This window comes from Pseudomonas sp. S2_C11 (assembly GCF_054668395.1).
Genome location: NZ_CP162765.1, coordinates 508396 through 737977 on the forward strand (window position 1 = coordinate 508396; position 229582 = coordinate 737977).

A 229582-nucleotide genomic window follows, 5' to 3' on the forward strand; every position below is an offset into this window, starting at 1 on the left:
CGATGCAGGCCTGGCTTCTTCAGGTAATCGCGGCCGGTCACGCTACCGACGGCAATCACGCCGCCGATGTGTTCGATCGCCGGGGCCAGCGCTACCGGAACAATGAACAGAATCGCCTGCCAATTGAACTCGGGCGCGGTGAAGTGCGGCAGAGCGAACCATGGCGCTGCAGCAATTTTCGCCGTATCGACCACGCCGAAATAGAACGACATGGCAAAACCCACCAGCACGCCGGAAATGATCGGCACCAGACGGAAGATGCCTTTGCCGAACACCGCCACGATCAACGTGGTCAGCAGCGCCGGCATGGAAATCATCATCGCCGTCTGATAGTGAATCAGCTCGGTGCCGTCGCCGGCCTTGCCCATCGCCATGTTCGCGGCAATCGGCGCCATGGCCAGGCCGATGGAAATGATTACCGGACCAATCACCACCGGTGGCAGCAGACGGTCAATGAAGCCGGTGCCTTTGATCTTCACGGCGAGGCCGAGGAAGGTGTAGACGAAACCGGCTGCCATCACCCCGCCCATGGTCGCGGCGAGGCCGAACTGGCCCTTGGCGAGAATGATCGGCGTGATGAAGGCGAAGCTCGACGCGAGGAACACCGGCACCTGTCGCCCGGTGACGATCTGGAACAGGATCGTCCCCAGACCCGCGGTGAACAGTGCCACGTTCGGGTCCAGGCCGGTGATCAGCGGCATCAGCACCAAGGCGCCGAAGGCCACGAACAGCATCTGCGCGCCGGACAGCACCGTGCGCCAGAGCGGATCGTTGAACTCTTGCTGCATGGTCACGCGTCCTTCTGCTTGGTGCCGAAGATCTTGTCACCGGCGTCGCCAAGCCCAGGAATGATGTAGCCGTGCTCGTTCAAGCGTTCATCGATGGACGCGGTGTAGATGGTCACGTCCGGGTGCGCCTGTTCGACCGCAGCAATGCCTTCCGGCGCGGCCACCAGGACCATGGCGCGGATGTCGCGGCAACCGGCCTTTTTCAGCAGGTCGATGGTGGCAACCATGGAGCTGCCGGTGGCGAGCATCGGGTCGATGATCATCGCCAGGCGCTCGTCGATTTCCGGTACCAGTTTTTCCAAATAGGTGTGCGCTTGCAGGGTCTCTTCGTTGCGGGCAACGCCCACAGCGGAGACCTTGGCGCCCGGGATCAGGCTGAGCACGCCTTCGAGCATGCCGATACCGGCACGCAGGATCGGCACGACGGTGATCTTCTTGCCGGCGATCTTCTCCACCGACACGGTGCCGCACCAGCCGGCAATGTCGTAGGATTCGAGCGGCAGATCTTTTGTAGCTTCATAGGTCAACAGGGCGCCGACTTCCTGAGCGAGCTCGCGGAAATTCTTGGTGCTGATGTCAGCGCGGCGCATCAGGCCGAGTTTATGACGGATCAGCGGATGGCGGATCTCGAGGATGGGCATGGGAAAGGCTCCGGCGGCGGGCAAAAAAACCGGCCTAGATTAATCTATCCGAGGGTGATGTCCTATAGGACATTCTGTACGTTAGTCCATAAGAGCTTGATTCGACCTCGCGGGATGCGTACCTTTGCCCGCTTTTCCAATTCCGCCAACCCCTTGGAGAGCGCCATGTCCGCTGATCTCGAGCATATCCGTCAAATCATGCGAGAGGCTGACTGCCTGTACACCGAATCTGAAGTCGAGGCGGCCATCGCCCGCGTCGGTGCACAAATCAACGAACAACTGGCTGACAGCAATCCGGTGGTGTTCTGCGTGATGAACGGCGGCCTGATCTTCTCCGGCAAACTGCTGACGCATCTGCAATTCCCGCTGGAAGCGTCCTACCTGCACGCGACCCGTTATCGCAACGAAACCAGCGGCGGCGACCTGTTCTGGAAAGCCAAGCCGGAAGTCTCGTTCATCGACCGCGACGTGCTGATCATCGACGACATCCTCGATGAAGGTCATACTCTGGGCGCGATCATCGACTTCTGCAAACACGCCGGCGCACGCAAAGTGCACACCGCCGTGCTGATCGACAAGGACCACGACCGCAAGGCACGCCCTGACCTGAAAGCCGATTTCGTCGGCCTGCCGTGCATCGACCGCTACATCTTCGGTTATGGCATGGACTACAAAGGCTACTGGCGCAACGCCAACGGGATTTACGCCGTTAAAGGCATGTAAGAACCTGCATTGCCCCCTGTGGGAGCGAGCCTGCTCGCGAATGCGATGTGTCAGTGACATTGATGTTGACTGACACGACGCTTTCGCGGGCAGGCTCGCTCCCACAGTTGTTTTTGTGTGTGCTGATCCTTGCGCGACAGCCATGCTAGAGTGCTCGGCCCCGCCTTCCGGAGCCTGTCATGAGCCTCTTGATCCGCAGTCTCGCCGCCCTGTTGCTGTCTCTCAGCCTGCCGCTGTCCGCCGCGCCGATGCACAGCCAGTTCCTGCCGCCGGACGATCTGACCCTGCGCGACGCTGAACCCGAGCAGCAGCAACTGCTGCAGGTCAGCGAATATTCGGTGGTGGTCGGTGCGCAGCGCCAGTCCAATCAGCAGCCGATTCCGGTCACCTCGTCCTTGTTGATCCGCCTCAAGGGCAAGTCTCTGAACAAAGGTGCGAACATCAACCAGGTGCTGGTGAGTTTCGACGGCGAAAGCAAAAGCCTGAAGAAACCGGCATATGACGATAAAAGCAAAACCCTGACGCTGTTCTATCCGCTCGCTCAATACCGCGTGGTGATGGATCTGCTGCGCAACGACACGGTGTATGTGCAGTTCCTCAGTTATGCCAATGGCCATATCTGGGCCGATCTTCATACCGGGGCGATTCGTCCGCGTTGAGCCGGGCGGCCGGGCAAGGGTAAACTGCCCGCCCCGTGTCATGTCTGCGAGCTGGAGTCGGCAATGCGTAAAGATAAGAAACAAGTGATTGGTGACGAGATCGGCGATGAGCAGATCAAGCTGTTCCTCGATTTTGAGCCGGTCGACGCCACTTCGCCGTCGCTGCACAAACTGATCAAGGCCTATCGCGGTTTGCGCATCGATGATTTCGAGCGCTTTCTGGGCTTCTTCGTTGCGGCGGGTTATGACGTTGATGGCAAGGATGAGCAGGGCAAGACCTTTGTTGACCTGATCGCCGATCAGCGCAACGCCCCGGACTACATCGAGCTGATCGAAAAGTCCCGCTCTTAAGATCAAAAGATCGCAGCCTTCGGCTGCTCCTACACGGGATTGATTTACACCCTGTAGGAGCTGCCGAAGGCTGCGATCTTTTGCTTTTCAAGGCCATAAAAAACGCCCCGATCGGGGCGTTTTTTCATGCCGCAAGATCAAGCGAAGCTTGGCGTCTCGCTGCTTTCTTCAACCAGTTCCAGGGCGATGTTGTTCTGCGTGTTGATCTTGCGATACAGCGCAGCATCGGTTTCCAGAACCTTTTCACGGGCCGGGAAGATTTCCGCGAGTTTGCTTGCCCACTCGCCTGACGCCTTGGCCGGGAAGCACTTCTCGATCAGTTCGAGCATGATCGAAACGGTCACCGACGCGCCTGGCGAAGCGCCGAGCAGGGCGGCGAGGGAGCCGTCCTTCGCCGCGACCAGTTCGGTACCGAACTGCAGGATGCCGCCCTTTTTCGGGTCCTTCTTGATGATCTGCACCCGTTGCCCGGCCACTTCCAGGCGCCAGTCTTCGGCTTTCGCCTGCGGGTAGAAACGCCGCAGCGATTCCAGGCGCTGTTCCATCGATTGCATCACTTCGCTGACCAGGTACTTGGTCAGGTCCATGTTGTTTTTCGCCACCGCCAGCATCGGCCCGATGTTGCCGGCGCGCACCGACATCGGCAGGTCCATGAAGGAGCCATGCTTGAGGAACTTGGTGGTGAAACCGGCGTATGGCCCGAACAGCAGGGATTTCTTGCCGTCGACGACGCGAGTGTCGAGGTGCGGCACCGACATCGGTGGCGAACCCACGGCCGCCTGGCTGTAAACCTTGGCCTGGTGGTGCTTGACCACTTCCGGGTTATCGCAACGCAGCCACTGGCCACTGATCGGGAAGCCGCCGAAGCCTTTGCTTTCTTCGATGCCCGAAGCCTGCAGCAACGGCAGGGCCGCGCCACCGGCACCGAGGAAGACAAACTTTGCGTCGACTTCGCGGGTGTTGCCGTTGTTGACGTCCTTGATGCTGACGGTCCAGCCGGCGCCGTTACGCTTGAGGCCGGTCACGCGCTTGCAGTATTTGACCTGAGTGTCCGGGGCGCTGCTCAGGTGCTTGAGCAACTGATTGGTCAGGGCGCCGAAGTTGACGTCGGTGCCGTTCATCACACGGGTGGCGGCGAGGACTTCGTCCGGCGAGCGGCCCGGCATCATCAGCGGCATCCACTCGGCCATCTTGCCCTTGTCTTCGGTGTATTCCATGTCGGCAAACGCGTGGTGCTTGCTCAGGACATTGAAGCGCTCCTTGAGGAACGACACACCGCTCTCGCCCTGAACGAAACTCAGGTGCGGAACCGGGCTGATGAAGGATTTGCACGAGCCGAACGTGCCTTTTTTGGTCAGGTACGACCAGAACTGCTTCGACACCTCGAACTGGGTGTTGATGTGCACGGCTTTCTTGATGTCGACGCTGCCATCGGCGGCCTGCGGCGTGTAGTTCAGCTCGCACAGGCCGGCGTGACCGGTACCGGCGTTGTTCCACGGATTGGAACTCTCGGCGGCGCCGGAATCCATCAGCTCGACGACTTCCAGCTTGATCGCGGGGTCGAGCTCTTTGAGCAGTACGGCCAGGGTGGCACTCATGATGCCGGCCCCTACCAGAACTACGTCGACTGCTTCGTTATGCGCCATTTAACGCGTCTCCCAAATCTGCAGCACCAAATTGTCGGCATGGCTGCCAGGCGTTCCAGGGCAGGTCAGTGGGCCCGGGCTATCCGTGGTCAGGTGGGCCATGTCCGAATCTTCGCAATTTTTCGCAACTTCGACGGATGCGTGCGGCCTGGTTTCAAGCGTTCCATGAACGCATTTTCGCGCAGGGCTGGCAATTCGACTTATGGTCGAGTCATCCGTTTTCGTGCAACCAAATCCGTAGCGGACAGGCTTCAGGCTCCGATGTTCGAGGTATACCCGGTCCTGTGTCGTTGGGCTGTTTCAGACGCTAATGGTGCATGTTCAGACGCAAAACTATTCATTTGCTCGCCACACTCTTGTGAAGTTGTGAAAACCCGTTTTTTTCACGCTCTTTTGAAGACGTGAACCTCAAAAAGGGCTGCCTTGGCCTGGCACCTGCCCGCTAGGGCAAAACAACGCGGTGGCCGAGCGAATGACAGCTCTGCAGATTCGCGAAAAGCGGGTTTTTGCCGGAAGAACAGGCAAGCGCGCCAACTTCACTCGATCTGTGTGGGCGGCTCTCTGTGGGCGATTTTGATGTCGATGCATGCGCATTGACGCTGTTGCGGGGCCCGATCAGGAGACGTCCTTATAATCGGGGGGAGATTGTAGCGAAGAAATGCGCGCAGTTGCTCGTGTTTAATGACTTTTATTAGGCATCCGGTCAGATGCTCAACTGCACCTGACCCCGTGCGCGCATTTGTCGCGGTACGACCCGGGCGCTGGCGGGCAGCGGCTGGTTCAGCCAGGTCAGGCGGATTTCTTCGATTTCCACCCAGCCGTCGCCCATCGGTTGCAGGCTGCACTGCTTGAAGGCCTGGCAATGACCGTTGCGGTCGAGCAGGGCAAAGCTGCGATGCAGCGGGCGTGGGGCGAACAGCGAGATCAGATAACGCATGGCAGAGTTCCTTGAAGGAGGACTGCTGTGAAGCTTGCCGGTGGGCCGTGACGTCGCGGTGTATGGACGGTGAAGAATGTGTGACAGGAACCGCTTTCAGCGGGGTTTGTCAGACATTTCAGTATTCACTGTGCGACGCTGGTTACGCGCAGTGGCCCACCGCTATACTGCCGGCCTGTTTGTGCCTGATTCTGGAGAGAAGAGCATGTTGCAACGCCTGTTGTTCGGTTTGATCACTGTCGCCGGTTTGACCCTCGCCGGCTGCGCCCACAGCCCGCAACAACTGAATCCGGAGCCGAAGCTGACCACGCAACTGCCAGCGGTCGGTCGCGGCCAGCCTGTCATCGTGCGTGTGGTCGACGGTCGTCCGTCGCCAACCCTCGGCACCCGTGGCGGTCTGTACCCGGAAACCAGCGCCATCACCGTGCAGCGCGAGCAGATCCTGCCGAAGCTGCAGGCCCAGGCCGAAGCCGCCGTACGTTTGCTCGGCTTCACCCCGACCACCAGCGCACCTAACGCGCCGCAGCTGACCGTGACCCTGGCCGAGCTGAAATACCAGTCGCCGAAAGAAGGCATGTACGTGACCGAAGCCACCATCGGCGCGACCTTCCGCTCCGACGTGCAGAACGCCAACCGCCGTTACAGCGGCCGTTACGGTGCGTCGCTGGACCAGCGCTTCGGCATGGCGCCGAATCAGGAGACCAATACCAAACTGGTCAGCGATGTATTGAGTGACGCACTGACGCGTCTGTTCAAGGACCCGACCGTGGGTCAGGTGCTCGCTGAGTAAGCTTGCGGCGAATATGAAAAAGCCCGGGGCCAGTGATGGTTCCGGGCTTTTTTGTGGATCTGAGATTTGTGTCGTATGGGAAATCGATTCCCCTCACCCCAGCCCTCTCCCGAGGGAGAGGGAGCCGATCGCGTGTGCTTCAAAACCTGAATTCGGCGCGGTATCTCAAGTCGGCGTATCTACCGCAAACACCTCGGTCAGTCCCCTCCCCCTCTGGGAGAGGGCTAGGGTGAGGGTCTTTTGACGTTCAGGCAGCCTGAGAATAGAAATCAAGCACGCTCACGCCAGTCAACAAATCTGTCTCGGGCAGGTCCGCATGCTGATGCCCGCCCAGCGCGCAATACACCAGCCAGTGCCGATCCTGCACGTTGAAGGCAAGGCTGCCGATCAGGCTTTGCTGGTCGTCGTAAGGAGTGATGAGGTACAGGCGATCCTGGTTTTCCGCGTGCAGCATGTCGCATTCCATTCGGGTTTCGAGGCGCGCAGGGTGAAGCATCCACGTGACGATGCCATGACACAGGACAGCCATCGGTCGATTGTCAGGTTATTTGTCGCAAAGGCTGGGGCAGGGCGTCAGGGTTTGGGTAGAATCCGCGCCGCGGTCGTCGGTCTGGCGTCTGCCACACCGGTTAAGTTCGAGGTCTGTGATGTCGCTGCACTTGATGACGCTGTTTACCGCCCATCCCGCCAAGTTGATCAACCTGCTGGCCTTGCTGCTGGCCTTTCCCGGCAGCTGGCTGCTGCACGCGACCCGCCGCCGCGAGCAACGCGCCCAGGCCAGTCTGGCGGCACAGCGCCAGGCGCAGCCCAATGCCGAGCCGATGCTCGATTGGGCGACGTTGCGCATGAACCGGTTTTTCTATCGCTTCGGATTTGCTTGCCTGGGGCTTGCTTTGATCGTCTCCTGGATCAGCACGCGCTTCTGAAAGCAAAAGCAAACCCTGTGGCGAGGGGATTTATCCCCGCTGGACTGCGTAGCAGGCCCCGTTTTTCTCAGGTAAAAACTTGGGAGCGCTGCGCACTCCAACGGGGATAAATCCCCTCGCCACAGCCGTTGCCTACAGCGGCAGTCCAGCCTTGACCCGGTATTGATTACGCACCGGCGTCGCATATTGCAGCACCAGATATGGACGATGCTCAGCGGGGCACGCATCCAGTCGGCTTTGCCATTCATCCTGCGCCTTGGCCAGTTCGTCAGCCGGGAACACCTCGGCCGCCGTCGGCACATTCAGTTGCGGATCGGCATCCGCCCACTGCGCGTACGCCAGGTAATGCACCGGGAACAGCCGGTAGCCGCCGAGAATCTGCTTGTCCATCTCGATCGCCAATTGCTTGGTGTCCTCGAACACCTCAGTGATCGGCGCGGCAAAGTTCACGTGCACCCGGCCCTTGTAACCGGTGATGCCCTTCGCGATGCTCACGTCATCCTCGCCCGGCGCCTTGGCGTAGGTGCCGGTGGTGGCGCGGATGTAGAGTTCGCGGGCCTTGGCCTGGTCGCAGGGGTCGTACTCATAGCTGATCGACACCGGCGTCACGTTGAGCGAGCGGATCACTTCGCCGAACGGCTCGTCCTTGCGGCTCATGTGGAACATCTTGAGGATCGCCGACTCGGTGCGGTCGTCGCCGTCCTTCGCCCGACCTTCAGCCTGAGCAATCCAGATCGACGCGCAGTCGTTGCGGATCGAGTGGTTGATGTACGCCGACAGCAACTGATAAGCAGCCATCTTCTCGCGGCGGCCGGTGATCGAGCGGTGGACGATAAAGCTCTTGTTCAAGCGCATCAGGTCGCTGACAAACGGCTTTTGCAGCAGGTTGTCGCCAATCGCGATGCGCGGCGTCGGCAGGCCGGCGTGGTACACCGCGTAGTTGACGAAGGCCGGGTCCATGACGATATCCCGGTGGTTGGCGATGAACAGGTAGGCGCTGCCGGACTTGAACTGCTCGACACCGGTATAGGTCACGCCGTCGGTGGCGCGCTCGATGGTGTGGTCGACGTAGAACTCGACTTTGTCCTGTAAGGTAGCCACGGAATTCACGTCGGCAAACTCACGACGCAGCCGATGGGCTATAAGAGGTTTGAGCATCCAGCCGAAGGCACCGGCAAAACGCGGGAAGCGGAAGTGGGTGAGGATATCTAGAAACGCCTTGTCGCCGAGCAGCCTTGCCAGTACCGCAGGTACTTCGCTGTCGTCGTAAGGTCGGATGGCATCGAATTCGCCCATCATGCTCTCTTGTTGGAAACGGCTAGGGTAAGTAAAGGGTTTGATCGAAAACCCGCAGGGCACGGTCTGAAAAGTAGCCAGACAAAAATAGCCCTGCAAATAGACCGGCGATTATACGCACAAGTCACTTGGGAGACCGCGATGCTGGAAGATGCACGGTATGAATGTCCGTATTGCGGTGAGGAAGTCGAGACCACGCTGGATTTGTCCGGCGGCGATCAAACGTATATCGAGGATTGCCAGGTGTGCTGTCGTCCGATCACCTTTGTCCTGCAAGTCCATGAGGACGAGTGGCATCTGGAAGTCTTCAGCGAAAACGAGTGAGGGCCGCGTATGCAGCGCATCTACGAACCGGCGAACCTGATGGAAGGGGAGATGCTCAAGGGCATGCTCGCCAACGAAGGAATCGAGGCGCACCTGATCGGCTGTGATCTGGTGGGCGGTACGGGTGAACTGCCGATCTTCGGCCTGCTCGGGCTGTCGGTGGATAACGATCAGGCCGAATACGCCCGCGAGCTGATCAACTTGTACAATGCCGCGCTGCCGCTACACGGCGACGAACCGGAGAGCTTCCCCGGGACGCTGGTCTGTTAGGCTGGCGCTGGTTTTATTCAGAGTTATGTTGCCCCATGTGTGGACGTTATGCCCTGTTTCGCTGGAACCGCGACTTTGCGGCCCTGCCAGGTTTTCCCGCCGATCAACAGGCGCAGTGGAACATTTCCCCCAATGATTCGGTGTTGATGCTGCGTGCCGACGAAGACGGCCAGCGCACGTTGGCCCGTGCGCGCTGGGGCCTGACACCGCCGTGGCTGACCGATCTGTCGAAGACCCCGGCCCATGCTCGCGCCGAAACCGTGGCCGAGCAGCCGATGTTTCGTGAGGCGCTGCGTCTGCGGCGTTGCCTGCTGCCGGCCAACGGCTTTTACGAATGGCGCGGCACCCAGCGCAAGCGACCGTACTGGTTGACGCCGGGGGAGGGCTCGTCGTTGTTTTTCGCCGCGATCTGGGAAGCGTATCCGGTGCAAGAACAGGTCTGGCTGAGCACGGCAGTGATCACTCAATCGGCGGCGAGTCAGCGGCGACCGTTGATTCTCGATGAAGCGGGGCAGGCTGCCTGGCTTGATCCCGAAACGCCGCTTCATGTGTTGCAGGGTTTGCTCGCCAGTGAACCGGCGGCGCTGCGTGAGCGGGTGTTGGCGAATCTGGTGAATGATCCGAAGTTGAATGGGCCGGAGTGTTTGACCCCGGCTTGATTTGCGTGGATCAAAAGCCCCTCACCCCAGCCCTCTCCCGGAGGGAGAGGGAGCCGAATGGGGGATGCTTCAGAGGTACACCGACCTGAACGATCTGTTGTGAATCCATAATCGACCGTTTTTTTCAGGTCGATGTATAGCGCAAGACATCGCGGTCGGTCCCCTCTCCCCTCCGGGAGAGGGCTAGGGTGAGGGGCTCTTGATCTTTCAGACCTTGAATTGATTGATCAACCGCCGCTGCTGCTCCGCCAGTTTGGTCAACCCGGCGCTCGCCGAACTCGATTCATCCGCACCGCCGGCCACTTCATTCGCCACCTGACCGATGTTGATCACATTGCGGTTGATGTCGTCGGCCACTGCGCTTTGCTCTTCTGCCGCACTGGCGATCTGCGTGTTCATGTCGTTGATCACCGACACGGCCTGGGTGATCGTCTCCAGCGCTTCGGCCGCTTTCGCCGCGTGCTGCACGCTTTCGTCGGTGCGGTTCTGGCTGTCTTCCATGACGCGCACCACATCGCGGGTGCCCTGTTGCAACTGCTGGATCATGCTCTGGATTTCTTCGGTGGCCTTCTGGGTTTTCTGCGCCAGATTGCGCACCTCGTCGGCGACCACGGCAAAACCGCGACCCTGCTCACCGGCTCGCGCGGCTTCGATCGCCGCGTTCAGTGCCAGCAGATTGGTCTGTTCAGCGATGCCGCGAATGGCAGTGAGAATGGCGTTGATGTTTTCGCTGTCCTTGGCCAGCGTCTGCACCACCTCGACAGCCTTGCCGATTTCCACCGCCAGTACGCCAATCGAATTCGAGGTGTCGCGCACGATCTGCATGCCCTGGCTGGCGGCCTGATCGGCGTGGCTTGCCGCTTGTGCGGCCTGGGTGGCGTTGCGCGCCACATCCTGGGCGGTGGCGGTCATTTCCTGCACCGCTGTCGCCACTTGATCGATTTCGGCCATTTGTTTCTGCACGCCGATGTTGGTGCGGATGGCGATGTCGGCGGTGTGTTCCGAGGAATCGCTGACGCTCTGCACCGAGGTCACCACCTGGGTGATCATCGCCTGCAACTTGCCGAGGAAGGTGTTGAAGCCTTTGGCAATCGAGCCCAGTTCATCGCTGCGGTCGCTGCTCAAGCGCCGGGTCAGATCGCCTTCGCCCTGAGCGATGTCATCAAGCATGGCGACCATTTGCTTGAGTGGCCGCGCGATGCCGTGACCCACCAGCCAGATCACCAGCAGGCCGATGCCGGCGATGATCAGGCCGACCATGGCCATGCCGAAGGTGTCGGACTTGCGCTGGGCATCAAGGTCGGCCTGCAGGGTTTGCAGATCGGCCATGACGGCGTTGAGCGGCAATTGCAGCATCAGCGTCCAGCGTGCGTCGGTCTGGCCGATGCCGAACGGCAGGTACAGTTCGATGCGGCCCTTGGCCTGATTCATCGAGTAGGTGACCTCGTCGCGCTTGAGACTGGCCAGATTGCTGGTTTGTTCGGCGTCGAGAATGTCGCTGACTTTTTCACCGAATTTGCTCGAGTCCTTGGTGTAGGCAACGATCCGCCCGTTGCCGCCGACCAGGGCCATTTCACCGGCACCGCTGTAGAGTTTCTGGTTGGCGGCAAGGAGCATGTCCTGAATGAAGTTCACCGAGAGGTCGGCGCCGACGATGCCCTGGAACGCCCCGTTGACCATGATCGGTTCAATGAACGAGGCAAGCATGACGATCTTGTCGCCGACCTTGTACGGTGCCGGGTCGATCACGCAGGCTTTCTTCGTCTCTTTCGAGCACAGGTAGTACTCGCTGGCGCGCACCCCGGTGGACAAGGTTTTCTGATCGTCGACATCGGCCAGTTTGTCCACGCCCAGACTGCCGTCGGTATTGCGGAACCACCACGGCAAAAAGCGCCCGGTGGCCGGATCGATACCGACCACGGCGCTGCCGATGTAGGCCGCGTCATTGTGGTCCAGTGCGTTTTTTTCCCAGCCGATGTAGGTGCCGAGAACCTTCGGGTTCTTTTCTACGTTTTCCTTGATCAGGCTGATCAGTTGCTCGCGGCTGACGCTCAGGCGCGGCTGACCGTCGGCGCCGGTTGTACCGAGCAGGGCGTTGACGCGCACCAGGCCGCCGGCAATCAGCAGCGGCGCTTCGAGTTCGCGCTGGATCTGGCTGACCTGGGTCTGCGCCAGCGAGGTCAGGCGCTGTTCGATGACTTGCTCGAACTGCGCCTGGGTGCGCTGTTGCACCATTTCTTGAGTGCGGGCGCCGGAAAACAGCGCGTACAGCACCAGCGCCGCGACCACGCTGAGAACGATGGCGCCGGCCAGAGCGGCGACGGAAAACTGGATCGACTTGAACTTCATGGGAGCTCCGCACGCAAGAGGACATTCTGCGAGGGATTTATCGGCGGGGTGTGCGGTGCCATGAGAGACGTTGGTCGGAATCGCCGCGCGATGTCGCTGATGGATCGGTGCGCGGCGGATTCAATGCGCGTTGAGGAATTTCCAGCCAGTCTTGCGGCCATAGCTGAATGTACGCGCAATGCGTCCGTTGTATCTGGCGCCAATACAATTAGCCGCCTAGGATACGCCTCAGGTTTTCAGGGAGCTTTTGAATGAACAAGACATTAGTGGTAAGTGCTTTGAGCGCAGCGCTGTTGCTGGCCGGTTGTCAGTCGGTCAACACCACCAGCGGCGGTGCCGTGGGTGTGGAGCGCAAGCAGTACATGTTCAGCATGCTGTCCTCGCAAGAGGTCGACCAGATGTACGCGCAGTCGTATCAGAAGACCGTCGGCGAGGCGTCGAGCAAAGGTGTGCTGGACAAGACCAGCCCGGAAGCCAAACGCGTGCAGACCATCGCCAACCGCTTGATCGCCCAGGCGCCAACCTTCCGCCCGGACGCGGCGCAGTGGCAATGGGAAGTCAATCTGATCAAGAGCGATGAGCTCAACGCCAACTGCGGTCCCGGCGGCAAGATCATTTTCTACACCGGGCTGATCGACAGCCTGAAACTCACCGACGATGAAATCGCTGCGGTCATGGGCCATGAAATCGCCCACGCCCTGCGCGAGCACGGCCGTGAGGCGATGTCCAAAGCCTATGGCATGGAAATGGCCAAGCAGGGCGCCGGCGCTTTGTTCGGTCTGGGTCAGGACAGCCTGGCGCTGGCCGACACCGTAGCCAACTACGGCATGACCTTGCCCAACAGTCGCGCCAACGAAAACGAAGCCGACCTGATCGGCCTGGAACTGGCCGCCCGCGCCGGTTACAACCCGAACGCGGCGATCACCCTGTGGGACAAGATGAGCAAGGCTTCCGAAGAAGCGCCACCGGAATTCATGAGCACTCACCCGGCATCCAGCAGCCGCATTGCTGCGTTGCAGGCAGCGATTCCGAAAGTAATGCCGTTGTACGAAAAAGCCCCGAAGTCCTGAGCCAATGATCGTTCCCACGCTCTGCGTGGGAATGCAGCCCGGGACGCTCTGCGTCCCATTGGAACGCGGAGCGTCCCTTGAGGCATTCCCACGCAGAGCGTGGGAACGATCCTTCAAATCCCCTCACCACAGGTTTTGGGTAGTTCAGTAGACGGGGTTAAACCCAGCCGCTGCTCTGCATCGCTTTATAAACCGCAACAATCGCCAGAATCATGAACGCCGAAGCCGCGAGGCGGCGGATCAGGGTCAGCGGCAGTTTCTCTGCGGCAAAATTACCCGCCAGTACCACCGGCACGTTGGCAATCAGCATGCCCACGGTGGTGCCGATGATCACCAGCCACAGTTCCGGATATTGCGCGGCGAGCATCACCGTGGCGATCTGGGTCTTATCGCCGATTTCCGCCAGGAAGAATGCGATCAGTGTGGTCAGGAACGGCCCGAACTTGCGCGCCGTGCTGGCCTCGTCGTCATCCATCTTGTCCGGGACCAGCGTCCACAGCGCCGTGGCGGCGAAGCTGGCGGCGAGGATCCAGTGCAGAACGGCGTCGGAGAAGAAACTGCCGAACCAGGCACCTACCGCACCGGCTGCTGCGTGGTTGGCCAGGGTCGCGGCGACAATCCCGGCGATGATCGGCCAGGGTTTGCGGAAGCGAGCGGCGAGAATCAGCGCGAGCAGTTGCGTCTTGTCGCCGATTTCGGCCAAGGCAACGATTGCGGTGGGAACGAGTAACGAGTCCAGCATCAGGGATTTCCTAAGGGGCGGGTCGACACGGCTATGACACGTACAGCCTTCCCGCCCCGGGTAAGGTGTGCGTGTCATAGGTCTTGTCAAACCCTGCGATCCGTCTGGTGCGGACGCTTGGGTCGCATACGCCATGATCTGAGGATCAAGTATGTTGACGTATGCCGGACGAGCTTGGCGCTCGTGGGAGACTACTCCCCTAGGACGGAGCGGATTCTGCCTAGGCAAATCCGATTGGGCAAGAACAAATTTTCAACCGCGCTTGGCCCGGTAAATCCGGAAACCATTGCCTTCAGCCTTGATCGCACACACGCCCAGGTGCTCCTCGATCAACGGCTGATACTTGAGAAAGCTGTTCGCCACAAGGCGCAGTTCGCCGCCGTTTTTCAGATGTTTTGCCGCTTTTCGCAGCAGGTTCTCCGTAGCGAAATAATCGGTGTGCACGCCGACATGGAACGGCGGATTGCTCAGAATCGCGCTCAAACCCATCGGCGCGGCATCGATGCCGTCGCCGGTCAGCACTTCCGCCTCCAGGCCGTTGGCGGCCAGGGTCAGACGGCTGCTGGCGGCGGCGAACGCGTCGACATCCAGCAACGTCACCTGATTGTGCGGATAGCGACGTTTCACCGCAGCCCCGAGCACGCCGGCGCCGCAACCGAAATCGAGCAGATGGCCGCTCGGCAGTTTGTCCAGATGCTCCAGCAGCAGGGCGCTGCCGCGATCCAGTCGACCGTGGCTGAACACGCCCGGCAAACTGATGACTTTCAACGGCCCTTCGGCCAGGGGCAGTTCGTAGGTCTGCGCAAGACTTTCCAGGGATTTCGCTTCAGGCGCATTGGCCACGGTGACTTGCCAGAGTTGGCAGTGCCGGGCGCTGTCGAGTTTGCGTGGCTTGCCGAACGGATTGAGCTGTTTGGATGCGCCTTCGATGCCGCTGCGTTTTTCCCCGACCAGAAACACCTCACGCCCGGCCAGACGCGACGCCACGGCGTTGAGGATGTAATCGGTCAGGTCCTTGGATTTGGGCAGAAACACCACAGCGCTGTCGAACTCACGCTCGGGCACGTTCACGCCGAACTGGCTGCGGCCCTCGAAACGCGCGTCCAGTGCGGCTTGATCGCCAGCGTGCCAGCACCAGCCGAATGCATTGGGCAGGCGTCCGAGCAAATCATCGGCGGGCAGGCCGGCCAACAGCAGCGAACCCTGGAATAACTCGGCCTGACGAAGCAGTACTTCACTGCGCGGATCCATAACTGCTCCTTGAAAAAAGTGCCGCAGTTTATCAACTGACGACCCGCAGCGCCTCACCGCTGAAGAACGCCTGGGCGTTTTCGCTCAGTTGCCCGACGATACGCTGGCGTGCCTCGCGGCTGCCCCAGGCGTTGTGCGGGGTGACGATCAGGCGCGGGATATCGGCGGCGAGCAGCGGATTGCCCTGGGTCGGTGGCTCGACACTCAACACATCGGTCGCCGCACCGCCGAGGTGACCGCTGCGCAAAGCGTCGGCCAGCGCTTGCTCGTCGATCAAGCCGCCACGGGCGGTATTGACCACAAATGCGCCAGGCTTCATCGAGGCCAGTTCGCGGGCACCGATGAAATGCCGGGTGTGCTCGTTGAGCGGGCAGTGCAGGGTGAGCGCGTCGATCTGCGGCAGCAGTTCTTCCAGCGGCAAGCGATCCGGCCGAGCCGGGCGCCCGGGAATCTGTCCGAGCAACACACGCATGCCGAACGCTTCGGCCAATCGCGCCACGGCGCCACCGAGCTCGCCATGGCCGAGCAGGCCGAGGGTTTTGCCTTGCAGTTCGACGATCGGGTAGTCGAGCAGGCAGAACTGTTTCGCCTGCTGCCAGCGGCCTGCGCTCACAGCTTTCTGATAGTCGGCCAGGCGCGTGGCGAGGTTGAGCAACAGCATGATCGTGTGTTGCGCCACCGACGGCGTGCCGTAAGCCTGGCAATTGCACACGGTGATGCCGTGGGCGCGGGCGGCAGTGAGGTCGACATTGTTGGTGCCGGTGGCGCTGATCAGGATCAGTTTCAGTTGCGGGTTGGCGGCCATGGCAGCAGCGTCGATCACAACTTTGTTGGTGATCGCCACTCCGGCGCCTTGCAGGCGTTCGCTGACCTGTTCCGGCAACGTCTGGGCGAACAGCTGCAAGTCGCTGAAGCATTCGCGCAACGGACCGAGGTCCAGATCGCCGAGATCCAGCGAAGGGTGATCAAGGAATACCGCGCGGCGCGTGTTCGTCATCAACTGTACCTTTTGTGCTGTGAGCGGAGGGCGTACTCTGCCGAGCCTACCAGATGAAACAATTGGTTACTCGACACCGAGATGCCTTGAACTCTTGTGGGAGCGAGCCTGCTCGCGAAAGCTCTGGCCCAGTCAATATCTCTGTTGGCTTACCCAGCGCTTTCGCGAGCAGGCTCGCTCCCACAGGGAAAGCATTCGACAATGAGTCCAGTGTGAACATTCGAATCCTGAGGAGCCCCCATGTACTGGACCGAGTTCTTGACCGTTGCCCTGATCCACTTGCTTGCCGTGGCCAGCCCCGGCCCGGATTTTGCCGTGGTCGTGCGCGAGAGCGTGACCCATGGTCGCCGCGCCGGTACCTGGACCGCGCTGGGCGTGGGCTCGGCGATTTTCCTGCATGTCGGCTATTCGTTGCTCGGCATCGGTCTGATCGTGTCGCAGTCGATCGTGCTGTTCAACGCGCTGAAGTGGGCGGCGGCGGCTTACCTGCTGTACATCGGCTTCAAGGCCTTGCGCGCACAACCGGCGAAAACCGTCACCGATGACTTGCACCGGGAAACCGGCGTACGCACCGCGCGGGGCGCGTTTACCTCGGGCTTCGTCACCAACGGCCTGAACCCGAAAGCCACGCTGTTTTTTCTCTCGCTGTTCACCGTGGTGATCAATCCGCACACGCCGCTGGCCGTGCAGGCCGGTTACGGCGTTTACCTGGCGGTGGCGACGGCGATCTGGTTCTGTCTGGTGGCGATGCTGTTCAGCCAACACCGCGTGCGCGCCGGCTTCGCCCGCATGGGCCACTGGTTCGACCGCACCATGGGCGCGGTGCTGATCGCTCTCGGCGTGAAAATCGCTTTTACCGAGATGCACTGACCGGGCCGCATTGTTCTCTTGCAGGAGCTGACGAGTGCAACGAGGCTGCGATCTTTTGATCTTGTCTTTTCATAAGCAAATCAAAAGATCGCAGCCTTCGGCAGCTCCTACAGGGGCCATATCCAATTTCCCGATACCTGGGGTGCTGGCGCAAAGCTAGCATTTGTACGGCTCTGCAAATCATTCCTTTGGCTGATTTGACTGTCAGGCAGGCGCACTAGAGTACGAATCTCTCCGCCAACACCGTGCAGTCAGAAAAGGGATTCTTATGTTGCAGACTCGGGTCATTCCGCCGGCCGATGGGGCCTACCAGTATCCATTGCTGATCAAACGGCTGCTGATGTCCGGCGCCCGTTACGAGAAAACCCGCGAAATCATCTACCGCGACCAGTTGCGCTACAGCTATCCGACCCTGATCGAGCGGGTTGCGCGGCTGGCCAACGTGCTGACGGCTGCCGGGGTCAAGGCCGGTGACACCGTGGCGGTGATGGACTGGGACAGCCACCGTTATCTGGAATGCATGTTCGCCATTCCGATGATCGGCGCGGTGATCCACACCATCAACGTGCGTCTGTCGCCCGAGCAGATCCTCTACACCATGAACCATGCCGAGGACCGCTTCGTGCTGGTCAACAGCGAGTTCGTCGGGCTGTATCAGGCCATCGCGCCGCAGCTGACCACGGTGGGGAAAACCCTGCTGCTGACCGATCTGCCGGAGAAAACCGCAGAGCTGCGGAACCTCGTCGGCGAATACGAGCAACTGCTGGCCGCTGCGAGTGCGCAATACAATTTCCAGGACTTCGACGAAAACTCGGTCGCCACCACGTTCTACACCACCGGCACCACGGGCAATCCCAAAGGCGTGTATTTCACCCATCGGCAACTGGTGCTGCACACCATCGGCGTGGCGACGATCATGGGTTCGATCGACAGCGTACGGCTGCTCGGCACCAACGATGTGTACATGCCGATCACGCCGATGTTCCACGTTCACGCCTGGGGTTTGCCGTACGTGGCGACCATGCTCGGGCTCAAGCAGGTCTACCCGGGGCGTTACGATCCGGAGTATCTGGTGGAGTTGTGGCGCAAGGAGAAGGTCACCTTTTCCCATTGCGTGCCGACCATCCTGCAGATGCTGCTCAACGCCAAGGCCGCGCAGGGTGCCGACTTTGGCGGCTGGAAAATCGTCATCGGCGGCAGCGCGCTCAATCGCAGCCTCTATGAAAACGCCAAGGCCCGTGGCATTCAGCTGACAGCCGCATACGGCATGTCGGAAACCGGGCCGCTGGTGTCTTGCGCGCACCTCAACGACGAACTGATGGCCGGCAGCGAAGACGAGCGCACCACTTACCGGATCAAGGCTGGCGTGCCGGGGCCGTTGGTCGAAGCGGCGATTGTCGACGGCGACGGCAATTTCCTTCCCGCCGACGGTGAAACCCAGGGCGAACTGGTGCTGCGCGCGCCGTGGCTGACCGAAGGCTATTTCAATGAACCGCAGAAGGGCGCCGAGCTCTGGGCCGGTGGCTGGTTGCACACCGGCGACGTCGCCACGCTCGACAGCATGGGCGTGATTGATATTCGTGATCGCATCAAGGACGTGATCAAGACCGGCGGCGAGTGGATCTCCTCCCTTGACCTCGAAGACCTCATCAGCCGGCATGCGGCGGTACGCGAAGTAGCAGTGGTGGGCATCGCCGATCCGCAGTGGGGCGAGCGCCCGTTTGCCTTGCTGGTGGTCCGCGAAGGGCAGGTGATCGGTGCACGGGAACTGAAGGAACACCTCAAGCCGTTCGTCGAGCTGGGACACTTGAGCAAGTGGGCGATCCCCAGTCAGATCGCCCTTGTTACCGAAATTCCCAAGACCAGCGTCGGCAAGCTCGACAAGAAGCGCATTCGCCTCGACATTACCGAGTGGCAGGCCAACAACAGCACCTTCCTTTCGACACTTTGAGTGTCTGCTGGCGCGCCGAAACCGGCGCGCCAGACCCACCAAGCAAGCGCTTGGCTTGTGAAATCGAAAAAATCAGCCATCCTTGCCCTGCCGACGTGTGTCGGACTGGCGAAAGGACTGTTCCAGAGTGGTTGGCGGCTGCAAATCACACTTTAGAGGGATCAAGCACTACCACCCGCTGGATATAGTCCCCTCAAGGACTTTTTAGAAACGGAGCACACGCACTGATCGGGGCGAGCAACTCTGGAGTGATTTCGGGCAACCCTGGCGCCCGGTCCTCCACAGCGTTTTTAAAAGTACTCACTGCCATAACAATAATGCACATGGAGTAGCGTCGATGACCTCAGTAAACCAGTTCTGGCGCCGGGCGAAACTGCCTCTGGCGGTCAGTCTTGCCTCCTCGCTCGCCGGGCCTGCATTCGGCGTCAGTTTCAACGTCGGTGAAATCGAAGGCCAGTTCGACTCGTCCCTGTCGATCGGTGCCAGTTGGTCTACTCAGAGCCCGAACAAGAACCTTATCGGCGTCAACAACGGCGGCCGTGGCCTGTCGCAGACTTCCGATGACGGGCACGCCAACTTCAAGAGCGGCGAAACCTTTTCGAAGATCTTCAAGGGCATCCATGACCTTGAATTGAAATACGGCGACACCGGCGTGTTCGTCCGTGGCAAATACTGGTACGACTTCGAACTGAAGGACGAGAGCCGTCAGTTCAAGGACATCAGCGACAGCAACCGCAAAGAGGGCGCCAAGTCCTCCGGCGGGCAGATCCTCGACGCCTTCGTCTACCACAACTACGCGATTGCCGATCAGCCGGGCTCCGTGCGTCTGGGCAAGCAGGTAGTGAGCTGGGGTGAAAGTACCTTCATCGGCGGTGGCATCAACTCGATCAACCCGATCGACGTCTCCGCGTTCCGTCGTCCGGGCGCCGAGATCAAGGAAGGCCTGATTCCGGTCAACATGTTCTATGTGTCGCAGAGCCTCACCGATAACCTCTCGGCCGAAGCGTTCTACCAACTGGAATGGGACCAGACCGTCGTCGACAACTGCGGCACCTTCTTCTCCCAGCCGGACATCGTTGCTGACGGTTGCGACAGCAATCTGCGCGTACTGAACAAGCGTTCGCAGATTCCGGCGATCGCTTTGGGGCCGTTGGCCGCCAACGGTGTGAACGTCGACCAAGAAGGCGTGCTGGTGCGCCGTGGGCCGGACCGTGACGCGCGCGACAGCGGTCAGTGGGGCGCGTCCCTCAAATACATGTTCGAGCCACTCGACACCGAGTTCGGTGCCTACTTCATGAACTACCACAGCCGTGCGCCGATCTTCAGTGCAACCGGCGCACCCCAGTCGGTCTACAACACTGCCGCCGCGCTGCCGGGGCCGTTCGCCGCACTCGCACCCCTGCTGGTCGCGGGCAACTCGAACTACTTCATCGAATACCCGGAAGACATTCGCCTCTACGGTCTGAGCTTCTCCACCACTCTGCCTACCGGTACGGCGTGGAGCGGTGAGATCAGCTATCGTCCGAACGCGCCGGTGCAACTGAACTCCACCGACATCCTGTTTGCCGGCGTGCGTCCACTGGGCGGCGCGCTGACCAACGCTTCGTTGCTCACTGGCGTGCCGGGTCAGGACCTGCATGGCTATGAGCGCAAGGAAATCACCCAGATCCAGACGACCTTCACGCACTTCTTCGATCAGGTCATGGGCGCCAGCCGTCTGACCCTCGTTGGTGAAGTCGGCGCGACCTACGTCGGTGGCCTGGAAAGCCGTTCCGACAAGCGTTATGGCCGCGATCCGGTCTACGGTCCGGGTGAGTTGCCGGCTACTGGCACAGTCGATACCTGCGCCAACATCCTCAACAACAGCACGATCAACGGCGCCGGTCCCGGTTCGCCGCAGAACAACCGCAGCCGCAATTGCGAAAACGACGGCTTCACCACGTCGATGTCGTGGGGCTACCGTGGTCGGGCGATCTGGGAATACAACGACGTGTTTGCCGGTGTGAACCTGAAGCCGAACGTGGCCTGGTCCCACGACGTGAGCGGTTATTCGCCAGGCCCTGGCGGCAACTTCGAGGAAGGTCGCAAAGCGGTCAGCCTGGGCGTCGACGCCGAATACCAGAACACCTACACCGCGAGCCTGGCTTACACCAATTTCTTCGACGGCAAGTACACCACCGTGGATGACCGCGACTTCGTGGCGCTCAGCTTCGGCGTGAACTTCTAAGCACTGCATTTCAGGACGAACGAATTTATGAAAATAACAAAGAGTCTGTTCCACGCCGGTGTTCTGGGCCTGTCGCTGCTGGCGACCAGTGTCATGGCGGCGGTGCCTGCTGCCGAAGCGGATAAACTGGGCAAGAGCCTGACGCCGATGGGCGCGGAAATGGCCGGTAATGCCGACGGTTCGATCCCGGCCTGGAAACCGCTGCCGAAAAATGCCGGCAGCGTCGACAGCAAGGGCTTCCTGTCCAACCCTTACGCCAGTGAGCAGCCGCTGTTCACCATCACCGCCAAGGATGTCGACAAGTACAAGGACAAGCTTGCGCCGGGCCAGTACGCGATGTTCAAGCGCTACCCGGAAACCTTCAAGATGCCGGTCTATCCGTCCCATCGCGGCGCCACCGTGCCGGATGACGTGTTCGCCGCGATCAAGAAGAACGCCACCAGCACCAACCTGGTGTCCGGCGGCAACGGTCTGGAAAACTTCGATACCGCCGTACCATTCCCGATCCCGAAAACCGGTGTGGAAGTGATCTGGAACCACATCACCCGCTATCGCGGCGGCAGCGTGACCCGTCTGGTGACCCAGGCCACGCCGCAACCGAACGGCTCGTACAGCCTGGTGTACTTCCAGGATCAGTTCGTGTTCCGCGACAAGATGAAGGACTACGATCCGGCGAACCCGGGCAACATCCTGTTCTACTTCAAGCAGAAAGTGACCGCGCCGGCGCGTCTGGCCGGTGGCGTACTGCTGGTGCACGAGACGCTCGACCAGGTCAAAGAGCCGCGTTCGGCGTGGGTCTACAACGCCGGGCAGCGTCGTGTGCGCCGTGCACCGCAAGTGTCGTATGACGGCCCGGGTACTGCCGCCGACGGCCTGCGTACCTCGGACAACCTCGACATGTACAACGGCGCGCCGGATCGTTACGACTGGAAGCTCGAAGGCAAGAAAGAGATGTACATCGCCTCCGACAGCTACAAGCTCGACGATCCGAAACTGAAGTACTCGGACATCATCAAGGCCGGTCACATCAACCAGGACCTGGCTCGCTACGAGCTGCGCCGCGTCTGGCACGTGGTCGCGACCCTGAAGGAAGGCCAGCGCCACATCTACGCCAAGCGTGACTTCTACATCGACGAGGACACCTGGCAGGCAGCGGTCATCGACCACTATGACGGTCGCGGCCAACTGTGGCGTGTAGCCGAGGCGCATGCCGAGAACTACTACGACAAGCAAGTGCCGTGGTACGCCCTCGAAACCCTCTACGACCTGCAGTCCGGCCGCTATCTGGCACTGGGCATGAAGAACGAAGAGAAGCAGGCGTATGACTTCGGCTTCACCGCCACCACCAGCGACTTCACCCCGGCCGCTCTGCGTCAGGATGGTGTTCGCTAAACCTGCGTAAACCCGAGGCCGCATCCTCGTGAAAACGCCCCGACCGGTTCGGGGCGTTTTTTTGCGTGCGGTTTCACGCCGCAGCTCCTACACGGATTCATCGTGGTCGCGATTGGTCGGTGATGCCGGATTTTGGCGGCGCTGTGTAGGCTTTTTGTAGCCATTTGTAGCAGCGACCTTCATTACCTCTTCGTTTAAGGCTAGGCTGCGGACATCTGCAACGCCGCCAATCGCCTTCGAACAAGAGCCGGCCATGACTGATCTGTCCCCACTTCCGGGTCCCGCAAGCATCACCGTCGCAGCACTGGACGGGCGTTTTTTTCGCCCGCCGCTGCCTGATGGCTATGTCTTGCGGCCGCGCCTTTGCCAGCGTCTGCAGGCCGGGCTCGGAGGTCGGTTGCTGCTGGTCAGCGCCCCGGCCGGGTTCGGCAAAAGCTCGCTGGCAGTGGAGTTCTGTCAGAGCCTGCCGGCGCATTGGCAAAGTCTCTGGCTGGGCTTGAGTCCGCGTGACAGCGATCCCGGACGCTTTCTTGAGCGCTTGCTCGAAGGTCTGCAGGACTACTTTCCGGCCTTGGGCGCTGGCGCTCTTGGTCTGCTGAAAATGCGTCAGCGTCATCAGCCATTCGCTTTTGAAGAATGGCTCGACGGTCTGCTCGATGAGCTGGCGCTGCACCTCGATCCTGCTGCACCGCTGCTGCTGGTGCTCGACGACTACCACCTCGCTCAGGGGCCGGTGCTGGATCGTTGCCTGCAATTCTTCCTCAATCATCTACCCGATGGCTTGCTGGTGATGGTCACCAGCCGTCAGCGCCCGGACTGGCATCTGGCGCGTCTGCGCCTGTCGCGGCAGTTGCTCGAGCTGCACGAACAGGACTTGCGCCTGACCCACGACGAAGCCCTGACCTTGCTCGACCGCCACAGCAGCTCACTGCGCGGCGAAGCACTGGAAAGCCTGATCCAGCGCAGCGAAGGCTGGGTCGCCGGCCTGCGCTTCTGGCTGCTGGCGGTGGCCGAGGCGGGCAACGATGCCGCGCTGCCGCAAGCATTGAACGGCGGGGAAGGGCTGATTCGCGACTATCTGCTCGAAGAAGTCATCGATTGCCTGCCCGCCGAAGTGCAATCCTTCCTCTACGAAACCGCTCCGCAGGAACGCTTTTGCAGCGAGCTGTGCGACGCCGTCCGCGAAGCCCACGACAGCGCCGAGATCCTGCGCTTTCTCCTCGCTCACCAAGTGTTTCTGGTGCCGCTGGACGAGCACGGTCACTGGTATCGCTATCACCATTTGTTTTCTGACTTGTTGCGCAGCCGGCCGATCGCCCAGGCGATGGTGCCCAACGCTACCCTGCATTTGCGCGCCTGCCGCTGGTTCAATGCGCAAGGCCTGCTCGACGAAGCGGTGGAGCAGGCGTTGCGTGCCGGGCATCTCGACGTCGCGGCGAATCTGGTACAGAACCTGTCCGAAGAACAGCTGCTCGCCGAGCAGAACGTCGGCATGCTGCTGCGCTGGAAAATGGACTTGCCCGACAGCCTGCTGATCAGCACGCCACGGCTGATCGTGCTCTACAGCTGGGCGCTGGGGCTGGCCTGTCAGCTCGACGCCGCTGAAGAGCTGGCCAGCCATTTGAGCCGTTTCCTGCCGGCGCCTTCGGCCACCGCGCAAAAATCCATGCTGGCGCAATGGCTGGCGCTGAGCGGGATCATCGCTCGCGGGCGCGGCCATCGCGATTTGACCCTGCGTTATTGCAGTGAAGCGCTGGAGAGCCTGCCGGCCAAGCGTTATGGCCAGCGGCTGATGTGCCTGTCGACCTTGTCCAATCTGGCGATCGCCGACGGTGATCTGTGGCGCGCCCGTGGCCTGAACCGTGAATCCCTCGAGCTGGCGCAACGGGTCGGCAATCCATTATTCGAAGCGTTGGCTCACTACGACAGAGCTCGAGTCTTGCAATCGAGGGGCGAGATTCTGCGTGCGCTCGATGAAGTGCATCAGGGCCTGGAACGCTTGCGCGGTCTGTCGCCGCAACGCCTGTACGCTGTACGCGCGCGGCTGACGTTGTACGAAGGTTTCCTGCTGGCGATGCGTTTGCAGCCGCAAGCCGCACGCGTGCGTCTGCTGGCCGGCATTGGCGAGGCGCGCGCCTGTCGCGACATCAGCGTGCTGATCGGCCACTGCGTGATTGCCCGCCTCGACGGCGCCAGCGGCGAGTTCGCCAAGGCCTTCGCCGAACTCGCCGAAGCCGAACGCCTGATGCACATCTGGGACGTGCCGCCGATCTACTATCTGGCGATGATCACCCTGGTCAAATGCGAGCTGTGGCTGGCCCAGGGCCGGATTGATCTCGCCGAGGCGTGGCTTGCACGATTGGGCCAGACCTACACCGGCGAAAACGCTGCGGCGCCACCGGAGTTTCATCCACAGCTGCCGCTGCATGTGGAACTTCAACAGGCGCTGCTCGATGTGATTCAGGGGCAGCCTATGCTCGCCGAAGGGCGGCTGAACGTGTTGCATGAAAACGGCCAGCGGACCGGACGCCAGTTGCTCAGTGTGATGGCGTTGACGCAGAAGGTGGCGCTGTTGCTGTCGAGTGGACGCGAGCCCGATGCGCGCAAGGTGTTGAGTCAGACGCTGGAAGCTGCGGCCGGCGGCGTTTACCAGCCTTTTGATGCGCTGCTGAAAAACCATGCCGACTGGTTGCGCGGACAATTGCAGGCGCTCACTTGCAACGCGGTCGGCCAGCAATTGCTCACGCATTTTCCAACAGCCGCGCCACGCCCGGCCGTGGAAAGCTCCGCTACCGAACAACTCAGCAGCCGCGAACTGGCGGTGCTGCGCCTGATCGCCCAAGGCTGTTCCAATCAGGAAATCAGCGAGCAGTTGTTCATTTCCCTGCACACGGTGAAAACCCACGCCAGCCATATCAACAGCAAGCTGGGGGTCGAGCGGCGTACGCAGGCAGTGGCGCGGGCGAAGGCGTTGGGGTTATTGCTCTAGCGACGGTAAAATTCGCCATCGGCCGTTGCCAACGGCGTTGACCCTGTCCAGGATTTTTCCATGATCACGCCCAGCCCTGCGCTTATCCGCGAAACCTTCCCCGTCGGCCCGCTCCAGTGCAACTGCACGATCATCGGCGACCCACTCACCAAAAAAGCCATCGTCGTCGATCCCGGCGGCAACCCGGACCTGATCATGGCGCGCCTCGATGCCCATGGCCTGAAAGTCGTCAGCATCATCCACACCCACGCGCATCTCGATCACTTTCTCGCTTCCGGGCAGATGAAGGAGAAAACCGGCGCGACCCTGCATCTGCACAAGGAAGACCAGTTCCTTTGGGACAATCTGGAGATGCAATGCCAAATGTTCGGCGTGCCTTACACCCCGGTTCCATCGCCGGATCGCTGGTTGAGCGATGACGAAGAACTAGCCTGCGGTTGCGGTGTGGCACTGCACACGCCGGGACATACACCCGGGTCCATGAGCTTTTGGTTTTCCGAGGCTAAGCTGTTGATAGCCGGCGACACGCTGTTTCGTCGCGGGGTAGGGCGTACGGATTTGTGGGGTGGCGATCAGGCGACCATCGTGCGTTCGATCAAGCAGCGGCTGTATACGCTGGACGAGGACGCAACGGTTGTCACCGGGCACGGCCCGGACACGCGTCTGGGTGATGAGATGCGCGAGAACCCGTTTGTGCGTGCCTGAATTTTTTGTCACGGGCAGCGGGCGGAATTTTTAGGCATTGTCATGATCCAACGCCCGCGCAGGTCCATTGATTGATCAGTGGCCGCTGCACCACAGAATGCAGAAAACCAGGAGCTCTCCATGTTCACCACGCGTCGTTTGATTATTGTCGCTACTGCCGTGGCCGTGCTGTCCGGCTGCGCCTCGCCTAATCCGTATGACAATCAGGGTCAGGCCGACGGTGGCTCGCAAGGCATGAGCAAAACCGCCAAATACGGTGGCCTCGGTGCACTGGCCGGCGCACTCGCCGGTGCCGCCATCGGTCACGACAACCGTGGCAAGGGCGCCTTGATCGGCGCTGCTGTCGTCGGTGCCTCCGCTGCCGGCTACGGCTACTACGCCGACCAGCAGGAAAAGAAACTGCGCGCGAGCATGGCCAACACTGGCGTTGAAGTGCAGCGGCAGGGCGATCAGATCAAGCTGATCATGCCGGGCAACATCACCTTCGCCACCGATTCGGCGAACATTGCCCCGAGTTTCTACCAGCCGTTGAACAACCTGGCCAACTCGCTGAAGGAGTTCAACCAGAACCAGATCGAAATCGTCGGTTACACCGACAGCACCGGCAGCCGCCAGCACAACATGGACCTGTCACAGCGTCGTGCGCAGAGCGTGGCGACCTACCTGACCTCGCAAGGTGTCAGCGGTGCCAACCTGTCGGCCCGTGGCGCCGGCCCGGATAACCCGATTGCCAGCAACGGCGACGTGAATGGCCGCGCGCAGAACCGCCGGGTCGAAGTCAACCTGAAGGCGATTCCGGGCCAGCAGTATGGTGGTCAGCAGCAACAGCCGGGTACGGTGCAGCAGTATCCATAAGCGATTGCCTGAATGAAGAAATGCCCGATCCTGTGATCGGGCATTTTTTTGTCTGGGCAGTGCCGGCCTCTTCGCGGGCAAGCCCGCTCCCACCGGTATTGGCGGTGGCCACAAAGTCTGTGTTCCACACCTGACCCCTGTGGGAGCGGGCTTGCCCGCGAAGAGGCCAGCGTTGTGACCGCAAAATCAGCCGATACAAAAAAGCCCCCGGACAACAGCAATGTCCGGGGGCTTTTTGTTCGCAGCGAAGACTGCTTACTTCTTCAAACCATAATGTTCATCGAGCATGCCAGGGGAATTTGGCGATTTCGGTGCGTAGTCACGCGGTGGCTCCTGATCGCGCGGTGGCGTCAGGCGTTCGCGAGGTGCTTGCGCTGCGTCGGCGTGCAGGGCGGCGATCAGGCGCTGGCGGGTCTGCTCGTCCAGGGCCAGACGATTGGCGCCCTCGGCGAGGTGGTCCTGCACTTCCTGATAGCTCTGGGTCAGTTTCTTGACCAGCATCGCGGTGCTGTTGAAGTGGGTGACCACTTCGTTCTGATAACTGTCGAAACGCTCCTGGATATCATCCAGTTGACGCTGCGTGCGGCTCGGTGCGGCGTTCGGCGCAACGCGCGCGATCAGGAATCCAATGGCGACACCCACAACCAGGGCAAGAGTCGGTAACAACCAAACTAAGAGCGAGTGTTCCACGAGTCCTTCCTCTATAAACGGCTTTGCTTTACGTTAACGGCTCGAACCTGCGCTGTATACCGCGATTCACTCGCAATAGATTGGCACAGACAATTTGCTAGACGAGTCGACCCGATTCGAGGTCACGGAGTTCCTCCCTTGCTGATGCGTGAAACCCCTGTAGTGATTGACGGCCCTGTCGGCCAAATTGAGGCTTTGTATCTGGATAACGAGCAGCCGCGCGGCATCGCGCTGATCTGCCATCCGAACCCGGTACAGGGCGGCACCATGCTCAACAAGGTCGTCTCGACCCTGCAGCGCACCGCGCGCGATGCAGGCCTGATCACCTTGCGTTTCAACTATCGCGGCGTCGGCGCCAGCCAGGGCACGCACGACATGGGCACCGGTGAAGTCGACGACGCCCAGGCCGCCGCCACATGGCTGCGGGAAAAACACCCGGATCTGCCGCTGACCCTGTTCGGTTTCTCCTTCGGCGGATTTGTTGCAGCAAGTCTCGGCGGCCGTCTCGAAGCCCAGGGCGTGCAGCTTGAGCACCTGTTCATGGTTGCCCCGGCGGTGATGCGTCTGGGCGAGGAGGATCAACTGCCGCAGCACGGCGGGTTGACCGTGATCCAGCCGGAAACCGATGAAGTCATCGATCCGCAACTGGTCTACCAGTGGTCGGAACAACTCCAGCGCCCCCATGAGCTGCTGAAAGTGGCAGAATGCGGACACTTTTTTCACGGCAAGCTGACCGATCTCAAGGATCTGCTGCTGCCGCGTCTCTCGAATTGATTGCAGTCTGACAAGCGATTACCCATGACCAACCGTACCCGCATTCTCACCGGCATCACCACCACTGGCACGCCGCACCTGGGCAACTACGCTGGGGCCATTCGCCCGGCAATCCTCGCCAGCCGCGACAGCCAGGCAGATTCGTTCTATTTTCTGGCCGATTACCACGCCCTGATCAAATGCGATGACCCGCTGCGCATCCAGCGCTCGCGTCTGGAAATCGCCGCGACCTGGCTGGCCGGTGGCCTCGATGTCGACCGCGTGACGTTCTACCGCCAGTCCGACATCCCGGAAATCCCCGAGCTGACCTGGCTGCTGACTTGCGTCGCCGCCAAGGGCCTGCTCAACCGTGCGCACGCTTACAAGGCGTCGGTGGACAAGAACCTCGAAACCGGTGAAGACCCGGATGCCGGCATCACCATGGGCCTCTACAGCTACCCGGTGCTGATGGCAGCGGACATCCTGATGTTCAACGCGCACAAGGTGCCGGTCGGTCGCGATCAGATTCAGCACGTGGAAATGGCCCGCGATATCGGTCAGCGTTTCAACCATCTGTTCGGCCAGGGCAAAGAGTTCTTCACCATGCCCGAAGCGCTGATCGAAGAAAGCGTGGCGACCTTGCCAGGCCTCGACGGTCGCAAGATGTCGAAGAGCTACGACAACACCATTCCGCTGTTCAGCAGCGCGAAAGAAATGAAGGACGCGATCTCGCGGATCGTCACCGACTCCAAGGCCCCGGGCGAAGCGAAAGATCCCGATAACTCGCACCTGTTCACTCTGTTCCAGGCCTTCGCCACCCCGGCGCAGGCTGACGAATTCCGCAGCGAACTGCTCGGTGGTCTGGGTTGGGGCGAGGCGAAGAATCGCCTGTTCCAGTTGCTCGACAATGAGCTGGGCGAGGCGCGCGAGAAGTATCACCAGTTGATCGAGCGTCCGGCGGACCTGGAAGACATCCTGCAGATTGGTGCGAAGAAGGCTCGCGCCGTGGCCACTCCGTTCCTCAACGAATTGCGTGAAGCCGTTGGCCTGCGTTCTTTCGTCAATCAGGTTCAGGTGGCCGCGACTACCAAGAAGAAAGCCGCGAAAGCCGCACGTTTCGTCAGCTTCCGCGAGGACGACGGCAGCTTCCGTTTCCGTCTGCTGGCGGCCGATGGCGAGCAATTGCTGCTGTCGCGTAACTTCGCCGACGGCAAAACCGCCGGCCAGGCGACCAAACAGTTGCAGTCCGGCGAGCCCCTGGATGTGCGTACTGAAGAACTGAGCTTCAGCGTCTGGCTGGCCGGTGAGTGCGTGGGCGACAGCCCGGCGTTTGCCGACATCGGTGCGCGGGACGCCGCCATCGAGGCGTTGCGCGTCGCGCTGACTCCAGCTCAAGACTGATCGGCGGCACGACCCGACCAAGGGCCGATTGCCATTCCCACAGGCCGTCGCTACAGTGACGGCCCGTTTTTGTTGCCTTGCTAACGAATTATGACGCCCCTAGAACGATATCAAGCTGATCTGAAACGCCCGGACTTCTTCCATGACGCCGCGCAGGAAACTGCTGTGCGTCACTTGCAGCGTCTGTACGACGACTTGATCGCCGCTGACCAGAACAAGCCGGGCTTGCTCGGCAAGCTGTTTGGCAAAAAGGATCAGGCACCGGTCAAGGGCCTGTATTTCTGGGGCGGCGTCGGTCGTGGCAAGACTTACCTGGTCGACACCTTCTTCGAAGCATTGCCGTTCAAGGAAAAGACCCGCACGCACTTCCACCGCTTCATGAAGCGTGTGCACGAAGAAATGAAGACCCTGGGCGGCGAGAAAAACCCGCTGACCATCATCGCCAAGCGCTTCGCGGCCGAGTCGCGGGTGATCTGCTTCGATGAATTCTTCGTCTCCGACATCACCGACGCGATGATCCTCGGCACGCTGATGGAGGAGTTGTTCAAGAACGGCGTGACCCTGGTCGCGACGTCGAACATCGTTCCGGACGGCCTGTACAAGGATGGCCTGCAGCGCGCGCGCTTCCTCCCGGCCATCGCGTTGATCAAGCAGAACACCGAGATCGTCAACGTCGACAGCGGTGTTGACTATCGTCTGCGTCACCTCGAGCAAGCCGAGCTGTTCCACTATCCGCTCGACGAAGCCGCCCACGAAAGCCTGCGCAAGAGCTTCAAGGCGCTGACGCCGGAGTGCACGGCAGCGGTGGAAAACGATGTGCTGATCATCGAGAACCGCGAAATCCGCGCTTCACGCACCTGCGACGACGTGGCCTGGTTCGACTTCCGCGAACTGTGCGACGGCCCGCGCAGCCAGAACGACTACATCGAACTGGGCAAGATCTTCCACGCCGTGCTGCTCAGCGGCGTCGAACAGATGAGCGTCACCACCGACGACATCGCCCGTCGCTTCATCAACATGGTCGACGAATTCTACGACCGCAACGTCAAACTGATCATTTCTGCCGAAGTCGAGTTGAAGGATCTGTACACCGGCGGACGCCTGACCTTCGAGTTTCAGCGCACGCTGAGCCGACTGCTGGAGATGCAATCCCACGAGTTTCTGTCGCGGGCGCACAAGCCTTAAGCGGAGTCTCGGCGACAAAAAAAAGGGCCTGCGATTGCAGGCCTTTTTTATGCGCTGAAGTTTTTCCCTGTGGGAGCGAGCCTGCTCGCGAAAGCGCAGTGTCAGCAACGTCAATGTTGCAGGTAAGTACGTATTCGCGAGCAGGCTCGCTCCCACATTGGATCGCGCAGTTGAGTTACGCAGCCTGCTGAAACTGCTGCCGATACTGGTTAGGCGACAGTTCAGTGTGCTGGCGGAACAGTCGCGCGAAGAAGCTCGCATCGTCGTAACCGACCTCATAACTGATGGTCTTGATGCTCTTGCGCGTGCCCGAAAGCAGGCCCTTGGCCGTCTCGATGCGCAGGCGCTGCAAGTAGTGCAGCGGTTTGTCGCCGGTGGCGGTCTGGAAGCGGCGCATGAAGTTGCGGATGCTCATGCCGTGCTCGCGGGCGACGTCTTCGAAGCGGAACTTGTCGGCGAAATGCTCTTCGAGCCACTGCTGGATCTGCAGGATGATCACGTCCTGATGCAGCTTCTGCCCACCGAAACCGATACGTCCCGGCGAATAGCTGCGCTGCACTTCGTAGAGGATGTCGCGGGCCACGGCTTGCGCCACGTTCGCGCCGCAGAAGCGTTCGATCAGATAGATATAGAGATCGCAGGCCGAGGTAGTACCGCCGGCGCAGTAGAGATTGTCGGCGTCGGTCAGGTGCTTGTCCTGATTCAGATAGACCTTGGGGAAACGTTCGGCGAAGGCATTGAAGAAGCGCCAGTAGGTGGTCGCTTCCTTGCCGTTGAGCAGCCCGGCTTCGGCGAGCCAGAACACCCCGGTAGCTTCGCCGCACAACACCGCACCGCGCGCATGCTGTTCGCGCAGCCATGGCAGGATCTGCGGGTAACGGCCGCACAGGGTATCGAAGTCGTCCCAGAACGCCGGGAGGATGATCACATCGGCGTTTTCCAGGCCACCGTCGACCGGCATGACCACGTCGCTGAAGCTTTTCACCGGTTTGCCATCCGGGCTGACCAGGCGCGTTTCAAACGCCGGTGTCAGGCCGTGGCCCAGTTGTTTGCCGTAACGCAGGCTGGCCACATGGAAAAAATCCTTGGCCTGCATGAGGGTGTAAGCGAAAACCCGGTCGATGGCCAGGATGCTGACGCGCCGCAAGGGCGGGGAGACGTGCTTAGACATAATTCAACTTTTGTTTTGTTTTTATAAGGGAAAGTGGTCACCAGACGGCTGGATCGTCTTATTTTTTGTCGGATGTGTCCAGTGTCCCGTAGCGGAAGCGGGGCTTAGTCTCTGAGAGCCGAATCCCTCCAACAACAAAGAAAGGTGCCGCATGATCCCTAGAACCCTGTTCAGCCCCGAACACGAATTGTTCCGCGACAGTGTGCGAACTTTCCTCGAAAAAGAGGCCGTGCCGTATCACGCGCAGTGGGAGAAGCAGGGGTACATCGATCGCGCACTGTGGAACAAGGCGGGGGAGGCGGGGATGCTTTGTTCGCATCTGCCGGAGGAGTACGGCGGGCTGGGCGCGGATTTCCTCTACAGCACCGTGGTTATTGAGGAAGTCGGGCGCCTGGGACTCACCGGCATCGGCTTTTCCCTGCACTCGGATATCGTCGCGCCGTACATCCTGCATTACGGCAGCGAAGCGCTGAAGCACAAGTACCTGCCGAAACTGGTCTCGGGCGAAATGGTTACGGCGATTGCCATGACCGAGCCTGGCGCCGGTTCCGACCTGCAAGGGGTGAAAACCACGGCGGTGTTCGACGGTGACGAATATGTGATCAACGGCTCGAAAACCTTTATCACCAACGGCTTTCTGGCTGATCTGGTCATCGTGGTGGCCAAGACCGACCCGAAGGCCGGGGCCAAGGGCACCAGCCTGTTTCTGGTGGAGGCGAATACGCCGGGCTTCGAGAAAGGCAAGCGCCTGGAGAAGGTCGGCATGAAAGCGCAGGACACCTCCGAATTGTTCTTCCAGGACGTGCGCGTGCCGAAGGAAAACCTTCTCGGGCAGGCGGGGGCCGGGTTTGCCTATCTGATGCAGGAGTTACCGCAAGAGCGCCTGACCGTGGCGATTGGCGGCCTGGCCTCGGCTGAAGCGGCGTTGCAATGGACGCTGGATTACACCCGTGATCGCAAGGCGTTCGGCAAGTCGATTGCCGATTTCCAGAACACCCGCTTCAAACTGGCCGAAATGGCTACAGAGATCCAGATCGGCCGGGTTTTTGTCGACCGCTGCCTGGAGCTGCATCTGCAAGGCAAACTCGATGTGCCGACGGCGGCGATGGCCAAATATTGGGGCACCGACCTGCAATGCAAAGTGCTCGACGAATGCGTGCAACTGCATGGCGGCTACGGCTTCATGTGGGAATACCCGGTGGCCCGGGCGTGGGCGGATGCGCGGGTGCAGCGGATCTATGCAGGCACCAATGAAATCATGAAGGAGATTATTGCGCGGTCGCTTTGATGATCGTTCCCACGCTCTGCGTGGGAATGCCGCCGGGGACGCTCCGCGTTCCGCTGTTGAGGTAATCCGACTGGCCCCTTCGCGAGCAGGCTCGCTCCCACAGGGGATCACGGTACCTGTGGGAGCGAGCCTGCTCGCGAAGCTTTTGGCGGTCAGTTACGGCGCGGGATTCGGATGATCCTTGTGAATCGCCTCGATCCCGGCCAGCACTTCATCGGACAGTTTCAGATCAAAACTGGCAATGTTGCTGTCCAGTTGCTCAAGCGTCGTCGCGCCAATGATGTTGCTGGTGACGAAGGGTTGCTGGGTCACGAAGGCCAGTGCCATTTGCGCCGGGTCCAGACCGTGTTCACGGGCCAATGCAACGTAACGGCTGCACGCCGCTTCGGATTGCGGGTTGAAATAGCGGCTGAAGCGGCTGTAGAGGCTCAGGCGTCCTTTCGCTGGACGGGCGCCACCCTCGTACTTGCCGGAGAGGAAACCGAACGCCAGCGGCGAATAGGCGAGCAGGCCGCACTGTTCGCGGATGGCGATCTCGGCCAAGCCGACTTCGAAGCTGCGGTTGAGCAGGTTGTACGGGTTCTGGATCGACACTGCACGCGGCCAGCCACGGGCTTCGGCCAGAGCCAGAAAGCGCATGGTGCCCCACGGCGTCTCGTTGGACAGACCGATGTGGCGAATCTTGCCGGCCTTCACCTGTTCGTCGAGGGCTTCGAGGGTGTCTTCCAGCGGCGTCAGGTTGGCTTCGATCTTGTGCTTGTAGCCCAGCTGTCCGAAAAAGTTGGTGCTGCGTTCCGGCCAGTGCAGTTGATACAGATCGATGTAATCGGTCTGCAGGCGCTTGAGACTGCCGTCCAGCGCCTCGGTGATGTGCTGGCGGTTGTGGCGCAGGTTCTTGTCGCGGATGTAATCGATGGTGTTGCCGGGGCCGGCGATCTTGCTGGCGAGGATCCAGTTGGCACGGTCACCGCGACTCTTGAAGTAATTGCCGATGTAGCGCTCGGTGGTGGCGTAGGTTTCGGCTTTGGGCGGCACCGGATACATTTCGGCAGTGTCGAGGAAATTGATCCCGGCTTCCTTGGCCCTTTCGATCTGGGCGAAGGCTTCAGCTTCAGTGTTTTGCTCGCCCCAGGTCATGGTGCCGAGGCAGATTGCACTCACGTTCAGGTCGGTACGGCCTAGCTGGCGATAGTCCATCGGGTGCTCCTTGGGCAAAACAATCATAAAAGCAGGTTGAAAAATTTTTCGCAATCTGCATAATTGCCGACCTCTTTCTGCAGTGGAAGTGATGCGCCGCCGCCGAAGAATCTTGCCGTTGAACGGACGCGCCGACCCGAGCCCCCGAAAGCGTCTGTATCCGGCTGCCTTTGACTTGTCAAAGTACGCACTATTCAGTAAGATCCGCCGTCTTATTTACAGGCGGCCCCTGAGGCTATAAAGAATGAAAACTTTTACTGCTAAACCGGAAACAGTAAAGCGCGACTGGTTTGTCGTCGACGCTGCTGGTCAGACCCTGGGTCGTCTGGCCACCGAAATCGCGAGCCGTCTGCGTGGCAAGCACAAGCCTGAGTACACTCCTCACGTTGACACCGGCGACTACATCGTCGTCATCAACGCCGAGCAGATCCGTGTTACCGGCGCTAAAACCACTGACAAAATGTACTACTCCCACTCCGGTTTTCCGGGCGGCATCAAGTCGATCAACTTTGAAAAGCTGATCGCCAAAGCCCCTGAGCGCGTGATCGAGACCGCGGTTAAAGGCATGCTGCCTAAAAACCCACTGGGTCGCGACATGTACCGTAAGCTGAAAGTCTATGCGGGCGCTGCACACCCTCATACTGCTCAGCAGCCCCAAGAACTGAAGATTTAACGGAATAGTTCATTATGTCGGCGACTCAAAATTACGGCACTGGCCGTCGCAAGACCGCAACCGCACGCGTTTTCCTGCGTCCGGGTACTGGTAACATCTCCATCAACAACCGTTCGCTGGATAACTTCTTCGGCCGCGAAACTGCCCGCATGGTAGTTCGTCAGCCGCTGGAGCTGACCGAGACTGTCGAGAAGTTCGACATCTACGTCACCGTGATCGGCGGTGGTGTAAGTGGTCAGGCTGGCGCAATCCGCCACGGCATCACCCGCGCTCTGATGGACTACGACGAAACCCTGCGTAGCGCTCTGCGCAAAGCTGGCTTCGTTACCCGCGACGCCCGTGAAGTTGAACGTAAGAAAGTTGGTCTGCGTAAAGCGCGTAAGCGTCCGCAGTACTCGAAGCGTTAATTCCGCTTCCACGTTCAAAAAAGAACGCCCGCCTCCTCACGGAAGCGGGCGTTTTTTTATGCGTGCGATTTATCAAAGAATTGCGTTGTGACAACTTGCCACAGCCGTAGACCCCCTATACTCCAAGGCTTGAGGGGTTGATCCCCGGGGAATTAACCTTGTCAGAATTGGGGGTTTTCATTACCATTCGGGCAAAATTTTTATAAGTAACATTTGATTTATTTAGTAGACGCCTGATTTAACAGGCCAAAAAAGCTGATGGGAGAGGACTGAATGAGCAATGACGGCGTGAATGCAGGCCGGCGTCGCTTCCTGGTGGCAGCCACATCCGTGGTGGGTGCTGCAGGAGCGGTGGGGGCTGCGGTCCCGTTCGTGGGGTCATGGTTTCCCAGTGCCAAGGCGAAAGCTGCCGGTGCACCGGTGAAAGTGAATGTCAGCAAAATCGAGCCAGGCCAGCAGATGATTGCTGAATGGCGCGGCCAGCCGGTGTTCATTGTCCGCCGTACCGAGGAAATCCTGGGGAATCTCAAGAAGATCGAGGGTCAGCTCTCCGATCCGACCTCCAAAAACTCCACGCAACCCACTTATGTCGACCCGGAAGTACGTTCGATCAAGCCGGAAATTCTCCTGCTGATCGGGATCTGTACGCACCTGGGTTGCTCACCGACCTTCCGTCCCGAAGTGGCACCTGCGGATCTGGGCAAGGACTGGGTAGGCGGCTATTTCTGCCCGTGCCACGGTTCCCACTACGATCTGGCTGGCCGCGTCTACAAGTCGCAACCTGCGCCTTTGAACCTGCCAGTTCCCCCGCATTCCTATGAGACCGATGACCTGATTGTCATTGGCGTCGATACGGAGAAAGCGTGATGAGCAAGTTCATGGATTGGGTTGATGCGCGCTTTCCCGCGACCAAAATGTGGGAAGACCATCTCAGCAAATATTACGCACCAAAAAACTTCAACTTCTTCTATTTCTTCGGCTCGCTGGCGCTGCTGGTGCTGGTCAACCAGATCGTTACCGGCGTCTGGCTGACGATGAGCTATACGCCGTCGGCAGAAGAGGCATTTGCTTCCGTCGAATACATCATGCGCGACGTCGAGTACGGTTCGATCCTGCGTCTGCTGCACTCGACCGGCGCTTCGGCGTTTTTCATCGTCGTCTATCTGCACATGTTCCGCGGCCTGCTCTACGGTTCGTACCAGAAACCGCGCGAGCTGGTCTGGGTGTTCGGCATGCTGATCTACCTGGCGCTGATGGCCGAAGCGTTCATGGGTTACCTGCTGCCGTGGGGCCAGATGTCGTACTGGGGCGCCCAGGTGATCATCTCGCTGTTCGGCGCGATTCCGCTGATCGGCGATGACCTGACCCAGTGGATTCGTGGTGACTACCTGATCTCCGGAATCACCCTGAACCGCTTCTTCGCCTTGCACGTTGTCGCGCTGCCGATCGTGATCCTCGGTCTGGTGGTGTTGCACATCCTGGCGCTGCACGAAGTGGGCTCGAACAACCCTGACGGCGTCGATATCAAGAAGCACAAAGACGAAAACGGTATCCCGCTGGACGGCATCGCCTTCCACCCGTACTACACGGTGAAGGACATTGTCGGTGTCGTGGTGTTCCTGTTCATCTTCTGCTTCATTGTGTTCTTCTTCCCGGAAATGGGCGGCTACTTCCTCGAAAAACCAAACTTCGAGCCGGCTAACCCGTTCAAGACGCCTGAGCATATTGCCCCGGTCTGGTACTTCACTCCGTTTTACGCAATCCTGCGTGCGGTGCCGGACAAGCTCATGGGCGTTATCGCCATGGGCGCGGCGATTGCGGTGCTGTTCGTGCTGCCATGGCTGGATCGCAGTCCGGTGAGATCGATGCGCTACAAGGGCTGGATGAGCAAAATCTGGCTGGTGGTGTTCTGCATTTCTTTCGTGATTCTCGGCATCCTCGGCGTTCTTGCGCCGACGCCGGGGCGCACGTTGCTGTCGCAGGTCTGCACCTTCCTGTATTTCGCCTACTTCATTCTGATGCCGTTCTACACCCGGCTCGAGAAGACCAAACCGGTTCCGGAAAGGGTGACTGGCTGATGAAAAAGTTATTTCTTGCTCTGATTTTTACTGCGCTGCCTTCCCTGGCTTTTGCTGCCGGGGGCCATGGTCCGGAACTGGAAAGTGTCGATATCGACGTCTCCGACAAAGCCGCCCTGCAGGATGGTGCACGGACCTTTGCCAACTATTGCATGGGGTGCCACAGCGCCAAGTTCCAGCGTTACGAGCGCGTTGCCGATGACCTCGGCATTCCGCACGAGTTGATGCTGGAGAAGCTGGTATTCACCGGTGCCAAGATTGGCGACCACATGAACATCGGCATGCAGCCGGCCGACGCCAAGACCTGGTTCGGCGCAGCGCCGCCGGACCTGACTCTGGTAGCGCGGGTACGCGGCACCGACTGGCTCTACGGTTACTTGAAGTCGTTCTACGAAGACCCGGCGCGTCCATGGGGCGTGAACAACAAGGTCTTCCCGAACGTCGGCATGCCTAACGTGCTGGTCGGCCTGCAAGGTCGGCAGGTCGTCGGCTGCAAGCAGGTGCAGATCGTCGAGGACGGCAAGAAGCAATACGATCCGCTGACCGGCACGCCGCTGACTCATGAAGCGTGTGATCAGTTGACCATCGTGCCGAAGTCCGGTGCTCTGAACGAAGAGCAGTTCGATGAGAAGGTCAAGAATCTGGTAACCTTCCTGGCTTACTCGGCTAACCCGGTTAAGCTGCAACATCAGCGCATCGGTACTTATGTCTTGCTGTACCTGGCGTTCTTCTTTGTGTTCGCCTACCTGCTCAAGCGTGAATACTGGAAAGACGTGCACTGATACGCTTCAAGCATTGCTGTTAATCGCGCGCGCCCAAGGGCGCCTCCGCTAAAGCAGGGTCTGCTCAGTCAGACCCTGCGGGAGGTGCTCTCTGGGCGCGCGCGTTTTTCCGGTTCCGACAAATTCAACAAGCGAGGAGGATCGCCATGGGCGTGACCAATCGGTTGGCCTGTTACTCCGACCCCGCCGACCACTATTCCCACCGAGTGCGCATCGTGCTTGCAGAGAAGGGTGTCAGCGCCGAAATCATTTACGTGGAAGCGGGTCGCCAGCCGCCTAAACTGATTGAGGTGAACCCTTACGGCAGTCTGCCGACGCTGGTCGATCGTGACCTGGCGTTGTGGGAGTCGACCGTGGTGATGGAGTATCTGGATGAGCGTTACCCGCACCCGCCGCTGATGCCGGTTTATCCGGTAGCGCGGGCCAACAGTCGTCTGCTGATCCACAGGATTCAGCGTGACTGGTGCGGGCTGGTGGATCTGATTCTGGATCCCAAGAGCAAAGAGGCTGCACGGGTCGTGGCGCGCAAGGAATTGCGCGAAAGCCTGACCGGCGTTTCGCCGCTGTTTGCCGACAAACCGTTCTTCCTCAGTGAGGAACAAAGTCTGGTGGATTGCTGCCTATTACCCATACTCTGGCGTTTGCCGATTCTGGGTATTGAACTGCCGCGGCCGGCCAAGCCGCTGCTTGATTATATGGAGCGTCAGTTTGCGCGTGAGGCTTTCCAGGCGAGTCTGTCTGGTGTCGAACGCGATATGCGCTAAGGCTTAAGGAGCCGCTATGAACTCCAGTCGACCTTATCTGGTCCGCGCGCTCTACGAGTGGATTGTGGATAACGATTGCACCCCGCACATGCTGGTCAACTCCGAGTACCCGGCGGTGCAGGTGCCACAGGGTTTTGCCAGTGACGGCCAGATCGTCCTGAACATCTCGCCCAGTGCCGTGCGTCATCTGCACATGGACAACGACGTGGTGACGTTCGAAGGCCGCTTCGGCGGTGTTCCGCACAGTCTCTACGTGCCGATCAGCGCGATCCTGGGCATCTACGCCCGGGAGAACGGCCAGGGCATGGTGTTTGACCTCGAGTTGCCGATGGACGACGAGGAAGACATCGATCCGGATGACGACTCGCCGCCACCGGGCAGCGAGCCGCCACGCCCGAGTGGCCGGCCAAGCTTGAAGGTTGTGAAATAAAAAAAGGCGATCCGGATGGATCGCCTTTTTTGTGCCTGCATTGGTCGTGTAGGAGCTGCCGGAGGCTGCGATCTTTTGATTTTTAAAAGCAAGATCAAAAGATCGCAGCCTCGTTGCACTCGTCAGCCCCTACACAACTCCTGCGTAATCAGGTCAGTCGATGTATTCGAACAGCTTCACGATCTTCTGCACACCGGACACACCCTGAACCAGATTGGTTGCCTGAGTGGCTTCCTGTTTGGTCAGCAGGCCCAGCAGATAGACGATGCCGTTCTCGGTCACGACTTTGATGCGCGAGCCAGGAATGCTGGCGTCGGTGAGCATCTGGGTCTTGATCTTGGTGGTCAGCCACGCGTCGTTCTGGCGCGCGAGCAGGGAGGACGGTTGCAGCACTTGCAGCTCGTTGTGCACCTTCTTCACGCGCTGGACGTTGGCGGCGGCCTGTTCGGCTTTGGCCTTGAGGTCTTCGCGTGGCGTCTGGCCGGCGAGCAATACCACGCCGTTGAAGCTGGTAATGACGATGTGCGAGTCGTTGTCCAGTGCCGGATCGGCCTTGGCGATGTTCACGCCTGCTTTGGTTTCGATCAGCGAGTCGTCGATCTTGCTGCCGAAGGTGCGCGTGCCACGGTCGTCTTCGATCGGCGCTTCACGGCTGGCATTTACCACCGAGGTGCAGCCGCTGATGCCGAGGCACAGGGTCAAGGCCAGAAGGCCAAGGCGATTAGGGGTCATTCTTCACTCCCGAACAGTTGGCTGTCGATCAGATCGCAAAGGCAATGGATCGCCAGCAAGTGGACTTCCTGAATACGTGCAGTGACGTTGGCCGGTACGCGAATCTCGACGTCCTCGGGCAACAGCAGCGACGCCATGCCGCCGCCATCGCGTCCGGTCAAAGCTACGACAATCATTTCGCGATCATGTGCGGCCTGGATTGCTTGAATAATGTTCGCCGAGTTGCCGCTGGTCGAAATCGCCAGCAATACATCGCCCGGCTGGCCGAGCGCGCGGATCTGCTTGGAGAACACTTCGTTGTAGCTGTAATCGTTGGCGATCGAGGTGATCGTCGAAGTGTCGGTGGTCAGCGCAATCGCCGGCAGGCTCGGACGCTCGCGCTCGAAGCGGTTGAGCAGCTCCGAAGAAAAATGCTGGGCATCGCCGGCCGAACCACCGTTGCCGCACGAGAGCATTTTGCCTTCGTTGAGCAGGGCGTTGACCATGATCTGGCTGGCTTGCTCGATGTGCGGTGCAAGTACGTCCATCGCCTGTTGCTTGGTGTCGATACTGGCCTGAAATAGCTGGCGAATTCGGGATTGCATGTCCATCTGTGTGACCTTAAGTGGCGCGGCTGTTCGGCACGTGAATGTGCAGCCGGCAAAGCAAAGAGCAAAATGTGTCGGACGAAAACGGGGCAGGATGCAGGCGATCAACTGTCGAAAGCATTCTGCAACCAGTTCAGCTGATTCGGGTGGCTGTCGATTGCCACCACATCGAAGCGGCAGGGGGAATTGGCCCAACGCGACTCGCGCTGAAGAAAATACTGTGCTGCAAAGATCAGTTTCTGCTGCTTGCGCTCGTCGATACTGGCGAGCGCGCCACCCCATTGAGTGTTTTTTCTGTAGCGAACTTCAACGAATACTACTGTATCGCCATCAAGCATGACCAGATCAAGCTCGCCGCGTTTGCATAACCAGTTCTGCGCCAGCAGGCGCAGCCCTTGTTGTTGCAGATGTTCGAGCGCCTGGCGCTCGGCATCCTTGCCGCTTTGCGAGCGTGACCTGTCGGGCATCAGCGCGGGGTGTCCGGCAGGCGCTGCACCTGACCGCTGACGAACTGTGCCCACGGCAACTGGCGCACAACGCGCTGGGTCTGGGTCATGCCGAGGCTGCCCGACTGACCTTCGATGCGGCTGTCCGGCAGGGCCTTGAGTTGACCCAGGCGCGGTGCCAGGCGATAGGCATCGGCGCCCATGGCGTACAGGCGACCGAGGCTGCCATTGGCTTGCGGCCATTGCGCAGCTACTTGCTGGCGCAGCGGATCGCTGGTTTCCAGCAGCCATGGGGTTTCGCAGAAGCGAATGCCGTTCATGTCGTTGTACTGATTGACGTCGCCGCTGGCGCTGTAGACGTGGGAGGTCGCGTAGACCGGGACGTCACCGGCGTACTGGAAATTCAGGGTCGGCTTGATCTGCTGGGCCTGTTGCGGCGTGGCGGCCAAGAAGATGAATTCAATGTCCTGACGACGCGAAGGCTGCGCGGCGACATTGGTGCCGGCAACATTCTGCAGGCTCTTGGCGCGGGCTTCGCTCTGGCGCAGCTGGAACATGTCGGCAATCTGCTGGGCCAGTTGCACCGGCTGATCGACACGCTCGGTGGCAACGATGCTGCCGCCATTGGCTTGCCAGTCCTGGCTGAAGGCACGCAGGACGCGATCGCCCCATTCGCCCTTCGGTACCATGATAGCGGCGCGATGCAGGCCGTCGGCACGAGCGCGACGGGAAACTTCGCGAGCTTCGTCTTCAGCCGCCAGGCCGAACTGGAACAACTGCGCCGGGCCTTGCTCGCCTTCGCTGTAGTTCAGCGCCAGGGTGGTGATTGGCAGTTGCGGGCGAGTGCTCAGTTGCTTGACCAGTGGTTTTTCCAGCGGGCCGACTACCAGTTGCACGCCGTCAGCCTGAGCCTTGCGATAGAACTCGTCCATCGAAGTCAGCTTCGAGCTGTCGTAGAACTCGATGGCAGGTGGGTTCTGGCCGGCCTGTTGCGCCTGATAATGCGCGGCCATGAAGCCTTCACGCAGCGCTTTGCCGACCGACGCCAACTGGCCGTCCTGTGGCAGCAGCAGGGCGATTTTGCTCAGTGGCTGGCTGGCCAGTTCCTTGAGCTTGGTCAGCGGCAGCGGCAGGTTGATCGCCGCCGGGTGCTTTGGATTCTGCGCGCGCCAGTTGTCGATCGCGGCTTGTTGCTGTTCCAGCGTGCCTGCGGTTTTCACCGCTTGCGCCAGTGCCATCCAGCCGCCGAGATCGTCGGTGTTGTTCGGTTGCAATTGATCGGTTGGCAGCGAAGCGATCAGGGTCCAGATCGCTTCGTGGTTCTTGCTCGCCGCTTCGCCTTCCAGCATCGGTGCAATGAACACACGCTCACGGGCAGCGGCCAGCGTCTGGCCATCGGCTTCAAGGGCGCGGGCGTGAACAGTGCCAGTGCGCACTTGCTGCTCTTCCGGCATTTCCCCGAGCTTCTGGAAGCTCGGATGGCTCAGGGCGGTCAGCGCAGCTTTCGGCTGATTGCGCGTCATGGCCAGTTCGGCGGACAGCGTATTGGCGAAAATCTGCTGGCCTGGCTTGAGTTGCTCCACCGGCACTTGTTGCAGGATTTGCGCGGACTGGCCGGCATTGCCTTGGCGGTAGGCCTGGTCCGCCGCGCTCAGGCGCAGCAGGGCGGCTTGTTCCGGGGTTTTAGCCTGCGCAGCCTGTTCGAGCAGTTGCTCGATGCTGGCGTCCGGAGTCCGTGGAAGTTCGCCAAGGCTGGAGGAAGGGGAGCTGGCACACGCGGCCAACAAGGCAGCGAGGCAGAGGGCAGTGAACAGCCGCAGGCAAGCGATCATGTAAGTGTTCCTGATACTCGATCAAATTAGCGTGGAATTGTACCCAAGCACTGGCCGGGGCGCGATGTTACTGGCGTGAATCGGTCAATTTAGCTGGAGTAAATGTTGCGGCAGCGCACAACCGGGCGAAAAACCACACTCGGCCGGAGCGCATCGCAAGCCTCATGACGCGCTACAATGGCCGCTTTTACCGATCACGAGGTGTGCGCTTTGACTGCTCCAGGTCCTTTGAATTCCGCTGCTGGCTCGCTTTATGTGGTGGCGACGCCCATCGGCAACCTGGACGACATCAGCGCCCGGGCCTTGAAAATCCTCCGTGAAGTGGCCCTGATTGCAGCGGAAGATACCCGGCATTCGGCGCGCCTGATGCAGCACTTCGGCATAGGCACGCCCTTGGCCGCATGTCACGAACACAACGAACGGGATGAGGGTAGCCGCTTTATTACCCGGTTGTTGGCGGGCGACAACGTCGCGCTGATCTCCGATGCCGGTACGCCGCTGATTTCCGATCCGGGTTATCACCTGGTGCGTCAGGCCCGTGCGGCCGGGATCAACGTGGTGCCGGTGCCGGGTGCCTGTGCGTTGATCGCAGCGCTGTCGGCGGCGGGCTTGCCGTCCGACCGTTTTATCTTCGAAGGATTTCTGCCGGCCAAGTCGGTCGGACGCAAGGCGCGTCTGGAAGCGGTTAAAGAAGAGCCGCGCACATTGATTTTCTATGAAGCGCCGCATCGCATTCTCGAATGCCTGCAGGATATGGAAGCAGTGTTTGGCGGCGAGCGTCAGGCTCTGCTGGCGCGGGAAATCACCAAAACCTTCGAAACCCTTAAAGGCCTGCCGCTCAGCGAGCTGCGTGCGTTCGTCGAGTCCGACAGCAATCAGCAGCGCGGTGAGTGCGTAGTGCTGGTGGCCGGCTGGACCGCGCCGGAGTCGGAGGACGCGGTCAGCAGCGAAGCCATGCGCATCCTCGATCTGCTTCTGGAGGAAATGCCACTCAAGCGCGCCGCCGCACTGGCAGCGCAAATCACTGGCGAGCGCAAAAACGTGTTGTATCAGGTGGCGCTGGATAAACAGAAAGGCGTGTAAGCCGTCGCCCATGGCGGTATGGAGGGTTTTAGCGCTTGTTCTTCCGGCGCTCTGCCGTTAACCTTCGCGGCGGAGAGTCGATCGGACAGTCGCTGCCCTCTATGAGAATTAGGGGGGGAGGAAAGTCCGGGCTCCATAGGGCGAAGTGCCAGGTAATGCCTGGGAGGCGTGAGCCTACGGAAAGTGCCACAGAAAATAACCGCCTAAGCGCGCAAGCGCCGGTAAGGGTGAAAAGGTGCGGTAAGAGCGCACCGCACGTCTGGCAACAGTTCGTGGCTAGGTAAACCCCACTTGGAGCAAGACCAAATAGGGTCCCAAGGCGTGGCCCGCGCTGGGACCGGGTAGGTTGCTAAAGATGTCCAGTGATGGCCATCGTAGACGAATGACTGTTCAAGACAGAACCCGGCTTACAGATCGACTCTCCACCTTTTTCTTTCCCTGCTTGAAACAAAGAAGACGCGGCTGTGTAATATCAGCCGGCCTGGTCTGAAATTCCGGCAGCGGCAAACGCGGTAATAGCCTTTTCCCACCCTGCTTCAATCAACAGCCGAAGCGCCTTTGTAATACCGAAAAAATCTTACTCTTAACAAACTACTTTAACTTTCGAGCGCAGCTTTCAGTGCTGCATCAAGTTATTGACCAAAACTTCACGTCAGATTCTCGTTGAGCCTCCTTTTACGTCGCTAAATCTCCGTTCTGTAAGGCTTTTCCTTTAATCCGCGCCTTGACGGTGTGGTGGGCGCATTCCTATAGTGTGCGCAAGTGGCGGAAAGTGGCATGAAGTGGGTTTTTTGAGCTCAAAACGATAAAAATTGGAGAAACGCTGACGTGTTTCGCGGAGCTAACGCTATCAGTCTCGATGCAAAGGGCCGTCTCGCCATGCCGAGCCGGTACCGTGACGAGCTCGATTCGCGCAGTTCCGGCCAATTGATCGTGACCATTGATGCCGTTGATCCGTGCCTGTGTGTCTATCCGCTCGATGAGTGGGAAATTATTGAAACCAAGTTGCGCGCACTCCCTTCGCTTCGCGAAGAGAACCGTCGCCTGCAACGTTTATTGATTGGTAATGCCGTCGACCTCGAACTCGATGGCAGTGGTCGTTTCCTGGTTCCGCCGCGTTTGCGCGAATACGCCAAGCTCGATAAGCGCGCGATGCTGGTCGGCCAACTGAACAAGTTCCAATTGTGGGACGAGGATGCATGGAATGCGGTATCTGCCGCTGACCTTGCTGCTATTCAACAACCGGGCGCGATGCCTGATGAACTGCGTGATTTGATCCTGTGACTATTGATAGCGGCTTTAACCACATCACCGTACTGCTTGACGAAGCCGTCGAGGCTCTCGCCGTACGTCCTGATGGCTGCTATCTGGACGGCACGTTCGGGCGCGGCGGGCACAGTCGGCTGATCCTCAGCCAGCTCGGGCCGGACGGTCGACTCATCGGATTCGACAAGGATCCTCAAGCGATTGCCACCGGGCAAACGCTAGCGGCCGAAGACGGCCGCTTTGTCGTTGTGCAGCGCAGCTTTGCCGAGCTCGGTTCGGTGGTTGCCGAGCAAGGCCTGACCGGCAAGGTCAGCGGCATTCTGCTCGACCTCGGCGTGTCGTCGCCGCAGCTCGATGATGCCGAGCGCGGCTTCAGTTTCCTCAATGACGGTCCACTTGACATGCGCATGGACCCGTCCCGTGGCATCAGCGCTGCCGAATTCGTCAACACCGCGCCGGTGGAAGAAATCGCCCGGGTGTTCAAGGAATACGGCGAAGAACGTTTCTCCGGGCGTATGGCCCGTGCCGTCGCCGAGCGCCGTGACATCAAGCCGTTCGAGCGCACCGCCGATCTGGCCGAAGTGCTGAAAGTCGCCAACCCGGCGTGGGAAAAGGGCAAGAACCCAGCTACCCGCGCGTTCCAGGGTTTGCGCATTCACGTCAATAACGAACTCGGCGATCTGGAAGCCGGCCTCGACGCCGCGCTGGAAGCGCTGGAAGTTGGCGGCCGTCTGGTGGTCATCAGCTTCCACTCGCTGGAAGACCGCATCGTCAAACTGTTCATGCGCAAGCTGGTGAAAGGCGAGGCCGACAACCTGCCGCGCAACCTGCCGGTTCGCCACGTCGCCTTCGAACCGAAAATCAAAATCCACGGCAAAGCGCAGACGGCCTCCGACGCCGAACTCAAAGCCAACCCACGTTCCCGTAGCGCCGTCATGCGTGTCGCGGAGAAGTTGCGGTGAGCAAGCTTTTCGCCAAACCACTGCCCGGCGGCAGCTTTCTGATGCTGCTGCTGTTTATCGGCGTGCTGTTTTCGGCCATTGCCGTGTCGTACAGCGCGCACTGGAACCGGCAGTTGCTCAACACCCTTTATAACGAACTGAGCGTGCGCGACAAGGCGCAGGCCGAGTGGGGCCGCTTGATTCTCGAGCAGAGCACCTGGACTGCGCACAGCCGCATCGAAGTGCTGGCCACCGAACAACTGAAGATGCACATACCTGGCGCGGCTGACGTGAAGATGGTGGCGCCATGATGAAACTCGAAGGCGCGCTGTTCCCATGGCGCTTCCGCCTGATGGTGGCGCTGCTCGGTCTGATGGTCGCGGCGATCTGCTGGCGCATCATCGACCTGCAAGTGGTCGACCGTGACTTCCTCAAAGGGCAGGGCGATGCGCGCAGCCTGCGGCATATTCCGATTCCGGCGCACCGTGGCCTGATCACCGACCGTAACGGCGAGCCTCTGGCTGTCAGTACCCCAGTGACCACGCTGTGGGCCAACGCCAAGGAAATGCAGTCGGCCAAAGAGAAGTGGCCGGCACTCGCCGCCGCGCTGGGCCAGAACCCGAAAGCCCTGAGCGAACGCCTCGAAGCCCAGGCCAACAAAGAATTCATTTATCTGGTGCGCGGGCTGACCCCCGAGCAGGGTCAGGCTGTGCTCGATCTGAAAGTGCCGGGCGTCTACGGCATCGAAGAATTCCGCCGCTTCTACCCGGCCGGTGAAGTCACCGCGCACATGGTCGGCTTTACCGACATCGACGATCACGGTCGCGAAGGCGTCGAGCTGGCCTATGACGAATGGCTGGCCGGGGTGCCGGGCAAACGACAAGTCATCAAGGATCGCCGTGGCCGGTTGATCAAGGATGTTCAAGTCACCAAGAACGCCAAGGCCGGCAAGCCCTTGGCGTTGTCGATTGACCTGCGTCTGCAATACCTGGCCAACCGCGAGCTGCGCAACGCGATCATCGAAAACGGCGCCAAGGCCGGCAGTCTGGTGATCATGGACGTGAAGACCGGCGAGATCCTGGCCATGGTCAACCAGCCGACCTACAACCCGAACAACCGTCGCAACCTGCAACCGGCGATGATGCGCAACCGCGCCATGATCGACGTGTTCGAGCCGGGTTCGACCATGAAAGCCATTTCCATGAGCGCGGCAATCGAAACCGGCCGCTGGAAACCGAGCGACACCGTCGAGGTGTATCCGGGCTCGTTGCAGATCGGCAAATACACCATCAAAGACGTGTCGAAGACCGAAGGGCCAGTGCTCGATCTGACCGGCATCCTGATCAATTCCAGTAACGTCGGCATGAGTAAGGTCGCCTTCGATATCGGCGGCGAAACCATTTTCCGTCTCGCGCAGAAAGTCGGCCTCGGTCAGGACACCGGCCTGGGCTTCCCCGGCGAACGTGTCGGCAATCTGCCGAACTACCGCGAATGGCGCAAGGCTGAAACTGCAACCTTGTCTTACGGCTACGGTATTTCCGTGACCGCGATCCAGTTGGTGCACGCGTTCTCGGCGCTGGCCAACAATGGTCGCCTCGCGCCACTGACCCTGATCAAAACCGACAAGATGCCGCAGACCACCCAAGTGCTGCCGGAAGCCGTGGCGAAAACCATGCAGGGCATGTTGCAGCAGGTAATCGAAGCGCCGCGCGGCGTGTTCCGTGCGCAGGTGCCGGCTTATCACGTCGGCGGCAAGTCGGGTACCGCGCGCAAGACTTCGGTCGGCACCAAGGGCTACGCGGAAAACTCCTACCGCTCACTGTTCGCCGGCTTCGGCCCGATGAGCGATCCGCGTTACGCCATTGTTGTGGTGATTGATGAGCCAACCAAGGCCGGTTACTTCGGTGGTCTGGTGTCCGCGCCGGTATTCAGCCGTGTGATGTCCGGCACCCTGCGCCTGATGAACGTGACCCCGGACAACTTGCCGACCACGCAACAGGCCAACGCCACCCCGGTCGTTCCGCTGAAAGCCAATGGAGGGCGCGGCTGATGTCATTAAGTCTGAACAAGATATTCCCCCACGCCGGCCACGATCTGTTGATCCGTGAACTGGCGCTGGACAGCCGCAACGTGCGCGCCGGCGACTTGTTTCTTGCCGTGCCCGGCGGCCGTTTCGATGGCCGTGCGCATATCGCCGATGCCTTGCAACGCGGCGCAGCTGCCGTGGCGTATGAGGTCGAAGGCGCCACCTTATTGCCGATCACTGACGTGCCGCTGATCCCGGTCAAGGGTCTGGCGGCGCAACTTTCGGACATTGCCGGGCGTTTTTACGGTGAGCCGAGTCATCACCTGAACCTGATCGGCGTCACTGGCACCAACGGCAAGACCAGCGTGACCCAACTGGTCGCGCAGGCGCTGGATCTGCTCGGCCAGCATTGCGGCATCGTCGGTACGCTGGGTTCCGGTTTCTACGGCGCGCTGGAAAGCGGCCTGCACACCACGCCGAACCCGATTGCCGTGCAAGCGACCCTGGGTGACCTGAAAAAGGCCGGTGCCAAAGCCGTGGCCATGGAAGTCTCGTCCCACGGTCTGGATCAGGGCCGGGTCACCGCGCTGGCGTTCGACGTGGCGGTGATGACCAACCTGTCCCGCGATCACCTGGATTATCACGGCACCATGCAGGCGTACGCCGAGGCCAAGGCCCGGCTGTTCGCCTGGAATGACCTGAAGTGCCGCGTGGTCAACCTCGACGACGATTTCGGCCGGCAACTGGCGGCGGAAAAACGCGAGTCGCGTTTGATCACCTACAGCCTGCTCGACAGCAGTGCCTACCTGTTCTGCCGCGAAGCGCAGTTCGACGACCATGGTGTACGCGCCACGCTGGTCACGCCGCAGGGCGAGCATCACCTGCGCAGTACGCTGCTTGGTCGTTTCAACCTGAGTAACGTGCTGGCCGCAGTCGGCGCCTTGCTCGGTCTGGATTACGCCCTCGACGAAATTCTCAAAGTGCTGCCGAAGCTCGAAGGCCCGGCCGGTCGCATGCAGCGTCTGGGTGGTGGCACGCAGCCGTTGGTGGTGGTCGATTACGCCCACACCCCGGATGCACTGGAAAAAGTTCTCACAGCACTGCGCCCGCACGTAAAAGGCCAATTGCTGTGCCTGTTCGGCTGCGGCGGTGATCGCGATCGCGGCAAACGTCCGTTGATGGCCGAAGTGGTCGAGCGTCTGGCTGACCAGGTGTTGGTCACCGACGACAACCCGCGCACCGAAGATCCTGCGGTGATTTTCGACGACATCCGTGCCGGTTTCACCGCTGTGGATAAAGTCACTTTCGTCGCCGGTCGCGGCCAGGCCATTGCGCAACTTATCGCCGGCGCGACCGCTGATGACGTCATTGTGCTGGCCGGCAAAGGTCACGAGGACTATCAGGAAATCAACGGCGTGCGCCATGCCTTTTCCGATCTGGTCGAGGCTGATCATGCCCTGACCGCGTGGGAGGTGGCCCATGCTTAAGGCCCTGACACTCAGTGAACTGACCAACGTCCTCGAAGCCCGTTTGATCGGCGCTGATGCGAGTTTCGACGGCGTCAGCATCGACAGCCGCGCGATCCAGCCCGGCCAGTTGTTCATCGCCCTGACCGGCCCGCGTTTCGACGGTCATGACTATCTGAACGACGTCGCCGGCAAAGGCGCGGTCGCGGCACTGGTCGAGCGTGAGGTCGCCGACAGCGCGTTGCCGCAATTGCTGGTCAAGGACACCCGTCAGGCCCTCGGCCAACTCGGCGCGTTGAACCGTGCTGCGTTCACCCAGCCAGTGGCGGCGGTGACCGGTTCCAGTGGCAAGACCACGGTCAAGGAAATGCTCGCGAGCATCCTGCGCACGCGCGGTCCGGTACTGGCGACCCGTGGCAACCTGAACAACGACCTCGGCGTCCCGCTGACCCTGATCGAACTGGCGCCGGAACACACCTCCGCCGTGATCGAACTGGGCGCTTCGCGTCTCGGTGAAATCGCCTACACCGTCGGCCTGACCAAGCCGCACGTAGCGATTCTGAACAACGCCGGCACCGCTCACGTCGGTGAGTTCGGCGGTCCGGAAAAAATCGTCGAAGCCAAAGGCGAAATCATCGAGGGTCTGGCCGCCGATGGCATCGCCGTGCTCAACCTCGATGACAAGGCTTTTGGTATCTGGAAGACCCGCGCGGCCGGCCGTCAGGTGCTGACCTTCGCCCTGAGCAACAGCGAGGCGAATTTCCACGCCAGCGATCTGGCCACCGATGCCCGTGGTTGCCCGGCGTTCAATCTGCACACGCCTGAAGGTAGCGAGCGCGTGCAACTGAACCTGCTCGGTACTCATAACGTCGCCAATGCCCTGGCTGCCGCCGCTGCTGCTCACGCCTTGGGCGTGTCGCTGTTCGGCATCGCCACCGGCCTCGGTGCGGTGCAACCGGTCAAGGGGCGCACCGTCGCGCAACTGGCAAAAAACGGCATGCGCGTGATCGATGACACCTACAACGCAAACCCCACCTCGATGTGCGCGGCCGTTGATATACTCGCCGGCTTTTCCGGCCGCACCGTCCTGGTGCTCGGCGATATCGGCGAGTTGGGCGACTGGGCGGAGCAGGGGCACCGCGACGTGGGCGAGTACGCCCGAGGCAAGGTTTCTGCGCTTTACGCGGTCGGGCCGAACATGGTCCACGCGGTAAACGCTTTCGGTGAGCAGGCGCAGCACTTCGGCACCCAGGCCGAGCTGATCCAGGCCCTCGCCGCCGAGCAGGACACAAACACCACCATTTTGATCAAGGGTTCGCGCAGCGCAGCGATGGAAAACATCGTTGCGGCTCTGTGCGGGTCCAGTCTGGAGAAACATTAATGCTGCTGCTGCTAGCGGAGTATCTGCAACAGTTCTACAAAGGCTTCGCGGTCTTCCAGTACCTGACCCTGCGCGGGATTCTCGGTGTGCTGACCGCGCTGGTCTTGTCGCTGTGCTATGGCCCGTGGATGATCCGTACTCTGCAGAACCGTCAGATCGGCCAATCGGTACGTAACGACGGCCCGCAATCGCACCTGTCCAAATCCGGTACGCCGACCATGGGTGGCGCGCTGATTCTGTCTTCGATCGGCGTCAGCACCTTGCTCTGGGCTGACCTGAGCAACCGCTACGTCTGGGTGGTGCTGCTGGTGACCCTGCTGTTCGGCGCCATCGGCTGGGTCGACGATTACCGCAAAGTCATCGAGAAGAACTCCCGTGGCCTGCCGAGCCGCTGGAAGTATTTCTGGCAGTCGGTGTTCGGTCTCGGCGCTGCGATCTTCCTTTATATGACTGCCGCGACGCCGGTGGAAACCACGCTGATTCTGCCGATGCTCAAGGACTACAGCATTCCGCTGGGCGCCGGTTTCATCGTGCTGACCTACTTCGTGATTGTCGGCTCGAGCAACGCGGTCAACCTGACTGACGGCCTCGACGGCCTGGCGATCATGCCAACCGTAATGGTCGGCGGTGGCCTGGGGATTTTCTGCTACCTGTCGGGTAACGTGAAATTCGCCGAATACCTGCTGATTCCTTACGTGCCGGGCGCAGGCGAATTGATCGTGTTCTGCGGTGCGCTGATCGGTGCCGGTCTCGGTTTTCTCTGGTTCAACACCTATCCGGCGCAAGTGTTCATGGGCGACGTCGGTGCCCTGGCACTCGGCGCGGCACTGGGCACCATCGCGGTGATCGTTCGTCAGGAAATCGTCCTGTTCATCATGGGCGGCGTGTTCGTGATGGAAACCCTGTCAGTGGTCATTCAGGTTGCCTCCTTTAAGCTGACCGGTCGCCGCGTGTTCCGCATGGCGCCGATTCACCACCACTTTGAACTCAAGGGCTGGCCCGAGCCGCGCGTGATCGTCCGTTTCTGGATCATCACCGTGATTCTTGTCCTGGTCGGCCTTGCCACCCTGAAGCTGAGGTAGAACGAGTGTCTCTGATCGCTTCTGACCACTTCCGCATCGTTGTCGGCCTCGGCAAGAGCGGCATGTCCCTGGTTCGCTTCCTGGCGAACCGGGGCACGTCGTTTGCTGTGGCCGACACGCGGGAAAATCCACCGGAACTGGCCACGCTCAAGCGTGACTATCCGCACGTGGAAGTGCGTTGTGGCGAGCTGGACGTCGAATCCCTCTGCCGTGCCGACGAGCTTTACGTGAGCCCCGGCCTGGCGCTGGCGACCCCGGCCCTGCAAGCCGCCGCTGCCCGTGGCGTGAAAATGTCCGGCGACATCGAACTGTTCGCGCGTAACGCGCGGGCGCCGATCGTCGCGATCACCGGCTCCAACGCGAAAAGCACCGTGACCACGCTGGTCGGCGAGATGGCGGCTGCGGCGGGCAAACGCGTCGCCGTTGGCGGCAACCTAGGCACGCCGGCGCTGGATCTGCTCAGCGACGATGTCGAGTTGTACGTCATGGAGTTGTCGAGTTTCCAGCTGGAAACCACCGACCAGCTCAACGCCGAAGTCGCCACCGTACTGAACATCAGCGAAGACCACATGGATCGCTACAGCGGTCTGCCAGCCTATCACCTGGCCAAGCACCGGATCTTCCGGGGCGCGAAGCAGTTTGTGGTCAACCGTCAGGACGCCCTGAGCCGTCCATTGATCGGCGAAGGCCAGCCATGCTGGACCTTTGGCCTGAGCAAACCGGATTTCAAGGCGTTCGGCATTCGCGAAGAAGACGGCGAGAAGTACCTAGCCTTCGAATTCCAGAACCTGATGCCGGTGCGTGAACTGAAGATTCGCGGTGCGCATAACCAGTCCAACGCTCTCGCCGCATTGGCACTGGGGCACGCTGTGGGTCTGCCGTTCGACGCCATGCTCGCGGCGCTGCGCACGTTTGCCGGGCTCGAACACCGCTGCCAGTGGGTGCGCGATCTCGACGGCGTGGCTTATTACAACGACTCCAAAGCCACCAACGTTGGCGCCGCTCTGGCCGCGATCGAAGGCCTCGGTGCGGACATCGACGGCAAGGTCATTCTGATCGCCGGCGGTGACGGCAAAGGCGCCGAATTCAACGATCTGCGCGATCCGGTGGCGGCCAACTGCCGCGCTGTGGTCCTGATGGGCCGCGACTCCGACAAGATCGGCGCAGCCATTGGCGATGCCGTGCCGCTGATCCGCGCGACCTCGCTGGTCGACGCCGTCGCGCAATGCCGCGCCGCTGCCCAACCGGGCGATGTGGTGCTGCTGTCGCCGGCCTGCGCCAGTTTCGACATGTTCAAGAATTACGAAGACCGTGGTCACCAGTTCGTCCGCGCTGTGGAGGAACTGGCATGAACCTGAGAAACATCATCAAGCCGTACCCGTCGCCGCTGATCACCGGGCGTGGCATCGACCTCGACTTCCCGATGCTCGCCGGTTGCCTGGCGCTGCTGGGCCTGGGTCTGATCATGATCGCCTCGGCGTCCACCGAAGTGGCGGCGGCGCAGTCGGGCAGTCCGCTGTATTACATGATTCGCCACCTTATCTATGTGGTGCTGGGCCTGGGTGCGTGCATTGTCACCATGATGATCCCGATCGCCACTTGGCAGCGCCTCGGCTGGATGATGCTGATCGGTGCGTTCGGCCTGTTGGTGATGGTGATCATCCCCGGCATCGGCCGCGAAGTGAACGGTTCGATGCGCTGGATCGGTTTCAGCTTCTTCAACGTGCAGCCGTCGGAAATCGCCAAGGTGTTCGTGGTGATCTACCTCGCCGGTTATCTGGTGCGCCGGCAGAAAGAAGTGCGCGAGAGCTGGATGGGCTTCTTCAAGCCATTCATCGTGCTGCTGCCGATGGCGGGTCTGTTGCTGATGGAACCGGACTTCGGTGCCACCGTAGTCATGATGGGCGCGGCGGCGGCGATGCTGTTTCTTGGCGGGGTCGGGCTGTTCCGCTTCTCGCTGATGGTGGTGCTGGCGGTTGGCGCGGTGGTTCTGCTGATTCAGATGCAGCCGTATCGAATGGCGCGTCTGACCAACTTCGCCGATCCGTGGGCCGACCAGTTCGGTGCCGGCTATCAGTTGTCGCAGGCCTTGATCGCTTTCGGTCGCGGCGAGTGGCTGGGCGTCGGCCTGGGCAACAGCGTGCAGAAGCAGTTCTACCTGCCGGAAGCGCATACCGACTTCGTGTTCTCGGTACTCGCCGAAGAGCTCGGTGCGGTCGGTTCGTTGTGCACCGTCGCGCTGTTCGTGTTCGTGTGTATTCGCGGCATGTACATCGGCCTGTGGGCGGAGAAGGCCAAGCAGTTCTTTGCCGCTTACGTGGCTTACGGCTTGTCGTTCCTGTGGATTGGTCAGTTCCTGATCAACATCGGTGTGAACGTCGGCCTGCTGCCAACCAAAGGTCTGACCTTGCCGTTCCTCAGTTACGGCGGCAGCTCGCTGGTGATCTGCTGCGCCTGTCTGGGCCTGTTGCTGCGCATCGAGTGGGAGAGTCGAACCCACCTGGGCAGCGAAGAGATGGAATTCCAGGAGAGCGACTTCGCCGAGGAGCCGACTCATGGGCGCTAACGTATTGATCATGGCCGGCGGTACCGGCGGCCACGTGTTCCCGGCGCTGGCCTGTGCCCGCGAGTTTCAGGCGCGCGGCTACACCGTGCACTGGCTCGGCACGCCACGCGGGATCGAAAACGAACTGGTTCCGGCTGCAGGGCTTGAACTGCACCGGATCAACGCAAGCGGACTGCGTGGCAAGGGCAAGCTGTCGCTGCTCAAGGCGCCGCTGATGCTGCTGAAATCGGTGTGGCAGGCGCGGGCGATCATGCGCCGTCTGAAGCCGGTGTGCGTGGTTGGCTTCGGCGGTTACGTGACCGGCCCCGGCGGTCTTGCCGCAAAACTGGCCGGCGTGCCGGTGATCGTTCACGAGCAGAACGCTGTCGCCGGCACCGCCAATCGGTTGCTGGTGCCGTTCGCCGCCCGAGTGTGTGAAGCGTTCCCCGACACCTTTACTCTGTCGGACAGCCGCCGTACCACCGGTAATCCGGTGCGCAGCGAGCTGTTCCTCGACACATCGCGACCGGCACTGGCCGGGCGCAAAGCGCGTTTGCTGATCCTTGGCGGCAGCCTGGGCGCAGAACCGTTGAACAAATTGCTGCCTGAAGCCCTGGCCCAAGTCGCTGCCGACCTGCGCCCGGAAGTGTTTCATCAGGCCGGCAAAAATCACGATGAAGTGACTGCCGAGCGTTACCGCGCCGTGGGTGTGGAAGCGCAGGTGCAGCCGTTCATCAAAGACATGGCCCAGGCCTATGGCTGGGCTGACCTGGTGGTGTGCCGCGCTGGCGCGTTGACCATCAGTGAGCTGGCGGCCGCCGGTCTGCCCTCGATGCTGGTGCCCTTGCCCCACGCGATCGACGATCACCAGACCCGCAACGCCGATTATTTGGCCCGCGAAGGCGCTGCCTTCCTGATGCCGCAAAGAACGACTGGTGCCGCGGATCTTGCCGCGCGCCTGACAGAGGTCTTGATGCAACCGCAACGACTCGAAGCAATGGCCCAAGCGGCCCGCCGACTGGCCAAACCCGATGCCACCCGTAGCGTGGTCGATACCTGTCTGGAGGTGGCCCATGGTTGAGAATCAGAAAGCCATGCCACAACCGGAAATGCGCCGCATCCGTCGCATCCACTTCGTCGGCATCGGCGGCGTGGGCATGTGCGGTATCGCTGAAGTGTTGTTGAACCTGGGCTATCAAGTCTCCGGTTCCGACCTGAAAGCCTCGCCGGTCACCGAGCGCCTGGAATCGTTTGGCGCGCAGATCTTCATCGGTCACCGTGCCGAGAACGCGGCTACCGCTGACGTGCTGGTGGTGTCGAGCGCAGTAAACACGTCCAACCCGGAAGTGGCGACTGCCCTTGAGCGCCGCATTCCCGTAGTGCCGCGTGCAGAAATGCTCGCCGAGCTGATGCGCTATCGCCACGGCATCGCCGTCGCCGGTACCCATGGCAAAACCACCACCACCAGCCTGATCGCTTCGGTGTTCGCGGCCGGTGGTCTGGACCCGACATTCGTGATTGGTGGTCGTCTGAACGCAGCGGGCACCAATGCCCAGCTTGGCACCAGCCGTTACCTGATCGCCGAAGCCGACGAAAGCGATGCGAGCTTCCTGCATCTGCAGCCGCTGGTGGCCGTGGTCACCAACATCGACGCCGACCACATGGCGACCTACGACGGTGACTTCAACAAACTGAAGAAAACCTTCGTCGAATTCCTGCACAACCTGCCGTTCTACGGTTTGGCGGTGATGTGCCTGGACGATCCGGTGGTGCGCGAAATCCTGCCGCTGGTCAAGCGTCCGACCGTGACCTACGGCTTCAGCGAAGACGCCGATGTGCGCGCGATCAATGTCCGTCAGCAGGGCATGCAGACCTTCTTCACCGTCCTGCGCCCGGATCGCGAGCCGCTGGACGTGTCGGTGAACATGCCCGGCAACCACAACGTGCTCAACTCGCTGGCGACCATCTGCATCGCCACCGACGAAGGCGTCAGCGATGAAGCCATCGTTCAGGGCCTGTCGGGCTTCCAGGGTGTTGGTCGGCGCTTCCAGGTCTACGGTGAACTGCCGGTAGATGGCGGCAACGTAATGCTGGTCGACGACTACGGTCACCACCCGACCGAAGTCGCTGCGGTGATCAAAGCTGTGCGCGGTGGCTGGCCGGAGCGTCGTCTGGTGATGGTCTACCAGCCGCACCGCTACAGCCGCACCCGTGACCTGTACGACGACTTCGTCAATGTACTGGCCGACGCCAACGTGCTGCTGCTGATGGAAGTCTATCCGGCCGGCGAAGAGCCGATCCCTGGCGCCGACAGCCGCAAGCTGTGCAACAGCATCCGTCAGCGCGGTCAGCTCGACCCGATCTACATCGAGCGTGGCGTCGACCTGGCGCCGCTGGTCAAGCCGCTGCTGCGCGCCGGCGACATTCTGCTGTGCCAGGGCGCTGGTGATATCGGCGGTCTCGCGCCGAAGCTGTTGAAAAGTGAATTGTTCGCCGGCGCCGTGGCGGCGCCGGTCGAGGGGAAGTTGAAATGACTGCTGCCTACGCCAAGCTGTTCTCCACCATCGCGCCGAAAGACTTCGGCCGCGTCGCCGTGCTCTTCGGCGGCCTGAGTGCCGAGCGTGAGGTTTCGCTGAAATCCGGCAACGCCGTGCTCGAGGCGCTGCAAAGCGCTGGCGTCGATGCGTTCGGCATCGATGTCGGTGAAGACTTCCTGCAGCGTCTGCTCAGCGAAAAGATCGACCGTGCGTTCATCATTCTCCACGGTCGCGGCGGTGAAGACGGCAGCATGCAGGGCCTGCTCGAGTGCGCGGGCATCCCGTACACCGGCAGCGGCATCCTCGCCTCGGCACTGGCGATGGACAAGCTGCGTACCAAGCAGGTCTGGCACAGCCTCGGGATTCCGACGCCGCGTCACGCCGTGCTGTGCAGCGAAGTCGATTGTATTTCCGCAGCGACGGAACTGGGCCTGCCTTTGATCGTCAAACCGGCGCATGAAGGTTCAAGTATCGGGATGGCCAAAGTGAATTCTGCGTCCGAGTTGATCGACGCATGGAAAGCGGCCAGTACCTACGATTCGCAAGTGTTGGTCGAGCAATGGATTCAAGGTCCGGAGTTCACCATCGCCACCCTGCGTGACCAGGTGTTGCCTCCAATCGCCCTGGGTACACCGCACACATTTTACGACTACGACGCCAAGTACATCGCCAACGATACCCAGTACCGCATTCCGTGCGGGCTCGACGCGGCCAAGGAACAGGAACTCATGGAACTCACGGCCAAGGCCTGTGAGGCGCTGGGTATCGCCGGTTGGGGCCGGGCGGACGTGATGCAGGACGCCGACGGGCAGTTCTGGTTCCTCGAAGTCAATACCGCACCGGGCATGACCGATCACAGCCTGGTGCCGATGGCGGCGCGGGCTGCCGGTCTGGATTTCCAGCAACTGGTTCTGGCCATTCTGGCCGCCAGCGTTGAAGACGCAGGCGCAACAGAGGCGCGAGGTTAAGACCATGCAAGGCGCTCATCTCAGACATCAGCCACCCGCACCCGGCCGCAAGCCGGTGCCGCGGGGTGCCAGCCGAATGGTGGCGAAAGAGCCGATGTCCGCGCGCCTGCCGAAAGCCAATTTCAGCTTTCTGAAAAGTCTGTTCTGGCCGGTGCTGCTGGTGGCGCTGGGCTTTGGTACCTACGAAGGCGCGCAGCGTTTGCTGCCGTACGCCGACCGGCCGATCAGCAAGATCGCGGTGCAGGGCGACTTGAGCTACATCAGCCAGCAGGCGGTGCAGCAGCGGATCGCGCCGTTCGTGGCGTCGAGCTTCTTCACCATCGACCTCGCCGGTATGCGTACCGAGCTCGAGCAGATGCCGTGGATCGCCCACGCCGAAGTGCGTCGGGTGTGGCCGGATCAGGTAGTGATCCGCCTCGAAGAGCAATTGCCGGTGGCGCGTTGGGGCGACGAGTCGTTGCTCAACAACCAGGGCCAGGCATTCACGCCCAAGGAACTGGCGAATTACGAACACCTGCCGCAGCTGTTCGGCCCACAACGGGCTCAGCAGCAGGTGATGCAGCAGTATCAGGTGCTGAGCCAGATGCTGCGCCCGCTGGGTTTTTCGATTGCACGCCTGGAATTGCGTGAACGCGGCAGCTGGTTCCTGACCACCGGTGCCGGCAGTTCCGGCCCCGGCATCGAGTTGCTGCTGGGACGCGGCAACCTGGTGGAAAAGATGCGCCGCTTTATCGCCATCTATGACAAGACGCTGAAAGAGCAGATTACGAACATTGCGCGCATCGATCTGCGCTACGCCAACGGCCTCGCTGTTGGCTGGCGGGAACCCGTAGCGCCGACGACAGCCCAACCCGCTGTCGCAAAGAATTAAGAAGAGGCAGGACCCATGGCAAACGTGCAAAGCGGCAAAATGATCGTCGGTCTGGATATCGGCACCTCCAAAGTGGTGGCGCTGGTAGGCGAGGTCGCGGACGACGGCCAGCTGGAAATCGTCGGGATCGGCACGCATCCGTCCCGCGGCCTGAAGAAGGGCGTGGTGGTCAACATCGAATCCACCGTGCAGTCGATCCAGCGCGCGATCGAAGAAGCCCAACTGATGGCCGGCTGCCGCATTCACTCGGCGTTCGTCGGCGTTGCGGGCAATCACATCCGCAGCCTGAACTCCCACGGCATCGTCGCGATCCGTGATCGCGAAGTCAGCTCGGCCGACCTTGAGCGTGTGCTCGACGCCGCTCAGGCCGTGGCGATCCCGGCTGACCAGCGCGTGCTGCACACCCTGCCGCAGGATTACGTGATCGATAACCAGGAAGGCGTGCGCGAGCCTCTGGGCATGTCCGGCGTGCGTCTGGAAGCCAAGGTTCACGTGGTCACCTGCGCCGTCAACGCTGCACAGAACATTGAAAAATGCGTGCGTCGCTGCGGTCTGGAAATCGACGACATCATCCTCGAGCAACTGGCCTCGGCCTACTCGGTGCTGACCGACGACGAGAAAGAACTGGGCGTGTGCCTGGTCGACATCGGCGGCGGCACCACCGACATCGCGATCTTCACCGAAGGCGCGATCCGTCACACCGCCGTGATCCCGATTGCCGGTGATCAAGTGACCAACGACATCGCCATGGCGTTGCGCACCCCGACCCAGTACGCCGAAGAGATCAAGATCCGTTACGCCTGCGCCCTGGCCAAACTGGCCGGTGCCGGTGAAACCATCAAGGTGCCGAGCGTTGGCGACCGTCCACCGCGTGAGCTGTCGCGTCAGGCCTTGGCCGAAGTGGTCGAGCCGCGTTACGACGAACTGTTCACCCTGATCCAGGCCGAGCTGCGTCGCAGCGGCTACGAAGACCTGATCCCGGCGGGCATCGTGCTCACCGGCGGTACGTCGAAAATGGAAGGCGCCACTGAACTGGCCGAAGAAATCTTCCACATGCCGGTGCGCCTCGGTGTACCGCATGGCGTGAAAGGTCTGGATGACGTGGTGCGCAACCCGATTTATTCCACTGGCGTCGGCTTGTTGATGTACGGCCTGCAAAAGCAGTCCGATGGAGTTTCGTTCTCCGGCATCGGCAGCCGCGACAGCTACAGCAGCGAAGAGCCTCAGGCGCCGCTGCTGGACCGACTGAAAAAGTGGGTTCAGGGCAATTTTTAAAAGCTTTACCGCAACACCGCTACAAACAGCAGTAGGCGAAAAAACTAGAGAATGTAAGGAGAGGGAAAATGTTCGAACTCGTAGACAACATCCCCGCAAGCCCGGTAATCAAAGTTATCGGTGTCGGCGGTGGCGGCGGCAACGCTGTCAATCACATGGTCAAGAGCAACATCGAAGGCGTTGAGTTCATCTGCGCCAACACCGATGCTCAAGCGCTGAAAAACATCGGCGCGCGGACCATCCTGCAACTGGGCACCGGCGTGACCAAAGGCCTGGGTGCCGGCGCCAATCCTGAGGTCGGCCGTCAAGCCGCTCTGGAAGACCGTGAGCGCATCGCTGAAGTCCTGGCCGGCACCAACATGGTGTTCATCACCACCGGCATGGGCGGCGGTACCGGTACCGGTGCAGCGCCGATCATCGCCGAAGTGGCCAAGGAAATGGGCATCCTGACCGTTGCGGTCGTGACCCGTCCGTTCCCGTTCGAAGGCCGCAAGCGTATGCAGATCGCCGACGAAGGCATTCGCATGCTTTCCGAAAGCGTCGACTCGCTGATCACCATTCCGAACGAAAAACTGCTGACCATTCTCGGCAAAGACGCAAGCCTGTTGTCGGCTTTCGCCAAGGCTGACGATGTTCTGGCCGGTGCCGTTCGCGGTATCTCCGACATCATCAAGCGTCCGGGCATGATCAACGTCGACTTCGCCGACGTACGCACCGTGATGAGCGAAATGGGCATGGCGATGATGGGCACTGGCTGCGCCAGCGGTCCGAACCGTGCACGTGAAGCTACCGAAGCGGCAATCCGCAACCCGCTGCTGGAAGACGTCAACCTGCAAGGCGCGCGCGGCATTCTGGTGAACATCACCGCCGGTCCTGACCTGTCCCTGGGTGAGTACTCTGACGTTGGTTCGATCATCGAAGCCTTCGCTTCCGAGCACGCGATGGTCAAGGTCGGTACCGTTATCGATCCGGACATGCGCGACGAGCTGCACGTGACTGTGGTTGCCACCGGTCTGGGCGCGAAAATCGAGAAGCCTGTGAAGGTCATCGACAACACCGTTCACACCTCCATGGCCTCGGCGCAGGTGCAACAACCGGCTCCGGCCCGTCAGGAGCAGCCAGCGGTTAACTACCGTGATCTGGACCGTCCGACCGTCATGCGCAACCAGGCTCAGGCCGGTGCTGCGGCTGCCGCGAAGATGAATCCGCAGGATGACCTGGACTACCTGGACATTCCGGCATTCCTGCGTCGTCAGGCCGATTGATGGAATGTATCAGGGCTATGAAGGTGATTGGTGTTCAGCAAAGGCATGGTCTGCTATCATCGCCAGCCTTTGTTGATACCAGTTCGCAATTTGCGCTGAAGCGGCCCAAGCCATGATTAAACAACGCACACTGAAAAATATTATCCGTGCCACAGGTGTAGGCCTGCATTCCGGCGAGAAGGTCTATCTGACCCTCAAGCCTGCGCCTGTCGACACTGGCATTGTGTTTTGTCGCGCTGACCTCGACCCTGTGGTGCAGATTCCTGCCCGCGCGGAAAACGTCGGTGAAACCACTATGTCGACGACGCTGATCAATGGCGACGTCAAAGTGGACACGGTAGAGCACTTGCTCTCGGCCATGGCTGGCCTGGGCATCGATAACGCCTACGTCGAGCTCTCCGCGTCCGAAGTCCCGATCATGGATGGCAGCGCTGGACCCTTCGTATTCCTGATTCAATCGGCAGGCCTGGAAGAACAGGACGCCGCCAAGAAATTCATCCGCATCCTGCGTGAAGTGACAGTGGAAGACGGCGACAAGCGCGCCACTTTCGTCCCTTTCGAAGGCTTCAAGGTGAGCTTCGAGATCGATTTCGATCACCCGGTATTCCGGGACCGCACCCAGAGTGCAAGCGTGGATTTTTCCAGCACTTCGTTCGTAAAAGAAGTCAGCCGCGCCCGTACCTTTGGTTTCATGAGTGACATCGAGTACCTGCGCAAGCACAACCTCGCACTCGGCGGCAGCGTGGAAAACGCGATCGTGGTCGACGCTGATGGCGTGTTGAACGAAGACGGTCTTCGTTATGAAGACGAATTCGTCAAACACAAGATCCTCGACGCGATTGGCGACCTGTACCTGCTGGGCAACAGCCTGATTGGTGAGTTCAAAGGCTTCAAGTCCGGTCATGCACTGAACAACCAGCTGCTGCGCAAATTGATTGAGCAGACAGACGCTTGGGAAGTGGTGACGTTCGAAGACGCCAGCACCGCACCGATCTCTTACATGCGCCCGGTTGCGGCGGTGTAAGTAAAAAACCTCTCTAGTTTTTTGAAGGCCATCCTCGGATGGCCTTTTTTTATGCCCTTTGAAAGATCAAAAGATCGCAGCCTTCGGCAGCTCCTACAGGGGAACGCATTCCAGATGTAGGAGCTGCCGAAGGCCGCGATCTTTTGACTTTAAACTGACACTACAACGCGATTGCGCCCGCCTTCCTTGGCCTGATACAGCGCCTTGTCCGCTGCAAACAGCAACTGCTCCAGGGTCATCTCGCTCGCCGTCGTCCATGTGGCGATGCCGATACTCACGGTCATCGCCCGCTCAGCGCCTTCAACCCAGGGCAAGTTTTCCACAGCCTGGCGAATCTGCTCGGCGATCTGCTGCGCCCCGGCGCTGTCGGTTTCGGCGAGAATCACCGAAAACTCTTCACCGCCATACCTCGCGACCAGATCCGCCGGGCGCCGCACGTTCGCGGTGATTACCTTGGCCAGTTCGCGCAACACCTGATCCCCAGCCTGATGGCCATGGCGGTCATTGAAGGCCTTGAAGTGGTCAGCATCGATCATCATCACCGACAGCGGCTGGCCGGAGCGCTGCGCGCGGAACCATTCGTGGCGCAGGGTCTGGTCGAGCATGCGTCGGTTGGCAACGCCGGTCAGATCATCGGTGGCAGCCAGTTGCGCCAGTTCGCGTTCGGCGCGATGGCGCAAACGCAGTTCCCGAGCGAGCAGCCAGGTCAGCCACAACAGCCCCAGGCACAACACGCCGGTGGCGCCGCTGATCAGGATCGCCGTGCGCCGCCAAGTGCCGAACACCTCCTCGCTGGACAGCGCGACCATCACCGTCAACGGCAGATTGCCCACCCGCGAGTAGGTATAGAGCCGGCGTTGTTTATCCATGCTCGAGGTACTGGTGAAACTGCCGCTGCCATCGCGATCGTTGAGAATCCGCACGACGTTGGGCCGGTTGCCGAAACTCTTGCCGACCGAATCGCTTTGCAAATAGGGCTTCTGCGCGAGCAGCACGCCATCGCTGTTGATGATGTTCAGTGTGCTGTCGGTGCCGATGTCGAGGCTTTTGAACAGGTCGTCGAAGTAGTCGAGTTTCAGCGACGCCACCGCTACGCCGAGGAATTCACCGGTCTGCGAGGAGATGCGCCGGCTGAAGCTGATCCGCCACTGATCGGCCTCTTCGCAATCGCAACGGGTCTTGAACGGGCGGCTGATGAACATGCCCATGTCACGGTTGAACGCATGGGCGAGGAAATAATCGCGGTCGGCGAAATTGCCCGGTTTCGGTTCGATGCGCGAGGAGTCGGCGATAACCTCGCCATGCTTGTCGAGCAGGAGGATGTCGCCCTTGAAACGCGCGGTGGCAGAGCGATCGAACAGTGCCAGATGACGGATCTGCGGCGAGACGTTCTGCAGGTCGTCACGCTGAGCGGCGGCGATCAGGCCTTGCAGCGTCAGGTCGTACAGCTCGACGGTGCGCAGCACATCGGCGTCGATCAATTGCGCAATGGTCGTGGCGCGGCGCGTGGCGACTTCCTGCGCACTGGCGTACTCGCGGATCAACAGGAAGGTGACGATGCACACCATCGCAATCACGGTCAGCAGGCTGCCGAGGATCAGCAGGCGCTCGGGGCGACCGGTAAGGCCTGTGATGGAAGGCGTGCGGCTGGCGATCATGATGGGCTGTCGGTAGGAGTGGTTTCGTAAGCTTAGTAGGGCTGACGCCGGACAAACTTGTGGGAGCGAGCCTGCTCGCGAAAGCGGTGTGCCATTCAACATCAATGTTGATGGATCAACCGCGTTCGCGAGCAGGCTCGCTCCCACAGGGTAGATCACAGGATCTGAAAAACGCAGCGCCGATCTTAGAAGACGTTGACCGGGTAGTCGATGATCACGCGGTATTCATCTGTATCCGAATCAATCGCGCCGTAGCCGTTGCCGCCACGGTTGGTGGCCCATTGCAGGCGCACCGCGAGATCCTTGGCCTGGCCGCTTTGCACGACGTACTGCAAATCGATGTCGCGTTCCCAATGCTTGGCGTTATGGCCGTCGGCGCTGTACCAGCTGGAATAGCCTGCGCTGTTCGGGTCGGCTTTGGTCAGATCCACCGTGCCGCGTGAATAGGACAGCGCCGAGGTCAATCCGGGCATGCCGAGGCCAGTGAAGTCGTAAGCGTACTTGAGCTTCCAGGAGCGTTCGTTCGGGCCGTTGAAGTCCGAATACTGCTGCGAGTTGTCGAGGTAAACGCTGTCGCCCTGGCTGATGTAGTCGAACGGCGTGTTGCCGTTGACCCGCTGATAGGCGGCAGTGACGCTGTGGCTGCCGATGCCGACGGTGAGATGCGCGCTCCAGGTGTTGTTGTCGATATCGCCGAGCAGCGCATCACCGGTGTCTTGCGTGTGGTAGAAGTGCACGCCCGGGTTGAGGCTTATCACATCGTTCAAGTGCCAGGTGTAGTCGAGGTCGTAGTAGTACTGGTTCCAGATGTCCTTGAGCTCGGACGCGTAAAGGCTGCTCGTCAGGCCTTCAACGCCGCTCCAGGCCACTCCGGCCCAGTTCAAGTGTTGGCTGTCATCGCCATCGGCGAGCGTGCCGTAGGACGTGCCGATTCGGGTATGACCGCTCTGGTTATACGGCTTGGTGAAACTGGCCTGGCCACCTTCGATCAGCCAGCCGCCGAAGCTGCGGTTACTCAGGCTGATGCCACGAAAGGTCTGCGGCAGCATCCGCGTGTCGCCGCCGGCAATCACCGGGTTGGTGAGGAACAGGTCACCGGCCTTCAGTTCGGTATCGAATGCTCGCAGCTTCAGGGTCCCGCCGGCGGTTGAAAACGAGCCCGGCGCTTTGCCGTTGCCGTCGCTGATCGGCAGGATGCTCGAACCGTCGGTACCGCCTCCGCCATCGAGTTTCAAGCCGAGCATGGCATGAGCATCGACGCCGAAGCCGACCGTGCCTTCGGTATAACCCGATTCGAAAACCCCGAGAAAACCTTGCCCCCATTCAATGTTGTCGTCCGCTTTCTGCAAGCGGTTGCGATTCATGTAGTAGTTGCGGGCATTGAGGCTGAGGCTTGAGCCTTCGACGAAACTTTGTTCAGCGAGCTCGTCGGCGTGGGCGGCGGAAGCAATCGTTGCGGCAATTGCAATGAACAGCGGGGTGAGGCAGGCAGGGTAAAACACGTGCGGTGGAGCTCCTTGGGTCAGCGGGCCGCTCTGGTTCATGAGCGGCTTGATGTTTCTTGTTTTTTCAGACGCGCCAGACGGCTTTCAGACCACAACGAAAAAAGGCCGCTGAATGGCAGCGGCCTGGAGTGACGACGGTTGAACGGGAAGAGCCAAACAACCGCGTCGAGGGAACCCTTTCGCGGTGAGACTCAGCTGTCTTTCTCGAGCGCTTGAGCCTGGGAAGTAGCGGCTTGCGGGGATTGCGTCGCGTCTTGAGCCTTGGCCATCACTTCGGCCTGATGCTGATCGAATGCCTGTGCGCGCGCGACGTTGTGCGCCACGAACGCTTGCGATTCTTCAGCCATCGCCATCGGCGACAGGATCAATGAGGACAAAACGAATGCGCTGGCAATACCCATACTGTTGGACATCTTGAAAACCTTCTCGCTTGGCGAGTGCTGTTTGGTGCGGGCAAAGATAAGGTTGCCGAGGGTTGGGAAACAGCGCGATTTTCATAAATGACTGTTACAGCAAAAGCAAAGATCGGCACGGGTAACAACCCGGTCTGTGCGTGATGGTGGCCTGTGGCGAGGGGATTTATCCCCGTTGGGCTGCGAAGCGGCCCCAAGAATTCCAGCCTCAAAGATTCTTAGAGCTTGTGCACAGGATTTGCGACTGCTGCGCAGCCGAGCGGGGATAAATCCCCTCGCCACAGGGCTTGGCTGAGCATTCAGACCGGAAGGTGAATGCCAAAGGTGTTCATGCCCCGATCACTGCGCACAAACACATCCCCGCCATGCATCAGCGCAATCGCCTTGACGATGGCCAGCCCCAGCCCGTGGTTATTGCCGCTGTTGCTGCGCGAAGCATCGACCCGATAAAACCGTTCGAACAACCTCGGCAGATGCTCGCTGGCAATCGGAGTCCCGGGATTGGCCACGCCAATGCTCACCTGGTGTTCTTCAACCTCGATGCGCACCTCGATCACCTGGCCCGGTTCGGTATGCTGCACAGCGTTGCTCAGCAAATTGATCAACGCCCGACGCAGATGCGCGACCTCGATTTGCACTTGCGCATCGCCGCTGACCTGCACTTCAACCTGCGCGTCTTCAAGGATGAAATCCAGATAGTCCAGTGTCGTCGCCACCTCATCAGCCATTGACGTCGAGGTCAGTTTGGTCGCCTTGTTGCCTTGATCGGCGCTGGCCAGAAACAGCATGTCGTTGATGATCGAGCGCAGTCGCTCAAGCTCTTCGAGATTGGATTGCAGCACTTCGAAATAGTGTTCGGCGGAGCGCCCGCGAGTCAGTGCGACCTGGGTCTGGCCGATCAGGTTGGTCAGCGGCGAACGCAGTTCATGGGCGACGTCGGCGTTGAACGATTCCAGCCGTGAATAGGCCAGTTCGACCCGTTCCAGGGTCGAGTTGAACGACTCGACAAACTGTTCCAGTTCCGGCGGCAGCGGCGACAGGCGCAAGCGTCCGGCGCGCAGTGGTGGGGCCAGACGCTGGGCTTCCTGCGACAGTTTGATCAGCGGCTTCAGACCGATTCTTGCGACCCAATAGCCCAATGCCGAGGCCAGCAGCACCCCGACAATCGCCAGACTGATCAGGGCGATGAGCAAGTGATGCTGGGTCTGATGCAGCGTCTCGGTGTCGATGCCGATCATGAAACGCAACGGCGGGCGCTGATCCTTGGCCGGGAACTGACTGACCAGCACTTTCAGTGGGTAGGGTTGATCGGGCAGTTGCAGATCATGCATGCCCAACGGGCCGTTGATGGCCGCGCGAATCTGCGGCGTAAGGTTGCCGTACTCGTAGCGCGGATCACCGCTGCTGATCCAGAAACTGATGCGCTTGTCTTCCTCGCCGAGCAGTTTGAGCTTGTTGTTGATCTTCACCCAATGCTCCGGCGTGCCGTAACGCCCGACGGTGGATTCGAGCACGCTGTACCGCGCATCCAGCTCAGCTTCCGGCAACAGACCCAGCCCCTTGTCCACCTGTTGATACAGCGCGCCACCGATCAACAGAAACACGACCAGTGCCACCAGGGTGAACATGCCGCTGAGGCGCAAGGCAATCGAGTTACTGGACACCACGGCTCTCCAGCACATAACCCATGCCGCGAATGGTGTGCAGCAGTTTCTCGTCGAACGGCCCGTCGAGCTTGGCGCGCAGGCGTTTGATCGCCACTTCGACGACGTTGGCGTCACTGTCGAAATTGATGTCCCAGACCATTTCCGCGATGGTGGTCTTCGAGAGAATTTCGCCCTGGCGCCGGGCCAGCACGCTGAGCAGGGAGAACTCTTTCGCCGTCAGGTCCAGGCGCGTGCCGGCGCGGGTGGCCTTGCGGCTGATCAGGTCGATCCACAGGTCGGCGATGGTCACTTGTACCGGTTCGTGGCCGCCACTGCGGCGAGTCAGCGCTTGCAGGCGGGCGACCAGTTCGAGAAAGGAAAACGGTTTGCCGAGGTAATCGTCGGCGCCGTCGCGCAGGCCCTTGATGCGATCTTCGACGCGCTCGCGGGCGGTGAGCATGATCACCGGGGTCTGCTTGCGCGCACGTAATGCGCGCAGTACGCCGAAGCCATCGAGCCCCGGCAGCATGACGTCGAGGACGATCACGGCGTAATCGCATTCCAGCGCCAGATGCAGGCCTTCGACGCCGTCGCGGGCAAGGTCCACGGTGTAGCCCTGTTCGGTCAGGCCACGGTGCAGATAGTCCGCGGTTTTTTCTTCGTCTTCGATAATCAGGACGCGCATGACCGCCTCAGTCTGTGGTCGCCAGTGCCGTTGCGGGCGTTGGGGCTGGTGGGTGTGAGTGCCGATGAAACAGCCGCTCGAGCCATAAGTATATGACCGGCGTGGTGAACAGCGTCAGCATCTGGCTGACCAGCAAACCACCGACCACGGCAATGCCCAACGGCTGGCGCAATTCGGCGCCGGTGCCGTAGCCGAGCATCAGCGGCAATGCGCCGAGCAGGGCGGCGAGGGTGGTCATGATGATTGGCCGGAACCGGGTGATGCACGCTTCGAAAATCGCCTCCTGCGGCGCCAGGCCGCGCTGGCGCTGCGCTTCAAGCGCGAAGTCGATCATCAGGATGCCGTTCTTCTTGACGATACCGATCAGCAGCACCAGCCCGATCAACGCCATGATCGAAAAGTCCTGGCCGCAGATCCACAGCATGATCACCGCGCCGAGGCCTGCCGCCGGCAGGGTCGAAATGATCGTCAGTGGATGCACGAAGCTTTCATAAAGCACGCCGAGAATGATGTACACCGCCACCAGCGCCGCCAGAATCAGCCACGGCTGGCTGGCCAGCGAACTCTGGAACGCCTGCGCCGCGCCCTGGAAATTGCCGCTGATCGCGGTGGGCATGCCGATCTCGGCCTTGGCCTGATTGAGCTGAATCACCGCATCGCCCAATGCCACGCCGGGGGCGAGGTTGAATGACATATTGGCGGCGGGGAACATACCGTCATGGGCAATCGACAGCGGGCCGATGGTCGGCGCGTCGAATCGGGCCAGCGCCGACAGCGGCACCATTTCCCCACTGAGCGGCGAGCGCAGATAGAAATAGTTGAGGCTTTCGGCCTTGCCGCGCTGCTTGGTGTCCAGTTCCAGAATCACGTTGTACTGATTGACCTGGGTCTGGAATTCATTGATCTGCCGTTGGCCGAACGCATCGTACAGCGCCTCGTCGACATCGCTGGCGGTCAGGCCGAAACGCGCGGCGGCGCTGCGATCGATGCTGATGTGGGTGATGCTGCCGCCCAGTTGCAGATCGTTGGAAATGTCGCGGAATGCCGGATTGCTGCGCAGTTTCTCGGTCAGGCGCTGGGTCCAGGTGGCGAGGGTCGCGCCGTCATTGCTCTTCAGTACGTATTGATACTGGGCACGGCTCGGGCCGGAGCTGAGGTTGATGTCCTGCCCGGCGCGCAAATAAAGGACGATGCCGGGGACTTTCATCAGTTGCGGGCGGATGCGATCAATGAACTGGCTGGCGCTGACATCGCGATCGCCACGTTTTTTCAGGGCGATCCAGAAGCGCCCGTTGGCGATTGTCTGGTTGCTGCCGGAAACCCCGACGGAGTGCGAGAACGCCTGCACCGCCGGATCGGCTGCAACGATTTCGGCCATCGCCAAGTGTTTTTTCACCATGTCGCCGTAGGAAATATCCGCAGCGGCTTCGGTGGTGCCGAGGACAAATCCGGTGTCCTGCACCGGAAAGAAACCCTTGGGAATAAAGATGTAACCGGCAACAGCCAGCGCCAAAGATAAGCCGAACACACCAATCATCAATTTCTGGTGGTCGAGGGCGCGGCGCAGGCCTTTTTCGTACCAGCCGAGCAAGCGCTCGCTGAAACCCGGTTTGGCGCTGGCGTGATGCACCGGTTTGCGCATGTACAGCGCAGCAAGGGTTGGCGCCAGCGTCAGCGAGACCACCACGGAAATCATGATGGTCGATGTCGCGGTCAGGGCGAATTCCTTGAAAAGGCGCCCGACCACACCGCCCATGAACAACAGCGGAATGAATGCCGCCACCAGCGAGAAACTGATCGAAACGACGGTGAAGCCAATCTCGCCGGCTCCCTTGATCGCCGCCTCGCGCATATCGTCACCGGCCTCGAGATGCCGATGAATGTTTTCCACCACCACGATCGCATCGTCCACAACGAAGCCGACCGCGACGACGATCGCCACCAGCGTCAGGTTGTTCAGGCTGAAACCGAGGACGTACATCAGGGCGAAACTGGCGATCAGCGAGACACCGAGTACCGCCGAGACAATCAGCGTCGCCGATAACTGGCGCAGGAACAGCGCCATGACCGCGACCACCAGCAGGATCGCGATCAGCAAAGTGATTTCCACTTCATGCAGCGAGGCGCGGATGGTCTGCGTGCGGTCGATCAGGGTTTTCACCTGCACCGAGGCCGGCAGCATCGCTTCGAGGCCGGGCAGGGCGGCCTGAATGCGATCAACGGTCTCGACAATGTTGGCGCCGGGCTGGCGGAAAATCACCAGATTCACACCAGGGCGATCACCGGCCCAGGCCTGCACGTAGGCATCTTCCGCACCGTTGACGACGTTGGCGACATCGCGCAGGTGAACCGGGGCGCCATCCTTGTAGGAAACGATGAGCTCGCTGTAGTCCTCGGGGTGGAACAACTGGTCGTTGGTCGACAACGTGGAAATGCTCGACTCGCCGTACAGCGCACCTTTGGCCAGGTTGAGGCTGGTCTGCTGAATCGCCAGCCGAATGTCGGCCAGGGTCAGGCCAATCGCCGCGAGTTTGTCCGCCGAGGCTTGCACTCGGATCGCCGGGCGTTGCTGACCGGTGATGTTGATCTGGCCGACGCCGTCGATCTGGCTGATCTGACGCGAGAGCAGAGTTTCCACCAGGTCGCTGAGTTCGGTGCCGGGCATTTGCGTCGAGCTGACGCTGAGGATCAGCACCGGGCTATCGGCCGGGTTGACCTTTTTCCATGTGGGCAGCGTCGGCATGTCTTTGGGCAACTTGCCGGCGGCGGTATTGATCGCCGCCTGCACTTCCTGGGCGGCGGTGTCGATGCTTTTGTCGAGAGTGAACTGCAAGGTCAGCAGGGTTGAGCCCAGCGCGCTGCTCGAGGTCATCTGGGTCATGCCGGGGATGGCGCTGAATTGCACCTCCAGCGGCGTCGCCACCGAGGAAGCCATGGTGTCGGGGCTGGCGCCGGGCAACTGTGCAGAGACCTGGATCGTAGGAAATTCCGCTTCCGGCAGTGGCGCAATCGGCAAACGCGGAAAGGCAATTACGCCGACCAGTACCAGAGCGAACGTCAGCAAAATCGTCGCTACCGGGTGATCGATGCACCAGGTCGAGATGCCCTTGTGCGAGTTCATGGCTTGGGCTCCGCCTGCACCACTTGCGGCGGCTCGCTCATGATTTGCACGATCGCCCCGGGCTTGAGCCGCGACTGGCCGTCGGTCACCAGTACGTCACCGGCGTTGACGCCTTTGATGATGTCCTGACCGCTGCCCTGATAAACCATTTGCACCGGCACTGCCTCGACCTTGTCGTCCTTCACGCGGTAAACGAAGTGTTGTTCGAGGCCTCGCTGTACGACGGTGGGCGGAACCACCAGCGCGTCTTTATCCACAGCGGTCTGAATTTTCACCGTCACCAGCAAACCCGGCCAGAGCTTCTGGCTGGCATTGGCGAATTCGGCCTTGGCGCGGATGGTGCCGGTGTTAGCGTTGATCTGATTGTCGATCAGGGTCAGCTGACCTTCGCCGAGCAGATTGCCGGTTTCGCCATCAGTATCGGCTCCGATGTACGCCTTGACCGGGGTGCGTTGCGGGTCGCTGATCAGGCTCTGCAGGGTCGGCAGCATCTGCTGCGGCAGGGAGAACTCGACGGCGATCGGGTCGATCTGCGTGACGGTGAACAGGCCTTGGATGTCGGTCATGCGCAGGAAGTTGCCTTCATCGACCGTACGAATACCGACGCGCCCGGTGACCGGCGAGCGAATCTGCGTGTAGGACAGCTGCACCTGCGCCGCATCGATCGAGGCCTGATTGCCTTGTGCCGTGGCTTTGAGCTGGTTGACCAGCGCTTGCTGCTGGTCGAAGGTCTGCTTCGACACGCCGTCGTCGACGCTGAGCAGTTTGTAGCGCTTGAGATTGACCAGCGCTACCTGCAACTGCGCCTGGCTCTCGCCCAACTGCGCCCGGGCCTGGTCGAGGCTGGCGCGGATCGAGCGGTCGTCAATGGTCGCGAGCAGGTCGCCTGCTTTGACCCGTTGGCCTTCCTTGACCAGAATTTTCGTCAGAATGCCGTCGATCTGCGGACGCACCACCACGCTGTGCAGCGACAGCACCGAGCCGATGCCGCTGGTGTAACGCGGCACGTCTTTGGCGCTGACCGTTACGACGCGTACCGGGATGGCGGTCGGTGTAGCCAGTTTGGCCGGCGCCGGTTTCAGCGCGAACCACAGGCCGGCGGCTGCCAGCAGAATCAGGAGAGTGGCCAGCAGGATTTTGTTTTTCTGGATGGACATGCGCGGCGCCGAAGTCTGGAGTTTGGGCAGATTGACCAGTTATAAACCGCTCAGGCGGTCGGCAGGGTGACGGCTGGCTGTCAGGATTGTCAGTTTCGTTTGTATAGATGGGGAGTAGCAGTGTGCGGCGATGCTCTTGTGTTGGATTCGCCCCTCACCCCAGCCCTCTCCCCAAGGAGAGGGAGCCGATTTGTGGGCTTTTCGAACCTGAGTTCGACTCGGTATCCCATGTCGGCGAACCTCGAGTAAACACCTCGGTCTGTCCCCTCCCCAGGGCGAGGGTTAGGGTGAGGGGAAAACCGTTCAGCGCACGGTGCAAATCTTCAGATGCCGAGCCAGAGCGCACAGGTATACTGCGCGCCTTTGCGGCTCACTGATCGGGCCGACTTTATGTTCCCGGAGCTTTTATGACTTCCCCGACCCAACCGCCGGTTGACGACGCTGTGAGCGACGTCCCGGCTGAAGTGGCTGACGCCAGCGAAACCAAGGCCGAGATCCCGGCGTTCAAGTTCCCGTTCAAGCCGGGCGAGCTGGCTTCGGCGAAAGGCTCGAATCAGCCGTGGTACAAGAATGGCGCGAAGAATGGCCACACCAAAACCCCGGGCATGGCGCCGCCGGGGACGCGTCGGTCGATGGGCAAGCGCTGACATCGGAAAGCGATGGTGCTTGTGCTGGCCTCTTCGCGAGCAGGCTCGCTCCCACATTGGATTTGTGTAGAACCCAAACCTGTGGGAGCGAGCCTGCTCGCGAAAGCGACATACGCTACAGCACAAATATCAGATCAAGCCGCGCGCAATGAAATAAACGCATAAGTCTGCGCCGGTTCCGTCACCACCTGCCCACCCGCAGCCAGTACCTGTCCGGCCACGTCATCGCCGGACAAATGAAACAGCCATTCACTGGTTTGCGCTGCTAGCGGTTGTACGCTCACTTGGTCGATCACTGCCGCAAAGGCATCCATGTTCGGCAAGTACGCGGTGAACCCGTCGCCCTTGAGCGCCGTGGTGCGAATTCCCAGGGTTGCGCAGATCGCATCCTTGAGTTTGATCTCATCCCGATCCGCCTGACGCGAACGCTGAATCAACTCACCCAGTTCCCGATCAACCAACTCGCCCCCCACAATCAGCTCCGGTCCTTGTTCCCAGGACTCCGGTGGGCAATCCTTGGCAGCAGGATTGAGCGGGATGTGCGGATTGATTTCCGCCGGATAAATCCGGCACACCAGCGGACGCCGCTCGTAGATCCGGCAGCGCTTTTCGTCGTCAAGATTCCGGCAGGGGCCGACGTTGTAGGCGGCAAAGGTGATCGCCACGTGAGCATCAGTAGTGCCACTGCGGACCACCGCCGAACGGCGCTCGGCATGTTCGCGCTGTTGCGCTGGCAGCCCCAGGCCATTGCCGAGAAAAGCCTCGGCCAGCACGATCACCTGACCGCCATCCGCCGCCCACATGCGGGCTTCGGCGAGCGTCAGCGGGACATGGTGATCGGTGCAGCATTTGCCGCAACCTACGCAGGAAAACGTCGTATTCATTGAGCGATCTGTCTTCAATCAGGGTGTGAAACGGTGGCGGAAAACCACCGCACAGGGCCGGGTCGAAGCAAGTTGTGCGCCATTCACTGAGGTTTGGCGGTCGGGCGAATCGAATCCCACTCAGTGACGTACGCGGTTTTCGACTGTTTGTTGTATAGGCACAGCTCGCTGCCTTGCTGGCCTTTCATGTGTTTTTGCGGGTATTGGCCTTGCAGCAGAACGGCGGTGTAACCGACGCGGTCGTCGAATTGCGCGGGCGTGCCGACCGGTTTGACGTTTTTCAGGCCACTGGCCTTGGTGCAGCTGGCGAGTACGGTCTTGTCATAGGCAGCCCAGGCGTCGGGGCTGGAGGCATGGGCCTGGGAGGCGAGGGCGATGAGGCTGAGCAGCGCCAGGGTGATGGCTTGCATGGTTGGGGCATCCTTGGTTATGGCCAAGGTTGGAGTCTGTCGGATAGCGGAAGTTGCCAGTGCTGCCCTTCGCGAGCAGGCTCGCTCCCACAGTTTGAAATGCAATCCACCTGTGGGAGCGAGCCTGCTCGCGAAAGCGGTAGATCAGTCGGGCACAGGCTCGCGCCGAACCACAACCATCCCGACACTCTCATACAACCGCCGCGCCCGCAGGTTGTCCTCCAGAACCCGCAAATCGACAAACCCCTCGCGTCGCTGTTGAAAGTCGCTGAAGGCATGCAGCAACAACGCGCGTCCAAGCCCCCGGTCCTGCATTCGCGGGTGCACCACCAGATTCTTGATATACGCACTGGTCCAGCACTGCGCCACGCCCACCACGCCCTCGGCATCGCAGGCAATGAAACACAACGCAGGGTCGTATTCAGGGTCGCTGGCAAAGCGCCGCTGCCAATCGTCCAGTGACGGCACTCGACCGCCACCTTCCAGCTGTCCGAGCTGCATCAACTGATGCACTGCCGGCGCCAGTTCCTCGCGGTAGACGGACAGCTCAATCCCGTCCGGCCACTGAGCATCCGGCAGAGGTCCACTCAAGTCGCGGCGCAGCAGAAAGCAAAACGTCTCGGCCAAGACTCAGTGCCCGTTGGCCGCGACGTGCTTGGCGGCTTCGATCAGGCGTTGGGTCAGCTCCGGCGAGGAGAACTTGGTCAGCACCGCGTTGGCACCGGCCAGGCGAGCTTTTTCACTGTTCATCGCGCTGTCGAGCGAGGTATGCAGCAAGACGTACAAGTGAGCGAAATCCGGGGTTTCGCGCAGGGTACGGGTGAAGGCGTAGCCGTCCATTTCCGACATTTCGATGTCGGAGACGATCAGATTGATCTGCTGCGCGGTGCCTTGCAGGTCGAGCAGGCAGTCGATGGCTTCCTTGGCACTGCGCGCGGTGTGGCATTGCAGGCCGAGGTTGCGCAGGGTGTGCACCGATTGCTGCAGGGCCACCTGGCTGTCATCGACCACCAGAATGCGCGCGTTGCCGAGCACTTCAGCGTCTTCCATGGTCAGGTCGGTCGGCGCCATTTCGATCTGCGCCGGGGCGATGCTGTGGATGACTTTTTCGATATCCAGCACCTGCACCAGCGTGCCGTCCACCGAGGTCACGCCGGTGATGTAGGCGCGCGAGCCGCCGGAGCCGAAAGGTGGTGGCTTGATGTCGGTGGTCAGGCAATGGACGATCTTGCTCACCGCCTGCACATGCAGACCCTGCTTGGAACGGCTGACATCGGTGACGATCAGGCAGCCACCGTTGGGATCTTCCAGCGGCCGCTCGCCGATCGCGCGGCTGAGGTCGATCACCGACAGCGATGCACCGCGCAGCGAGGCGATGCCTTTGACGTGCGGGTGCGACTCCGGCAGCTTGGTCAGCGGCGGGCAGGGGATGATTTCACTGACTTTCAGCAGGTTGATCGCCATCAGCTTGCCGCTGCGCAAGGTAAACAGCAGAAGCGAAAGTGAATCTGCGCGGGCTTTGGTGGAGGACATAAGAACCTTCTGTGGGGCGAGAGTGGAAATCGCCAGAAACCTTTGATGCCGTGTTATCGGCGTTAAAGGGGTGGGCTTTAGGTTAGTTGTCGGCTAGTCGGCTTGAGTTGATCGCTGTTCTCTCTATCACTGCCCCTCACCCCCAGCCCTCTCCCAGTGGTAGAGGGGGCCGACGGAGGTGTCTGGCGTTTTACACCGACCTGAACGACCGAGTCGATTATGGATTCGGAAGAAATCTTTCACGTCAGTGGAATTCTTCAATATCCCCCGATCAGTCCCCTCTCCCAGAGGTAGAGGGGGCCGACGGAGGTGTCTGGCGTTTTACACCGACCTGAACGACCGAGTCGATTATGGATTCGGAAGAAATCTTTTACGTCAGTGGAGTTCTTCAATATCCCCCAACAGTCCCCTCACCCAGTGGTAGAGGGGGCCGACGGAGGTGTCTGGCGTTTTACGCCGACCTGAACGACCGAGTCGATTATGGATTCGGAAGAAATCTTTTACGTCAGTGGAGTTCTTCAATATCCCCCCATCAGTCCCCTCTCCCTCTGGGAGAGGGCTAGGGTGAGGGTGTGCTTTTAGCTCTTCATGCCTAGTCGTTTGGCCATGCGCCCCAGATTCGCCCGATCCACCCCCAACTCCCGCGCCGCACTTGCCCAGTTATCCTGATGACGCTCCAGCGCTGTACCGATCAACCGCCGCTGAAACTCATCGGTGGCACTGCGCAAATCACCACCGATCATCGGCATCACACTGGCCAAGTCTGCATTGGCAGGCGCAACCACGTTATCCACAACCTCACGGGGCAAATCCAGATCCGCCGCGCTCAGACTCAAAATCTTCGGCCGCACTTTGCAGTTACCCAGCGCCTTCAGCGCACTGCGCCCGATCAAATGCTCCAGCTCCCGGACATTCCCCGGCCAGGTGTAGGCGAGCAGCGCTTCCTGAGCATCACTGTTCAAACGCAGGCTATTGAGGCCCATGCGCGAGCGGTTCTGCTCGAGAAAGAAGCCACTGAGCAACAACACATCACGCCCACGATCACGCAGCGCCGGCACTCGCAGCGGATACACGCTCAAACGGTGGTAGAAGTCGGCACGGTAGCGACCGCTGCGCACTTCTTCGGCCAGATCGCGATTGGTTGCCGCAATCAGCCGCACATCGACCTGATGCTCCTTGTCCGAACCCAGGCGCTGCAACTGACCGCTCTGCAGCACGCGCAGCAACTTGGCCTGGACCGTCAGCGACAGCTCGCCGACTTCATCAAGAAACAGCGTGCCGCCATTGGCCAGTTCGAACTTGCCACGCCGATCGCTGGTGGCGCCGGTGAAGGCGCCGCGCACGTGGCCGAACAGTTCGCTTTCGACCAGCGTGTCGGGCAGGGCGGCGCAGTTGAGGCTGATGATCGGTTTGTCGGCGCGCGCGGAGGCGGCGTGGATCGCTTGGGCCACGAGCTCTTTGCCGACCCCGGTTTCGCCGGTGATAAGAACAGTCAGATCGCTGCCACCGACAAGATTGATTTCTTCCACCAGACGTTTGTGCGCCTTGCTCTGGCCGATCATTTCGCGGTGCTGCTGGCCGCTGGCCTGGCGGTAGACCTCGGCGCGCTGATGCTCGTCTTCGGCGCGGTTGGCCAGACGTTCGATGCGTTCGGCCGCATTGACCGTGGCCGAGGCTAGGCTGGCGAAGGCTTGCAGGGCGTCGAGTTCGATCGGCTCGAAACGCTCCGGGTCCAGCGCGTCGAGGGTGATCAGGCCCCAGAGTTTTTCATCGACGAATAAAGGACAGCCGAGGCAGTCGTGAACTTCAAGATGATCGTCGAGGCCATCGACCAAACCGTCATAAGGATCGGGCAGGTCGCTGTCGGCAGCGAAGCGCGTCGGCCCGGCGCCGGCCAGCAGGATTTCAAAACGCGGATGCTCGCTGACCTTGAAGCGGCGGCCGAGGGTATCGGTACTCAAACCATCCACCGCCAGCGGCACCAATGATTCGCCATCCAGACGCAACAACGCGGCGGCATCGCAAGGCAGCAAAGCGCGCATGGCTTCGAGCAGGCGCCGATAGCGCTCGCCCTCGGGCAGTTCGCGGGAGAGGTCAGCGACCAGAGGCAGCAGGGCGGTAAGCAGGGATTTAGCGGTCATGGTTACGTAGTCAAAGAGACAAGGTGTAGTCGCGATGACTATACGTTCATTTGTGTCGAAATGACTATGAAGGTTTCAAGTTATTGAATTAAAAGGATTAATTAGTTGGCATGAAAGCTGATATCCCTAAGGCAATCTTTCCAGAAAGCCCAGGAGTCACCTTATGCTTAGCGTCCAGGATCGTGCCATCGTCAAATCCACCGTGCCTCTGCTGGAAAGCGGCGGCGAGGCGTTGATCACGCATTTCTACCGCATGATGCTCTCCGAATACCCGCAGGTGCGCCCGCTGTTCAACCAGGCGCATCAGGCCAGTGGCGATCAGCCGCGTGCCTTGGCCAACGGCGTGCTGATGTACGCCCGGCACATCGATCAGCTTGACCAGTTGGGCGATCTGGTAGCCAAGATCATCAACAAACACGTCGCCCTGCAGATCCTGCCGGAGCATTACCCGATCGTCGGCACCTGCCTGCTGCGCGCCATTTCCGAAGTGCTCGGCGAAGAGATCGCCACGCCTGAGGTGATGAGTGCCTGGGGCGCTGCGTACGGGCAACTGGCCGACATCCTGATCGGCGCGGAAACCGCGATCTATGACCAGAAGGAACAAGCCGTCGGCGGCTGGCGCGGTGCGCGGGAATTCATCGTCGCGGCGAAGGTGCAAGAGAGCGCGGAAATCACCTCGTTCTACTTCGAACCGGCGGACAAAGGGCCGATTCTTGCGGCCGAACCGGGTCAGTACATCGGCATGAAGCTGATGCTCGACGGCGAAGAAATCCGTCGCAACTATTCGCTGTCGGCACTGGCCAACAATGGTCAGTACCGCATCAGCGTCAAGCGTGAACCGAACGGTCGCGCGTCAAACTACCTGCATGATCAACTGCACGTCGGCTCAAGCATTCAGCTGTTCCCGCCGTCGGGCGAATTCACCCTGGCGGCCAGCGACAAGCCGCTGGTGCTGATCAGCGGCGGCGTCGGCATCACCCCGACGCTGGCGATGCTGGAAGCAGCGCTGGCCACCGAACGTCCGGTGCACTTTATCCACTGCGCGCGCAATGGCAGCGTCCACGCATTCCGTGACTGGGTCGATGGGCTGGCGGCGCGTCATCCGCAGCTCAAACGCTTCTATTGCTACGCCGAAGAAGATGGCGTCAGCCCGGCGGCGGACAAGGTTGGGATGCTCAACCAGGAGCTGCTCGGCGAGTGGCTGCCGGCGCAGCGTGATGTCGATGCTTACTTCCTGGGGCCGAAAGGGTTCATGGGCGCGATCAAACGGCACCTGAAAGCGTTGGGCGTGCCGGAGAAGCAGAGCCGTTACGAGTTCTTCGGCCCGGCTGCTGCTCTGGAGTGATCCGAGACCGAGTTGTCTCGTTCGCGAGCAGGCTCGCTCCCACCGGATTTGCGTTCGACGCAGATCCATTGTGGGAGCGAGCCTGCTCGCGAATCTTCTGCGCGCCACGAAGCCATGTTGGTTAATCATTCCTTAACCGCTCTATCGTTTATTGCCCCGGTGTAGACTTGCGACAATTTCAGCCGCCGGCCGGCTGGACCATGGACTTACAAAGGAAAGGCAATGAGCGAGGAAACGATGCGGTTGGGGCGTGAGCGGCGCTATCTGGTGTTGCTGGGGATCATCTGCCTGGCGTTGATCGGCGGCGCACTTTACATGCAGGTCGTGCTCGGCGAAGCACCTTGCCCACTGTGCATTCTGCAGCGCTATGCACTGTTGCTGATTGCAGTGTTCGCCTTCATCGGTGCGGGCATGCGTAGCCGTCGCAGCATCACCGTGTTCGAGACACTGGTAGTGATCTGTGCGATTGCCGGGGCCGGTGTGGCCGGGCATCACGTCTATACGCAGTTCTATCCGGCGGTGAGTTGTGGCGTCGATGTGCTGCAACCGATTGTCGATGATCTGCCGTTGGCGAAAATTTTCCCGCTGGGCTTCCAGGTCGACGGTTTCTGCTCGACGCCGTATCCGCCGATCCTCGGCCTGTCGCTGGCACAGTGGGCGCTGGTGGCGTTCGTGCTGGTGGTGATTCTGGTGCCTCTGCTGACTTCGCGTAATCGAAAAGCGCTGCGCTGAGTCAACTTCTCGGCAGAGCTGCCGATAAACAAAACGCCCCGATTTTCGCTGATGAAAATCGGGGCGTTTTGCATTTCAGAGCGTTTGTGAAAACACCGTGACGAACGGCAATGAAGCGTGCGGCAAATGTGCGACATGTTGTCACATAGGGGCTGTCGCAGGGGCTCGGGATGCGGCGGATTGGCCGCCTGTTACATAAAAACATTGGCCAGTTTTAATGTTTTCGGGCTTGAGCACGGACGTACCAGAGCAGGCAGTTTTAACAGGCGCCGGCAGATGGACGAAGCCCTTGGAACATCGGGCTTTGCGCCGCTCCAGCGTTTGTAGATCGGGTGCAGAGCTGTCTGATTTGAGGCGGTTACGCTGGCAGATTTTGCCGCTTTTATTGAGAAACGCTTTCGATAACTTGCGCAACTTTTGCAAAAATGGCGATGGATTGTTGCTCTGAGTGATAAAAATTATTTCGGGATAAGACATGGTGTATAGGGCGCTACCTATCTACAATCGCCCGCACTGAATTCCCGACGCTGTTCAGCCTTTATCAAGGAACTGATCAGGAGGTCGGGTGTCGAGCGAGCCGCGAGGCTTTCGAGACACCCTGGTGTCGGTGCCTTTCCAATTTTCCGCACCAAATGGAATTGGTCTGTAACAAGGCCTTTGACCACGAATTCGAATAAGAACTGAACGCTGTCCCAAGGTTTTGTCGAGCGTGAGACGCGCGACGGGCGGCCCTTATTCAATCCAAAGAAAATGCCAACCCTTGGCAGGGTGAAGTGTTGGCGATCAAAACCCAACTGCATTGCGCAAGCTGCTTTAGAGGTCGTGAGATGAGTAAAAACAGGTACCCCAGATTACTAGGCCTAGTGCCGCTGCTCGGCACGTTGTTGCTGGGAGGCTGCAACATGACCTTGCTCAATCCAACGGGCCAGGTCGGCCTGGAACAGCGCAACCTGATCATCACCGCCACGCTGCTGATGCTGTTGGTCGTCGTGCCGGTCATCGTCATGACCTTCCTGTTTGCCTGGAAGTACCGCGCTTCGAACAAGAACGCCGTCTACACGCCGAAGTGGTCGCACTCGACCAAGATCGAAGTGGCCGTATGGACCATCCCAGTGCTGATCATCATCGCCCTGGGCTACATCACTTACATCTCGACTCACGAGCTGGACCCGTATCGTCCGATCGAGTCTGACGTCAAGCCTGTGACCATCGAAGTCGTCGCGCTGGACTGGAAGTGGCTGTTCATCTACCCGGAACAAGGCATTGCCACGGTCAACAAGATCGTGTTCCCGGCGCACACGCCAATCAACTTCAAGATCACCTCCGACGCCGTGATGAACTCGTTCTTCATCCCGGGCCTGGGCGGCCAGATCTACGCGATGGCGGGCATGCAGACCAAGCTGCACCTGATCGCTGACCGCAACGCTGAAATGGACGGTATCTCCGCCAACTACAGCGGTGCCGGTTTCACCGGTATGAAATTCAAGGCTATCTCCACCACTCAGGAAGATTTCGACGCCTGGGTAAGTGAAGTCAAGAAGTCGCCTAAACAGCTTGATCAGGCTGAATACGCGGCCCTGGCCAAACCGAGCCAGAACAACCCAGTCGAACTCTACTCGTCGGTCACGCCGAACCAGTTCCAGATCATCGTCGACAAGTACGAAGGTATGAAGCCGGGCAAGCCGCTGAAGCACGAGAAGAAAGAGAAAGAAGTGGCGGCCACGGATATTGACGCGGGTTCGCATTCAGCTGCCGGGGCAGAGGAGTAAACGATGTTTGGTAAATTAAGTTGGGAAGCAGTCCCATTCCACGAGCCGATCGTGATGGTGACCATCGCCATGATCGCCCTCGGTGGTCTGGCGCTGTTCGCTGCGATCACTTACTTCAAGAAGTGGACGTACCTGTGGACCGAGTGGCTGACTTCGGTCGACCACAAGAAAATCGGCGTGATGTACATCATCGTCGCCATGGTCATGCTGCTGCGCGGCTTTGCCGACGCGATCATGATGCGTACCCAGCTGGCCATGGCCACCGAGGGTTCGCCTGGCTACCTGCCACCTGAACACTATGACCAGATCTTCACCGCTCACGGTGTGATCATGATCATCTTCATGGCGATGCCATTCTTCACCGGCCTGATGAACCTTGCAGTGCCGCTGCAGATCGGCGCGCGTGACGTTGCGTTCCCGTTCCTGAACTCCCTGAGCTTCTGGCTGCTGGTGTCCGGCGTTGTGCTGATCAACCTGTCCCTGGGCGTCGGCGAGTTCGCCAAGACCGGTTGGGTTGCGTATCCGCCACTGTCGGGTCTGCAATACAGTCCTGGCGTGGGTATGGATTACTACATCTGGGCGCTACAGCTATCCGGATTGGGTACGACGTTAACCGGGGTCAACTTCCTCGCGACCGTACTGAAAATGCGTACCCCTGGCATGAAACTGATGGACATGCCGATCTTCACCTGGACCTGCACCTGGGCAAACGTTCTGATCGTGGCTTCGTTCCCGATCCTGACCGCTACCCTGGCACTGCTGACCCTTGACCGTTACATGGATTTCCACATTTTCACCAATGAACTTGGTGGCAATCCAATGATGTACGTCAACCTGTTCTGGGCCTGGGGCCACCCTGAGGTTTACATCCTGATCCTGCCGGCATTCGGCATCTTCTCGGAAGTGATCTCGGCGTTCACCGGCAAGAAACTGTTCGGCCACCACTCGATGATCTACGCCTCGGGCGCGATCTCGGTACTGGGCTTCATGGTCTGGCTGCACCACTTCTTCACCATGGGTTCGGGTGCGAGCGTCAACGCCTTCTTCGGTCTGGCAACGATGCTGATTTCCATCCCGACGGGTGTGAAGCTGTTCAACTGGCTGTTCACCATCTACCAGGGTCGTCTGCGCTTCACCAGCCAGGTAATGTGGACACTGGGCTTCATGGTGACCTTCGCCATCGGCGGCATGACCGGCGTACTGCTGGCCATCCCGGGTGCTGACTTCGTGCTGCACAACAGCCTGTTCGTGATCGCGCACTTCCACAACGTGATCATCGGCGGTGCGGTATTCGGTTACATCGCTGGCTTCGCGTTCTACTTCCCGAAAGCGTTCGGCTTCAAGCTGCACGAAGGCTGGGGTAAAGCAGCGTTCTGGTTCTGGATCTCGGGCTTCTTCGTCGCGTTCATGCCGCTCTATGCACTGGGCTTCATGGGCATGACCCGTCGTCTGAACGCCACCACCAACCCTGAGTGGGTACCGTACCTGTACGTTGCCATGTTCGGTGCGGTGATGATTGCTGTGGGTATCGCCTGCCAACTGATCCAGCTGTACGTCAGTGTGCGCGACCGCAACAAGCCAGAGAACGTTTGCGATCACGGTGACCCGTGGAATGCACACACCCTGGAATGGTCGACCTCGTCGCCACCACCGTTCTACAACTTCGCTGTGCTGCCTAAGGCTGACTGCATCGACCCGTTCACCGAAGCCAAGGAAAACGGTACTGCGTACCAGCGTCCGGCCAAGTACGAGCCGATCCACATGCCGAACAACACCGCCACTGGCGTGGTGATGGGCGCGCTGTTGACCGTCTTCGGTTTCGCGATGATCTGGCACATCTGGTGGCTGGCGATCGCGAGCCTGGTGGGCACCGTCGTGTACTTCGTGATCCACGCTGCACGTGACGACCAGGGCTATATGGTTCCGGTTGAAACGATCGAGCGTATCGAAGCCGAGCAGCACAAGCGTCTGGTCGCGGCAGGGAAAATCCCGGCCAATGCCACCCGTGTTGAAACCTCGTTGGAACAGGCTTAAACCATGTCGAACTTAGTGACCAATGTTGGACACGCCCATGGTGACCATGGGCACGATGACCATCACCACGACTCGGGCGAGATGACCGTATACGGTTTCTGGCTCTACCTGATGACCGACTGCATTCTGTTTGCGTCGATCTTCGCAGTGTACGCAGTACTGGTAAACAACGTTGCCGGTGGCCCGTCGGGCCACGAGATCTTCGAACTGCCATACGTGCTGGGCGAAACCGCTTTGCTGTTGTTCAGTTCGATCACCTACGGCTTCGCCATGCTGGCGTTGTACAAGGGCAAGAAGCAGGCGGTCCTGGGCTGGTTGTTCATGACCTTCCTGCTCGGCGCGGGCTTCATCGCCATGGAGATCAACGAGTTCCACCTGCTGATCTCCGAGGGCTTCGGTCCTAGCCGTTCGGGCTTCCTGTCGGCGTTCTTCACCCTGGTCGGTACCCACGGTCTGCACGTTTCGGCCGGTCTGATCTGGATGGGCATCATGATGTATCAGGTCAACAAGCATGGCCTGACGTCGACCAACAAGACCCGTCTGAGCTGCCTGAGCCTGTTCTGGCACTTCCTGGACGTGGTCTGGATTTGCGTCTTCACCGTTGTTTACCTGATGGGGACTCTGTAATGGCTAATGCACACTCCCATGACAGCCACGATGCTGGCCACGGCAGCGTCAAGTCGTACGCCATCGGCTTCATCCTGTCGGTAATCCTGACCGTCATTCCGTTCGGTCTGGTGATGTACCCGACCCTGCCGAAGTCGACGACGCTGGCAATCGTTCTACTGTTCGCAGTGATCCAGGTGATCGTTCACCTGTATTACTTCCTGCACCTGGACCGTTCCATTGCACAGCGTAACAACGTGATCGCGTTCGTCTTCACGGCGATTGTGATCGTGCTGCTGGTTGGCCTGTCGCTGTGGATCATGTTCAGCATCCACACGTACATGATGGCGAAGTGAGGTAGACCCGATGTCGCTCAAGCACTTTATCCAAATCACCAAACCGGGGATCATTTTCGGTAACGTGCTTTCTGTGGCAGGCGGGTTCTTCCTGGCCTCGAAAGGGCATGTCGATCTGGCGGTGTTTCTGGCCGCCATGATCGGTACTTCCCTGGTCGTGGCCTCCGGTTGCGTGTTCAACAACTGCATCGACCGCGACATCGACCTGAAGATGGAACGCACCAAGAACCGTGTGCTGGTCCAGGGCCTCATCTCCCTGAAACTGGCCCTGGTTTACGCGACCATTCTGGGTGTTCTCGGCGTTGCCTTGTTGTACAAGGTGGCCAACCCGTTGGCTGCCTTGTTCGCAGTAATCGGCTTCATCATCTACGTCGGCTTCTACAGCCTGTACCTCAAGCGCAAGTCGGTTCACGGCACGCTGGTGGGCAGTCTGTCGGGCGCCATGCCGCCAGTGATCGGTTACGTTGCCGTGACCAACAGCTTCGACATGGCCGCACTGACCCTGCTGGTGATGTTCAGCCTGTGGCAGATGCCGCATTCCTACGCCATCGCGATTTTCCGTTTCAATGATTACCTGGCCGCATCGATTCCGGTGCTGCCAGTGAAACGCGGCATCCAAGTGGCGAAGAAGCACATCCTGCTCTACATCCTGGCGTTCCTCGTGGCGACCTTGATGCTGACCTTCAGCGGCTACGCCGGCATGAGCTACCTCGCCGTCGCCGCCGCCATGGGCATGTACTGGCTGTACATGGCCTGGACCGGCTACAAGGCAGTTGATGACACCGTCTGGGCACGCAAGCTGTTCGTGTTCTCGATCTTCACCATCACTGCGTTGAGCGTCATGATGTCCCTGGACTTCAAGGTGCCGACAGAGCTGTTGCTGACGTACGCGCCGTAAGGTTTGCAAGCTTCAGGAAAAACCCCGCACGTTGAGAGATGTGCGGGGTTTTTTGTTTATTCGAGCAGCGATTTGTTGATAGGCTGTCTATAGTCAAGCTGCTTATAGTTTGGCTATGCGAACAATCTTTTTTGAAACAACGATATTTACCAAAAGCGTTGGCCGCTATCTGACGGACGACGAATATCGAACATTGCAGAACTACCTTCAGAGCAATCCGCTTGCGGGCGATGTAATGCCTCGAACGGGTGGCTTCCGTAAGCTGCGCTGGGCTGATTCTCGCCGTAGCAAGGGAAGACGGGGCGGCTTGCGGGTTCTCTACTATTGGCTTATGAATGATGGTCAGTTCTGGATGTTCGCCATTTACGACAAAGATGAGCTTGAGAAGCTGACTGCCGAGCAAGAGAGGGCACTCAGGACAGCCATTGATAAAGAGTTGAAAAAACGAGGTACCCCATGAAAAAACGCGACCTGTTTGCAGAGTTAATGCAGGGCGTTGATGAGATGGCGGCTCAACGCGAGGGCAAGATCACACTGCGCAATACAGTGCTTGAGGACAAGCCTGTACCTGAAGTGGGCGCACAGGAAATTGTTGCTCTTCGAGAAAAACTGCATATGTCTCAAGCTGTTTTTGCCAGTCGAATCAGGACAAGTCCAAACACCCTTCGAAATTGGGAGCAGGAAAAGTCGAAGCCCAATGCTCAAGCAGCCTTATTGATACGACTGGTTGAAAAATTTCCAGATATGGTTGAGCGCTTGAACACTGTTTGAGCGCCGCTGAAGACCAGCTTGTGGTCCGGGGCATCCGAAAGGTTTAGGGCCTATTGTTCCATCTACGCTGGTTGCACAACTTAGGCAAACGCCATAGATTTGGATCCAACCCCGACAGTAGTAGCTCCAAGCCATCCTTCGGTGCTCGACTGTCCTAACCCGTGCATTGATCAAAAGGCTGGGCGCAATGACCGAACGGATGACCTGCGATGAGCGCTTTATCGCCCTGGCCGAAGAACTCAACTATGACATCTATGGCGAGAACACCGCCGGTGGCAATTACGCGCCGCTGATCCGTCATCACGACGAGCTCTACATCAGCGGCATGGTGCCGCGGGTCAATGGCAAGATCCTCTATCCCGGTCGCGTGGGGCTGGAATTGAACCTCAAGGATGCGCAAGCCGCCGCAAGCATCAGCGCCATGCGTTGCCTGGCGCTGATCGTCGATGCGGTGGGTTCACTGGACAAGATTCGTGCGTTGTTGCGGGTCACGGTGTATGTGAAGTCGACTGCTGACTTTGTGGACCTGAGCGAAGTGGCCAACGGCGCTTCGGATGTGTTCAGCCATGTGCTGGGCGATGCCGGACGGCATACGCGCACGACCATCGGCGTGTATCAGTTGCCGAAGAATGCGGCGATTGAAGTGGACATGATTGCGGCGTTGCATCCGTCGGCTTGAGGGGGGTAGCGGTTTGCCCTCACCCTAACCCTCTCCCGGAGGGAGAGGGGACTGACTGAGGTGCTTTCAAGATATACGCCGACCTGAAATACCGAGCCGAACTCAGGTTTGGTAATCACACAAGTCGGCTCCCTCTCCCTCGGGAGAGGGGACTGACTGAGGGGCTTTCAAGATATACGCCGACCTGAAATACCGAGCCGAACTCAGGTTTGAAAATTACACAAGTCGGCTCCCTCTCCCTCGGGAGAGGGGACTGACTGAGGGGCTTTCAAGATATACGCCGACCTGAAATACCGAGCCGAACTCAGGTTTGAAAATTACACAAGTCGGCTCCCTCTCCCTCGGGAGAGGGCTGGGGTGAGGGGCGACGATTTTCGCCTCCTCACGAATCACAAGCCGGACAACAAAAAGCCCCGCCTGAATCTCAGTGCGGGGCTTTTTCGTACAGCGGCTGCGCTATTACTGCGCCGCGATACTGTAACCATCAAACGCCGTCTGCTGCTGCAGCGCGGTGATGATGTTCTTGCGGTTCACCGCCTGTTCGGTACCGGCGTTATCGACGAAGGTTTCGCTTTCCAGCTCGGCTTCATCGCCTTCACCCACGAAAGTGAAACCGAGGAATTCCAGTGCCTCACGATCTACGTTCAGACGCGAACGCGGGGTGCGCATTGGCAGGGTCACGCTGGCGCCGTCCTTGCTGATGGTGAAGATTTCCACTTCTTTCTTCTTCGCAGCTTTGCTCTTGCCGCCGCTCGGATTGCTGATCGCCTGATGGGTCTGATTCAGCACCTTCAGCGCCAGGCCATAGACGATTTCCTGAAATGCCGGATCGTCCTTGAAGCTGGACAGAATGCGTCCGATCGAGAACTTGCTGCTCAGGTCTTCCAGCGCGGCAATATCGGCTGCCTCGGCGTCTTTCAGGCGCTTGAGTTCGCCCATCAGCTCGTACGCCTTGTCGTCATCAAAACTGTCATGCGCCTGACGGATCGCCGCACGCAATTCACGGATCTGGTCGCTCTCGCGGGTCGACTGGAACGCGTCCAGGACCATCTCGCTGATGATTTTGGCTTGAGGCAGGTGTTGTGAAAGATTGATGGAGTTTTCGTATTCCGCTTTGGACGACTGGGTGACTACGGATTCAGCGGTGTTGAAATCGGACATTGAAATTTCACTACTTTTTAACTTGAGTTGAGGCGAGAAAGCACGAGGTCTTTTTCAGGCCGACTAATTTAGGGGAGCGGGGCGGCGTTGTCACGGAGCAACGGTCTGGTGGTCGGGATTTTTCTAAAGCGCGCTATTTGCGGCGCGGACGTTCCATGGCAATCGCGGACGTCTCGAAGCCCACGCTGGCAAAGAAAGCTTCAGCGCCCTCGCGTCCAGCGCGTAGCACCCAAGTAATATCGGGGTTATCGCCCATGACATGCTCCACCAGTGCGCGGCCGATTCCCATGCGCCGATGCTGGTCATCGACCACCACCATCGACAGATAGCCATTAGAAACCTCATCAGTGATCGCTCGAGCGAAACCGACGATTTGCTCGCCTAAGAGCGCAACAGCTGCACGCTGCGAATTGTGAATCAAGCGAGCAAAAGATTCGGCATCGCTAATGCGATGGCCCCAGCCATGCTGGCTGAGAAACAGCCTTGCTGATTCTGTTTCGCTGGGATGCAATTCACGCACGGTAAGGCTGTCGTTCATGGGATGTTCAAGTCCTTATCAATTTCCATCGTGAATGATTACGGCCTGCCGACGTCAGGTTTCCCCCACGTACGCATCGCAAACTCGACAAACCGTCTCAGCTTCGGCAGTCGATAGCGATCCTGCGCATACAGCAGATGCATCGGCCTGCTCGGCGGTTGGTAGTCCGTCATTACCCTGACCAGTTTGCCGTCGCGCAGATCCTGCTCCACCAGCGCGTCGGGCAGCATCATGATGCCCATGCCATTACGCGCCGCCTGATGCAAACCGGCGGAGCTGTTGATCAGCATCGGCCCGCTGACGTCGACTAGGACTTCACCTTCCGGGCCACTGAGACGCCAGCGTTTTTCCACCGATTGCCAGTCATCCCCAGCCGGATAGGCGAAGGACAGGCAATCGTGTTGCTGCAAATCCTGTGGCGTATGCGGCATGCCGCGCCGCGCGATGTATTGCGGGGAGGCGCAGACGGTCAGGGTGTAGTCGATCAAGGGCCGGGCGATCAGGTTGGACTGGTCGAAATTGCCTAAACGGAAGGCAACATCGAGGCCGTTTTCCAGCAGATCCGGGCGGCTGTTGGTCAGCACCACGTCGAGTTTCACTTGCGGATACAGCAAGGAATATTCGCTCAGGGCCGGGGTCAGTCGTTCGACGCCGAAGGTCAGCGGCGCGGTGATACGCAGCAAACCGCGCGGCTCGTCCGACGCTTGTTCGGCAAGGCGTTCGGAGTCGGCCACCAGGCCAAGCACTTCCAGGCAGCGTTGATAATAGACGCTGCCGAATTCGGTCAGGCGCTGGCGGCGCGTGGTGCGTTGCAGCAGTTGCACGCCGAGCCGTTGCTCCAGCGCGCGCAGATGATTGCCCACCATCGTCGTCGACATTTCGCACTTCGCCGCGGCGGCCGTCATGCTCCCGGTTTCGACCACTTTGACGTAGACGCTCATCGACTGAAACAAATCCATTATCAAGCTCGGCTTTTAAATGATTGAAGTTTTTCCGGGTTTATCCAGCTCAGGTGGCTAACCATACTGCAAAAACACCGACCTGCAATGGAGTTTCACGTCATGACCGCCGCCCTGATGAACACCTACCAACCACTGGCCCTGAGTTTCACCAAGGGCCTGGGCACGCGCCTGTGGGATCAGGCGGGGCGCGAATATCTGGACGCTGTTGCCGGTGTGGCAGTGACCAACGTCGGCCACTCGCATCCGCGCATCGTCGCGGCGATCAGCGAGCAAGCGGGGCTGCTGCTGCACACCTCAAACCTGTACAGCATCGACTGGCAGCAACAACTGGCCAAACGGCTGACGGTGTTGTCGGGCATGCAGCGCGCGTTCTTCAACAACTCCGGCGCCGAAGCGAACGAAACGGCGCTGAAACTGGCGCGTCTGTACGGCTGGCGCAAAGGCATCGAGGAGCCGCTGGTGGTGGTCATGGCCAACGCGTTTCATGGCCGCACCCTCGGCACGCTGTCCGCCAGCGATGGCCCGGCGGTGCGGCTTGGCTTCAACGAACTGCCGGGGGACTTCGTCAAAGTGCCGTTCGGCGATCTCGCCGCGCTGGAGCAAATACAGCGCAAACACGGCGCGCGCATCGTGGCGATTCTGGTCGAGCCGATTCAGGGCGAAAGCGGCGTACAAGTCGCACCGCCGGGTTATCTCAAGGCCCTGCGCGACCTGTGCAATCGCCACGCGTGGCTGCTGATGCTCGATGAAATCCAGACCGGCATCGGCCGCACCGGGCAGTGGTTCGCCTTTCAGCACGAAGGCATCGTGCCCGATGTCATGACCCTGGCCAAAGGCTTGGGCAATGGCGTGCCGATCGGCGCCTGCCTGGCCCGGGGCCGCGCGGCCGACCTGTTCACCCCGGGCAGCCATGGCAGCACTTTCGGTGGCAATCCGCTGGCCTGCCGGGTCGGCTGCACGGTGCTGGACATCATCGAAGAACAAGGCCTGCTGGCGAATGCGCGGGTGCAGGGCGCACGGTTACTGGAACGCCTGCGCGCCGACCTTGCAGACAACCCGAACGTGCTGGCAATCCGGGGGCAGGGCCTCATGATCGGTATCGAACTGAAACAACCGGTGCGCGACCTGACGCTGATCGCTGCGCGGGATCACGGCTTGTTGATCAACGTGACTCGTGGCAAGACCATCAGGTTGCTACCGCCGCTGACGATTGATGAGCGCGAGGTGGGGATGATTGTCAGAGGGGTTGGGCGGGCTCTGGCCGCACATTGATTGGTCTGCGCAAAACCCTGTGGGAGCGAGCCTGCTCGCGAAAGCGGTCGACTATTCACAGTAGGTGTCGACTGAAATTGCGCCTTCGCGAGCAGGCTCGCTCCCACAGATCAGCGCATGGCTTTAGTCCGGCGCATTTGCAAACTCCGGCGCCAGCATCCTCGTCTTCTCCGCCCCATTCGAGTTGTGCTGAACAATCTCGCTCGGCTGCCCCTGTTCATTGAAAAACACCTGTCCGATCCCCGCCGAATTCCACAACCGTTCCCCGGCCTCGGCATGTTCCGGCGTATACGGGACGATGCGCATCAGGCGGCGTTTGGTGAACCAGTTCAACGGTGAGCGTGGTGAGTAGAGCCAGCGGTTGAAGCGGTCGAACCATTCCAGCAGGGTCGGTGGGAATTCGTTCTTGATGCCGCTGCTGGTGATCTGCCAGATCCGTGGGCCGGCCTTGCGGTGGCGGATCAGGACTTCGTAGACGAAGGAATAATGCACATCGCCGGACAGCACCACGTAGTTTCCGGGTGTGCGCGAGTGTCGGAAAATGTTCAGGATCACCTGCGCCGCGCCGCGATGGGCCATCCAGTTTTCCGCGTCGACCAGCAGCGGATAACCGCACCAGCTGAACACTTTCTGCACGGTTTCAATCAGCTTCACGCCAAAGATCGGCGCCGGCGACACGATGATTGCCGAAGGGTGATCGAGCAGTTCCTGTTGCAGTTCGCTCAAGGCTTCCCAGTCGAGCAGGCCCGACGGTTGCTTGAGCGCCATCTCGCTGCGCCAGCGCCGGGTGCGCGTATCTATCACCACCAGTGCCGGACTGCTCGGCAACACAAAATGCCACTGCTGAAAACGCAGCAACTGATCAATCAGATCGTCCTGCACCGGCATGTCCAGATAGCCGTCGTCACCGCTGGCGCTCAGTTGCGCGGTCTGCTCCAGCACGTCCTTGAAGGCATCAGGATTGTTGCCCCAGCCCTGACACAACAGATAAGCAATCAGCGCGTTGCCGATGATGCGTTTGGAGAACGGATGGCCGTAGGCGGTTTCCTCCCATTGCGCGGAGAGATTCCAGTCATCGGTGATGTCGTGATCATCGAAAATCATCAGGCTCGGCAGATGCGCCAGTGCCCGCGCGACATTGCCCAGGCCCGCCTTGAAGGCATCGATGCGCGTCTGCTCGAGGTTGTAGCGCTTGCGGCGTTCCGGCGTCAGCGTCGGCGCGCTCGGATTGATCAGCGACCACGGCGTCGGCGACCACACCAGCATGTACATGGCCATGACTTCGGCGAACGTCACGAGGTGATTGTCGGCACTGCTGCTGGTGAAAATCGGCTTACGCGCGCCACCGAAAAATCGCTCGCGCAAGGTCTCGTTGCTCTCTAGCGCCGGTAACAAATCCGCACGGTGGTAGTAGCTGGCCGGGTGTTGGTAGAGCTTGGCGCTGTCGCTGACCACGGCACCGTCAAGGTGCTCATCGAACAGACCCAGACGCTCGATCAAGGCATGAATCGCCCGCAGCATCGGCCCGGCAACATCGTCGGCATAGACCTGATCACCACTCATCATCAGCAGCGCCGGACGGTGTTGCGCATCGGCTTCGTCGGCCAGCAATTGATCGACGCAGAGCAAACCGTCGGTTGCCGGATGATGCGGCTTGCGGCAGGAGCCGTGGAGCAATTGGTCGATCCGCGAACGCACTACGAGGTTCGCGCAGCTGGCACCAGGGTAAAGCAGATGAGGCGCCCACTCAGCCATACCGATGGCGTCGTCGATCAGCAGGTCGTAAGCGATAAACGTGTCGCAGGGCAGGGCGCTTTCAAGTTGAACGTCTATCAGATGCACGAACGCATGACGGCCTACGGCAATGACCGTGCATTTCTCTGAGTCGAGCGGAATATCTCCTACACCTTGCAGGCGCAAGGTCAGCGTCAGTTCACGCGAGCCCACCAGCCACAGCACCACGCGCGTCGGCTCCAGCCGCCGCAGCAGCGGGCCGGCTAGTACAGGAGGCAGCGAGGTGAGGTCATCAGGTGTTGAAAACATCGAGGGCAAGGTTCAAGGCGCACAGGCCGGCGATGATAGCGCAGCCGGCGCCTTGATCCCTTAAATGAGTCTTAAGAGTCGGCTTTTTGCAGTTTCAGCGCCAGCAAACGCCATTCCCCAGCCGTCGCATCAACCCGTGGCAATTCCTGCACGGAGCAATCGAAACGGTAGGTGACATCGTCGCCATTCATGTTGCGCGCAGTTACGCTGTTGCTGAAGCTGTAGACCTGATCCTTGTAGCGATGACTGACCAGCGCTTTGCTGTCAGCAAAACGCGCCGAAGCGGGATAACGCAGGGTGCTGGTGACAAACGGGCTGCACATGACATACGCGATCATCGACTTGTCGGCCTGTGCGTCGCCGCGCAACTTCTTGTTCAGCGCGGCCAGGGCCATGCGACCCTCGTAGTCGCTTTGATTCAGCACCGTCTGTACCGCCATTGATTTCGGTGCCCGGCTGACGTTATTCGGCAACAGTGCGGAGTCCGGGGGGGAAGGCTTGTCATCCGCTTCGATGGCAGCAAAAACCGGCGCATCTTTCAGTTCGGTGGCGGGCGTGACTGCCTCGGCTTCAGGCAGTACAGAGGTCGACTCGACGACTGGCGTGTTTTGCGCCTGCGCCTCGTGATCGAACGACGAAGGAAACAGCGAAAAGGTGATCGACAACATCACCAGCCCGACAATGAACCCACCCGCCGCGCCAACGATGTTGCCGTAGAAAATGTTCCAGCTGCCGCGGTTCTTCACCACCCAGCGCCACATGAAACCCCAGACAGCGACGAACGCCAGAAAACGCAAAAACTCCATTTGATCCTTTCCTTACCTTTCAACAATCCAAGCGCGGCGCGAGACGATCAGCGAGCACCGACGATGCGCGGCAAGATAGCAAAATAGACGCGCCGTCCGGCTACGGTTGCGGAAAATAATTCGCCGCCAGAAAAATCAACGTGACCATGCCGGCGGCAACGCCACAGGCGCCCGCGAGCAGTTGACGTGCAACCGGATGCGCCGGCTGTCGACGCTTGGCGATCCACAACCACACACCCGCCAGAACGCCCGCGCTGGTCATGAACACCACCAGGCTGTTATGCAGTCCCGGCGCTGCCATGGTGGTGCCGAACAGCCCGTCATAAAGCAGTGTGAAGACAATGCCCGCTACCACAGCGCTGCCCGCTCCGGCGAGGTTTGCCAACCATAGATTCCAGTGCCCGCGCTGGCGCACCACCCAGAACCACATTGCCGCCATGACCACTAAACACAACACAGCATCCATCGGATTTCTTTCCTTGCCACGAGACAGAGGCGACAACTTGGTCGCCTGTTGAGAGTGGACGGAACGATAGCAAAATAGTAGCGTCGCGCCATGCCTTCTCTGTAATGGACTACCCATGTTTTCCACAACCCGTTTGCTGCAACTGCTCGGCGCTCTCACCCTTGCCGTCTCCATTACCCCAGCCTTCTGCTTCGCGAAAGAACACCCGCAAGCCAGCTGGGATTACTACCTCGCCAATTGCCAGCGCATGCAGGAGACAATCGCCGACGTCCAGAGCGGTCGCGTCTCCGCTGCCTATGCACTAACGTCCGGCCTGCAAGACAGCCTCGCCTCCATGAACGAGCGCCGCCTTAACCTGCTACCGCAACACCTCGACTCCAGCGAGTATGCCCACTGCGAAAACGTCGCGGCCCACGCCGAGGCAACCCTGGCCCAAGGCAAAGCCGAGTTCGCCGCGCAAATGCAACGCGGTGTGGAGGAGGGCAGAATTGCACACCAGAACTCCCCCGCCTACCAACGCGCCCGTTCCCTCGGCTACAGCGACGTCGGCGATATCTCCTTCCTGAAACTGCACGAAGACACCGACGGCGAAGCCCGCCTGAAAACCATGCTCATCACCGTCGACGAAATCTGCGGCCAATACTTCCGCGCCACGCAATACGTGAAGCCGTATGTGATCTATACCGTGCGACCATCGGATGGCGGCTGTGGCGAAGTGAAGCGTGTTGCGATAGTTGGCGGCGGGCAGCCAGAGAAGGGCGACTACATTGATCCCAATGGCGAATTTCAATACATGGGCTGGAAAAAACTGGTGGGCGCTGACGGCTTCCCAACAGATATTCGAGTGCTTAAAGCACGTCGCTGATCAGGAGAGATACCGGCATGGCTGTAGCGCGGCACTCAAAGAATGTCGCGCAGATACCCCTTCAGTGCGAGCAGCGGCTGACCCAGCTGCTCCACCGACCGCGCCTGAGCCAACTCCGCCGACAACTTGCGCAACTCCCGCCCCAAGGGCTTCTCGACCCCACCCAAGGCATCCAGCGCCAGGTTCAGGCATGCGTTCATCTTGAACTGAATGGTCTCGACATCGCCGCGTTTCACCAGTAACTCGAAAACGTCTTTCTGATAATCGCCCATGACCATGTCATCGCGCAGGATCGGGCTCAGGCCCTCTTCTTCGTAGGCGAGTTTGAGGGAGAAAAGGGCGACGGTTTCCAGTGAGGTTTCCATGGGATGTCTGTCAGTGAAGTGGAGGGCTTGAAACCAATGCGCGAAGTACCGGCGGAGTTTGTCGTGCGGGCGTGATTATACGGGCGGTGATCGCATGCAAGGCAACCAGCAATCGGACATCTGAAACCTACAAGCTCGCGCAGCATTGACATCCACTTTGATACGACGCTTTGATTACAAAAACTGAACATCAGCGGAGTGACCATCATGGAATACGACATGAAACTGATCGACGACGCCGTCCTTGCTCTCCTGGCTGCCTATAGCTCCGACGCCGGCAATGCGTGGAAGGGCTATGACTTCGAGATCATGAACCGCTTGCACGAACAGGGTTTGATCAGTAATCCGGTTAACAGGAACAAGTCGATATGGTTGACGGAGGAAGGGATGGAGCGGGGGCGGGAGATTGCTGGGCGGATGTTTGCAGTCAAGGAGTAGGGAGGAGCCGCGTCCCATTCTGAAACCTGAGTTGACGGCAAGGTAGAAAACGCCAGCGAAGTACCAACCGCGTTAACCGAAGCAACAGGTAGCGCGGTCTGGTGATCGAGCACTTTTTTGAATGATCGGATGCGGCCGTCCAGGCTGAATTTCGTGATAGGTTTACCTCTCGAAAAGGATTTTTTTGACAGGAGTCATTCATGGCTAACCCAGCCGCTCGTAAAAGCGATCCCTCCAGCTGTCTGTTCCAGGGCACGGAACGAACCCCATCGCGATAGGTTCGCCTGACGTTTTCTTCGATGGTTTGCCCGCAGCTCGCCAAGGTGATGCATGTACCTGCGGCAGTGCGCTCTCTTCGGGGCTTTCCTCGACAGTTTTCATAAATGGCAAAAATGCTGCCACGATCAATACTGGCGGCACGCACGGCAGCATCGTGATAGGTGGGTCAAGCACAATCATCATTGGCGATACGCACACCCCTTGCGACTTTACTCCACCGGAACCTCTGATCGGACAAGCCAGATGGATTGGCTTCAGAATTCCTGCCGAGGAAAGTTATGAGGGACTTTCCTGTATCGCCCACTTTGATAATGGTTCATCACTGCCGGGCGTCTTCAACAAGGACAATGCGGTCAAATTCGCCAATCCATCGGGCAAGACGTGCTTGATGCTCAAATTCGAGGAAGAACAGCCTGCAGAAGGCTCGTCTCTTACTGAAAGCCTTTTGAGCAAAATATTGGGATAAGGACCGTCCTATGACCGAACCGTACATTGTGACAGGCAGCTACGTAGTCCAGCGCGAGCACGCCCTTCAGGACTCGCCACTCGACAGGGCGCTAGAGCTGATGGAGGGCAGTGCGCTGAGATTTTCACTGGATGCCATCTCTGATGAAAAGATCAGGGCGAGCTATACCAAGAATATCAAGCGTATGTCTCAACAAGTTAGAGACGACGTGAAAGCGGGAAGAATTACGGCGCAAGAAGGTGTGAAGTTTAGTCATGAGATGCGTAACAAAATCATGATGGAGCATCGTAAATTCACGTCAGCGCAAGGATTGGCGATCGCTCAGAGGAAAAAGAAAGACGGGAAAGGACTGAAAACACTATTGGATATCTACTCTGAAAACTTGTTTCAGAAGGGGTATGACAGTCTTTCGGATGTAGAGAAGAACAAAGTTCACTACGCCATCCTGGAATCCTCCGGTCGTGATAATGCGAGGTTCACGGCCGGCACCAAAAAAATGCTGGTCTTGGGCAAGCTTGGTGTTCTCGTGACGGCGGCTTTGGCAACCTATCAAATTCTGAATGCTGACAACAAACCCAAAGAAGCTGCTCGCCAAGGCATCATTGTTGGTTCCGGGGCGGTCGGCGGTGTTCTCGCGGGGATGGGCGTTAGCGCACTCTGCGGCCCAGGCGCTCCTATTTGTGCGATAGCAGTTGTCTTGGCAGGAACAATCGCCGGCGGTGTTGCAGGCGAAGCAGTGGCAAGTTCATTGGACGAAGAGTTAGAGGAGCTCACACATTGGGACATCTTCTGACCGAGCCACAACTGACAAAAGTTAGAGCCGCTCTTTCCGAGCCATTCAATGATTTTCCCGTGGAATATGATTATTTGGCGAATAAGGTGAGAGGTGTCGACCCTGAAATTCTTTACTCAATTCTTTATTCAGAGGTCGCGCCGGTGTGCTTTACCAATCTCGTTGCACCTGTGCCTCCGATATGGACGGGTTTCGACCCCGACATACTGAGAGAGTCGATTGAGGAAAGGCTGGAAGCTAGAGAGCGTAACTGGTTTCGTCGCCAGTTCGACAAAGTGCTGGTTCGTTGGTTGAAGTACAACTACGCGTACATCTGGGAGGAAATCGAAAGTAGGCTTTGAGCTCGAACTAGCCGGGATCAGGCGATTATGACAGGGCGTTTGGCAAAACCTGCGGCACGTAACCGATCCGGCCAGTTCCCCAGCGTCAGGACATGGAGTCAGAGCAATTACTGCAGGTTTGATTGAGGTTTTTTGATGGGCTTGTTGCCCTAGACGGTTGGGCATTAGGCTAGCCGGTGGCGCGTTGGCCCCGGCGCCGCAAGAGTGAAAAGCTGGTTGCCCTGATTGTTTTGGAAAAAAGACAAAAACAACCCTCCACTTTCCTCCAGACGAAAAAAAAGCCCTGCTTTCGCAAGACCTTTTTCTCTGTGTTGGTGCCCCGAGGGAGACTCGAACTCCCACTCCTTTCGAAAACGGATTTTGAATCCGCCGCGTCTACCAATTCCGCCATCAGGGCTCAATGGCGGCGAAGTATAGAGAGGTGATTACCGTTGGTCAATCACGTTTCATGGTCAATTTTTGATATTTCCGCTAGACTTTCCGGCCCTGCTAGACGAACCCCATCATGCGCGTTGCTGACTTTACTTTCGAGCTTCCTGATTCGCTGATCGCCCGCCATCCGTTGGCCGAGCGTCGCGGTAGTCGCCTGCTGACCCTTGATGGGCCGAGCGGCGCCCTGGCACACCGTCAATTCACTGATTTGCTTGAGCATTTGCGCCCGGGCGATTTGATGGTGTTCAACAATACCCGGGTGATTCCGGCGCGGCTGTTCGGGCAGAAAGCGTCCGGCGGCAAGCTGGAAATTCTCATCGAGCGCGTGCTCGATGCGCACCGCGTGCTGGCCCATGTGCGCTCCAGCAAGTCGCCGAAACCGGGTTCGAAGATCCTTATCGACGGCGGTGGCGAAGCCGAGATGCTCGCGCGTCATGATGCGTTGTTCGAGCTGGGTTTTGCCGAGGAAGTCTTGCCGTTGCTTGACCGCGTCGGGCACATGCCGTTGCCTCCTTATATAGACCGCCCGGATGAAGGCTCGGATCGCGAGCGTTATCAGACCGTGTATGCCCAGCGTCTGGGTGCGGTGGCGGCGCCGACGGCGGGGCTGCATTTCGATGAGCCGCTGATGCAGGCGATTGCTGCCAAGGGCGTCGAGACTGCGTTCGTGACGTTGCACGTCGGCGCGGGGACGTTTCAGCCGGTGCGTGTCGAGAAGATCGAAGATCACCACATGCACAGCGAGTGGCTGGAAGTCGGCCAGGATGTGGTCGATGCGGTCGCTGCGTGCCGTGCGCGGGGCGGTCGGGTGATTGCGGTCGGCACCACCAGCGTGCGTTCGCTGGAAAGTGCGGCGCGCGATGGTGTGCTCAAGCCGTTCAGTGGCGACACCGACATCTTTATCTATCCGGGCCGGCCGTTTCATGTGGTCGATGCCCTTGTGACCAATTTCCATTTGCCGGAATCCACGCTGTTGATGCTGGTTTCGGCGTTTGCCGGTTATCCCGAAACCATGGCCGCCTACAAGGCCGCCGTGGAAAACGGCTACCGCTTTTTCAGTTACGGGGATGCGATGTTCATCACCCGCAATCCCGCTCCAACTGCCCCTGAACAGACAGGCCCAGAGGAAACAGAATGAGTCGCGAATGTCGAATGTCCTTTGAGCTGCTGGCCACCGATGGCAAGGCTCGTCGTGGTCGCCTGACCTTCCCCCGTGGCACCGTCGAGACCCCGGCGTTCATGCCGGTCGGCACCTACGGCACGGTCAAGGGCATGCTGCCGCGCGACATCGTCGCCACTGGCGCGGAAATCATTCTGGGCAACACTTTTCACCTGTGGCTGCGTCCCGGCACTCAAGTGATCAAGGAGCACGGCGACCTGCACGATTTCATGCAGTGGAAAGGCCCGATCCTCACCGACTCCGGCGGTTTCCAGGTGTTCAGTCTCGGCGCGATGCGCAAGATCAAGGAGGAGGGCGTGACCTTCGCTTCTCCGGTCGACGGCGCCAAAGTGTTCATGGGTCCGGAAGAATCGATGCAGGTGCAGCGCGATCTCGGTTCCGACATCGTGATGATCTTCGACGAATGCACGCCGTATCCGGCTGACGAAGACGTCGCGCGGGTATCGATGGAGCTGTCGTTGCGTTGGGCCCAGCGTTCGAAGAATGCCCACGGTGACAACACCGCAGCGCTGTTCGGCATCGTTCAGGGCGGCATGCATCAAAACCTGCGCATGCGCTCGCTCGAAGGCCTCGACAAGATCGGCTTCGACGGCCTCGCCATCGGCGGTCTGTCGGTGGGCGAACCGAAGCACGAAATGATCAAGGTGCTGGATTATCTGCCGGGCCAGATGCCCGCTGACAAACCTCGTTACCTTATGGGCGTTGGCAAACCGGAAGATCTGGTTGAGGGTGTGCGCCGCGGGGTGGACATGTTCGATTGCGTGATGCCAACCCGTAATGCCCGCAATGGGCATCTGTTCATCGATACCGGTGTGCTGAAGATCCGTAACGCGTTCCATCGCCATGATGAATCGCCGCTGGATCCGACCTGCGATTGCTACACCTGCCAGAACTTCTCGCGCGCTTATCTGCATCACCTGGACAAGTGCGGCGAAATGCTCGGCAGCATGCTCAATACCATCCATAACTTGCGCCATTATCAGGTGCTGATGGCTGGTTTGCGCGAGGCTATTCAACAGGGTACATTGGCCGCCTTTGTCGATGCCTTCTACGCCAAACGCGGACTTCCCGTCCCGCCTTTGGACTGAGTTTTCTGACCCCAAGATTCAACATTTGCAACTGGAGTGCTAAATGAGCTTTTTTATCTCTAACGCCATGGCTGACGCAGCTGCACCGGCTGCTGCAAGCCCAATGGGCGGCGGCTTCGAGTGGATTTTCCTGGTCGGCTTCCTGGTCATCTTCTACCTGATGATCTGGCGTCCACAGGCCAAGCGCGCCAAAGAGCAGAAGAACCTGCTGAGCAGCCTGCAGAAGGGTGACGAAGTCGTGACCACTGGCGGCATCGCCGGCAAGATCACCAAGGTTGCCGATGACTTCGTGGTTCTGGAAGTGTCCGACACCGTGGAAATGAAGTTCCAGAAAGGCGCCATCGCCGCCACGCTGCCAAAAGGCACGCTGAAAGCGATCTAAGAGCAACAACTTCTACTCAATCGACGGGGCGCGCAAGGCGCCCCGCGTTCATAACGGGCGGCGTGATGCTGAACAAATACCCTCTGTGGAAATACATTCTGATCCTGGCGGTGCTGGCGATCGGTCTGATTTATTCCGCTCCCAATCTTTACCCCGATGACCCGGCGATTCAGATCAGCGGCGCCAGCACGGCTCTGCAGGTCAATGACGCCGATCTGGCTCGCGTCAGCACAGCGCTGAAAGAGTCCGGCATCAACGTCAAGGCGGCAACGCTGACGGCGGGCGGCAAGGGCGGTCTGATCCGTCTGAGCAAGGCTGAAGACCAGCTGCCGGCCAAGGACGTAGTACGCAAGGCATTGGGTGATGACTACGTCGTCGCGCTGAACCTGGCACAGACCACTCCGCAATGGCTGCGCAACCTCGGTGCGCACCCGATGAAGCTGGGTCTGGACTTGTCCGGTGGTGTGCACTTCCTGCTCGAAGTGGACATGGACAAAGCCCTCGATGCACGCCTGAAAGTCTACGAAGGCGACGTCAAGAGCCTGCTGCGCAAAGAGAAGCTGCGCTATCGCAGCCTGCCGCAATTGGGCGGTGCCATTCAGTTGGGCTTCAGCGATGAAGATTCCCGCGAACAGGCCCGTGCGCTGATCCGCAAGAATTTCAACGATTTCGACATTGTTCCGGCCGATCTCAACGGTCAACCGGTGCTGCGTCTGGCGATGACCCCGGCCAAGCTGGCGGAAATCCGTGAATACTCCATCAAGCAGAACCTGACCACGGTACGTAACCGCGTCAACGAGCTGGGTGTTGCCGAACCGATCGTGCAGCGTCAGGGCGCCAACCGCATCGTGGTTGAGCTGCCGGGCGTGCAGGACACTGCCGAAGCCAAGCGTATCCTCGGCAAGACGGCCAACCTCGAGTTCCGTCTGGCCGCCGAGCCGGGCGCTTCGAAAGCCACTTCCGAATCGTTCGAATTCCGCGAAGGCAACCGTCCTCCTGCGCAGATCGAGCGTGGTCTGATCATCACCGGTGACCAGGTCACCGACGCCAAGGCCGGTTTCGGCGAACACGGCACGCCTGAAGTGAACATCCGTCTGGATGGCCACGGTGGCGAGCTGATGAGCCGCGCGACCCGCTCCAACGTCGGCCGCAGCATGGCGGTGATCTTCATCGAACAGCGTCCGGTCACCACTTACACCAAGCAAGTGGTTAATGGCGTCGAGAAAGACGTTGCGGTGCAGACGTTCAAGGAAGAGAAGAAGATCATCAGCCTGGCGACCATTCAGTCGCCGCTGGGTGCGCAATTCCGCATCACTGGTCTGAACGGTCAGGGCGAGTCGTCCGAGCTGGCACTGCTGCTGCGTGCCGGTGGTCTGGCTGCACCGATGTACTTCGCTGAAGAGCGCACAATCGGTCCGAGCCTGGGTGCTGACAACATCACCAAAGGTATCGACGCTTCCCTGTGGGGCATGCTGTTCGTATCGCTGTTCATCATCGCCATCTACCGCTTCTTCGGCGTCATCGCCACCGTCGCGCTGGCGGTGAACATGGTGCTGCTGCTGGCATTGATGTCGTTGCTGGGCGCCACGCTGACCCTGCCGGGTATCGCCGGTATCGTCCTGACCATGGGTATGGCGGTCGACGCCAACGTACTGATCTTCTCGCGGATTCGTGAAGAGATCGCCGCCGGCATGACTGTGCAGCGGGCAATCAACGAAGGCTTCGGCCGGGCATTCACCGCGATTCTCGACGCCAACCTGACCACCTTGCTGGTCGGCGGCATTCTCTTCGCCATGGGCACCGGCCCGGTGAAGGGTTTCGCAGTGACCATGTCCCTCGGGATCTTTACCTCGATGTTCACGGCCATCATGGTGACCCGCGCAATGGTCAACCTGATCTTTGGCGGACGTGACTTCAAGAAGTTGTGGATTTAAGGGGCTGCCATGTTACGTACAATCAACTTCATGGGCGTTCGCAACTTCGCGTTCGGCGTCACCGTGTTGCTTACCGTCATTGCCTTGTTCAGCGTCGCCACCAAGGGCATGAACTGGGGTCTGGACTTCACCGGCGGTACGCTCATTGAGCTGACCTACGAGCGTCCGGCCGATGTCACCAAGGTGCGCGAGCAACTGGCGACTTCCGGTTATCACGAAGCTGTGGTGCAGAACTTCGGCGCCACTACTGACTTGCTGGTGCGCATGCCGGGTGAAGACCCGCAGCTGGGCCATCAGGTCGCAGACGCATTGCAGAAAGTCGGCGGCGACAACCCGGCGACGGTCAAGCGAGTCGAGTTCGTCGGCCCGCAGGTTGGTGAAGAACTGCGCGACCAGGGCGGCCTCGGCATGCTGCTGGCGCTCGGCGGCATCCTGATCTACCTGGCGTTCCGCTTTCAGTGGAAGTTTGCGGTCGGCGCCATTGTCTCGCTGATCCACGACGTGATCGTGACCGTGGGTATCCTCTCGTACTTCCAGATCACCTTCGATCTGACGGTGCTGGCGGCGGTGCTGGCGATCATCGGTTACTCACTGAACGACACCATCGTGGTTTTCGACCGGGTACGTGAGAACTTCCGTGTGCTGCGCAAGGCGACGCTGATCGAGAACATCAACATCTCGACCACCCAGACCCTGCTGCGCACCATGGCGACGTCGATCTCCACGCTGCTGGCCATCGCGGCACTGTTGTTCTTCGGCGGCGACAACCTGTTCGGCTTCTCCATCGCGCTGTTCATCGGTGTACTGGCGGGTACCTACTCGTCGATCTACATCGCCAACGTGGTGCTGATCTGGCTGAACCTGACCACCGAGGATCTGATTCCTCCGGCCAACACCGACAAGGAAGTCGACGACCGTCCATAACGGCCAGCGATTTCCCGGCTGTCAGCCAACAAAAGGCGCGAGTTGAACTCGCGCCTTTTTTTGTGCTCCAAGGCTGGGAGAAGCGCGGGCGCGTCCCGCATGTGATGGTCAGGAGGTTCATGTGAACAAGTCGTTGCTGGTTGGTGCGGTATTGGGTGCTGTCGGTGTCACAGCCGGGGGTGCTGTTGCCACCTACAGCCTGGTTAAAAGCGGCCCTGAGTATGCGCAAGTATTAGCCGTTGAGCCGGTCAAGACACAGATCAAGACTCCACGTGAAGTATGCAAGGATGTAACCGTGACCCGGCAGGCGCCGGTCAAGGATCAACACCAGATTCTCGGCACGGCGATCGGTGCCGTAGCCGGTGGTTTGTTGGGTAATCAGGTGGGCGGCGGTACCGGCAAGAAGATTGCCACCGTGGCCGGTGCAGTTGGCGGCGGTTATGCCGGTAACAAGGTGCAGGAAGGTATGCAGAACCGCGACACCTACACCACTACGCAAACTCGCTGCAACACGGTCAATGACATCAGCGACAAGGTCGTCGGCTACGACGTGCGTTACTCGCTCGATGGCAAGGAAGGCAAGGTGCGGATGGATCGCGATCCGGGCAACCAGATTCCGGTCGACAAGGAAGGCAAGCTGATCCTGTCGCAGAATGAGCCGGCTCAGTAAGGATTTACGGTTGTGAAAAGAAGCACCCTGCGGGGTGCTTTTTTTGTACCCGCGATTCAGGGCAGCGCGCGATTCTCACCTGTGGGAGCGAGCCTGCTCGCGAATACGGTCTAACAGTGGATATTTTCTTTGCTGACACGCCCCATTCGCGAGCAGGCTCGCTCCCACAGGGAATTGTGCTGTTTGGAATTGCAGACATAAAAAAAGCACCCCGGAGGGTGCTTTTTGGTTTCGCGGAAAGCTTAGCGCTTCAGCGAGGCCGGCAGGTGCGGCTGGATCGCCGTCAGCACTGCCTTGAAGCATTTGGTGTTGCCGGCAACGATGTGGCCTTTCTCAAGGAAGTCGTGACCACCGGTGAAGTCGCTCACCAGACCGCCGGCTTCTTGAATCAGCAGGGCGCCTGCAGCCATGTCCCACTCGGACAGGCCCGATTCCCAGAACGCATCGAAACGACCGGCAGCTACGTAAGCCAGGTCCAGGCTCGCCGAACCGGCGCGGCGGATGCCGGCAGTCTGGCCAACCAGGGCGCGGAACATGCCCAGGTAGTTGTCGAGGTTGTCCATCTGGTCGTCACGGAACGGGAAGCCAGTGCCGAGCAGGGCGCCGTCGAGGCTGGTACGACCGCTTACGCGCAGACGACGACCGTTCAGTTGAGCGCCGCGACCACGGCTGGCGGTGAATTCTTCCTGGCGAACCGGGTCCAGAACCACTGCGTGCTCCAGGCGGCCACGATATTTGCAGGCAATGCTCACTGCAAAGTGCGGAATGCCACGGAGGAAGTTGGTGGTGCCGTCCAGCGGATCGATGATCCACAGGTACTCTTCGCCTTCGATGCCGGTGCCAGCGTGCAGGCCGGTTTCTTCACCCTGAATCGAGTGGTTCGGGTAAGCCTTGCGCAGGGCATCGATGATTTTCTGTTCAGCGGCGCGATCGACCTCGGATACGTAATCCTTGGCGTCTTTTTCGTCGACCTTGATGGTATCCAGGCGCTCGATGGAGCGGAAGATCAGTTCACTGGCGCTGCGGGCGGCGCGCAGCGCGATATTCAGCATGGGCTGCATGGATGTGTCACCTAAGGTTGTTAAAGAAAGCCGCGCATTCTATCAGAACTTTTCTTCAGGTGAAGGACGCTGTTCGCTTTCATAGCTTAACGGTAGGCTGTTCTGTAAGATTTGCCCCCCTTTCCCGTGTCCGAGAGCGCCTCCCTTGCTGCAGAACATTCGTGTCGTCCTGGTCAACACCAGCCACCCCGGCAACATCGGCGGGGCCGCGCGCGCCATGAAAAACATGGGTCTGTCGCGACTGGTGCTGGTCGATCCGCGGGTCTTCCCGCACCACGAGGCCGATGCCCGCGCCTCTGGTGCCGGTGACATCCTTGAAAACGCGCAAGTCGTCGCCACGTTGGAAGATGCTCTGGTCGGCTGCAATCTGGTGCTCGGCACCAGCGCCCGCGACCGGCGTATTCCCTGGCCGCTGCTCGATCCGCGCGAATGCGGCAACAAAGTGGTCGAGGAAGCCGGGCAGGGCGCGGAGATTGCTTTGGTGTTCGGCCGTGAAGATTCCGGCCTGACCAACGAAGAGCTGCAGCGATGTCACTTCCACGTGCACATCCCTTCCGACCCGACGTTCAGTTCGCTGAATCTCGGGGCGGCGGTGCAGGTGTTGAGTTATGAAGTGCGCATGGCCTGGCTGGCCGCACAGGGTCAGCCAAGCAAGGTCGAGAAAGAAGAAGTGGCCTCGGTGAAAAGCGCCGAGCTGGCGACCATGGATGAGCTGGAGCGATTCTATGAGCACCTGGAGCAGACGCTGGTCGCCATCGAATTCCTCGATCCGGAAAAGCCTCGGCACTTGATGGCGCGCCTGCGCCGGTTGTACGGACGCAGCTCGGTCAGCCGGGCGGAAATGAATATTTTGCGTGGCATCCTCACGGAAACCCAGAAAGCGGCCCGTGGCGAGCTTCTAAAGCGGAAGGATTGAATGATGTTTGAGCGTTTGCGTGAAGATATCCAGAGCGTATTCCATCGAGACCCGGCGGCGCGTAACGCTTTTGAAGTCCTGACCTGCTACCCCGGCATGCATGCGATCTGGGTTCATCGTCTGGCCGGCATGCTCTGGCGCAATGAGTTGAAGTGGCTGGCGCGACTGGTGTCGAACTTCGGTCGCTGGCTGACCGGGATCGAGATTCATCCGGGCGCCAAGGTCGGTCGGCGTTTCTTCATCGACCACGGCATGGGCATCGTCATTGGTGAAACCGCCGAGATCGGCGACGACGTGACTATCTATCAGGGTGTGACCCTCGGCGGCACCAGCTGGAACAAAGGCAAGCGCCACCCGACGCTGGGTGATGGCGTGGTGGTCGGCGCTGGCGCCAAGGTGCTTGGCCCGTTCACGGTGGGTGCCGGCGCCAAAGTCGGTTCCAATGCTGTGGTCACCAAAGAAGTGCCGCCGGGCGCCACGGTGGTGGGGATTCCGGGGCGGATCATCGTCAAGACCGATGAAGAGCAGGACGCCAAGCGCAAAGCCATGGCGGAAAAGATCGGTTTCGACGCCTACGGTGTCAGCGAAGACATGCCTGACCCGGTGGCTCGCGCCATCGGCCAGTTGCTCGATCATCTGCAAGCAGTGGACGGGCGCCTGGAAGGCATGTGCGGCGCACTGAAGGATCTGGGCAGCAATTACTGTGCGAAAGATCTGCCTGAGCTGCGCGAAGAAGACTTCGCCTGCGTCAAGGGCAAGGACGAATCGAAAGCCGGCTAAAGCCTCTGTAGGAGCTGCCGGAGGCTGCGATCTTTTGATTTTGCCTTCTTAAGATCAAAAGATCGCAGCCTTCGGCAGCTCCTTGTATCTCGACTAACGCTCTGTCAGGAGCGATAGTTCTCGACTGATCATCGAGGGAGGGACTTGGAAGCCGCGCAGCTCCTTAGGCTTTTTGCCTGTGACGTAGATCGTGCTCCAGCCCTCCACACTCACTCGTACAGTTCGCACGGTATCTTGGGCCCGCCTGCGGCGAGAGCCCGCATTCGCAAGGTTGGACAGAGTGACGTGATGATCGCAACAGGGAACAAGTGGAGAATCAATCATGTCCGGTTTCGTTGGCGTCGACATCGCAAAGAACACCTTTGATATCGCTACACACCAGCCCAACGGCAAGCACAAAACCAAGGCCAAGCTGGCCAACGATCCAAAGGGCTTTAAAGAGTTTGAGGCGTGGCTAGAAAAAAATGCCGAGCGTTCGGCCCTGATCGTGATGGAAGCCACCAGCGTCTACCATTTGGAGCTCGCGGAATTCGTTTACAACAAAGGCTTCCGGGTCTGCGTCGTGAACCCGGCTACGACCAAAGCGTACGCTGACAGCGAACTGCGCCGCATCAAGACTGATAAAAGCGATGCCAAACTGATCGCCGACTTTGCCCGGGAAAAGGATCAAAAACTTCACCCATGGGCGCCTGAGCCGCTGAAATACCGCCAGTTAAAAGCAATGGTGCGCCGCCTGGATGACCTTCAGGAAATGGAACAAATGGAGCTCAATCGTCTGGACGTTTCCGACGAAAAGGTCAAAGACTCGATCAACTCCGTTCTGCGCCATATCGAAAAAGAGATCGTAGAAACGCATAAGGCGATCAAAAAACACATCGATGACGACCCGGATATGCGTCAGATGCGGGATCTCATCGTAACCATCGACGGCATCGGACAAAAAACGCTTGAACGATTGCTCGCCGAACTGGGTGACTTGCGCAAATACAGTGATCCTCGCCAACTGGTCGCTGCTGCAGGGCTCAATCCAAAGCTGCAGGAATCAGGAAAGCTCAAAGGTCACACCCTGATCTCAAGAGTAGGGTCAGCACGGCTGCGTGCAGGCCTTTACATGCCTGGCATGGTGGCGCTGAAACACAATAAGGCGATCAAGGCGATGAAAGAACGCCTGGAAGCCAATGGCAAGGCCCCCAAGCAGATCATCTGCGCAGCAATGCGCAAGCTGCTGCACTTCGTTTACGGAGTGCTCAAGTCAGGACTGCCATATGACCCGAAACTTGCGCTTGCCCGGTGAGGCTCAAGACGGTATCTACAAAGGCGTCCAGCAGCTGGTGTGCCATTGGGCTGCAGACCCTGCTATCATTCGCGCGCTCTTTTGCGGGTAAACCCGACTAAAGCACTAGGTCTTATAGTTGACTTAAATGCTCGGGAATTGCATACTCCCGCCCATTCCGAACTCCGTGGTAACTGTCCATGCGACTGACTACAAAAGGCCGATACGCCGTGACCGCCATGCTTGACCTGGCGTTGCACGCGCAGCACGGGCCGGTGTCTCTGGCCGATATCTCCGAGCGCCAAGGCATCTCCCTGTCCTACCTCGAGCAGCTTTTTGCCAAGCTGCGCCGCAGCAACCTGGTTTCCAGCGTTCGCGGTCCGGGTGGTGGCTACCAGTTGTCCCGCGACATGCAGGGCATCCAGGTCGCCCAGGTGATCGATGCGGTGAACGAATCGGTCGATGCCACCAAGTGCCAGGGCCAGGGCGATTGCCATTCCGGTGATACCTGTCTGACCCATCATCTGTGGTGCGACTTGAGCCTGCAGATTCACGAATTTCTGAGCGGTATCAGCTTGGCCGACCTTGTCACTCGCCGTGAGGTACAAGAAGTGGCCCAGCGTCAGGACCAGCGCCGTTGCAGCAGCAAGGCGCCACGCCTGGACAAGATTGAAGCGTCCGCCGTCGAATGACAGCCGAAGAGCTACCCGCGGCACGCCAGCCCTGATTTAGGAGATAGTCCATGAAATTGCCGATTTACCTTGATTACTCTGCAACCACCCCGGTTGATCCGCGCGTTGCGCAGAAAATGAGTGAATGCCTGCTGGTCGACGGAAACTTCGGTAACCCGGCGTCCCGCTCCCACGTGTTCGGCTGGAAGGCTGAAGAGTCCGTCGAAAACGCTCGTCGTCAGGTGGCCGATCTGGTCAACGCCGACCCGCGTGAAATCGTCTGGACCTCCGGCGCCACCGAATCCGACAACCTGGCGATCAAGGGCGCGGCACATTTCTACGCCTCCAAGGGCAAGCACCTGATCACCAGCAAGATCGAGCACAAGGCAGTCCTCGACACCATGCGCCAGCTGGAGCGTGAAGGCTTCGAAGTGACCTACCTCGAGCCGACCGAAGACGGTCTGATCACCCCGGCAATGATTGACGCCGCACTGCGCGAAGACACCATTCTGGTGTCGGTGATGCACGTCAACAACGAAATCGGCACCATCAACGACATCGCTGCAATCGGCGAGATGCTGCGCGCCAAAGGCGTGCTCTTCCACGTCGACGCGGCTCAGTCCACCGGCAAGGTCGAGATCGACCTGCAGAAGCTGAAAGTCGACATGATGTCGTTCTCTGCCCACAAGACTTATGGCCCTAAAGGCATCGGCGCGCTGTACGTCAGCCGCAAGCCGCGTGTGCGCATCGAAGCGACCATGCACGGCGGCGGTCACGAGCGTGGCATGCGTTCGGGCACTCTGGCGACCCACCAGATCGTCGGCATGGGCGAAGCGTTCCGCGTAGCCAAGGAAGACATGGCTGCCGAAAACGTGCGCATCAAAGCCTTGAGCGATCGCTTCTACCAGCAGGTCGAGCACCTGGAAGAGCTGTACGTCAACGGCAGCCTGACCGCCCGCGTTCCTCACAACCTGAACCTGAGCTTCAACTACGTTGAAGGCGAGTCGCTGATCATGGCACTCAAGGATCTGGCGGTATCGTCCGGTTCGGCCTGCACCTCGGCGTCGCTGGAGCCTTCGTACGTACTGCGCGCCCTGGGCCGCAACGACGAACTGGCACACAGCTCGATCCGCTTTACCTTCGGCCGTTTCACCACCGAAGAAGAAATCGACTACGCCGCGCAGAAAGTCTGCGAGGCCGTTACCAAGCTGCGCGCTCTGTCGCCGCTGTGGGACATGTACAAAGACGGCGTCGATATCTCGAAAATCGAGTGGGCGGCACACTAACTATAGAAGCCGCCGGATACAGATCCTGTAGCGACGCGGCGTTAACGCAGCGCAGTTGCAGGGTCTCAAGAGCGGCCCTGATGAGTGAGGATTGAGAATCATGGCTTACAGCGAAAAGGTCATCGACCACTACGAAAACCCGCGCAACGTCGGCAAGATGAACGCGGAAGATCCTGATGTCGGCACCGGCATGGTCGGCGCTCCGGCGTGCGGCGACGTGATGCGTCTGCAGATCAAGGTCAACGATCAGGGCGTTATCGAAGACGCCAAGTTCAAGACCTACGGTTGCGGTTCGGCCATTGCCTCCAGCTCCCTCGCCACCGAGTGGATGAAGGGCAAGACCCTGGACGAAGCCGAAACCATCAAGAACACTCAGCTGGCCGAAGAACTGGCCCTGCCGCCAGTGAAAATCCACTGCTCTGTGCTCGCTGAAGACGCTATCAAAGCGGCTGTTCGCGATTACAAGCAGAAGAAAGGCTTGATCTGAATTTCAAGATTCGGCGACGAGTAAGGAGTCAACGATGGCTATCAGCATGACAGAAGCGGCTGCTCGACACGTGCGGCGCTCCCTCGATGGGCGCGGCAAAGGTGAAGGGATTCGTCTGGGTGTTCGCACCACAGGCTGTTCCGGCCTTGCCTACGTGCTGGAGTTTGTCGACGAGGTAGTGGCGGAGGATCAGGTGTTCGAGAGTCACGGCGAAAAAGTGATCATCGACCCGAAAAGCCTGGCCTACCTGGACGGCACCGAGCTCGACTTCGTCAAGGAAGGGTTGAACGAAGGCTTCAAGTTCAACAACCCCAACGTGCGCGGTGAATGTGGCTGCGGCGAAAGCTTCAACATCTGAGGCTGGTCGTGGGTATTCCTTGTCATTTCGCTTTATTCGAGCTGCAACCGAGCTTCCGCCTGGACCTCGAGCAGTTGGCCACGCGCTACCGTGAGTTGGCGCGCGGCGTCCATCCTGACCGCTTTGCCGATGCTTCCGAGCGCGAGCAGCGCTCGGCACTCGAGCAATCGGCGCGGCTCAACGACGCCTACCAGACGCTCAAGAGCCCGGCCCAGCGCGCACGCTACCTGCTGAAAATCAGCGGGCATGAAGTGCCGATGGAAGTCACCGTCCACGATCCCGAGTTTCTTCTGCAGCAGATGCAATGGCGCGAAGAGCTCGAAGATCTGCAGGACAGCGCCGACCTCGACGGTGTCGCGGTATTCAAGCGTCGTTTGAAGACGGCTCAGGAACAGCTCAACGAAAGCTTCGCAGCCTGTTGGGATGATGCAGCGCAACGTGAACAGGCCGAACGCCTGATGCGGCGCATGCAGTTCCTCGACAAGCTCACCTACGAAGTGCGCCAGCTGGAAGAGCGCCTCGACGATTAACCCAGTGCTGCCCTGATTGCACGCTGACAGACAGACAAGACCTGATCACCATGGCTCTACTGCAGATCGCCGAACCCGGCCAAAGTCCTCAACCGCACCAGCGCCGTCTGGCTGTGGGCATCGACTTGGGTACTACCAATTCGCTGGTCGCTGCGCTGCGCAGTGGTCTTTCCGAACCGCTGGCCGACGCCAACGGGCAGGTCATCCTGCCGTCCGCCGTGCGTTATCACGCCGACCGCGTCGAAGTCGGTGAGTCCGCCAAGCTGGCGGCATCCTCCGATCCTCTTAACACCGTGCTCTCGGTCAAGCGCTTGATGGGTCGTGGTCTGTCCGACGTCAAGCAATTGGGCGAGCAACTGCCGTACCGCTTTGTCGGCGGCGAATCGCACATGCCGTTCATCGACACCGTGCAAGGACCGAAAAGCCCGGTTGAAGTCTCCGCGGATATCCTCAAGGTCCTGCGTCAGCGCGCTGAAGCGACCTTGGGTGGCGAACTGGTTGGCGCGGTAATCACCGTTCCTGCCTACTTCGACGATGCGCAGCGTCAGGCCACCAAAGATGCGGCCAAACTCGCCGGTCTGAACGTGTTGCGTCTGCTCAATGAGCCGACCGCTGCTGCTGTGGCGTATGGCCTGGATCAACGTGCTGAAGGCCTGGTTGCAATTTATGACCTTGGCGGCGGTACCTTCGATATTTCCATTCTGCGTCTGACTGGTGGCGTCTTTGAAGTTCTGGCCACTGGCGGCGACAGCGCGCTGGGCGGCGATGACTTCGATCATGCGATTGCCGGCTGGATCATTGAGAGCGCTGGCCTGTCCGCCGATCTCGACCCTGGCGCACAACGCAATCTGCTGCAAACCGCCTGCGCGGCCAAAGAAGCTTTGACCGATGCAGCCAGTGTGGAAGTGGCTTACGGCGACTGGAAAGCGCAACTGACCCGCGAAGCCTTCGATGCGCTGATCGAGCCAATGGTCGCGCGCAGTCTGAAAGCCTGCCGCCGCGCGGTTCGCGATTCCGGTATCGAACTGGAAGATGTCCACGCTGTGGTCATGGTCGGCGGTTCGACCCGCGTGCCACGTGTTCGTGAAGCCGTTGCCGAAGCCTTCGGTCGTCAGCCATTGACGGAAATCGATCCGGATCAAGTGGTGGCCATCGGGGCCGCGATCCAGGCCGACACCCTGGCTGGCAACAAGCGCGATGGCGGCGAACTGCTGCTGCTCGACGTGATTCCGCTGTCCCTGGGGCTGGAAACCATGGGCGGTCTGATGGAGAAGGTGATTCCGCGCAACACCACCATCCCCGTCGCGCGCGCTCAGGATTTCACCACGTATAAAGACGGCCAGTCGGCCATGGCGATCCACGTGTTGCAGGGCGAGCGCGAGCTGATCAGCGATTGCCGCTCTCTGGCACGGTTCGAATTGCGCGGCATTCCGGCGATGGTGGCTGGTGCGGCGAAAATTCGCGTGACCTTCCAGGTCGACGCCGACGGTCTGCTCAGCGTGTCTGCCCGTGAATTGGGCTCGGGCGTTGAGGCGAGCATTCAGGTCAAACCTTCCTATGGTCTGACCGATGGCGAGATCGCCAAGATGCTCAAGGATTCGTTCCAGCACGCCAATGACGACAAGGTCGCCCGCGTTCTGCGTGAGCAGCAAGTCGATGCCCAGCGCCTGCTCGAAGCGGTGCAGGGCGCGCTGGAGGCCGATGGCGAGCGATTGCTCGACGCCGAAGAGCGCATGGTCATCGAACTGCAAATGCAGGAACTGGCCGAACTGATGAAAGGTACCGATGGCTACGCCATCGAGCAGCAGACCAAGCGTCTGTCGCAAGTGACCGATGCTTTTGCTGCCCGCCGCATGGATCTGACGGTGAAAGCCGCTCTGTCGGGGCGCAACCTGAATGAAATCGAGGATATCTGATGCCGCAGGTCATTTTTCTGCCCCACGAGAAGTTCTGCCCTGAAGGCATGGTGGTCGAGGCTGCGCCCGGCACATCGATTCTCGAACTGGCCCACGAACACCATATCGAGATGGAAAGCGCGTGCGGCGGCGTCTGCGCCTGCACCACGTGCCATTGCATCATCCGCGAGGGTTTCAACTCGCTGGAAGAGGCCGACGAGCTGGAAGAAGACTTCCTCGACCGTGCCTGGGGCCTGGAAGCGCAATCGCGTCTGGCATGTCAGGCCATCGTCGGTGAGGAAGACCTCACCGTCGAGATTCCGAAATATTCGCTTAACCATGCGGCCGAAGCGCCGCACTGACTGGTAAGACTGTCATGAGCTACGGTTGGAATGATGTTCAACGCATTGCAGAAGAATTGGCGGAAGCCAAGCCGGATGTAGATCCGGTTTATGTCAATTTCGTCGACTTGCAGCGATGGATCATGGAACTGCCTGACTTCGACAACACCTCCGGCCGTGTCGGCGAGAAGGTGTTGGAAGCGGTTCAGGCGCTCTGGATCGAAGAAGTCGACTGATCGTCCTCGCAGGTTAGGCAATACCAAAGAACCCGCGTATAATTCGCGGGTTTAATTTTTCGCAAATTACCGTTTCTGGAGTTACACCATGGCTGTTCAACGTACTTTCTCCATCATCAAGCCTGACGCCGTTGCTAAAAACGTGATCGGCAAGATCACCACTCGCTTCGAAGACGCTGGCCTGCGCGTTGTAGCTTCGAAACTGAAGCAACTGTCCAAAGCCGAAGCCGAAGGCTTCTACGCTGAGCACAGCGAGCGCGGTTTCTTCGGTGACCTGGTTGCTTTCATGACTTCCGGTCCGGTTGTCGTTCAGGTTCTGGAAGGCGAAAACGCTATCGCTCGCAACCGTGAGCTGATGGGCGCTACCAACCCTAAAGAAGCTGCTCCAGGCACCATCCGTGCTGACTTCGCTGAATCGATCGACGCCAACGCCGTTCACGGTTCGGACTCCGAAGCTGCTGCCGCTCGCGAAATTGCTTACTTCTTCGCAGCTACTGAAGTAACCACTCGCTAAGCATTGCTTGCAGAGTGAAGGTGAATCCATGACTACATCGACTGTTAAAACAAACCTGCTGGGTCTGACCCAGCCGGAAATGGAAAAATTCTTCGACTCAATCGGGGAGAAGCGTTTCCGTGCCGGTCAGGTAATGAAATGGATTCACCACTTTGGCGTCGATGATTTCGACGCCATGACGAACGTCAGCAAAGCCTTGCGCGACAAGCTCAAGGCCATTGCTGAAGTGCGTGGTCCGGAAGTGGTCAGCGAGGACATCTCCAGCGACGGCACCCGTAAATGGGTGGTGCGCGTGGCGTCCGGCAGCTGCGTCGAGACCGTGTACATTCCCCAGGGCAAACGCGGCACCTTGTGCGTTTCGTCCCAGGCAGGCTGTGCCCTGGATTGCAGTTTCTGCTCCACCGGCAAGCAAGGCTTCAACAGCAACCTCACCGCCGCCGAAGTCATCGGTCAGGTGTGGATTGCCAACAAATCTTTCGGCAGCGTCCCGGCCACCGTCGACCGCGCCATCACAAACGTGGTGATGATGGGCATGGGCGAGCCGTTGCTGAACTTCGACAACGTCGTCGCCGCCATGCATCTGATGATGGATGACCTCGGCTACGGGATCTCCAAGCGCCGCGTGACCCTGTCCACCTCGGGTGTGGTGCCGATGATCGATGAGCTGGCCAAGCACATCGACGTATCCCTGGCGTTGTCCCTGCACGCACCAAATGACGCATTGCGTAACCAATTGGTGCCGATCAACAAGAAATATCCGCTTAAGATGCTGCTCGAGTCGTGCCAGCGCTACATGTCCGCCCTTGGCGAGAAACGTGTGCTGACCATCGAGTACACCTTGCTCAAGGACGTCAACGACAAGCTTGAGCACGCAGTGGAAATGATCGAGCTGCTTAAAGACATCCCGTGCAAGATCAACCTGATCCCATTCAACCCGTTCCCGCACTCCGGGTACGAGCGGCCGAGCAACAATGCCATCCGCCGCTTCCAGGATCAGTTGCATCAGGCCGGTTTCAACGTCACCGTGCGCACCACCCGTGGTGAAGACATCGACGCCGCATGTGGTCAATTGGTAGGGCAGGTGCTGGATCGCACCCGTCGCAGCGAACGTTACATCGCCGTGCGCGAGTTGAGCGCCGACAGCGATCTGGCACAGAACGCCGCGAACACTAACTAAGAGAGGATCTCTATGTCCCTGCGCTTTGCGCTGCTGTTGCTGTTGGCCAGCCTGTGCGCTGGCTGTGTCCTGTCGGGTGACTACAACCCGATGAAGACCAGCAAGGGCCGCGATGAAGCGCGGGCTGCCTACGTGCAGCTGGGGCTGGGCTACCTGCAGCAGGGCATGACCGAACGCGCCAAGGTGCCGTTGAAGAAAGCGCTGGAGCTGGACGGTTCCGACCCTGACGCCAATGCGGCCCTCGGTCTGGTGTTTCAGGCCGAGATGGAGCCGGCACTTGCCGACGAGCACTTTCGCAAGGCCTTGTCCTCACGTCCCACCGATGCACGCATCCTCAACAACTACGGCAGTTTTCTCTACGAAGAACAGCGCTACGAGGAAGCCTACGAGCGTTTTGAACAAGCGGCCGCCGATACCCTGTATCCTGAGCGCTCGCGGGTCTTCGAAAACCTCGGCATGACCGCCGCCAAGCTTGGCCAGCGTGATCTGGCCCAGCAACAGCTGGAAAAAGCCCTGCGCCTGAATCGCCAACAACCGCGCGCATTGCTGGAAATGGCTGAGTTGTCCTTCGAAGACAGGCATTATGTGCCCGCGCGTGACTATTACGACCGTTTCAGCCAGCTCACCGAACAAAATGCACGTAGTCTATTGCTCGGCGTTCGGCTGGCAAAAGTGTTTGAAGATCGCGACAAGGCAGCCAGTTACGGTCTGCAATTAAAACGACTCTATCCCGGTACGCCGGAATATCAGCAATACCTGTCGGAGCAATGATGAAAGCGGCGCATCCCGAAGTTGTAGCAGCGAATCGCGTAAATCCCGGTGAGACCCTGCGCCAGGCCCGCGAAAGCAATGGCTGGTCGCTGGCCGAAGTGGCCCTCAAGCTCAACCTCACCGTGACGTCCCTGAGCAATCTTGAAGCCGGCGCTTTCGACAAGCTACCGGGGCATACCTTCGCTCGCGGTTACATTCGCGCCTATGCCAAATTGCTCGGCATGGACCAGACCGTTCTGGTTCAGCAATTCGACCAGTCCACCGGTACCGATTCCCAGGGCAGCAACGTTCATGCCCTCGGTCGTATCGAAGAGCCGGTGCGCGTTTCCCACACCATTTTGCGTATCGTCAGCCTGTTGCTGCTGATCGCGGTCATCGGCGGCGGTTTCGTCTGGTGGCAGGATCAGACCTCGCAGCGCACCCGCGATCTGACCAGCCTCGCACCGGAACACGTCGAAGTCGAAGGTGCTGACGGCACCACGCAGATCCACCCGATCGACGAGCCGGAAGATCAGGCTGTCGCCGAAAATCAGGCCGACAGTTCGACAACGCTGGCCTTGCCGCAGTCGGAAACCAGTGCTGAATCGACCGGCGCCGAATCTGCTGCGCCAGCGACCGAGCCAGCTGCTCCGGCAGTTGCGCCAAGCGCACCGGCACAGACGCCTGCGCCAGTGGTGGCGGCTCCGGCCACTCCAGCGCCGAATATCCCAGCGACAGCTGCCCCGACCGCGCCGGTTGCTCAAGCGCCAAGCGCTGAAGCAGCTGCTCCGGTTGCCGGCGAAGGCCAGGTGCAGTTGCAGTTCACCGGCGATTGCTGGGCACAGGTGACCGATGGCCGTGGCAAAGTGATTTTCAGCGGCCTGAAGCATAAAGGCGACAGCGTGAGTGTTTCCGGCAAGCCGCCGCTCGCCGTACGTCTGGGCGTTGCCCGCGCGGCACAGGTCAGCTACAACGGCCAACCGGTCGATATCGCTCCGTTCACCAGTGGCGAGACTGCTCGCCTGAAGTTGGGTCAATAAGTCATGCACGGCGAATCTCCAATCAAACGTCGCGAATCGCGCAAGATCTGGGTCGGCAACGTACCGGTGGGCGGCGACGCGCCGATCGCTGTGCAGAGCATGACCAACAGCGACACCAATGACGTCGCCGCGACCGTGGCGCAGATCAATCGTCTGGAAGCCGCCGGCGTCGACATCGTTCGCGTCTCGGTGCCGGACATGGACGCCGCCGAGGCGTTCGGCAAGATCAAGCAACTGGTCAAAGTGCCGTTGGTGGCCGATATCCACTTCGACTACAAAATCGCCTTGCGCGTGGCCGAGCTGGGTGTGGACTGTCTGCGCATCAACCCGGGCAACATCGGTCGCGAAGACCGCGTGCGTGCCGTGGTCGATGCGGCGCGTGATCGCGGCATTCCGATCCGCATCGGCGTCAACGCCGGTTCCCTGGAAAAAGACCTGCAAAAGAAATACGGCGAGCCGACCCCGGCCGCATTGGTCGAATCCGCGCTGCGCCACGTTGAACACCTCGAACGCCTGAATTTCCAGGACTTCAAGGTCAGCGTGAAAGCCTCCGACGTGTTCATGGCCGTCGAAGCCTACCGTTTGCTGGCGAAAGAAATCGTCCAGCCGCTGCACCTCGGCATCACTGAAGCCGGCGGTTTGCGATCGGGCACGGTGAAATCCGCCGTGGGCCTAGGTATGCTGCTCGCCGAAGGGATTGGCGATACTATCCGCATCTCGCTGGCGGCCGACCCGGTCGAGGAAGTGAAGGTCGGTTACGACATTCTCAAGTCTTTGCATCTGCGTTCCCGTGGCATCAACTTCATCGCCTGCCCGAGCTGCTCGCGGCAGAACTTCGATGTGGTCAAGACCATGAACGAGCTGGAAGGGCGCCTTGAAGACCTGCTGGTGCCGCTGGATGTCGCGGTCATCGGTTGCGTGGTCAACGGCCCCGGCGAAGCCAAGGAAGCCCATATCGGCTTGACCGGCGGCACGCCAAACCTGATTTACATCGACGGCAAGCCGTCGCAGAAGCTGACGAATGACAATCTGGTGGACGAGCTGGAAAAGCTGATCCGCCAGAAAGCGGCCGAAAAGGTCGAAGCTGACGCTGCCGTTATCGCGCGCGGCTGATCGAACGAATTAAGGAAATTTTGTGAGCAAGTCTCTGCAAGCCATTCGTGGCATGAACGACATCCTGCCCGAACAGACCCCGCTGTGGCGTTATTTCGAAGGCACTGTGGCGCGTCTGCTGGATAACTACGGTTACAAGCAGATCCGCATGCCGATCGTCGAGTTCACCGAGCTGTTCAAGCGCTCGATCGGCGAAGTCACCGATATCGTCGAAAAAGAGATGTACACATTCGAAGACCGCAACGGCGACTCGCTGACCCTGCGTCCGGAAGGCACTGCGGCGTGCGTGCGTGCAGTGCTTGAGCACGGCATCACCGGCGGTGGTCAGGTGCAGAAACTCTGGTACATCGGCCCGATGTTCCGCCACGAGCGTCCGCAGAAAGGCCGTTATCGTCAGTTTCACCAGATCGGTCTGGAAGTGTTCAACCTCGACGGTCCGGACATCGACGCCGAGCTGATCATCATGACCTGGCGCCTGTGGGGCGAGCTGGGCATTCGTGATGCGGTCAAGCTCGAACTCAACAGCCTCGGCACCAGCGAATCCCGTGGTCGCTATCGTGAAGCGCTGGTCGAGTACCTCTCGGCGCACCACGACAAGCTCGATGAAGACAGCCAGCGTCGCCTGAAAACGAACCCGCTGCGCGTGCTCGACACGAAAAATGCCGACACTCAGGCCGTGCTGGTCGATGCGCCGAAAATGGCCGATTACCTCGACGACGAGTCCCGCGCTCACTTCGAAGGCCTGAAGGCGCGTCTGGATGCCGTCGGCATTCCTTACGTGCTCAACCCGAAACTGGTGCGTGGCCTCGATTACTACAGCAAAACCGTTTTCGAATGGGTCACCGACAAGCTCGGCGCCCAGGGCACCGTGTGCGCGGGCGGCCGTTACGACGGTCTGGTCGAGCAGATGGGCGGCAAGCCGACCCCGGGCGTCGGTTTCGCCATGGGCATCGAGCGTCTGGTATTGATGCTCGAAACCCTTGAGCAGATTCCGCAGGAAATTTCCCGTCAGGTCGACGTCTACCTCTGCGCCTTCGGTGAAGAGGCCGAGCTGGCCGGTCTGGCCCTGGCCGAACGGGTTCGCGATGAACTTCCAAACCTGCGCCTGCAAGTCAATGCCGGCGCCGGCAGTTTCAAAAGCCAGTTCAAGAAGGCCGACAAGAGCGGTGCGCTGTACGCATTGATCCTCGGTGACGACGAAATGGCCCAGCAAGTGGTAGGTTTCAAACCCCTGCGTGGCCAGGGCGAACAACAAAGCATTGCCTGGGATGCGCTTGCCGCTCACCTGGCCACCTGCGTCGTGCAGGGTTGAAGCTGTCTTAACAGCCGATTTAGCGATTAAGGAGTATTGGGGTGTCGAGTACCGAAGACGAACAGTTGGCGGATTTGAAGGACTGGTGGACACGCAACGGCAAACCTCTGGTCACCGGCGGCCTGTTGGCGCTGGTCATCGTGTTCGGCTGGCAGGCCTGGCACAAGTACCAGAGCAACCAGTCGCAAGGCGCCTCGGTGCTCTATCAGCAATTGCTGGAAACCACGCTGACGCCTGACGGCAAGCCTGATGCCGCCCGCGTTGCGGATCTGGCCGGCAAGCTCAACAGCGAGTACGGCGGTTCTGCCTATGCGCAATACGGCAGCCTGTTCGTCGCCAAAGTGGCGGTCGACAGCGGCAAGCTGGACGACGCGGCAACCGAACTCAAAGCCATCGTCGACAAACCGGCCAACCCGGCGCTGGGCGAAATCGCCCGTCAGCGTCTGGCGCAGGTGCTGGGCGCGCAGGACAAGGCCGAAGACGCCCTGAAACTGCTCGACGGCGATGCCGACAAAGCGTTCCTGGCCACTCGCGAAGAACTCAAGGGCGACCTGCTGGTGCGCTTGGGCCGTACCGATGACGCGAACAAGGCGTATCAAAAAGCCAAGGCGGCACTGTCGGATGAAGCGGCGGTCGGTGGCCTTCAAATCAAGCTCGACGACCTGGCCAAAGGGGATGCGTGACGTGATCCGTTGGAAGCATGCAGCATTGCTGGCTCTGGCCCTTCTGGCCGCGGGTTGCAGCAGCAACAGCAAGAAAGAATTGCCACCGGCCGAACTGACCGACTTCAAAGAAGAAGTCGTTCTGCAGAAGCAGTGGAGCCGCTCGATCGGTGACGGTCAGGGCGAAACCTACAACATGCTGGTGCCGGCGATCGACGGTGACACCATCTACGCCGCCGATGTGACTGGTGTGGTGATGGCGCTGGATCGCAGCAACGGCGACGTGAAGTGGGACCAGGATCTGGAACTGCCTGTCTCCGGCGCCGTCGGCGTGGGTTACGGTCTGGTACTGATCGGTACGCTGCGTGGCGAAGTCGTCGCTCTGGACACCAGCAACGGTGAAGAGAAGTGGCGTGCCCGCGTCAACAGTGAAGTGCTCGCGCCGCCGGCCAACAATGGCGACGTGGTGGTGGTGCAGACCCAGGACGATCGTCTGATCGGTCTGGACGCTGCCACCGGCAACCAGCGCTGGGTGTATGACAGCACCCCGGCGGTCCTGACCCTGCGTGGCACCAGTGCTCCGCTGGTCACCAACCGTCTGGCCGTAGCTGGCCTGTCGACCGGTAAAGTGGTCGCGCTGGACATCTCCAACGGCGTGCCGGTGTGGGAACAACGCATCGCCATTCCACAAGGTCGTTCGGAGCTGGAGCGCGTCGTCGACATCGACGGCGGTCTGCTGCTGTCGGGCGGCACGCTGTACGTGGCCAGCTATCAGGGGCGCGTTGCGGCACTGGACCTGGAAAGCGGTCGTCAACTGTGGCAGCGCGATGCGTCGAGCTACGCCGGTATCGCTCAGGGTTTCGGCAGCGTCTACGTGAGCCTGTCCTCGGGCACCGTTGAAGGCGTCGATGAGCGTTCGACCACCGCACTGTGGAGCAACGACTCGCTGGCTCGCCGTCAACTGTCGGCACCGGAAGTGTTCTCCAGCTACGTAGCTGTGGGTGACCTGGAAGGTTATCTGCATCTGCTGAGTCAGGTCGACGGTCGTTTCGTCGGCCGTGAGCGCATCGACAGCGACGGCCTGCGTGCCCGTCCGCTGGTGGTGGGCGACACGATTTATGTGTATGGCAACAGCGGCAAACTGGAAGCCCTGACCATCAAGTAACAACTATGCTTGGGGTTCATCCCCAAGCGGCCCTGCATCAGCAGGGTTTGCAGCGCCCCCGGGTGTTGCCCCGAGCACCAGCCGCTGCCTCGCAGCGGCTTTTGTATTTTCTGAAATAACGAAGTGGAGAGCCGCATGGTTCCCGTAATCGCCCTGGTGGGCCGACCGAACGTCGGCAAGTCCACCTTGTTCAACCGCCTGACCAGGACTCGTGACGCCATCGTCGGCGACCTGTCCGGTCTGACCCGTGATCGCCAGTACGGTGAGGCCAAGTGGCAAGGGCGTTCCTACATTCTGATCGACACCGGCGGTATCTCCGGTGACGAACATGGTATGGACGAAAAAATGGCCGAGCAGTCGCTGCTGGCCATCGAAGAAGCCGATGTGGTGCTGTTTCTGGTAGATGCCAAGGCCGGTTTTACCGCTGCCGACCAGATGATCGCCGAGCATTTGCGCAAACGTAACAAGCGTTCCCACGTGGTTGCCAACAAGGTCGACAATATCGACCCGGAAATGGCCCGCGCCGAATTCGCCCCGCTGGGCATGGGCCACGCGATCCCGATCGCCGGCGCCCACGGCCGTGGTATCACGCAACTGCTGGAAGCCGCCCTGAGCGAATTCCCGCGCGATGATGACGAGCCGGCTGAAGGTGAAGAGGAAGAAGTCGTTGCCGAAGGCGAGGAAGCCAAGCGCATTCCTGGTCCGAGCGAAAAAGACGGGATCAAGATCGCCATCATCGGTCGTCCGAACGTCGGCAAGTCGACCCTGGTCAACCGCATGCTTGGTGAAGACCGGGTCATCGTGTACGACCAGCCTGGCACCACCCGCGACAGCATCTACATTCCGTTCGAGCGCAATGAAGAGAAGTACACGCTGATCGACACCGCCGGTGTGCGCAAGCGCGGCAAGATCCACGAAGAAGTCGAAAAATTCTCCGTGGTCAAAACCCTGCAGGCGATCAAAGACGCCAACGTGGTGATCTTCGTGATGGACGCCCGCGAGGGTGTGGTCGATCACGACCTGAACCTGCTGGGCTTCGCGATCGAATCCGGTCGTGCGCTGGTCATCGCGATCAACAAGTGGGATGGCATGACGCCGAGCGAGCGCGACTTTGTGAAAGTCGAGCTGCAACGTCGTCTGTTCTTCGTCGACTACGCCGACATTCACTTCATCTCGGCGTTGCACGGCACGGGCGTGGGCAACCTCTACGCTTCGGTGCAGAACTCGTTCAAGTCCGCTGTTACCCGCTGGCCGACCAACCGTCTGACCCAGATTCTGGAAGATGCGGTGGGCGAGCACGCGCCGCCAATGGTCAACAACCGCCGGATCAAGCTGCGTTACGCTCACTTGGGTGGTGCGAACCCGCCGATCATCGTGATCCACGGTAACCAGATCGAGAAAGTGCCGAAGTCGTACGTGCGCTATCTGGAGAACACTTACCGTCGTGTACTCAAGCTGGTCGGTACGCCGATCCGCATCGAGTTCAAGGGCGGCGAGAACCCGTACGAAGGCAACAAGAACACGCTGACCGACCGCCAGGTCAACAAGAAGCGTCGCTTGATGTCGCACAACAAGAAAGCCAGCAAGAAGCGCCGCGACAAGAAGTGATCCGAGGCCCTGCACAATTTTGTGTGGGGCTTTTGTGGCGAGGGGATTTATCCCCGATGGGCTGCGCAGCAGCCCCAAAACCTGTGTCCGCGGTGTATCAGTCAAACCGCATTCAACGGGTTTGCGACTGCTTCGCAGCCGGAACGGGGATAAATCCCCTCGCCACAGGATTGGGTTTGTTCAATGAGAGAAGGGCGCCGTTTGGCGCCCTTTTTTTATGGGCGCCGGATGGGCTATCCTCGGGCTCTCCCGCGCCGTCGTCAGAGCCGGGTGTTGAGCAGAGAACCCCCGATGATCACCAGCAAGCTGCCGAATGTCGGCATCAATATTTTCACGCAGATGTCTCAGCTCGCGGCGCAGACCGGCGCGATCAACCTGTCCCAGGGTTTCCCGGATTTCGACGGCCCGCAGTCGTTGCGTGATGCGGTCGGGCGGCATATCGCCAGTGGCCATAACCAGTATTCGCCGATGACCGGTTTGCCGGCGTTGCGTCAGCAGATCGCGGCCAAGATCGCGCGCAGCTATGGCGTGACAGTCGATGCCGATCATGAAGTGACGGTAACGCCCGGTGCGACTCAGGCAATCTTCTGCGCGATTCAGGCAGTGATTCACAGCGGCGATGAAGTCATCGTCTTCGATCCGTGCTACGACAGCTACGCACCGGCGACAGAATTGGCGGGTGGTCGTTGCGTGCATGTGCAGCTGAATCCGGACGATTTCTCCATCGATTTCGATCAACTCGCAGCGGCCCTGAGCCCGCGCACGAAAATGATCGTCATCAACACCCCGCACAACCCCAGCGGCGCATTGATCAGCCGCGCCGAGCTCGATCAACTGGCGGCGTTGATCCGCGATCGCGACATCTATCTGATCAGCGACGAAGTCTACGAGCACTTGGTTTTCGACGGCGTGCCGCATGTCAGCGTGCTGGCCCATGAAGAGTTGTATCAGCGCGCGTTCGTGGTCAGTTCGTTCGGCAAGACGTACCACGTCACCGGCTGGAAAACCGGCTATGTCGTCGCCCCGCCAGCCCTGACAGCCGAACTGCGCAAGGTGCATCAGTACGTCAGTTTCTGTGGCGTCACGCCGCTGCAATACGCGCTGGCCGATTACATGGCCGAGCACCCGGAACACGTTGAAGAGCTGCCGGGTTTCTATCAGGCCAAGCGCGATCTGTTCTGCGATCTGCTTGCGCCGTCGCGATTCAGCTTCACCCGGGTCAGCGGCACCTATTTCCAGTTGGTCGATTATTCGCAGATCCGTCCTGATCTGAATGATGTCGACATGGCCATGTGGATGACCCGCGAGCACGGTGTCGCGAGCATTCCGGTGTCGGTGTTCTACCAGAATCCACCGCAAGGCCAGCGCCTGATACGCCTGTGCTTTGCCAAACGCGAGGAGACGCTGCGTGAAGCGGCGGCGAAACTATGCGTGATCTGAGTGCATTGCCAGACCTGACTCTGGCGCTGATCCAGACCAGCCTGGCCTGGCACGACCGTCAGGCCAACCTCGAGCATTTTGAGCTGCTGCTGGAGCAGGCCCGTGGCGCCGATCTGATTATCCTGCCGGAGATGTTCACCACCGGTTTTTCCATGGAGTCGGAAACCCTCGCCGAGGCGGAAAACGGCCCGACCAGCAAATGGCTGCGGACGCAGGCAGCGAAGTTCGATGCGGTCATCACTGGCAGCGTGATCATCCAGGCGGCTGACGGCAGCCATCGCAACCGCTTGCTCTGGGCGCGGCCGGACGGCGAAGTGCTGCATTACGACAAGCGTCACCTGTTTCGTATGGCCGGCGAGCACAACCATTACACGCCGGGCGAGCGTCAGGTGCAGTTCGAGCTCAAGGGCTGGCGGATTCGTCCGCTGATCTGCTACGACCTGCGTTTCCCGGTGTGGAGCCGCGACGCGCAGGACACCGATCTGCTGCTGTACACCGCCAACTGGCCGGGCGCACGGCGTCTGCACTGGAACCGCCTGCTGCCGGCACGAGCGATTGAAAATCTCTGCTACGTGGCAGCGGTAAATCGGGTGGGCAGCGATGGCAAAGGCTTCGCCTATACCGGCGACAGTCAGGTGCTGGATTTCCAGGGCGAGACGTTGCTGGCGGCGGGGGAGGCGGATGGCGTGTTCAAGGTGATTCTGGAAGCGGCGCCGTTGGCTGCATATCGCGAGCGCTTTCCGGCGAACCTGGATGCCGACACTTTCGAGTTCACCTAACGCAGCCGATCGTTCCCACGCTCTGCGTGGGAATGCAGCCCGTGACGCTCCGCGTCACTGGACGCGGAGCGTCCCTTGAGGCATTCCCACGCGGAGCATGGGAACGATCGCATCCTTTGATCTACAAAAAAAGGCCCCGGAGCTCACACTCCGGGGCCTTCGCATTTCAGTGGTCGGATTACGCCGCTTTCGCCTCTGGCTGGCTCAGCGAGCGGTTCAGCGCGCTGAACAGTGCCTTGAAACTCGCCGTGGTGATGTTTTCATCGATACCCACGCCGTGCACCGCACGTTCACCGTTCACCCGCAATTCGATATAGGCCGCCGCTTTGGCATTGGTGCCTGCGCCGATCGCGTGTTCGTTGTAGTCCATGATTTCCACCGGAATCGGCAGGCCGGCGACCAGCGCTTCCAGCGCGCCGTTGCCCTTGCCGCGCCAGTGCAGGTTGGTTTCGCCCTGACCTTTGCTGGCCACTTCCACTTCGACGGCGCTGTTGCCGTTTTCTTCCTGCAGACGATGGCTGACGAGCGCATACGGAGTGTTGGCCTGCAGGTATTCGCTGATCAACAGCGAGTGAATCTGCTTGGCCGTCATCTCCAGGCCCAAACGGTCGGTCTCACGCTGCACGACCTGGCTGAACTCGATCTGCATGCGCCGTGGCAGGCTGATGCCGTACTCCTGCTCCAGCAAGTAAGCGATGCCGCCCTTGCCCGACTGGCTGTTGACGCGGATCACCGCCTCGTAGCTGCGACCGATGTCGGCCGGGTCGATCGGCAGGTACGGCACTTCCCACAGGGTGTCCGGTTTCTGCTGGGCGAAGCCCTTGCGGATTGCGTCCTGGTGCGAGCCGGAGAACGCGGTGTGAACCAGGTCGCCAACGTACGGATGACGCGGGTGCACCTGGATCTGGTTGCACTCTTCGACGACCTTGCGCACGCCGTCGATGTCGGAGAAGTCCAGCTCAGGGTCGACGCCCTGGGTGTACATGTTCAGCGCGACGGTGACGAGGTCGACGTTGCCGGTGCGCTCGCCGTTGCCGAACAGGCAGCCTTCGACGCGATCGGCGCCGGCCATCAGGCCCAGCTCGGTGGCCGCGACGCCGGTGCCCCGGTCGTTGTGGGTGTGCAGGCTGATGATCACGCTGTCACGACGGTTGATGTTGCGACCAAACCATTCGATCTGGTCGGCGTAGACGTTCGGCGTCGCGCATTCAACCGTGGCCGGCAGGTTGAGAATCATCTTGTGCTCAGGCGTCGGGTTCCACACCTCGATCACGGCGTCGCAGACTTCCTTGGCGAATTCCAGCTCGGTAGCGCTGAAGGTTTCCGGCGAGTATTCGAAGGTCCACTCGGTCTCCGGCTGCATGGCCGCGTATTTGACGAACAGCTTGGCAGCGTTGACGGCGATGGCCTTGATACCGTCCTTGTCCTGGTTGAAGACGATGCGACGGAAAGAAGGCGAGGTGGCGTTGTACAGGTGAACGATGGCTTTCTTCGCCCCGCGCAGGGATTCGAAGGTGCGCTCGATCAGGTCTTCACGGCCCTGGGTCAGCACTTGAATGGTGGTGTCGTCCGGGATGTGGCCTTCCTCGATCAGCGTACGCACGAAGTCGAAGTCGGTTTGCGACGCGGCCGGGAACGACGCTTCGATCTCCTTCACGCCCACCTGCACCAGGGTTTTCCAGAAGCGCAGCTTCTTCGCCGCGTCCATTGGCTCGATCAGCGACTGGTTGCCGTCACGCAGGTCGGAGCTGCACCAGATCGGCGCGGCGTCGATGGTCTTCGACGGCCATGTGCGATCCGGCAGGTTGATGACGGGAAACGCGCGGTATTTCGAAGACGGGTCTTTGAGCATGCTCATCGGGAAATTCCTTGTTGTCTGGGCCGAAAAGAGGCGGCCTGCCGGTTGAACGAATGTTCTTGGAAAAGCGTGGGACGAGGCGCAGCGATTCAGCCTGGCAGTCGTGCGCTGACGAGGCACAGGCTGCGGTGCTGGCGAAGCTGAATGAGGGTGTGAGAGGTTTTCATGGCTTCAACCCTAACCGCGAGGGGAAAGGATGGCAAGCAGTCGGAAAAAATTGAGAGGAATACCCGGAAAGCGGGATTTTGCAGGAATTTATTGCGCTTAAGGCGGTGGAAGTTGTTGATGTTTGCGTAAGGCTAGATTGGGGCGCAATTGAGTTTTTTCGAGAATCATTGAGTATGGCGGTGTTTTATAGGCCGCCTTCGCGAGCAGGCTCGCTCCCACAGGGGATCTTTGTTGTGAACAAGATCCAGTGTGGGAGCGAGCCTGCTCGCGAAAAGGCCGGTCGCCTCAACACATATTCAAGGTTGGAAGGCACCAATGAAAATCGCCGGATCTACCCGCGCGTCATTCAGGCTGACGTTCCAGTGCATATGCGGCCCGGTCGCGCGGCCGGTCGCGCCGACCTTGCCGACCACCGCGCCACGGGCCAGTTGCTGGCCGTTCTTCACGTCGATCTTCGACATGTGGCAGAACATGCTGATAAAGCCTTGGCCGTGGTCAACGAACACCGTGTTGCCGTTGAAGAAGTAATTGCCGATCAGAATCACCTTGCCCGCCGCCGGGGTCTTGATGGGCGTGCCCGCCGGCACTGCGAAATCGAGGCCGGCGTGAGGATTGCGCTCTTCGCCGTTGAAGAAACGACGCACACCGAACTTGCTCGACAGCGGCCCGTTGACCGGTTTGTCCAGCAGCAGATTGCTCGGCGTGTTCGGGCTGAAACTGCGATAAGCCGCGATCTGTTCCGCCAGTTCACCCTCAATGCGCTTGAGGTTGTCGGCGTTCGGATTGACCTGCTGTTTGTTCTTCAGGGTGATGTGCTGTTCCGGGTATTTCTTGCTGCCCACGGTAAACGGCAAGTTGCGCCCGCCACTGCTGATCTGCTGCGCGCCAGGTTTGACCGTCAGCGGCACGCCGACGATCGCCAGCCAGTTGTTCTGCTCTTTGACCACCAGCACCGGTTTGCCTTGATAGGTGGCTTTCGGCGCCTGCGCGGCGGTGCCCAGATCCACCACGGCGACGCCGCCCGGCACCGGTTTGTTCAGCAGCCGAGTGATGTAACTGTCGGCGTGGGCGTTGAAGGTCAGGCAGAGCAACAGCAGCGGAGCGAGAAAACGCGGCATGGATCAGTCCAGTAAAGAGAGGGTGACGGGCGTCAGGTGATTGTCCTCGACGCGCACTTGCAGTTCGCCTTCGCCGAGTTTGGCTTTCAGGCGCTGGCCGGTGTGGGTCTGCGCAGCGTTGCGGATCGCGTGGCCACGCTCGTCGAGCAGGATGCTGTAACCGCGACCGAGGGTCGCCAATGGGCTGACCACATGCAGGGTCTGCATCTGACTGTGCAATAGCTGACGACGCTGTTTCAGAGCATCGCGCATGGCTCGGGGCAAACGTTCGGCGAGGCTGTCGAGGCGCTGGCGAAGCATCGCCAGTTGGCGTCCCGGATGTTGCCCGGCGAGGCGGGTTTCCAGACGGATCAGGCGTTCGCGGCGGGTATTGAGATGGCGTTCGAAGGCCCGGCGCATGCGCATGTCCAGATCATCCAGACGCTGAGCCTGCTGACGCAGACGTTCGCCGGGATGGCGCAACCGTCGGGCCATGCCTTCCAGACGCAGGCGATCACGCATCAAGCGGTCACGCATGCGCATCACCAGACGCCGGTGCAGGCTCTCGACCTGACGGATCAGATGGCTGGAATCCGGAGCGAGCAGTTCGGCGGCGGCCGAGGGCGTCGGTGCGCGGACGTCGGCGACAAAATCGCTGATCGAAACATCGGTTTCATGGCCGACGGCGCTGACGATCGGCGTGACACAGGCATCGACCGCGCGCGCCACCGCTTCCTCGTTGAAGCACCAGAGGTCTTCCAGCGAGCCGCCGCCACGGGCGAGGATCAGCGCGTCGAAGCCACGGGCATCGGCCATTTTCAGCGCGCGGACAATCTGCGCGGTGGCCTCGCGGCCCTGCACAGCGGTTGGAATCAGGGTCAGTTGCACCTGCGGCGCACGGCGGCGGAATACGCTGATGATGTCGCGAATCACCGCGCCGGTCGGCGAACTGATGATGCCGATGCGCTGCGGATGCGCGGGCAGCGGCACTTTGCGTTCGGCACTGAACAGGCCTTCGGCGCTGAGCTTTTCCTTCAGCGCATCGAAGGCCAGACGCAGCGCGCCGTCACCGGCCGGCTCCACGGTGTCGAGGATCAGCTGATAGTCGCCACGGCCTTCGAACAGCGAAACCTTGCCGCGCACCTTGACCGCCAGACCATCCTTCAACGCCTGACGCACCCGCGCGGCGTTCTGCCGGAACAGCGCGCAACGCACCTGCGCGCCGCTGTCCTTGAGGGTGAAATAGACGTGGCCGGACGCCGGGCGCGCGAGGTTGGAGATTTCGCCTTCGACCCAGATGTTGCTGAACACGTCTTCAAGCAACACCCGCGCACGGCCGTTGAGCTGGCTGACGGTCAGGACTTCACGGTCCAGGCCAAGTCTTGCAAAGGGATCTTTAATCATGGGGCGCAGTTTAAAGGCATTTGCCCGCCAATCACCATGACGCCGCACAAAACCCTGTGGGAGCGAGCCTGCTCGCGAAAGCATTGTGTCAGCGGACAACAACGGGAATGACACTCCGCCTTCGCGAGCAGGCTCGCTCCCACATGGGATCAATTTGATATCTGGTCGTGCTGCCCGCTACTGGCTACAGTCAGCGCGGTCTTATAAAGGATGCGGACGATGAGCATGATGGAGCTGTTGGGGGCGTGGTCGTGGGGTGCTGACGGTTGGGCGGTCATCGGGTTGGCCATTGCCCTGGCCTACATCGTCTTCGGCATCGCCGGTTTCGGCACGGCGCTGGTCGCGGGGCCGATGCTGATTCTGTTCATGCCGCTATCGAAAATCGTGCCGTTGCTGGTGCTGCTGGATTTTGTCGCGGCATTCGGCAATCTGCTGCCCTCGCGGCGCGACGTCGCCAAGCCGGAATTGCTCAGGCTGCTGCCGTGCATGGCAATCGGCTGCACGCTGGGGGTGATCTTCCTGCTGAATCTGAAATCCGATCTGTTGCTGCTGTTGATGGGGCTGTTTATCAGTGCCTATGCGGTTTACAGCCTGTGGGTCAAAGCGCGGCCGGCACAGTTGTCGGCAGCGTGGGCGGTGCCGATGGGCACAGTGGGCGGGTTGTTCGGCGCGTTGTTTGGCAGTGGCGGCTTTCTTTACGCGATCTATCTGAACAGCCGCCTGCCCAAGGACGCGGCGCGGGCCACGCAAAGTGCCTTGATCAGTTGCAGCACCGTGGTGCGCTTGAGTCTGTTTGTCATCGCCGGTGTGTATGCCGAGCTACCCTTGTTGATGCTGGCGCTGTGTCTGTTGCCGGCCATGGCGCTGGGCTTGTGGATCGGCCGGCGGCTGACCATGAGGTTGTCGCGCGAGGCGTTTGTGCGGCTGGTGACTTGGCTGGTGCTGGCCAGCGGGATCGCGTTGATGGTGCGCTATTTCAGCACTTGACCGGATTTCTTCAGGGATTAAGCTGCCGGCCGCAGTTCCTTGTGGGAGCGAGCCTGCTCGCGAATGCGGTGGGTCAGCAACAAAAATGCAGCCTGACACTGCGCTTTCGCGAGCAGGCTCGCTCCCACATTGGAAATCTTAAATACTGGCAGCAGGCTCCACCATGAACTCGCAAAGCATTATCGTCCCGAAAATCTCCACCCTGCCGGTGCACGAGCCCCGGGCGCGGGCGATCGTGCGCTGGCTGGTGCGCAAGAACATCATCGAAGAACAATTGACCACCTGCGGCCGCACCGGCAACCGTATGGCCCACGCCATCGCTGATGGTGCTCGCGCCGTGGTGCTGCACCCGCAAGCGCTGCCGTTCGGCGAGCCGGTCAATGGCCTGGAGATCGTCACCAAACGCTGCATCTACACCCCGGCCAAGGGCTTTCTCGAAGAGGCCGGTTGCGCCGAGTGCCGTCGCGAAGTGGGCGAGGCGCTGTTCGAGAGTCTTGAAGACTGGTTTCCAGGCCGCACCGACAATTTCACCTGCCCGGAATGCGGACATGAGGACGACATCAACGGCTTCCTGTTTCTGCAGGAATGCGCGTTTTCCAACCTCGGCTTCATTTTCAACAATTGGCTGGAGGCGGGGTTCAAGCAGAGCTTTATCGACGAGTTCGCCGATTGGCTCGATCAACCTGTCTCTTGGGTCAAGGTGGAGCTGTAGGGCCGGGCTTTTCCATCTATCAATTAGGCTGAGTTTTACATTGAACAGCAGGGGGTGTCTGACTATAATGGCGCGCTTCCATTTTCCCGCTCGGGAGCCCCCGCGATGCTGCGTATCAGCCAAGAAGCTCTGACATTCGACGACATTCTCCTAGTGCCCGGTTATTCCGAGGTACTTCCCAACGAAGTCAGTCTCAAGACCCGTCTTACCCGTGGCATCGAACTGAATATTCCTCTGGTTTCTGCCGCCATGGACACCGTTACTGAAGCCCGTCTGGCAATCGCCATGGCTCAGGAAGGTGGCATCGGCATTATCCACAAGAACATGACCATCGAGCAGCAAGCTGCCGAAGTGCGCAAGGTCAAGAAGTTCGAAGCCGGTGTGGTCAAGGATCCAATCACCATCGAGGCCGATGCCACGGTGCGTGATCTGTTCGAACTGACCCGTCTGCACAATATCTCCGGCGTTCCGGTCCTGCACGATGGCGACCTGGTCGGCATCGTCACCTCCCGCGACGTACGTTTCGAAAACCGTCTGGAAGCCACTGTCCGCGAAGTGATGACGCCTAAAGAGCGTCTGGTCACGGTCAAGGAAGGCGCCGACAAGAACGACGTCCGTGAACTGCTGCACAAGCACCGCATCGAGCGCGTGCTGATCGTCGACGACAAATTCGCCCTCAAAGGCATGATGACCGTCAACGACATCGAAAAAGCCAAGGCCTACCCGCTGGCCAGCAAGGACGATCAAGGTCGTCTGCGCGTTGGCGCTGCGGTCGGCACCGGTAAAGACACCGGTGATCGCGTGACTGCACTGGTCAATGCCGGCGTGGACGTGGTGGTGGTCGACACCGCACACGGTCACTCCAAAGGCGTGATCGACCGCGTACGCTGGGTCAAAGAGAACTTCCCTGAAGTGCAGGTGATCGGCGGCAACATCGCCACCGGCGCTGCTGCCAAGGCGCTGGCCGAAGCGGGCGCCGACGCAGTCAAGGTCGGTATCGGCCCTGGCTCGATCTGCACCACCCGTATCGTCGCCGGTGTCGGCGTACCGCAAATCAGTGCCATCGCCAACGTCGCCGCTGCCCTTGAAGGCACTGGCGTACCGTTGATCGCCGACGGCGGTATCCGTTTCTCCGGTGACCTGTCCAAGGCCATCGTGGCCGGTGCGTCCTGCGTGATGATGGGCTCGATGTTCGCCGGTACCGAAGAAGCACCGGGCGAGATCGAACTGTTCCAGGGCCGTTCGTACAAGGCTTATCGCGGCATGGGTTCGCTGGGCGCCATGTCCCAGGCTCAGGGCTCGTCCGACCGTTACTTCCAGGACTCCTCGGCAGGTGCCGAGAAACTGGTTCCGGAAGGCATCGAAGGCCGTGTGCCGTACAAAGGCACCCTGAGCGCGATCATTCACCAGTTGATGGGCGGTCTGCGTTCCTCGATGGGTTACACCGGCAGCGCCAACATCGAAGAAATGCGCACCAAACCCGAGTTCGTGCGGATCACCGGTGCCGGCATGGCCGAGTCCCACGTTCACGACGTGCAGATCACCAAGGAAGCGCCAAACTACCGCGTAGGTTGAGGCTTCCAGCAAAACGTTAAATCACCGGGGCTGTTCATTCAGCCCCGAGTTGTTTCTGATTCACTACATGAGAATGAGTCATGGCCCTCGACATTCACGCTCACCGCATCCTGATCCTCGACTTCGGTTCGCAATACACCCAGCTGATTGCCCGCCGCGTGCGCGAGATCGGCGTGTACTGCGAACTGCACCCGTTCGACATGGACGAAGATGCGATCCGCGAATTCGCCCCTAAAGGCGTCATCCTCGCCGGCGGCCCCGAGTCCGTGCACGAAGCCAACAGCCCGCGCTGCCCGCAGGCGGTGTTCGACCTCGGCGTTCCGGTGTTCGGCATCTGCTACGGCATGCAGACCATGGCCGAGCAACTGGGCGGCAAGGTTGAAGGTTCCGAACTGCGTGAGTTCGGTTACGCCCGCGTTGACGTGGTCGGCAAGAGCCGCCTGCTCGACGGCATCGAAGACCACATCGATGCCGACGGCCTGTTCGGCCTCGACGTGTGGATGAGCCACGGTGACAAAGTCACGAAGATGCCGGAAGACTTCCACATCCTCGCCAGCACCCCGAGCTGCCCGATCGCCGGTATGTTCAACGACGACCGCGCTTACTATGGCGTGCAGTTCCACCCGGAAGTGACCCACACCAAGCAGGGCGGGCGCATCCTGTCGCGCTTCGTGCTCGACATCTGCGGCTGTGAAGCCCTGTGGACGCCGTCGAAGATCGCTGAAGACGCCATCGCCAACATCCGCGCCCAGGTCGGCACCGACAACGTGCTGCTGGGCCTGTCCGGCGGCGTTGACTCCTCGGTGGTTGCCGCGCTGCTGCACAAAGCCATCGGCGATCAACTGACCTGCGTCTTCGTCGACAACGGCCTGCTGCGTCTGCACGAAGGCGAGCAAGTGATGGCCATGTTCGCCGAGAACATGGGCGTCAAGGTGATCCGCGCCAACGCTGAGGAGCAGTTCCTCAACAACCTGGCCGGCGAAGCCGACCCGGAAAAGAAGCGCAAGATCATCGGCCGCACTTTCATCGACGTGTTCGATGCCGAATCCTGCAAGCTGGACAACATCAAGTACCTGGCTCAGGGCACCATCTACCCGGACGTGATCGAGTCGGCTGGCGCGAAAAGCGGCAAGGCCCACGTGATCAAGTCGCACCACAACGTGGGCGGCCTGCCGGAAGAGATGAACCTGAAACTGGTCGAGCCACTGCGCGAACTGTTCAAGGATGAAGTGCGTCGTCTGGGCCTGGAACTGGGCCTGCCGTACGACATGGTCTACCGTCACCCGTTCCCGGGCCCGGGCCTGGGTGTGCGCATCCTCGGTGAAGTGAAAAAGGAATACGCCGACCTGCTGCGTCGCGCCGACCACATCTTCATCGAAGAACTGCGCAAGGCCGATTGGTATCACAAGGTCAGCCAGGCGTTCGTAGTGTTCCAGCCTGTCAAATCGGTCGGCGTGGTCGGCGACGGCCGTCGTTACGCCTGGGTCGTGGCTCTGCGTGCCGTGGAAACCATCGACTTCATGACCGCGCGTTGGGCACACCTGCCTTACGAACTGCTGGAAACCGTTTCCGGCCGCATCATCAACGAAATCGAAGGCATCTCCCGCGTCACTTACGACGTGTCGAGCAAGCCGCCGGCGACGATTGAGTGGGAATGATTGGACATCCGGCACTGACCGGCACCAACTAGCAAGAAACACCCTGAAGCCCGCGTAAATGCGGGCTTTCGGCTTTTTGGGTCTAGCAAATTCTGGCAGCTCTGTGCATCGCCAAGCACCGTGTTTGTGTGGCATGGTACGGGGCATTGACTGAGCCCAATGCCATGCTCGGTGTTCGATACCATGTCGTCTCTGTAGGGGGCAGCATGGTATCAAATCTCATCACCCGCCCGGTTTCATTGGGTTTTCTTGCGGTCTTGGGGTGATTTCTGAGCATGGTATTTTTTGAACGGAATCCGCGAGTGCCATGCTGACCGATACCAAGCTGCGTAATCTCAAGCCGAAAGAGAAACTCTACAAAGTTAACGACCGCGATGGACTCTATGTGGCTGTCACGGCTGCGGGATCAATCTCGTTTCGCTACAACTACTCCATCAACGGCCGACAGGAGACCGTCACGTTCGGTCGTTACGGGGTAGGTGGTATTACGCTTGCGGAAGCCCGGGAGCGCTTGGGTGAGGCCAAGAAACTGGTTTCGGCTGGCAAGTCACCTGCCAAGGAGAAAGCCCGCGACAAGGCTCGTATCAAGGGCGCGGAGACGTTTGATGCGTGGGCCGAGAAATGGCTACGCGGGTATCAGATGGCTGACTCAACTCGTGATATGCGCCGCTCGGTTTACGAGCGTGAGCTCAAACCGAAATTCGGCAATCAGAAACTAGTAGAGATCACACATGAGGATCTACGCACGCTTACCGATGCAATCGTAGAGCGAGGCGCCCCAGCAACGGCGGTGCATTCCCGAGAGATTATGCTACAGGTCTTCCGCTGGGCTATTGAGCGTGGCCAGAAGGTTGAGAACCCGGCCGATCTGGTGCGTCCTGCAAGCATTGCCAGGTTCGAGCCACGCGACCGGGCTTTGACCCCTGACGAAATCGCCTTGATGTATCAGTACATGGATCGCATAGGAACTGCATCATCGGTGCGAGCTGCGGCTAAGCTGTTGTTGCTCACTTTGGTACGGAAAAGTGAGTTGACCAACGCGACCTGGAGCGAGATCAATTTCAGCGAAGCCTTATGGACCATTCCCAAAGAGCGGATGAAGCGGCGAAATCCCCATTTGGTGTTCTTGTCTAGGCAAGCGCTGGATATCTTTATTGCGCTGAAGACCTTTGCTGGTGGATCAGACTACGTGTTGCCTTCACGCTACGACTCAGATTTGCCCATGAGCGCAGCCACGATTAACCAAGTGCTGACTCTCACTTATCGGCTTGCGCAGAAAGAAGGGAAGCCGCTGAGCAAGTTCGGGCCGCATGATCTGAGGCGGACAGCAAGCACGTTGCTGCATGAGGCGGGTTACAACTCAGACTGGATCGAGAAATGCCTCGCGCACGAACAGAAGGGAGTACGAGCCGTCTACAACAAGGCTGAATACCGCGATCAGCGCGTTGCAATGTTGCAGGATTGGGCTGACATGATTGACGAATGGACGACCAAAAAATCCCGTACAAGTGGCTGATTTTTAACCTAGCGATGCACCAAGCACACGGGAAAACTGTATTTTTCGTAGCGAAATGCCCACTCCGGTGGGTTTTTTTTCGTCTCGAAATATCCCGTTTACCGGACACATTTATTCTCGAAAATAGGTCGAGTGAAACTCCTGTAAACACATCTGATTAACCGTGTTTTTTGTCCGGAAACTAGACGTTTGGCGGACATTAAGTATCTGATTTATATGATAAAAAATTGATTGTTAAATGCTGGAAGGTACCGGTAATAGGGGGTAATAATCGAACTTCGATATGTGATCAGTAGAGGTGTTTCGGGTGGAAAAGGAATCGGAAAAAAAGAAAACAGTCCTCATCAGTAAGAGGCAATTACTGGCAATCATCCCGTTGTGCGAGCGCACAATTTACAACTTTGAAAAGCAGGGAAAATTTCCTCGCCGGATTGCACTGAGCAGCCGCAAGGTCGTGTGGGATTTGGCCGAAATTGAGGCATGGATCGATACCTGTAAGGAATCCGGCCCAGCAGCTCGCCCCGGAATGGGGGGCTGAATTGTGGCGATTGACCTACGGGCAGCCTTTGAGAATAAGCCGCCACCGCTGGATTACGTTTTACCCAGCATGGTGTGCGGTACAGTCGGGGCGCTGGTGTCGCCCGGCGGTATCGGCAAATCCATGCTGGCCTTGCAATTAGCCGCGCAGATCGCGGGTGGTCCTGATCTCCTGGAATTGGGAGAGCTACCCACTGGTTCTGCGATCTATCTGCCTGCCGAAGATCCACCCGCCTCCATCCATCACAGGTTGCATGCTCTAGGGGCATACCTCAGTGACGAGCAACGCCAAGCGGTTGCCGCTGGCCTGTTGATCCAGCCGCTGATTGGCAGCCAGCCCAACATTATGAGGCCTAACTGGTTCGACTGGTTTAGACGGGCCGGAGAGGGGCGTCGCCTGATGGTGCTCGACACCTTGCGCCGGTTCCACAGTGAGGAAGAGAACTCCAGCGGTCCGATGGCTCAGGTCATTGGCCGCATGGAGGCTATCGCCGCCGAGACCGGTTGCTCCATCGTGTTTCTACACCACGCCAGTAAGGGGGCGGCCATGATGGGCGCAGGCGACCAGCAGCAGGCCAGTCGTGGGTCGTCCGTGTTGGTCGATAACATCCGGTGGCAATCGTATCTGTCCGGCATGACGCAGGGCGAGTCTGAAGAATGGGGAGTTGAGGACAGTCAGCGTGGGTACTTTGTCCGCTATGGTGTCAGCAAAGCCAACTACGGCACACCGTTTCAGGAGCGTTGGTTCCGTCGGCATGAGGGCGGTGTGCTCAAGCCCGCCGTGCTGGAGAGGCAGCAAAAGGCTAAGAGGACGCGGCTTGTCGCAGCAACATATTAAACCAGCCTACGCCCTACTTGACCCAGCCCACGTATTTGACGGGTTGTTCGTGCCTACCAAGGGTAAAAAACGAGGACGCTTGCTCGTCGAGCCGCGCCGCTTCGGTAAGTTAGAGATCGGTTTTCAGGGTTTTGAGCAACTCGGGGCTGATGATCAGTCAATTCTGTACGCCCTGACGGCTCAGCTTGGTATTGCAAAGCTTGTGATCGAAAGCGCTTCAGCCGGGCCAATCAATAAGCGGTTACGCCTTGCTTTGGAATTTAATCAAGATGACGGTGCACCGTTGGCGAGCAAGCGCACCAGCTTGCGAAGCTTGCTTATTGACGCTGGATATCAAGACCCTGAAAGTGGACGGGCGCTGAAGGCGGCAAAAGAGAGCTTGAATCGTCTGGCCAATACGCAGATTCGGGAGATTAACCATGAAACGGGATGGGACCGGCGTTGCAACCTGATCGCGGTCAGTTTTAACCATAAAACCGGGGAAATCCACGTTGCAGCAAACCCGCGTCTAACTGATGCAGTTTTCCATGGGCAGTATGTCAAAGTCTCACTGTTCGAGCGTAACGAGCTGGAGAGCGGAGTGGCGAAAATTCTACATGCCTGGCTGTGCTCGAATATCCGGCTAGGACGGGCGTTGGGTAACGGAAATGGGGCATACCTCGATACTATTGCACCGCATGTTTGGGGCGGTGCAGCTTGGGCTCGATTCGCCGCCTCAGACCGTAGCAAGAAGCGCGACCAGTTACGGGCGGCCCTGTACGAGATCGCAGACCAAACGCGGAGCTTGCATGGCGGCTATGGCTGGGCCATCAAACAGATGAGCAGTGGGCTAGTACTGGTCAGCCGCCCAAAAAGTATGCCGCTGATCGAACAGTATTCAGGTTGTGAGTCGCCCAGCGAGTATCACGACTTAACTGAAGCCCCGGCGTAGGTGGCAACATCCCCCGGCCTAAGTGGAAACTACCCCCGGCCTAGGTGGAAACAAATTACTTGGCAAATATGGGCGCAAAATCGTGCTCTATCTGGCTTCCAGCCTTTTCGCGAAATTCCGCTCTAAGAAGTTCTAAGAGACTTCTACTCTGCGCGCAAGCGCTGCGCCTCGAGGCGCAGCCCATCGCTTGCAACTCTTGATCGGCCTGAAGCCTTTGGACACCAAAAGGAAAGGCCGTGGGCTAGATTGTTCGTTGTGCTTACCAAGAGGCCGGAGGAGCCATCAACGGCGATTTCAAGGGTTCGGTGTACGGTAGGGGCTCTTAGACCCCGGAAATTGCTCAAAATGTAAAATTGCATAGATCTGCCCACCCATTGGCACTCGACCTGACCAATCATGTGCATCGGATTTGACCATCACGCTGCGTGGCCATGACCGGCAAAGAACGACTCATAGCTGACATTCCGCCGTTGTTCACGACATTAGCTTATGACCAGCCAACGGTTTAGGACTCAAGGCGCAGGGCCTGAATATGAAAGCGTGGACGACTGGATGGTACTCAATACTGTTTAGGTCAACCGTTAGGCTAAACAAAAAAGTTACCTCAACGTAGTGGTACGTGGACTTCGACAATGGAATAGCCATCCGCTATCGTGGCGTGATGGACGTTGATTGCAGCAAGCGATCGACTCGTACTCACAGGCATGTCGGGCTTTCGAATGAGAATTTGCTTCATATGGGTATCTGGGTTCAAAAATCTCAGAAACTTTGGAATCAACCTATGCAATGATTTCACATTCTCTTACAACCCGATATCGGGTGTTGTTAACCGAACGGAGCAATCCCCGCTGCCTCCCGAAATTTTCGGACAAAATATTCACGACATAACTGCAATCCTTGGTATTAACGGCGCCGGAAAGTCCAATGCGCTGCAGCTGATCTGCTTGGCTTTGAAGTCCAATGACAAACTTGATACCCCATTGCTAATTGTTTATGAGTCCAATGATCAGTTTTTTTATATAAACAATACAGGAAGATATGTAGTAGCCGATTTTGTAGCAGAAGAAAGAAATGACCACAGGGATTTCAAAGACCTTAACGTTGTTTATTTCTCGAATGTATTTGACGAAAATCAAATGGATTTGGGCAAAAACGTCCAGGACATATCAGTAAACTTCAGGTATAACCGAAATTTTTTTGCGAAAGCAAAATTCAAATCCACGTCTGAAATAATTGACCAACTGAGCTTCATCTATTCAGATGTTTATCATTATGTGAGAATTGATACACCTAAGACGCTGGAAATAAAAGTCGATAGAATGATTCGGGATCGACTGCTCAACGAGCGCGAACATCCGTTTTACAACATCCTTCGAGAAATATCAGGCATACAGCAAGAGATTCGAAAGCGTTCCACTTCGAATAAAGACCTGCAAGTCGCTGTCGCAGCTGTTCAAGGCATGTTCCTCTTTCAAATATTGACAGAAAACCTTGAGCACGATCAACTCCGCCAACGAATTGAAGACACTCTTAAACAAAAATACTATGACACCGCGAGCTTAAAAGAACTTCTATTTGTTACGAAGGAATTCTTCGAAAACAGTGAAAACCTACGCATTAATAACTGCCCTTATAAAATAACAGAGCTTATTGATGTCGCAATCAACCTCGAACCTCTGTTCCATCAGGTGAATGTGAATCTCGACACCGCAGTAAAAAGCAATCGCTACATTTTTACTATAGATTTCTCCAGGCACGAAAAGCTTCCATACTTACAGCTAGCATGGATAATTGAACGAATTAAATCTGGCGCGATGTCTTGGACGGGTATAAGTTCTGGACAAAAGGCATACTTGAATATGTTCAGCTCCATATGGAGCACACTTAGCAATCCTCACTCAGCAAAAAAGATCAGCAGCAGCACACTTTTGTGCATCGATGAAGCAGACCTGTATCTGCATCCGCAATGGCAAGTTGAGTTTGTCGAACGCCTAATCACGTGCCTTCCGAATCTTTCGAATGGCAGAAAGCAGATAGTGATCACGACTCACTCCCCAATTTTGGTGAGTGATCTGCCAAGCCAGTGTCTTATTGCTCTTTCTCCGCCTCAGATCGAACATTTTAAAGAGCCGCCCGCAACGGATGGCCTAAAGACGTTCGGGGCGAATCTGTTCGACATTTACTCCGCAACCTTCGGCTTGAACGGACAGCGAACTGGTAATCTTTCATCGAAATATATTTCAAAAATCCTAGCAATACTTGATTGCGACGACATCACTCCTCCCCAGCGGGAGTCCCTAATCCAGGCGGCTTCGATCATCGACGACGAGCTGATTAATGCTCACATCCTGAAAAGGATCTACAGCAAGTGATTAGTATTCAAAAACACTTGGAATCAGTGACCGGCGACGTTGACGCACTGCTGAAGGAAACAGTGAACGATCTGTGGGACGAGCTGAATCCTAAGAATGCAGATGGCTCATTTGCCGACAGATCATTGATTAAAAGCGTGAGTAAATTTCGACCTAAGCTGAATGAGCCGGCTTATATTGCACTGGTCGGGGCGGAAGTGGTTGCGCGGCAAGTTGACTACCTTGATCATATCGCCGACATCGACAATCTCAAGCAAATCATTACTGCCTTACCCAGCGAGCTGGATGATGTAATAGCTACTGCAAACGAGATACTTGAGCCCGGGGACCTTTTTACGATAGTTAAAGAGAAGATTCATCCGGATTCGTTCGGCCTTAAATTACTGAGCGAAGTATTCAAGTACAGCAACTACCGGAGCAGTAACCATTGCGTCAACCGGTATAAAAAGCTCGGATTCAATGGTGCGACATGCCCGTACTGTAATGAAACGACGATGAAAATCGTGCCGAAGGAAGACGAGGATAAATTTAATGAGCTCATGCTTTTTGACATTGATCACTTCTATTCGAAGAGCATGTTTCCGTATCTAGCACTCTCATTTTACAATCACATTCCTTCATGCAAGGCTTGCAATCAAACGTACAAGGGCGCTAACGAATTCGCGTTTACGACGCATATCCACCCCTACCACAGGTGCTTTGACACTCACTACAACTTCCAACTTAACCATGGGGTGTTGGTGAATGAGGCCCCGACCAAAGTAAAAGCCAGGAAGAAATCGATCTTTGAGGAGCGCTTGCTTGCTGACTTGCAGATCGAGGCCCGATACCAAGGAAATCTGGGCCACGCACGTATCACCCGCTTGGTAGAAATCCTATCCCGCTACTCCCATATCCTCAGGGAAGGCGCTGAAAATGACGAAGATCGTATGCGATTGAAAGAGCGACTGGCTGATTTCGGGATAATTTCTAACCATAAGCAAATACTTAGCCAGTGTTACAGTAAACTCCAGCGGGACACGATAGCGATGTTTGACCCAAACAATACCCTGGAGCTGCTGTAAGGGATTACTCCTGACAGTGATCGATCCTCTGCAATTGCGTCAGTCAGCGATTGAAGAGCTTGCTGTGGCTGACTAGTGAAAGTTGACCACGCCGTTTTCATCTGGGTGTTTCCGAGACAGACCGAATCTCACCGGATCGAACTCCCCTCTGGTTCGGTCTACGATCCAAACCATGCGCTGGTAAAAAGACTCTCGGGCCCGAACTTCCTCGGGCTCCGAGAAAGGATTAAGAGTACGACTTCCTGCCAAGCTACTGGAAAGTGTTCCTTCCGCTCTCGATGCCAGGCCGTTTCGGACTCCCACCACTGATCACAAAACCGACAACGCCAACTACCTCTGGATCTAGCTCTTCTACACATTCTTGAACAGAGCGGGATGCCTTTCCTTTTGGTGCTATCAATCGGTAGGAATTAAATGAGGCTGTGATCAATGCGATTTTATGCGAATCAATGCGAATCAATGCGATTTTATGCGATTGGGCACTAATCAATTGGTATCTATAATTTCGTTGCATAAAATCGCGTAGAACTGGACGGCAAGATGTGTGTTGTACGGGTACGGGCTTCGCCCTTTCCCGTCCAATACCTTGCCTTACTCGCCTTCGGCTCAACGGAATCTTGCTCTGCGAGGCCCACCGTCGCTGCCGCGACAGAAGAAAAGGCGACATAGAAGGAGCGCGCCATGATCGGCACGGAACCACCAAAAGTGAAAGCTCGCCGACGCGGCAAGCCGATTGAGGTTTGGGTGAATGATGAGGAAAAAGCGCAGATCACCGAACGCGCTGAACAGTCCGGCTTGTCCCGATCTGGATACCTGCGAGCTGTAGGATTGAACTACCCAATAAGGTCTGTCGTAGACCTGGCCGCCGTTGCAGACTTGGCGAAGGTCAATGGTGATCTTGGGCGGGTAGCAGGCTTATTGAAATTGTGGCTAGCCGAGAAGCGTGGACAAGAAGCACGAGCGGTAGACGTTGACGCCATGATGGTGCAATTTCGCGAGCTACAAGGAGAGGTTAGGGCGATTATGAGCAAGGTTGTATATGAGCGGAAATGAAAACCACCTCGTGAGGTCGTTTCCGGCATTTCCTTTTGGTGCACTATTCGAGGCATTTTGAACATGGTCCGCCTTGCAATGGAGGCGGCGGAACAAGCCGGGCGAGTGCGCTGTGGCTCCGCCCATGCAGCCCTGGACTTGTGAAACGTCGGGAACACACGTTGAAGGTGCGCAGTGCTCAATCTGCTGCTTGGGGCTAGCTTGATGGGTTAGCCAAACGGACCTTTCCTCAGAGCGCTGCTCGACGCCACTCGTCGGTTCGCATCCACCAGCTAGAGTCAAAAGGTAGAAATTGATTGTCTGTTGGTGAAGTTTGATCGCAGGCGTAGAGTGAAATACGGTAGAATTCGCGGCGCCTGAGATGGAGCAACAGTCTACGGCATAGATTTAGACGGAGAATATCAATTGGAAAGTCGGGACATTGAAATAAGGCGGCACTTTCACAAAAAGCGCTTACAACACTTCCATGACTGCCCAAACACTATTGTAATAGACGAGCTTGGTATTGCTCACGGAAAAAATAGAGCAGATATAGCAGTTCTGAACGGGACTTTTCATTGCTTTGAAATCAAAAGTTCAAAAGACACTATAAATCGCCTGCCTGAGCAGTTGTCAGAGTATTCAAAATGCTTTGAAAAGATCTCAGTAATATCCGCTCCAAATCACATTCAAAAAATAATGACCATTCTTCCATCTTGGTGCGGTCTGATCGTCGCGACCAAGGGTGCTAAGGGAGCGGTGGCATTCAAAACTATAAAACGGCCCAAAAAAAATCCACAGCTAGAAATTACGGCCATGGCTCACTTTCTCTGGCGAAGAGAAATAATCGAGTTGCTTACAGCACTGGGCGTGGAAGAAAAACATCTTAATCAGTCCAGAGAAAAACTTTATCAGTTGATTCCTCCAACCCTTACCGCACAGGAACTGACCCAGTGGATCAAGGTTAAGTTTATGGGCCGTAAAGACTGGAGAGCTGCCTCACAACAAATGTTATGTGATGATTGACGCCAACCCATTTCCAAGTGGTCAAGTTGCCGCAGTTGTTCAACTTATTAGCGGTTTCATCAATTCGTTCATCACCTTTGCTAAAGCTACTAGTTGAATATTTGCCAGAAGATATGATGGCTTTACAGTGGTCAATCATCTGGGCTTCATTACCTCGAAACGCACCGCCCTTTGGTACAAACCAAGAGTCATCTATAGTGTATACAATTTTTCCGGCAGGCTTCATTTTGCGCATATCTAGGCTTAAAAATGAAGGCGACTCAATGGAGTAGTCTCCAAAACAAGGCGCGTATATCGTTTTGGCCATCTCTGCACGTAAACTGGGAAAAAGTCCCCACTCGTGCCGCTTTTGAATTGCACCTGGCTTTTTTATATCGCGGAGTTTTAGCGATGTCGCAACAAAAATAAGAGATCGGCATGCGCTACACCCACTCATTTTATTTACCGCTCCTGCGACTATTTTAGCAAACAGGCCATACGGCTCGAAGTTTGCGGGCTCTCCTAGATCAACAACTAAATCCACCTCTTCCCAAGAAGAAACGCCGAGCGAACTCATCAGCGCTGCTAGATCCGCATCTACTGATGGTTTGAGAAGCTCATCCAGTTTGAGTCTTAAAACAACCCCGGTCTTACGAGCGATTAAAAACGAGCGAATACAGGAGATGTAAGAGCCACTTTTAGAGAGGCCAACTACTGGACGGACATTACAGCCCAAATCAACAGCTTCATTTAGCACGAACTCAATGACTGGGCGCCCGTCATCCATCAATTCATCTTCAAGAGAGTCATGGAGATCGACGAGCGCAAGCCGATTACTCCACTTGGTATAAAGTCTTTTCGGGAAAGTTTCTACGTGCTCATGGACGGTCTTTTTCATTCTCTCCTCCTCGAAATCATACTCCCTAGGAGGTATTACCAGAAGAGGAACGACTTTATCCTTCACCTCAGCCTTCAGAGTGAAAAGCGCTTGGTACTCTCCCTGTCGCCACTTTAAAACTGGCACATACTTTTCACTGCTGATTTTCATAGCTGTTCCTCAAAACAGGAGCGTACCTTTCCGTTCCCCAAAAGCTCAGAAAGCACATGATAGTTATTGCTTTCCTTTCGAATTCTTCCCGCCAAAATACTTGGATGGATGCCTATTCTTTCTGCATCAAGTCGAACAGCTTCTGGAGTCATTGAAAATCTAGAAACGCATGAATCCCAGGACTCGCTGCTTATCAAAGCCTCTAAAGCAAACTCATCCGCTTCTCGCTCAACCAAATCACCCTCACCACCTCCTTCCTCATCAAAATAGTCCATTTGGAGAGAGTCAAATATATGAAGAGATATATGAGCAAGCTCATGAAACAGTACGAACCAGAAATTATCTAAACGATCATATCTCAATGTAAGCGCAACAACTGGATGTCCTGTCTCTAGCACCATGGCAGCCCCGTCAAGGTACGTGCCAGGTAAATGCTTTTCTAGAACCAACACTATCCCTTTCTCAGCTAAGAATTTTTTAGCTGCTAGGGGGGCGCCCTCAATCTGCGTTAAGGACGATAGTTCTTTCATCCAGCTATCCGTATGGCCGTATTCATAAACAGCTCCAGACGCCACCTCTTCTCTAGCTAGCTCTAACACACGAGCCTGCCAAGCTAATAAAGCATATTCGTTGGGCTTATTCTCCCCATGAAACTTCTTCCTATGCAGCGCGGGAGTATATTGCCCACCGCCACTAAGAAAGTAATCTCTGACTTGATCTACAGCACTAGTCCCTTTTTTTACTGTAATCCAACCGCGCTTAACCATTTCTTTTGCGGGGAACAAAGTCCAATCAATATTCTCTACGCTATTCCAGCAAAAAACCGAGTCAGCAGAATTCGCCTTGGCACCTGACCATGATTCGCGAACTTTTACATTCAGTACTTCAGCTACAGAAATAAGACGAGAAAGGCTAGCCCCCATATAACTAGAGGCCTCATATCTCTGAAGCTGCTGGGTTGGAACCCCTAATTTCTCAGCAAGATCTTTTTGCGTCAAACCCAACCCAATTCGAGCGTATATAAGAGTCTTAGGTAGCTCTGACAAGCCAGAGCATTCTAAGTAGGAAACTTTCCCCTCCTTAATTAACTCATACTCCTTAATCTCAGACTTTATATCTAGGATTTTGGATTCCAGAGCATCAAGCTGAGCCGAGTCCAACCACTCGACTCCAGAGGGTTTGAAAGCATTTAGCGATTCGCTAAGCTTTTCAAATTGCTTGTGTGCTGACTGATATTGCCTTTCGTTATATATCATTCTCGTGCTCTCCCACACTCAAGGGGCTCGCAAGTCAAATCGATGGATAAGATTCCTTTAGGATGACCTGTAAATCGATCATTCTGAAAAAACTCCAGGAAAGTCTTTCCTGGTTCGGCCTGAGCGCCAAAGGGGAAAAACTCCCCCCCGTATTTCAACTTCTGATTCCTCCTCTTATCGCGGAAATCAAGGAATACAGGGTCGATTTTTCCGTGGATCACCCCGGCGGGGTCCCAGCATACGTCGTAGTCACCTGGCTGAGGCTTGGCCGTTACGTAACTGCCGTCTAAGTAGACAGTGCGACAGCCGGCAGCGCGCAATGCTGTGAACGCAGACTGCATCCCGACGAAAAGTCGTCGACGCTTCGCATTGATAGCAAACACCTGCTCCACCTCTGCCATAGTGGCGACGTGGATTCCCACTGGCAAAACTGGCCAAGGGCTTTGGTTCGGATTAACAAGAGATGGGATCATGATGCAACAAAATTGTTGTGTCGATGCGAGAAGATAGCCACCCGCCACCTGAGCGGTCAAGCTCCGATTACGTGAAGTACTCAGTTTGTAAAATGCCAATTTTTCTTGAGCTGCTGTAGCTTTCGTTAAGCTATTGATATTTATATACTTTTAATTCCGCTGCGTTTTTTGCCTTCCGCTTAATTTTGTCAAGCAATGTGACTCAGCCGGTAACCATAATCTATGCGGCGTCTGATGGCGGAGGGGAGCAAACGACAACCTAAGTCGCGACGCTCCTGGGCGTGTATCGCTTCACCCTGTACCGTTCCCTCAGAATGAGGATGGCACCAGATGAAAGACCGGCCACACGACGAGGCAATGGCCAAGCAGTTCCATGCCGATCCGGCCTATGCGGCCGAGCTGCTGGCCGAAGTGCGCCGTAACGGCGACTCGGCCGAGCTGGCCATTCTATTGAGACAGATAGCCAAGGCGTTCGGACAGGGTGAGGGGTGGAGTCTTGCCGATGCAGAGCGCAAGCTATCGTCTACATAGCAGGGTATGGCATATTTCATGGTATTTATATTATTGTTTTTTTTTAACTTGTTGAAATTAAACGAATTTATTATATTTTTAATAATAGAGTGGGAATGATCCTGCTGCGGTTCGAATAACGAAAAACCCTTGGCCTCGAGCCAAGGGTTTTTTCGTTTCAGGACCCTGAAAACAGGTCAGGCGGGTAAACGGCTTTGCAGGGTCATGCCGAGCTCGATCAGGCGCTCGGCTACTGCGGCGATGTCGCGGAAGACCATGCCGGTGATGCGGCGCATCGACTGGTCCCAGATATAAAACCGGCCATCTGCGGTGCAATGCACCCTTGTTTGCACGATGTTGCTGGCGCTGTTGCGCCGCACGAGTGTGTATGTGCTTGGTTCTGTTTTCCGTATCACGAACATGCCATTGCGAGGCAGAAGCTTTTCCAGCGTTGCATCATTCCATGGCGGCACGGGGGCCTTGACCTGCAATCGCAGGTCAGCGAACAGAGGGTCGAAGGCGCTGTTTGTCGTCGCCCCGTTGTAAAACGGGCCGCGAGCGACTTCCACTCCCGGGTCGATCCTGAGGTCGGCCACCTCGTCGGGCCAGACTTCTTCGATGCGCAAACCGATGCCGCCCCGGAGTTCGCTTATGCCTGCCAGATCTCTGAAGGTATTGGTATTCGTGGCATCGACCAGAGCCACCCACTTGCCGGGTCTGTTGAGCAGCTTGTCACGCTCCATGATCTGCGTTGCGAGGCGCGCCTTGATCATCTGCTCTTCGATCGACGTGAGCGGGACTTTCAGCGTGCAGGTTTCTGCTGCATCCAGCCCATGAACCCGGACGCCATTGGCTTGGGCAGCCCGGATCAATTCGAGCATGTTGAACCGGTTCTCAGGGTCAGTGCCCAGGCTGGACAAATAGGTACTGAGGTCTTCTGACATGTCCCCCGACAGGTAGAAATGGTTGAGGTCATCCTGGGCGAAATCACTCAGCAATCCACGCACGTAGAGGGTTTTGATATGCCGCGCGAACGTTGGCATGTTCTCGATCATGAAGCGCGTGCTGGCGATGCGATCGAGGGTTTCACCGACGGCCAGTCCATCGGTATTGGCAAAGATGAGATCAATCAACTCATCGATCTCCATCTGCGGACTGACGGGCGGAATGACCGGGCGCTGGGGCAGGTTGATCCATTTCAACTCCCGGTAGAATGCTTCGGCGTCGTTCAGCAGAGCCGTGCGTTGTTCGCCGAAATGGGCCACGTATCGGTCGGTAGCCAGCAGATAGCGGCGTCCGGCGCTTGTGGTCTCGGCAGAAGGGTTGGGCAAGTTCATTGCCCATCTTCTCATTCCGGGTATTTCCGTTTCTGAGATACCCTTGAGCTTCGTAACCGGGCGTAGCGGACACGGAACGCCTGGAAGCGGTTCGACGCGTGGCAGGTCCACCGACGGTGTTGCCTCGGTTGAGCTCACATCAGTCTCCGGCAAACATGCCTTGCCCACGCATTGACCGCCTCCGCGCAGCCGCAGCGCTGGCATGCGCTCCCACTTGCCGGCGCTTCCCAGGCGGACCGGCAACGAATAAGCGAACTGATTGGGGCGCTCGGGATTGATGATTGCCCAGTTGCCACTGTCCTGCGAGTCGGCGAAGTAGCGCACGTAATAGGCGGCGCCATCCATTTCGATGGCATGACCGGGTTCTTTGTCGAGGCGGTAGATGTCTTCGTATTTCCCCGGCGTCGCCTCTACAGCGTGTTGCGCAAGTAACTCGTTGCATCGATAGCTGGCCGGTACTTGCGCAAAAGTCGAACCTTGCCGCGGAGCAGGCGTAATCAATGGCTCAGTGACATCGACGAATGCCGTTTCGCCGGGGATTTCGTTTGCCAACTCGCTGGCAGTTTCATTGGACGACCTGACGGGCGGGGGATCCAGAGGCGGCAATGACCGCGAGTCAGCCGAAGTAAGTTCGATCAGCCCGCGCATCTCTTCAGCCTCGGCATACTCAACCTGTGGCCCAACTTCCAACTGCGCGCCAGTGCCAATCAGGAACGGAACATTGAATACGGTTTCGATAGCGCTGAGCACCGCACCGATAACCCCGGCTCTACGCTCGGTCGCCGTAATGCCGTTGATCGCCTGATCGATGTTCAGCCCCGTGTTGACGACGCCCGCCCCAATCAACGGCAAAGCTGCAGGCCAGCCCACGGCCGCCATCGGGCCGAACACTTTCAGCCCGGCGCTCAGATAGCCGGTCCAGAGTTTCTTGCGCAGGTCATTGTTGGACGTGAGCACCAGATGCGCCTCGGCAACCATGCCCGTGCGGGTCGACTCGCTTAACCACGTGAAGGCGTCACCGCTGATCGCAACGTTGCTGCGGTTGATCATCCGATGATCGCTGTGGCCCCAGGTGCTCACCAAACGGTTCATCAGATCAGTGAGGTTCTCGGTGATGTGATTGCTGTCAGCCAGCGAGAAGTGCTTGAGAAACAAAGAGCGTTTCTGCTCTGAATTCATCTGCTCAAGCAGCCACCAGTGCAGATCCGCGGCAGTGTCCATCAGCCGAAAGGCCTGGGTTTGTCCCGGCAGGTAAAGGGTCTGCCGGCCACTGTCTTCGACAAGACGCAGCACGTTGGTGGCGACGTGACCGTCCAGATCCAGCGTGCGCACTTGCGCGCCGACCGGGTACGTCGATCGGAGCATTTGCAGGGTTACCGGCCAGCTTACGGGGCCGATCAGCGAGGTGACGATGCGTTGAAAATCATTGCCGTCAACGTCCCCCTGTTGCAGCGCCTGCACCGCCTGACTGAGAAAATTGCACTTGGCCAGGGCGCGGAAATCGTCCGACGAGGTTTGCCAGAATTTGGTCAATTGACCGCTGTAACGCGTGCTGAAATCAACGGCCCAGAATGCCTTCAGCACATCGCTGCCAAGCAGTCGCACTTCGTTGCTCTGATTGAAATTCTCCGCGCCCGGGCCATCCGAGTAGAAGCCGCAGTAAAGGCCCAGCAAATCTGCGTTGTCTTGGTCGGTGGCGCGAAATCGATGGACGACCAGTTGCGTGAGGGTGAGCGTTTCATAAGGCTTTTCCAGCAAGTGCTCCCAACCGGTAAAGGTCAGCGTGCTGCTTTGCGCCGTTTTGAAACGATGGAAATAAACCTGGTCGGGATCAAGGCCAGATAGGCCCTTGGCGCTCAGCAGTTCGATCGCAACTTGCCTGGCCGCATCGAGCAGGCTTGGGCAGTTCTGCACAATGGTAGTGGCGATGGCTTTGAGGGCGGTTTTGTCCGCTGCGTTTGGCAGCAGACGACGTTCGGCAGTGGTCATTCGGGTGTTCATCCTTGAGACACAAAGGCAGAAGATGGCCCATGCGCTCAAGGGGAGGGTGTTACTCGGCTATTGCGTGTTGCGTATCGAAAGATATGCCTCAGCGCCGCGCCACATCGGAAAAATAGAACTTGTCCAGCGTATGCCGCGATTCGGTGTACTCGAACTGGCGGCCGTCCTGCAGGAAGGTCTGGTTGCTGACCACGATGACATGGCTCTGGCCGTCGAGGTCCAGATGGTGGTGGTCGTCCTTGCTGCACGGCACGGCTTCGATGGTGCGCTGGGCGTAGGCGATCTGCAGTTGCAGGGTCTGTTCGATGTGGGCGTAGATCGAATGTTCGGCGATGTCTGCAGACAGGTCGGGAATCACCTCGCTGACGAAGTGGTTGATGTCGAGGATGACGCGTTTGCCGTCGATGCGCCGCACCCGTTTGATCCGGGTGATCGGGCTGCCGGGCTCGGCATTGATATGTTCAAGCAATGCACCTTCCAGCGGCACCTGACACATCTCGACCACTTCGGTGCTGACGTCGTTGCCCAGTCGCGGGTGGGTCTCCTGGAAACTGACGATGCCGCCGAGCTGGAATTCGATCGGGTTGGTCGACAGCACGAACGCGCCTTTGCCGTGAATCTTCTGAGCGAAACCGCGCTCCTGCAACTGGTCGATGGCCTTGCGTACCGTGCCACGGCTGGCCTGATAGGTGTCCATCAGCTCGGTTTCGGAGGGCAGCCGGGCGCCGCGCTCCAGGCGCTGCGTGGTGATGCTGGCAAGCAAATCGCTGTAGATCTGGTTGTATTTGCTCATGGCTGGACTCTGTGCCGACGGTACTCAAAACCCCGAACCTTAAGGGCAGGGTAGGGGTTTGTCCATGCGGACGAAGGAAAACATCTTAGGTCAGAGTAGGAAGAATCCGCATTTTTCTGACGTTCATCCACGAACGCAAACTCGTACAGACGAGTTGTTGCATTAACTCGTACAGACGAGTATTTTTCCTCTCGGCGTGCTGCCAATAACAACAATCCACGACGGAAGAACAAGCATGAGCCATGACTACCCGAACATCGCCAAGGAGCTGCTGGAAAGCCTCGGTGGCCGCGACAACATCGAGCAGGCGGCGCATTGCGTGACGCGTTTGCGCCTGGCGCTGAAGAACCCCGCGCTGGTGAATGTGGCCGCGCTCAATGGCGTCGATCTGGTCAAGGGTTCGTTCTTCACCGGCGGCTTGTATCAAGTGGTCATCGGCCCGGGTGATGTTGAAAAGGTTTATGCCGAACTGCGCCAGCAGACGGGCCTGGCGGCATCGACCATCGCCGACGTTAAACAGAAAAGCGCCGAGAAGATAAACGCCATGCAGCGGCTGGTGCGGGTGTTTTCCGATGTGTTCATGCCGATCCTGCCGGCGCTGATCATTGCCGGCCTGTTGATGGGCATCAACAACCTGCTCGGTGCCAAGGGCATGTTCATCGAGGGCCAGACCCTGCTGGATGCCTATCCGAATCTCGACGGGTTGTGGAGTCTGATCAACCTGATGGCCAACACCTCGTTCGTGTTCCTGCCGGCGCTGGTCGGCTGGTCGGCGGCCAAGCGTTTCGGCGGCAGCGAAATTCTCGGCATTGTCCTCGGTCTGATGCTGGTACACCCGGACCTGCTCAACGCCTGGAATTACGGCAAGGCCGTGGCCGGGCTGGATGGGCAGCAACTGCCGTACTTCGACATCCTCGGCCTGTTCCAGGTGGAAAAGGTCGGCTACCAGGGGCAGATCCTGCCGATCCTGCTGGCGGCGTACGTGATGAGCGTCATCGAAAAATGGCTGCGCGCGCGAGTGCCCAACGCCGTGCAATTGCTTGTGGTGCCGATCACCACCATCGTTGTCACTGGTGTGCTGGCGCTGGCGATCATTGGCCCGGTGACCCGGCATATCGGCATCTACATCACCGAAGGGCTGGTGATGCTGTTCGATCTGGCGCCGTTGGTGGGAGGTCTGATTTTCGGTTTGCTGTATGCGCCGCTGGTAATCACCGGCATGCACCACATGTTCCTCGCCGTGGATCTGCAATTGATCTCGAGCCAGGGCGGCACCTTCATCTGGCCGATGATCGTCATGTCCAATCTGGCGCAGGGCAGTGCGGCCCTGGCGGTGTTCTGGATGACGCGCAATGCGCGGGACAAGAGCATGGCCTCGACCTCGGCGATTTCTGCGTATTTCGGCATCACCGAGCCGGCGATGTTCGGTGTCAACCTGCGCTACAAGTTTCCGTTTTACGCCGCGCTGGCCGGTTCGGCGCTGGGCTGCATGTTCCTCTCGCTGAACAAGATCCAGGCCTCGGCCATCGGCGTCGGTGGCCTGCCCGGTTTCATCTCGATCATTCCGCAGTTCATCCCGATGTTCGTCATCGGGATGCTGATTGCCATGCTCGTGCCGTTTGCCCTGACCTGCGTGCTGAGCATGAAGATCGTCCGCCCGGGTTACCGGGTTGCCTGAAATTGAACTGTAGGAGCTGCCGGAGGCTGCGATCTTTTGATCTTGCCTTTCAAAATCGAAAGATCGCAGCCTCCGGCAGCTCCTACAGAGATCGTAAAATTCAAGAGGGAAATCCGCCATGCAAGACTGGCAACGTTCGGTGATCTACCAGATCTACCCGAAGAGTTTTCACAGCCATGCCGGCAACGCCACCGGCGATCTGCTCGGCATCGTCGCCAAGCTCGATTACCTGCAATGGCTGGGGGTCGATTACCTGTGGATCACGCCGTTCCTGCGCTCGCCGCAGCGCGACAACGGCTACGACATCAGCGACTACTACGCGGTCGATCCGAGCTACGGCAGCATGGCCGACTGTGAACTGCTGATCGCCGAAGCGGGCAAACGCGGGATCAAGTTGATGCTCGACATCGTGGTCAACCACACCTCGATCGAGCATGTGTGGTTCCAGCAGGCGCGCAGCAGCCTCGACAACCCTTACCGCGACTTCTATATCTGGCGCGACCAGCCGAACAACTGGGAATCCAAATTCGGCGGCTCGGCCTGGGAGTACGAAGCGCAGACCGGCCAGTATTATCTGCACCTGTTCGACCACACCCAGGCGGATCTCAATTGGGACAACCCCAAGGTCCGCGACGAAGTGTTCAAGATGATGCGCTTCTGGCGCGACAAGGGTGTGGGTGGTTTTCGTCTGGACGTGATCAACCTGATCTCCAAACCGGCGGACTTTCCCGAAGACGACAGCGATGGTCGGCGCTTCTACACCGACGGGCCGAACGTGCACACCTACTTGCAGCAGATGCACCGCGAAGTCTTCGAAGGGCATGAGCTGATCAACGTCGGCGAGATGTCTTCGACACGTCTGGAACACTGCATTCGTTACTCCAATCCGCAGTCGAAAGAACTGTCGATGACCTTCAACTTTCATCACCTGAAGGTCGATTACCCGAATCTGCAGAAATGGGTGCGCGCCGATTTCGATTTCCTCCAGCTCAAGCAGATTCTCTCCGACTGGCAGACCGGCATGCAGGCGGGTGGCGGCTGGAATGCGCTGTTCTGGTGTAACCACGATCAGCCACGCGTGGTCTCGCGGTTCGGCAATGACGGCGAATACCGCGAGCTGTCGGCGAAGATGCTTGGTACCGCGCTGCACTTTCTGCAGGGCACGCCTTTCGTCTATCAGGGCGAAGAACTGGGCATGACCAATCCGGGGTTCGAGAGCATCGAGCAATACCGTGACGTCGAGACCCTGAATATCTTTCGCCTCAAGCGTGAAGCCGGGGCAAGCGACCTCGACAACATGGCGGCGATCATGCAGAAGTCCCGCGATAACGGGCGCACGCCGATGCACTGGCACGCCGGGCACAACGCCGGCTTCACTCGCAGCGAACCATGGATCGGTGTGCCGGCCAATGCCGCACAGATCAACGTCGCGCATCAACTGCACGACCCGGAATCGGTGCTGCATCACTATCGGCGCCTGATCGCTTTGCGCCGCACTGAAGCGTTGATCTCCGACGGCGTCTATCGCCAACTACTGCCGGAGCATCCACAGGTCTGGGCGTACCTGCGCGAGGGGACGGGAGAACGCTTGTTAGTGGTGAACAATTTCTATGGCACTGCCTGTGAGGTCGAGCTACCGGCGCTGATCGACGAAGCCCAGGAGCAGCGCCTGCTGATCAGCAACTACCCGGACTGCCCGCAACGCACGAGTTTGCTGCAGTTGGGACCTTACGAATCCTTCGTGCTGCACCTGACCGACCCCTGATTTTTTAACTGAATAACAACCTTTGAAAAAACACGCAGAACGCTGCGCGGGGGATTTGTGCGCGCTGAATTCCTGCAACCACACAATAAAAACAACGGGTGGCATATATGAGAGCAACCATAAATTACAGCCTGGCAGTCGCGGGGATTTGTCTGGCAATGCCCACGTCCTCACAGGCGCTGGAGTTCGGCGGCTATCTGCGCAGCGGTGTCGGTACTTCGGTCAACAGCAGCAGCCAGTCGTGTTTCCAGTTGCCCGGCGCGCAGACCAAATATCGCCTCGGTAACGAGTGCGAGCAGTACGGTGAGCTCGAGCTGCGCCAGGATCTGTACACCCTCGACGACGGCTCGGTGCTGAGCGTCGACGGCATGGCATCGCTGTACAACCGTTACGACCGCAGCCTGACGTTCAAGGAAGACAACGGCTCGATTCGTTTGCCGCAGGCTTACGCGCAATGGTCGGCGATGCCCGCGCTCAACGGCGGCTCGCTGTGGGCCGGTCGGCGCTACTACAAACGTAACGACATCCATATTTCCGATTTCTATTACTGGAACCAGAGCGCCACCGGTGCAGGCATTGAAGACGTGTTGCTCGGTGGCCTGAAATACAGCTACGCCTTTTCGCGCAAGGACAACCTTTACCAAAAGGATTACATCAACCGCCACGACTTCAACGTCGGCGGTTTCAACAGCAACCGCGGCGGAGAACTGGAGTTCGGCCTCAGCTACATCGACAAGCCCGACAGCCGCGACGCCCACCGTGGCTGGGCGATTACCACTCAGCACGTGCAGCAGGACTTTCTCGGCGGCAAGAACAAACTGGCGCTGCAATACGGCGAAGGGCCGGGCACCGGATTGGGCTATACCGGTAACGTCAGGCTTGATGACCGCAACAAGAGTTATCGGATCGTCGAGTTCTTCGACTGGCAACTGACGCCACGTTTTGGCGGACAATTCCAGGCGGTGTATCAGAAAGATATTCGTCAGGGCGGCGCCGATCAGAACTGGCTGTCACTCGGTGTGCGTCCGGCCTATGCACTGAGCGAGCAGTTCAAACTGGTGACCGAACTGGGTCACGATCAGGTCGAGGCGGCGGACGGCACGCGCAAGCTGAGCAAGTTCACCTTTGCACCGACCTGGTCACCGAAAGGCCCGGAATTCTGGGCGCGGCCCGAGGTGCGTCTGTATTACACCTATGCCAGCTGGAACCAGGCAGCCAAGCGTGCCGCCAACCTGTTGGCCAAAGGTTCGGCGCTGTCCGACACCGGCGTCTTCGGCAACGCACGGCACGGGGCCAATGTCGGGCTGCAGGTTGAATACTGGTGGAAATAAGCAAAGCGGCTGCGACCGCTCATTCAATCAATACACGCTCAGGTGATGTCATGGCCACACCCCAACAATTGCAGCTGCTGGCTCCTTTATCCGGCGTGCTGATGGCGCTGGACCAGGTGCCCGACCCGGTGTTTGCCGGGCGGATCATCGGCGACGGTTTGTGCATCGACCCGACTTCGTCAACGCTCTGCGCACCGCTTGCAGGTGTGGTCAGCGACGTGCAGGCCAGCGGGCATGCGCTCACCATCACCAGTGATGCGGGTGTTCAGGTGTTGATGCATATCGGCCTGGACACGGTGAATCTCGCCGGCGAAGGATTCACCCGCCGCGTTGACGCGGGGCAGCGGGTCGAAGCGGGGCAGGCGCTGATCGACTTCGATGCTGACTACATTGCCCTGCACGCGCGCAGTTTGTTGACCTTGATGCTGGTGGTCAGCGGCGAGCCGTTCGATTCACTCGTTGGCTCAACCGGGTTGGTCGAGGTGGGCCAGCCAGTGCTTGACGTCGTGGTCGGCGCAGCCGCCGGCGAACATCCTGCGCCGGTGCCGGGCGACGCGGTGTTCTCGCAGCCGATCCATCTGCCCAATCCCAATGGCCTGCACGCGCGGCCGGCGGCAGTATTCGCCCAAGCGGCCAAAGCATTTTCAGCGACCATCCATCTGCACAAGCTGCAAGCTCAAGCCAACGGCAAATCCCTGGTGGCGATCATGGCGTTGCAGACGGCCCATGGCGACAGCGTGCAGGTCAGCGCCGAAGGTGAAGATGCCGAGGCAGCGGTCGCGGCGCTGACACGCTTGCTGGGCGAAGGCTGCGGTGAAGCGGTCACAGCGCCCGCGCCGGTCGAAGTCGATGCAGCAGAAATGCCGAACATCCTGCGCGGTGTCTGCGCCTCGCCCGGTTCGGCGTTGGGGCAAGTCATGCAGATTGTCGAAGCGTCGCTCATGGTCAACGAGTTCGGCGCCGAGCCGCCAGTTGAACTGGAGGCGTTGAGCCAAGCACTGATCGAAGCCGACATGGCCCTGCAACATCTGCGCGACACCGCCAGCGGCCAGGCGCAGGCGGAGATCTTCAAGGCGCATCAGGAACTGCTCGCCGACCCGAGCCTGCTGGATCAGGCCAGGGCGCTGATCGACGCGGGCAACAGCGCGGCGTTTGCCTGGAAGACCAGCACCGACGCAACGGCGGCGATGTTTCGCTCGCTGGGCAATGCCTTACTGGCTGAGCGCGCGGCGGATCTGGATGATGTCGGCCAGCGCGTGCTGAAGCTGATCCTCGGTGTTCACGAGCAGACGCTGGAGTTGCCGGACGACACCATTCTGATCGCCGATCAGCTGACCCCGTCCCAGACCGCCGGGCTCGATACGCGCAAGGTGCTCGGGTTTGCCACCGTCGGCGGTGGCGCCACCAGCCATGTCGCGATCCTCGCGCGAGCCTGCGGTTTACCGGCGATCTGCGGCATGCCGGCGCAAATGCTCGGGCTCGGCAACGGCACGCGGGTGCTGCTCGATGCCGACAAAGGCGAATTGCAGTTGCATCCGGACGCCGAGTCCATTGACCAATTGCGCACGCGGCATGAGCGCCAGCGGCAGCGTCATCAGCAGGAGCTGGCGCAGGCCAGCGAGGCGGCCTGCACCCGTGACGGTCAGCACATCGAAGTCACCGCCAACGTTGCCTCGCAGCAAGAAACCGCCCAGGCCATGGAGCTGGGCGCGAATGGCGTGGGGCTGCTGCGTTCGGAATTTCTCTACCTGGGCCGTCAACAGGCGCCGAGCCATGACGAACAGGTGGCCACTTACAGCGCCATCGCCCGCACCATCGGGCCGGCACACAATCTGGTGGTGCGCACCCTCGATGTCGGTGGCGACAAGCCGCTGGCCTACGTGCCGATGGACAGCGAAACCAATCCTTTCCTTGGTTTGCGCGGCATTCGCCTGTGCCTTGAGCGACCGCAACTGTTGCGCGAGCAGTTCCGTGCAATCCTCGCCTGCTGTGAACTGACGCGTCTGCACATCATGTTGCCGATGGTCACGAATTTGGCCGAACTGCGTCTGGCGCGGCAGATTCTCGAGCAAGAAGCGCGGGTGCTGGGCCTGGCGCACCTGCCAAAGCTGGGAATCATGATCGAAGTGCCTGCCGCTGCGCTGATGGCCGATGTGCTGGCGCCGCACGTGGATTTTTTCTCCATCGGTACCAACGACCTCACCCAATACACCCTGGCCATGGACCGCGATCATCCGCGTCTGGCCAGTCAGGCGGACAGCTTTCATCCCTCGGTACTGCGCCTGATTGCCATGACGGTGAAGGCTGCGCATGCCCACGGCAAATGGGTCGGCGTCTGCGGCGCCATGGCGTCTGAACGCCTTGCCGTGCCGCTGCTGCTGGGGCTGGGTGTGGATGAGCTGTCAGTAAGTGTGCCGTTGATTCCGGCGATCAAGTCGGCGGTGCGCGAGGTGAATCTGGCCGACTGTCGAGTCATCGCCGAACAGGTCTCGAACCTGGAAAGCGCCGCCGACGTGCGCGCAGCCTTGCAGCAGTTTCATGGGGCGAAAGTCGATGCCTCGCCGGTTATGGAGAATTGAACATGTTCGACAAATTGCAGCAGGCATTCTGGAAAGCGCTGACGCCGGATCTAGTCCCGGATGAGGTGAAAGCCGTCGCCGAACCGATTGCCGGCCTGAGCGCCGAGATTGTTGCGGCGCTGGGCGGTGTGGATAACCTCAAGTCGCAGCACCCGGTGGCGCTGACTCGGGTGCGCGTGGCGCTGCACGACGCGGCCTGTGTCGACCGTCAGGCGTTGAGTCTGGCCGGTGTGGCGGGCGTCATGCCGCTTGAGGGCGGCGTGCTGCACCTGATTACCGGGCTGCGCGTATAAGGCCGACAAGACGTGCGGCCGCAGGTCGCCCTTACTGTTTCTCAACTGCGGGTGTATCGTATTCGCCTTTTGCGGATCCCTCGGGGTCTGTCGCTGATACGTGAGGTAGTTGAGTTCATGTCCTTTACCCGTCGCCAAATCCTCGGTGGCCTGGCCGGTCTTGTTGTCGTTGGCGTGGGCGCGGGAGGCGCGTCGCGTTACTGGCTGGGCAAGATGGCCGACGCCGAGGCCGGCCACGACTATGAACTGATCGCCGCGCCGCTCGATGTCGAGCTGGTGCCGGGCCACAAGACCGAGGCCTGGGCGTTCGGCCCGTCGGCGCCGGGCACCGAGTTGCGCGTGCGCCAGGGTGAATGGTTGCGGGTGCGCTTCATCAATCACCTGCCGGTGGCGACTACCATTCACTGGCACGGCATCCGTCTGCCGCTGGAAATGGACGGCGTGCCCTACGTATCGCAGTTGCCGGTGCTGCCGGGCGAATACTTCGACTATAAATTCCGCGTGCCGGACGCTGGCAGCTATTGGTATCACCCGCATGTCAGCAGCAGCGAAGAACTCGGACGTGGTCTGGTCGGGCCGCTGATCATCGAGGAACGCGAGCCGACCGGTTTCAAGTACGAGAAAACCCTGAGCCTGAAGAACTGGCATGTCGACGAGCAAGGTCAGTTCGTCGAATTCAGCATCCCCCGCGAAGCGGCCCGTGGCGGTACCGCCGGGCGCTTGTCGACGATCAATGGTGTGCCGCTGCCGGTGATTGATCTGCCGGCCGGGCAGGTCACCCGGGTGCGTCTGCTTAATCTCGACAACACCCTGACCTATCGCATCAACATCCCCGGTGTCGAAGCGAAGATCTACGCGCTGGATGGCAACCCGGTCGAGCCCCGCCCGTTGGGCAAGGAATACTGGCTCGGCCCCGGCATGCGCATTTGCCTGGCGATCAAGGCGCCGGCGGCCGGTGAAGAGTTGTCGCTGCGCAACGGCCCGGTGCGTCTGGGCACGCTGCGTTCAGTCGCCAACACCGACGCGCCGACGGACTGGCCGAAAGCGCTGCCGGCCAACCCGGTGGCCGAGCCGGATCTGGCCAATGCCGAGAAACTCAACTTCAATTTCGAATGGGTCGGCTCGGTCTCGGTGAACACCGAAAACGGCAAACCGCCGAGCCTCTGGCAGATCAACGGCAAGGCCTGGGACATCACCGACAAGACCTGTGCTGACCGACCGATTGCCAGCCTGAAACTGGGCCAGAGCTATATTTTCGAATTGAAGAACATGACCCAGTACCAGCACCCGATCCACCTGCACGGCATGAGCTTCAAGGTGATCGCGTCGAACCGGCACAAAGTCGTGCCGTATTTCACCGACACCTATCTGCTGGGCAAGAACGAGCGTGCGCAAGTGGCGCTGGTGGCGGATAACCCGGGGGTGTGGATGTTCCACTGCCATGTCATCGACCACATGGAAACCGGCCTGATGGCCGCGATCGAGGTGAAGTGATGCGCCAGATCCGCCCGGCGGCGATCATCGACCGCAGCCGCGACCGCGACTTCATGCGCGAAGCCTTGACCCTCGCCGCGCAGGGCGCCGCCCTCGGTGAGGTGCCGGTGGGCGCGGTGCTGGTGCAGGATGGCGTGATCATCGGTCGCGGCTTCAATTGCCCGATCAGCACCAGCGACCCGAGTGCCCACGCCGAAATGGTCGCGATCCGCGCCGCTGCGCAGGCAGTGGATAACTATCGCCTGCCGGGCAGTACGCTGTATGTGACGCTGGAGCCTTGCAGCATGTGCGCCGGGCTGATCGTGCATTCGCGGGTGGCGCGGGTGGTGTACGGCGCGCTGGAACCCAAGGCCGGGATTGTGCAGAGTCAGGGGCAGTTTTTTACCCAGGGATTTTTGAATCACCGGGTGTTGTATGAGGGCGGTGTGCTGGCTGAAGAATGTGGTGCGGTGCTGACCGAGTTTTTCCGCGCCAGACGCACTAAAAACCCCTCACCCTAACCCTCTCCCAGAGGGAGAGGGGACCGACCGAGTTGAATGGACCAAGTCCGCCGACCTGAAATACCGAGTCGGACTCAAGTTTTGAAAAGCTCAACAATCAGCTCCCTCTCCCTGGGGAGAGGGCTGGGGTGAGGGGGAGGCCCACCGCGGTCATGGGAAAATACGCTTACTTCCTGGCGACGATAACTGCCCGCATCGGCGCCGGCAGCCCTTCAATGGTTTTGCTGTGGTCTTCAGGATCCAGAAAATCGCTCAGCGACTGATACTTCATCCACTCCGTCCCGCGTTGTTCTTCCACCGTCGTGGTACTGACATCCACACAACGAATATCGCTGAATCCGGCTCTGCGCAGCCACAATTCCAGCGCCGGCACCGACGGCAAAAACCACACGTTGCGCATCTGCGCGTAGCGATCTTCCGGCACCAGCACCTGATGCTTGTCGCCTTCGACCACGAGGGTTTCCAGCACCAGTTCGCCGCCCTTGACCAGGCAATCCTTCAGCGCCAGCAAATGCTCGATCGGCGAGCGACGGTGGTAGAACACGCCCATGGAAAACACCGTGTCGAAGCCTTCCAGATTTTGCGGCAGGTCTTCAAACGGGAACGGCAGGTGCCAGGCATTCGGCTCGGACAAGTAACGCTGCACCGCCTGGAACTGGCAGAAGAACAACCAGTTCGGGTCGACACCGATGACGCTGTCGGCACCGGCGCCGAGCATGCGCCACATGTAGTAGCCGTTGCCGCAACCGACATCAAGGATGCGTTTGCCCTTCAGGTCGAGGTGCGGGGAGACCCGCGACCACTTCCAGTCCGAGCGCCATTCGGTGTCCACATGCACACCGAACAGATCGAACGGCCCTTTGCGCCACGGCGAGAGGCCCATCAGCGCGGTGCGCATCTGCGCGCGGGTGTCGTCGTCGCAATCGGTGTCGAGTTTCAGGCCGTTGAGCAGGTCGACTTCGCTTGGCTGGATCTTCGGCAAGGCGTCCAGCGCACTTTGCCAGCGCTCCAGATCGCCGTGGCCTTTGTCCATTTTCTTGTCGAGTTGCGCTTGCAGCGTGCTGGCCCATTCGGCCAGCGGTGTACCGGCCAGACGCCGGGCGAGGGGGGACAGATCAATCATGGCAAGGCAATCAACGAGGCAAAGTTAAGACACTGGAACCACGGCACGACTTTCGAGAACCCGGCGGCCAGCAGGCGTTCGCGGTGTTCTTCGAGGCTGTCGGGCTTCATGACGTTTTCGATGGCGCTGCGCTTCTGGGCGATTTCCAGTTCGCTGTAGCCGTTGGCGCGTTTGAACGCCACGTGCAGATCGGTGAGCAGCGCATGCTCTTCGGCATCGTTGAAGCGCAGCTTCTCCGAGAGAATCAGCGCGCCGCCGGGCAACAACGATTGGCGAATCCGCGAGAGCAACGCGGTGCGCTGGTCCGGGGCGATGAATTGCAGGGTGAAGTTCAGCGCCACCACCGACGCGGGTTGAAACTCCAGCGCGAGGATATCGCCCTCGATGACTTCGACCGGCAGCAGTTCCTGAAACATCGAATCCTGACCATTGAGATACTCGCGGCAACGCTCGACCATCGCCGCCGAGTTATCCACAGCGATGACCCGGCAACCGTCGGTGCGCACATGGCGGCGCAGGGCTTGAGTCACTGCGCCGAGCGACGAGCCGAGGTCATAGAGCACGCTGTTCGGCTGGGCGAATTGCGCCGCGAGCACGCCGAGGTTTTCGACGATGGTCGGGTAACCCGGCACCGAGCGCTTGATCATGTCCGGGAACACCCGCACCACGTCTTCATTGAAGGCGAAGTCAGGCACCTGGGCCAAAGGCTGGGCGAATAGGCGATCGGGTTCTTTGCTCACGGCGGCGTCCGGCGGTGTCGGTGGAAAAGGCCGGCATTTTAGCCAAAGTGGCGCGGGGATGCTTGGGTTGTCTGATAAAGCACCGAACCGGGTGTAAATCTCGCCGTCTGGGATATGGCTTTCGCGAGCAGGCTCGCTCCCACAGGGGGGCGCGGTGATCTGTCGGAGCGAGCCTGCTCGCGAAGAAGCTGCAGTCAGTTCACCGAAATGGCGCAGTCGAAGGTCTCAACAGGCAGCACTTCCGGTGCCCACGGTTGTTGCGAGGTCAGGCGCAAACGCCCGGTGCCTGCTGCGAAGGCCTGGAAGCGCCAGGTCGAAACCCCCGCTGCGCCAACCACGCCGGCATCTTCCGGATTGCTGTAAACCTCGGGGCTGAGGGCGCGCAACACGCCGCCAGCTGAATCCTGAATCGCCCAGCGGTAGCCGGTGGTCGGGTTGCTTGGCAGGCTGATGATCAGGTTTTGCCCGACGTTGAGTCGCACGGGACATTCGCTTTGTTTTTCCACGGTCACGTTGTGTTTCGGTTGCGTGGCGCAGGCCGCCAGCAAGGAAAGGGCGAGGGGGAGAAACAGGCGAGTGGGGGACATGAGGTCAGCAGCTCCGGCGGTTACGACGAACGGCGAGCATAACTGAAGATGGGACAAAGTGTGACGGTCAGGGAGTTCCGTGTTGGCAGCACTGAAGCCATCGCTGGCAAGCCAGCTCCCACAGGTTTCTCGGTTGACCACAAGATTTGTGGGCACATTGAACATTGTGGGAGCTGGCTTGCCAGCGATAGCGGTACAGCAGGCGCTACATGACTATCAGAAGAGCACCTTCGCCACATCCGCAAACCGCTTGGCAAAGTGCACGGTTATCCCTTCCTTCAGATAATCCGGCAATTCCTCAAAGTTACCCCGGTTCGGTTCCGGCAGAATCAATTCGAAAATCTTCTGCCGGCGCGCTGCGATGACCTTTTCGCGAACGCCGCCGATCGGCAGTACATGCCCGGTCAGGGTCAGTTCGCCGGTCATCGCCACGCCTTTTTTTGGCGGTTGATTGCGTGCGAGCGAGAGCAGGGCGCTGGCCATGGTCACGCCGGCGCTCGGACCGTCCTTCGGCGTTGCGCCTTCCGGTACATGCAGGTGGACGAAGGCTTCGTCGAAGAACTTCGCATCACCACCAAATTGCTTGAGGTGCGAGCTGACGTAGCTGTAGGCGATCTCCGCCGATTCCTTCATCACATCGCCCAATTGCCCGGTGAGCTTGAAGCCCCGGTTGAGCGTATGAATCCGCGTGGCCTCGATCGGCAAGGTCGCGCCGCCCATGCTGGTCCAGGCCAGACCGGTAATCACGCCGGTGCCGGACAGCACTTGCTCATTGCGGAACACCGGATGGCCCAGCGAGGCTTCGAGGTCTTTCGGCCCGAGTTTGATCACCGCTTTCGGATCGTCGATCAGCTTCATCACCGCTTTGCGCACCAGTTTGCCCATCTGCTTTTCCAGCTGACGCACGCCGGCTTCGCGGGCATAGCCATCGATCAGTGCTTTGAGCGCGCTGTCGCTGATGCTCAGGCTGCCTTTTGATACGCCGGCCTTTTCCAGCAGTTTCGGCCACAAGTGACGCTTGGCGATGGCGACTTTTTCTTCGGTGATGTAGCCGGACAGGCGAATCACTTCCATCCGGTCCAGCAACGGGCCGGGAATTGAATCCAAGGTGTTGGCGGTGCAGACGAACAGCACCTTCGACAGATCCATACGCAGGTCGAGGTAGTGGTCGAGAAATTCAACGTTCTGCTCCGGGTCGAGGGTTTCCAGCAGCGCCGAGGCCGGGTCGCCCTGGTAGCTCTGGCCCATCTTGTCGATTTCGTCGAGCATGATCACCGGGTTCATCACTTCGACGTCTTTCAACGCCTGCACCAGTTTGCCCGGTTGGGCGCCGATGTAGGTGCGGCGGTGGCCCTTGATTTCGGCCTCGTCGCGCATGCCGCCGACGCTGAAGCGGTAGAACGGCCGCCCGAGGGATTCGGCGATGGATTTGCCGACGCTGGTTTTACCCACGCCCGGTGGGCCGACCAGCAACACGATCGAGCCGCTGATCTCGCCTTTGTACGCACCGACGGCGAGGAATTCGAGGATGCGATCCTTGATGTCGTCCAGACCCGCATGGTGCTTGTCGAGGATTTTGCGTGCGTGCTTGAGGTCGAGTTTGTCCTCGCCGTACACGCCCCACGGCACCGATGTTGCCCAGTCCAGATAATTGCGCGTGACGGCGTATTCCGGCGAGCCGGTTTCGAGGATCGACAGTTTGTGGGTTTCTTCCTCGAGGCGCTTCTGCACTTGCGCCGGCAGGGTTTTGCCTTCGAGGCGCTGCTGGAACTGTTCGAGGTCGGCGCTGCGGTCGTCCTTGGTCAGGCCGAGTTCCTGCTGGATGACCTTGAGTTGCTCCTTGAGGAAGAACTCACGCTGATGCTCGCCGATCTTACGGTTAACTTCGGCGGAAATTTCTTTCTGCAGGCGCGCGACTTCGACTTCCTTGCGCAGCATCGGCAGGACTTTTTCCATGCGCTTGAGCATCGGCACGCAGTCGAGCACTTCTTGCAGCTCGGGGCCGGTGGCGGAGGTCAGCGCGGCGGCGAAGTCGGTCAGCGGCGACGGGTCGTTGGGGCTGAAGCGGTTGAGGTAGTTCTTCAGCTCTTCGCTGTACAGCGGGTTGAGCGGCAACAATTCCTTGATCGCATTGATCAGCGCCATGCCATAGGCCTTGACCTCGTCGGTCGGCTCGGTGGGCTGGTGCGGGTATTCGACTTCGACCAGGTACGGCGGGCGATGGTGCTTGAGCCAGGTCTTGATGCGCACGCGGCTCAGGCCCTGGGCGACGAATTGCAGTTTGCCGTTTTCGCGGCTGGCGTGGTGAACCTTGACCAGCGTGCCGTATTCGGGGAGGGCGCCGGTGTCGAAGTGGCGCGGGTCTTCCTGGGGCGTGTCCATGAAGAACAGGGCCAGGGAGTGGTGTTCGGATTTGCTGACCAGTTCGAGGGTTTCGGCCCACGGTTCTTCGTTGACGATGACCGGCAGGACCTGGGCCGGGAAGAACGGACGGTTGTGGATCGGAATGATGTAGACCTTGTCCGGCAGGTTTTGCCCGGGCAGCGCCAGGCCGGTGCCGGAGGAGGTGTGTTCGATGTGGTCGTTTTCGTAATCGTCGTGGTTGTCCGGGCGATCTTGCTGGTCGGTCATGGGGCACCTGCGCAATGGGGTATGGGGTGTTAGATGGGGCAGGGGTGGGGTGGTTTCAATGGGGCGGGTGTGTTTCTGCTTGTGTGTTCAGGTTTGCAAAGTTTTTCACCTTGTTAACCTTGGCGGCCGTTGGGCCGGTGGCAAGATCCTTCAGGTCGGCACGGATGCCTAGTGGAATCTAACAATGTCTGTGCATAACTAGCGAAAAACGCGAGTGTTGGTTAGCTTTAACTATTAAATGGAGTTTTGATGGATTCCGTTCGGCTTATTTCGAACTGGCCTTGAGTCCCTGTAATTTCTGACAGTAGACAACTGACTCAATCGGCCGAAGATTGCGGTTCAATCTCGAACGACAGAGAGGTGTTCGAGAATTTACCAACGTCAAGGAATCGAACCATGAGTCATACCGATACGAAATACAGGGATTTCATCATTCGCGAATATTCTTCCGACACGCCGGGTTTGCGTTTCCAGGTGATCTACAGCGAAACGGATAAGAGTTTGTTGCTGGAAACCCGCAAGCATGCCGAGCAACTGATCATCGATCGATTGCAACGGATGGCAAATGGAGGAAAAGCCTTTTGATTCTGTCGGGTCACGCTGACGACAAGCGTTCGAAGGTTGCGATCTTTTGATTTTTTCTTGAAAGCACCGAATTGCCCAAGGCGAAGTGGACAGACTTCATTGATGCCATACACCTTGGTGCGAATGGAGCATGTTGGGCAGTCCTCCATGTAAAAAGGCGCCCCCCTCACAGGGTGGCGCCTTCTTTTTTACCGCCAGCTACCGCTTATTCCGGCAGTTTGTACGCAATGATGTAGTCACCCATCTTGGTGCCCAGCGAGCCGTGACCGCCAACAACGAGCAGCACGTATTGCTTGCCGTCCTTGCCGGTGTAGGTCATCGGAGTCGCTTGGCCGCCTGCTGGCAGGCGCGATTTCCACAGTTCTTTACCGGTATTCACGTCATAGGCGCGCAGGTACTGGTCGAGGGTGCCGCTGAGGAAGCCGACGCCGCCGGCAGTGACCATCGAACCGCCCATGCTCGGTACGCCGAGGGTGAAGCCGATCGGGATTGGCGAGCTGTCGCGGCTGGTGCCGTTCTTGCGTTTCCACACGACTTTGCCGGTGGTCAGGTCGATACCGGCGACGTAGCCCCAGGCCGGGGCCTGGCACGGTACGCCCAGTGGCGACATGAACGGGTGCATGATCACCGCGTATGGCGCGCCAGTGTTTGGCTGCACGCCCGAGGTTTCGCTCTCGCGCTTGCTGCCGGCTTCGACTTGCTCGCGTGGCACCATTTTCGAGACGAAGGCCATGTAGTTCGGGCTGGTGAACAGCAGTTGGCGAACCGGGTCGACCGAGACGCCGCCCCAGTTGAACACGCCGACGTTACCCGGATAGATCAGGCTGCCCTGTTCCGATGGCGGGGTGTACTGACCTTCGTAACGCAGTTCCTTGAACTGGATGCGGCACAGCATCTGGTCGAACGGGCTGGCGCCCCACATGGCTTTTTCGGTCAGTTCCGGGGCCAGCAGGTTGAGGTCCGAACGGGCCTGGGTCGGTGCGGTGTGGTCGCCTTTCACGGCGCCTTGCGGAACCGGGATTTCCTTGATCGGAATGATCGGCGTGCCGTCACGACGGTCGAGGACGTACAGGCTGCCCTGTTTGGTCGGGGCGATCAGCGCAGGTTTCACGCCGTCAGCGGTTTTCATGTCGAGCAGGGTTGGCTGGCTGCCCACGTCCATGTCCCACAGGTCGTGGTGGGTGAACTGGTAGTTCCAGCGCACTTTACCGGTAGCCAGGTCCAACGCGACGAGGCCGGCGCTGAATTTCTCGGCGCCCGGGGTGCGGTTGCCGCCCCATTGGTCAGGGGTCTGGTTGCCCAGTGGCAGGTAGACCATGCCGAGTTTTTCATCGACGCTGGCCAGCGACCACATGTTCGCCGAGTTGCGGCTGTAGGTTTCGCCCGGGGCCAATGGCTCGGTGGCGTCCGGCTTGTCGCTGTCCCAGTTCCACACCAGGTGCCCATCGCGCACGTCGAAGGCGCGGATCACGCCCGATGGCTCGTTGGTCGACTCGTTGTCGGTGACGTGACCGCCCATGATCACCAGATCACGGGTAATCGCTGCTGGCGAGGTGGAGTAGTAGCCGCCGGCGGTGAACGGGCCGATGCCTTGGGTCAGGTCGACCACGCCGTTGGTGCCGAAGCCTTCGCAGATCTTGCCGGTGTCGGCGTTCAGTGCGATCAGGCGGGCATCAGCAGTTGGCAGGTACAGGCGACGCGGGCAGGCCTGAGCAACGGCCTGGCCGGCTTCAGAGATGACAGCGGAACCGGCATTTTCAGACTTGGCATAGGCGGCTTCGTCGTAGTACGACACGCCACGGCAGGTCATGTGGGCGAAGCCCTTGAAGCCGACCGGGCTCTTGATCTGTGGATCGAAGCGCCAGATTTCCTTGCCGGTGTCCGGATCCAGTGCCAGCACTTTGCTGTGCGCGGTGCAGGCGTAGACCATGCCGTTGGCTTTGAGCGGGGTGTTTTCGTTGGTCAGCTCGACCGGGTCATCCGCAGTTGGCAGGTCGCCGGTCTGGATGCGCCAGGCTTCTTGCAGCTTGCCGACATTTTCCGGGGTGATCTGCTTGAGCGGCGAGTAGCGGTCACCGAACTCGGTGCGACCGTACGCTTGCCAGTCGCCATCCGGCATGGCCGGTGCGGTGCTGGTCATGTCGGCGGTGTCGCGGCCCAGTTCACCGGAGGTTTCGCCCGGGTGGGTGAAGAGGCTGGCCAGGGCGGTAACGCCGGCCAGGATCACAGCGACGGTCAGGCCGCCAGTGCCGATTTTCGCCGGGCCGTTGAGCAGCAGCGGACGACGGAACCACGGCAGCAGCATCACGAAACCGAGGACAAACCACAGCGCCAGACGCGGCACCAGTTGCCACCAGTCCAGACCGACTTCCCACAATGCCCATACCGTGCTGGCAAACAGCACGATGGCGTACAGGCCCAGCGCCGCGCGGCGACGCATCAGCAGCAGGAGGCCGCTCAGCGCGATGCCGATACCGGCCAGCAGATAGTAAAGCGAGCCGCCGAGCATGCTCAGCTTGACTCCCCCGGCCAGCATGGCCAGGCCCATCAGTAGAAGCAGGATGCCGAGCAGGCCCGGTAGCAGACGGCCCCGACTCGAAGCACTTTCGGTGCTCATAGTGTGATTCTCCGTGACGTTTATGTAGTCCCGCGCTGTAGTCACTTTAGATGACGATCTGGCGCAGGCATGGTTCAGATAAAAACTTGTTCGGCTATCGAATTTCATGGATCCCTGTGGGAGCTGGCTTGCCAGCGATGGCGATTGCACATCCAACACTGAAATCGCCAGACAGATTGCTATCGCTGGCAAGCCAGCTCCCACAGGGCCTTGTGGCGTTTTTTAGAACGACGACTGGATCTTGATCCCGCCGATCAGGGCGTCGTCGACGTCGTTCACGCCACCGGGATGGCGGATGTATTGCAGGTTCGGGCGCACGGTCAGCCAGTTGGTCACGTGCACGCCGTAATACAGCTCGGCGCTGTATTCGGTGTCCTGCGGTGGCAGGAACGCCGGATTGTCGTAGTCGTAGACGGCGTTGGCGCGGTTGCTCGCCTCGGCGTTCTTGCGATAGGCCGGGTTGACGTGCACACGAGCGAGGGCGAAACCGATGTCATCTTTGGCGCGGGCGTCGAACGGGCCTTTGTAGGTCAGGCCGGCCTGCACGTAGTTGTCGATGGCGTTGGTTTTCTTGTCATGCATCGTCGCGTTGGCGAACAGACTCAAACCACGGGAGTGGTCGCTGGCGATACTGGTGACCTGCTGCTGAATGCCCAGCCATACGCCGTGCTTGCTCGACGCGCTGCGATAGGCTTCGCCGCTCAGCGCTGCCGGTTGGTCATTGCGGTCTTTATAGACGTCAGAGGCCTTGGCATTGCTGTAGTAATAACCGGCGCGGTATTCGCCCGGCAGACCGTTGAGCTTCGGCGTCCACACCAGTTCGACCGGCAGGATCGCGCCTTGCGTGCCGCTGCCGCTGAGTTTGAAGCCGTTGCCGCGATCGAGGTTCGACGGGTTCTGCTCGTAGGCGCCGACCTGCGCATACAGCTCGGGCGTCAGGTGATATTTGACCCGCAGCGCCCATTGGCTGACCGGCCAGTTGTACCAGATGCCGCCGACCCAGTTGCCGACCTGCGAGCCGCAGAAGGCCAGGTTCTGGAAGTCGCAAGGGAAGCTGTTGAAGTCTTCGCCTTCGCCGAAACGGCCGACCTTGATATCGAGCTTCTGATCGAAGAATTTCTGCTGATACCACATCTGCGTCAGGCGCGTGGTCTGGCCACGGCCCCAGACTTCCTGGGCGGAAGTGAAGCCGCCAACGCGCGGGTCGTTGATGCGGTCGTTGCTGATGTTGTTGCCACTGCGCTTGGTGATGGTCAGCTGAAATTCAGCGTCGTTCCAACCGAGGATCTTTTGCAGATCCAGATGGGTACCGAGGCCGAACTGGTCGCTGTACCGTGCAGTGCGGTCGTGGTCATAGCCGCCGTGCAGGTTGCTGCCCATTTCGCCGGTGTAATCGAGTTTGAAGTCGTAGCCTTTTTCCGCAAGTTCCGTGCGCGTGCCGTTCCAGTCACCAAGCATGTACGGTGATTCACTGTCGAAGGCCGGCGCCGCGTGGGCGCAAGTGGCAAGGCCGAGGGCGGTGCAGCCGCCAAGGGTGCGCAGGGCAGAGATAGCGCTGTCTCGGGAGAAGGAAAAGTCAGGCATGAAGAAGTCTTTTTTTGATGTTTTCAGGTGCAGGCCGAGCGCTTCAGATTGTCGCAGGCAGTGAAGCGTTTCAGCGGAAGGGCGGCAGGATAATGATCTGTAACAAATTGAGAAAGCGCTTTTGCAGACATGCAGCGTTTCGGATTCGGTAACAGTGCGGCAAACGGGCGCATTGTGAGTCGGGCCACAGCCTGCGATCTTCCTAGGTTGGCCTACATTTGAAGACAGGCCTTCCACCCGCCCGGCCCCTCGGCTAAGGTGCGCGGCTTTACGCATTTTCACTTCGCCCAAAGGCCCGGCATGAACGAACAATCCCCCGATCCGCTGCACGGCGTGACCCTTGAACAGATCCTCAATGCACTGGTGACTCACTACGAGTGGTCGGGGCTGGCCGAGCGTATCGACATCCGTTGCTTCAAGAGCGATCCGAGCATCAAGTCGAGCCTGACCTTCCTGCGTAAAACCCCGTGGGCGCGGGAAAAGGTCGAGCGCCTGTACGTTAAGCTGATGCGCACCAAGCGACCGCTCTGAGATGGACAGCGCGAGGCGCCGACGCCTGATCACCGGCCTGGCCGTGTTGGGCTGGGCCGGATTGACGATTCAGCTGTACCTGATCTTCTTCGCACGATTGAGCATCGGCGCCAGCCTGCTGGGCGGGCTGGTGAGTTTCTTCAGCTACTTCACCATACTGACCAACACACTGGTGGCGACGGTGTTGACCTGCGCGGTCACCGAGCGCGAATCCGCCGCACGGCGCTGGTTTCTGCAACCGTGGGTCAGCAGTGGAATCGCGGTGAGTATCGCCGTCGTCGGTCTGGCCTACAGCATTCTGTTACGGCATTTGTGGCACCCCGAAGGCTGGCAGTTTGTTGCCGATGAGTTGCTCCACGACGTCATGCCATTGCTGTTTCTCGGCTATTGGTGGCGCTGCGTCCCCAAAGGCACGTTGCGCCTGTGGCATCTGCCGCTGTGGCTGATCTATCCGCTGGTGTACTTCATCTATGCCTTGCTGCGCGGGCATCTGCTCGGCGCTTATGCGTATCCGTTCATTGATGTGGCGGCGTTGGGTTATCCACAGGTGCTGGCGAATGCCGGGGGGATATTGGTGGGGTTTGTGTTGGTGGGGGTGCTGATTATCGGCCTCGACCGCAAATTGTCCGCACGAAGTTGAGATCCAGTGTGGGAGCGAGCCTGCTCGCGAATGCGGTGCGTCAGCCAGCAAATCTTTCGACTGTGCCGATGCCTTCGCGAGCAGGCTCGCTCCCACAAGGGTGATATGGGTCAGGAAGAGATCACTCTTCCTCAGAGCCCTCGGCGCGCCAGTAGCCGACCGCCTTGATGAACTGTTCATCGAGCCCATGCTCATCGATCAGTACCCGGCGGATCTGCCGTGAGACCTTGGTTTCGGTCGCCACCCATGCGTACAGATTGCCCTTGGGCACCTGCAATTGCTTGACGGTAGCCAGCAGGTTGTCCTTGCCCCCTTCGCGCAGCACCCAGATCACATTGAACGGCGCTGCGCTTTCCAGCACTTGCTGCTCAGCACCGTTTTCCACTTCGATCACCACCAGCGCCTTGCGATTCGCCGCGAGGTGTTCGAGGCGGCGGGCGATGGCGGGGAGGGCGGTTTCGTCGCCGATCAGCAGATAGCTGTCGAAGATGTCCGGCACGATCATCGACCCGCGTGGCCCGCCGATGTGCAGGAACTGCCCAGGTTGTGCCTGCTCGGCCCAGGTCGAGGCAGGGCCGTCGCCGTGCAGGACGAAATCGATGTCCAGCTCCATTTTTTCCAGGTCGTAACGACGCGGCGTGTAGTCGCGCATCTCGGGCATCGGCCCGTTGTCCTTGCCGGCGCCCAGTTGCATCGTCTCCAGCGCCGCCGCTTGTTCGGCGTTCTGCGGGAACAGCAGTTTGACGTGATCGTCCGTGCCCAGGCTGATGAACCCGGCCAATTCCGGCCCGCCGAGGGTGATGCGACGCATGCGCGGGGTGAGATCGGTGACGCGCAGCACTTCAAGCTTGCGCCGTTTGATTTCGTGCATCACGCGGTGAATGGTTTGAGTATCGACTGCAGTCATTCGGCTTTCTCCGGGGCAGGTTGAACGGCAGGGCCGTCGACGATGGCTTTGGCGGTGTCGTTGAGCAGGTCGCGCACGCGCAGGATTTCCTCGGCGCTCCAGCGCCCGTGGTGCAGCTGCAAGGCATGGCGCAGGTTGTGCACCGCTTCGTGGATTTCCGGCGGACGATCATGGCCGCGCAGCGAGCGCTTGCTGACGTCAATGCGCATGCGTACGCCGTCGAGCGCCACTGCTTGTTCACTTAAAGACAAACGACCGGCGTCGGTGACGCTGTAACGCTTTTTGCCGGCCTCGGCATCACCGGCAATCAAATCGCTCTCTTCCAGAAAGGTCAGGGTCGGGTAGATCACCCCGGGGCTCGGGCTGTAAGCGCCATCGAACATGCCTTCGATCTGGCGGATCAGGTCGTAGCCGTGGCAGGGCTGCTCGGCGATCAGCGCCAGCAACAGCAATTTCAAGTCGCCGGGGGCAAAAACTCGCGGGCCGCGACCGCCGCGTTCGCGACCGGGGCGTTTTTCGAAGCCGTCGCGGCCATCGCCGTGCTCGCGATGGGGTGAATGATGGTCTCTCATTTCGCTTCTCTCTCGTCGTATTTAGATACAACTTAAGATATATCTTAAGGGTTGCGCAAGACGTTTTTGGCCTTGTCCTGAGCTTGACGGACGAGCGGTCAAAGCGAAAAAGAGCCGGAAAAAGTTTTTTGATCAATAAATCAAAGCGGTGACCGTAAAGTTAAAGTTATCGCTCTAGTTGTACTTGAGTATATGTTCTAATTCCTTGCAAGTTGCCGCGTTAAAGCGGCTAAGTTGCTGTATGGTTTTTTGCCTGTAACTGTGTGTAGGGCGCAACTTACAGCGAATGTTGCAAGTATCTGTTTTTTGTTCTTTTTTCTGGCGGGGTGTGAGGTTGTTTAACTACGAGTTTGTCGGAAGTTGCCTGCTTACATTCCAGAGGCAACAGCCGATGATGCCCGCCATTGAAAGTTCAAGTTGCTCTGGCGGTCGATGAGCAAATGGTTTGTGAACTTTCAATGACACCCCCTATATAAAGCAAACAGGTACTGAACGATGTTCAAGAAAATCGCAATCGCTGCTCCACTGGCTCTTCTGGCAATGTCCTCCACTGCCTTCGCTGCGGGCGAAGCGTCGCACTCCATCAGCCTGATCGCTCATGTGCCAACCAACGGTTTCTATGTGGTGCCGACTGATCCGGATCTGGTCAACAAGGACCAGGACATGAGCTATCAGCCGACCACCGGCAAGATGGCCGACGTCAACGGTTTCTTCGATGTGCGCAATAACAACGGTTCGGTTCACGCCAGCCTGGAAAGCCTGCCGAAACTGGTTGCCGGCAATACCTCGATCGACCTGCAGGTCATGCTCAACAACAAGGAACTGACCCTGACCCCGCAAATGGTCGTCGGTGAATCCGAATCGGATGTGAACTACCGCGCCCCGCTGAAAATCTCCGCCAAAGGCAGCAACTTTCAGCCGGGTGACTACACCGGTTCCGTGGCGATGATCTTCGACGCCGTGCCACCGGTTGGCGGCAACTGATCGACTGATCAGGTCCAAAACGCTCGCTTTTCAGCAGTGGCGTCAACCGACGGGGCAGGCAGTGATGTTTGCCCCGACGGACTTTCATTGTCAGTCAATCAGAGTACGAGTTCATGTTCCCGATGACACCCATCGCGGCTGCGCTTGCGCTGTTGTTTTGTGCCAGCGCAGCCGTCGCATCCAACACCGCCGGTACGACGCCACGCAGTTTGCTGGCGCAGGCCAAAGGCTTGCCAGCGGATTTCGAGGAGCATTTCTTTGATGTGCCTCTGGCGGTGCGGGTCGAAGTCGACCAACAGCCGTTGGGTGAGGCCATGGTGGTGTTGTCCCGCGATGATCGCATCACCCTTCTCGAATTCACCGACACCAGCGAAAACCGCTTCGGCCCCGCTGAACGGGAAAAATGGGCAAGCTACCTCAAACCCGGCGTGCCATTAGGTGCGTGCAGCGGTTCCTGCCCCGACCAGTTTCTCGCGGTGCACTACAACCTGGAAAGTTCGCTGGTATCGATCGTCACCGAAAACGCCGAACGCGACCTTCAAGCCAAGCGTTATTACGAGCAACCGAGCGGTGGTAGCAGCGGCCTGATGGTGCGCAACCAGCTCAACCTCAACGGAGGCCAGGATCAGGACCTCGGCGGACGCTTTGGCCTGGAAGCCAGTTCAAGCCTAGGCAACTGGAGCCAGACGCTGAATCTGCAATTGGCCCGGCTTGGTGGCCCCGACGACAAGCTCTACCACGCCGTGCACGAGCTGCACACCCAGCGCGAACTGCAAGGCAGCTTCTTGCGCCTGGGCTATTTCACCCCCAATTCCGAAGGGCTGACGCGCCAGCCGCGCACGTTTGGCACCAGCCCCGATACGGCGGTCGGCCTCATGTACGGCAGCTCCGACAGCCTCGCGATCAACAGCCCGATGCCCAGCGTTTACCCGATCTACGTGACAGCCAACCGGCAGGGTTCGGTGGAGATCTGGCGCGACGGTCTGTTGATCAATACCCAATCGGTGCCGGCCGGTTTGCAGACCCTCGACACCCGGCCGCTGCCCGGCGGTATTTATGAAGTGGAAGTGCGTCTGATCGAAGACGGCCAGATCACCTCCACCACCCAGGAGTTGGTGTACAAGCCCAGCAACTGGCGCAACCTTGACGAACGCTGGCGCTACAACGTGTTTGCCGGTGAAGAAAGCAAACTGCTGAGCAACTGGGACACGCAATCGAGCGGCAGTCCCACCGCCGGTGCGGCGGTCAATTACCTGCTGCACCCACGGGTGATTGTCGGCGCGTCGGCGCGGCAGATCCGCGAAAAACTGCAATACGGTACTTCCATCGACTGGACCCTGGCCAACCACGTCAGCCTGTATGCCAATGTCTACAAGACCGAGGATTACGGCACCGGTCTGGACCTGCAAAGCCTTTACAACTATGGCGCGGGCAGTCTGGTGATCAGCCACAACCGCAGCTGGCTCGACACCACCAACACCTACGACACGCTGCCGGACGGCACGCGCGTTCGTCCACGTAACGTGTTTGTCGGCCAGACCAGCAATTCGTCGCTGGCGCTCAACCATCGGCTGAGCAGCAAGAGTTCGGTCAATGCCCGGGTCTCGCACAGCGAAGGCAATGTCGAAGGCGTGGGCGTGGATCTGGGCTGGACCCAGCGCGCCGTATTGCTGGGCAGTGATGCCAGTTGGCGCCTGTCGGTCTTTGATCGCCCGGGCAGTTTCAGCAGTGGCGATGCGCGCAATCGCGGCGTCGATCTGAGCATCAACCTGGCGTTGGGCGCTCCCGGTCAGCAGCTCACCGGCAGCATCGGTTCACGCACGGCCCGCGACGGCAAACGCGACAACAATGCTTCGCTCGGCTGGCGCAAGGATTTCAAGGATCACGTGCTGCAAAGCGTCTCGGTGACGGCGCTTACCGACACTTACGGCCTGGGCATGTCGAGCCTGACCAATTTCCGCACCGACGCGGTAAACGGCGACGCCTTCGTCCAGCGCTCTTCCTACAACGGCAACTTCACCGGCGGGCTCAACCTCGACAGCACACTGGTGGTCGGCGGTGAAAAGATGCTGCTGACCAGCCAGAGCGACGTGCGCGGTGCGGGAATGATCGTCGACGTCGAGTCGGATATCGACGACATCGTCCTGCGGGCTGACGACTACAGCGGCGGCGGTGCCGCGCTGAAGCCGGGGCGCAATTTCATTCCGATCACCGCTTATCAGAACAGCTCGGTGAGCTTCGACTTCGAAGGCAACACCGTACCGGCCGCCACCATCGAACCGGCGCGAACCCGCTATCACCTGAACAAGGGCGGCATCGAGTATCGCAAGGTTCGCGTGATGAAAACCCTCACCGTGCTCGGTCGCCTGGTCGATGCAAGCGGGCGGCCGCTCAAGGGCCACCACGTGATCAACCACGCCAGCCGTGGCGTGACCGAAGTCGACGGTTTCTTCTCGATGGAAATGAACGCCGGTTCACCCACCCTGGAAGTGCGCCAGGGCAACCAGTTGTTGTGCCAGTTCCGCTTGAACGAGGCCGACCACCGCAGCGAAAACGACGTGTTGATGATCGGCGATCTGCGTTGCACCCCAGACACCCTCGCCGACGTCACTACCACCGAAATGAAGGCAGGCTGAGCATATGAAAATCTTCCAGGCAGGCTGCGCGCTGACGCTGGCGTTGGCCATGTCCACCGCCCATGGATTCAATCAGGAAATCCGTGCGACGTTTCAGCCTGACCCGACGCAGCCAGGCAAGAATCTGTTCGTGAACAAAACCCCCAACACCGGCTACTGCGCAAGCTACCCGGCGCAATGCGCCGACCACAACATTTTCAGCATCGAGATGCCTGTACGGTTCGACTCCACACGCTTCATCTCACGTGGTGAACCGATGCTGGTGAAAGCCCCGGCCGACTGGCGACAATTGACAGTTACCAATATGCAAACGCAGGAAACCGAAACCGTCGAAGTGCGCATCATCGGTATCGGCTCCACGTACATTCTGGGCGATACCGCGACCAACATCACCGGCGTGTCAGACGACGCTCAAGCGCATGACAAATTATGGGACTCCAGCGGTTGGGTGTATGTGCCGGAACCCTGCCGTTACAGCGGTGTGGCGTCCTATGGTCCTGACAGTTATCGCTTCTTCTGGAAGACCCCGGTACAAGCTGGCTGCTCCAAAAACGCCGCTTACCGTCTCCCGTCAATAGCTTTCGACAAGATGGATTTTGCTTATGAATTAAGGACTCCCAATCCGTTGGGCATGTCTACCGGGCAATATACCGGCTCGGTTACTTACACCTTGGGAGGCGGCCGCGATTTTGTTCTGGGCGGCCTCTTGCTGCAGCCCGACGACCCCACGCTGACCCTGGATTTCGTCCTCGACGTGCAACACACCCTCAAGGTCGACCTGCCCCCCGGCGGCACTCGGGTCACGCTTGAGCCCGTAGGTGGCTGGGAGCCATGGATCAACAGCGGACGCAAACCCACGCGGATATTTGCCGACCAGGTCTTCTACATTTCGGCCTCTTCGCGTTTCAAGGTCATGTTGTTGTGCAATTCCCAAGGCGGAAATGTCTGCAACCTGGGTAGCCCGAAGGGCGATAGCTCTCGGGTTCAAGTCAGGATGAGTCTGCCGCCGGGCATCATTGGCCCCGGCGGCGGTCAGGTCAACCGGATCCCCCTGGATTTCAATCGCTGGTCAGCGCCTTTTCAGCCTGGAATGTATGTGGAGCGCAAGCCTGGCTATCTGCATTTCGACATGGACTCGAGAGAAATCGATTTCCTGCTCAGGCCGGGCAAGAACGACCGTTTGCGCGGCAACGTCACCATTATCTGGGATTCGGAAGTATGAGCGTCCCGGTCCGCTTTCACTCAACGTTCATGGAGTTCAACACGATGAACCGTGGTCTTTTGCTGGGCCTGCTCAGCGTTTTTTGCCTGACGGCGCAGGCCGGGCCGCAGATCAATGTCGGCACCGTTTACGACTATCTGGAAGCCGACAAGAGCACCTATCTCAAGCGAGTTTTCAACAGCGGCGACGCCACCGCATTCGTCAAGATCAATGTGCTCGAAATCGTTTACGACGACGCCGGCACGCCCAAGGAAATTGCTGTCGAGAACGCCGCCGATGGCGCCTCGCGCAACGGCCTGATGGCCAGCCCGGCGCGGCTGATCGTCCCTGCGCAAGGCATGCAGGGCACACGCTTGCTGTACATGGGCGAACGGGATCGAGAACGCTATTTCCGCGTGCGCTTCGTGCCCGTGGTGCCGGAAAAGGAAGACGATTTTGTCGTCACCGGTGAAGAGCGGGAGGATTACAAAAAGTCGTTGTCGGCCGGCGTCAACGTCATGACCGGGTTTGGCACGATCTTCTTTGTCCGCCCCAGGGAAGCGCGTTACGCCACGGCGATCAACGAAACCGAAGGTCGCTACGAACTGCGCAACAACGGCAATACCGTGGTGATCGTCGATGAGTTCAAGAGCTGTTCGCTGAGCAAGGAAAGCGATTGCGGGGCGACCACCAAACACCATGTGCTGGCGGGCAAGTCCTTTGCCTTCAACAAGGAAAAGGGCCGTGAGTACCGCTTCTTTCTGATCGAAGGCAGCGACAAGAAAACCATGAAAGTCGCCAGCCGCTAGGCCGGTTTTCCATTCACGCATCAGGTAGCCAACATGATCAAGCAATGCACCGCCGCCCTGCTGGCGGTCGCCGCCGCGTTGACCGCGGCAGTGACGTGGGCCGCCCGGGAGGAGCACACCTTCGAAGTGTCGCTGACCATTCCCAGTCGGCCCTTCTACATCATTCCGGCACAACCGGACTGGATTCACCGTCCGCAGGTGCTGGCCTGGCACCATGCCACGGACAGCCTGGGCAATCTGGAAAAATCTTTTGACATGCGGCATGACAGCAGCGCCATCGAGGCGCGTCTGGCCACCGAGCCATTCCTTGATACCGGCACAACGGGTGAAGTGATTGAGCTGCGGGTGACGTTCAATGACGTCGTGCTGAGTTCGCACATCATTCCGCAACAAGTGCTTTCGGAAGAAGAGGCGGCTGTCGGTAAACGTGTGCTGCTGAAAATCGAACCCATCAAACCGCCGGGTGGCTACCGCCCCGGTCATTACAGCGGCAACGTCGTGCTGTTGTTCAGCGCCAGCGCGCCAAACGGCAATGACGCTGATGCCTGAATGTCTTACGCGGTGGGTATCGCAAGCACGACCAGGGTCCGTGGGCAGATTCGGCCAGCCTGAAACGCTCGCCGAATGCCGTGTGATGGTTTCAGAGTCCGGCCCTGTCGAGGGCTTCGCGACTCAAGGCGCGGGATAGCTCGTTGCGCTCGTAGCTGATTTTGTCGGCCAGCTTCCTGTACTCCCGGTCGCTGCTGAACACCTGGCTGTCGAGCTGACGGAATTTTTCTTCGTACAGGCGCAGGTTCTCCTGATAACGGTCAGGATAGGTATTGCGCAGGTAATCCTCCCAGAAAGGATCGGTATAGAGATCGATCATGCCGTTGACCAGGCCATCCCCCTGTTCGCGCTGGATGATTCTCTGGTAAGCCGCGTTGAGCTTTTCCTCGCTTACCCCGGCCCGAGGCTGCACAGGCATGCCCCCCGCTTGCCAGGGCAAATCCAGACGCTCGCCCAGGCCCGCTTCGAACGCCCGATGAATCTGAATTTCGTCCGGGGCCGGCAGGCGCGGATCAATCAGGTGTTGCTGCTGCTGGCGACTGACCTCCATGGCGGCCTCATCGCTGACCCGATCAAGCCGCGCTGCGCTGCGCGCCAGTCGCACGAGTCTGTCTTCCAGCTGCGAGGCCGATGCCGTTTCGTTGTAGGCCTTGGATACCAGGACTTTGAGCCCCAGTGAATTGAACAGCTGCTGGCCCAGATCAGCGCAATCCTGTGCAGACACGTTCTGCTCGAAGAGCTTTTTGCGCAGATGTTCGTCGAGCGCCGCCGCATCGACCATGTCCCAGACCCGTGCGGTCAAATTCCGCCGCCCCGCGTCAGTCCCGTAATCGGCGGATTCGCGTTGCTTGCGGATCACGCTGAAAAAGCCGGCGGAATCAGGCTCGGCCATCAGGTCATGCCAGGACTGCTCGCGGTATCGGCTGAAGGCTGCCGAAGGGTGGGACGGATCCGCATTGGCGGGCATCAACTTCCAGTAATCAAGCTCATCGGCGGCGGCGGATGAATAACCGGGCACGACGCTCAACCCTACCGACTGGCGATACTCGCCAAGACGCCGCAACTGGTCACCGTCGAATTTGGCAACACTGATCCGTGCGCGAGCCAGCAGGCGCGCCTGATCGCTACCGGGTTCGACCCGGGGCAGGGTGTCCAGCGGATTGTCTCGCATGTCCAGGTAGAACCCCTTCGGGCGCTGCCGTATCTGTCCATCGACTTCAAGCCATCCTGCCGGCCAATCGCGAATGCGCGTATTGACCAGGTTCAGTTCGACCAGTTGCTCCATGCGCCCGATATCCGGCGGCACACGCAGGTTGTTGCCATTGAGATTTAGGCTGTGCAAGCGGGTGAGATTGCTCAGGCGCGTGCTTGAGTCATAGGTCAGTTCAATGCTGTTGTGCGACAGATCCAGCGTCTGCAACTGATGCATTTTCCCGAGGGCAGCCGGCACCTCCTTGAAACCGCAGCGTTGGGCGCTCAATTGCCGCAGATTCGGGAAACTCGCCAGCAGGCTGTCCGGTGTGGTTGAAAGCGCAACGTTGGTGATGTTCAGTCCGGTAATCCGGTCGAAGTATTGCTGCGTCCCGGGACGCCGTCGCAAGTCGCGCCACCATGACTCAAGGTTCGGTAGCGGCAGTTCGGCTGAAAGGTCCAGCGTATAGCCGTGTTCCGGATGGGGATTGCGTGCGCCGGGCCGTTCGTTCTCGCGTTTGAAGCACTTCCTCAACTGCTGCTCGATGTACAAGCCGCCCTCGCGGACGAAATCCGTTGGCAGCGCGATCAGTTCCCCGTTGTCTTCAATGACGGGGGTGTAACTGCTGCGCCAGCTGTCGAGGGCGTTGTCGAGCACTTCGCGTTCGCGCTCAAGGTCGGCGATGGCGCGTTCGCTGTTGCCCTTTTTTTCCAGCGTCATCAGGAAACCCGCGACCTCTCTGTCGTTGAGTTTCGGGTACAACTGTCTGAGCCGCTGTTCCGGGGTTTTTGCCGCCCAGGGCCAGCCGCGTAGAAGAATCTCCGTCTCGCGGGGGGCGACCGTTCGGATCGGCGGTTGCGCCAGAGCAATACGGCGTTCGGCTGGCGGGGCGCTTTGTTCCATGATCCACAGTTTCAAGGCGCGGCCCTGACCGCGCTGATAACCGGTACTCGCCAGCGTTTCGAGCGGTACGGCGCGCAGGATGGCTTCGTGGAAATCGCTACTGTCATGCAGCACCTGACCCTTGGCGTCGCGCACTTCATAACGGCCTTCGCCACGCCTGAGCAGTTGCCTTACGGTGCTGGCGTCTTGCGGCCCGACACTGCAGCGCAACGGACCGTGCGGGCTGCCGTCGAACACTTCGATGCGCAGGTCGGCAAAGGTGTCGGTGTGGATTTTCAGCGTATTGAGCGCCAGGCGTTCGGTCTGTTCGGTCATCAGATCGTCCCGATAAAAACCGTCGTACGCGCGACTGGCCGACGCCTCGAAATCCAGCTCCCGGGCCTGATTCTTCAGGCGTAGCGGCAAGTGCTGTTCGTCGCTGATGCGTTGCCGTTCGGCGACGCGAGCCTGGCTCAGAACCGTCTCGGCCAAGGGCAACGGCAGATCCGGAAACGACTGTCTGATCACCGCTATCTCGGCGTCGCCGCTGCGCTGCCCGGCCTGGTACAGATGGCGGGCGACGGCGCTGCGCTGCTCATTGAGCGCGTCGGCCAGTTGACTGCGCAGGACCTCGACCCGTTGCTCGGCAGTGACCATCGGGCCGAGCAGATGATTGAACTCGTCGTCGCGCAGGAACCCGGCGACCCGCTCGGGCAAGTGTCCGGCGTTGAGATCAGCCTGGCTGATGCGCAACGTGTCGGCTTCGGACGCCAGCGCGTTGCCGTATTTATGCGAGTAGCCGGTCAGGTCCTGACGCGCGAAAACCTCCAGCGCGCGTCGCGGCGGCCAGCCCGGCAGGCTGGTCAGCATCGGCTCCAGCCATACCGCATCGGCATCGATCGGTTTGCCGTTACGCAGGTTCTGCGCAGCCTCGATGACATCCTCGTATGCACTGACGCGCCTGACCGTGTCGGCCAGCAGCGGCGGTGGCGGGCTGTTGTCGCTGTGCATGCGACGCAGTTCATCGTGGCTGGTGCCGCTGCTGCGCCGGATGTCCTCCAGTTGCACAGGCGTGAAGCGCTCGACGCTGTGACCCAGGCGAGGCATCAGCCGGGCGTCGGGCCAGTCGCCTGGCGATTCTGCTTCATGCAGCCAGGCGCCGTGACCGTTGTGTTCGATCCGTGGCTGGTAGGCATTTTCTCGATTCGGATGTTTGATCCGGTGGGTTTTGCTGGTGGCATCGGCGGAGGCTTTTTCCACCACATAGAGCTTGCCTTCCAGCGGCAGGACGCTGGCGCTGGCATGTTGATGCAGGCCGTGACGATCGGGCTTCGATTGCGCTGCCAGGCTCAGCTCGTCACGTGCATAAGGGCTGAGGTCGCGATGCCACAGGCTTGGTTTGCCGTCGGGCAATTTGACCGGTTGCATGGCATCGACCTGCGGTGAGAGTTTTATCCGCAACGTTTCGCCAATCTGCGCGCCGGCGCCGAACGCAGCCAGTTGAATGACATCGGTCACCACACTGATGACATGTCCGGCAGCTTCCTCCCAGACGCCTTCGGCCAGATCGACGATGCCTTCAATTACATCGCTGGTCAGTTGATAGGCGGTATAGGCCATCATCACCTCGCCCAGGCCAGGCACAAAGGGCGTGGCAATCAGCAGGGCGACGTTGAAGATGTCCGAGACGATCCGCTTGAAGTTGTCCCACCACGCCCAGCGTGCGTTGCTATCGGCATCGGCGGTCGAGACAGCGATTTGCCGCGCATCATTGATGACCTTGTTGAGTTTCTGCTGATAGACGTGCCGCCAGTAATCGCCCTGCAACGGCAAGCGCGTGAACTGCAACCTGGGCTTTTCCACCGGGTCCTTGCGCCACACCGGGCGCTGGTCGGTGCTCTGCTCGCGTTCGTGATGGCGGACGACGAACAACCGCTGTTCGAGTTCGGCAAAAAAATGCCCACGTTGCTGCTGATCGACAAACTGGCTGAAGAATTGCCGGTACGTATGCCCGGTCGAGGCGCTCAGGCGGTCCTCGCGCAACTGGCGGGTCAGTTCTTCACGAAACGCAGCCAGCGACTCGTACTCCTTGAGTGGATGATCCGGATCGTGCGGCACGTAGACGATCAGGCGTCGAACGCCACGACTGTCGGGGTGGCCATGCATCAGCAACAGAATGCCGGTCAGGCGGGTACCGAGCATGGACAGGTCATTGCAGCGAATCGAACGGTTGTTGAGACGCAAGCGCGGGTTTTCCTCTGTGCTGAAGCTGAGCACCATCCTGAAGGTGTCGTACTGGATCTCTGCCTTGAGCAAGGCGATGTGCGCCGCGACGGCGAGGGCGTCTTTGAGGCTGGTGCCGATCTTGTATTGCAGAAGGCTCTCGGCCAGCGCTTCGCCGGGCAGCAAGTAGCCCTGCAAGTGCCTGGCATATTGCCCGCCCAGGTCGAGGTCGCGGCACAGTGTCTGGAACTGGCTGATGGGCATCTGGTTTTTGAGCGGCAAGACGTCGAAGTGGCCGCGCGCATCAGGCTGGCTGATGTAGTCCGAGCCTGCGCCGACTGTCTCGTTGGCGGCAAAATTGTGCAGAGCGGCATCGAGCAGTGAGACCGTACGGGTCGTCGAACCGTCGACCACGTCGATTGCATACCAGGGACTGCTGGCGGGGATATACAGGCGCAGCCAGGTCTTCCTGACGTCCGGCTCGATGCCATGGCATTGCTTGATCCTTGCTTTGAGCAGCGGCTCGGCGAAGGCGTACAGGTCGGTCCTGGCCAGCAGATGATCGACCTTGTTCTGCGAGTCCCAGGCCTTGAGATTGGCGGCGGCGAGTCGGCTCGCATACGTACCGGGTGCGCTGTACCAGGGTTCGCGCTTCAGTGGCGTGGCGGCGAGTGCCAGGCTGCGGCTGAGCGTTGCAGTTTTGAACGGCGCGCTGACAGCCGATTCGATGAACGCGTAATGCCGGCCTTTGTCGGCGGCAGCGGCAGGCTGAGGGGAGTCAGACATGGCCAATCATCCTTGATTGTTTGAGGAATGATCAGCGTACCGGCGGCAGGGCAAAACAAAAGTTCAAAGATCGGGAGCCAAACGTGTGATCGCCTCAGCGATGCGACAAGAATTCGAATCGGAACAATGCACGAATACCACCTTTTGCGCCGATGGCCTTCGGCGCGACGTGCAGGCCATGTTCGGTCAGTGCAGCGCCGATGCCACCACGGGCGCCTGTGGCGGTTGGCACTGTGAGTCGCTGCCCGGTTGCAGATACGGCGTGAGAATCGGCGCCATGCCTTTGAGTACCTGCGTGGGCAGAGCCGAGGTGAACTTGAAGTTCTCCGCCGAGCGCCCCGGGACGAACGCGGTGAGGGTGCCGAAATGGTGGTCGCCGATGTAGAACACAAAGGTCGCCGTGCGGTTGATCGACTTCGAACTGATGATCCGCCCGCCAGACCCGATCGCCGCAATGCGGTTATCGCCGGTGCCGGTCTTGCCGCCCATGGCCAGCGGTGTGCCGTCGGGCAGTTTGAAACTGCCGGACAGCCTTCTGGCGGTACCGGCGTCGACCACTTGCGACAGCGCCTCGCGCATGGCCCGGGCCACTTCCACTGGCATCACGCGTTTGCCCACGTGCGGGTCGTTGATCAGCCTGGTTTCATACGGCGTATCGGCAGCAAAGTGCAGGCTGTCGATGCGCAGCGTCGGCATGCGCACGCCGTCATTGAGAATGGTGCCGATCAGCTCGGCGAGCGCGGCGGGACGGTCGCCGGAACTGCCGATGGCCGTGGCCAGTGACGGCACCAGGTGATCGAACGGGTAGCCGACTTTCTGCCAGCGCTGATGAATGTCGAGGAACGCTTCGATCTCGAGCATGGTGCGAATACGACTGTCGCGCGCACCCTTGTGCCGGCTCTTGAACAGCCAGCTGTAGACTTCCTGGCGCTCGAAATGGCTGGCCTTGACGATCTCGCTGAAGGTCGCTTCCGGGTGATGCAACAGATAACCCATCATCCACAGGTCCAGCGGATGCACCTTGGCGATGAAGCCTTGGTCAGGCAAATCGTAACTGCCGGGGCCATAGGAATCGTAGAGGCGGATCAGACGGTCGTCGGTGAGTTTTTCGTTGAGCTTGGAGCCCTTGAGGTGCGAGCGCACGAAACGGTTGAAGTCTTCCTGACTGGCCTCCGGCAGCAGATAGCGATGCACCGCCGCCATGCGGATCGGCGTCGGGCGGATGCTGTCGAGGAAGGTTTCCAGGCGCGCCTGGGTGTCCTTGTTCTTGTACTTTTTCCAGAATTTGAGCAGGAACGAGGTGCCTTCGCGGTCGGCGAAACTGGCCAGGTATTCCTGACGGCGCGGATCGCGATCATCCTTGAGCAATTCGCCGTTGGGGCCTGAGTAGGTGGTGTAGCGGACGATGTCGCGCATCAGCCGAATGAACGGCAGGTTGATCGACTCGCGCAGCGAATCGCGCAGGGTCGGCAGGCGACCGTTGTCCTCTTTGCGGAAGTTGTTGAATCTGTGCAGCCCACCGCCGGTAAAAAACGCCTCGCCGGGGCTGGCCGAGTATTTGCGATCCAGCGCGGCGCCGAGCAGCTTCGACAGGTCGTGATCCTTGTTCTGGATCAGGTAGTCGATGACCCAGCGGCTGAGGCGGTCCTGATCGGGCACTTCGACTTTTTTCAATTCTGCCACGCCCATCGCGCCGTATTTGTCGTGCAGCTCGGCGACGATTTGCAGGTACGTGGTCAGCACACGCATTTTCGCCGTCGAGCCGAGTTCGAGCTTGCTGCCTTCGTTGATGTCGAACGGCTGATCGGTGCTGTCGGTCTGCACGCGCACCCGCGAGCCGTCCGGGGTCAGTTCGAACAGTGTGAAGCTGTAACGCACTTGCGTGGTGCTGGTCGGCGTCAGCAAGCGTTCGCCGAGCAGACCGATTTCCGCGGCATAGGCCGGGTCGGCAAGTTTCTTCAGATAAGCCGTGGCCTGCGTTTGTAGGTCGCCCTGCAGGGTGCTGGTGGCCGACAGGTCGAGGCGATCGAGGTCGTACAGCGGGCGATTGAGCATGCTCGCCAAGCGGCTGCGGGCAACACTGATGCCCTTGTTGGTTTCAATCGGCTGCATCGTTGGCTGGGTCTGCCAGTCGCGATACGACACGGTGCTCGCCAGCGCAGCGTCAGCGAGGGCGCTGTCGATCACGCCGTTCTGCTTGAGCAGGCGCAGGTGGCTGTCGGTGAGGCTGGCCAATTCGTCGCGACCCTTGGTCAGGTAATGCGAAGGGCGGCGCTGGGCGATCATCAGCGAGAGCATTTCACGCAAGGCCAGGCCTTTGGCGGCCATGGTCTGCGGGTCGGTCTTCGGGCTGTTCAGTTGCTCGTTGGCCTTGTTGAAATCGCTGCCGTACCAGACCCGCAAACCTTCGGCCATGCCGTGCACTTCACCGTGGCCGGGCACCGCCGAGAGCGGCACGCTGTTGAGGTAGTCGCGCACGATGTTCTGCCGCGAACCGAGGGTCTGCGGGCCATCCTGATAGGCGCGCACGCTGGCGGAAATCATCTGGCGGATCTTCTCCGCGCCCGACACGGTGAGGCCGTCGGGCGAGTGGCGATACTTCTCCAGTTGCGTTGCCAGGGTGCTGCCGCCGGCCGATTGCCCGGGCAGGTGCAGCAACTTCGCCACTTGCGACCACGCGGCCATGCCGAAACGCGGCCAGTCCACCGCCGGGTTGGCCAGCGGCTGTTTCGGGTCGAGGAGAAAGCGGTTTTCGATGAACAGCAGGCTGCTGACCACCACCGGCGGAATCGCCGCGAAGTCGGCATACAGTTGCTGCGGATAGTTGTATCGATACAGCGGCGCGCCTCGGCAGTCGGTGATCGACAACCCCGCCTGGATCTTTTCCGAATACGGCACGAACAGGCCTTTGTCGGTGTAACCGAGCAGGGCGGGGGAGAAGCGCGTCTGCTCGGTGATCACGTAATTGCGCTTGAGCAGGCGCGGGAGGAATTCGTCCAGAGAGCTGTAACCCAGGCGCAGATCGAAAGGGCCGTTGCCCGGATAACGAATCGCTTCGCTGGGACCGGGTTCCAGTTTGTAGGTCAGCGAAGCGGCGTACTGGCTCAGCTCCCGCGCCTGAAAGCGCGAAGTGCGCATTTCCTTGGACGCGGCGAGCCCCACCACCACCGCAATGATCAAAAACAGCAACCAGAAAGCCTTCCACCCGTGCCGCTGACGACGAGGTTTTTCAGGGACAGGCGCTTCATTCACACGTTCAGTCTGAACCACGGTTTTACTCGAATCGGTTTGCCACAAAGCGCCCATAGTCGACTGATCCATTCACGCAGATTGATCGGACTTGTCTGAAGCTTAGACGGTGGTTGGAGCCGGTGAAGAAAATGTGCAGAGCGGAGGAGACGGCTTGTCTGAATAACTGGAACACACACTGTGGCGAGGGGATTTATCCCCGCTGGGCTGCAAAGCAGCCCCAAAACCTGCCAGCACGGTTTCTACAGGCACACCGCATGTGAGCAAGTTGCGCCTGCTGCGCAGCCGAGCGGGGATAAATCCCCTCGCCACAAAAAGGCTGTTCACATGCCGGGATGTTGTCAGTGTGAGGGATTCAGGCGGCTAGCCGATTTATCAGTCATGCGGGGACTCCCTGTGGCGAGGGGATTCATCCCCGCTGGGCTGCAAAGCAGCCCCAAAACCTGCCACCACAGTTTCTACAGGCACACCGAGTCTGAGCAAGTTGCGCCTGCTGCGCAGCCGAGCGGGGATAAATCCCCTCGCCACAAAAAGGCTGTTCACATCCCCATGATGTGTCTGTGCGAGCGATGGACTCCCTGTGGCTAGCAGATTCATCAGTCATGCGGGGACTCCCTGTGGCGAGGGGATTCATCCCCGCTGGGCTGCAAAGCAGCCCCAAAACCTGCCAGCACGGTTTCTACAGGCACACCGCATGTGAGCCAGTTGCGCCTGCTACGCAGCCGAGCGGGGATAAATCCCCTCGCCACAAAAAGGCTGCTCCCATCCCCATGATGTGTCTGTGCGAGCGATGGACTCCCTGTGGCTAGCCGATTTATCAGTCTTGCAGGGACTCCCTGTGGCGAGGGGATTTATCCCCGCTGGGCTGCAAAGCAGCCCCAAAACCTGCCAGCACGGTTTACGCAGGCACACCGCATGTGAGCAAGTTGCGACTGCTGCGCAGCCGAGCGGGGATAAATCCCCTCGCCACAAAAAGGCTGTTCACATCCCCATGATGTGTCTGTGTGGGCATGGATTCAGTTGGCTAGCAGATTCATCAGTCATGCGGGGACTCCCTGTGGCGAGGGGATTTATCCCCGCTGGGCTGCAAAGCAGCCCCAAAACCTGCCACCACAGTTTCTACAGGCCCACCGCATGTGAGCAAATTGCGCCTGCTACGCAGCCGAGCGGGGATAAATCCCCTCGCCACAAGGATGCTGTTCACATCCTCATGATGTGTCTGTGCGAGCGATGGACTCCCTGTGGCTAGCCGATTTATCAGTCATGCGGGGACTCCCTGTGGCGAGGGGATTTATCCCCGTTGGGCTGCGAAGCAGCCCCAAAACCTGCCAGCACGGTTTACGCAGGCACACCGCATGTGAGCAAGTTGCGCCTGCTACGCAGCCGAGCGGGGATAAATCCCCTCGCCACAATAGATGCACTTATTCCAGAGAGCTGTTGCGCTCAGAGCCAGCAGGTATCCCAAAGCGGGTAATCACCGAGGTTATCGACCAGCCCGGCTCGCAAGGGATTATTGATGATATAGCGGGCGATGGGCTCCAGGTCCTCGCCGTCACGGATCGCTCGGTCATGGTAGCCGGTTTGCCACAGCGGTCCGTGACGTCCGGTTTTTCTGTTAACCGCATGCGTACAGCGAGCCTTTACACCGCCAATGACTTCACCAAGTGAGCCGCGTTGCAATTGCATCAGCCAATGAAAGTGGTCAGGCATGACAACCCAGGCGATGGATTGCGCGACTCCTTGCTCATGAGCCCGGCGCAGTTCTGCAACCAGTAATCGGCCTGTCCGCCAATCTGCAAATACAGGCTGGCGTTCGTGGATGACAGAGGTGATGAAGTAGGCACGACCGTTTTCCGAGAAACGACCTTGGCGCAGACGGTGGGAATTGGGGCGGACTGGCATGTGAGCTTCCTTGCATATGCTCCTGACTTTTTCAAAGGTTAGTGGTTGGCCGCCCCGGTCGGCGCTGCAACTGTTGAGCGAAATTTCTGAATCCGCCGGGCGATTTATCCGTGATCAAGCGCGAGGGGAGACATCGCGCGGTGAATCAAATGCACCGGGGCTGGAACATGACGCTGCACCATGTCTGTGCAATACTTCGCGGCTTTTTCAGTGGCGACTTTTCCTACGTAATGCAGGTAATGCCTCTCCGCAGAACCCACTATTGCCGAGAGTTGTCGCTGAATGTTGTGACTTTTAGAGTGAAAAATCCTGCCCTGAGCTTTTTATACTGCACGCCCCGCTGATCTTTCAGGCCTGCCCTGCAAGACGCGTCTGCCCACGAAGCCGACGCGGTTTCCTGCCCAGCCAAGGCCTATCGGCCGACGCTTCGAAACCCGGTGGTCATATCCAATAACAAGACGAGGTTGTACCCCTATGCCAGTTGGCAATCCTCTGCCGCACGGCGACACCGCTTCGGGCGGTCCGCTCAAACGTGAACTCGGCGAACGGCATATCCGCCTGATGGCGCTCGGTGCCTGTATCGGCGTCGGTCTGTTTCTCGGTTCGGCCAAAGCCATCCAGATGGCCGGTCCGGCGATCATGCTCTCTTACATCCTTGGCGGTCTGGCGATCCTGGTGATCATGCGCGCGCTCGGCGAAATGGCCGTGCACAACCCGGTGGCCGGCTCGTTCAGCCGCTACGCGCAGGATTATCTCGGTCCGCTGGCCGGCTTTCTTACCGGCTGGAACTACTGGTTTCTGTGGCTGGTGACCTGCGTCGCGGAAATCACCGCCGTGGCCGTGTACATGGGCATCTGGTTCCCCGATGTGCCGCGCTGGATCTGGGCCTTGGCAGCGCTGATCAGCATGGGCTCGATCAACCTGATCGCAGTCAAAGCCTTCGGCGAATTCGAATTCTGGTTCGCCCTGATCAAGATCGTCACCATCATCGCCATGGTCATTGGCGGCGTCGGCATCATCGCTTTCGGTTTCGGTAACGATGGCGTGGCGCTGGGCATTTCCAATCTATGGGCGCACGGCGGTTTCATGCCCAACGGCGTGACCGGTGTGCTGATGTCACTGCAAATGGTCATGTTCGCCTACCTCGGTGTCGAGATGATCGGCCTGACTGCCGGTGAGGCGAAGAACCCACAGAAGACCATTCCTGACGCAATCGGCTCGGTGTTCTGGCGGATCCTACTGTTCTACGTCGGCGCGCTGTTCGTCATCCTGTCGATCTACCCGTGGAATGAAATCGGCACCCAGGGCAGCCCCTTCGTGATGACCTTCGAGCGTCTGGGCATCAAGACCGCTGCGGGCATCATCAACTTCGTGGTGATTACTGCGGCGCTGTCGTCGTGCAACGGCGGCATCTTCAGCACCGGGCGCATGCTCTACAGCCTGGCGCAGAACGGTCAGGCCCCGGCGGGCTTCGCCAAGACCTCGAACAACGGTGTGCCACGCCGGGCACTGCTGCTGTCGATCGCGGTGTTGCTGCTGGGCGTAATGCTCAACTATCTGGTACCGGAAAAAGTCTTTGTCTGGGTCACCTCGATCGCCACCTTCGGTGCGATCTGGACCTGGGTGATGATCCTCCTCGCCCAGCTGAAATTCCGCAAAGGCCTGAGCGCCAGCGAACGTGCCGGGCTCAAGTACAAGATGTGGCTGTACCCGGTCAGCTCGTACTTCGCGCTGGCGTTTCTGGTACTGGTGGTCGGCCTGATGGCGTACTTCCCGGATACCCGCGTGGCGCTGTATGTCGGGCCAGCGTTTCTGGTGTTGCTGACGGTGTTGTTTTACGTGTTCAAGTTGCAGCCGAATCAGGTTTCGCAAGACGCGGTGCGTTCGATTTCGTAAGTTCCAGCCGCTGAAAAAAACAAAGCCCCGGTCGCAAGATCGGGGCTTTTTTGGTTCGCGCGAGCTGATCGCCAGTCTTACGCCGCTACCACTTCCTGCGGCTCAAAACTGTCCGCCCGCGCCATCTGCCACATCCGCGAATAGAACTCGCCATTCACTTCGCCGGTAAGCAATTCCCCCGGTTTCAGAAATACATGCAACTGCGAGAACAGTTTGATCTCGGTCGCCGACATGCGTCGTACCAGATGCTTGGCCGACAGTTGCGACGGATGCTCAAGCCCGGCCGCCGCGAGCATTTCCGCCAGTGCTTTGAGCGTGCTGCGATGGAAGTTGTAGACGCGCTGGGCTTTGTCCGGTACCACCAGAGCGCGTTGGCGCAAGGCGTCCTGGGTGGCAACGCCGGTCGGGCATTTGTTGGTGTGGCACGACTGCGACTGGATGCAGCCGATGGCGAACATGAAGCCGCGCGCGGAGTTGGCCCAGTCAGCGCCGATGGCCAGCACGCTGGCGATGTCGAAGGCGCTGACGATCTTGCCGCTCGCACCGAGTTTGATCTTGTCGCGCAGGTTGAGGCCGACCAGCGTGTTGTGCACGAACAGCAGGCCTTCGCGCATCGGCACGCCGATGTGGTCGGTGAATTCGACAGGGGCTGCGCCAGTGCCGCCTTCCTTGCCATCGACGACGATGAAGTCCGGAAGAATGCCGGTTTCCAGCATGGCCTTGGCAATGCCCATGAATTCCCACGGATGGCCGAGGCAGAATTTGAAGCCCACCGGTTTGCCACCGGACAATTCGCGCAGTTGCTGGATGAACTGCATCATCTCGATCGGCGTTGAAAACGCACTGTGGCGCGACGGCGAGACGCAGTCCTCGCCCATCAGGATGCCGCGTGTTTCCGCAATCTCCCTGGTGACCTTGTGCTTGGGCAAGATCCCGCCATGGCCGGGTTTGGCGCCCTGGCTCATCTTGATTTCGATCATGCGCACTTGCGGATTCTGCGCCTGCACGGCGAAGCGCTCAGGGTCGAAACGGCCGTCGCTGGTGCGGCAGCCGAAATAGCCGCTGCCCAGCTCCCAGGTCAGATCACCACCGTGTTCGCGGTGATACGGGCTGATGCTGCCTTCGCCTGTGTCGTGGGCGAAGTTGCCGAGTTTCGCGCCCTGGTTCAAGGCGCGGATGGCGTTGGCGCTGAGCGAGCCGAAGCTCATTGCCGAGATATTGAAGATCGACGCCGAGTACGGCTGCGTGCATTGCGGACCCCCGACAATGACGCGGAAACCGTTCGGGTCACTCAACGGCGCCGGGCGCATCGAGTGGCCGATGAATTCGAAGCCGGACTGGTAGACGTCGATCAGCGTGCCGAACGGTTTGTCGGCGGTTTCGTTTTTCGCTCGCGAGTACACCAGCGAACGCTGCGCGCGGGAGAAGGGCAGGGCGTCGCTGTCGGACTCGAGCAGGTACTGGCGAATCTCCCGGCGGATGCCTTCGACCAGATAACGGATGTTGCCCAGAATCGGATAATTGCGGCGCACTGCATGGCGCGTCTGCAACAGGTCGAACACGCCGAGCAGGCTCAGCACAGCGGTGACGGCGGTGATCGGCCACAGCCAGTCATGTTCGAGAAAGGGCAGGCTGGCGAGGGTGAAAATCACGCAGACGGCAAAGAAGGCGTAGCGGCTCAGCAGCGACAGGCTCATACGGTTTCCTTGGTTCGGATTGTTTGTGGCTGGCAGGCATATTGCGCCAACGACGGAACCGTGAACAGGCAGACGTCCCTCTCCTCGGCTACATCGGAGCCGTCTCGCTTACGATGCCAGTTGACTTGGCTGTTGACCGCGAGAAGCAGCCATGCAGCAATACTGGTGGGCAAACTTGTGGCATTGACGAACGCCTTCGCGAGCAAGCTCGCACAAGGAATTGCAGTGAAAGGTGGAAGCTAACTTGCACGCGAAATCGACGATTACCTTTTTGTTTATGCCGCGACCGATTCCTGAGGCGTTTGCCGTTTCTGGTCATGTTTGTGCTTGGCCCTGGCCATATCGTTGATGCAGTAATTGATGTGATAGAAGGTGAACAGGACTGAATACAAGCGGTTCATTCGCGGTTCGAAGTTGTTTGGTCAGTGTGTAGGCGCGCAAGGCTCTGCGAACTCGAAAGCACCAAGCAATGGCGATGAGCTGGGCAATGACCGTCATCGCATACCCCGTGGCTATGAACCGCGGATCAGATACGGTGAAAAAGATCCCTCCGATACCACAGAGCGCCAGATAAACGACCAGACCGGTCTGGCTCAGTGTCTTGATTTGAGTGACCTCCTCAACCACGGTTGTTGTTTTGTGCAGCCATACAACCGAGTAGAGCCCCATGGTGACTACGGTCAGGAGAATGAAATGGAGCGTCTTGAGATTGTTCTTTTCCTTGAGCGTTGAAATGTCAGACATGCAGCGTTTTCCCTCTTAGGCGATGTAGCGAATGGCTGCCGGGCAGCGATGAATAACGCTACCAAATTCGCGAGTGGGAAATTTCCGAGCTTTTGGGCGGACTTGTCGTCAGAGTCAGGCTGATCACGGATGCTCCTTGTAGGGATCTTCTGATGACGCAGGCGCGTCGGGCGTGGGATCCTGCGATTTTTTCGCACAAGGCATTTTTCGACTCATGACGCCGACATCCGCCGTTTCGCCCTGCATCATCCATATCGCCGCCGCCCTGTTGCTCAACGCCCAAGGCCAGACCCTGCTGGTGCGCAAGCGCGGCACCACGGCCTTCATGCAACCGGGCGGCAAGATCGAAGCCCACGAGTTGCCAGTGCACGCATTGGCCCGTGAACTGGAAGAAGAACTCGGGCTGCAGATCGACCCGGCGCAGGCGATCTTTCTCAACAGTTTTTCCGCCCCCGCCGCCAACGAGCCGGGCTTCATCGTGCACGCGGAGATCTTCCAATTGACCATCGATACTGACGTGTGTCCGGCGGCGGAAATCGAGGAAGTCATCTGGGTCGATCCGGCCACTGATCCGGCGCTCGAGCTGGCGCCATTGACACGCGAACACATCCTGCCGTTTTATCGCCGTTCACTGACTGCACTCGCCTGATCATTCCCGCAAAGGACGTTGCCATGATCCCGTTGCAAGACCTGCTGATCTTCGCCGCCGCCGCGCTGCTGATGGTGCTGACGCCGGGGCCGAACATGATCTACCTGATCTCGCGTTCGATCTGTCAGGGACGCCGCGCGGGGGTGACGTCGCTGCTCGGCGTGGTCGGCGGGTTCTTCGTGCATATGTTCGCTGCGGCGGCGGGTTTGACGGCAGTGTTTCTTGCCGTGCCGATGGCTTATGAAGTGTTGAAATGGGCCGGTGCGCTGTACCTGCTGTGGCTGGCCTGGCAAGCCCTGAAACCCGGCGCGCGTTCGCCGTTCGAAGCGCAGCAATTGCCGCCGGACTCGTCGCGTAAGCTGATCACCATGGGCTTTCTCACCAGCGCGCTGAACCCGAAGATCGCCGTGTTCTATCTGTCGGTGTTTCCGCAATTCATCAGCCCTGAGCACGGCTCGGTGTTCACCCAAAGCATCGTCCTCGGGCTCACGCAGATCGGCGTCAGCTTCAGCGTCAATCTGTTGATCGCGCTGTTCGCCGCAGGCATCGCCTCATGGTTTGTGCGCAACCCGACGTGGCTGGCGATGCAGCGCTATTTCATGGGCATGGTGCTCGGCGGCCTCGCCGTACGGCTGATGCTCGAACAACGGCGGACCGCCTGACATGTGGATTGAACGGCTGGACGCCAGCCACGCCCTGGCTTATCGCGAATTGATGCTTGAAGCCTATGACAGGCATCCGCAAGCGTTCACCTCCAGCGTGCGCGAACGCGCGGTGATGCCATTGAGTTGGTGGGAAGGGCGCCTGACCAGCAAGCTCGATGTGGTGCTGGGGGCATTCGATGCCGGGACGTTGGCCGGGATTGTCGGCCTGGCCTTTGAACCGCGCGAGAAGGCACGACACAAGGCCACGCTGTTCGGCATGTATGTCTCGGCGGATTTTCGTCGCAAGGGGCTGGGCTTTGATCTGGTGCAGGCGGCATTGGCCGAAGCGCAAAAGCATCCGGCGCTGAAGCTGCTGCAGCTCACTGTCACCGCCGGCAATGACGCGGCTTTTCAGTTGTACCAGCGTTGCGGCTTCATTCAGTTCGGCCTCGAACCACTCGCCGTGCGGGTGGGCGAAGACTACTTCGACAAGATCCACATGTGGCGCCAGCTCTGACCCACCACGACAATCCTTGTGGGAGCGAGCCTGCTCGCGAAGGCGTCCGTCCAGCCGACATCATCGCTGAATCATCCACCGCTTTCGCGAGCAGGCTCGCTCCCACAGGGGGAACTCTTGCTCGGAAAAATCAGCGTACGGCACTGACCCCATCGAGGGTCGAGAACGAGGTGTCCTTGGCGGTCAGCAGGAAATCGCGCATGTACGGCGCGTCGAGCATGTCCGTGCGAATCGCCGCGTACAGCGTCGCGAACAAGCCTTTCTCACCCAACCGTTTGCCCTTCACATAGCCGCGCGAGCTGTATTCATGCAGCGCCCAGTGCGGCATCCCGCAGACGCCACGGCCGCTGGCGACCAGTTGCATCATCATCACCGTCAGTTCTGAAGTGCGCACCTGCGCAGGTTCGATGTCGGCCGGTTCGAGGAAGCGGGTGAAGATGTCCAGGCGATCACGCTCGACCGGGTAGGTGATCAGCGTTTCCGTCAACAAATCTTCGGGAACGATGTACGGCTTGCTCGCCAGCGCATGCTGATTGGCCACCGCGAGCATGGCTTCGTAAGTGAACAGCGGCACGTAAGTGATGCCGGCAATTTCCAGCGGATCGGAGGTCACCACCAGATCCAGATCGCCGCGCGCCAGTGCCGGCAGTGGGGCGAAAGCGAAACCCGAAGCCAGGTCCAGCTCGACCTCCGGCCAGGCATCGCGGAACTGGTCGATGGTCGGCATCAGCCACTGAAAGCAGCTGTGACATTCGATAGCCATGTGCAGACGCCCGGCGGTGCCACCGGCCAGCCGACCGATGTCCCGTTCAGCGGCGCGCAACAGCGGCAGGGTGGCGTCGGCCAGTTGCAGCAGGCGCAAACCGGCGCTGGTGAAGCGCACCGGTTTGGTCTTGCGCACGAACAACTGCATGCCCATGCGCTCTTCCAGCTCTTTGAATTGATGCGATAGAGCGGATTGCGTCAGATGCAGGCGATCAGCGGCATCCACCAGGCTGTCGGCTTCGCGCAGGGCGTGCAGGGTTTTCAGATGTCGGATTTCAAGCACCGGCGGGGCTCCATGAAGAAAACTTGTGAAGAATGCGAGGAAGGTGAGTTTGTCTCATGACGTTGGCTTTGTCGATCTGTCGGCGAGGATCCGGCGGGCATTCGACAGACGACCGCTCGGCACTCTTCATCAAACTGTCATGCAACTGTGGCAGCGCGCTTGAGCGAACTTCATCAGACTCGCGCTCTACTGGGGTGCTGCGTTTTGGTGTTTTTCATGTTCAAGAGAGTTTTTTCAGTCGCGGCCGCGTTGGCCGCGCTTTTGTTCGGGGCCGGCTCGTTTGCAGCCGGGCGCTGTGATGTCAACGTGCCGACCGAGCACGCCGAGCTGGCGCAGGTCAGTCTTGCCTATCAAAGTATCGGCCGTGCATCAGACCCGGCGCTGTTGCTGGTCATGGGCCTGGGTGGGCAGTTGATCCACTGGCCGGATGAAGTGGTTGTCGCTTTGTGCCAGCAGGGTTTCCGGGTGATCCGCTATGACAACCGCGACGTCGGATTGTCGACCTGGCGGCAGGCGCCGATCGAGGCCAACCTGACCTTCGAAGTGCTGCGTTACAAGCTCGGTTTACCGGTCTCGGCCCCGTACAGCCTGACTGACATGGCCGACGATGCGCTGGGTTTGATGACGGCGCTGAAGGTTGAGCAATTCCACGTGCTCGGCGCGAGCATGGGCGGGATGATCGCCCAGCACATGGCGGCAATGGCGCCGCAGCGGGTGGAAAGCCTGACCCTGATCATGACCACTTCCGGCGCTGAAGGCCTGCCGGCACCGAGTGCGGCGCTCGTGCAGTTGCTCTCGCGCCGAGGTGCGCCGAACCGCGAGGTAGCGCTGGAGCAACAGGCCGATCTGCTCGCGGCACTCGGTAGCCCGGCGGTGACGGATGATCGACAGGCCTTGCTGCAACAGGCGGCGGCATCCTACGACCGCGCGTTCAACCCCGAAGGCGTCAAGCGCCAGATCATGGCAATCCTTGCCGAACCGAGCCGGGTGGCATTGCTCAATCAGCTGCGCGTGCCGACCCTGGTGGTGCACGGCACGGCAGATCCGCTGCTGCCGGTGATGCACGGCGTGCATCTGGCGGCGCACATTCAGGGCAGTCAGTTGAAACTGATTCCGGGACTGGCGCATCGCTTTCAGGAGGCGTTCAAGGAGCCGTTGCTGGCGGCGGTGCTGCCGTATTTGCAGGCGCATCGCGAGGACACTTCGCATTGGGCTCGGGTCGATCCGCCGGCGCCGAACAATCTGCTGTAAGAGTGCGCCAGCATCCTGTCGCCAAAAAAATATCAATGTGCCACTATTGTTTGCCGCGTTGTTGCCGATAAGGCGCAGGAACGTTTTCAGACATAGGGACTTGATCCATGATTTTTCGCGCTACACGTCAATGGGCCGCGCTGGCCCTGCTCGCCGTACTGACTCTCACCGGCTGCGCCCATGTGCAACCGCCCGTGGCCTTGGACAAACAGTTCTGGGATGCCAAAGAGCCGACCATCGGTGTGGCCATTACCGTCGTACCGTCGCCGGTGCTGGCGCTGACCGGCAATCAGGGCATCCTCGATTACGCCATCAATGCCGGCGTCAACAGCAAGCTCAGCGCCAACGTCGAAACCTGGCAGGTGCGCGATCTGGAAACCCTGCCCGACGCCATCGTCGCCAAGCTGCAAGCCAAGGGCTACAAGGCCAAGCGCATTGATGAAAAGGTCGATCTGAAGACCTTCAAGGAAGTCGATTTCCGCGAGGGCTACATGACCAAGGACCTGTCGCCGATGAAAGCTGCCCACGGCATCGACCGTCTGTTGCTGGTGTCGATCTATGCCACCGGTGCCACCCGCAGCTACTACAGCATCGTGCCCACCAGCGTGCCGATGGCCCAGGTCGGCGGCCAGGGCATGGTGATCGATCTGTCGGACAACAAACTCCTGTGGTACCAGCCATTCGCCGCTGTGCAAGCCGCGCAAGGCGAGTGGGACGAGCCGTCCTACACCAACCTGTCCAACGCGTTTTATCAGGCGATGGATAACAGCCGTCAGCAAATGATCGCCCCGTTCGCGCAATGAAACGTCTGGCGCTGACCCTCGCGGCGATCTCGCTGCTGGCGTTGCCTGGCTGTGCGCAGAAACCGGCACCTGAGGCCGGTTTCAAGGATCAGGCGGCCATGAGCTATGTGCAGGCACACGGACTGAAGGTCGACGTGCAACTGCCGGCGGAGTTTGTCGGCGCCAGCACGGTGATCGACAGCAAGGCGGCAGTGAACGCGGCGAATTCCAGTTACACGCTGGTGTCGAGCTCCGGTGCGGGCGCCGGGCTGGCGGGCATTCTGGTGGCCAGTCTGATCAACACGCAAATGGGTTCCGGTACGTTACAGCGCGATGCCGAAAAAGCCGCGCTGAACGAATCGCGGCCGCTGGCCGACCTGCTCGCCGGCGTGCCGTTGCAGGAGCGCTTGCAACAGCGTTTTCAGGCGGCGTCGCAAGTCTCCGGATTCAAGCAGGGGGCAGGTGCGGTCACGGCACGGTTGCTGATCGAACCGAAGCTGATGCTGACGCCCGATCGCGGCAGTTTCGTGCTGGTCAATCAGGTGCAATTACAGGATATCGCCGGCTCGCCGCTGTACCGCATGCGCATCGAAGTGGCCAGTCAGCCGATCCGTCGTTGCGGCAAGCAATGCATCGATGACGGCGCCCTTGACCTGGCCAAGGTCACCGCCGTGCTGGATGAATGTATTGATGAATCCATGCGCGTGTTGAGCGCCGACCTGATGCAACCGACGCCACCGCCGGCCGCGCAGGAAACCCTGCGTTACGTGCTCGACGGCCAGCGCGTGGTCGAGCGCGGTTATCAACTGGCGCAGAACGGCAACTACTGGCGCTACCGCAATCTCTACGGTGCGGTGAAGTCAGTGCCAGTGCCGTTCGAGGATGCTCTGTCGTCCGCGCAACTGGCCCGAGTCTACGGTCGCTAGAGGCTGATGCACGTGGGTTCAGGCATGCAGCCGGACCCACACGCTCACCAATACCGTTGCCGCCATCAGCCACGCCACCGCCGCCACGGCCAGCGATGCTTCCAGGCGCATGCGGTCGACCATCACATACAGCGTCGCCAGATACACGAAGTAGGGAATGATCGACCACATGCCGAAGACGATCGTGGTCTTCAGATCGTCGACCGAACGGCCCTTGCCAACGATGTAGTGCGCAATCAGGGCAAAGGTCGGGAACAGCGGCACCAGACCGGCGATGTAGTAGTTTCTGGTCTTCGACAGCGCAGCGAGGATCAGCACGACTGCGGCGCCGATAGCGGCTTTGAGAATCAGATCCATCAGTGGCTCAGCCCGTACTTTTTGACTTTGTCGAACAGCGTGGTCTTGGCCATGCCCAGTTCCTGGCTGGCCTGGGTCAGGTTGCCGCCGCTGCGTTGCAAGGCGTCGACCAGCAGATTGCGCTCGAACGCTTCCACCGCTTCGGCAAACGCCAGGCCCTGGCCGGCGCTGGCCCCGGATTTCTTGAAAGCCGGCAGGCCGAGGGCGAAGCGTTCGGCGACGTTGCGCAGTTCGCGCACGTTGCCCGGCCAGTCGTGGCTCATCAGGTTCGACAGGGTCTGGTTGTCCAGCTCCGGCAGCGCGCGGTCGAAGCGCAGCGCCGACTGCTGGGTGAAATGCTCGAACAGTTGCAGGATGTCTTCGCGGCGTTCGCGCAGCGGTGGCAATTCCAGGGTCACGACGTTGAGGCGGTAGTACAAGTCGCTGCGAAATTCCCCGGCCTTGCTCGACTCATCAAGGTCGGATTTGGTCGCCGCAATCACCCGGCAATCCACGGCCACGCTCTGGTTCGAGCCGAGGCGTTCAAGGGTGCGTTCCTGCAGTACGCGCAGCAACTTGATCTGCAACGGCAGCGGCATGCTTTCCACTTCATCGAGGAACAGCGTGCCGCCGTCGGCGTGCTCGATCTTGCCGATGCGCCGTTTGCCGGCGCCGGTGAAGGCATTGGCTTCGTGGCCGAAGATCTCGCTTTCAAAAAGGTTTTCCGGCAGGCCGCCGCAGTTCAGCGCGACGAACTGTTTGCTGTGGCGCCGACTGAAATCGTGCAGGCAACGAGCGACCAGTTCCTTGCCGGTGCCGGTCTCGCCTTCGATCAAGACGTTGGCCGAGGTGTCGGCGACGTTGGCGATCAGCTCGCGCAGGTTCTGCATCGCCGGTGAGCGGCCGATAATCCGCCCTTCCAGCGAATCGCGTTCGGCCAGTTGCCGACGTAGCGATGACACTTCACGGGCGAGGCTGCGTTGCTCCAGCGCCCGCCGCGCGACATCGACCAGGCGTTCCGGCGAGAACGGTTTTTCCATGAAATCGTAGGCGCCTTTCTGCATCGCGCCGACAGCCATGGAAATGTCGCCGTGGCCGGTTATCAGCACCACCGGCAGGCTGCGATCACGCTGCTTGAGGCGGGTGAGCAATTCCAGGCCATCGATGCCCGGCAGGCGGATGTCGCTGATGACGATGCCGGCAAAGTTGTCGCCGACCTGCGCCAGCGCCTCTTCGGCACTGCCGACGCCGATGCACGGAATGTCTTCGAGGGTCAGCGCCTGTTGGCAGCCGAGCAGCACATGGGGGTCGTCTTCGACAATCAGCACACTGAGTTCAGGGTTCATATTGGCTCGGCAGAAAGAGGGCTTACCAACGGTAAACTGAGGACGAAAGTGGTGCCACCGCCGGCCGGGTGTTCGACACCCAGGTGCCCGCCGGTGGCGGCGGCGAGGCTGGCGGACAGGGTCAGGCCCAGTCCCAGGCCTTGCTCGCCGGGTTTGGTGGTGAAGAACGGTTCGAACAGATGCTTGCGCGCTTCGGCGTCGATGCCGTGGCCATTGTCACGCACCCGCAAGCGATACTTGCCGTTGAATTCTTCACCCTCCAGCCACAGCTGCGGCTGCGGTTGCGCGTGCATGGCGTCGAGGGCGTTGCCGATCAGGTTGACGAGGATCTGTTCGAGGCGAGTCTGATCGATCAGCAACTGCACATCGGCAAACTGCCGGTGAATCTGCAGCGCGGTGTTTTCCAGGCGCGCACCGAGCACTTGCAACGCGGCGTCGACGGCTTTGCCTAGACTGGCCTGACCCTTGTTGTCGCCGCGCCGGGCGAACGAACGCAGGCTGGCGGTGATCCGGCCCATGCGGTCGATCAGGTCGTTGATGGTCTTGAGGTTGGTGCTGGCGACGTCGAGTTGGCCGCGCTCGAGAAAGCGCACGGTGTTGCCCGACAGCGTGCGCATGGCCGCCAGGGGCTGGTTCAATTCATGGGCGATGCTGGTCGACATCTGGCCGATGGCCGCGAGTTTGCCGGCCTGCACCAGTTCATCCTGAGCGCGGCGCAAAGTCTCCTCGGCCTGGCGACGCTCGCGGATCTGACTCTTCAGGCGTTCGTTGCTGGCGCGCAGATCGGCGGTGCGTTCGGTAATCCGACGCTCCAGTTGGCTGTTGGCTTCCTGCAACGCTTCGCGGGCGGCGAGGCGGGTGGCGAGGACTTTGCGCCGCTCGTTCCAGGCAATCAGCAGGAAGGCAAACAGGGCGAACGCCACCGCCACCAGAATGCCTTGGTTGATGGCTTCGCGGCGCAGGTCCTGCAACGGCGTGAGCAGGGTGAAATTCCACGGCGTGTCGCTCAGCAGTCGGGTTTGCGCCAGATAACTGATGTCGTCTTCATCGGGCTGTAATTCGCTGTTGGCGGGGAAGGTCAGTTTCTCCACGCCTTCGGCCAATGTCTCGCGGGCCAGCGGTTGCAGTTCGTTGAGCGGGAACCAGTAGTACTGCAGGCTGCGAGCGAGTTTTTCCTTGACCTCATCGCTGAGCGGGATCACCGATTTCAGCCGCCTGGCCGGATCGCTGGAGAGAATGATGATGCCGTTCTCATCGCTGACGAACGCTTCCAGTCGCGCCCGCTGCCAGCGTTCTTCCATGGCTTCCAGACGCACCTTGACCACCGCGACACCGATGATCTTGCCGTGCTCTTCGAGGCCGTGGGCGAGGTAGTAACCGGGTTCGCCATTGGTGCTGCCGATGCCGTAGAAGCGCCCGGGCTGGCCGCGCACGGCGTCTTTGAAATAGGCGCGGAAGGACAGGTCTTCACCCAGGTAACTGTCGACATCGCGCCAGTTGCTGGTGGCCATGACCCGGCCGGTGGTGTCCATGACGTAGATGGCCCGGCTGCGGCTGCGGCGGTTCAGGCCTTCGAGGTAATCGTTGACCGTCTGCCGGTGCTCCGGGGTCGGATCGGCCAGCAACTGCGGCACACTCGTTTCGAGTTCCAGCAGGCTGGGCAGGTAAGTGTATTTGCTGATCTCGCTTTCGACCGCGCGGGCGTGCAGTTCCAGCTGACGCTGGCCGTTTTCGCCGAGGCTGCGGATGCCGAAGTGTTCACTGGTCCAGAAGCCGATGAAACCCAGGCCGACCATCAGGGCGATGATCAGTGGCGGCAGGAACAGATGACGGATCAGACGGGGCTTCACGGCAAGTGATGGCTCGGCAGCGCGATAAAGAGTGGGGTCGCATTTCATCACAGATGCCTTGGGTCAACCACAACACTTGTTTGTGCCTGTGGCGAGGGGATTTATCCCCGTTGGGCCGCGAAGCGGCCCCAAAACCATCACCGCGGTTTAACTGAAAGACCGCATGCACAGGGTTTACGACTGCTGCGCAGCCGGACGGGGATAAATCCCCTCGCCACAGGGGATCTCATTGTCAGGCTGCCCGCACCCCACAGACAGGGTGCGGGTGTGTTGCTTTTAGTGCTGCAGGATTTTCTCGAGGAAGTGCTGCGCGCGTTCGGAGCGGGCGCTGATGTCGCCGAAGAATTCCTCTTTCGGGCAGTCCTCGATGATCTTGCCTTGATCCATGAAGATCACCCGGTCGGCCACTTTACGGGCGAAGCCCATTTCGTGGGTCACGCACATCATGGTCATGCCTTCGTGAGCCAGTTGCACCATCACGTCGAGCACTTCGTTGACCATTTCCGGATCGAGCGCCGAGGTCGGTTCGTCGAACAGCATGACGATCGGGTCCATCGCCAGCGCACGGGCAATCGCCACACGCTGTTGCTGCCCGCCGGACAGTTGCCCCGGGTGCTTGTGGGCGTGCGCCGACAGGCCGACGCGCTCAAGCAGCTGCAGACCCTTTTTGGTCGCCTCTTCCTTGCTGCGGCCGAGCACCTTGATCTGCGCGATGGTCAGGTTTTCGGTGATGGTCAGGTGCGGGAAAAGCTCGAAATGCTGGAACACCATGCCCACGCGCGAACGCAGTTTCGGCAGGTTGGTTTTCGGGTCGGCGATCGACGTGCCGTCAACCACGACATCACCTTTCTGGAACGGCTCCAGGGCGTTGACGCATTTGATCAGCGTCGACTTGCCGGAACCCGACGGGCCGCAGACCACGATCACTTCGCCTTTCTTGACCTCGGTGCTGCAATCAGTCAGCACCTGGAAGTCCCCATACCACTTGTTGATGTTTTTGATAGAGATCATACGGCGAACCTTTTTTGCAGACGCTTGACCAACCGCGAGGCGGCGAAGCTGATGATGAAGTACACGAGACCGGCGAAAATCAGGAACTCATTGGAGCGGCCGATGATGTCGCCGCTGGCACGCGAGGCGTTGAGGAAATCCACCAGGCCCACGGTGTAGACCAGCGAGGTGTCCTGGAACAGGATGATGCTCTGCTGCAGCAGCAGCGGGGTCATCTTGCGGAACGCCTGCGGCAGGATGATCAGGCGCATCATCTGCCCGTAGTTCATGCCCAGTGCCTGAGCAGCACCCATCTGGCCCTTGGAAATCGACTGCACACCGGCACGGACGATTTCGCAGAAGTACGCCGCTTCGAACATCATGAACGCCACGACGCACGAGGTGAACGCGCCGATCGGCGTGTCTTCGCCGGTGATCCAGCGCAGCACGAACGGCACCGCCAGGTAGAACCAGGTGATCACCAGCAACAGCGGGATCGAGCGGAAATAGTTGACGTAGGCGCCAGCGATGCTCGACAGCAGCTTGTTGTGTGACAGACGGCACAGCGCGAGGATCGTGCCGAGAATCATCCCGCCGATCACGCCCATGGCCATCAGCTTGAGGGTCATCACCATGCCGTTCCACAAACCGGGAATGGCCGGGACGATGCCACTGAAATCGAATTCCATTATTTACCCCCCACGGAGATCAGGCCGGGCACCGCGACTTTCTTCTCGACCAGGCGCATCAGCAGCATCAGGCTCATGTTGAGGGTGAAATAGATCAGGGTTGCCAGGGTGAACGCTTCGAACAGGTTGGCCGAGAACTCGGCGGTCTGTTTGGTCTGCGCCAGCAATTCCATCAAACCGATCAGGGACGCCACGGAGGAGTTCTTGAACACGTTGAGGAATTCCGAGGTGAGCGGCGGAATGATGATCCGGTAGGCCTGGGGCAGCAGCACGTTCCAGTAGATCTGCGGCAGCTTGAAACCCATCGCGCGGGCGGCGGATTCCTGACCACGGGGCAGCGCCTGGATACCGGTGCGCACTTGCTCGCAGACACGGGCAGCGGTGAACAGACCGAGGCAGACGACAACGCTCAGGTAGGCCGAGGTGGTTGGATTGAGGTCCTGCTTGTACCACTCCTGCAGATCCGGCGGCAGCAGATCGGGCACCAGGAAGTACCAGATGAACAGCTGCACCAGCAGCGGCACGTTACGGAACAGCTCGACGTAGCAGGTCGCGATGCCCGATACGATGCGATTCGGCACGGTGCGCATGATGCCCAGCAGCGAGCCGAGCAGCAGGGCGATGATCCACGCCACGACGGCGATGGCGATGGTCCAGCCCAGACCGGAGATGAACCAGTCGAGATAGGTCTCGCTGCCCACGCCGGTGGACTTGAAGAACACGCCCCAGTCCCAGTTGTAATTCATTAGGGTCTCCCCTCGATTCGATCGATGTACAAGTGCCCGCCTGGGGAACTCCGTTCCCTCCCCAGTCTTTTTTTAAAGACCGGGCACACGCGATCGGCTCGACAGCCACCGGTTCGAGTGTTTCCAGAAAAATGCCAGCAGGGAGTGACCATCCCCTGAAAAGGCAGGCGCCTCCTCAGGGGATAAGGTTAGTCAGAAAATCAGGACTTCTTGTCGTCAGCCGCTTTGTCGGTCGGATTGGCGATCAGGGTCTTGAGCTCGTCGCTCATCGGGAAGTTCAGGTTCAGGCCTTTTGGCGGAATCGGCTGCATGAACCACTTCTCGTAGATCTTGTTGATTTCGCCCGAAGCGTAGGTGGCCTTGATCGCGTCATCCACAGCCTTTTTGAACGGCTCGTCGCCTTTGCGCATCATGCAGCCGTAGATTTCGTACGACTGTGGCGTGCCGGTCACTTCCCAATCGGCGGCTTTCTTGGCCTTGGCGGCTTCGCCGGCCAGCAGTGCGTCATCCATCATGAAGGCAACGGCACGGCCCGATTCCAGCATCTGGAAGGACTCGCCGTGGTCTTTGGCGGAGATGACGTTCATGCCCATCTGCTTGTCGGCGTTCATCGCCTTGAGGATGCGCTCGGAGGTGGTGCCGGCGGTGGTTACGACGTTCTTGCCTTTCAGATCGTCGAAATCCTTGTACTTGGAGTCTTTCTTGGACAGCAGACGGGTACCGATTTCGAAGATGCCGACGGAGAAGTCGACCTGCTGCTGACGCTCGACGTTGTTGGTGGTCGAACCGCACTCGACGTCCACGGTGCCGTTCTGCACCAGCGGGATACGGGTCTGCGAGGTGACGAGGTTGTATTTGACTTGCAGGTCCGGCAAATCGAGGTCTTTCTTGATCGCGTCGACGATCTTCATCTGGATATCGTGCGAGTAGCCGACCGGCTTGCCGGACGCATCAGCGATGTAGGAGAACGGAATGGAGGCGTCACGGTGGCCCAGGGTGATGACACCGGACTCTTTGATCTTCTTCAGGGTGCCGGTGAGTTCGGCGGCGAAAACTGGCGTGCTGATCAGAGCGGCAGCAATGGCTGCGCCCAGGATATGGGGAACGATGCGCATCAAATTTTCCTCGACATTGTTTTTTTTATGGAGCCAGTTTGTCGGCCCTTTTTGTGCTTCGAATGCCTGACGGCTCCTGAAGTGTTGGCACAGCAGGCATTCGTCGAGAGAGTGTAGAGCATGACTCGTGCCAGAGCAGTCGAAGTCCGTTAAGCGGTTGTTTTATAACGTTATTAAAGTTTTATGGCGGTAATTTTATGAAGGCATGATCCGGTTAACCGAATCGACTGTGGAGTCGCGTTCGGAAAACCGAACGATCAAAAGCCCCTCACCCTAACCCTCTCCCGGAGGGGAGAGGGGACTGACTGCGGTGGATGGTCGAGTTACGGCGACGTGAGATACCGAGTCGACCTCGGACTTTGGAACCCACGGAGATCGGCTCCCTTTCCCCTCTACCCCCTGGGGGAGAGGGCTGGGGTGAGGGGGAAAAGATCCAACTGCCCCAATCAGGTTCAACAAAGTCCACATAACAAAAAGCCCCTGAATCTCACAATTCAGGGGCTTTCGTTCAAGCTATGGGGCGAAGATCAAGCCGCCTCGATCTTCCGGTTCTGCTCAACCTTGCCCAGATACGTCGACAGCTTCTGCTGTTCCTCCGCTGTGGTGAACAAGCCTAGCTTGGTGCGGCGCCACAGGATGTCGTGCGCCGTAGTGGCCCACTCTTCGCTGCACAGGTAATCGACTTCGCGGGTGTAGAGCCCGCCGCCGATGTGCTCACCCATGTCGGCCAGGCTTTCCACGCCTTCAAGCATGCGCCAGGTGCGGCTGCCGTAGGTGACGGCCCAGCGCCGGGCGATTTCGGTCGGGACGAAATCGAACTTGTCGCGAATCCGCGCGCTCAGGGCCTCTGGCGTGGTCATGTCTTCGCCGCCGGGCAGGGTGGCGGTCGCGGTCCAGCTCGGGCGCATCTGGGTGAAGAACGGCATCAACTGCGCCATCGCCGACTCGGCGAGCTTGCGGTAAGTGGTCAGCTTGCCGCCGAACACCGACAGCAGCGGCGCTTCCTCGGCGTTGCCCGACAGCGCCAGGGTGTAATCGCGAGTGACCGCAGACGGGTTGTCGGATTCGTCGTTGCACAGCGGCCGAACGCCCGAGTAGCTGTGCAGGATGTCTTCGCGGCTCAGCTGCTTCTTGAAGTGGGCGTTGACCACTTTCAGCACGTAATCGGTTTCGCCTTCGGTGATCGCTACTTTCGCCGGGTCGCCGGTGTATTCGCGGTCGGTAGTGCCGATCAGAGTGAAGTGGTTCAGGTACGGAATAGTGAAAACGATGCGCTGATCTTCGTTTTGCAGAATATGCGCATGTTCGCCTTCGTACAGTTTCGGCACGATGATGTGGCTGCCCTGGATCAGACGGATGCCATACGGCGATTCCATCTTCAGGTCGTCACGGATGAACTTGGCCACCCATGGGCCGGCGGCGTTGACCAGTGCTTTGGCGGTGATCGAAAACAAACTGCCGTCGGCGCGCTCCAGATGCAGATGCCACAAACCTTTGGTGCGGCGGGCACTGACACAGCGGGTCTGGGTATGCACATGCGCGCCTTTTTCACGGGCGGCCATGGCGTTCAGGACCACGAGGCGGGCGTCATCGACCCAGCAATCGGAGTATTCGAAGCCTTTCTTGATTTCGCTTTTCAGCGCGCTGTCGGCGCCGAACTTCAGGCTTTTCGAACCTGGCAGCTTTTCACGTTTGCCGAGGTTGTCGTAGAGGAACAGGCCGGCACGAATCATCCACGCCGGACGCAGGTGCGGGCGGTGTGGCAGTACGAAACGCATCGGTTTGACGATATGCGGCGCCTTGGCCAGCAACACTTCACGCTCGGCGAGCGCTTCACGCACCAGACGGAATTCGTAATGTTCCAGATAGCGCAGGCCACCGTGGATCAGCTTGCTGCTGGCCGACGAGGTGTGGCTGGCCAGGTCGTCTTTTTCGCAAAGGAACACCGAAAGACCGCGACCGGCGGCATCCGCTGCGATCCCGACGCCGTTGATCCCGCCGCCAATCACGGCAACGTCATAGATCTCGGAGAGAGGGGGCGTACGCAAGGTAGAGGTGGACATCGGCTGGCCTCGGTTCTTTTGATTTAGTCTTGGAAATCGAACATAAATGTTCATTTGCGAAAATGGTAGCCCATAAACACGCGCGCAGCCAGTCGCGTTCGATTGAAAAAACTCATCGAAGGGCGATTAAAAGAAAATTTTCGAACATGAACGCGCGCAAGGGCGCAGAAGATGTGTTGTGTGATCGATTGTTTTCGCGAGCAGGCTCGCTCCCACATTTTGCAATACATTCCAAGAGTGGGAGCGAGCCTGCTCGCGAAGGCGTCGGTTCGGTCAGCGAGGGAGAGGGTTCAGACGACTTCCAGACGAATCTTGTGCTGACTCAACAACTGCGTCAGCGCCGGTACCGGCTGCTGATCGGTGACCAGACAATCGATCAGGCTGATCGGCCCCAGTCGAATCATCGCATTACGCCCGAACTTGCTCGAATCCGCTGCCAGAATCACCTGTCGCGCGTTGGCGATGATCGCCTGGCTGACCCGGACCTCCTGATAGTCGAAGTCGAGCAGGCTGCCGTCCTCATCGATCCCGCTGATCCCGACCAAGGCGAAATCGACCTTGAACTGATTGATGAAGTCCACACTCGCCTGACCGACCACACCACCGTCGCGGCGCACGTTGCCGCCGGTCAGCAGCACATCGAAATCATCCTTGGCGCTGAGCATCGAGGCGACGTGCAGGTTGTTGGTGATGATCTTCAGGTGACTGTGATTGAGCAGGGCGCGAGCGATCGATTCGGTGGTGGTACCGATATTGATGAACAGCGAGGCGTGATCGGGGATCTGCGCGGCAATGGCTTCACCGATGCGTTGCTTTTCATCACGCATCTGATCGGCACGCATGGCATACGCGGTGTTTTCGACACTGGAATCGTAAGCGGCGCCACCGTGGTAGCGACGCAGCAGATTGGCTTCCGCGAGCTGGTTGATGTCGCGGCGGATTGTTTGCGGGGTGACAACGAACAGCGTGGCCATTTCCTCGATGCTCACATAGCCGCGTTCGCGGACCAGCTCGAGGATTTGCTGCTGACGGGGAGGCAGATTCATGGGGCTTCCTTTGGGCTGCCGTGCAAAATTTGCCCATGATGCCGCAGGAATCCGCTCCCGACCAGTTAGATACCTATGTGTAACTCAAGGCTGGCTTATTCAGCGTCCTCACGCGCCCAGTCACGGGTGCGGCTGACGGCTTTTTTCCAGCCTTTGTAGAGTTTCTCTTTCTCGGTTTCGTCAAGGCTCGGTTCGAACTCGCGCTCGATCACTGCCTTGCCGCGCAGTTCTTCCAGGCTGCCCCAGAAACCGCAGGCCAGGCCGGCCAGATAAGCCGCGCCGAGTGCGGTGGTTTCGCGCATTTGCGGGCGTTCGACCTGGGTGCCGAGGATGTCGGCCTGGAACTGCATGAGGAAGTTGTTCGCCACCGCACCGCCGTCCACGCGCAGGGCTTTGAGGCGTTCGCCGGAATCCTGTTGCATGGCGTCGAGTACGTCGCGGGTCTGGTAGGCGATCGACTCCAGCGCGGCGCGGATGATGTGATCCACGCGGACGCCGCGCGTCAGGCCGAACAGTGCGCCACGGGCATACGGGTCCCAGTACGGCGCGCCGAGACCGGTAAACGCCGGCACCAGATACACACCGTTGCTGTCCTTGACCTTGTTGGCAAAGTATTCGGTGTCGTGGGCGTCGTTGACGATTTTCAGTTCATCACGCAGCCACTGCACGGTCGAACCGCCGTTGAACACGGCACCCTCCAGTGCGTAGGCAACTTCGCCGCGCGGGCCGCAGGCGATAGTGGTGAGCATTCCATGCTGGGATTTCACTGCTTTGTCGCCGGTGTTCATCAGCAGGAAGCAACCGGTGCCGTAGGTGTTTTTCGCCTGGCCCGGCTCGACGCACATCTGCCCGAACAGTGCCGCTTGCTGGTCGCCGGCGATACCGCCGATGGCGATGCCGCTCTTGGTGCGACCGTAGATTTCCGAGGACGCTTTGACTTCCGGGAGCATCTCGCGCGGGATGTCGAGGATCTCCAGCATCTTCGAGTCCCACTCCAGCGAGTGAATGTTGAAGAGCATGGTGCGCGAGGCGTTGGTGTAGTCGGTGACGTGCACCTTGCCGCCGGTGAATTTCCAGATCAGCCAGCTATCGACGGTGCCGAACAGCAGCTCGCCGTTGCGCGCACGCTCGCGGCTGCCTTCGACGTTATCGAGGATCCACTTCAGTTTGGTGCCGGAGAAGTACGGGTCGGTGACCAGGCCGGTGGTGTCGCGGATGTAGTCTTCGTGGCCATCGCGCTTGAGCTGCTGGCAGATCTCGGTGCTGCGGCGGCACTGCCAGACGATCGCGTTATACACGGGGCGGCCGGTGGTCTTGTCCCAGACCACGGTGGTTTCACGCTGGTTGGTGATACCGATCGCGGCAACCTGGTCATGGTGCAGGCCGGCCTGGGCCAGCGCTTCAACCATCACCGCGCTCTGGGTGGCGAAGATTTCCATCGGGTCGTGCTCGACCCAACCGGCCTGCGGGTAATGCTGAACGAATTCGCGCTGCGCGGTGCAGACTACGTTCGCGTCGCGGTCGAAGATGATCGCGCGCGAACTGGTCGTACCCTGATCAAGGGCAATGATGTAGTTCTTGTTCTGAATGTCGGTCATGTCGATTGCCTTGGACGAAAAAAACGAGAGTGGGCCGTGGCGCCGGCTCGGATGGGCAGGAGCCGGCGCCGACTGTTTCAAGAAGTTCTTGGTTTGCCGTCAATGGCCGGTTCTGCATCCTTTGTAGCAGGTGTGGCGCCGGTCAGGTGACGGGCGATGAGCCCGCGATACCCGGCAGCGCCGAGGCAGGCACCGACAATCGGTGCAAAAATCGGAATCAGGAAATACGGAATATCACGACCACCGGTGAAGGAAATTTCACCCCAACCGGTAAAGAAAGTCATCAGTTTCGGACCGAAGTCACGCGCAGGGTTCATCGCGAAACCGGTCAGCGGACCCATCGCACTGCCGATCACGGCAATCAGCAGACCGATCAGCAGCGGCGCCATGGGGCCTCGTGGCAGGCCGTTGTTGTCATCGGTCAGGGCCATGATCACGCCCATCAGGATCGCGGTGATGATCATCTCGACCAGAAAGGCCTGGGCCGTCGACAGCACCGGGTTCGGGTAGGTGGAGAACACCGAGGCCAATTCCAGGCTGGCAGCCGAGCCACGAACCATCTGGTGGGTTTGTTCGTAATCGAAGAACAGATTGCTGTAGAGCGTGTAGACCAGCAATGCGCCGCAGAAGGCGCCGGCAATCTGCGAAAGGATGTAGAACGGCAGTTTGCGCTTTTCGAAGTCAGCGAAGATTGCCAGAGCAATGCTCACGGCCGGGTTCAGGTGCGCGCCGGAAACCCCGGCGGTGAGGTAGATCGCCATGCTCACGCCGACGCCCCAGATGATGCTGATCTCCCACAGGCCGAAGCTGGCACCTGCGACTTTGAGCGCGGCGACACAACCGGTGCCGAAGAAGATCAGAAGGGCGGTGCCCAGAAACTCGGCCATGCATTGGCCGGAAAGCGATGGTTGCGGTAAAGCAGCTGTCATTGAAAACCTCGGTTCTTTTTCTTGTGTGGCGCCTTGCCAACGGAGCAGGGCGCGATCTTCACCGGGTCGGAATCCCCATTCGGTTCCCGGGTTACTGCTGGGTACTGCGTTAAGCATGATTCTTACATTATTCAGATTCGAAAAAATATAGACAAGAAACAAACCTGTCAAAGGTCGAAAGTGAACCGCCGGTCACAATAAAACTATTCGCCGTGTGAATGATCAGCGCGGCGATCAGCTTGAATGCAGCGCGAAGCCACGGGATTCGCGGCTTGGAATAGAGCCTTTTGCCCAACGATGACCTAGAATCTGCCGCAGGTTTTTTCAAAGATTGCCGAACCCGGAGCTGCCATGACCCCAGCGTTGGACTTGTTGAAAAAAGTTCGTGCCGAACATCGCGTGCACAGTTACGAACATGATCCGAAAGCCGCGTCCTATGGGCTGGAGGCGGCGGAGAAGCTCGGGCTCGCACCGGCGCAAGTGTTCAAAACCTTGCTGGCCGCCAGTGAAAAAGGCGAACTGCTGGTAGCTGTGGTGCCGGTCGTCGGAACGCTCGACCTCAAGGGCCTGGCCCATGCCGCTGGAGTGAAGAAAGCCGAAATGGCTGACCCGGCTGCCGCGCAACGTTCAACCGGCTACCTGTTGGGCGGCATCAGCCCGCTCGGGCAGAAGAAACGCCTGCGCACCTTCATCGACAATTCCGCTCAGGGGTTCGCGACTATCTATGTGAGTGCCGGGCGGCGAGGACTGGAAGTGGAATTGGCACCGGCGGTGCTGGCCGAGCACACTCAGGCGCAGTTCGCCGATATCGGCCGGGCTTAAAATGCGCGCCAGCTGTATGAAGAAAAAATTGCGCTTCTGTCACTGGCACTGATCCGGGCCGCCGTTGCATGCTCGGTCGACCAATTCAGGGAGAAAATCATGCAGCTTGCGTTTCATCAGGTCGACGCGTTCAGTGATCGGCCGTTCAGTGGCAACCCGGCGATGGTCTATCGGCTCGACAGCTGGCTGGCCGATGACTTGATGCAGAAAATCGCCGCCGAACACAACCTGGCGGAGACTGCGTTTCTGGTGCGCGAAGGGCAGGCCTGGCATATCCGCTGGTTCACTCCGACTACTGAAGTGCCGCTGTGCGGGCATGCGACCCTGGCCAGCGCGTTTGTACTGTTCGAAATCTATAAGGAAAGTGCCGAGCGCATCGACTTCATCTGCAAGTCCGGGCCGCTGAGTGTCAGCCGCGAAGGCGACCGGCTGTGGCTGGATTTCCCGACCATCGTGCCTTCGGAAATCGGCGTGACGCTGGATGTCGAGCGGGCGCTGGGTGTCGAGGCTGTTGATGTGCTCGGCTCCAACGAACTGTTCGTGGTGCTGGAATCGGAGCAGGCCGTGCTCGACTGCAAACCGGACATGGCGGCGCTGGCGAAACTGCCATGGCTGGGTGCAATCGTCACCGCGCGTGGCAACCAGCATGATTTCGTCTCGCGCTATTTCGCCCCGGCGATCGGTATCAATGAAGATCCGGTGACCGGTTCGACGCATTGCAGCCTGATTCCGTACTGGTCCAAGCGTCTGGGCAAAACGAATCTGACCGCGTGCCAGCGCTCGGCGCGGGGTGGGGAGTTGTTCTGTCGGCTGGAAGGTGAGCGGGTGAAGATTGGCGGCAATGCGACGCTTGTGGCCAGCGGTACCCTGTTTTTAGGCTGAGGCAATACCAACTGTGGGAGCGAGCCTGCTCGCGAAAGCGCTCTTTCAGTCAACATCTTCGGCGACTGAAACACCGCATTCGCGAGCAGGCTCGCTCCCACAATTTTTATCCAGTGCGGATCAAAGGCTGGTGCTGAACCGACGGACGCCGTTTTCCACCGCCGGAATCTGCGCCGCCGTGCTGCCGGATGCCTGGAACAGCACCAGGTGATCCGCCGCTACTCGAATCCCGACCTGCGCGCCAACCAGATGATCGGCATGGCTGGGGAAGATCGATTCCAGCTGCGCGCCGGTCGGCAGTTGCAGGCGATACAAGGTCGCCGCGCCGAGGAATGTCTTGCCGACAATCTGCGCCTTCAATGGGCTGTCCGGTGCATAAACAATGTCATCCGGACGCAACAGCACATCCACTGCACCGCCAATCGGCCAGGTGTAAGCGCGGTTGCCGCGCAGTTCACCCAGCTCGGTCTGCACCGATTCCGGGGTGACGAGCTGGCCGCGAATGAAATAGCCCTGACCGATGAAACTGGCGACATACGGCGTCGCCGGTTCGTGATAGAGGTTGTAGGGCGTATCCCACTGTTCCAGCCGACCTTCCTTGAACACGCCAACGTGATCGCTGACGGCGAACGCTTCTTCCTGATCGTGGGTGACCAGAATCGCACTGGTGCCACGAGCCTTGAGAATGTCGCGCACCTCATGGCTGAGCTTGCGGCGCAGTTCGCCATCGAGATTGGAGAACGGCTCGTCGAGCAGCAGCAACTGCGGCTCCGGCGCCAGGGCGCGGGCGAGGGCGACGCGCTGTTGCTGACCGCCGGACAATTCGTGGGGGAAGCGCTTGCCGAGGTTTTTCAGGTTGACCAGTTCCAGCAGCTCTTCGACCACGCGCGCCTTGTTCGGGTGCTTACGAATGCCGAAAGCGATGTTGTCGGCCACGCTCAGGTGCGGGAACAGCGCGTAGTCCTGAAACACCATGCCGATCCGGCGTTTCTCCGGCGCCAGGGTGAAACCGGCACTGGACAGGGTTTCGCCACCGAGGGTGATTTCGCCTTCATGCACCGGTTCGAAACCGGCGATTGCGCGCAGGGTGGTGGTCTTGCCGCAGCCAGACGAGCCGAGCAGGCAGCCGATGTCGCCGGCGTTGAGGTGCAGATTGAGGTTCTGCACCACGCGTTGATCTTGGTAGCCGCAAGCGAGGTTGCGCAGGTTCAGCAGTAATTCATGGCTCATGCGTGGTGATATGCCGGTTCGACGAGGAACTCGAGCAGGGCCTTCTGTGCGTGGAGACGGTTTTCTGCCTGATCCCAGGCGACGGAGCGCGGGTCATCGAGCAGGTCGAGACTGATTTCTTCGCCACGGTGCGCCGGCAGGCAGTGCATGAACAGCACGTCCTCGGCAGCGAGGTCGAGCAAGGCACGGTTGACCTGAAACGGCGCGAACAGCTTGAGGCGCTTGGCAGTTTCCTCTTCCTGACCCATCGAAGTCCAGACGTCGGTGCTGACCAGATGCGCGCCACGCACGGCGTCCTGCGGATCGCGGACGATGGTCACGCGATCACCAGCCTGGGCGACGAATTCCGGGTTCGGCTCGTAGCCTTCCGGGCAGGCAACGCGCAGCTGGAAGTCGAACTGGATCGCCGCTTCTATATAGCTGTTGCACATGTTGTTGCCGTCACCAATCCAGGCCACGGTCTTGCCCTGGATCGAGCCACGGTGTTCGAGGAAGGTCTGCATGTCGGCGAGCAACTGGCACGGGTGCAGATCATCGGACAGGCCGTTGATTACCGGCACCCGCGAGTTGGCGGCGAATTCGGTGAGGGTGCTGTGGGCGAAGGTGCGGATCATCACCGCATCGAGCATGCTCGACATGACGATGGCGCAATCGCTGATCGGCTCGCCACGGCCCAGTTGGGTGTCGCGCGGGGACAGGAAGATTGCCTGGCCGCCGAGCTGGATCATGCCGGCCTCGAAGGAGATCCGGGTGCGGGTCGAGGATTTTTCGAAGATCATCCCCAGCACGCGGTTTTTCAGAGGCTCGAACAGTACGCCGCGGTTACGCAGGTCCTTGAGCTCAACGCCTCGACGGATCACGCTGACCAGCTCTTCGGGCGTGCAATCCATCAGGGAGAGAAAGTGCCTTGCGCTCATCATTGACTACCTTTTTGCTACAGACCGCAGATGCTCAAAGCCTTGTTTAACGGAACAACGGGCGAGACCTGCGGCGTAAGCCGCACGGGGCGACGAAATAGGGGGAGGCGCGATATTGACACTAAATGTCGCGTTTTTCCAATAGGGTACTTTTTCAGTGGGATTCGGAGCGCGGACCGAGCATTTCGATCACGCATGTTGAAGCCGGATTCAGTACAGTGGTGAGCCTCTTTGTACACTGGCGCCGCCGCGCTTGGCAATGCGCCGCGACGGCAACGCAGCGGTCCTGGTCGGTTTGCGAACGCTGCGCCACCGATTCGCTTGGTCGGATGTTCAGACTGAAACATTTGCTAAAGCAAAGTGCTGGGTTATAAATAAGTTTCGAGCGACGCAGGGAGCCTCCGCATGGAATCGAAAGAACAACTGTTAATGGAGCTGCTGGGCCACACGGCTCGCTCTCTGACCCATCTCACCGCGTCAGTCACCTCGATGTCTTTCGAGTTGCTGCGCAGTGACGACGAAGTGGTCAAATCCGCCGGCCGACACATGATCGATCGCATGGCCACCATTAGCGCCGGGCTCGATGAGCACTGGCGGTTGATCGGCGAGCTCACCGGCGTCCACGTCGCCCACGAGCAGATCGAAACCATCCAGGAAATCCAGCTGGCCGCACCGCCGCAGTTGCCTTCGAACTGATCGCGACGGTTTATCGGCTGCCCTGATAACCGTCGATTCACGAGACGAACGTCGCTGGCGCCTGCTCCGCGCACGGGCCATAGTTTTGTTCCCGCGGGCGTGATTGCCTGCCCCCGAACAAGACAGAGACTGGCCATGACCAAGACTCTTCACCACCGTGCGTGCCACCTGTGCGAAGCCATTTGCGGGCTGACCATCGAAACTACGGAAACCGATGGCGATGTCGCGATCACCTCGATCAAGGGCGATGCCCTCGACACCTTCAGCCGCGGCCATATCTGCCCGAAAGCCGTGGCCCTGCAAGATATTCAGAGCGATCCCGACCGCCTGCGGCAGCCAATGCGCCGCGTCGGCAGTGAATGGCTGCCGATCGAATGGGACGAGGCGTTTGCGCTGGTGGCCGAGAAACTCGCGGCGATTCAGGAACGTCACGGCCAAAACGCCGTTGCGGTGTATCAGGGCAATCCGAGCGTGCACAACTACGGCCTGATGACCCACAGCAATTACTTCCTGGGGTTGCTGAAAACCCGCAATCGCTACTCGGCAACGTCGGTCGATCAACTGCCGCACCACCTCAGCAGCTATCTGATGTACGGCCACGGCTTGCTGTTGCCAATTCCGGACATCGATCACACCGATTTCATGCTGATTCTCGGCGGCAATCCGCTGGCGTCCAACGGCAGCATCATGACCGTGCCGGATGTCGAGAAACGCCTGAAGGCTATTCAGGCACGTGGCGGCAAAGTGGTGGTGGTCGATCCGCGGCGCAGCGAAACCGCAGCGATGGCCGATCAACATGTATTCGTTCGCCCGGGCGGCGATGCGGCGCTGTTGTTCGGCATGCTCAATACGCTGTTCAGCGAAGGCCTGACCCGCGACAGCCATTTGCCGGTCGATGGCCTCGACGAAGTGCGAAACGCCGTGGCTGAATTCAGCGCCGAAGCGATGAGCCCGCTTTGCGCAGTGCCTGCCGAACAGATCCGCCAACTGGCGCGCGACTTCGCTGCCGCGCCAAGCGCCGTCTGCTATGGACGCATGGGCGTTTCGACCCAGGCCTTCGGTACCTTGTGTCATTGGGTGGTGCAGTTGATCAACCTGGTCACCGGCAACCTCGACCGCGTTGGTGGTGCACTGTGCACCGAACCCGCTGTGGATCTGGTGGCGTCGACCTCGGGCGGGCATTTCAACAAATGGCAGAGCCGGGTTTCCGGTCGTCCTGAATACGGCGGCGAGTTGCCGGTCTCGGCGCTGGCCGAAGAAATGCTCACGGAGGGTGAGGGGCAGATCCGCGCGCTGATCACCGTGGCCGGCAACCCGGTGTTGTCGACACCCAACGGCCGGCAACTGGAGCAGGCGCTGGATGGCCTCGACTTCATGCTCTGCATCGACCTGTACATCAACGAAACCACGCGCTATGCCGATCTGATCCTGCCGTCGACCTCGGCGCTGGAAAACGATCACTACGACACCACTTTCAACCTGTTTGCGGTGCGTAACGTGACCCGCTTCAATCGCGCGATCCTCGCCAAGCCCGAGGGTGCGCTGCACGACTGGGAGATCTTCGTCGGTTTGGCCAAGGCTTTCGCCGAGAAAACCGGTAAAGAACTGAAACCGACGATGCCGCCGGCGAAGATGATCGACATGGGCCTGCGTATGGGCCGCTACGGCGATGCGTCCGAGCACAAGTTGTCGTTGGCGACGCTGTTCGATCATCCGCATGGCGTGGATCTGGGTGCGCTGAAACCGAATCTGGCATCACGTCTGAAAACGCCGAATCAGCGTATCCAGGCCGCACCGCCGGAAATTCTCGCTGACCTCGCTCGCTTTGCCGCGTTGCAGGCGCCGGCTGCCGATGAGTTGTTGATGATCGGCCGCCGCCATGTGCGCAGCAACAATTCGTGGATGCACAACTTCCATCGACTGGTGAAGGGCAAGCCGCGGCATCAGTTGCTGATGCACCCGGATGATCTGGCCAGCCGTGGCCTGGCTGATGGGCAACGGGTTCGGGTGAGTTCGCGGGTCGGGCAGATCGAGGTGGAAGTGCTCGCCAGTCTCGACATGATGAAAGGCGTGGTCAGCCTGCCCCACGGTTGGGGCCACGCGCGCCCGGGCGTGCAGATGGCGATCGCCAGCGGCCAGCCGGGGTCGAGCGCCAACGACCTGACCGACGAGTGCCAGCTTGACGAACTGTCGGGCAACGCGGCGTTGAACGGTGTGCCGGTGACAGTGGCGGCGGCTTGAGCGGGTCTGTCGGGGAGACCGAGCATGGCGCTCGGGATTCCGTTACAATGCGCCACCGTGCCGACCTCTGAGTCGGAAAGTTCAGCCGAGGTGCTCCATGGATATCATCGAAACGATTAAAGAGCAGATTGCCAACAACACCATTCTGCTTTACATGAAAGGCTCGCCGAATGCCCCGCAGTGCGGCTTCTCCGCAAAAGCTGCGCAAGCCGTGATGGCCTGTGGTGAAAAGTTCGCGTACGTGGACATCCTGCAGAACCCGGAAATCCGCGCCAACCTGCCAAAGTACGCCAACTGGCCGACTTTCCCGCAACTGTGGGTCGGCGGTGAGCTGGTCGGCGGCAGCGACATCATGACCGAGATGGCTGCAGACGGTTCGCTGCAAAGCACCATCAAGGCGGCTGTCGAAGCGGCAGCGGCGAACAAGTCCGAAGCCTGATTCTACGTTCATAGAGTTTCGCTCGACGACGCGTCTCCCGTAGGAGCTGTCGAGTGAAACGAGGCTGCGATCTTTTGATCTTCGGCCAGCAAAAAGCCCCGCACCTCGAAAGAGGGCGGGGCTTTTTGTTGGTTATATGAGTTGACTGAGTATCAAGGCTGAAATCGATAAAGATCGCAGCCTCGTTTCACTCGACAGCGCCTACTCTTCGCCCATCTGCGACTGCAGATAGTTTTCCAGACCGATCTTGTCGATCAGGCCGAGCTGGGTTTCCAGCCAGTCGATGTGTTCTTCTTCCGACTCGAGAATGTCTTCGAGCAGTTCACGGCTGCCGAAGTCGCCAACGGTTTCGCAATGGGCGATGGCGGCTTTCAGGTCAGCGTGGCCGGTCTTTTCGATGCGCAGGTCGCATTCGAGCATTTCGCGGGTGTGTTCGCCGATGTGCAGCTTGCCCAGGTCCTGCACATTCGGCAGGCCTTCAAGGAACAGGATGCGCTTGATCAGCTTGTCCGCGTGCTTCATCTCGTCGATGGATTCGTGGTATTCGTGCTTGCCGAGCTTGTTCAGACCCCAATCTTCATACATGCGCGCATGCAGGAAGTACTGATTGATCGCGACCAGCTCATTGGCGAGGATCTTGTTGAGATGCTGGATGACTGTAATGTCGCCTTTCATGATCGGAGTCCTGCCCTGTATTAACTGTATATAAGGCGGAGTTTGAGCTTGGTGTTTATAAGTGTCAAACCTAAGTTATTGAATAATAAATGAAAATTAATCGGAATAAGAATGTTTGTGTTCCGCGTCTGGACGCTAAGCAATTGATTTTCAGGCATAAAAAAACCGGACGCGAAGTCCGGTTCTTTGAAATGGGGGCATTTACGCAGCAGTAAATTCTACAGGGTAAGGGATCGCGGCCTGGGCGGTTTGCAGCTTGGTCAGAGTTTCGCGGACCACTTCCTTGGCAAGGCAGGCGCATTTGCCGCACTGGCTGGCGACGCCGGTGGCCTGGCGAACTTCTTTGTAGCTGCAGCAACCTTCATAGATCGCTTCGCGGATCTGTCCGTCGGTGACGCCAGTGCAGAGGCAAACATACATAAGTAAGAACCGTCGCTGGTTGTGACTCAATTGCGATGGATCTTAATGTTAACGAGAATGATTGTCAAAGTGCTTTCGGAACGCTTCCCAGCCAATTTGCCGGCGACTGACGAACGGTATTTGCCAGGCGCTCCCTTGACCCAATGAATACGCAGTGGATAACCGAACAGGGAAAATCCGTTACGGACAGGCCAAACACGCAGTGTATGATGGTCGTCCCTTGCGAAGAGGGTTCGTGTCACAGGGCTGTCGCCTGAGGGTGATAGGCTGGCCCGGACCCTGAACTTCAAGTTTCTACACCAGGAGATATCAATGAGCGTACTCGTAGGCAAACAAGCCCCAGACTTCACCGTCCCGGCCGTACTCGGCAATGGCGAGATCGTTGACAGCTTCACCCTGTCCTCGGCCATCAAAGGCAAATACGGCCTGGTGTTCTTCTACCCGCTGGACTTCACCTTCGTCTGCCCGTCCGAGCTGATCGCTCTGGACAACCGCATGGCTGACTTCAAGGCGCGCAACGTTGAAGTGATCGCTGTGTCGATCGACTCGCACTTCACCCACAACGCCTGGCGCAACACTCCAGTGAACAATGGCGGCATCGGCCAGGTGAAATACACCATGGCTGCCGACATGAAGCACGACATCGCCAAGGCTTACGACGTTGAATCCGAAGGCGGCGTGGCTTTCCGTGGCGCGTTCCTGATCGACGACAAAGGCGTGGTTCGCTCGCAGATCATCAACGACCTGCCGCTGGGCCGTAACATGGAAGAGCTGATCCGTCTGGTCGACGCGCTGCAATTCCACGAAGAGCACGGCGAAGTCTGCCCGGCCAACTGGAAGAAAGGCGACAAAGGCATGAACGCTTCGCCAGAAGGCGTTGCGGCTTACCTGACCGAAAACGCTGCTGCCCTGTAAGGCGCAACGTCGAGGTACAAAAAAACCGGCCCATGTGGCCGGTTTTTTTATGCGCGGGATTTGTTCGCCGAGGATCAGTCGTCGAAGTCTTCCCAGCCGCCCATCTGTTTCCAGCGATTGACGATGCCGCAGAACAGCTCAGCGGTCTTTTCGGTGTCGTAGCGCGCCGAGTGCGCCTCACGACCGTCGAAATCGATGCCGGCGGCCTGACAGGCTTTCGCTAGCACTGTCTGACCGTACGCCAGACCCGCCAGAGTCGCCGTGTCGAAACTGGAGAACGGGTGGAACGGGTTGCGCTTCATGTCCAGGCGCGCAACTGCTGCGTTGAGAAAGCCCAGATCGAAGCTGCTGTTGTGCCCGACCAGAATCGCCCGCTTGCAGCCGTTGGCTTTCAGGGCCTTGCGGATGCCACGGAAAATATCGGTCAGCGCGGTTTCTTCACTGACGGCCATGCGCAGCGGATGATCAAGCTTGATCCCGGTGAATTCCAGCGCTGCCGCTTCAACGTTCGCACCTTCGAATGGCTCGACGCGGAAGAAGTAGGTGTGATCCGGGTAGACGAAACCCTTTTCATCCATGGCGATGGTGGTCGCGGCAATCTCCAGCAGGGCATCGGTGGCTGCGTTGAAGCCACCGGTTTCTACGTCGACGACAACCGGCAGGTAGCCGCGAAAACGCGCTGCCATCGGGTGACGGGAACCGCCGCCACCACCTTGACCGTCCAGCTCATCGTCGAAATGCTCTTCACTCACGCGTGTTCCTCCAGCAGGCGCCAGCGCAGTTTTTCACCGGCGCGCAGCGGGATAACGGTCAGCTCGCCAAATGGCAGGCTGGTTGGGGCGGTCCATTCTTCGCGAACCAGGGTGATGCGATCGGTGTTTGCCGGCAGGCCGTAGAAACGCGGGCCGTTGAGGCTGGCGAAGGCTTCGAGCTTGTCCAGCGCATTACGCTGTTCAAACGCTTCGGCATACATCTCGATGGCGGCGTAGGCGGTGTAGCAACCGGCGCAACCGCAGGCGGCTTCCTTGGCGTGCTGGGCGTGGGGCGCCGAGTCGGTGCCGAGGAAGAACTTGGCGCTGCCGCTGGTGGCGGCATCGAGCAAGGCTTCCTGATGGGTGTTGCGCTTGAGGATCGGCAAGCAATAGAAGTGTGGCCGAATCCCGCCCACCAGCATGTGGTTACGGTTGTACAACAGGTGGTGCGCGGTGATGGTCGCGCCGACGTTGGCCGAAGCCTCGTTGACGAATTGCACGGCGTCACCGGTGGTGATGTGCTCGAACACCACTTTCAGCGTCGGGAAACGCTCGACCACGCGGCGCATGTGCTCGTCGATGAAAATCTTTTCGCGGTCGAATACATCGACGTCGCCACGGGTGACTTCACCGTGGATCAACAGCGGCATGCCGACTTCGGCCATGGCTTCCAGCGCCGGGAAGATCTTGTCGATGCTGGTCACGCCGGAATCGGAATTGGTGGTCGCGCCGGCCGGGTAAAGCTTGGCGGCGTAGACGAAACCGCTGGCCTTGGCCTGACGAATTTCTTCCGGTTGGGTGCGGTCGGTGAGGTACAGCACCATCAACGGCTCGAACTGACTGCCGGCCGGGCGGGCAGCGAGAATGCGCTGACGATAGCCGTCGGCTTCAGCGGCGTTGCGCACCGGCGGTACCAGGTTCGGCATGATGATCGCGCGCCCGAAGGTGCGGGCCACATCGGCAACGGTATTGGTCAACACGGCACCATCGCGAAGATGAATGTGCCAGTCGTCGGGACGCAGCAGGGTCAGGCGGTCGGACATGAGGGGATTCCAGGCGGGTCAAACTGAGGCGAATGCTACCGGAAAAGACTCTTGCAGGCACCCGCTATCAAGTTTTGCCACAAGCGTCCGATATCCCGAAGGTATGCCGTAAACATTGTGTGAATCGGTGTTTGTGTTTCACAAGCCAATGGAGCCTCCCGTGCGCCAGCGTTATTTAGCCCTGCTCAGTGTGTTTGCCAGCCTTCCCGCGATGGCGCTGACTTACCAGACGCGTCTGGAGAACATTGAGTGGACGGTCGCCGGCGACAAGTTCGAATGCCGCCTGACGCAACCGATCACTGATTTCGGCTCGGGCGAATTCGTGCGCAAGGCCGGTGAGCAGGCGATCTTTCGCCTGAATGCCTACAACGCCATGCTTGGTGGCGGCTCGGCGACGTTGCTCGCTGCCGCTGCACCGTGGCAGCCGGGGCGAGGCGATATCAATCTGGGCTCGGTACGGCTGGGCAGTGGCAATGTGTTGTTCAACAGCTCGCAATCCCAGGCCGGTGGGCTGATCAGCGGTCTGCTGGACGGCCGTAGCCCGGTAGTTCGCCGTGCGTCTGGCGATGGCCGGGTGTCGGAAGTGCGTTTGTTGCCGGTGAAATTCAGCAAGGCGTTCAACGACTACCAAGGCTGCGTGGCGAAATTGCTGCCGCAGAATTTCGACCAGATCAAGCAATCGCAGATAGGCTTTCCCGGCGAAGGCGTTGAGCTGGACCCGGCTGCCAAGGCCAAGCTGCAAGTGATGCTCGAATACATGAAGGCCGACCCGACGGTGAACCACATTGACCTCGACGGCCATTCCGACAACAGCGGCAATCGTCTGACCAACCGCGAATTGTCGCGCCGCCGCGCGCTGGCGGTAGTCGATTTCTTCAAGGCCAACGGCATTCAGGAATCGCAGATCACCGTGCGTTTCCACGGCGAGCAGTATCCGATCGTGCCGAACACCAGCAAAGCCAATCGTGCGAAGAATCGCCGGGTCAATGTGAAACTGTCACGTGTGGCACCGACCACAGCCCCTGCGCCAGCGCCGCAAGCGAGTACGCCAGCCACCGCCGCAGCGACTTCCTGACTCGCCGGTCATCGTCGCGCTCTCGACAGATTCTGTCGCTTTGTCGTCTTAAGCTGTCGCGCCTCTGTAAATTATCGCGTTTGAGCGGTAGACTCCCCGGCTTTCCGTAGAACCCCGTGGAGTGATGGCATGGCGGACGTAAACAAGGTCGTTCTGGCGTATTCCGGCGGCCTGGACACTTCGGTGATCCTCAAGTGGCTGCAGGATACTTATAACTGTGAAGTGGTGACTTTCACCGCCGATCTCGGTCAAGGCGAAGAGGTCGAGCCGGCCCGCGCCAAGGCTCAGGCCATGGGCGTCAAAGAAATCTACATCGACGATCTGCGCGAAGAGTTCGTGCGTGATTTCGTGTTCCCGATGTTCCGCGCCAACACCGTTTACGAAGGCGAGTACCTGCTGGGTACTTCCATCGCCCGTCCGCTGATCGCCAAGCGCCTGATCGAAATCGCCAACGAAACCGGCGCCGACGCCATTTCCCATGGCGCCACCGGCAAGGGCAACGACCAGGTGCGCTTCGAACTGGGCGCCTACGCGCTCAAGCCAGGCGTGAAAGTGATCGCCCCTTGGCGCGAGTGGGACCTGCTGTCGCGCGAGAAGCTGATGGACTACGCCGAGAAGCACGCGATCCCGATCGAACGCCACGGCAAGAAAAAATCCCCGTACTCGATGGACGCCAACCTGCTGCACATCTCCTATGAAGGCGGCGTGCTGGAAGACACCTGGACCGAGCACGAAGAAGACATGTGGCGCTGGACCGTCTCCCCGGAGAAGGCTCCCGACACCCCGCAATACCTGGAACTGACTTACCGCAACGGCGACATCGTCGCGCTGGACGGCGTCGAAATGACCCCGGCCACCGTACTGGCGACGCTGAACAAGATCGGCGGCGAGCACGGCATCGGTCGTCTCGACATCGTCGAAAACCGTTACGTCGGCATGAAGTCCCGTGGCTGCTACGAGACCCCGGGTGGCACCATCATGCTGCGCGCTCACCGTGCCATCGAATCGATCACTCTGGACCGCGAAGTCGCTCACCTCAAAGACGAGCTGATGCCCAAGTACGCCAGCCTGATCTACACCGGCTACTGGTGGAGCCCTGAGCGTCTGATGCTGCAACAGATGATCGACGCTTCGCAGGTCAACGTGAACGGCGTAGTGCGCCTGAAGCTGTACAAGGGCAACGTCATCGTCACCGGCCGCAAGTCCGACGATTCGCTGTTCGACGCCAACATCGCCACCTTCGAAGAAGATGGCGGTGCTTACAATCAGGCGGATGCGGCGGGCTTCATCAAGCTCAACGCGCTGCGCATGCGCATTGCTGCCAACAAGGGCCGCAAGTTGTTCTGAGTGGCTCAGAACGACGCGCAATAAAAAAGGCGGCCTGTTGAGGGCCGCCTTTTTTTCATCTTTTTTTTCTGGTTCATCAGGCTCCCTCGTGTATCTGCGCGCAGTCTTGACCCGGTTCAACTGGTTCGTCCCAGTAATGTCACCGTCTGCGAACACAGGTTATATACGATGCACAGTGTGGCTCCTGAGCCTTTCTTGGCCTGCCTGATCTGTTGCAATGCGGAGTGGGCAAGCGCGTCCGACGCATGATTACAAAGAAATACGAGAACCCGCGCGTGCTTTTTATCGACGCCTTTTAGCGTTTCGAAGATGGCATCGAATTCCTTCGCTGCATCAACTTCTCTTGCGTCAATGATGTTCAGTTCACTTACCCAGGGTGACAGCTTGATATTCTGCATAACCGGATGGGATGGGTCGCGTGGACCGAGCGGTGGGTCCGGCGCGTTGTGAACTCTGCAGGGAATCGGCACTCGGCCTGGCCCGGTTTTACCCGACACGATGCAACTGGTCAGCTCAAAAGCACAACGCTCGCCTGCTTCGCGAAAGGATTCGTCCCTCTGGTTATTTTGAGTGGTTTTCAAAAAGCTTTTGTCTTTGCCGAAGTCTGAAGGCGAGTAAAGCGAGCGATGATTGAAGTTGAGAGTGATAAAGAACAGGAATAACAAGTAAAAGGGGAAACTGATCAGAAACCAGACGTAAATTTCCCGGTCCTTGTTATCGAGAAATGGTAACGATACCGCTGCCGAGGTTTCCGAAAGAATTGCAAATATGGCGATGACTGTCATGGGGTTGGTGATTTTGTTTTTTATCTTTAGCATTGGTTTGCTTCTACATGGTTTGTCTAGTTTAAGTTGGTTGTTTCAGCGATAGCAAAGGCGCTTGTGTAAGTGCGCGGCTGTTAACTAAAGTTTTATAGAATCAACGATGTTGTGTCGAACAGGTGGTTGTGTCGGTTCGTTACGTCGTATGTCCCAGTGCTTGCCCAAGGCCAATTTGACAGGTAAATCATCGTGTATGAAGGTTCGTAATTGCGCCTGTTGAAGTTTTCCAACGACCCACCATGGCGTAGGACTCGACTGCATGAAGATCAAACTCCGCCGGTGTATGAAAGATCGGAAGGCGGTTGCAATGGGGTAAGGGCAGCGAATTTGTGGGAATTATCCTCAATGCCTGTAGGGAAT

Annotated in this window: 208 protein-coding genes, 1 tRNA gene, 1 other RNA gene, 2 pseudogenes and 1 riboswitch (1 of these 213 cut by a window edge); of the genes and pseudogenes, 133 read left to right on the forward strand and 79 right to left on the reverse strand. The window is 59.4% G+C overall.

The genetic code is table 11. The features are described 5' to 3' along the window. On the reverse strand, nucleotides 1-788 hold the 5' portion of the coding sequence (locus tag AB4N48_RS02450; protein WP_016773229.1) for a uracil-xanthine permease family protein. It extends 487 nt beyond the left edge of the window; the window shows 788 of its 1275 coding nt (coding positions 1-788); its start codon is at nucleotides 786-788; the stop codon falls past the left edge of the window. A gap of 2 nt (nucleotides 789-790) precedes the next feature. Beyond that, nucleotides 791-1429: a uracil phosphoribosyltransferase gene (upp, locus tag AB4N48_RS02455; protein WP_024014279.1), complete on the reverse strand. Its 639-nt coding sequence runs from the start codon at nucleotides 1427-1429 to the stop codon at nucleotides 791-793. 165 nt (nucleotides 1430-1594) lie between these two features. Here upp and AB4N48_RS02460 point away from each other — a divergent pair, with 165 nt between their 5' ends. The 3 genes from AB4N48_RS02460 to AB4N48_RS02470 all read left to right on the forward strand — a co-directional run bounded on the left by AB4N48_RS02460 (nucleotide 1595) and on the right by AB4N48_RS02470 (nucleotide 3162). Continuing rightward, nucleotides 1595-2152 carry a hypoxanthine-guanine phosphoribosyltransferase gene (locus AB4N48_RS02460; RefSeq protein WP_016773231.1) on the forward strand — a complete coding sequence of 186 codons (558 nt, stop codon included), beginning with the start codon at nucleotides 1595-1597 and terminating at the stop codon, nucleotides 2150-2152. 179 nt (nucleotides 2153-2331) lie between these two features. Continuing rightward, nucleotides 2332-2811, forward strand: coding sequence for a hypothetical protein (locus AB4N48_RS02465; protein ID WP_315435722.1), 480 nt, complete (start codon nucleotides 2332-2334; stop codon nucleotides 2809-2811). 63 nt (nucleotides 2812-2874) lie between these two features. Further along, entirely contained in the window at nucleotides 2875-3162 is a 288-nt protein-coding gene (locus AB4N48_RS02470) for a PA4642 family protein (protein WP_041479985.1), read from the forward strand. Nucleotides 3163-3299: 137 nt separating this feature from the next. Here the strand turns inward: AB4N48_RS02470 and mqo are convergent, their stop codons facing one another. Both mqo and AB4N48_RS02480 read right to left on the reverse strand, forming a co-directional pair. Then, nucleotides 3300-4808 (reverse strand): malate dehydrogenase (quinone), encoded by a 1509-nt coding sequence (mqo, locus tag AB4N48_RS02475; RefSeq protein WP_024014277.1) that lies wholly within the window; start codon nucleotides 4806-4808, stop codon nucleotides 3300-3302. A gap of 703 nt (nucleotides 4809-5511) precedes the next feature. Then, nucleotides 5512-5745, reverse strand: coding sequence for a hypothetical protein (locus AB4N48_RS02480; RefSeq protein WP_039761314.1), 234 nt, complete (start codon nucleotides 5743-5745; stop codon nucleotides 5512-5514). A 205-nt stretch (nucleotides 5746-5950) separates the two neighbouring features. Here AB4N48_RS02480 and AB4N48_RS02485 point away from each other — a divergent pair, with 205 nt between their 5' ends. Further along, nucleotides 5951-6535 (forward strand): YajG family lipoprotein, encoded by a 585-nt coding sequence (locus AB4N48_RS02485; RefSeq protein WP_039761315.1) that lies wholly within the window; start codon nucleotides 5951-5953, stop codon nucleotides 6533-6535. Between the two features lie 247 nt (nucleotides 6536-6782). On the opposite strand, the gene AB4N48_RS02490 is transcribed toward AB4N48_RS02485, so the two are convergent. Further along, the gene (locus AB4N48_RS02490) at nucleotides 6783-6989 is read right to left on the reverse strand and encodes a hypothetical protein (RefSeq protein ID WP_095181665.1); all 207 of its coding nucleotides are present in this window, start codon (nucleotides 6987-6989) and stop codon (nucleotides 6783-6785) included. A gap of 193 nt (nucleotides 6990-7182) precedes the next feature. On the opposite strand from AB4N48_RS02490, the gene AB4N48_RS02495 reads away from it, so the two are divergent. Beyond that, on the forward strand, nucleotides 7183-7461 hold the full coding sequence (locus AB4N48_RS02495; RefSeq protein WP_016770663.1) for a hypothetical protein: 279 nt from the start codon (nucleotides 7183-7185) through the stop codon (nucleotides 7459-7461). A 132-nt stretch (nucleotides 7462-7593) separates the two neighbouring features. Here AB4N48_RS02495 and AB4N48_RS02500 read toward each other — a convergent pair whose 3' ends face one another. Beyond that, nucleotides 7594-8760: a 1-acyl-sn-glycerol-3-phosphate acyltransferase gene (locus tag AB4N48_RS02500; RefSeq protein WP_041479984.1), complete on the reverse strand. Its 1167-nt coding sequence runs from the start codon at nucleotides 8758-8760 to the stop codon at nucleotides 7594-7596. A gap of 138 nt (nucleotides 8761-8898) precedes the next feature. On the opposite strand from AB4N48_RS02500, the gene AB4N48_RS02505 reads away from it, so the two are divergent. The 3 genes from AB4N48_RS02505 to AB4N48_RS02515 are packed head-to-tail and all read left to right on the forward strand — an operon-like array spanning nucleotide 8899 to nucleotide 10010. Continuing rightward, nucleotides 8899-9081, forward strand: coding sequence for a CPXCG motif-containing cysteine-rich protein (locus tag AB4N48_RS02505; protein WP_041479983.1), 183 nt, complete (start codon nucleotides 8899-8901; stop codon nucleotides 9079-9081). A 9-nt stretch (nucleotides 9082-9090) separates the two neighbouring features. After that, nucleotides 9091-9351: a putative signal transducing protein gene (locus AB4N48_RS02510; protein WP_041479982.1), complete on the forward strand. Its 261-nt coding sequence runs from the start codon at nucleotides 9091-9093 to the stop codon at nucleotides 9349-9351. 35 nt (nucleotides 9352-9386) lie between these two features. Then, the gene (locus AB4N48_RS02515) at nucleotides 9387-10010 is read left to right on the forward strand and encodes an SOS response-associated peptidase (RefSeq protein ID WP_039761324.1); all 624 of its coding nucleotides are present in this window, start codon (nucleotides 9387-9389) and stop codon (nucleotides 10008-10010) included. A 207-nt stretch (nucleotides 10011-10217) separates the two neighbouring features. Here the strand turns inward: AB4N48_RS02515 and AB4N48_RS02520 are convergent, their stop codons facing one another. Together AB4N48_RS02520 and AB4N48_RS02525 are read right to left on the reverse strand one after the other, a co-directional pair. Further along, nucleotides 10218-11060, reverse strand: coding sequence for a methyl-accepting chemotaxis protein (locus AB4N48_RS02520; RefSeq protein WP_370593580.1), 843 nt, complete (start codon nucleotides 11058-11060; stop codon nucleotides 10218-10220). Nucleotides 11061-11120: 60 nt separating this feature from the next. Beyond that, nucleotides 11121-12359, reverse strand: a pseudogene (locus AB4N48_RS02525) (cache domain-containing protein); the annotation flags it as partial. 251 nt (nucleotides 12360-12610) lie between these two features. On the opposite strand from AB4N48_RS02525, the gene AB4N48_RS02530 reads away from it, so the two are divergent. Continuing rightward, nucleotides 12611-13429: a M48 family metallopeptidase gene (locus tag AB4N48_RS02530; RefSeq protein WP_305381521.1), complete on the forward strand. Its 819-nt coding sequence runs from the start codon at nucleotides 12611-12613 to the stop codon at nucleotides 13427-13429. Nucleotides 13430-13586: 157 nt separating this feature from the next. On the opposite strand, the gene AB4N48_RS02535 is transcribed toward AB4N48_RS02530, so the two are convergent. The 3 genes from AB4N48_RS02535 to AB4N48_RS02545 form a co-directional block, all read right to left on the reverse strand. After that, nucleotides 13587-14171: a TMEM165/GDT1 family protein gene (locus AB4N48_RS02535; protein WP_016773243.1), complete on the reverse strand. Its 585-nt coding sequence runs from the start codon at nucleotides 14169-14171 to the stop codon at nucleotides 13587-13589. A gap of 88 nt (nucleotides 14172-14259) precedes the next feature. Then, nucleotides 14260-14384: riboswitch (yybP-ykoY riboswitch) on the reverse strand. A 39-nt stretch (nucleotides 14385-14423) separates the two neighbouring features. Then, nucleotides 14424-15422, reverse strand: coding sequence for a class I SAM-dependent methyltransferase (locus AB4N48_RS02540; RefSeq protein ID WP_056790248.1), 999 nt, complete (start codon nucleotides 15420-15422; stop codon nucleotides 14424-14426). Nucleotides 15423-15453: 31 nt separating this feature from the next. Then, complete coding sequence (locus AB4N48_RS02545) at nucleotides 15454-16419, reverse strand: 2-hydroxyacid dehydrogenase (protein ID WP_423522907.1); 966 nt, start codon at nucleotides 16417-16419, stop codon at nucleotides 15454-15456. 240 nt (nucleotides 16420-16659) lie between these two features. Between AB4N48_RS02545 and AB4N48_RS02550 the strand changes: the two genes are divergently transcribed. From AB4N48_RS02550 to AB4N48_RS02580, 7 genes are all read left to right on the forward strand, one after another. After that, the gene (locus AB4N48_RS02550; RefSeq protein WP_056790244.1) at nucleotides 16660-17289 is read left to right on the forward strand and encodes a LysE family translocator; all 630 of its coding nucleotides are present in this window, start codon (nucleotides 16660-16662) and stop codon (nucleotides 17287-17289) included. Nucleotides 17290-17557: 268 nt separating this feature from the next. Continuing rightward, nucleotides 17558-19240 (forward strand): fatty acid--CoA ligase, encoded by a 1683-nt coding sequence (locus AB4N48_RS02555; protein ID WP_460094739.1) that lies wholly within the window; start codon nucleotides 17558-17560, stop codon nucleotides 19238-19240. 337 nt (nucleotides 19241-19577) lie between these two features. Further along, nucleotides 19578-21467, forward strand: a complete 1890-nt coding sequence (locus AB4N48_RS02560) for a DUF1302 domain-containing protein (RefSeq protein ID WP_073473478.1) — start codon at nucleotides 19578-19580, stop codon at nucleotides 21465-21467. Between the two features lie 27 nt (nucleotides 21468-21494). Then, nucleotides 21495-22859 (forward strand): DUF1329 domain-containing protein, encoded by a 1365-nt coding sequence (locus AB4N48_RS02565; protein WP_024014265.1) that lies wholly within the window; start codon nucleotides 21495-21497, stop codon nucleotides 22857-22859. A gap of 253 nt (nucleotides 22860-23112) precedes the next feature. Further along, nucleotides 23113-25848: a LuxR C-terminal-related transcriptional regulator gene (locus tag AB4N48_RS02570; RefSeq protein WP_056790235.1), complete on the forward strand. Its 2736-nt coding sequence runs from the start codon at nucleotides 23113-23115 to the stop codon at nucleotides 25846-25848. 63 nt (nucleotides 25849-25911) lie between these two features. Beyond that, nucleotides 25912-26553, forward strand: coding sequence for an MBL fold metallo-hydrolase (locus AB4N48_RS02575; protein WP_162245422.1), 642 nt, complete (start codon nucleotides 25912-25914; stop codon nucleotides 26551-26553). Nucleotides 26554-26673: 120 nt separating this feature from the next. Beyond that, nucleotides 26674-27408, forward strand: a complete 735-nt coding sequence (locus tag AB4N48_RS02580; RefSeq protein WP_041479972.1) for an OmpA family protein — start codon at nucleotides 26674-26676, stop codon at nucleotides 27406-27408. 255 nt (nucleotides 27409-27663) lie between these two features. On the opposite strand, the gene AB4N48_RS02585 is transcribed toward AB4N48_RS02580, so the two are convergent. Next, the gene (locus AB4N48_RS02585) at nucleotides 27664-28098 is read right to left on the reverse strand and encodes a Z-ring associated ZapG family protein (protein WP_016773251.1); all 435 of its coding nucleotides are present in this window, start codon (nucleotides 28096-28098) and stop codon (nucleotides 27664-27666) included. A gap of 144 nt (nucleotides 28099-28242) precedes the next feature. Between AB4N48_RS02585 and AB4N48_RS02590 the strand changes: the two genes are divergently transcribed. From AB4N48_RS02590 to zapE, 3 genes are all read left to right on the forward strand, one after another. Next, entirely contained in the window at nucleotides 28243-28872 is a 630-nt protein-coding gene (locus AB4N48_RS02590) for an alpha/beta hydrolase (RefSeq protein ID WP_252878192.1), read from the forward strand. Nucleotides 28873-28896: 24 nt separating this feature from the next. Continuing rightward, complete coding sequence (locus tag AB4N48_RS02595) at nucleotides 28897-30252, forward strand: tryptophan--tRNA ligase (protein ID WP_041479971.1); 1356 nt, start codon at nucleotides 28897-28899, stop codon at nucleotides 30250-30252. A 90-nt stretch (nucleotides 30253-30342) separates the two neighbouring features. Then, the gene (gene zapE / locus AB4N48_RS02600) at nucleotides 30343-31437 is read left to right on the forward strand and encodes a cell division protein ZapE (protein ID WP_460094741.1); all 1095 of its coding nucleotides are present in this window, start codon (nucleotides 30343-30345) and stop codon (nucleotides 31435-31437) included. A 175-nt stretch (nucleotides 31438-31612) separates the two neighbouring features. On the opposite strand, the gene AB4N48_RS02605 is transcribed toward zapE, so the two are convergent. Continuing rightward, nucleotides 31613-32509 (reverse strand): GlxA family transcriptional regulator, encoded by an 897-nt coding sequence (locus AB4N48_RS02605; protein ID WP_163012735.1) that lies wholly within the window; start codon nucleotides 32507-32509, stop codon nucleotides 31613-31615. Nucleotides 32510-32759: 250 nt separating this feature from the next. Here AB4N48_RS02605 and AB4N48_RS02610 point away from each other — a divergent pair, with 250 nt between their 5' ends. Beyond that, nucleotides 32760-33896 carry an acyl-CoA dehydrogenase family protein gene (locus tag AB4N48_RS02610; RefSeq protein ID WP_460094743.1) on the forward strand — a complete coding sequence of 379 codons (1137 nt, stop codon included), beginning with the start codon at nucleotides 32760-32762 and terminating at the stop codon, nucleotides 33894-33896. A 156-nt stretch (nucleotides 33897-34052) separates the two neighbouring features. On the opposite strand, the gene AB4N48_RS02615 is transcribed toward AB4N48_RS02610, so the two are convergent. After that, nucleotides 34053-35093: an NADP(H)-dependent aldo-keto reductase gene (locus tag AB4N48_RS02615; RefSeq protein ID WP_460094744.1), complete on the reverse strand. Its 1041-nt coding sequence runs from the start codon at nucleotides 35091-35093 to the stop codon at nucleotides 34053-34055. 244 nt (nucleotides 35094-35337) lie between these two features. Here AB4N48_RS02615 and rplM point away from each other — a divergent pair, with 244 nt between their 5' ends. From rplM to AB4N48_RS02650, 7 genes are all read left to right on the forward strand, one after another. After that, nucleotides 35338-35766, forward strand: coding sequence for a 50S ribosomal protein L13 (gene rplM / locus AB4N48_RS02620; RefSeq protein WP_003228062.1), 429 nt, complete (start codon nucleotides 35338-35340; stop codon nucleotides 35764-35766). A 14-nt stretch (nucleotides 35767-35780) separates the two neighbouring features. Beyond that, complete coding sequence (gene rpsI / locus AB4N48_RS02625) at nucleotides 35781-36173, forward strand: 30S ribosomal protein S9 (RefSeq protein ID WP_003228056.1); 393 nt, start codon at nucleotides 35781-35783, stop codon at nucleotides 36171-36173. Nucleotides 36174-36446: 273 nt separating this feature from the next. After that, nucleotides 36447-37040, forward strand: a complete 594-nt coding sequence (petA, locus tag AB4N48_RS02630; protein WP_007917031.1) for a ubiquinol-cytochrome c reductase iron-sulfur subunit — start codon at nucleotides 36447-36449, stop codon at nucleotides 37038-37040. Further along, on the forward strand, nucleotides 37040-38251 hold the full coding sequence (locus AB4N48_RS02635; protein ID WP_016773261.1) for a cytochrome b: 1212 nt from the start codon (nucleotides 37040-37042) through the stop codon (nucleotides 38249-38251). Before petA ends, AB4N48_RS02635 begins: the two co-directional genes overlap by 1 nt. Next, on the forward strand, nucleotides 38251-39033 hold the full coding sequence (locus tag AB4N48_RS02640; protein WP_016773262.1) for a cytochrome c1: 783 nt from the start codon (nucleotides 38251-38253) through the stop codon (nucleotides 39031-39033). Before AB4N48_RS02635 ends, AB4N48_RS02640 begins: the two co-directional genes overlap by 1 nt. Nucleotides 39034-39179: 146 nt before the next feature. Further along, nucleotides 39180-39797, forward strand: coding sequence for a glutathione S-transferase N-terminal domain-containing protein (locus AB4N48_RS02645; RefSeq protein WP_007961620.1), 618 nt, complete (start codon nucleotides 39180-39182; stop codon nucleotides 39795-39797). Between the two features lie 16 nt (nucleotides 39798-39813). After that, the gene (locus tag AB4N48_RS02650; RefSeq protein WP_016773263.1) at nucleotides 39814-40227 is read left to right on the forward strand and encodes a ClpXP protease specificity-enhancing factor; all 414 of its coding nucleotides are present in this window, start codon (nucleotides 39814-39816) and stop codon (nucleotides 40225-40227) included. A gap of 153 nt (nucleotides 40228-40380) precedes the next feature. On the opposite strand, the gene AB4N48_RS02655 is transcribed toward AB4N48_RS02650, so the two are convergent. The 4 genes from AB4N48_RS02655 to AB4N48_RS02670 form a co-directional block, all read right to left on the reverse strand. After that, nucleotides 40381-40959 (reverse strand): BON domain-containing protein, encoded by a 579-nt coding sequence (locus AB4N48_RS02655; protein ID WP_024014250.1) that lies wholly within the window; start codon nucleotides 40957-40959, stop codon nucleotides 40381-40383. After that, the gene (locus AB4N48_RS02660; protein ID WP_008082788.1) at nucleotides 40956-41549 is read right to left on the reverse strand and encodes a phosphoheptose isomerase; all 594 of its coding nucleotides are present in this window, start codon (nucleotides 41547-41549) and stop codon (nucleotides 40956-40958) included. The genes AB4N48_RS02655 and AB4N48_RS02660 overlap by 4 nt, the downstream gene beginning before the upstream one ends. A gap of 101 nt (nucleotides 41550-41650) precedes the next feature. Then, nucleotides 41651-42013: a YraN family protein gene (locus AB4N48_RS02665; protein ID WP_016773265.1), complete on the reverse strand. Its 363-nt coding sequence runs from the start codon at nucleotides 42011-42013 to the stop codon at nucleotides 41651-41653. Then, nucleotides 42013-43824, reverse strand: coding sequence for a penicillin-binding protein activator (locus tag AB4N48_RS02670; protein WP_073473468.1), 1812 nt, complete (start codon nucleotides 43822-43824; stop codon nucleotides 42013-42015). The genes AB4N48_RS02665 and AB4N48_RS02670 overlap by 1 nt, the downstream gene beginning before the upstream one ends. 177 nt (nucleotides 43825-44001) lie before the next feature. Here AB4N48_RS02670 and rsmI point away from each other — a divergent pair, with 177 nt between their 5' ends. From rsmI to lpxC, 18 genes are all read left to right on the forward strand, one after another. Next, nucleotides 44002-44907 (forward strand): 16S rRNA (cytidine(1402)-2'-O)-methyltransferase, encoded by a 906-nt coding sequence (rsmI, locus tag AB4N48_RS02675; protein WP_016773267.1) that lies wholly within the window; start codon nucleotides 44002-44004, stop codon nucleotides 44905-44907. 73 nt (nucleotides 44908-44980) lie between these two features. Beyond that, nucleotides 44981-45333: RNase P RNA component class A (rnpB, locus tag AB4N48_RS02680), an RNA gene on the forward strand. A 402-nt stretch (nucleotides 45334-45735) separates the two neighbouring features. Further along, nucleotides 45736-46191 (forward strand): division/cell wall cluster transcriptional repressor MraZ, encoded by a 456-nt coding sequence (gene mraZ / locus AB4N48_RS02685; protein ID WP_007917012.1) that lies wholly within the window; start codon nucleotides 45736-45738, stop codon nucleotides 46189-46191. Continuing rightward, the gene (rsmH, locus tag AB4N48_RS02690) at nucleotides 46188-47135 is read left to right on the forward strand and encodes a 16S rRNA (cytosine(1402)-N(4))-methyltransferase RsmH (protein ID WP_024014247.1); all 948 of its coding nucleotides are present in this window, start codon (nucleotides 46188-46190) and stop codon (nucleotides 47133-47135) included. The genes mraZ and rsmH overlap by 4 nt, the downstream gene beginning before the upstream one ends. Then, the gene (gene ftsL / locus AB4N48_RS02695; RefSeq protein WP_016773269.1) at nucleotides 47132-47425 is read left to right on the forward strand and encodes a cell division protein FtsL; all 294 of its coding nucleotides are present in this window, start codon (nucleotides 47132-47134) and stop codon (nucleotides 47423-47425) included. The genes rsmH and ftsL overlap by 4 nt, the downstream gene beginning before the upstream one ends. Then, entirely contained in the window at nucleotides 47425-49164 is a 1740-nt protein-coding gene (locus tag AB4N48_RS02700) for a peptidoglycan D,D-transpeptidase FtsI family protein (protein ID WP_174823877.1), read from the forward strand. Before ftsL ends, AB4N48_RS02700 begins: the two co-directional genes overlap by 1 nt. Then, nucleotides 49164-50627, forward strand: a complete 1464-nt coding sequence (locus tag AB4N48_RS02705; RefSeq protein WP_460094746.1) for a UDP-N-acetylmuramoyl-L-alanyl-D-glutamate--2,6-diaminopimelate ligase — start codon at nucleotides 49164-49166, stop codon at nucleotides 50625-50627. The genes AB4N48_RS02700 and AB4N48_RS02705 overlap by 1 nt, the downstream gene beginning before the upstream one ends. Then, entirely contained in the window at nucleotides 50620-51987 is a 1368-nt protein-coding gene (locus AB4N48_RS02710) for a UDP-N-acetylmuramoyl-tripeptide--D-alanyl-D-alanine ligase (RefSeq protein WP_056790214.1), read from the forward strand. Before AB4N48_RS02705 ends, AB4N48_RS02710 begins: the two co-directional genes overlap by 8 nt. After that, nucleotides 51987-53069 (forward strand): phospho-N-acetylmuramoyl-pentapeptide-transferase, encoded by a 1083-nt coding sequence (mraY, locus tag AB4N48_RS02715; protein WP_016773275.1) that lies wholly within the window; start codon nucleotides 51987-51989, stop codon nucleotides 53067-53069. The genes AB4N48_RS02710 and mraY overlap by 1 nt, the downstream gene beginning before the upstream one ends. A gap of 5 nt (nucleotides 53070-53074) precedes the next feature. Further along, nucleotides 53075-54421 carry a UDP-N-acetylmuramoyl-L-alanine--D-glutamate ligase gene (gene murD, locus AB4N48_RS02720; protein ID WP_460094747.1) on the forward strand — a complete coding sequence of 449 codons (1347 nt, stop codon included), beginning with the start codon at nucleotides 53075-53077 and terminating at the stop codon, nucleotides 54419-54421. After that, complete coding sequence (gene ftsW / locus AB4N48_RS02725) at nucleotides 54418-55635, forward strand: putative lipid II flippase FtsW (protein WP_016773276.1); 1218 nt, start codon at nucleotides 54418-54420, stop codon at nucleotides 55633-55635. The genes murD and ftsW overlap by 4 nt, the downstream gene beginning before the upstream one ends. Next, nucleotides 55625-56695 (forward strand): undecaprenyldiphospho-muramoylpentapeptide beta-N-acetylglucosaminyltransferase, encoded by a 1071-nt coding sequence (murG, locus tag AB4N48_RS02730; RefSeq protein ID WP_016773277.1) that lies wholly within the window; start codon nucleotides 55625-55627, stop codon nucleotides 56693-56695. Before ftsW ends, murG begins: the two co-directional genes overlap by 11 nt. Next, on the forward strand, nucleotides 56688-58148 hold the full coding sequence (gene murC, locus AB4N48_RS02735) for a UDP-N-acetylmuramate--L-alanine ligase (RefSeq protein ID WP_039761387.1): 1461 nt from the start codon (nucleotides 56688-56690) through the stop codon (nucleotides 58146-58148). Before murG ends, murC begins: the two co-directional genes overlap by 8 nt. Then, on the forward strand, nucleotides 58145-59119 hold the full coding sequence (locus AB4N48_RS02740; RefSeq protein WP_460094749.1) for a D-alanine--D-alanine ligase: 975 nt from the start codon (nucleotides 58145-58147) through the stop codon (nucleotides 59117-59119). Before murC ends, AB4N48_RS02740 begins: the two co-directional genes overlap by 4 nt. A gap of 4 nt (nucleotides 59120-59123) precedes the next feature. Then, nucleotides 59124-59990 (forward strand): cell division protein FtsQ/DivIB, encoded by an 867-nt coding sequence (locus AB4N48_RS02745; RefSeq protein WP_039761388.1) that lies wholly within the window; start codon nucleotides 59124-59126, stop codon nucleotides 59988-59990. A gap of 15 nt (nucleotides 59991-60005) precedes the next feature. Beyond that, nucleotides 60006-61265, forward strand: coding sequence for a cell division protein FtsA (gene ftsA / locus AB4N48_RS02750; protein WP_016773282.1), 1260 nt, complete (start codon nucleotides 60006-60008; stop codon nucleotides 61263-61265). 68 nt (nucleotides 61266-61333) lie between these two features. Beyond that, nucleotides 61334-62530 carry a cell division protein FtsZ gene (gene ftsZ / locus AB4N48_RS02755; protein WP_016773283.1) on the forward strand — a complete coding sequence of 399 codons (1197 nt, stop codon included), beginning with the start codon at nucleotides 61334-61336 and terminating at the stop codon, nucleotides 62528-62530. Between the two features lie 112 nt (nucleotides 62531-62642). Next, nucleotides 62643-63554 (forward strand): UDP-3-O-acyl-N-acetylglucosamine deacetylase, encoded by a 912-nt coding sequence (lpxC, locus tag AB4N48_RS02760; protein WP_007916984.1) that lies wholly within the window; start codon nucleotides 62643-62645, stop codon nucleotides 63552-63554. A 149-nt stretch (nucleotides 63555-63703) separates the two neighbouring features. Here the strand turns inward: lpxC and AB4N48_RS02765 are convergent, their stop codons facing one another. The 7 genes from AB4N48_RS02765 to AB4N48_RS02795 form a co-directional block, all read right to left on the reverse strand. Further along, nucleotides 63704-65212 carry a sensor domain-containing diguanylate cyclase gene (locus tag AB4N48_RS02765; RefSeq protein WP_460094750.1) on the reverse strand — a complete coding sequence of 503 codons (1509 nt, stop codon included), beginning with the start codon at nucleotides 65210-65212 and terminating at the stop codon, nucleotides 63704-63706. A gap of 185 nt (nucleotides 65213-65397) precedes the next feature. After that, entirely contained in the window at nucleotides 65398-66714 is a 1317-nt protein-coding gene (locus tag AB4N48_RS02770) for an OprD family porin (RefSeq protein WP_460094752.1), read from the reverse strand. Between the two features lie 194 nt (nucleotides 66715-66908). Further along, nucleotides 66909-67130 (reverse strand): hypothetical protein, encoded by a 222-nt coding sequence (locus AB4N48_RS02775; protein ID WP_016773285.1) that lies wholly within the window; start codon nucleotides 67128-67130, stop codon nucleotides 66909-66911. A 299-nt stretch (nucleotides 67131-67429) separates the two neighbouring features. Beyond that, the gene (locus AB4N48_RS02780) at nucleotides 67430-68794 is read right to left on the reverse strand and encodes a heavy metal sensor histidine kinase (protein ID WP_056790204.1); all 1365 of its coding nucleotides are present in this window, start codon (nucleotides 68792-68794) and stop codon (nucleotides 67430-67432) included. Beyond that, nucleotides 68784-69461, reverse strand: coding sequence for a heavy metal response regulator transcription factor (locus tag AB4N48_RS02785; protein WP_460094754.1), 678 nt, complete (start codon nucleotides 69459-69461; stop codon nucleotides 68784-68786). The genes AB4N48_RS02780 and AB4N48_RS02785 overlap by 11 nt, the downstream gene beginning before the upstream one ends. A 7-nt stretch (nucleotides 69462-69468) precedes the next feature. Next, entirely contained in the window at nucleotides 69469-72582 is a 3114-nt protein-coding gene (locus AB4N48_RS02790; protein WP_460094756.1) for a multidrug efflux RND transporter permease subunit, read from the reverse strand. Beyond that, nucleotides 72579-73739: an efflux RND transporter periplasmic adaptor subunit gene (locus tag AB4N48_RS02795; protein ID WP_460094758.1), complete on the reverse strand. Its 1161-nt coding sequence runs from the start codon at nucleotides 73737-73739 to the stop codon at nucleotides 72579-72581. The genes AB4N48_RS02790 and AB4N48_RS02795 overlap by 4 nt, the downstream gene beginning before the upstream one ends. 407 nt (nucleotides 73740-74146) lie before the next feature. Here AB4N48_RS02795 and AB4N48_RS02800 point away from each other — a divergent pair, with 407 nt between their 5' ends. Next, nucleotides 74147-74386 carry a hypothetical protein gene (locus AB4N48_RS02800; RefSeq protein ID WP_016773292.1) on the forward strand — a complete coding sequence of 80 codons (240 nt, stop codon included), beginning with the start codon at nucleotides 74147-74149 and terminating at the stop codon, nucleotides 74384-74386. Nucleotides 74387-74520: 134 nt separating this feature from the next. On the opposite strand, the gene AB4N48_RS02805 is transcribed toward AB4N48_RS02800, so the two are convergent. From AB4N48_RS02805 to norR, 5 genes are all read right to left on the reverse strand, one after another. Next, nucleotides 74521-75270, reverse strand: a complete 750-nt coding sequence (locus tag AB4N48_RS02805; protein ID WP_460094759.1) for a YkgJ family cysteine cluster protein — start codon at nucleotides 75268-75270, stop codon at nucleotides 74521-74523. Nucleotides 75271-75353: 83 nt separating this feature from the next. After that, the gene (locus tag AB4N48_RS02810) at nucleotides 75354-75680 is read right to left on the reverse strand and encodes a hypothetical protein (protein ID WP_460094760.1); all 327 of its coding nucleotides are present in this window, start codon (nucleotides 75678-75680) and stop codon (nucleotides 75354-75356) included. A 144-nt stretch (nucleotides 75681-75824) separates the two neighbouring features. Then, the gene (locus tag AB4N48_RS02815; RefSeq protein ID WP_460094761.1) at nucleotides 75825-76307 is read right to left on the reverse strand and encodes a GNAT family N-acetyltransferase; all 483 of its coding nucleotides are present in this window, start codon (nucleotides 76305-76307) and stop codon (nucleotides 75825-75827) included. Between the two features lie 3 nt (nucleotides 76308-76310). Beyond that, on the reverse strand, nucleotides 76311-77213 hold the full coding sequence (locus tag AB4N48_RS02820; RefSeq protein ID WP_016773296.1) for a chemotaxis protein CheV: 903 nt from the start codon (nucleotides 77211-77213) through the stop codon (nucleotides 76311-76313). A gap of 578 nt (nucleotides 77214-77791) precedes the next feature. Next, complete coding sequence (gene norR / locus AB4N48_RS02825) at nucleotides 77792-79354, reverse strand: nitric oxide reductase transcriptional regulator NorR (RefSeq protein ID WP_460094762.1); 1563 nt, start codon at nucleotides 79352-79354, stop codon at nucleotides 77792-77794. A gap of 163 nt (nucleotides 79355-79517) precedes the next feature. On the opposite strand from norR, the gene hmpA reads away from it, so the two are divergent. The 10 genes from hmpA to AB4N48_RS02875 all read left to right on the forward strand — a co-directional run bounded on the left by hmpA (nucleotide 79518) and on the right by AB4N48_RS02875 (nucleotide 88544). Then, nucleotides 79518-80699 (forward strand): NO-inducible flavohemoprotein, encoded by a 1182-nt coding sequence (hmpA, locus tag AB4N48_RS02830; protein WP_460094763.1) that lies wholly within the window; start codon nucleotides 79518-79520, stop codon nucleotides 80697-80699. Nucleotides 80700-80921: 222 nt separating this feature from the next. Then, on the forward strand, nucleotides 80922-81431 hold the full coding sequence (locus AB4N48_RS02835; RefSeq protein WP_041479949.1) for a disulfide bond formation protein B: 510 nt from the start codon (nucleotides 80922-80924) through the stop codon (nucleotides 81429-81431). A gap of 827 nt (nucleotides 81432-82258) precedes the next feature. Continuing rightward, complete coding sequence (gene cyoA / locus AB4N48_RS02840) at nucleotides 82259-83200, forward strand: ubiquinol oxidase subunit II (protein ID WP_024014231.1); 942 nt, start codon at nucleotides 82259-82261, stop codon at nucleotides 83198-83200. A 3-nt stretch (nucleotides 83201-83203) separates the two neighbouring features. Continuing rightward, complete coding sequence (cyoB, locus tag AB4N48_RS02845) at nucleotides 83204-85234, forward strand: cytochrome o ubiquinol oxidase subunit I (RefSeq protein ID WP_041479948.1); 2031 nt, start codon at nucleotides 83204-83206, stop codon at nucleotides 85232-85234. 3 nt (nucleotides 85235-85237) lie between these two features. Further along, on the forward strand, nucleotides 85238-85861 hold the full coding sequence (cyoC, locus tag AB4N48_RS02850; protein ID WP_024014230.1) for a cytochrome o ubiquinol oxidase subunit III: 624 nt from the start codon (nucleotides 85238-85240) through the stop codon (nucleotides 85859-85861). Beyond that, nucleotides 85861-86196 (forward strand): cytochrome o ubiquinol oxidase subunit IV, encoded by a 336-nt coding sequence (cyoD, locus tag AB4N48_RS02855; protein WP_011335842.1) that lies wholly within the window; start codon nucleotides 85861-85863, stop codon nucleotides 86194-86196. Before cyoC ends, cyoD begins: the two co-directional genes overlap by 1 nt. 10 nt (nucleotides 86197-86206) lie before the next feature. Then, the gene (gene cyoE / locus AB4N48_RS02860; protein WP_016773305.1) at nucleotides 86207-87094 is read left to right on the forward strand and encodes a heme o synthase; all 888 of its coding nucleotides are present in this window, start codon (nucleotides 86207-86209) and stop codon (nucleotides 87092-87094) included. A gap of 115 nt (nucleotides 87095-87209) precedes the next feature. After that, nucleotides 87210-87554, forward strand: coding sequence for a toxin (locus tag AB4N48_RS02865; protein ID WP_252876871.1), 345 nt, complete (start codon nucleotides 87210-87212; stop codon nucleotides 87552-87554). Continuing rightward, a complete protein-coding gene (locus tag AB4N48_RS02870; RefSeq protein ID WP_041479944.1) occupies nucleotides 87551-87865 on the forward strand; it encodes a helix-turn-helix domain-containing protein in 315 nt (104 codons plus the stop codon). The genes AB4N48_RS02865 and AB4N48_RS02870 overlap by 4 nt, the downstream gene beginning before the upstream one ends. Nucleotides 87866-88052: 187 nt before the next feature. After that, the gene (locus AB4N48_RS02875) at nucleotides 88053-88544 is read left to right on the forward strand and encodes a RidA family protein (RefSeq protein ID WP_016773306.1); all 492 of its coding nucleotides are present in this window, start codon (nucleotides 88053-88055) and stop codon (nucleotides 88542-88544) included. Between the two features lie 459 nt (nucleotides 88545-89003). On the opposite strand, the gene AB4N48_RS02880 is transcribed toward AB4N48_RS02875, so the two are convergent. The 3 genes from AB4N48_RS02880 to AB4N48_RS02890 form a co-directional block, all read right to left on the reverse strand. Next, nucleotides 89004-89705 carry a hypothetical protein gene (locus AB4N48_RS02880; RefSeq protein WP_016773307.1) on the reverse strand — a complete coding sequence of 234 codons (702 nt, stop codon included), beginning with the start codon at nucleotides 89703-89705 and terminating at the stop codon, nucleotides 89004-89006. A 133-nt stretch (nucleotides 89706-89838) separates the two neighbouring features. Next, a complete protein-coding gene (locus tag AB4N48_RS02885) occupies nucleotides 89839-90243 on the reverse strand; it encodes a GNAT family N-acetyltransferase (RefSeq protein ID WP_423523231.1) in 405 nt (134 codons plus the stop codon). A 38-nt stretch (nucleotides 90244-90281) separates the two neighbouring features. Continuing rightward, nucleotides 90282-91202 carry a LysR family transcriptional regulator gene (locus AB4N48_RS02890; RefSeq protein ID WP_460094765.1) on the reverse strand — a complete coding sequence of 307 codons (921 nt, stop codon included), beginning with the start codon at nucleotides 91200-91202 and terminating at the stop codon, nucleotides 90282-90284. A 102-nt stretch (nucleotides 91203-91304) separates the two neighbouring features. Between AB4N48_RS02890 and AB4N48_RS02895 the strand changes: the two genes are divergently transcribed. Beyond that, the gene (locus tag AB4N48_RS02895) at nucleotides 91305-92477 is read left to right on the forward strand and encodes an aspartate aminotransferase family protein (RefSeq protein ID WP_041479939.1); all 1173 of its coding nucleotides are present in this window, start codon (nucleotides 91305-91307) and stop codon (nucleotides 92475-92477) included. 123 nt (nucleotides 92478-92600) lie between these two features. Here the strand turns inward: AB4N48_RS02895 and AB4N48_RS02900 are convergent, their stop codons facing one another. The 3 genes from AB4N48_RS02900 to AB4N48_RS02910 all read right to left on the reverse strand — a co-directional run bounded on the left by AB4N48_RS02900 (nucleotide 92601) and on the right by AB4N48_RS02910 (nucleotide 95792). Further along, nucleotides 92601-94520, reverse strand: coding sequence for an alkaline phosphatase D family protein (locus tag AB4N48_RS02900; protein WP_460094767.1), 1920 nt, complete (start codon nucleotides 94518-94520; stop codon nucleotides 92601-92603). Between the two features lie 71 nt (nucleotides 94521-94591). Further along, nucleotides 94592-95326, reverse strand: coding sequence for a hypothetical protein (locus AB4N48_RS02905; protein ID WP_071173532.1), 735 nt, complete (start codon nucleotides 95324-95326; stop codon nucleotides 94592-94594). Between the two features lie 100 nt (nucleotides 95327-95426). Then, nucleotides 95427-95792, reverse strand: coding sequence for a hypothetical protein (locus AB4N48_RS02910; RefSeq protein ID WP_095181699.1), 366 nt, complete (start codon nucleotides 95790-95792; stop codon nucleotides 95427-95429). A 115-nt stretch (nucleotides 95793-95907) separates the two neighbouring features. Between AB4N48_RS02910 and AB4N48_RS02915 the strand changes: the two genes are divergently transcribed. Continuing rightward, nucleotides 95908-96657 (forward strand): hypothetical protein, encoded by a 750-nt coding sequence (locus tag AB4N48_RS02915; RefSeq protein ID WP_056790170.1) that lies wholly within the window; start codon nucleotides 95908-95910, stop codon nucleotides 96655-96657. Between the two features lie 35 nt (nucleotides 96658-96692). On the opposite strand, the gene AB4N48_RS02920 is transcribed toward AB4N48_RS02915, so the two are convergent. After that, nucleotides 96693-97022 carry a hypothetical protein gene (locus tag AB4N48_RS02920; protein WP_150741862.1) on the reverse strand — a complete coding sequence of 110 codons (330 nt, stop codon included), beginning with the start codon at nucleotides 97020-97022 and terminating at the stop codon, nucleotides 96693-96695. A 219-nt stretch (nucleotides 97023-97241) separates the two neighbouring features. On the opposite strand from AB4N48_RS02920, the gene AB4N48_RS02925 reads away from it, so the two are divergent. From AB4N48_RS02925 to AB4N48_RS02940, 4 genes and pseudogenes are all read left to right on the forward strand, one after another. Then, nucleotides 97242-97460 carry a DUF6429 family protein gene (locus AB4N48_RS02925; RefSeq protein WP_460094768.1) on the forward strand — a complete coding sequence of 73 codons (219 nt, stop codon included), beginning with the start codon at nucleotides 97242-97244 and terminating at the stop codon, nucleotides 97458-97460. 200 nt (nucleotides 97461-97660) lie between these two features. Beyond that, nucleotides 97661-98205, forward strand: a pseudogene (locus tag AB4N48_RS02930) (PAAR domain-containing protein). Nucleotides 98206-98215: 10 nt separating this feature from the next. Then, nucleotides 98216-98998: a hypothetical protein gene (locus AB4N48_RS02935; RefSeq protein ID WP_460094770.1), complete on the forward strand. Its 783-nt coding sequence runs from the start codon at nucleotides 98216-98218 to the stop codon at nucleotides 98996-98998. Then, on the forward strand, nucleotides 98983-99339 hold the full coding sequence (locus AB4N48_RS02940; protein WP_122507813.1) for a DUF7079 family protein: 357 nt from the start codon (nucleotides 98983-98985) through the stop codon (nucleotides 99337-99339). Before AB4N48_RS02935 ends, AB4N48_RS02940 begins: the two co-directional genes overlap by 16 nt. A gap of 312 nt (nucleotides 99340-99651) precedes the next feature. Here the strand turns inward: AB4N48_RS02940 and AB4N48_RS02945 are convergent. After that, nucleotides 99652-99736: transfer RNA gene (locus tag AB4N48_RS02945), tRNA-Leu, on the reverse strand. A 108-nt stretch (nucleotides 99737-99844) separates the two neighbouring features. On the opposite strand from AB4N48_RS02945, the gene queA reads away from it, so the two are divergent. The 6 genes from queA (at nucleotide 99845) to AB4N48_RS02975 (ending at nucleotide 105949) form a co-directional block, all read left to right on the forward strand. Next, the gene (gene queA, locus AB4N48_RS02950; protein WP_016773315.1) at nucleotides 99845-100909 is read left to right on the forward strand and encodes a tRNA preQ1(34) S-adenosylmethionine ribosyltransferase-isomerase QueA; all 1065 of its coding nucleotides are present in this window, start codon (nucleotides 99845-99847) and stop codon (nucleotides 100907-100909) included. 14 nt (nucleotides 100910-100923) lie between these two features. Beyond that, a complete protein-coding gene (gene tgt / locus AB4N48_RS02955) occupies nucleotides 100924-102039 on the forward strand; it encodes a tRNA guanosine(34) transglycosylase Tgt (RefSeq protein WP_460094772.1) in 1116 nt (371 codons plus the stop codon). Between the two features lie 43 nt (nucleotides 102040-102082). Further along, nucleotides 102083-102421: a preprotein translocase subunit YajC gene (gene yajC, locus AB4N48_RS02960; RefSeq protein WP_016773317.1), complete on the forward strand. Its 339-nt coding sequence runs from the start codon at nucleotides 102083-102085 to the stop codon at nucleotides 102419-102421. Nucleotides 102422-102486: 65 nt separating this feature from the next. Continuing rightward, complete coding sequence (secD, locus tag AB4N48_RS02965; protein WP_460094774.1) at nucleotides 102487-104355, forward strand: protein translocase subunit SecD; 1869 nt, start codon at nucleotides 102487-102489, stop codon at nucleotides 104353-104355. A 9-nt stretch (nucleotides 104356-104364) separates the two neighbouring features. Next, nucleotides 104365-105279: a protein translocase subunit SecF gene (gene secF / locus AB4N48_RS02970; protein WP_041479932.1), complete on the forward strand. Its 915-nt coding sequence runs from the start codon at nucleotides 104365-104367 to the stop codon at nucleotides 105277-105279. A gap of 121 nt (nucleotides 105280-105400) precedes the next feature. Next, on the forward strand, nucleotides 105401-105949 hold the full coding sequence (locus tag AB4N48_RS02975) for a glycine zipper 2TM domain-containing protein (RefSeq protein WP_041479931.1): 549 nt from the start codon (nucleotides 105401-105403) through the stop codon (nucleotides 105947-105949). A 242-nt stretch (nucleotides 105950-106191) separates the two neighbouring features. On the opposite strand, the gene suhB is transcribed toward AB4N48_RS02975, so the two are convergent. Then, nucleotides 106192-107010: a type III secretion system regulator SuhB gene (suhB, locus tag AB4N48_RS02980; RefSeq protein ID WP_016773320.1), complete on the reverse strand. Its 819-nt coding sequence runs from the start codon at nucleotides 107008-107010 to the stop codon at nucleotides 106192-106194. A 145-nt stretch (nucleotides 107011-107155) separates the two neighbouring features. On the opposite strand from suhB, the gene trmJ reads away from it, so the two are divergent. From trmJ to AB4N48_RS03090, 22 genes are all read left to right on the forward strand, one after another. Then, nucleotides 107156-107926, forward strand: coding sequence for a tRNA (cytosine(32)/uridine(32)-2'-O)-methyltransferase TrmJ (trmJ, locus tag AB4N48_RS02985; protein WP_041479930.1), 771 nt, complete (start codon nucleotides 107156-107158; stop codon nucleotides 107924-107926). Between the two features lie 3 nt (nucleotides 107927-107929). Then, entirely contained in the window at nucleotides 107930-108706 is a 777-nt protein-coding gene (cysE, locus tag AB4N48_RS02990; RefSeq protein ID WP_460094775.1) for a serine O-acetyltransferase, read from the forward strand. Nucleotides 108707-109028: 322 nt separating this feature from the next. Next, nucleotides 109029-110000, forward strand: coding sequence for an IS110 family RNA-guided transposase (locus tag AB4N48_RS02995; RefSeq protein ID WP_056786210.1), 972 nt, complete (start codon nucleotides 109029-109031; stop codon nucleotides 109998-110000). A 179-nt stretch (nucleotides 110001-110179) separates the two neighbouring features. Continuing rightward, nucleotides 110180-110671, forward strand: a complete 492-nt coding sequence (gene iscR / locus AB4N48_RS03000; RefSeq protein ID WP_016773323.1) for a Fe-S cluster assembly transcriptional regulator IscR — start codon at nucleotides 110180-110182, stop codon at nucleotides 110669-110671. A gap of 50 nt (nucleotides 110672-110721) precedes the next feature. Beyond that, complete coding sequence (locus tag AB4N48_RS03005; protein WP_039761430.1) at nucleotides 110722-111936, forward strand: IscS subfamily cysteine desulfurase; 1215 nt, start codon at nucleotides 110722-110724, stop codon at nucleotides 111934-111936. 100 nt (nucleotides 111937-112036) lie between these two features. Beyond that, entirely contained in the window at nucleotides 112037-112423 is a 387-nt protein-coding gene (gene iscU, locus AB4N48_RS03010) for a Fe-S cluster assembly scaffold IscU (RefSeq protein ID WP_003227907.1), read from the forward strand. A 34-nt stretch (nucleotides 112424-112457) separates the two neighbouring features. Next, complete coding sequence (gene iscA / locus AB4N48_RS03015; RefSeq protein WP_003227904.1) at nucleotides 112458-112781, forward strand: iron-sulfur cluster assembly protein IscA; 324 nt, start codon at nucleotides 112458-112460, stop codon at nucleotides 112779-112781. Between the two features lie 8 nt (nucleotides 112782-112789). Continuing rightward, on the forward strand, nucleotides 112790-113311 hold the full coding sequence (gene hscB, locus AB4N48_RS03020) for a co-chaperone HscB (protein WP_056790165.1): 522 nt from the start codon (nucleotides 112790-112792) through the stop codon (nucleotides 113309-113311). 50 nt (nucleotides 113312-113361) lie between these two features. Beyond that, nucleotides 113362-115227, forward strand: coding sequence for a Fe-S protein assembly chaperone HscA (gene hscA / locus AB4N48_RS03025; protein WP_460094777.1), 1866 nt, complete (start codon nucleotides 113362-113364; stop codon nucleotides 115225-115227). Then, on the forward strand, nucleotides 115227-115568 hold the full coding sequence (gene fdx, locus AB4N48_RS03030) for an ISC system 2Fe-2S type ferredoxin (protein WP_076564048.1): 342 nt from the start codon (nucleotides 115227-115229) through the stop codon (nucleotides 115566-115568). The genes hscA and fdx overlap by 1 nt, the downstream gene beginning before the upstream one ends. Nucleotides 115569-115582: 14 nt before the next feature. Beyond that, nucleotides 115583-115783 carry a Fe-S cluster assembly protein IscX gene (gene iscX / locus AB4N48_RS03035; RefSeq protein ID WP_252868237.1) on the forward strand — a complete coding sequence of 67 codons (201 nt, stop codon included), beginning with the start codon at nucleotides 115583-115585 and terminating at the stop codon, nucleotides 115781-115783. Nucleotides 115784-115871: 88 nt separating this feature from the next. Further along, complete coding sequence (gene ndk / locus AB4N48_RS03040; RefSeq protein ID WP_016773329.1) at nucleotides 115872-116297, forward strand: nucleoside-diphosphate kinase; 426 nt, start codon at nucleotides 115872-115874, stop codon at nucleotides 116295-116297. Between the two features lie 28 nt (nucleotides 116298-116325). After that, a complete protein-coding gene (rlmN, locus tag AB4N48_RS03045; protein WP_024014215.1) occupies nucleotides 116326-117474 on the forward strand; it encodes a dual-specificity RNA methyltransferase RlmN in 1149 nt (382 codons plus the stop codon). A gap of 12 nt (nucleotides 117475-117486) precedes the next feature. Then, complete coding sequence (gene pilW / locus AB4N48_RS03050) at nucleotides 117487-118245, forward strand: type IV pilus biogenesis/stability protein PilW (protein WP_252878852.1); 759 nt, start codon at nucleotides 117487-117489, stop codon at nucleotides 118243-118245. Then, entirely contained in the window at nucleotides 118245-119264 is a 1020-nt protein-coding gene (locus AB4N48_RS03055; protein ID WP_252882633.1) for a RodZ domain-containing protein, read from the forward strand. The genes pilW and AB4N48_RS03055 overlap by 1 nt, the downstream gene beginning before the upstream one ends. Nucleotides 119265-119267: 3 nt before the next feature. Next, entirely contained in the window at nucleotides 119268-120377 is a 1110-nt protein-coding gene (gene ispG / locus AB4N48_RS03060; RefSeq protein ID WP_016773332.1) for a flavodoxin-dependent (E)-4-hydroxy-3-methylbut-2-enyl-diphosphate synthase, read from the forward strand. Between the two features lie 22 nt (nucleotides 120378-120399). Beyond that, entirely contained in the window at nucleotides 120400-121689 is a 1290-nt protein-coding gene (hisS, locus tag AB4N48_RS03065) for a histidine--tRNA ligase (protein ID WP_024014212.1), read from the forward strand. A 41-nt stretch (nucleotides 121690-121730) separates the two neighbouring features. Continuing rightward, nucleotides 121731-122372 carry a tetratricopeptide repeat protein gene (locus AB4N48_RS03070; protein WP_056790153.1) on the forward strand — a complete coding sequence of 214 codons (642 nt, stop codon included), beginning with the start codon at nucleotides 121731-121733 and terminating at the stop codon, nucleotides 122370-122372. Further along, a complete protein-coding gene (gene bamB / locus AB4N48_RS03075; RefSeq protein WP_016773335.1) occupies nucleotides 122365-123516 on the forward strand; it encodes an outer membrane protein assembly factor BamB in 1152 nt (383 codons plus the stop codon). Before AB4N48_RS03070 ends, bamB begins: the two co-directional genes overlap by 8 nt. 135 nt (nucleotides 123517-123651) lie before the next feature. Then, a complete protein-coding gene (gene der / locus AB4N48_RS03080; protein WP_024014210.1) occupies nucleotides 123652-125124 on the forward strand; it encodes a ribosome biogenesis GTPase Der in 1473 nt (490 codons plus the stop codon). A 291-nt stretch (nucleotides 125125-125415) separates the two neighbouring features. Next, entirely contained in the window at nucleotides 125416-126564 is a 1149-nt protein-coding gene (locus AB4N48_RS03085) for a pyridoxal phosphate-dependent aminotransferase (RefSeq protein ID WP_460094778.1), read from the forward strand. Continuing rightward, entirely contained in the window at nucleotides 126552-127343 is a 792-nt protein-coding gene (locus AB4N48_RS03090) for an amidohydrolase (RefSeq protein WP_130926439.1), read from the forward strand. The genes AB4N48_RS03085 and AB4N48_RS03090 overlap by 13 nt, the downstream gene beginning before the upstream one ends. Before the next feature lie 178 nt (nucleotides 127344-127521). On the opposite strand, the gene leuA is transcribed toward AB4N48_RS03090, so the two are convergent. From leuA to xseA, 3 genes are all read right to left on the reverse strand, one after another. Next, complete coding sequence (gene leuA, locus AB4N48_RS03095) at nucleotides 127522-129201, reverse strand: 2-isopropylmalate synthase (protein WP_016773339.1); 1680 nt, start codon at nucleotides 129199-129201, stop codon at nucleotides 127522-127524. 464 nt (nucleotides 129202-129665) lie between these two features. Beyond that, nucleotides 129666-130487, reverse strand: coding sequence for a peptidoglycan DD-metalloendopeptidase family protein (locus tag AB4N48_RS03100; RefSeq protein WP_083353522.1), 822 nt, complete (start codon nucleotides 130485-130487; stop codon nucleotides 129666-129668). 3 nt (nucleotides 130488-130490) lie between these two features. Next, nucleotides 130491-131870 carry an exodeoxyribonuclease VII large subunit gene (gene xseA, locus AB4N48_RS03105; RefSeq protein ID WP_252882629.1) on the reverse strand — a complete coding sequence of 460 codons (1380 nt, stop codon included), beginning with the start codon at nucleotides 131868-131870 and terminating at the stop codon, nucleotides 130491-130493. A gap of 219 nt (nucleotides 131871-132089) precedes the next feature. On the opposite strand from xseA, the gene AB4N48_RS03110 reads away from it, so the two are divergent. The 12 genes from AB4N48_RS03110 (at nucleotide 132090) to AB4N48_RS03165 (ending at nucleotide 146118) form a co-directional block, all read left to right on the forward strand. Then, complete coding sequence (locus AB4N48_RS03110; RefSeq protein WP_460094780.1) at nucleotides 132090-132857, forward strand: sulfite exporter TauE/SafE family protein; 768 nt, start codon at nucleotides 132090-132092, stop codon at nucleotides 132855-132857. A 163-nt stretch (nucleotides 132858-133020) separates the two neighbouring features. Beyond that, nucleotides 133021-133569 (forward strand): sugar ABC transporter ATPase, encoded by a 549-nt coding sequence (locus AB4N48_RS03115; RefSeq protein ID WP_041479923.1) that lies wholly within the window; start codon nucleotides 133021-133023, stop codon nucleotides 133567-133569. Between the two features lie 105 nt (nucleotides 133570-133674). Next, on the forward strand, nucleotides 133675-135144 hold the full coding sequence (guaB, locus tag AB4N48_RS03120) for an IMP dehydrogenase (protein WP_016773343.1): 1470 nt from the start codon (nucleotides 133675-133677) through the stop codon (nucleotides 135142-135144). A gap of 80 nt (nucleotides 135145-135224) precedes the next feature. Continuing rightward, complete coding sequence (gene guaA, locus AB4N48_RS03125; protein WP_016773344.1) at nucleotides 135225-136802, forward strand: glutamine-hydrolyzing GMP synthase; 1578 nt, start codon at nucleotides 135225-135227, stop codon at nucleotides 136800-136802. A 307-nt stretch (nucleotides 136803-137109) separates the two neighbouring features. Continuing rightward, nucleotides 137110-138318 carry a tyrosine-type recombinase/integrase gene (locus AB4N48_RS03130; RefSeq protein ID WP_460094781.1) on the forward strand — a complete coding sequence of 403 codons (1209 nt, stop codon included), beginning with the start codon at nucleotides 137110-137112 and terminating at the stop codon, nucleotides 138316-138318. A gap of 307 nt (nucleotides 138319-138625) precedes the next feature. Continuing rightward, a complete protein-coding gene (locus tag AB4N48_RS03135; protein ID WP_375122638.1) occupies nucleotides 138626-138856 on the forward strand; it encodes a helix-turn-helix transcriptional regulator in 231 nt (76 codons plus the stop codon). A gap of 3 nt (nucleotides 138857-138859) precedes the next feature. Continuing rightward, nucleotides 138860-139693 (forward strand): helicase RepA family protein, encoded by an 834-nt coding sequence (locus AB4N48_RS03140; protein ID WP_375122637.1) that lies wholly within the window; start codon nucleotides 138860-138862, stop codon nucleotides 139691-139693. Beyond that, nucleotides 139674-140624 (forward strand): replication protein C, IncQ-type, encoded by a 951-nt coding sequence (repC, locus tag AB4N48_RS03145; RefSeq protein WP_375122636.1) that lies wholly within the window; start codon nucleotides 139674-139676, stop codon nucleotides 140622-140624. The genes AB4N48_RS03140 and repC overlap by 20 nt, the downstream gene beginning before the upstream one ends. A gap of 668 nt (nucleotides 140625-141292) precedes the next feature. Further along, the gene (locus AB4N48_RS03150; protein WP_375122635.1) at nucleotides 141293-142996 is read left to right on the forward strand and encodes an AAA family ATPase; all 1704 of its coding nucleotides are present in this window, start codon (nucleotides 141293-141295) and stop codon (nucleotides 142994-142996) included. After that, on the forward strand, nucleotides 142993-144060 hold the full coding sequence (locus AB4N48_RS03155) for a hypothetical protein (RefSeq protein ID WP_375122634.1): 1068 nt from the start codon (nucleotides 142993-142995) through the stop codon (nucleotides 144058-144060). The genes AB4N48_RS03150 and AB4N48_RS03155 overlap by 4 nt, the downstream gene beginning before the upstream one ends. 681 nt (nucleotides 144061-144741) lie before the next feature. Beyond that, nucleotides 144742-145113, forward strand: coding sequence for a plasmid mobilization protein (locus AB4N48_RS03160; protein ID WP_375122633.1), 372 nt, complete (start codon nucleotides 144742-144744; stop codon nucleotides 145111-145113). 405 nt (nucleotides 145114-145518) lie between these two features. Then, nucleotides 145519-146118, forward strand: a complete 600-nt coding sequence (locus tag AB4N48_RS03165) for a sce7726 family protein (RefSeq protein ID WP_375122632.1) — start codon at nucleotides 145519-145521, stop codon at nucleotides 146116-146118. Here AB4N48_RS03165 and AB4N48_RS03170 read toward each other — a convergent pair. From AB4N48_RS03170 to AB4N48_RS03180, 3 genes are read right to left on the reverse strand one after another with little or no spacing between them, the layout of a single operon-like run. After that, nucleotides 146063-147145, reverse strand: a complete 1083-nt coding sequence (locus AB4N48_RS03170) for a beta family protein (protein WP_375122631.1) — start codon at nucleotides 147143-147145, stop codon at nucleotides 146063-146065. The genes AB4N48_RS03165 and AB4N48_RS03170 overlap by 56 nt on opposite strands. Then, entirely contained in the window at nucleotides 147142-148401 is a 1260-nt protein-coding gene (locus AB4N48_RS03175) for an XRE family transcriptional regulator (protein ID WP_460094782.1), read from the reverse strand. The genes AB4N48_RS03170 and AB4N48_RS03175 overlap by 4 nt, the downstream gene beginning before the upstream one ends. Continuing rightward, a complete protein-coding gene (locus AB4N48_RS03180; protein ID WP_460094783.1) occupies nucleotides 148398-148934 on the reverse strand; it encodes a DUF6932 family protein in 537 nt (178 codons plus the stop codon). The genes AB4N48_RS03175 and AB4N48_RS03180 overlap by 4 nt, the downstream gene beginning before the upstream one ends. 270 nt (nucleotides 148935-149204) lie before the next feature. Here AB4N48_RS03180 and AB4N48_RS03185 point away from each other — a divergent pair, with 270 nt between their 5' ends. Then, nucleotides 149205-149405 (forward strand): transcriptional regulator, encoded by a 201-nt coding sequence (locus AB4N48_RS03185; RefSeq protein WP_460094784.1) that lies wholly within the window; start codon nucleotides 149205-149207, stop codon nucleotides 149403-149405. Between the two features lie 176 nt (nucleotides 149406-149581). Here the strand turns inward: AB4N48_RS03185 and AB4N48_RS03190 are convergent, their stop codons facing one another. After that, nucleotides 149582-152710, reverse strand: a complete 3129-nt coding sequence (locus AB4N48_RS03190; RefSeq protein ID WP_460094785.1) for a membrane-targeted effector domain-containing toxin — start codon at nucleotides 152708-152710, stop codon at nucleotides 149582-149584. Nucleotides 152711-152810: 100 nt separating this feature from the next. Beyond that, nucleotides 152811-153515, reverse strand: a complete 705-nt coding sequence (gene treR / locus AB4N48_RS03195) for a trehalose operon repressor (RefSeq protein ID WP_056790138.1) — start codon at nucleotides 153513-153515, stop codon at nucleotides 152811-152813. A gap of 235 nt (nucleotides 153516-153750) precedes the next feature. Between treR and treP the strand changes: the two genes are divergently transcribed. From treP to tadA, 7 genes are all read left to right on the forward strand, one after another. After that, nucleotides 153751-155193 (forward strand): PTS system trehalose-specific EIIBC component, encoded by a 1443-nt coding sequence (treP, locus tag AB4N48_RS03200; RefSeq protein WP_041479919.1) that lies wholly within the window; start codon nucleotides 153751-153753, stop codon nucleotides 155191-155193. Nucleotides 155194-155311: 118 nt separating this feature from the next. Further along, nucleotides 155312-156958: an alpha,alpha-phosphotrehalase gene (treC, locus tag AB4N48_RS03205; RefSeq protein WP_310218208.1), complete on the forward strand. Its 1647-nt coding sequence runs from the start codon at nucleotides 155312-155314 to the stop codon at nucleotides 156956-156958. Nucleotides 156959-157065: 107 nt separating this feature from the next. Continuing rightward, complete coding sequence (locus AB4N48_RS03210) at nucleotides 157066-158289, forward strand: maltoporin (protein WP_375122626.1); 1224 nt, start codon at nucleotides 157066-157068, stop codon at nucleotides 158287-158289. A gap of 50 nt (nucleotides 158290-158339) precedes the next feature. Beyond that, on the forward strand, nucleotides 158340-160868 hold the full coding sequence (ptsP, locus tag AB4N48_RS03215) for a phosphoenolpyruvate--protein phosphotransferase (protein ID WP_460094786.1): 2529 nt from the start codon (nucleotides 158340-158342) through the stop codon (nucleotides 160866-160868). Between the two features lie 2 nt (nucleotides 160869-160870). After that, nucleotides 160871-161161, forward strand: a complete 291-nt coding sequence (locus AB4N48_RS03220; protein WP_056790130.1) for a PTS transporter subunit EIIB — start codon at nucleotides 160871-160873, stop codon at nucleotides 161159-161161. 117 nt (nucleotides 161162-161278) lie between these two features. Beyond that, nucleotides 161279-162655, forward strand: coding sequence for a multicopper oxidase family protein (locus tag AB4N48_RS03225; protein WP_041479914.1), 1377 nt, complete (start codon nucleotides 161279-161281; stop codon nucleotides 162653-162655). After that, nucleotides 162655-163155, forward strand: coding sequence for a tRNA adenosine(34) deaminase TadA (tadA, locus tag AB4N48_RS03230; RefSeq protein WP_056790123.1), 501 nt, complete (start codon nucleotides 162655-162657; stop codon nucleotides 163153-163155). The genes AB4N48_RS03225 and tadA overlap by 1 nt, the downstream gene beginning before the upstream one ends. A gap of 166 nt (nucleotides 163156-163321) precedes the next feature. On the opposite strand, the gene cmoB is transcribed toward tadA, so the two are convergent. The 4 genes from cmoB to lon form a co-directional block, all read right to left on the reverse strand. Further along, a complete protein-coding gene (gene cmoB, locus AB4N48_RS03235) occupies nucleotides 163322-164278 on the reverse strand; it encodes a tRNA 5-methoxyuridine(34)/uridine 5-oxyacetic acid(34) synthase CmoB (RefSeq protein WP_252876845.1) in 957 nt (318 codons plus the stop codon). Further along, nucleotides 164275-165018: a carboxy-S-adenosyl-L-methionine synthase CmoA gene (cmoA, locus tag AB4N48_RS03240; protein WP_016773355.1), complete on the reverse strand. Its 744-nt coding sequence runs from the start codon at nucleotides 165016-165018 to the stop codon at nucleotides 164275-164277. The genes cmoB and cmoA overlap by 4 nt, the downstream gene beginning before the upstream one ends. 194 nt (nucleotides 165019-165212) lie before the next feature. Then, complete coding sequence (locus AB4N48_RS03245; RefSeq protein ID WP_024014192.1) at nucleotides 165213-165605, reverse strand: protease inhibitor I42 family protein; 393 nt, start codon at nucleotides 165603-165605, stop codon at nucleotides 165213-165215. Nucleotides 165606-165821: 216 nt separating this feature from the next. Continuing rightward, nucleotides 165822-168236, reverse strand: a complete 2415-nt coding sequence (gene lon / locus AB4N48_RS03250) for an endopeptidase La (protein ID WP_041479909.1) — start codon at nucleotides 168234-168236, stop codon at nucleotides 165822-165824. Between the two features lie 396 nt (nucleotides 168237-168632). Here lon and AB4N48_RS03255 point away from each other — a divergent pair, with 396 nt between their 5' ends. Then, on the forward strand, nucleotides 168633-168821 hold the full coding sequence (locus tag AB4N48_RS03255; protein WP_041479908.1) for a hypothetical protein: 189 nt from the start codon (nucleotides 168633-168635) through the stop codon (nucleotides 168819-168821). Between the two features lie 205 nt (nucleotides 168822-169026). Here AB4N48_RS03255 and AB4N48_RS03260 read toward each other — a convergent pair whose 3' ends face one another. Further along, complete coding sequence (locus AB4N48_RS03260; RefSeq protein ID WP_460094789.1) at nucleotides 169027-171438, reverse strand: glucose/quinate/shikimate family membrane-bound PQQ-dependent dehydrogenase; 2412 nt, start codon at nucleotides 171436-171438, stop codon at nucleotides 169027-169029. Nucleotides 171439-171660: 222 nt separating this feature from the next. After that, nucleotides 171661-173022: a carbohydrate porin gene (locus tag AB4N48_RS03265; RefSeq protein ID WP_056790107.1), complete on the reverse strand. Its 1362-nt coding sequence runs from the start codon at nucleotides 173020-173022 to the stop codon at nucleotides 171661-171663. 300 nt (nucleotides 173023-173322) lie between these two features. Here AB4N48_RS03265 and AB4N48_RS03270 point away from each other — a divergent pair, with 300 nt between their 5' ends. Then, nucleotides 173323-173553, forward strand: coding sequence for a VF530 family protein (locus AB4N48_RS03270; RefSeq protein WP_016773359.1), 231 nt, complete (start codon nucleotides 173323-173325; stop codon nucleotides 173551-173553). Between the two features lies 1 nt (nucleotide 173554). Next, the gene (locus tag AB4N48_RS03275; RefSeq protein WP_056790104.1) at nucleotides 173555-174193 is read left to right on the forward strand and encodes a Pr6Pr family membrane protein; all 639 of its coding nucleotides are present in this window, start codon (nucleotides 173555-173557) and stop codon (nucleotides 174191-174193) included. A 121-nt stretch (nucleotides 174194-174314) separates the two neighbouring features. Here the strand turns inward: AB4N48_RS03275 and AB4N48_RS03280 are convergent, their stop codons facing one another. Next, nucleotides 174315-175100 carry a siderophore-interacting protein gene (locus AB4N48_RS03280; protein WP_056790103.1) on the reverse strand — a complete coding sequence of 262 codons (786 nt, stop codon included), beginning with the start codon at nucleotides 175098-175100 and terminating at the stop codon, nucleotides 174315-174317. Beyond that, entirely contained in the window at nucleotides 175097-175672 is a 576-nt protein-coding gene (locus AB4N48_RS03285; protein ID WP_252878837.1) for a PadR family transcriptional regulator, read from the reverse strand. The genes AB4N48_RS03280 and AB4N48_RS03285 overlap by 4 nt, the downstream gene beginning before the upstream one ends. 495 nt (nucleotides 175673-176167) lie before the next feature. Here AB4N48_RS03285 and AB4N48_RS03290 point away from each other — a divergent pair, with 495 nt between their 5' ends. The 5 genes from AB4N48_RS03290 to AB4N48_RS03310 all read left to right on the forward strand — a co-directional run bounded on the left by AB4N48_RS03290 (nucleotide 176168) and on the right by AB4N48_RS03310 (nucleotide 181851). Next, on the forward strand, nucleotides 176168-176656 hold the full coding sequence (locus AB4N48_RS03290; RefSeq protein ID WP_041479903.1) for a CS1 type fimbrial major subunit: 489 nt from the start codon (nucleotides 176168-176170) through the stop codon (nucleotides 176654-176656). 113 nt (nucleotides 176657-176769) lie between these two features. Continuing rightward, nucleotides 176770-179292: a TcfC E-set like domain-containing protein gene (locus tag AB4N48_RS03295; RefSeq protein ID WP_056790099.1), complete on the forward strand. Its 2523-nt coding sequence runs from the start codon at nucleotides 176770-176772 to the stop codon at nucleotides 179290-179292. Nucleotides 179293-179296: 4 nt separating this feature from the next. Beyond that, nucleotides 179297-180514, forward strand: coding sequence for a hypothetical protein (locus AB4N48_RS03300; protein WP_252884786.1), 1218 nt, complete (start codon nucleotides 179297-179299; stop codon nucleotides 180512-180514). Nucleotides 180515-180558: 44 nt separating this feature from the next. Continuing rightward, the gene (locus tag AB4N48_RS03305; protein ID WP_252886750.1) at nucleotides 180559-181302 is read left to right on the forward strand and encodes a molecular chaperone; all 744 of its coding nucleotides are present in this window, start codon (nucleotides 180559-180561) and stop codon (nucleotides 181300-181302) included. A gap of 33 nt (nucleotides 181303-181335) precedes the next feature. After that, nucleotides 181336-181851 (forward strand): CS1 type fimbrial major subunit, encoded by a 516-nt coding sequence (locus AB4N48_RS03310; protein ID WP_056790095.1) that lies wholly within the window; start codon nucleotides 181336-181338, stop codon nucleotides 181849-181851. A gap of 91 nt (nucleotides 181852-181942) precedes the next feature. Here AB4N48_RS03310 and AB4N48_RS03315 read toward each other — a convergent pair whose 3' ends face one another. The 3 genes from AB4N48_RS03315 to AB4N48_RS03325 form a co-directional block, all read right to left on the reverse strand. Then, on the reverse strand, nucleotides 181943-186934 hold the full coding sequence (locus tag AB4N48_RS03315) for a dermonecrotic toxin domain-containing protein (RefSeq protein WP_460094793.1): 4992 nt from the start codon (nucleotides 186932-186934) through the stop codon (nucleotides 181943-181945). Between the two features lie 186 nt (nucleotides 186935-187120). Further along, nucleotides 187121-190240, reverse strand: coding sequence for a transglycosylase domain-containing protein (locus AB4N48_RS03320; protein ID WP_460094794.1), 3120 nt, complete (start codon nucleotides 190238-190240; stop codon nucleotides 187121-187123). 1386 nt (nucleotides 190241-191626) lie between these two features. After that, a complete protein-coding gene (locus AB4N48_RS03325; protein WP_056790088.1) occupies nucleotides 191627-192085 on the reverse strand; it encodes an REP-associated tyrosine transposase in 459 nt (152 codons plus the stop codon). A gap of 474 nt (nucleotides 192086-192559) precedes the next feature. Between AB4N48_RS03325 and AB4N48_RS03330 the strand changes: the two genes are divergently transcribed. After that, nucleotides 192560-193981 carry an amino acid permease gene (locus AB4N48_RS03330; protein ID WP_076564019.1) on the forward strand — a complete coding sequence of 474 codons (1422 nt, stop codon included), beginning with the start codon at nucleotides 192560-192562 and terminating at the stop codon, nucleotides 193979-193981. Between the two features lie 77 nt (nucleotides 193982-194058). On the opposite strand, the gene AB4N48_RS03335 is transcribed toward AB4N48_RS03330, so the two are convergent. Beyond that, on the reverse strand, nucleotides 194059-195678 hold the full coding sequence (locus tag AB4N48_RS03335) for an FMN-binding glutamate synthase family protein (protein WP_460094796.1): 1620 nt from the start codon (nucleotides 195676-195678) through the stop codon (nucleotides 194059-194061). 315 nt (nucleotides 195679-195993) lie between these two features. Then, complete coding sequence (locus AB4N48_RS03340; RefSeq protein ID WP_460094798.1) at nucleotides 195994-196422, reverse strand: DUF4234 domain-containing protein; 429 nt, start codon at nucleotides 196420-196422, stop codon at nucleotides 195994-195996. 214 nt (nucleotides 196423-196636) lie between these two features. Here AB4N48_RS03340 and AB4N48_RS03345 point away from each other — a divergent pair, with 214 nt between their 5' ends. The 3 genes from AB4N48_RS03345 to AB4N48_RS03355 are packed head-to-tail and all read left to right on the forward strand — an operon-like array spanning nucleotide 196637 to nucleotide 198232. Next, the gene (locus tag AB4N48_RS03345; RefSeq protein ID WP_095181775.1) at nucleotides 196637-197071 is read left to right on the forward strand and encodes an NUDIX hydrolase; all 435 of its coding nucleotides are present in this window, start codon (nucleotides 196637-196639) and stop codon (nucleotides 197069-197071) included. Between the two features lie 23 nt (nucleotides 197072-197094). Continuing rightward, nucleotides 197095-197733: a LysE family translocator gene (locus AB4N48_RS03350; RefSeq protein ID WP_460094799.1), complete on the forward strand. Its 639-nt coding sequence runs from the start codon at nucleotides 197095-197097 to the stop codon at nucleotides 197731-197733. Nucleotide 197734: 1 nt separating this feature from the next. Continuing rightward, nucleotides 197735-198232, forward strand: coding sequence for a GNAT family N-acetyltransferase (locus AB4N48_RS03355; protein WP_024014170.1), 498 nt, complete (start codon nucleotides 197735-197737; stop codon nucleotides 198230-198232). 130 nt (nucleotides 198233-198362) lie between these two features. On the opposite strand, the gene metR is transcribed toward AB4N48_RS03355, so the two are convergent. Further along, the gene (gene metR / locus AB4N48_RS03360; protein WP_016773382.1) at nucleotides 198363-199280 is read right to left on the reverse strand and encodes a transcriptional regulator MetR; all 918 of its coding nucleotides are present in this window, start codon (nucleotides 199278-199280) and stop codon (nucleotides 198363-198365) included. A 216-nt stretch (nucleotides 199281-199496) separates the two neighbouring features. Between metR and AB4N48_RS03365 the strand changes: the two genes are divergently transcribed. The 3 genes from AB4N48_RS03365 (at nucleotide 199497) to AB4N48_RS03375 (ending at nucleotide 202239) form a co-directional block, all read left to right on the forward strand. Continuing rightward, entirely contained in the window at nucleotides 199497-200531 is a 1035-nt protein-coding gene (locus AB4N48_RS03365; RefSeq protein ID WP_056790057.1) for an alpha/beta fold hydrolase, read from the forward strand. 107 nt (nucleotides 200532-200638) lie between these two features. Then, nucleotides 200639-201334 carry a hypothetical protein gene (locus AB4N48_RS03370; protein ID WP_024014168.1) on the forward strand — a complete coding sequence of 232 codons (696 nt, stop codon included), beginning with the start codon at nucleotides 200639-200641 and terminating at the stop codon, nucleotides 201332-201334. Next, nucleotides 201331-202239, forward strand: coding sequence for a hypothetical protein (locus AB4N48_RS03375; protein ID WP_122507766.1), 909 nt, complete (start codon nucleotides 201331-201333; stop codon nucleotides 202237-202239). The genes AB4N48_RS03370 and AB4N48_RS03375 overlap by 4 nt, the downstream gene beginning before the upstream one ends. 18 nt (nucleotides 202240-202257) lie before the next feature. Here the strand turns inward: AB4N48_RS03375 and AB4N48_RS03380 are convergent, their stop codons facing one another. From AB4N48_RS03380 to AB4N48_RS03430, 11 genes are all read right to left on the reverse strand, one after another. Then, nucleotides 202258-202587: a GlpM family protein gene (locus tag AB4N48_RS03380; RefSeq protein WP_177342732.1), complete on the reverse strand. Its 330-nt coding sequence runs from the start codon at nucleotides 202585-202587 to the stop codon at nucleotides 202258-202260. Nucleotides 202588-202595: 8 nt separating this feature from the next. After that, the gene (aauR, locus tag AB4N48_RS03385; RefSeq protein ID WP_231507471.1) at nucleotides 202596-203873 is read right to left on the reverse strand and encodes a two-component response regulator AauR; all 1278 of its coding nucleotides are present in this window, start codon (nucleotides 203871-203873) and stop codon (nucleotides 202596-202598) included. A 44-nt stretch (nucleotides 203874-203917) separates the two neighbouring features. Continuing rightward, entirely contained in the window at nucleotides 203918-205819 is a 1902-nt protein-coding gene (aauS, locus tag AB4N48_RS03390) for a two-component sensor histidine kinase AauS (protein WP_406227310.1), read from the reverse strand. A 228-nt stretch (nucleotides 205820-206047) separates the two neighbouring features. Further along, complete coding sequence (locus AB4N48_RS03395) at nucleotides 206048-206782, reverse strand: amino acid ABC transporter ATP-binding protein (protein ID WP_016773390.1); 735 nt, start codon at nucleotides 206780-206782, stop codon at nucleotides 206048-206050. Then, complete coding sequence (locus AB4N48_RS03400; protein ID WP_016773391.1) at nucleotides 206779-207450, reverse strand: amino acid ABC transporter permease; 672 nt, start codon at nucleotides 207448-207450, stop codon at nucleotides 206779-206781. Before AB4N48_RS03400 ends, AB4N48_RS03395 begins: the two co-directional genes overlap by 4 nt. Beyond that, nucleotides 207450-208196 (reverse strand): amino acid ABC transporter permease, encoded by a 747-nt coding sequence (locus AB4N48_RS03405; RefSeq protein WP_056790046.1) that lies wholly within the window; start codon nucleotides 208194-208196, stop codon nucleotides 207450-207452. The genes AB4N48_RS03400 and AB4N48_RS03405 overlap by 1 nt, the downstream gene beginning before the upstream one ends. Nucleotides 208197-208396: 200 nt before the next feature. Continuing rightward, nucleotides 208397-209311, reverse strand: coding sequence for a glutamate/aspartate ABC transporter substrate-binding protein (locus AB4N48_RS03410; protein ID WP_150741890.1), 915 nt, complete (start codon nucleotides 209309-209311; stop codon nucleotides 208397-208399). Nucleotides 209312-209838: 527 nt separating this feature from the next. Beyond that, nucleotides 209839-211374, reverse strand: a complete 1536-nt coding sequence (glpD, locus tag AB4N48_RS03415; protein ID WP_076564008.1) for a glycerol-3-phosphate dehydrogenase — start codon at nucleotides 211372-211374, stop codon at nucleotides 209839-209841. Nucleotides 211375-211664: 290 nt separating this feature from the next. Continuing rightward, nucleotides 211665-212420 carry a DeoR/GlpR family transcriptional regulator gene (locus tag AB4N48_RS03420; protein ID WP_095181782.1) on the reverse strand — a complete coding sequence of 252 codons (756 nt, stop codon included), beginning with the start codon at nucleotides 212418-212420 and terminating at the stop codon, nucleotides 211665-211667. Nucleotides 212421-212515: 95 nt separating this feature from the next. Beyond that, a complete protein-coding gene (glpK, locus tag AB4N48_RS03425) occupies nucleotides 212516-214018 on the reverse strand; it encodes a glycerol kinase GlpK (protein WP_024014162.1) in 1503 nt (500 codons plus the stop codon). 77 nt (nucleotides 214019-214095) lie between these two features. Next, nucleotides 214096-214947, reverse strand: coding sequence for an MIP/aquaporin family protein (locus AB4N48_RS03430; RefSeq protein ID WP_016773396.1), 852 nt, complete (start codon nucleotides 214945-214947; stop codon nucleotides 214096-214098). A gap of 351 nt (nucleotides 214948-215298) precedes the next feature. Between AB4N48_RS03430 and ybaK the strand changes: the two genes are divergently transcribed. Next, entirely contained in the window at nucleotides 215299-215769 is a 471-nt protein-coding gene (gene ybaK / locus AB4N48_RS03435; RefSeq protein WP_095181783.1) for a Cys-tRNA(Pro) deacylase, read from the forward strand. A gap of 99 nt (nucleotides 215770-215868) precedes the next feature. After that, on the forward strand, nucleotides 215869-216651 hold the full coding sequence (locus AB4N48_RS03440) for a PhzF family phenazine biosynthesis protein (RefSeq protein ID WP_095181784.1): 783 nt from the start codon (nucleotides 215869-215871) through the stop codon (nucleotides 216649-216651). A gap of 120 nt (nucleotides 216652-216771) precedes the next feature. Here the strand turns inward: AB4N48_RS03440 and AB4N48_RS03445 are convergent, their stop codons facing one another. Continuing rightward, entirely contained in the window at nucleotides 216772-217881 is a 1110-nt protein-coding gene (locus AB4N48_RS03445) for an ABC transporter ATP-binding protein (RefSeq protein WP_095181785.1), read from the reverse strand. After that, nucleotides 217878-218798: an ornithine carbamoyltransferase gene (gene argF, locus AB4N48_RS03450; RefSeq protein WP_024014160.1), complete on the reverse strand. Its 921-nt coding sequence runs from the start codon at nucleotides 218796-218798 to the stop codon at nucleotides 217878-217880. Before argF ends, AB4N48_RS03445 begins: the two co-directional genes overlap by 4 nt. Nucleotides 218799-219203: 405 nt before the next feature. Between argF and AB4N48_RS03455 the strand changes: the two genes are divergently transcribed. From AB4N48_RS03455 to grxD, 3 genes are all read left to right on the forward strand, one after another. Then, nucleotides 219204-219494 carry a hypothetical protein gene (locus AB4N48_RS03455; RefSeq protein WP_041479870.1) on the forward strand — a complete coding sequence of 97 codons (291 nt, stop codon included), beginning with the start codon at nucleotides 219204-219206 and terminating at the stop codon, nucleotides 219492-219494. Nucleotides 219495-219629: 135 nt separating this feature from the next. Continuing rightward, nucleotides 219630-221735, forward strand: coding sequence for a molybdopterin oxidoreductase family protein (locus tag AB4N48_RS03460; protein ID WP_252868211.1), 2106 nt, complete (start codon nucleotides 219630-219632; stop codon nucleotides 221733-221735). Nucleotides 221736-221832: 97 nt separating this feature from the next. Further along, nucleotides 221833-222174 (forward strand): Grx4 family monothiol glutaredoxin, encoded by a 342-nt coding sequence (gene grxD, locus AB4N48_RS03465; protein WP_016773402.1) that lies wholly within the window; start codon nucleotides 221833-221835, stop codon nucleotides 222172-222174. A gap of 201 nt (nucleotides 222175-222375) precedes the next feature. Here grxD and bfr read toward each other — a convergent pair whose 3' ends face one another. Further along, nucleotides 222376-222849, reverse strand: a complete 474-nt coding sequence (bfr, locus tag AB4N48_RS03470) for a bacterioferritin (protein ID WP_016773403.1) — start codon at nucleotides 222847-222849, stop codon at nucleotides 222376-222378. Nucleotides 222850-223050: 201 nt separating this feature from the next. Next, complete coding sequence (locus tag AB4N48_RS03475; RefSeq protein WP_003227725.1) at nucleotides 223051-223269, reverse strand: bacterioferritin-associated ferredoxin; 219 nt, start codon at nucleotides 223267-223269, stop codon at nucleotides 223051-223053. 312 nt (nucleotides 223270-223581) lie between these two features. On the opposite strand from AB4N48_RS03475, the gene AB4N48_RS03480 reads away from it, so the two are divergent. Further along, nucleotides 223582-224184, forward strand: a complete 603-nt coding sequence (locus AB4N48_RS03480; RefSeq protein WP_003227723.1) for a peroxiredoxin — start codon at nucleotides 223582-223584, stop codon at nucleotides 224182-224184. A 74-nt stretch (nucleotides 224185-224258) separates the two neighbouring features. Here AB4N48_RS03480 and rnt read toward each other — a convergent pair whose 3' ends face one another. Both rnt and pyrC read right to left on the reverse strand, forming a co-directional pair. Further along, nucleotides 224259-224936 (reverse strand): ribonuclease T, encoded by a 678-nt coding sequence (rnt, locus tag AB4N48_RS03485; RefSeq protein WP_252868210.1) that lies wholly within the window; start codon nucleotides 224934-224936, stop codon nucleotides 224259-224261. Further along, nucleotides 224933-225979 (reverse strand): dihydroorotase, encoded by a 1047-nt coding sequence (gene pyrC / locus AB4N48_RS03490; protein ID WP_016773405.1) that lies wholly within the window; start codon nucleotides 225977-225979, stop codon nucleotides 224933-224935. Before pyrC ends, rnt begins: the two co-directional genes overlap by 4 nt. Before the next feature lie 160 nt (nucleotides 225980-226139). On the opposite strand from pyrC, the gene AB4N48_RS03495 reads away from it, so the two are divergent. Together AB4N48_RS03495 and AB4N48_RS03500 are read left to right on the forward strand one after the other, a co-directional pair. Beyond that, nucleotides 226140-227054, forward strand: coding sequence for a flagellar protein MotY (locus tag AB4N48_RS03495; protein WP_236168279.1), 915 nt, complete (start codon nucleotides 226140-226142; stop codon nucleotides 227052-227054). Nucleotides 227055-227183: 129 nt separating this feature from the next. Further along, nucleotides 227184-228401, forward strand: coding sequence for an argininosuccinate synthase (locus AB4N48_RS03500; RefSeq protein ID WP_007953201.1), 1218 nt, complete (start codon nucleotides 227184-227186; stop codon nucleotides 228399-228401). A gap of 116 nt (nucleotides 228402-228517) precedes the next feature. Here AB4N48_RS03500 and AB4N48_RS03505 read toward each other — a convergent pair whose 3' ends face one another. Then, nucleotides 228518-229219: a hypothetical protein gene (locus AB4N48_RS03505; RefSeq protein ID WP_095181788.1), complete on the reverse strand. Its 702-nt coding sequence runs from the start codon at nucleotides 229217-229219 to the stop codon at nucleotides 228518-228520. Nucleotides 229220-229582: the final 363 nt, after the last annotated feature.

Bases quoted from the DNA above. Each gene is read 5' to 3' on its own strand.
- upp (WP_024014279.1), bottom strand. From the start codon at position 1,429: ATGCCCATCCTCGAGATCCGCCATCCGCTGATCCGTCATAAACTCGGC.
- AB4N48_RS02460 (WP_016773231.1), top strand. From the start codon at position 1,595: ATGTCCGCTGATCTCGAGCATATCCGTCAAATCATGCGAGAGGCTGAC.
- AB4N48_RS02465 (WP_315435722.1), top strand. From the start codon at position 2,332: ATGAGCCTCTTGATCCGCAGTCTCGCCGCCCTGTTGCTGTCTCTCAGC.
- AB4N48_RS02470 (WP_041479985.1), top strand. From the start codon at position 2,875: ATGCGTAAAGATAAGAAACAAGTGATTGGTGACGAGATCGGCGATGAG.
- mqo (WP_024014277.1), bottom strand. From the start codon at position 4,808: ATGGCGCATAACGAAGCAGTCGACGTAGTTCTGGTAGGGGCCGGCATC.
- AB4N48_RS02480 (WP_039761314.1), bottom strand. From the start codon at position 5,745: ATGCGTTATCTGATCTCGCTGTTCGCCCCACGCCCGCTGCATCGCAGC.
- AB4N48_RS02485 (WP_039761315.1), top strand. From the start codon at position 5,951: ATGTTGCAACGCCTGTTGTTCGGTTTGATCACTGTCGCCGGTTTGACC.
- AB4N48_RS02490 (WP_095181665.1), bottom strand. From the start codon at position 6,989: ATGCTGCACGCGGAAAACCAGGATCGCCTGTACCTCATCACTCCTTAC.
- AB4N48_RS02495 (WP_016770663.1), top strand. From the start codon at position 7,183: ATGTCGCTGCACTTGATGACGCTGTTTACCGCCCATCCCGCCAAGTTG.
- AB4N48_RS02500 (WP_041479984.1), bottom strand. From the start codon at position 8,760: ATGATGGGCGAATTCGATGCCATCCGACCTTACGACGACAGCGAAGTA.
- AB4N48_RS02505 (WP_041479983.1), top strand. From the start codon at position 8,899: ATGCTGGAAGATGCACGGTATGAATGTCCGTATTGCGGTGAGGAAGTC.
- AB4N48_RS02510 (WP_041479982.1), top strand. From the start codon at position 9,091: ATGCAGCGCATCTACGAACCGGCGAACCTGATGGAAGGGGAGATGCTC.
- AB4N48_RS02515 (WP_039761324.1), top strand. From the start codon at position 9,387: ATGTGTGGACGTTATGCCCTGTTTCGCTGGAACCGCGACTTTGCGGCC.
- AB4N48_RS02520 (WP_370593580.1), bottom strand. From the start codon at position 11,060: ATGATCACCCAGGTGGTGACCTCGGTGCAGAGCGTCAGCGATTCCTCG.
- AB4N48_RS02530 (WP_305381521.1), top strand. From the start codon at position 12,611: ATGAACAAGACATTAGTGGTAAGTGCTTTGAGCGCAGCGCTGTTGCTG.
- AB4N48_RS02535 (WP_016773243.1), bottom strand. From the start codon at position 14,171: ATGCTGGACTCGTTACTCGTTCCCACCGCAATCGTTGCCTTGGCCGAA.
- AB4N48_RS02540 (WP_056790248.1), bottom strand. From the start codon at position 15,422: ATGGATCCGCGCAGTGAAGTACTGCTTCGTCAGGCCGAGTTATTCCAG.
- AB4N48_RS02545 (WP_423522907.1), bottom strand. From the start codon at position 16,419: ATGACGAACACGCGCCGCGCGGTATTCCTTGATCACCCTTCGCTGGAT.
- AB4N48_RS02550 (WP_056790244.1), top strand. From the start codon at position 16,660: ATGTACTGGACCGAGTTCTTGACCGTTGCCCTGATCCACTTGCTTGCC.
- AB4N48_RS02555 (WP_460094739.1), top strand. From the start codon at position 17,558: ATGTTGCAGACTCGGGTCATTCCGCCGGCCGATGGGGCCTACCAGTAT.
- AB4N48_RS02560 (WP_073473478.1), top strand. From the start codon at position 19,578: ATGACCTCAGTAAACCAGTTCTGGCGCCGGGCGAAACTGCCTCTGGCG.
- AB4N48_RS02565 (WP_024014265.1), top strand. From the start codon at position 21,495: ATGAAAATAACAAAGAGTCTGTTCCACGCCGGTGTTCTGGGCCTGTCG.
- AB4N48_RS02570 (WP_056790235.1), top strand. From the start codon at position 23,113: ATGACTGATCTGTCCCCACTTCCGGGTCCCGCAAGCATCACCGTCGCA.
- AB4N48_RS02580 (WP_041479972.1), top strand. From the start codon at position 26,674: ATGTTCACCACGCGTCGTTTGATTATTGTCGCTACTGCCGTGGCCGTG.
- AB4N48_RS02590 (WP_252878192.1), top strand. From the start codon at position 28,243: ATGCGTGAAACCCCTGTAGTGATTGACGGCCCTGTCGGCCAAATTGAG.
- AB4N48_RS02595 (WP_041479971.1), top strand. From the start codon at position 28,897: ATGACCAACCGTACCCGCATTCTCACCGGCATCACCACCACTGGCACG.
- zapE (WP_460094741.1), top strand. From the start codon at position 30,343: ATGACGCCCCTAGAACGATATCAAGCTGATCTGAAACGCCCGGACTTC.
- AB4N48_RS02610 (WP_460094743.1), top strand. From the start codon at position 32,760: ATGATCCCTAGAACCCTGTTCAGCCCCGAACACGAATTGTTCCGCGAC.
- AB4N48_RS02615 (WP_460094744.1), bottom strand. From the start codon at position 35,093: ATGGACTATCGCCAGCTAGGCCGTACCGACCTGAACGTGAGTGCAATC.
- rplM (WP_003228062.1), top strand. From the start codon at position 35,338: ATGAAAACTTTTACTGCTAAACCGGAAACAGTAAAGCGCGACTGGTTT.
- rpsI (WP_003228056.1), top strand. From the start codon at position 35,781: ATGTCGGCGACTCAAAATTACGGCACTGGCCGTCGCAAGACCGCAACC.
- petA (WP_007917031.1), top strand. From the start codon at position 36,447: ATGAGCAATGACGGCGTGAATGCAGGCCGGCGTCGCTTCCTGGTGGCA.
- AB4N48_RS02635 (WP_016773261.1), top strand. From the start codon at position 37,040: ATGAGCAAGTTCATGGATTGGGTTGATGCGCGCTTTCCCGCGACCAAA.
- AB4N48_RS02640 (WP_016773262.1), top strand. From the start codon at position 38,251: ATGAAAAAGTTATTTCTTGCTCTGATTTTTACTGCGCTGCCTTCCCTG.
- AB4N48_RS02645 (WP_007961620.1), top strand. From the start codon at position 39,180: ATGGGCGTGACCAATCGGTTGGCCTGTTACTCCGACCCCGCCGACCAC.
- AB4N48_RS02650 (WP_016773263.1), top strand. From the start codon at position 39,814: ATGAACTCCAGTCGACCTTATCTGGTCCGCGCGCTCTACGAGTGGATT.
- AB4N48_RS02655 (WP_024014250.1), bottom strand. From the start codon at position 40,959: ATGACCCCTAATCGCCTTGGCCTTCTGGCCTTGACCCTGTGCCTCGGC.
- AB4N48_RS02660 (WP_008082788.1), bottom strand. From the start codon at position 41,549: ATGGACATGCAATCCCGAATTCGCCAGCTATTTCAGGCCAGTATCGAC.
- AB4N48_RS02665 (WP_016773265.1), bottom strand. From the start codon at position 42,013: ATGCCCGACAGGTCACGCTCGCAAAGCGGCAAGGATGCCGAGCGCCAG.
- AB4N48_RS02670 (WP_073473468.1), bottom strand. From the start codon at position 43,824: ATGATCGCTTGCCTGCGGCTGTTCACTGCCCTCTGCCTCGCTGCCTTG.
- rsmI (WP_016773267.1), top strand. From the start codon at position 44,002: ATGGCCGCTTTTACCGATCACGAGGTGTGCGCTTTGACTGCTCCAGGT.
- AB4N48_RS02700 (WP_174823877.1), top strand. From the start codon at position 47,425: ATGAAACTCGAAGGCGCGCTGTTCCCATGGCGCTTCCGCCTGATGGTG.
- AB4N48_RS02705 (WP_460094746.1), top strand. From the start codon at position 49,164: ATGTCATTAAGTCTGAACAAGATATTCCCCCACGCCGGCCACGATCTG.
- AB4N48_RS02710 (WP_056790214.1), top strand. From the start codon at position 50,620: ATGCTTAAGGCCCTGACACTCAGTGAACTGACCAACGTCCTCGAAGCC.
- mraY (WP_016773275.1), top strand. From the start codon at position 51,987: ATGCTGCTGCTGCTAGCGGAGTATCTGCAACAGTTCTACAAAGGCTTC.
- ftsW (WP_016773276.1), top strand. From the start codon at position 54,418: ATGAACCTGAGAAACATCATCAAGCCGTACCCGTCGCCGCTGATCACC.
- murG (WP_016773277.1), top strand. From the start codon at position 55,625: ATGGGCGCTAACGTATTGATCATGGCCGGCGGTACCGGCGGCCACGTG.
- murC (WP_039761387.1), top strand. From the start codon at position 56,688: ATGGTTGAGAATCAGAAAGCCATGCCACAACCGGAAATGCGCCGCATC.
- AB4N48_RS02740 (WP_460094749.1), top strand. From the start codon at position 58,145: ATGACTGCTGCCTACGCCAAGCTGTTCTCCACCATCGCGCCGAAAGAC.
- AB4N48_RS02745 (WP_039761388.1), top strand. From the start codon at position 59,124: ATGCAAGGCGCTCATCTCAGACATCAGCCACCCGCACCCGGCCGCAAG.
- ftsA (WP_016773282.1), top strand. From the start codon at position 60,006: ATGGCAAACGTGCAAAGCGGCAAAATGATCGTCGGTCTGGATATCGGC.
- ftsZ (WP_016773283.1), top strand. From the start codon at position 61,334: ATGTTCGAACTCGTAGACAACATCCCCGCAAGCCCGGTAATCAAAGTT.
- lpxC (WP_007916984.1), top strand. From the start codon at position 62,643: ATGATTAAACAACGCACACTGAAAAATATTATCCGTGCCACAGGTGTA.
- AB4N48_RS02765 (WP_460094750.1), bottom strand. From the start codon at position 65,212: ATGATCGCCAGCCGCACGCCTTCCATCACAGGCCTTACCGGTCGCCCC.
- AB4N48_RS02775 (WP_016773285.1), bottom strand. From the start codon at position 67,130: ATGTCCAACAGTATGGGTATTGCCAGCGCATTCGTTTTGTCCTCATTG.
- AB4N48_RS02785 (WP_460094754.1), bottom strand. From the start codon at position 69,461: ATGCGCGTCCTGATTATCGAAGACGAAGAAAAAACCGCGGACTATCTG.
- AB4N48_RS02790 (WP_460094756.1), bottom strand. From the start codon at position 72,582: ATGAACTCGCACAAGGGCATCTCGACCTGGTGCATCGATCACCCGGTA.
- AB4N48_RS02795 (WP_460094758.1), bottom strand. From the start codon at position 73,739: ATGTCCATCCAGAAAAACAAAATCCTGCTGGCCACTCTCCTGATTCTG.
- AB4N48_RS02800 (WP_016773292.1), top strand. From the start codon at position 74,147: ATGACTTCCCCGACCCAACCGCCGGTTGACGACGCTGTGAGCGACGTC.
- AB4N48_RS02805 (WP_460094759.1), bottom strand. From the start codon at position 75,270: ATGAATACGACGTTTTCCTGCGTAGGTTGCGGCAAATGCTGCACCGAT.
- AB4N48_RS02810 (WP_460094760.1), bottom strand. From the start codon at position 75,680: ATGCAAGCCATCACCCTGGCGCTGCTCAGCCTCATCGCCCTCGCCTCC.
- AB4N48_RS02820 (WP_016773296.1), bottom strand. From the start codon at position 77,213: ATGTCCTCCACCAAAGCCCGCGCAGATTCACTTTCGCTTCTGCTGTTT.
- norR (WP_460094762.1), bottom strand. From the start codon at position 79,354: ATGACCGCTAAATCCCTGCTTACCGCCCTGCTGCCTCTGGTCGCTGAC.
- hmpA (WP_460094763.1), top strand. From the start codon at position 79,518: ATGCTTAGCGTCCAGGATCGTGCCATCGTCAAATCCACCGTGCCTCTG.
- AB4N48_RS02835 (WP_041479949.1), top strand. From the start codon at position 80,922: ATGAGCGAGGAAACGATGCGGTTGGGGCGTGAGCGGCGCTATCTGGTG.
- cyoA (WP_024014231.1), top strand. From the start codon at position 82,259: ATGAGTAAAAACAGGTACCCCAGATTACTAGGCCTAGTGCCGCTGCTC.
- cyoB (WP_041479948.1), top strand. From the start codon at position 83,204: ATGTTTGGTAAATTAAGTTGGGAAGCAGTCCCATTCCACGAGCCGATC.
- cyoC (WP_024014230.1), top strand. From the start codon at position 85,238: ATGTCGAACTTAGTGACCAATGTTGGACACGCCCATGGTGACCATGGG.
- cyoD (WP_011335842.1), top strand. From the start codon at position 85,861: ATGGCTAATGCACACTCCCATGACAGCCACGATGCTGGCCACGGCAGC.
- cyoE (WP_016773305.1), top strand. From the start codon at position 86,207: ATGTCGCTCAAGCACTTTATCCAAATCACCAAACCGGGGATCATTTTC.
- AB4N48_RS02865 (WP_252876871.1), top strand. From the start codon at position 87,210: ATGCGAACAATCTTTTTTGAAACAACGATATTTACCAAAAGCGTTGGC.
- AB4N48_RS02870 (WP_041479944.1), top strand. From the start codon at position 87,551: ATGAAAAAACGCGACCTGTTTGCAGAGTTAATGCAGGGCGTTGATGAG.
- AB4N48_RS02875 (WP_016773306.1), top strand. From the start codon at position 88,053: ATGACCGAACGGATGACCTGCGATGAGCGCTTTATCGCCCTGGCCGAA.
- AB4N48_RS02880 (WP_016773307.1), bottom strand. From the start codon at position 89,705: ATGTCCGATTTCAACACCGCTGAATCCGTAGTCACCCAGTCGTCCAAA.
- AB4N48_RS02885 (WP_423523231.1), bottom strand. From the start codon at position 90,243: ATGAACGACAGCCTTACCGTGCGTGAATTGCATCCCAGCGAAACAGAA.
- AB4N48_RS02890 (WP_460094765.1), bottom strand. From the start codon at position 91,202: ATGGATTTGTTTCAGTCGATGAGCGTCTACGTCAAAGTGGTCGAAACC.
- AB4N48_RS02895 (WP_041479939.1), top strand. From the start codon at position 91,305: ATGACCGCCGCCCTGATGAACACCTACCAACCACTGGCCCTGAGTTTC.
- AB4N48_RS02900 (WP_460094767.1), bottom strand. From the start codon at position 94,520: ATGTTTTCAACACCTGATGACCTCACCTCGCTGCCTCCTGTACTAGCC.
- AB4N48_RS02905 (WP_071173532.1), bottom strand. From the start codon at position 95,326: ATGGAGTTTTTGCGTTTTCTGGCGTTCGTCGCTGTCTGGGGTTTCATG.
- AB4N48_RS02910 (WP_095181699.1), bottom strand. From the start codon at position 95,792: ATGGATGCTGTGTTGTGTTTAGTGGTCATGGCGGCAATGTGGTTCTGG.
- AB4N48_RS02915 (WP_056790170.1), top strand. From the start codon at position 95,908: ATGTTTTCCACAACCCGTTTGCTGCAACTGCTCGGCGCTCTCACCCTT.
- AB4N48_RS02920 (WP_150741862.1), bottom strand. From the start codon at position 97,022: ATGGAAACCTCACTGGAAACCGTCGCCCTTTTCTCCCTCAAACTCGCC.
- AB4N48_RS02925 (WP_460094768.1), top strand. From the start codon at position 97,242: ATGAAACTGATCGACGACGCCGTCCTTGCTCTCCTGGCTGCCTATAGC.
- AB4N48_RS02935 (WP_460094770.1), top strand. From the start codon at position 98,216: ATGACCGAACCGTACATTGTGACAGGCAGCTACGTAGTCCAGCGCGAG.
- queA (WP_016773315.1), top strand. From the start codon at position 99,845: ATGCGCGTTGCTGACTTTACTTTCGAGCTTCCTGATTCGCTGATCGCC.
- tgt (WP_460094772.1), top strand. From the start codon at position 100,924: ATGTCCTTTGAGCTGCTGGCCACCGATGGCAAGGCTCGTCGTGGTCGC.
- yajC (WP_016773317.1), top strand. From the start codon at position 102,083: ATGAGCTTTTTTATCTCTAACGCCATGGCTGACGCAGCTGCACCGGCT.
- secD (WP_460094774.1), top strand. From the start codon at position 102,487: ATGCTGAACAAATACCCTCTGTGGAAATACATTCTGATCCTGGCGGTG.
- secF (WP_041479932.1), top strand. From the start codon at position 104,365: ATGTTACGTACAATCAACTTCATGGGCGTTCGCAACTTCGCGTTCGGC.
- suhB (WP_016773320.1), bottom strand. From the start codon at position 107,010: ATGCAGCCCATGCTGAATATCGCGCTGCGCGCCGCCCGCAGCGCCAGT.
- cysE (WP_460094775.1), top strand. From the start codon at position 107,930: ATGTTTGAGCGTTTGCGTGAAGATATCCAGAGCGTATTCCATCGAGAC.
- AB4N48_RS02995 (WP_056786210.1), top strand. From the start codon at position 109,029: ATGTCCGGTTTCGTTGGCGTCGACATCGCAAAGAACACCTTTGATATC.
- iscR (WP_016773323.1), top strand. From the start codon at position 110,180: ATGCGACTGACTACAAAAGGCCGATACGCCGTGACCGCCATGCTTGAC.
- AB4N48_RS03005 (WP_039761430.1), top strand. From the start codon at position 110,722: ATGAAATTGCCGATTTACCTTGATTACTCTGCAACCACCCCGGTTGAT.
- iscU (WP_003227907.1), top strand. From the start codon at position 112,037: ATGGCTTACAGCGAAAAGGTCATCGACCACTACGAAAACCCGCGCAAC.
- iscA (WP_003227904.1), top strand. From the start codon at position 112,458: ATGGCTATCAGCATGACAGAAGCGGCTGCTCGACACGTGCGGCGCTCC.
- hscA (WP_460094777.1), top strand. From the start codon at position 113,362: ATGGCTCTACTGCAGATCGCCGAACCCGGCCAAAGTCCTCAACCGCAC.
- fdx (WP_076564048.1), top strand. From the start codon at position 115,227: ATGCCGCAGGTCATTTTTCTGCCCCACGAGAAGTTCTGCCCTGAAGGC.
- iscX (WP_252868237.1), top strand. From the start codon at position 115,583: ATGAGCTACGGTTGGAATGATGTTCAACGCATTGCAGAAGAATTGGCG.
- ndk (WP_016773329.1), top strand. From the start codon at position 115,872: ATGGCTGTTCAACGTACTTTCTCCATCATCAAGCCTGACGCCGTTGCT.
- rlmN (WP_024014215.1), top strand. From the start codon at position 116,326: ATGACTACATCGACTGTTAAAACAAACCTGCTGGGTCTGACCCAGCCG.
- pilW (WP_252878852.1), top strand. From the start codon at position 117,487: ATGTCCCTGCGCTTTGCGCTGCTGTTGCTGTTGGCCAGCCTGTGCGCT.
- AB4N48_RS03055 (WP_252882633.1), top strand. From the start codon at position 118,245: ATGAAAGCGGCGCATCCCGAAGTTGTAGCAGCGAATCGCGTAAATCCC.
- ispG (WP_016773332.1), top strand. From the start codon at position 119,268: ATGCACGGCGAATCTCCAATCAAACGTCGCGAATCGCGCAAGATCTGG.
- bamB (WP_016773335.1), top strand. From the start codon at position 122,365: ATGCGTGACGTGATCCGTTGGAAGCATGCAGCATTGCTGGCTCTGGCC.
- der (WP_024014210.1), top strand. From the start codon at position 123,652: ATGGTTCCCGTAATCGCCCTGGTGGGCCGACCGAACGTCGGCAAGTCC.
- AB4N48_RS03085 (WP_460094778.1), top strand. From the start codon at position 125,416: ATGATCACCAGCAAGCTGCCGAATGTCGGCATCAATATTTTCACGCAG.
- AB4N48_RS03090 (WP_130926439.1), top strand. From the start codon at position 126,552: ATGCGTGATCTGAGTGCATTGCCAGACCTGACTCTGGCGCTGATCCAG.
- leuA (WP_016773339.1), bottom strand. From the start codon at position 129,201: ATGAGCATGCTCAAAGACCCGTCTTCGAAATACCGCGCGTTTCCCGTC.
- AB4N48_RS03100 (WP_083353522.1), bottom strand. From the start codon at position 130,487: ATGCCGCGTTTTCTCGCTCCGCTGCTGTTGCTCTGCCTGACCTTCAAC.
- xseA (WP_252882629.1), bottom strand. From the start codon at position 131,870: ATGATTAAAGATCCCTTTGCAAGACTTGGCCTGGACCGTGAAGTCCTG.
- AB4N48_RS03110 (WP_460094780.1), top strand. From the start codon at position 132,090: ATGAGCATGATGGAGCTGTTGGGGGCGTGGTCGTGGGGTGCTGACGGT.
- AB4N48_RS03115 (WP_041479923.1), top strand. From the start codon at position 133,021: ATGAACTCGCAAAGCATTATCGTCCCGAAAATCTCCACCCTGCCGGTG.
- guaB (WP_016773343.1), top strand. From the start codon at position 133,675: ATGCTGCGTATCAGCCAAGAAGCTCTGACATTCGACGACATTCTCCTA.
- guaA (WP_016773344.1), top strand. From the start codon at position 135,225: ATGGCCCTCGACATTCACGCTCACCGCATCCTGATCCTCGACTTCGGT.
- AB4N48_RS03130 (WP_460094781.1), top strand. From the start codon at position 137,110: ATGCTGACCGATACCAAGCTGCGTAATCTCAAGCCGAAAGAGAAACTC.
- AB4N48_RS03160 (WP_375122633.1), top strand. From the start codon at position 144,742: ATGATCGGCACGGAACCACCAAAAGTGAAAGCTCGCCGACGCGGCAAG.
- AB4N48_RS03170 (WP_375122631.1), bottom strand. From the start codon at position 147,145: ATGAAAATCAGCAGTGAAAAGTATGTGCCAGTTTTAAAGTGGCGACAG.
- AB4N48_RS03175 (WP_460094782.1), bottom strand. From the start codon at position 148,401: ATGATATATAACGAAAGGCAATATCAGTCAGCACACAAGCAATTTGAA.
- AB4N48_RS03185 (WP_460094784.1), top strand. From the start codon at position 149,205: ATGAAAGACCGGCCACACGACGAGGCAATGGCCAAGCAGTTCCATGCC.
- AB4N48_RS03190 (WP_460094785.1), bottom strand. From the start codon at position 152,710: ATGACCACTGCCGAACGTCGTCTGCTGCCAAACGCAGCGGACAAAACC.
- treR (WP_056790138.1), bottom strand. From the start codon at position 153,515: ATGAGCAAATACAACCAGATCTACAGCGATTTGCTTGCCAGCATCACC.
- treP (WP_041479919.1), top strand. From the start codon at position 153,751: ATGAGCCATGACTACCCGAACATCGCCAAGGAGCTGCTGGAAAGCCTC.
- treC (WP_310218208.1), top strand. From the start codon at position 155,312: ATGCAAGACTGGCAACGTTCGGTGATCTACCAGATCTACCCGAAGAGT.
- AB4N48_RS03210 (WP_375122626.1), top strand. From the start codon at position 157,066: ATGAGAGCAACCATAAATTACAGCCTGGCAGTCGCGGGGATTTGTCTG.
- ptsP (WP_460094786.1), top strand. From the start codon at position 158,340: ATGGCCACACCCCAACAATTGCAGCTGCTGGCTCCTTTATCCGGCGTG.
- AB4N48_RS03220 (WP_056790130.1), top strand. From the start codon at position 160,871: ATGTTCGACAAATTGCAGCAGGCATTCTGGAAAGCGCTGACGCCGGAT.
- AB4N48_RS03225 (WP_041479914.1), top strand. From the start codon at position 161,279: ATGTCCTTTACCCGTCGCCAAATCCTCGGTGGCCTGGCCGGTCTTGTT.
- tadA (WP_056790123.1), top strand. From the start codon at position 162,655: ATGCGCCAGATCCGCCCGGCGGCGATCATCGACCGCAGCCGCGACCGC.
- cmoB (WP_252876845.1), bottom strand. From the start codon at position 164,278: ATGATTGATCTGTCCCCCCTCGCCCGGCGTCTGGCCGGTACACCGCTG.
- AB4N48_RS03245 (WP_024014192.1), bottom strand. From the start codon at position 165,605: ATGTCCCCCACTCGCCTGTTTCTCCCCCTCGCCCTTTCCTTGCTGGCG.
- lon (WP_041479909.1), bottom strand. From the start codon at position 168,236: ATGACCGACCAGCAAGATCGCCCGGACAACCACGACGATTACGAAAAC.
- AB4N48_RS03255 (WP_041479908.1), top strand. From the start codon at position 168,633: ATGAGTCATACCGATACGAAATACAGGGATTTCATCATTCGCGAATAT.
- AB4N48_RS03260 (WP_460094789.1), bottom strand. From the start codon at position 171,438: ATGAGCACCGAAAGTGCTTCGAGTCGGGGCCGTCTGCTACCGGGCCTG.
- AB4N48_RS03265 (WP_056790107.1), bottom strand. From the start codon at position 173,022: ATGCCTGACTTTTCCTTCTCCCGAGACAGCGCTATCTCTGCCCTGCGC.
- AB4N48_RS03270 (WP_016773359.1), top strand. From the start codon at position 173,323: ATGAACGAACAATCCCCCGATCCGCTGCACGGCGTGACCCTTGAACAG.
- AB4N48_RS03275 (WP_056790104.1), top strand. From the start codon at position 173,555: ATGGACAGCGCGAGGCGCCGACGCCTGATCACCGGCCTGGCCGTGTTG.
- AB4N48_RS03280 (WP_056790103.1), bottom strand. From the start codon at position 175,100: ATGACTGCAGTCGATACTCAAACCATTCACCGCGTGATGCACGAAATC.
- AB4N48_RS03285 (WP_252878837.1), bottom strand. From the start codon at position 175,672: ATGAGAGACCATCATTCACCCCATCGCGAGCACGGCGATGGCCGCGAC.
- AB4N48_RS03290 (WP_041479903.1), top strand. From the start codon at position 176,168: ATGTTCAAGAAAATCGCAATCGCTGCTCCACTGGCTCTTCTGGCAATG.
- AB4N48_RS03295 (WP_056790099.1), top strand. From the start codon at position 176,770: ATGTTCCCGATGACACCCATCGCGGCTGCGCTTGCGCTGTTGTTTTGT.
- AB4N48_RS03300 (WP_252884786.1), top strand. From the start codon at position 179,297: ATGAAAATCTTCCAGGCAGGCTGCGCGCTGACGCTGGCGTTGGCCATG.
- AB4N48_RS03305 (WP_252886750.1), top strand. From the start codon at position 180,559: ATGAACCGTGGTCTTTTGCTGGGCCTGCTCAGCGTTTTTTGCCTGACG.
- AB4N48_RS03310 (WP_056790095.1), top strand. From the start codon at position 181,336: ATGATCAAGCAATGCACCGCCGCCCTGCTGGCGGTCGCCGCCGCGTTG.
- AB4N48_RS03315 (WP_460094793.1), bottom strand. From the start codon at position 186,934: ATGTCTGACTCCCCTCAGCCTGCCGCTGCCGCCGACAAAGGCCGGCAT.
- AB4N48_RS03320 (WP_460094794.1), bottom strand. From the start codon at position 190,240: ATGGGCGCTTTGTGGCAAACCGATTCGAGTAAAACCGTGGTTCAGACT.
- AB4N48_RS03325 (WP_056790088.1), bottom strand. From the start codon at position 192,085: ATGCCAGTCCGCCCCAATTCCCACCGTCTGCGCCAAGGTCGTTTCTCG.
- AB4N48_RS03330 (WP_076564019.1), top strand. From the start codon at position 192,560: ATGCCAGTTGGCAATCCTCTGCCGCACGGCGACACCGCTTCGGGCGGT.
- AB4N48_RS03335 (WP_460094796.1), bottom strand. From the start codon at position 195,678: ATGAGCCTGTCGCTGCTGAGCCGCTACGCCTTCTTTGCCGTCTGCGTG.
- AB4N48_RS03340 (WP_460094798.1), bottom strand. From the start codon at position 196,422: ATGTCTGACATTTCAACGCTCAAGGAAAAGAACAATCTCAAGACGCTC.
- AB4N48_RS03345 (WP_095181775.1), top strand. From the start codon at position 196,637: ATGACGCCGACATCCGCCGTTTCGCCCTGCATCATCCATATCGCCGCC.
- AB4N48_RS03350 (WP_460094799.1), top strand. From the start codon at position 197,095: ATGATCCCGTTGCAAGACCTGCTGATCTTCGCCGCCGCCGCGCTGCTG.
- AB4N48_RS03355 (WP_024014170.1), top strand. From the start codon at position 197,735: ATGTGGATTGAACGGCTGGACGCCAGCCACGCCCTGGCTTATCGCGAA.
- AB4N48_RS03365 (WP_056790057.1), top strand. From the start codon at position 199,497: ATGTTCAAGAGAGTTTTTTCAGTCGCGGCCGCGTTGGCCGCGCTTTTG.
- AB4N48_RS03370 (WP_024014168.1), top strand. From the start codon at position 200,639: ATGATTTTTCGCGCTACACGTCAATGGGCCGCGCTGGCCCTGCTCGCC.
- AB4N48_RS03375 (WP_122507766.1), top strand. From the start codon at position 201,331: ATGAAACGTCTGGCGCTGACCCTCGCGGCGATCTCGCTGCTGGCGTTG.
- aauS (WP_406227310.1), bottom strand. From the start codon at position 205,819: ATGAAATGCGACCCCACTCTTTATCGCGCTGCCGAGCCATCACTTGCC.
- AB4N48_RS03395 (WP_016773390.1), bottom strand. From the start codon at position 206,782: ATGATCTCTATCAAAAACATCAACAAGTGGTATGGGGACTTCCAGGTG.
- AB4N48_RS03400 (WP_016773391.1), bottom strand. From the start codon at position 207,450: ATGGAATTCGATTTCAGTGGCATCGTCCCGGCCATTCCCGGTTTGTGG.
- AB4N48_RS03405 (WP_056790046.1), bottom strand. From the start codon at position 208,196: ATGAATTACAACTGGGACTGGGGCGTGTTCTTCAAGTCCACCGGCGTG.
- AB4N48_RS03410 (WP_150741890.1), bottom strand. From the start codon at position 209,311: ATGCGCATCGTTCCCCATATCCTGGGCGCAGCCATTGCTGCCGCTCTG.
- glpD (WP_076564008.1), bottom strand. From the start codon at position 211,374: ATGTCCACCTCTACCTTGCGTACGCCCCCTCTCTCCGAGATCTATGAC.
- AB4N48_RS03420 (WP_095181782.1), bottom strand. From the start codon at position 212,420: ATGAATCTGCCTCCCCGTCAGCAGCAAATCCTCGAGCTGGTCCGCGAA.
- glpK (WP_024014162.1), bottom strand. From the start codon at position 214,018: ATGACCGACATTCAGAACAAGAACTACATCATTGCCCTTGATCAGGGT.
- AB4N48_RS03430 (WP_016773396.1), bottom strand. From the start codon at position 214,947: ATGACAGCTGCTTTACCGCAACCATCGCTTTCCGGCCAATGCATGGCC.
- ybaK (WP_095181783.1), top strand. From the start codon at position 215,299: ATGACCCCAGCGTTGGACTTGTTGAAAAAAGTTCGTGCCGAACATCGC.
- AB4N48_RS03440 (WP_095181784.1), top strand. From the start codon at position 215,869: ATGCAGCTTGCGTTTCATCAGGTCGACGCGTTCAGTGATCGGCCGTTC.
- AB4N48_RS03445 (WP_095181785.1), bottom strand. From the start codon at position 217,881: ATGAGCCATGAATTACTGCTGAACCTGCGCAACCTCGCTTGCGGCTAC.
- argF (WP_024014160.1), bottom strand. From the start codon at position 218,798: ATGAGCGCAAGGCACTTTCTCTCCCTGATGGATTGCACGCCCGAAGAG.
- AB4N48_RS03455 (WP_041479870.1), top strand. From the start codon at position 219,204: ATGGAATCGAAAGAACAACTGTTAATGGAGCTGCTGGGCCACACGGCT.
- AB4N48_RS03460 (WP_252868211.1), top strand. From the start codon at position 219,630: ATGACCAAGACTCTTCACCACCGTGCGTGCCACCTGTGCGAAGCCATT.
- grxD (WP_016773402.1), top strand. From the start codon at position 221,833: ATGGATATCATCGAAACGATTAAAGAGCAGATTGCCAACAACACCATT.
- bfr (WP_016773403.1), bottom strand. From the start codon at position 222,849: ATGAAAGGCGACATTACAGTCATCCAGCATCTCAACAAGATCCTCGCC.
- AB4N48_RS03475 (WP_003227725.1), bottom strand. From the start codon at position 223,269: ATGTATGTTTGCCTCTGCACTGGCGTCACCGACGGACAGATCCGCGAA.
- AB4N48_RS03480 (WP_003227723.1), top strand. From the start codon at position 223,582: ATGAGCGTACTCGTAGGCAAACAAGCCCCAGACTTCACCGTCCCGGCC.
- pyrC (WP_016773405.1), bottom strand. From the start codon at position 225,979: ATGTCCGACCGCCTGACCCTGCTGCGTCCCGACGACTGGCACATTCAT.
- AB4N48_RS03500 (WP_007953201.1), top strand. From the start codon at position 227,184: ATGGCGGACGTAAACAAGGTCGTTCTGGCGTATTCCGGCGGCCTGGAC.
- AB4N48_RS03505 (WP_095181788.1), bottom strand. From the start codon at position 229,219: ATGCTAAAGATAAAAAACAAAATCACCAACCCCATGACAGTCATCGCC.